Consider the following 180,722-nt stretch of genomic DNA (forward strand, 5'->3'; position numbering starts at 1 on the left):
CATTGGGGCGAGCATCGGAATGGCGCAGGGCGGCCTCGGCGGCTAAAGAACCCTGACGTCCGCAAGCTCGAAGCCCTGCCCCGCCCGCCCCCAAGATCCTGGCCGCGCCTTACTCGGACTCGCCCAGATAGGCCGCACGCACTTTAGGATCGTGCAGCATGTCGCCAGCGGGACCGGACAGGATGATCTCGCCCGATTCCATCACGTAGCCGCGATGGCTGTTTTCCAACGCCAGGCGCGCGTTCTGCTCGATCAGCAGGATGGTCACGCCTTCGCTGGCAATGGTGCGCACCACCTCGAAGACCTTCTCCACCATCAGCGGCGCCAGACCCATAGAGGGCTCGTCCAGCAACAGCAGCTTGGGGCGCGCGATCATCGCGCGACCCATCGCCACCATCTGCTGCTCGCCGCCCGACAGCGTGCCGGCCGCCTGCTTGCGACGCTCGGCCAGGCGCGGGAACAACGTGAAGACGCGGTCGGTGTCCTGGCGGATCTGGGCCGCGTCGCGACGGATGTAGGCCCCCATCGCCAGGTTTTCCTCGATGGTGAGCTGACCGAAGATGCCACGCCCTTCCGGCACCATGACCAGGCCGCAGCGCACCAGCTCATGCGACTTCTGGCCGCCGACGGACTGGCCGCCGTAGACCACTTCACCGCCCGCCAGCGGCACCAGCCCGCAGATGGCGCGCAGCGTGGTGCTCTTGCCGGCGCCATTGGCGCCGATCAGGCAGACCAGCTCGCCCTGGTCCACGCGCAGGTCGATGCCGCGCACCGCGCGGATGCCACCATAAGAGACCTGCAGGCCCCGCAATTCCAGTAGGGGTTGGGATGCTGCTGCCGTCATGCCGGGCGCTCCTGATGAATCTGCGGATCCTGCGCGGCGCCTGCGCCCAGATACGCTTCGATGACCTTGGGATCGCGCTGTACCTGGGCAGGTTTGCCCATGGCCAGCACCTTGCCGTATTCAAGCACCAGCACGCGGTCGCACAGGCCCATGACGAGCTTCATGTCGTGCTCGATCAGCAGCACGGTGATGCCGTCGGCGCGGATCTTCTCGACCAGCTTGCGCAGCACCACGGTTTCCGATGCGTTCATGCCGGCCGCCGGCTCGTCCAGCGCCAGCAGCTTGGGATCGGTGGCCAGGGCCCGCGCGATCTCCAGGCGCCGCTGGTCGCCGTAGGGCAGCGAACGCGCCACGTCGTTGGCGCGATGGCCGATGCCCACGTAGTCCAGCAGTTCCTGCGCCCGCGCTTCGGTGGCGGCCTCTTCGGCCCGCGTGCCGCGGGTACGCAGCACCGCGCCCAGCACGCCGGACTTGGTGCGCATGTGGCGGCCGATCATCACGTTCTCGATGGCGCTCAGGTTGGCGAACAGGCGGATGTTCTGGAAGGTGCGCGCCAGGCCCGCGTAGGCGACTTCATGCGGCTTCTTGCCGGACATGGACTCGCCATTGAAGGTGCAGCTGCCCTCTTCCGGGATGTACAGGCCGGTGAGCACGTTGAACAGCGTGGTCTTGCCCGCGCCGTTCGGGCCGATCAGGCCGTAGATCTCGCCCTGCTCGATGTCGAAGCTGACGTCCGACAGCGCCTGCAGGCCGCCGAAGCGTTTGCCCAGTCCCTGGGCTTGCAGCAGTTTGCTCATGCCGCGCCTCCCTGGGTCTTGGTTGCGAGTTCACGCTTGCGCACCGCCGACGGCCACAGGCCAGCCGGACGGAACAGCATCACGCAGACCATGGCCAGACCGAACAGCAGCATGCGTATGCCCTCGGGGTCCAGCACCACGGCGCCGAACAGCATGTGCTGCACAGGTTCGACCACCGCGCGCAGGAACTCGGGCAACGCGGCCAGGATCAACGCGCCCAGGATCACGCCCGGAATGTGGCCCATGCCGCCCAGCACCACCATGCACAGGATGGAGATGGATTCCATCAGCGAGAAGCTCTCGGGGCTGACGAAGCCCTGCATCGAGGCGAACAAGGCGCCCGCCACGCCGCCGAAGGACGCGCCCATGGCGAACGCCAGCAGCTTGATGTTGCGGGTGTTGATGCCCATGGCCTTGGCCGCGATCTCGTCTTCGCGGATCGCTTCCCAGGCGCGGCCGATGCGCGAATTCTGCAGGCGCACGCAGACCACCACGATGATCAGCGTCACCGCGAGCAGCAGGTAGTAGTACTTCTCCGGTCCCGTCACGCGCAGGCCTAGCAGGCTTTCCGTGCGGCCGAAGGCAAACTCGCCCACCTTGAAGGTGTCGATGCGGTTGATGCCCTGCGGTCCGTTGGTGATGTTGACCGGCGCGTTCAGGTTGTTCAGGAAGATGCGGATGATCTCGCCGAAGCCCAGTGTCACGATGGCCAGATAGTCCCCTCGAAGCTTGAGCGTGGGTGCACCCAGCAGCACGCCGAACAGGCAGGCCACCGCCAGCGCGATCGGCAGGATCGCCCAGAACGGCAGGTGCAGGCCGAAATGCGGCGAGGCCAGCAGCGCCCAGGTGTAGGCGCCCACCGCATAGAACGCGATGTAGCCCAAGTCCAGCAGACCAGCAAAGCCCACCACGATGTTCAGGCCCAGCGACAGCATCACGTACAGCAGGGCGAAATTCAGGATGCGCACCCAGCTCTGCCCGGCCATGCCGATCACGAAGGGCAGCACCGCCAGCACCACGCCGATCAGCGCGATGCCGATCAGGTTGCGGGTCGAAAACCCGCTGCTTTTCAAGGTTGCGTTCATGCCCGGTCTCCCACGCGTTCGCCCAGCAGGCCGGACGGACGGAAGATCAGCACCAGCACCAGCACGAAGAAGGCGAACACGTCCTGGTAGTGGCTGCCGAGGAAGCCGCCGGTCAGGTCGCCGATGTAGCCGGCGCCCAGGGATTCGATGATGCCCAACAACAGGCCGCCCGCCATGGCGCCGACCAGGTTGCCGATGCCGCCCAGCACCGCGGCCGTGAAGGCCTTCAGGCCCAGCATGAAGCCCATGGTGTATTGCGACACGCCGTAATAGGTGGCGACCATCATGCCGGCCACGGCGGCCAGCGCCGAGCCGATCAGGAACGCCGCCGAAATGACCGTGTTGATGTTCACGCCCATCAGCCCGGCCACTTCGCGGTTCTGCGCGGTGGCGCGCATCGCCGTGCCCAGGCGGGTCTTGTGCACCACGGCCAGCAGCCCGCCCATGATCAGCGCGGCGATCACCACGATGGCGATCTGCAGCGAGCTGATGCGCGCGCCCGCGATCTCGAACACCTGCGGCGACAGCACCTGCGGGAAGTTCAGGTAATTGCGGCCCCAGCCCATCATCGCCACGTTCTGCAGGATGATGGACACGCCGATGGCGGTGATCAGGGCAGCCAGGCGCGGCGCGCGGCGCAGCGGCCGGTAGGCCACGCGCTCGGCGGTCCAGCCCACGGCCATGCACAGCGGCACGGACACCAGCAGGCCGACGCCCAGCACCACGAAGGCGGACGTGGAAGGATCGCCGCCCACCAGCGAGATGGCGATGGTGGTCGCCGCCATCGCGCCTATCATGACGACGTCGCCATGGGCGAAGTTGATCAGCCCGATGATGCCGTACACCATGGTGTAGCCCAGGGCGACCAGGGCGTACACGCTGCCTAGCGTGACGCCGTTAATCAGTTGTTGAATGAAGATATCCATAGGGGCCGCTGAATAAGCCTGGAAAAATCGCGCGGATCTTGCGGTGACGGCCCTCGGGCCTGCCACGGCGCCGCGCGTGGCGCGCGCCTGACGGCGCGCACGCTGCAATACGGGCGGGACGCGGCGCGCAGCCGCCTTCCCGCCCCGGTCCAGCCGCCTTAGTTGGCCTGGCTGACCATCGTTTCAACCATCTCCCACTTGCCGTTCTTGACTTCGTAGATGGTGACCGAGATTTCCTTCAGGTCGCCCTTGGCGTCGTAGGAAATGTGCTCGCTGGTGGCGCCCTTGCGGTTCAGCTTGGCCAGGGCCGGCAGGTACTTCTCGGGCTTGGCCGAGCCGGCCTGCTCGATGGCGGCGATCATGTTCCAGGCGCCGTCATAGGCGTAGGGCGCGTACACGCCGGGGGCCTTCTTGAAGCGGGCCTGGTAGCGCTGCTCGAAGTCCTTGCCCGCGGCCATCTTGTCCAGCGGCACGCCGGCCAGCGAGGCATAGGTGCCGTCGGCGGCGTCGCCGGCCAGCTTGATGAAGGTGTCGCTGCGGGTCATTTCGCCCGAAACCAGCGGCGCCTTCAGGCCCAGGGTGGCCAGCTGGCGCTTCATGGGACCGGATTGCGCGTCCAGGCCGCCGTAGAAGATGGCGTCGGGCGCCGCACCCTTGATGTTGGTCAGGATGGCGGTGAAGTCGTTGGCCTTGTCGGTGGTGTACTCGCGGCGCACGACCTGGCCGCCGGCGGCCTTGACCGCCTTCTCGACCTCGTCGGCCAGGCCCTGGCCGTAGGCGGTGCGGTCGTCGATGATGGCGACCTTCTTGGCCTTCAGGCTTTCCACCATGAACTTGCCGACCGCGGCGCCCTGCTGGGTGTCGCTGGTCATCATGCGGAAGGTGGTTTCGTAGCCTTGCTTGGTGTATTCCGGCGAGGTCGCCATGGCGATCTGGGGCAGACCGGCTTCATGGTAGACACGCGAGGCGGGAATGGTCGTGCCCGAGTTGAAGTGGCCCAGGATGCCGACCACGTCCTGGTCGACCAGCTGCTGCGCAACCTGCACGCCCACGCGCGGATCGGCCTGGTCATCGCGCGACACCAGCACGAACTTGGCGGTTTCGCCGTCGACCTTGATGCCCTTCTTGTTGGCTTCTTCCAGGGCCAGGTTCAGGCCGTTCTGCATGTCCTCGCCATAGTGCGATTGCGGACCGGTGAGCGGTGCGGCAAAACCGAACTTGACGTCGGCTGCCTGCGCGGAGGCGGCCATGCCGGCGGCGGCGATGCTGGCGGCGAGAAGCTTCAAAGTGGTGCGGAACTTCATGGGTATCCTCCGAATGTCGGACTTAAGACCTTGTTATACCTGAGCTTTTAACCAGGCTTTTGGTTTTTCACTACTAGCAAGTCCGATATGGCGGAAGCTTGCGCGTGCATGTTCTGCAAAATCCGGAAGCCGGGTTGCGACTTCCTGAGTTGAGGTGCGACCGGATTTTCGTTCCAGTACAACCCCGACCGATATTGGAGATAACCCTTGGATACCCAAGGGTTGTCCTACATCCGACTCAACCTATGGTCATGAGGCTGGCGTTGCCGCCCGCCGCCGCCGTGTTGACGCTGACGGAGCGTTCCGCCAGCAGGCGCTCCGGCACGTAGCCGGCGCCCGCCGCGATCGCGTCGGATGTCAGGCCATGGACCGACAGGATGGCGCCCGGACGCTGCGCGATGCGCTGGTTCAGCGCCTGCAGCGCGTCGCCATCGCCCTCGAACAGCACGGCCTGATAATCCGCCTGGTCGACCTCGTCGTCGGCCAGGATGCCCGCCTGCTCCCGCTGGCCGGCATCCAGCGAGGCCAGCAGCGCCTGTGCCGCGGGCGTGTCCGCGAACCAGGCATGGTTGCCCGTCAGCCTGGCGACGGACCACTGCGCCCGCGCCCCGGCCTCGGTGGCGGCCACGCAGTACACCGCGCCGCGCGGCTCGACCACATAGGTGTTGGTCTCGCCGGTCGGTCCCGGCAGCGCAATGCGCTGCGGCAGCGCCGCCGCCGCGTCCAGCGCCGGCGGCAGGCCCGCCGGCCGCGTGCCCAGCAGGCGGTACATATAGAGCGGGCCGCCAGCCTTGGGGCCGGTGCCGGACAAGCCTTCGCCGCCGAAAGGCTGCACGCCCACCACCGCGCCCACGATATTGCGGTTGACGTAGACGTTGCCCGCATGGACCTGGCCGGTCACGTGCGCGATGGTTTCGTCGATGCGGGTATGCACGCCGAAGGTCAGGCCGTAGCCGGTGCCGTTGATGGCGTCCAGCAAGGCGTCGAGCTCGTCGCGCTGGTAGCGCACCACGTGCAGCACGGGCCCGAACACTTCGCGCGTCAGCTCGCTGACGTGGTCGATTTCGATGATGGTCGGCGGCACGAAGGTGCCATGGCGGCATTCGCCGTTGAGTTCGACCTGGTCCACGCGATGGCCCGCGGTGCGCATCGTTTCGATGTGCCGCTGGATGCCGTTGCGCGCTTCCGTGTCGATCACGGGGCCCACGTCCACCGCCAGGCGGTCGGGGTTGCCCACGCTCAGTTCGCGCATGGCGCCGCGCAGCATGGTCAGCACGTGGTCGGCATTGTCTTCCTGCACGCACAGCACGCGCAGCGCCGAACAGCGCTGGCCCGCCGAATCGAAGGCAGAGGTCAGCACGTCAAACACGACCTGCTCGGACAGGGCCGAGGAATCCACCACCATGGCGTTCTGGCCGCCCGTCTCGGCGATCAGCGGAATGGTGTGGCCGGCGTCGTCCAGGCGGTCGGCCAGCGTGCGCGCGATGATGCGCGCCACGTCGGTCGAACCGGTGAACATCACGCCGCGCACGCCGGGGCTGGCGACCAGCTGCGCGCCCACGGTTTCGCCGCGGCCCGGCAGCAACTGCACGGCGCCGGCCGGCACGCCGGCCGCGCGCAGGATGGCCACGGCTTGCGCGGCGATCAGCGGCGTCTGTTCGGCGGGCTTGGCCACCACCGTATTGCCGGCGGCCAGCGCGGCCGCGACCTGGCCGGTGAAGATGGCCAGCGGGAAGTTCCAGGGGCTGATGCACAGCACCGTGCCCAGCGGGCGGTGCGTGTCGTTGCTGAATTCGGTTTCGGCCTGGTCCGCGTAATAGCGCAGGAAGTCCACGGCCTCGCGCACCTCGGCGATGGCGTTGGGCAGCGACTTGCCGGCTTCGCGCACGATCAGGCCCAGCAGGGTCTGCATCTGCTCTTCCAGCAGTTGCGCGGCGCGGCGCAGGCACTGGGCGCGTTCGGCCACCGGGGTGGATTGCCAGATCGGAGCCGCGTTGGCGGCGGCGCGCAGCGCGGCCTCGGCCTCGTCTTCCTGCGCTTCGACCACGTGGCCCACGACATCGCGCAGATTGGCGGGGTTGCGGACTTCCATGGCGCGCGAGGCATCCCAGACGCCGTCGCCCTCGCCCAGCATGGGGCCGGCCCGCCACGGCATGGCAGCGCTGGCCAGCAGGGCCGCGGACAGCGAACCCAGGCGATGCTCGTTGCTCAGGTCCAGGCCGGCCGAGTTGGCGCGGGCGCCCTCCCGCGGATCGCCATAGAGCTCGCGCGGCAGCGGAATCTTCTCGTGCGGCGCGCCCAGCGGGACGATGCGCGCGGCGGCGTCCACCGGATCGGCCACCAGTTGCTCGACCGGAATGCTGTCGTCGCCGATAAGGTTCACGAACGAGGTGTTGGCGCCGTTTTCCAGCAGGCGGCGCACCAGGTAGGCCAGCAGCGTTTCATGCGTGCCGACCGGCGCGTAGATGCGGCACGGACGGTTCAGCTTGCCCTGCGACAACGCGCCCACGACCTCGTCATACAACGGTTCGCCCATGCCGTGCAGGCACTGGAATTCGTACTGGCCCGGGTAATAGTTCTGGCCCGCCAACTGGTAGATCGCGGACAGGGTGTAGGCATTGTGCGTGGCGAACTGCGGGAACACGGCTTCCGGCGCGCCCAGCAGCTTGCGGGCGCAGGCCAGATAGGCCACGTCCGTGTAGACCTTGCGGGTATAGACCGGATAGCCTTCCAGGCCGTCGACCTGGGCGCGCTTGATCTCGCTATCCCAGTACGCGCCCTTGACCAGGCGCACCATCACGCGATGGCGGCTGCGGCGGGCCAGGTCGATCACGTAGTCGATCACGAAGGGAGCCCGCTTCTGGTAAGCCTGGATGACGAAGCCGATGCCGTTCCAGCCGTCCAGCTCGGGCTCGAAACAAAGCGCTTCCAGCAGGTCCAGCGAGATTTCCAGGCGATCGGCTTCCTCGGCGTCGATGTTCAGGCCGATGTCGTAGCTGCGCGCCAGCACGGTCAGCGCCTTCACGCGCGGCAGCAGCTCGGCCATGACGCGTTCGCGCTGGGCGCGCGAATAACGCGGATGCAACGCCGACAGCTTGATCGAGATGCCCGGGCCTTCATAGATGCCCCGGCCGGCCGCGGCCTTGCCGATGGCGTGGATGGCCTGCTCGTACGAGGCGTAATAGCGGTCGGCGTCCTCGGCCGTGGTCGCGGCCTCGCCCAGCATGTCGTACGAATAGCGAAAGCCACGGGCCTCCATCTTGCGGTTGTTGGCCAGGGCTTCGGAAATGGTCTGGCCCGACACGAACTGTTCGCCCATCATGCGCATGGCCATGTTCACGCCCTTGCGCACCAAGGGTTCACCACCCTTGCCGATCAAGCGGGTCAGCGCCTTGGACAGCGACTGCTCGCTGCTCACGGCCACCAGCTTGCCGGTGATCATCAGCCCCCAGGTAGCGGCGTTGACGAACAGGGATTGCGAGCCGCCCATGTGCGACTTCCAGTCGCCGCGGGCCACCTTGTCGCGGATCAGCGCGTCGCGCGTGGCGCGGTCCGGGATACGCAGCAGCGCTTCGGCCAGGCACATCAGCGCCACGCCTTCCTGGCTGGACAGCGAGAATTCCTGGATCAGCCCTTCCACCCCGCCGCCGCTGCGCTTGCCGCGCAGCTTCCTGACCAGGTCGGCGGCCATGGCGTGGATCTTTTCCAGATTGGGCATGCGGGCCTGGCCCAGCAGCAGCGGCACGCACTCGGGCTCGGGGCGCCGGTAGGCGGCGGTAATGGCCGCGCGCAGCACCGACTGTGGCTGCACGTCCTGGCCGAACTCGTAGAACGGCGGCGTGGGCGCCGAATGGCCCTCGCCCGCCTCGTCCTCGCCGCCCGCGTCCATGCCCAGGTGCGACATCTCGGCGGGCAGATGGCCGCGCTCGATCTTGTCCAGGTAGGAAAGAATCGCCTGCTTGTGCAGCCAATGCGGCGTGCAGTTGAGCTTTTGCGCGGCGGCCTTCAGCCGGTCGCGGAGCGCGTCGTCGACTTTAACGCCTAGGGTCGTGCTGGCCATAAGAGATTGCTTCCTGTCGCATGGCAAAGGTAATACCAGGTCCGGACGGGACCCAGCATGGGTAGGACCGTATGCTAGACAGGTTGCAACTTTGTTTGCACTATGGTTAACCCTAGGTTAACCATTTGAGATCAGGCGAGATTTTGGACCAGGGCGATCAGTCCTTGAGCGCCGCGCAGCCCAACATCTGGACCGAGGCCGATCCGGCCGGAGACTGCCCCCGGATGGCCGAGGCCATGGCGCCGGCCAAGCTGACCACGGCGCGCTGCTGCGCGGCGATCATGGCAGGCACGCCCTCTTCCGTCACCGGTTCCGTCACCACGCTGCGGCACAGCAGCCCGGAACCCTTCATATTGACCGGCCGCACGCGCCAGGTCGCATCCAGCTGGGCCATGCGGCCCGGCTCCAGCTCGAAACGCTGCACGTCGGTCTGCACGCGCCAGACCGCGGCGCCGGGTCCCGGCTTGACCAACTGCACGTCCAACGCGCCCAGCTCGCGCTTCAGTGCGTCCGACAGCGCGCCACGCAGCTCGTCGCCCAGCGGCGAACTCCAGCGCTCGGAATACAGCGCGGACAAGCTGCCCTCGCCAGTGCGCACCATCAGCTGGGGCTGATCCGCCTGCGTCGAAATATTGACCGGTTGCACCTCGATCAGGAAGCTGGCCGGCGCCACCGCGCCGCCCGGAGCCTGGGCTGCCGGCGCCTGCAACGTGTGATAGTGCACGGGCGAGGACGCGCCGCAGCCGACCAGCGCGGCCGACAATGCCAGCAAGGACAGGACCGGGCGCAAGCGTGGCGCAAGCCGCCCCGCGGATCGCGGCGGCTCGGAACTCGGGTTCGCCTGGCGGGCGCGGAGGGATGGGCGTCTATTCATGGGTTCAGTTCCTGACAGGACCGGCGCCGGGGATCGGGTCTGGGCCGCGGCCGCGCAACAAGGCCTCGGGATTGGCTTGCAGGAAATCGGCCAGGGCGCGCAGCGAACGAGCCGCGCGGCTCAGCTCCTGCATCGCCTTCTCCGTGTTGACCGGCAAGGAAGCATCGGATGCCAGCAGCGCGTTGACCTGCGCCATGGACTCCTTGGCCTGCTTGAGCATGTTCTGCGCTTCGGGCGCGACCTGCTTGTCCAGGCGGTTCATCAGCTTGGAGGTGCTGGCCAACGTGGTGCGCAGGTCCTCGCCGATCTTGTCGAACGGGATCTTTTCGATCTTGGCGACGATGTTGCTGATCTGCTGCTGCAGCTGGTCCAGGTTGCCGGGCACCGTCGGGATCATGGCCGGATCCGAGGGCTTGAATTCAACCGGCTTGGCGTTCGGGAAGTCGTCCAGCGCCACGTACAGCTGGCCCGTCAGCAGGTTGGCGGTGCGCAACTGCGCGCGCAGGCCGTGCTTGATCATCCCGCCCAGCAGGCGGTTGCCGGCAATGTCGCCGTCCTTGGTGGCGCGATCGCGTACTTCGTCGAACACGCGGCCCAGACGTTCCGGATACAGGGTGGCATCCACCAGCGAATAGAAGCGCTTGGCGATCGGATCGAAGTCCATGTTGATCTGGGTGACGTTGCCCAGCGTGATGCCGCTGAAGTCGATCGGCGCGCCCACGGTCAGGCCGCGGATCGATTGGTCAAAGCGCATGCGGATCGGGAAGGCCTCGCCGTCCGGATTGGCCTTGGCGGCCGCCTCGGTCGCGTAAAGGTCGAACTGGGCGTCGGCCTGCGCCTGCTTGCCTGCTTCGCGCGCGCTGATGACAGACTCGAAGGCCACGCCGCCCACGGCCATCGACACCAGCGATTGCGTGCGCACCTTGAGTCCGTCCGCGTTGACGCTGAAGTCGACCCCGCTGGCGTTCCAGAAACGCGTGCCCTGGGTCACGAACTTGTCGTTGGGCGCGTCCACGAACACCTCGACGTTCACGGCCTTGCCGGTTTCATCCAACGCGTAGCCGATCACGCGGCCCACGTTGATGCGGCGGAAGTACACGGGCGAACCGATATCCAGGGAACCCAGGTCGGACGCCTTGAGCTTGAAGCGCTTGCCGGCGCGGTCATGCGTGACCGCGGGCGGCACTTCCAGGCCTTCGAAATGCAGTTTGGTGGCCTTCTTGGAATTGTCCTTGCCTTCGGCCGCGTCCACGCCGATATAGGCGCCGGACAGCAGCGTGCCCAGGCCGGACACGCCGCTCACGTCCAGGCGCGGGCGCACCACCCAGAAGTTCGTGCCTTCGCGCGCCAGATCGGAGACGTCCTTGGACAGCTCGGCCTGCACCACCACCTTGGTACGGTCTTCGTTGAAGCCGATGGACTTCACGGTACCGATATTGACGTCCTTGTAGCGCAGCTGGGTCTTGCCGACTTCCAAGCCTTCGGCGGTGTTGAATGAAATGGAGATGTCGGGACCGGCCTGCATCCAGGTCCGCACGACCAGCGACAGGCCCATCAGGGCCGCCACGATGGGCACCAGCCAGATCCATGAAATCCGGCTCTTCTTCTTGCGCGAGATCGCGGGTGAGGCGAACTTCTCTTCACCGGACCCGGGTGCTTGCTCGGACATCTACTCTTCCTTGTTCGTGGACCGAAACCGCGACGCTTCCTAGCCCATTTCCTTACCGGCAACAGGCGCCGGCTGGCGCCCGCCCTCCACCGGTGGCGATTCTATTTCACTTTGCCCTTCAAGGTCCCAGCTGCGGCGCAGGTCAAAACTCATGGCCGACAGCATGGTCAGGATCACGGTCAGCCCGAACGCCGCCGCGCCCGCACCTGCGCTGATCTCCATCAAGCCCTGGAAATCCGCCAGCGCCGCCAGCAATATAACGACAAAAACGTCCAGCATCGACCATTGGCCGATGAACTCGACCATTTGATACAGGCGCGTGCGCGGACGCAAGTTGGTGGTGCTGCGCCATTGCTCCGTCAAGAGCAGCAGCATGAGCGCCAGCAGCTTGGTCAGCGGCACCGCCACGCTGGCGATGAAGACGATCAGCGCAATATCCCAGGAGCCCATTTCCCAGAGCTCGACCACGCCGCCCAGGATGGTATGGGCGCTGTCGCCCAGCACGGACCTGACCTGCATCACCGGCAGCGCGTTGGCCGGAATGTAGAACACCACCGCCGCCAGCAGCAGCGCCCAGGTGCGCGCCAGATGGTCGGGCTTGCGGTAGTGCACCACGGCGTCGCAACGCACACAGTGGTGTTCTTCTTCCGGGTCGGCCGCGCGCGGCAGCGCCTGTACCTGGCCGCAAACATGGCATCCAGTCAGCACCGTGTCCGGCGTGGCCTGGGGCACATGCACCGGCACCACGCCCACGCTCTCGGCATAACGCCACAGTACATGCGGCGACAATCGTCCCAGCATGGTCAGCAGGATGGTCAGGATGCCGAACGCGCCCAACCCGATGCCGGGAGCCACGGCGGCCATGCCTGCCAGCTTCACCACCGCCACCAGCACGCCCAGGAGGAACACCGGAATCATGCACCAGGGCCGCAGTATGCCCAACAGGCGCATCGCGGTGCGAAAGCCCCAAGGCTCGCGGCCGCGCGACAGCGGCCCCAACACCCACAACAGCACGGATAGCTGCAGCACCGGCAGCGCGAAGCCCGCCATCCCCGTCATGATGGCGACAGCCCAGTGGTCCTGGCGCCAGGTAATGGCAATGGCGTCCAGCAGGGACGCCTGCTGCGTCATGCCCTGCACGGCCATCGAAGCCACGGGATAGGCGTTGGCCACCCCGAACACGATAAGGGCGGAAATGGCGAGCGCCAGCCAATTGGACAAAGTAAGCCCGCTGTAGCGCCACAAGGTGGCACCGCAGCGGGCGCAATTGGCGGTCTCTCCAGGTTCAAGCTGATGCCGGCGATAGATGCTCGCGCAGTGTTCGCACTCGATCAGCGGCTGGCGGTCCGCGGTCATTGAGAGCCTTAATCGACCAGTTCGACTTCCTGTTTGTCAGGTGCGTCCGACGAGGGCGGCTTGCCGTTCTCGTCGAAGTCCAGCTTGACCTTGCCCTCCTCGTCGAGGTCCACGGTCACGGTGCCGCCGTCGACCAGCTTGCCGAACAGCAGCTCATCGGCCAGCGCGCGCCGGATCGTGTCCTGGATGAGGCGCTGCATGGGGCGTGCGCCCATGAGCGGATCGAACCCTTCCTTGGCGAGATGCTCGCGCAGACCCGTGGTGAAGATGGCTTCCACGCGACGCTCGTGCAGTTGGTCTTCCAGCTGCATGAGGAACTTGTCCACCACGCGCAGGATGATTTCGCGGTCCAGCGGCGCGAACGGGATGATCGCGTCCAGGCGGTTGCGGAATTCGGGCGTGAACATGCGGCGGATTTCCGCCATTTCGTCGCCCACCACGCGCGAATTCGCAAAGCCGATGGACGGACGGTTCAAGGTTTCGGCGCCCGCGTTGGTCGTCATGATAAGGATGACGTTGCGGAAGTCCGCCTTGCGGCCGTTGTTGTCGGTCAGCGTGCCGTGGTCCATGACCTGCAGCAGGATGTTGAACACATCCGGGTGCGCCTTTTCGATTTCATCGAGCAGCAGCACGCAGTGCGGCTGCTTGGTGATGGCCTCGGTCAGCAGGCCGCCCTGATCGAAACCGACGTAGCCCGGAGGCGCGCCGATCAGGCGCGACACGGCGTGCCGCTCCATGTATTCGGACATGTCGAAACGCAGCAACTCCACGCCCAGCGTGAAAGCCAGTTGGCGGGCGACCTCGGTCTTGCCCACGCCGGTGGGGCCGGAGAACAGGAAGGCACCGATCGGCTTTTCCGGCTTGCCCAGGCCCGAGCGCGCCATCTTGATGGCGGCGGACAGGGCTTCGATGGCGTTATCCTGGCCGAAGACCACGGTCTTCAGGTCGCGGTCCAGCGTCGCGAGCTTGCTGCGGTCGTCGTTGGAGACGGACTGCGGCGGGATGCGCGCGATCTTGGACACGATGTTCTCGATGTCCACCTTGCCGATCACCTTCTTCTGGCGCGAACGCGGCAGCAGGCGCTGCGCGGCGCCGGCCTCGTCGATCACGTCGATGGCCTTGTCCGGCAGATGGCGGTCATTGATGAAGCGCGCCGACAGTTCAGCCGCGGCCGACAGGGCGGCGGACGAGTAGCGCACGCTGTGGTGCTCTTCGAAGCGGCTCTTCAGGCCGCGCAGGATCTGCACGGTCTGTTCGACGCTGGGTTCGGGCACGTCGATCTTCTGGAAGCGGCGCGACAGCGCGTGGTCTTTTTCAAAGACGCCGCGGTATTCGGTGTAGGTGGTCGCGCCGATGCACTTGAGCTGCCCGGAAGACAAGGCCGGCTTCAAGAGGTTGGACGCGTCCAGCGTGCCGCCCGAGGCCGAACCGGCGCCGATCAGCGTATGGATTTCGTCGATGAACAGGATGGCGTCGGGATTGCCGCGGATCTGCTTGAGCACGCCCTTCAGGCGCTGTTCGAAATCGCCGCGGTACTTGGTGCCCGCCAGCAACGCGCCCATGTCCAGCGAAAAAACCTGGGCGGCCTGCAGGATTTCAGGCACTTCGCCGCGCGTGATGCGCCAGGCCAGGCCTTCGGCGATCGCGGTCTTGCCCACGCCGGCCTCGCCAACCAGCAGCGGATTGTTCTTGCGGCGGCGGCACAGCACCTGGATCACGCGTTCGACTTCGTGTTCGCGCCCGATGAGGGGATCGATGCGGCCCGCCAGCGCGGCGGCGTTCAGGTCGGTGGCGTACTGGTCCAGCGGCGACTGACGCGATTCGCCCTGTTCTTCACCATTGGTCTGCTGCTCTTTCTGCACGGCGGCGGACTCCACCTGGGGCTGTTTGGTAATGCCATGCGACAGAAAATTGACGACGTCCAGCCGCGTGACGCCCTGCTGTTGCAGGTAATACACGGCGTGCGAATCCTTTTCGCCAAAAATGGCCACGAGCACGTTGGCGCCGGTGACCGGCTTCTTGCCGGTGCCGCCCGCGGATACATGCATGATGGCGCGCTGGATCACGCGCTGGAAACCCAGCGTCGGCTGCGTGTCGACCTCGGCGCCGCTCGGGATCACCGGGGTGTTCTCCGAAACGAACTGGCGCAGGTTGCGGCGCAAGTCGTCCAGGTTGGCGGCGCAGGCGCGCAGCACTTCAACGGCCGAAGCGTTGTCGAGCAACGCCAGCAGCAGATGCTCGACGGTAATAAATTCATGCCGGGCCGAACGGGCCTCGACGAAAGCCATATGCAGGCTGACTTCAAGCTCTTGAGAAATCACGCTTCCTCCGTAACGCATCGAAGCGGGCAAATACACGATTCATATTCTATGCCGATCATGGCGTAACGCCAGAGATTTCAAAAACCACTCTGTCGTGGCGGCCTTGCGCATCCATGACGGTAAGCGTATACCGGCCGTCCATGGCCAGCACTAATTTAAACGGATGACCCGACGCGCCATGGCCAACCACGCGCCCGTCCAGCATCCACCATACTTCGCCTTCTGTTCCCTGCACATCCACATCCAGCGCCACTTCGCGCCCGCCCGGCACGGGCCGCAGCACCGAGCCGCTGGCCACGCCGCCCAGACGCAAGGGTCCGAGCGAGGCGTCGGCGTAGCCGGCAAAAGACGGCGGCGCCGTTTCATTCAACACCCAGGCCGCGCGCTGCTCCGGACATACGCCGGACGGCACGCTGCCGAGCTTGTAACCCAGGGGCCAGCATGTCACCGCGGCCTGCACCGTTTCGGGCCTGACGCGGACCTGCTGGGCGCCTTCGGGCAAAGCCGCCACGATATCCTGCAGCAGCGGCGCCGCCACGTTGGCCCCGAAAAATCCCGGGTTGGGCGTGCCGTCCGGACGGCCGACCCAGACGCCCATCGTCCACCTGTCGGTCACTCCGACGGCCCATGCATCCCGGAATCCGAAACTTGTCCCGGTTTTCCAGGCCAGTTGCCGCGCCGGACTGCCCGACTGATAGAACGGCCGGTCAGGATGGCCGCCGCTCTCCAGGATGTCACGGACGATCCAGGCCGCCCCAGGGCTCATCATACGGGACTCGACCCGCGCCTGCTCTGGCCGCAGCCGAGGCCGCCCGGAGACGCCGCCGCGGGCCAAGGCCCGGTAAGCGCCCACCAGTTCTTCCAATGTGGTGCCGCCCCCGCCCAAAATCAAGCTCAAATTCGGTTCCGCGCCCGCGGGCAATCGTAACCGCACTCCGCCGGCCAGCATGACCGAGGCGAAACTGCTGGGCCCCACGCGGTCCAGCAGGTCCACGGCCGGCACATTGAGCGAACGCTGTAGCGCCTGCGCCACGCTGATTGGGCCGGCGAATGCGGCCTGGAAATTGCCCGGCGCGTAGCCGCCGAACGACATCGGCGCGTCGATCAGCAGGCTTTCGGAATGGATCAGGCCCTCGTCGAGCGCCTGCGCATACAGAAAGGGCTTGAGGGTGGAGCCCGGCGAACGCACGCCGCGCACCATGTCCACGTGGGCGGCCCGGCTTTCGTCGGAGAAATCGGCGGAGCCGGCATAGGCCTTGACCTCCAGCGTATCGTTGTCCATCACCAACACGGCCATCGACACCTTGGGCGGCAGGCCGTCCACCCGGTCCTGCAACATGCGCTCCACCGCGGCCTGCATGTCCGCGTCCAGGGTGGACGTGACCACGGCGGGCCGCTCGCCAGGGCGCCGGCCGGCCGCGCGCTGGCTGCCCGCTTCCTGCAGCAGCCGCTGCGCGGCCAGGGGCGCCAGCCAGCGCGCCCGCAACGGCGGCGCGACCACGTTCTCGATCTTGGCGTCGGCCACTTCGGCCGGAGTCCAGCGGCCCAGTTCGACCATGCGGTCCAGCACCTTGTCGCGGGCGGCCTGCGCGGCCTCGGGATGGCGGTCCGGCCGCAGGCGCGACGGCGCTTGCGGCAAGGCGGTCAGCATCGCCGCCTCGGCCGGGCTCAGGTCGCGCGCCGGCTTGCCCAGCCACAGGCGCGAGCCCATTTCCACGCCTTCCACGATGCCGCCCATGGGCGCGTGGGTCAGGTACAGCGACAGGATCTCGTCCTTGCTGTAGTGCATTTCCAGCTGGATGGCGCGCCAGGCCTGCCGCAGCTTCGCCGACATCGAGCGTGAAGGCTTGCCGGCCAGCGCTGGATCTATCAGCCGCGCGACCTGCATGGTCAGCGTGGAGCCGCCCGACACGATGCGGCGGTTGGTGGCCCACTGCCAGCCGGCGCGCGCCATCGCCACGGGGTTGACGCCGGGATGCCAGTAGAACCAGCGATCCTCGTAGGTCAGCAGCGTTTCCAGATAGCGCTCGGACACCTGTTCGGGCTTGACCGGATAGCGCCAGATGCCGTCGCGGCTGGGATAGTTGCGCAGCGGCGTGCCGTCGGCGGCCACGACGACGGCGGCGCCGCCCGAATCCACGGGCGGCAAGGGATAGAGGCGGTCCAGCGCGAATAACGACGCGGCCAGCGCAAACAACGCGCTGGCCGCGAGGATTCCGCGCCGCCGCCAGCGGCGGGCGCGCGAGGCGCCCGCCACGGGGGTGGCGGCGGGGGTCAAGGACGCTTGGCGCCGCGGTCGCGGATCTCTACCGTGCTCCATTGCTCGCCTACGCCCCGGATTTCAGGCCGGTACATGTCTTCGGCCACCGTCGACGGCACCGCGTAGCGGCCCGGCGTCACGACGCGCACCAGATAGAACACGTCCACCTTGCCGCGTCCCAGCGACACCGCAGCCACATAGCGGTCGTCGCGGAACTCGCGGTGCTTGATGTTGGGATCGGACATGGCTTCGGCCACGCGGCGTCCGCCGATCGTCCATTCCTGCATCTCGGGGCTTTGCGACAGGTTCAGGTTTTCGACTTCAAAACCCGCCGGCACGCGGTCCACCAGCAAGCCATCCGGAATGTTCTGGTTGGCGCTGGCCTGCACCCACACCACCAGCATGTCGCCGGTCTGCAGGCTGCCGCCATCCCACGGACGGCCGTCAGGACGGTACCAGCCGCGCTTGAGCTGGATGACGTCGCTGCGCGGCGCGGGCACGGTGGTCGGGCTGCCCTGGATGTCGTATTCAACGAACAGGGACTGATTGCCGGTGTTCACCAGCTGCGCGCCGGCCAGATCGGCCGCCGACAGCGACACGGTCTGGTCGCTGGTGCCGCCGGCCAGCGCCTTGGTGGACCCGTTGACGGTCAGCGTGGCGGACCAGGGCGTGGCCTTGTCGCCGCCCAGGGCGCGGGCGGCCAGCAACAGCGACATCTGCTCCTGCGTCGACAGGTACGAGCGGTTGCCCAGGCGGCTGGCCAGCTGCGTCAGCAGATTGTCCATGCGCTCGTGGCGCAGCTCGTACTTGTCGGCGATCGCGAAGGCCAGCGCGTAGTCGCGCACGCCGCTGCCGTAGTCGCCCAGCCATTCGTCGTAATAGCTGGAATTGCGGCGGGTGTTGATGCCGTACTCGCGCGCCACGGCCTGCTCGAGCGCGCTCTTCATGCGCCCTTCGTCGCCCATGAGCTTGAACGCGGCCGCCAGCTGGATCAGCGGCAGCGGCGAGCGGGCACGCTCCTGGTAGTTGTCGTACAGCTGGCGCACCGTGGACAGCGGCGCCTTCTTGTCGCGGGCCAGCGCCAATGCGGCAGTGGCCAGGCCAGCGAAGCGGCGGTGGTCCTCGCGCAGGATGCTGAGGTCGCCGGAATCGTAGCGTCCGGATTCGACACTGCGCTTCAGGTTGGGCGACCAGATGCCGAACGCGCCGGAACTCTGCTGCACCTGCTCCAGCAGCCACTGGCGCGAACGGTCCAGCGATGCCTCGGGCACTTCGAAACCGTTGTCGCGGGCGTCCTGCATGAAGCCGACGGCATAGGCCGTCAGCCATACGTCGCGCGAGGACGAGCTGCTCCACAGGTTGTACGAACCGACGGCGTTGCGCATGCCCGCCAGGCGGCCGATCGCGCCGGCCACCTTGGCGTCGCGCTCCGCCTTGCTGCGCGGCTTGAGGCCGAACTGCTTGGCCGCGGCCTCATCCAGCATGACCCACGGCAGCGTCGCGCTGATGGTCTGCTCGGTGCAGCCGTAGGGATAGTTGAGCAGCCCTTCGACCAGGCGGTTGACGTTGATCGGCGGACGGTTCGAGACCGTCATGCTGACCGTGGTCGAGTCCGGGTAATAGGAAGCCACCCACGACGCCTGCGGCGCATTGGATTCGCCCGGGTTCAGGCGCATGCGGCGCACCTGGCGCTCGGCCGCGTAGGCCGGTTGCACCTGCAGCACGGATTCGCGCACGATGTGCACGGGCTTGCCGCCGCCCTGCCCGTCGACGGTCAGGCGCATCAGGCCCAGGCCGTAGGAACCGGTAGTAGTGGCGGTGAAGCGCAGCGTGGTGCGCTGCTTGTCCTTCAAGGTCACGGTCTTGACGCCGTCGACGATGGCCAGCGGGTCCAGCGCTTCCAGCTTGACCGTCACCTTTTGCTCGGCGCCGCTCAGGTTGGTCACGTCCAGCGCAATCGCGGCCTGGTCGCCCGGGGTGATGAAGCGCGGCGTATTCAGCTCGGCGACGATGGGCGCGGCCACCACCATTTCGGTGTCGGTGCTGCCATAGTTGTCGGGCGTGAAGGCCACGGCCATCAGGCGCAGCGTGCCATTGAAATCGGGCAGGTCCAGCGGGATGTCCGCCTCGCCCTGCTCGTTTAGCGTCACCGGACCAGAGAACAGGTCCACCAGCTTGACCTTCTTGGGCAGGCTCTTGCTGTCGCCGCGCATGGCGGCGTCGCCGCCCCACTTCAGCTTGCCCTTGGTGCCGTCCATCTTCTCGATCAGCTTGCCGTACATGTCCAGCAATTCGGGCGCGTAGCGGTGCTTGCCGAAGAAGTAGTCCAGCGGATCGGGCGTCTTGTACTGGTTGATGTTGAGGATGCCCACGTCCACCGCCGACAGCGTCACGGTGGCCTGCTTGCCCAGGGCCCCGTCGACCTTGACGCGCACGGTGGCCTTGGTCTCGGGCACCGCCTTGGGCGGCGCCGTCAGCTTCACGTCCAGCTTGCGGTCGGCGCTGGCGATCGGCAGGAAGGTCAGACCCAGCGCGCGCGCCGGGGTCACGCGGTCGCCCTCGCTGCCGGGACGGAACACGGCGGCGGCGATATACAAGTCGTGGCGCTTCCAGGTCTTGTCGACCGGAATCTCGACCTGCGTGCCGGTCGCTTTCACGGCCACCCAGGTGGACCACAGCATGCGGTCGCCTTCGACGGTGATGAGCGCCTGGCCGTCATGCGGCGGCGTCAGGGTCAGCTTGACGGTGTCGCCGGGCTTGGCCGGCACGCCTTCGAGCTTCATCTGCACGCGGTCGGGACGATTGCCCATGGAGTCGGCGTCCTGCGCGTTCCAGCCCGCGTAGAAGCGGTAGCGCAGGGTCTGGCCGGTTTCGGGATCGGCGATTTCCAGGCGGTAGCGGCCCCACTTCACAGGCACGGTCAGCTGGGCGCGGTCGTTCAGCGCGATCTCGCGCGAATCCAGCAATTCCTCGGTTTCGGTGTAGCCGCTGTTCCAGCCGCGCTGGTCGTCGAAACGCCAGTAGTACTGGCGGTCTTCGCGGTACAGGCGCATCTGCGCCTGCGCCAGCGGCGCGATCTTGCCCTGCGCGTCCACGCGCAGCACTTCAAAACCGGCCGGCGCGCCTTCGCGGGCCACGTCGCCGTCGAACTGCGGACGCACGGCGATCAGGCGGTCGGCGGGCCAGACGCTGCGCTCGATCGAGCGCACCACCGGACGGCCGCCGGATTCAAGCAGGCTGGCCGACACCCGCACCTTCATCGGCGAACGCGTGCCGCCCGTGCGCGGATCGACCTCGAGCTGGCCGTGGCCCTTGTCGTCCAGGGCCGTTTCGGGCAGCTCCTCGAAATGGCGGCGGGTATCGTCGGCCACGTCGCCGAAGATGAAGCCGGGCCATTGCTGGGGCAGCGCAAAACGGTCGCGCTTGACCTGGAAGCTGGACAGCAGGCGGTTGCCGGCGGCGGGCGCGCCGTAGAGATAGTCGCCCTGCACATCCACGGTCAGCGTTTCTTCCGGCGACAGCACCTCTTGATCGGAGGTCAGCGACATCTTCATGCGTTCGGGCAGGAATTCCTCGACCTGGAACTTCCAGGACGCGTCCGGCGCGCGCGACGCGGGGTCGACGCGCAATTCCAGCAGCCAGGTGCCGGTCTGCGCGTCCAGCGGCAGATCGATGCTGCGCTCGATATAGCCGGGCAAATCCTTCTTGGGCTGCCACAGGGTGCTCAGCACGGTGCGGCCGTCGGGACGCTTGATGGTGGCGGTCAGGGGCGACGGCGACAGCATGCGGCCGTCCAGGTCGCGCGGCAGGACCGACACGTTGAAGGTTTCGCCGGGACGGTACAGATTGCGGCCGGCATAGACGAACAGGTTGTTGGGGCGCGAAACGTGGCCGCCGATGTCGAATTCGGACAGGTCCAGGGCGGGTTCGCCCAGGGCCAGCACGGTCATTTCCTTGTCGCGCGAGGCGCGGATGACGCGCGCATTGGCGAAGCTGCCATCAAAGCGAACATGGCCCTGTCCGTCCGCGGCGGCCTTGGCCAGCGACTTGCCGGCGCCGTCCACCAGTTCGAACACGGCGCCCGAGATGGCGGTGCCGCTCTTCAGGGACACGGAATAGGCCTCGATGCGGTCGCTGTAGCGGCGCGCGTGCAGGCCGATGTCGCTGACGTAGAAATACGTCACCTGGTATTCGTAACGGAAACGGCCGGGCTGGCTCATCACCGCGATGTAGATGCCGGGCTCCTGCAGTTCCTTGACGCCTTCGACCGGCAGGAACGTGACATGGCGGCGGTTGGGCTTGTCGTCGGTGACGAAGCGGCCTTGATAGACGCTGGTCGTCAGCGAGTTCAGGCGGTCCAGGTCCCAGTTGCTGACCGAGCCCTTCAGGCTGCGGTTGTCGGAATAGCGCCAGTTGTCTTCTTCGTCGCCGCTGTCTTCCTCTTCGCCCGAGCCGGCGCTGCGGCCGATGCCCAGCACGCTGTCGAACAGTTCAGGCACGCGCTCCGGCGATACGCGCAGGAACTGCACGTCCACTTCGGGCACGTTCACCGTGGCCACGGGCAGGCCGCCATTCTGGCCGGCCGGCAACACCACGCCGCGGCTGGCGAAATAGAACGACGGCGGCATGGCCTGCGTGTTCACCTCGCAATTCGACGCTTCCGCCAGCTTGACGCCGGCGCCCGAGCCGGGCAGACCGGCGCGCACCGAGATCGCGTAGGAACGCTGCGGTTGGACGTAGGGGAAATAGACCATGCGGGGGTTGTCGCCCACCACCCAGTTGCCCTTCAGGATCTTGCCCTTCGGCGCCGAGTCGCCCGGCCGTACCGAGGCGGGCTGGTCACCGTTGGTGGCGGCCGATTCGCTGTCCTTGTCGGCAGCCGAACCCGTGTCCGTCACCTGCAGATAGCTGTCCAGGTCGGCCTTGGCGTCCACCGGTTGCGTGAAAGTCACAGCCAGGGCCAGCGTGTCGTTATATTGGCGCGGTTGGCAGGAAAGCGCGGCAAACGGATCGGCCGCACCGACCACCGCGCTGGCGGGCAACGCCGGCTTGGCATCGCCGCCTCCCGCCGCGGCCGCGGGCTGCGACACGACGGCTGGCGCCGGCGTGGCGGACTGCCGCTCCTTGCCCATCCACCAGCCCACGCCGATGGCGCCGGCCAATACCACGACCCCGGCTGTCGCCAGCCAGGCCTTGCTGATCTTTCCACTCACGGCAAATCTCCCGCTCACTCAAATTCAGACGTACTGCTCCTTTGCGGCGGAGCTGCCGACCTGATCATTCCGCGCGCTTCTCGGGTACGCGGATACTGCTTGTCAAAATAACCGGACAACACAACGCCGCCATGACAGGCGGCGCATTGATTCTGAGGTTCAGACGGGTTCCATCACGCATTGCAGGGGGTGCTGGCGCGCCCGCGCGTACTGGGCCACTTGCGCAATACGCGTGGCGGCGAGGTCCCGGGGATAAACCCCGCATACACCACGTCCTTCGTGATGCACCTGCAACATGATCCGCGTGGCCTCTTCGTGATTCTTATTGAAGAACTTCTGCAGCACTTTCACGACGAACTCCATCGGGGTGTAGTCGTCGTTCAGCAGCAGGACCTGGTACATCGGAGGCGGCGCGGCGCGCGCCGGAGCCTTCTCGACGGCCAAATCATGCTGGGTATCCAAGGTAGAACTCATAGGGCCGCTATTCTATTTAAACGGGGGACGGCTAGCGTGTAACTTACGGAAAATTACACGTAGAAATGCGTAGTTTCCATACTTGACGCCGCAAAGAAAAGCGGCGCATTATCCACGCATTCTGGGGTTTTCAACGCATCGAAAATCTGCCAGGAAGCCGGAGGGGGGACAGGGGTCTAGGCCGCGATGCCCTTCGTCAACATACGATTCAATGAGGCAGTCCGCATGTCTGATACGACCGCAACCGCCGTCCAAGGGGACAATCCCAAATCGACGGGCACCGTCAAATGGTTCAACGATGCAAAGGGGTTCGGCTTCATTACGCCCGACGACGGCGGTGAAGATCTGTTCGCCCATTTTTCGTCCATCCAGATGAATGGTTTTAAAACCCTGAAGGAAGGCCAGAAAGTGGCCTTCGAGATTATTCAGGGGCCCAAAGGCAAGCAGGCGCTTAATATCACGGCTGCCTGAGTTACCCTTTAAAGCGCAACGGTAAGGTTGCGCCATTATTCAGGCGGGGCTTTCGAGCCCCGCCTTGTTATTTTTCATTCATTACGCCAGGCCATGCCCAAGAACGCCGTTTTAATTCCTGTCAGCCTCACGTTGTTCAAGACAGCGTTCTTCAGAAACCTCCTGCCGAAAACCCTGGCCGCCATCGCGATGGCCCTGCCCGCGGCGGCCGGCGCGCAGCAGACCGGCCCGCAAGCCCCTCTGCCCACCACCCAGCTCTCGGCCGGCATCCATATTATCCGCGCAGAAGTCGCGAACACGGAAGCGACCCGCCGCGACGGCCTGATGTTCCGCAAGGAGCTGCCCGGCAACGACGGCATGCTGTTCGTCTTCGAACAACCCGACGTGCAGTGCTTCTGGATGCGCAACACCCTGCTGCCGCTCTCGATTGCCTTTATCGCCGACGATGGCACGATCGTCAACATCGAGGACATGGCGCCACAGACCGAAGACCCGCACTGCGCCAAGAAGCCGGTGCGGTATGCGCTGGAAATGGCCCAAGGCTGGTTCGATCAGCATGGCATCAAGGCCGGCAAGAAACTGGACGGCCTGCCCTGAGGCGAGCCCGTCGGCAGACATGAAAAGGGAGCCCTGGAGGCTCCCTTTTCGTTCCAGCGCGCTGCGAGCCGCAGCGCGCCAGGCGATCACACGCGTTCGATGATCAGGGCGATGCCCTGGCCCACGCCGATGCACATGGTGCACAGCGCGTAGCGGCCGCCGGTGCGGTGCAGCTGGTTGATCGCGGTGGTGGCCAGGCGCGCGCCGCTGGCGCCCAGCGGGTGGCCCAGGGCGATCGCGCCGCCGTTGGGGTTCACGCGCGGGTCGTTGTCGGCGATGCCCAGTTGGCGCAGCACGGCCAGGCCCTGGGCGGCAAACGCCTCGTTCAGTTCGATCACGTCCATCTGCGCAAGCGTAAGGCCGGTCTGGGCCAGCACCTTCAGCGTGGCGGGCGCCGGGCCGATGCCCATGATGCGCGGCGCGACGCCGGCCGTGGCCATGCCGACCACGCGGGCGCGCGGGGTCAGGCCATGGCGGGCGGCGGCCTTTTCGTCGGCCAGCAGCAGCGCGGCGGCGCCGTCGTTGACGCCCGAGGCGTTGCCGGCGGTGACGGTGCCGCCTTCGCGGACCACGCCCTTCAGTTTGGCCAGCGATTCCAGCGTGGTTTCACGCGGGTGTTCGTCCTTGCTGACGACGATGGCATCGCCCTTCTTCTGGGCGATCGACACCGGCACGATCTCGGCGTCGAAGAAGCCTTCCTTCTGTGCGCGGGCGGTCTTCTGCTGGCTGGCCAGCGCGAACAGGTCCTGGTCTGCGCGGCTGATCTTGAAATCGTCGGCGACGTTCTCGGCCGTTTCGGGCATCGAGTCCACGCCGTATTGCGCCTTCATCAGCTTGTTGATGAAGCGCCAGCCGATGGTGGTGTCGTAAATCGCGGCGCTGCGCGAGAACGCGCTGTCGGCTTTGCCCATGACGAAAGGCGCGCGGCTCATGCTTTCCACGCCGCCGGCCAGCATCAGGCCGGCTTCGCCGGCGCGGATGGCGCGGGCGGCGCCGCCGATGGCGTCCAGGCCCGAACCGCACAGGCGGTTGACGGTGGCGCCGGGCACTTCGATCGGCAGGCCGGCCAGCAGCGTGGCCATGCGGGCCACGTTGCGGTTGTCTTCACCCGCCTGGTTGGCGCAGCCCATGATGGCGTCGTCCAGTTCTTCCCAGCGCACGCCGGGATTGCGCGCCACCAGCGCCTTGATGGCTACGGCGGCGAGATCATCGGGGCGCACGGAAGCCAGCGCGCCGCCGTAGCGGCCGAAGGGGGTGCGGATCGCATCACAAATGAAAGCATGCACGGTCATGGGAAGCTCGAAGTAAGTGAGAAAAAATCCGGATCGGAGGGATCTTAACGCAGCGCTTTCGCGCCAAGTTGGTGCGCCCGCAGGATGTCCGCTGCACGGACAGTGTCCAATGGCTGTTCACCCCGACGGTGCGCGCCGCGCGCACCATGGCAACGCGCGAATCGGGGCTGCCGACTCAGGCCGCGGGCGGCCTGGCGGCGCGCCCGGCGTCGACGATGGCCTGCCTGCGGAAGCGCCCCGCGGCCAGGTGATAGAACGGTTGCGGGCAGAACTGGCGCGACACGCCCGAGGCCAGCAGGGACCCGACCAGCAGCCAGAACAACATGGGCTGGCTGCCCGTCATTTCCATCACCACCACGCTGGCGGTCAGCGGCGCCTGGGTCGCGGCGGCCAGGAAGGCGGCCATCGAAATCAGCACCAGCACGCGGTGGTCCACGCCCTCTCCCGCCAGTTGCCAGATATGGTGGCCGATGCCCGCGCCCGTGGTCAGGGCCGGCGTGAAGATGCCGCCCGGTATGCCCGCCCAATACGAAGCGACGGTCGCGGCCAGCTTGGCCAGGCCGAAGCTGGCGGGCGCCGTGTCCTTGCCCGACAGCAGGTCGGCGGCCACGCCATAGCCCGTGCCGTAGACGCTGCCGGCCGTGGCCAGCCCGATCAGCGCCAGGACCAGGCCCATGATGAAGGCCGTCCAGATCGGATGCGCGCGGATCCAGGCGCGCCAGGAGAGTGGCGCGCTGCCGGCCGCCCCCTTGCCGAGCAGCCGGGCGAATATGCCGCCCAATGCACCATTGAGGGCCGCGCAGATGGCCACCCACATCACCATGCCATGCGCCAGCGGCGCGCCGCCGAACACGCCGAAATAGGGGTTGTTGCCGACCACGGCCACGACCAGAAAGCCCGAGGCCAGCACGCCGATCAGCACCAGCCGCTGCCAGCGCAGCACGGTGCCGCGTCCGAGTTCCTCGATGGCGAAGATGACGCCGGCCAGCGGCGCGTTGAAGGCGGCGGCCAGGCCGCCCGCGGCCCCGGCGGCGATCAGTTCATTGGCATGGAAGCCGCGCAACTGCACGCCGCGCCGCTTCCAGAAGTCGCCCCAGGCCAGCATCAGCGCGGCGCCCACCTGGACCGACGGCCCTTCGCGGCCGATCGACGCGCCGGCCAGCATGCCGAAAAACGCGAGCGGAATCTTCCAGAGGGTTTGCCCCAGCGCCACCAGGCTGTTCTGGCTGGCGCCCGGCGGCAGCGACAAGGCGCCGATGACCTGGGGAATGCCGCTGCCCGACGCGTTGGGTGCGAAGCGCAAGGTCAGCCAGCGCAAGGCCGCCAGGCTCAGCGGCAGGACCAGCAGCGCCAGCCAGCCGTTGTAGGCCACCCACTCGCGGTTCCATTCCAACGCCTTGTCGGCCAGATAGGCAAAGCCCAGCGACATCAGCGCCACCAGGCCGGCGCCCCCCAGCAGCAGCCCCATCTGAACGCTCTTGCGCGACAGGCGGTTGATCTGGCGCACCTTGCGATGCGCCCATCGGCGCGGGCCGGCCAGCAGCCGGCGTAGGGGGTCGGGCAGGTTCATGGGCACAAGCCGGCTCGGTTGGAGGTGGCTAACCTTACCACTCCCACCTGACCGGCAGCCCACAACGCAGGATCAGAACGTCGACCAGTCGTCGTCCGAAGCCTGCGCCAGCGCGGGACGCGCTGCGGGCACGGCCGGCTGCTTGCGCGACGCCACGGGCACGGCCTGCACCAGGCGGACCTGGGCTTCGCGGGCCGATCCGCCGCCCGCTTCCACCTTGAAGCGGCGCACTTCCTGGGCCAGGCGGGTGGCCTGTTCCTGCATGCTGGCGGCGGCAGCGGCCGCCTCCTCCACCAATGCCGCGTTCTGCTGGGTCACGGTGTCCATCTGCGCCACGGCCTGGTTGACCTGGCCGATGCCGGCGGACTGCTCTTCCGATGCGCTGGCGATTTCGCGCACCAGGGTGGCGACCTGGCGCACGCTATCCACCACTTCACGCATGGTGCGGCCGGCCTCGTCGACCTGGCGCGTGCCGCCCTCGACGCGCGTGACCGACTCGTCGATCAGGGCCTTGATCTCCTTGGCCGCCACCGCCGAGCGCTGCGCCAGCGTGCGCACCTCGCCCGCCACCACGGCGAAGCCGCGGCCCTGCTCGCCCGCGCGCGCCGCTTCCACGGCGGCGTTGAGCGCCAGGATGTTGGTCTGGAAGGCGATGCCGTCGATCACGCCCGTGATGTCGGCGATGCGGCGCGAGCTGTCGGAAATCGCGCTCATGGTCTGGACCACGCCCTCCACCACCTCGCCGCCGCGCACCGCCACGGTGGAAGCCTGGTTGACCAGGCGGTCCGCTTCGCTGGCGTTGTTGGCGTTCTGCTGCACGGTGCTGGTCAGCTGCTCCATCGACGCCGCGGTTTCCTCCAGCGACGAGGCCTGTTCCTCGGTACGCTGCGACAGGTCGGCGTTGCCCTGCGCGATCTGCGAGGACGCCGAGGCGATGCTTTCGCAGCCGTCGCGCACGTCCTTGACGATGCGCGCCAGGCTTTCATTCATGGTCTTGAGCGCGCCCATCAGGTCGCCGGTTTCGTCACGCGTGGCGACCTGGATGTCGGTCGTCAGATCGCCGGCCGCAACCTGGCGCGCGGCCGTCACGGCCTGTTCCAGCGGGCGCACGATGCCGCGCGTCACCAGCCAGCCCAGCAACATGCCGACCGCGACGCCGATCACAGCCAGGACGATCATGACGGCGCGCAACGTTTCATACAGGTCCGTGCCCGCCTGCACGCTTTGCGCCGCGACGTTTTCCTTGGCCTTCGCCAAGGTCGTCATCAGGTCATCCAGCTTCTGCGACGAGGCGATCACGCGCGCCTCGATCTCGGCCACTTGCGGATCGGCCTGGGTCAGCGGCCGGGCCTGCGCGGCGGCAAAGAAAGCGGCGGATTCGCGCTTCCAGACCTGCTCGGTCTCGGTGAACTGCGCCAGCAGGCGCTTGCCCTCTTCCGAATAGAAATTGGCGGCAGCCTTTTCGCGCAGGGCGTCCATAGCGGCCACGGCGTCGTCGAACTGCTTGCGCAGCGCCTGGCGCTCCTTGTCGGTGGACGCGGCCAGGTAGCCGCTGCGGGCGCGGCCCGCATAGATCAGATTGATATTGGCTTCCTTGATGTCCGAGATGCCGCGCAGCTCGGTGTCGTAAAGCCGGTCGTTCATTTCATTGATGCGCGCCAGGCCCCAAACCCCGAAGCCCCCGATCGCACCGCCTATCACTGCCACCAGCAGAAACGCGCCCGACAGGCGCGCGCCAATGCGCAAACCCGAAAATAACCGCAACATGCTTCCCTTCCCTGTAGTTACCACGGTTTATGGCGGGCATGCCGCGGCCGTGGACCCCGTGGTTCAGTCGTCGACCGGGGCCAACGATAGTGGCTCGCAAACCTAGGGATAACCCGGAAGAAAAGCCGGTTTCTTCTTCATTTCCCCGCAATGAATTCGACAATCGACAGGGATTTCACAGGCTGAATTTTTGCTGAACAAAAAGAAAACCCCAGGCTTGCGCGAGGGGTTTGCCAGCGGGGCCGCGGCGCGATGCCGCGGCGGGCCAGACTTTGCCGGTCAGGCGAAGTTCTTGGCCGCGAATTCCCAGTTCGCCAGCGCCCAGAAATTTTCCAGGTACTTGGGACGGGCATTGCGGTAGTCGATGTAGTAGGCGTGTTCCCACACATCACAGGTGAGCAGCGCCTTGTCGGCCGTGGTCAGCGGGGTGGCGGCATTGCTGGTGTTGACGATGTCGACCGAGCCGTCGGCCTTCTTGACCAGCCAGGTCCAGCCCGAACCGAAGTTGCCGGCGGCCGACTTGTTGAAGGCTTCCTTGAAGGCGTCAAAGCTGCCCCACTTGGCGTTGATGGCGTCAGCCAGCTTGCCGGTGGGAGCGCCGCCAGCCTTGGGAGCCAGGCTGTTCCAGTAGAAGGTGTGGTTCCAGACCTGGGCGGCGTTGTTGAAAATGCCACCCGAGGACTTCTTCACGATGTCTTCCAGCGACAGCGTTTCGAATTCCGTGCCCGGGATCAGGTTGTTCAGGTTCGTGACGTAGGTCTGGTGATGCTTGCCGTAGTGGAACTCCAGAGTTTCCTTGGAGATGTGCGGAGCCAGCGCGTCCAGTTCGTAAGGCAGGGGGGGAAGAGTATGTGCCATGTGAGGTTCCTTCTGTTGAGTGCACGATCAAGCCGGTCAATTGTATCGGCAACTACTGAGGATACCGCGTTAACCCCGCGCCCGCGCGGGGTTAAGGGACGCATCTGCTTATGACTGGAAGCATGTGCACATGCGGCGCGCGCAGGGGCTCTTGAGCGCCGCGCAATCGCGCAGGCCGGCGCTCAGGACGCTTCGCGCGTATCGCGGCTGCGCGTGACCGCGACTTCGGCGCCGCCTTGCGCGAAACTCAGGTCCAGCGCTTGCCCCGCCGCCAGCGCGGCCCCGTCCCGCACGATGCGGCCCTGGTCATCGCGCGCGATGGCGTAGCCGCGCGCCAGCGTGTTGCCCGGGTCCAGCGCGCGCAGTTGCGCCGTGGCGGACGCCAGCCGGTTGCGCCGCTGCACCAGCAGCCGCGCGTGCGCCTGGCCCAGTTGCCGCGCGGCGCCCGCCAGGCGGTCGGCGGCACGGCCGGTATCGGGCACGCGATGCGCCAGGCGCTGCGTCAGCAGGTTGACGCGCGCGGCGCGGCGCTCCTGGGGGCCGGACCAGGCGGTCGCCAGACGGAAGCGCAGGCTGTTCAGGCGCTCGCGCTGATGTTCCAGGCGCTGGGCCGGGGACACCAATTGCGCCGCAGCGCGGTCCAGCCGCTGCGCGGCGCGCTCCAGCCGGCGCTGCTGGCCGCGTGTCATCGCCTGCGCCGCCTGCATGACCCGGCCGAGCAATTCGGAACGCGGCACGCAGGCCAGCTCGGCGGCGGCGGTCGGCGTCGGCGCGCGCACGTCGGCCACGAAATCGACGATGGTGAAATCCGTTTCGTGCCCCACCCCGCTGATGACCGGAATGGCGCTGCCCGCGACCTCGCGGGCCAGCGCCTCGTCGTTGAAGCTCCAGAGATCCTCGATGCTGCCGCCGCCACGCACCAGCAGCAGCGTGTCGACTTCGGCGCGCTGGTTGGCCATGCGCACCTGGGCCGCCAGCCGCCCTGCGGCATCCGCCCCCTGGACCGGCGCCGGATAGATGATCACGGGCACCTGGGGCGCGCGGCGCGCCAGCGCCGACAGCACGTCCCGCAGCGCCGCGGCATGCAGGGACGTAATCACGCCGACGGCCCGCGGCAGGCGCACGGGTTCGCGCTTGACGGACGGATCGAACAGGCCTTCGGCAGCCAGCTGCTCCTTCAGGCGCAAGAACGCCTCGTACAGATTGCCTAGTCCGGCCCGCCGCATGGCGTCAGCCTGCAGCTGATAGTCGCCGCGCGGCTCATACAGGGACACGCGGGCCCGGATTTCGACCTGATCGCCGGCGCGCGGGGTAAAGCCCACCGCGCTGGCGCGGCTTCTGAACATGACGGCGCGCACGGAGGCCCGGCTGTCCTTGAGCGTGAAGTACCAATGCCCGGAAGCCGCCGCCGTGAAGTTGGAAATCTCTCCGCGCACCCACAGCGCCGGGATGCTGCGCTCCAACAACTGCCCCACGGCTTGATTCAGCTGGGCAACCGTCAGGATATCCCGCGCAAATACGTTGTTTGTGACTGTAGATTCAATTGTCATGGGGCTTTCCGATGCGTACCTGTCCACAGGAGCCGCGTAGCGGGCCGCAATCATACCGCGTCCCAGCAAATTTCCCCCAACCGGCCCGAAAGCCAGCAAATTCGAATTAACTTATTGATTTTTATGTGATTTTAGGAAAAACGAAGCTGCTCTCAATTGAAGCAAACAAGTGCAAGCCCTGTGCCCACAAGCCTTCCCGGGAAGTTTTGCACAGAATTATCCACAAGATCTGTGGATAGATTGGGGGTCGTACCGACTTGCCACGCCCCTGCCGCACCGTTACAGTTTCGGCTTGATCAGATACCGGCTCGCGCCGTCTTGCGCGCCGGTTCCCCCCGGGAGTTGAACGCTTTGCTTTCCATACTGCGCGAGGCCGGCTGGCCGATCTGGCCCCTGCTGGCGACATCCGTCCTGGGCTTGGCGCTGATCTTCGAGCGCTTCCTCTCGCTGCGCCGCGGGCTGGTCATGCCGCGCGGCCTGAGCGACCAAGTGGCTGAAATGCTGCGCAACCGCCAGGACACGCCCGAATCCATCAACCGTCTCGAACGGAATTCGCCGCTGGGCCGGATCCTGGCCGAAGTGATGCGTCACCGCCACCTGCCGCGCGAGGAACTGCGCAACGTGGTCGAGGACGCCGGCCGCGCCGTGGCCCATGACCTCAGCCGCTACATTTCCGCCATCGGCACCATCGCCGTGGTCGCGCCCCTGATGGGCCTGTTCGGCACCGTGATCGGCATGATCGAGATCTTCGGCTCCTACACCCCCGGCGGCGGCGATCCCGCGCAACTGGCGCGCGGCATCTCGATGGCGCTGTACAACACCGGCTTCGGCATCCTCATCGCGATTCCCGCCATGATCGCGCACCGTTATCTGCGCGGCCGCGTCGACGGCTACCTCAGCGCCATGGAACAAACCGCGGCGCGCCTGGTCCGCGCCGTCTCCCCCGGCTCCGCCATGCGCGAGGGCCGTTCATGAATTTCCGCGGCCCCCGCGGCGACCGCGATGAGCTGGATATCAACCTGATTCCGCTCATCGACGTGCTGCTGGTCATCCTGATCTTCCTGGCGGCAACCACATCCTTCGCGCGCTTCACCCAGCTGAAGGTGACGCTGCCCCAGGCCTCGATGGAACAGGACACGCCTCCGGCGCTGGAAGTCGCCATCAGCCAGGATGGGCGCTATGCGCTCAACGGCACGCTCATCGACGTCTCCACGCCGCCGGAAATCGCCGACGCCCTGCGCCAGGCGGCGGCCGGCAAGACCGAACCGCTGGTCGTCATCAACGCCGACGCCCAGGCCACCCACCAGTCCGTGATCAACGTCATGGAAGCCGCCCGCCTGGCTGGCATCGGCCGCGTCAACTTCGCCGCGCAGACCACCCGGTGAGCGCCAAACGTGCCTCGACGCTGCTGGCGCGCCAATGGCAGCGCGGCGGCTGGCTCTCCAATCTGCTGCTGCCCCTGTCCCGGCTGACCGCCTGGGAGGTGGCGCGCAAGCGCCAGCGCTATCTGGACGGCACGCGCCGTTCCTACCGCGCCCCCGTTCCCGTCGTGGTGATCGGCAACATCTATGTCGGCGGCACGGGCAAGACCCCCATGGTCATCGCCACCGTTGAAGCGTTGCGGTCTCGCGGCTATACCCCGGGCGTCGTCAGCCGCGGCTACGGCGTCAAGGTCGGCCCGCACGCCCGCGTCGGGCTGGGCCAACTCGAAGCCGCCCGCTTCGGAGACGAACCCGCCCTGATCGCCCGCGCCACGGGCGCCCCGGTCGCCGTGCACCCGAAGCGCGCCCTGGCCGCCCAGGCCCTGCTGCAGGCCCACCCCAAGGTGGACGTGATCGTCTCGGACGACGGCCTGCAGCATCTGGCGCTGGCGCGCGACGTCGAAATCGTGGTGCAGGACGAGCGCGGCGTGGGCAATGGCCGCCTGCTGCCCGCCGGCCCCTTGCGCGAACCGGCCGAACGGCTGCGGGAGGTCGACGTGGTGGTGACGAACATCGGCACGCCCGACGGCCAGCCGCCACCCGCCAGCGCCGGCCAGCGGCCGCGCCAGGTCCGCATGTGGCTGGAACCGGGCGACACGCGCCAGGTCTCGGGCCGCGGCACGCGCCCCCTGGCGGACTTCGCCGGCCAGCCGCGCATCGCGGCGGCCGCCGGCATCGGCAATCCGGAGCGCTTCTTCACCACCTTGCGCAGCGCCGGCATCCAGCTGGAAACCGCGCTCGCCCTGCCCGATCATCACGACTACGCCGAATCGCCCTTCCAGGCGCTCACGGCCGAGGCCATCCTGGTCACGTCCAAGGACGCGATCAAATGCGCCGCCCTGAACGATGCGCGCCTGTGGGAAGTGCCCGTGCGCGCGGGCTTTTCCGACCCGCAGCTGTTCGACTGGCTGGCACAGGCGCTGCGCCAGCCGGCCCGGCCCTAGCAAACCGTCCGCCTGGCGGCGCCGCGCGGCCCGGCCCCAGGCAAACTGCTTTAGAATTCCGGTCATGGAATCCCGCCTACTCGACATCCTCGTCTGCCCGCTGTGCAAGGGCCGCCTCGAACACGACCGGCAGCAAGCCGAACTGGTCTGCCGCGCCGACCGCCTGGCCTTCCCCGTGCGCGACGGCATCCCCGTCATGCTGGAATCGGAAGCCCGCGCGCTGGACGACGCCCCCGCCACGCACTGAAAGCGCCGCGCATGAGCTTCATCGCCCTGATCCCGGCGCGCACCGCCTCGACCCGGTTGCCCGACAAGCCGCTGGCCGACATCGCCGGCAAGCCCATGGTCGTGCGTACCGCCGAGCGCGCGGCGCTGTCCGGCGCCTCGCGCGTCTACGTGGCCACCGACGACCTCCGCGTCCAGCAGGCGGCGCAGGCGCACGGGCTGCAGGCGCTGATGACCCGCGCCGACCACCCGACCGGCACCGACCGCCTGGCCGAAGCCGTGGAACAGCTGGGCCTGCCCGACGACGCCATCGTGGTCAACGTACAGGGCGACGAGCCGCTGATCGAACCCGAACTCATCGACGCGGTCGCGGCCAAGCTGCAGGCCAGCCCCGAGGCCGACATCGCCACCTGCGCCTGCCCCCTGGCCAACGCGGAGGCGCTGTTCAACCCCAACGTGGTGAAGCTGGTCTGCGCCGCGAACGATCGCGCCCTGTATTTCTCGCGCGCCCCGATCCCCTGGGCGCGCGACGCGCTGGCCTCGGGCGAGCGCGTGCTGGCCGACGGCCTGCCCGCCTGGCACCACATCGGCCTGTATGCGTACCGGGTGTCGTTCCTGCGCCGCTATCCGACCCTGCCGCAAGGCGCGCTGGAGCGCTTCGAATCGCTGGAACAGCTGCGGGCCATGGAACACGGCCACGTCATCGTCGTCCATCGGGCGTCCCACCCTCCTGCCGCGGGCGTAGATACCCCGGCGGACCTGGAGCGCGTCCGACTGGTCTACAGCAAGCAGATATAAGGGTTATTTCCTATGGCGCGGCTCCGCATCGGCTGCTGCATTGCGGCATAATTCCCCGGATCACAAAAAATACACCCCTTCAGGAGCACTCATGCGTCTCATCTTGCTCGGACCTCCCGGCGCCGGCAAAGGCACCCAGGCCGCGTTTCTCACCCAACACTTCGGCATTCCCCAGATCTCCACCGGCGACATGCTGCGCGCCGCGGTCAAAGCGGGCACGCCGTTGGGCATCGAAGCCAAGAAGGTCATGGATGCCGGCGGCCTGGTTTCCGACGAGATCATCATCGGCCTGGTGCAGGACCGCCTGAAGCAGTCCGACTGCGCCAACGGCTACCTGTTCGACGGCTTCCCCCGCACCATCCCGCAGGCCGACGCGCTCAAGAGCGCCGGCGTCAAGCTGGACTACGTGGTGGAAATCGAAGTCCCCGAGGAAGACATCATCGAACGCATGAGCGGACGCCGCGTGCACCAGCCCAGCGGCCGCAGCTACCACGTGCGCTTCAACCCGCCCAAGGTCGAAGGCCGTGACGACGTCACCGGCGAAGAACTGATCCAGCGCGACGACGACCGCGAGGACACCGTGCGCAACCGCCTGTCCGTGTACCGCGAACAGACCCGCCCCCTGGTCGACTACTACTCGTCCTGGGCCCAGCAGAATCCCGCCGACGCGCCTAAGTACCGCAAGATCTCCGGCGTCGGCGCGGTCGAGGAAATCAAGGCGCGCCTGTTCGCAGCCGTCCAAGGCTGATCGGCGCCTCGATGGCTCACAGGCCTTCGGCGCTGGCACCGGAACGCATCGCGTCCGGCCGGCCCCGAAGGCCTAGTCATATCCGGCGCCTGCCGCGCCGCTTTCATCCCTAGAACTCACTGGTGGTAGACACATGGAAATCGCGAACAAGGTATTCATCGTCACGGGCGGCGCGTCCGGACTGGGCGCCGGCACGGTGCGCATGCTGGTCGAAAACGGCGCCAAGGTCGTCATCGCCGACGTGCAGGACGAGCCGGGCTCGGCCCTGGCCAAGGAACTGGGCCAGCGCTACGTCCACTGCGACGTGACCCAGGAAGCCGACGGCAAGAACGCCGTGGCCGCCGCGCTCGAGCTGGGCACGCTCTTTGGCCTGGTGAACTGCGCCGGCGTCGCGCCCGCCGCCAAGATCGTGGGCAAGAACGGCGCGCATCCGCTGGAACTGTTCCAGAAGGTCGTGTCGATCAACCTGATCGGCAGCTTCAACATGATGCGCCTGGCCGCCGAAGCCATGAGCGCCAACGCGCCCGAGCCCACCGGCGAACGCGGCGTGATGATCAACACCGCCTCCGTCGCGGCCTTCGACGGCCAGATCGGCCAGGCCGCCTACGCCGCCTCCAAGGCCGGCGTGGCCGGCATGACCCTGCCCATCGCGCGCGACCTGTCCAAGACCGGCATCCGCTGCATGACCATCGCCCCCGGCATCTTCGGCACGCCCATGATCTTCGGCATGCCGCAGGAAGTGCAGGACTCGCTGGCCGCCAGCATTCCCTTCCCCGCCCGCCTGGGCCGCCCGGAAGACTACGCCAAGCTGGTCCACAGCATCATCACCAACGACATGCTGAACGGCGAAACCATCCGCCTGGACGGCGCCATCCGCATGCCGCCGAAGTGATGTAGTACAAAGACAGGCCCACCAGGTGGGCCTGTTTTCATTGGGCGTCTCGCGCTTGCGCGCAGCCTCGCCGGGCCGGACCGGCCCGTTTTTTTTCAGTAGTCCTATCCATGAGCCTGTTTCGTTCGGCGGCCACGGTCAGCAGCTTCACCCTGCTGTCCCGCATTTCCGGCCTGATCCGCGACATCCTGGTGGCCCGCGCTTTCGGCGCCGGCCCCATCACCGACGCCTTCTGGGTCGCTTTCCGCATTCCCAACCTGCTGCGCCGCCTGTTCGCCGAAGGCGCTTTCGCCCAGGCCTTCGTGCCCATCCTGGGCGCAGCCCGCAACAACCGCTCCGAAGCCGAAGTCCGCACCTTGCTGGACCGCGTGGCCCTGCTGCTGACGGCGGCGCTGATGCTGATCACGCTCATCGGCATCGTCGCCGCGCCCTGGGTGGTATCGGCCATGGCCAGCGGCCTGCGCGGCGCGGCCCGCGACACCGAATTCGGCGCCGCGGTCTGGATGACGCGGGTGATGTTCCCCTACATCTTCTGCATGTCGCTGATCGCCTTCGCCTCGGGCGTGCTCAATACCTGGCGCCGCTTCGCCGTGCCAGCCTTCACGCCGGTGCTGCTCAACCTGGCCATGATCGCCGCCTGCATCTGGCTCGCGCCGCGCATGGACGTACCGGTCTACGCGCTGGCCATCGGCGTCATGATCGGCGGCCTGGCGCAACTGGCCGTGCAATGGATCGCCCTGGCCCGGCTCGGCTTGACCCCGCGCTTTACGCTGCGGTTCCGCGAAGCCTGGAGCGACCCCACGGTGCAGCGCATCCTCAAGCAGATGGCGCCCGCCACCCTGGGCGTCTCGGTCGCGCAGATCTCGCTGTTGATCAACACCAATATCGCCACCTGGCTGACGCCGGGCAGCGTCACCTGGCTGTCCTTCGCCGACCGCCTGATGGAATTCCCCACGGCGCTGCTGGGCGTGGCGCTGGGCACGGTGCTGCTGCCCAGCCTGTCCGCGGCCCATGCCCGCGACGACCACGGCGGTTACAGCGGACTGCTGGACTGGGGCCTGCGCCTGGTGCTGCTGCTGGGCCTGCCGGCAGCGGTGGGCATGGCGCTGCTGTCCGATGGCCTGGTCGCCACCCTGTTCCACTACGGCGCCTTCGCCGCCCAGGACGTGAGCCAGACCCGCCTGGCGGTCATTTCCTATTCCGCCGGGCTGATCGGGCTGTTGGCGGTGAAGATCCTGGCGCCCGGCTTCTACGCCAAGCAGGACATCCGCACGCCGGTGAAGATCGCCATCGGCGTCCTCATCCTGACGCAGCTGATGAACCTGGTGCTGGTGCCGTTGATGGCCCATGCCGGGCTGGCCCTGGCCATCGGCCTGGGCGCCTGCCTGAACGCATTGGCGCTGCTGATCGGGCTGCGCCGCCGCGGCGTCTACCAGCCCGGCCCCGGCTGGGCCGCGTTCGCGCTGCGCCTCTTGCCCGCCCTGGCGGCGCTGGCGGCCTTGCTCTGGTATGCGGACGGGCGCATCGACTGGATCGCCCTGCAGGCCCATTCCTGGCAGCGGGTGGCCTGGCTGGCCGGCGTGCTGGCAGCCAGCGGCGCGGTCTACTTCGGAATGTTGTTACTGTTTGGCTTCCGTCCTAGGGACTTCGGCCGACGTCCGGCGCGTTAAGTTCGGACAATCTGTCTATATACACCCCGAAAGCCGGTCTAGTGCCGGCTTTTTTGCATTAGATTCGTCAAGAATTGACAATCAGCCGGTAATCTTTGGTAAAAAACCTTTATTATTTACAAATTGCCATCGAAAGGATCCCCCTTGAAGCACTGCGGGGACATGAAGTGAAGTACGCCCAAGGACAACCCATGGCGGACCAGGTAATCAATTGGCTGCTGTTATTGCGTTCCGGCAAGGCGACCGCACAGGACTACAACAATTTCCTGGCGTGGCGCGCTGCCGACCCAGCCCATGAAAACGCCTGGCAACAGCTGACCGGATCGCTCGAAGGATCGACCTTCGGCCGGCTTGGCGACGCCTACCCCGTTGGCTACGCCACGGCCAGCCAGCCCGTTCCGCCCCTCGCCGCCCCTCCCGGGCCCGCCATCACGCCGCCGCGCCGCCGCTTTCTGACCGGCGCGCTGGCGCTCGCCGGTACCGGCGCCTGCGCGGCTTACGTGGGCAATGCCTTCTACCCCCTGGGCAACGTCGCGGCCGATGCCGCCACGGCCACCGGCGAACGCCGCCGCTACGTGCTATCCGACGGCAGCCAGCTGCTGCTGGACGCCCGCAGCCGCGTCAACCTGGATTTCACCCCCGCCTACCGCCAGGTCCGCCTGCTGGATGGCGCCGTGACGGTGTCGGTAGCCCCCGACGCGCGCCGCCCCTTCCTGGTCCAGACGGCCGAAGGCACGGTCCGCGCCCTGGGCACCCGCTACATGGTGCGCCAGCAAGCCCAGCGCACGCTGGTGGTGGTGCATGAACACGAGGTCGAGGTCGAGACCATGTCCGGCGCCCACGGCACCGTCCGTGCCGGTACCGGCGCCCGGTTCGATGCCGCCCGCATGGACACCCCGCGCGCCGAGCTCATGGCCGAGGCCGCCTGGGAAGCCGGCTGGGTCGAAGCCCGCGGCCGCCCACTGGCCGAAGTGATCGCCGCCCTGCGCCCCTACCGCAGCGGCACGCTGCGCGTGTCCATGGCCGCCGGCGGCCTGCCGGTATCCGGCCATTTCCCGCTGGACGACACCGACGCCGCGCTCGATACGCTGCGCGACATGATGCCCATCCACGTCCGCCGCTTCACGCCCTGGTTTGTCTCGATCAACGTCGCCACCTGACAACGCCGGTGTGCGCGCCGTGCCGCCAGAGGGGCTTCTCGTTGTATACTAAGCACGGTGTTTTTATCCAGTAGGCGCCACGGGTCTTCCTCAAGACTGTGCATGAGGACCATCCGCAAGGGCTCCCCAGCCCAGGGAATTCTTCCCGCAGCGCCCCCCGCCCGGTTGACGGGCGCTCCATCGGTTGATCAGACATTAAAAGCTTGCATTCCCGTAGGGACTTGCTACAATGTTCGACTTTGCCGAATTCAACTTATATAGCAACATGGCCAATACCGCCCAAGCCCGCAAGCGCGCTCGCCAATCCGTTGAGCGCAACAAGCACAATTCCAGCCTGCGCTCGATGCTGCGCACCGCCATCAAGCGCGTTCGCCAATCCATCGCCGCTGGCGACAAGGCTGCGGCTGGCGAAGTGTTCCAGAAGGCCTCCAGCGTGATCGATCGCGTGGCCGACAAGAACATCATCCACAAGAACAAGGCCGCTCGCCACAAGAGCCGCCTGGCTGCCGCCATCAAGGCGCTGGCCTAAGCCATTCTGCCGCCCTGTTCTCAGGGCGTCACGAATACGGCAAATGAAAAAGGATGCCCCTGGGCATCCTTTTTTGCGTTCCTGGCCGCCGCAGCGGCCTTTGCCCGACGCGCGCCATCCCGCCCAGCCGAGGCCCGAGCACGGCTTTCGCTCGACCCAGCTACAGCTGCGCAGCGATCCGTTCGGCGAAGAAGTCGATGAACACGCGGACCCTGGCGATTTCCGCCGACCTGGGCGGCCATAGCAGCGATACGCTGCCGCGGTTTTCCGTGTAGTCCTCGAGCACTGGCTGCAACCGCCCTGCCGCCACATCCTCCTTTACCAGGTAGCTGGGCGCCTGCACGATCCCCAATCCGCTGATCGCGGCGGAAGCCAGGGCTTCGCCATCGTTCAAGACGCCGGAAGGCTTGGGCAGCTTGCCCGGCTGCACGCCCTTGAAGGCCCAGGTTTCCGGCCGTCCCGTGGTCGGAAAGCGATAGTGGATACAGTGATGATCACTGAGGTCCGCCGGGGTCCGAGGAATGCCGTGGCGCGCCAGGTAGGCAGGCGAGGCGCAAGTCGTGAACGAGTGCGGGCCGATGCTGCGGGCCTGCAACCCGGAATCCTCCAGTTCGCCCAGGCGCAGCACGACGTCGTATCCGTCCTCGATCACGTCGACGATCAGGTCGTCGAGATTGATGTCGACCACGACCTCGGGAAAGCGCGAATGGAAGTCGCTGAGCGCCGGCAACACGATCCTGCGCCCCATCACCGTGGGGACGCTGATCTTGAGGCGGCCGCGAGGCGTGTTCTGGAGCAGCTGCAATTCGCGTTCCGCCTCCTGGAGATCCTTCAGGATCTTGCTGACATAACGGTACAAGACCTCGCCCTCGCCGGTCGGGCCCAGCGAACGGGTGCTGCGATGCAGCAGCCGCACGCCCAATTTCAGCTCCAGCCTTTCGACCGCCTTGCCCGCCGCCGAAGCAGACAGGCCCAGCTTGCGCCCGGCCGCGGCAAAACTGCCGGATTCGACGGTGGCCGCGAAGGCCACCATCGCACTGAACGATTCGATCGAGAAGGTTCCGGACATATGCTCGCGAGTCTAGAGACCGCCGCCCGTCTTCTGTTGGCGGCAGTACCGATGAATGATGCACCCCAGTGGGTGATTTGCTGACCGGCCGCGACAGCCTGAATCCGATCAGTGTCCGATGCGATTGGACCTCCCATCCTGACACAAGCTCGAAATTTTCAGCCGGGAACGCTATGAATACAGGACTGCGCCACCCCAAGGGGTCGGAAAATTCAGAATTTGAGAACGCCGCCTTCGACATCATCGTGGCGGGAGGCGGTTCCGCGGGCGCCGTGCTGGCCAGCCGCCTGAGCGAAGACGCGGGCCGCCGCGTGCTGCTGGTCGAGGCCGGCCCAGCCTATCCGCCGCACGCCTATCCGGACGCCGTCCGCGCCCAGCACATCATCGGCGGCGACGCCAGGCACGACTGGGGATACGCCTCCCTGCCGGGCTGGAGCGGAAAATCCTTCCCCGTCCCGCGCGGCAAGGTGCTGGGCGGTTCCTCGGCCGTGAATGCCGGCGTCTGGATGCGGGCGCCCGCCGCCGACTTCGAACGCTGGACCCAGGCCGGCCTGCCGCATTGGTCCATCGTCGACGTGCTGCCATTCTTCCGCGGCAGCGAATGGACCGCCTCGGGCGCGGACCAATGCCATGGCCGAGCAGGCCCCGAGCCCGTGCACCAGTTGCAGGACGACGAGATTTCCGACATGCAGCGCGCCTTCCTGGTGTCGGCCCAGATGGCGGGCCATCCCAGGGTGCAGGACTTCAACGGCGACTCCCCATTCGGCGTCGGCCCCTACCCCATGAACAACCGCATGGGCCAGCGGCTGAACACAGGCATGACCTATCTTTCAGACGCCGTAAGGGCCCGCCCCAACCTGACGATCCTCAGCGAAACGCTGGCGGACCGCGTCGAGATCAAGGACGGCCGGGCGCAAGCCCTGATCCTGGCCGACGGCCAGCGGATCGCCGCTGGCGAGATCGTGCTGTCGGCCGGCGCCTACGGGTCGGCGGCCATCCTGCTGCGCTCGGGCATCGGTCCCGCCGCCGACCTCCAGGCGCTGGGCATTCCGGTTGCGGCCGATCTACCGGTCGGGCGGCGCCTGCAGGAACACCCCTTCTACTTCACGATCTGGGCAGCCCACCCCGAACGCCTGGGGCTACCCATTCCGCCAGTCGGCGCGATTCTTTGGACGCAGTCGTCCAAAGCCGGCCCCGGCGACGGCGATCTGCACGTCAGCGCCGTGCACTACGGCGACCCCGCCGACTCGCCCACGGGCGCGATCTTCATGCTGGCCCTGGCGCTGACCCGACCCAGCTCCATCGGCACGCTCAAGCTGCGGGACCGTGATCCGCGTACCGCTCCGCTCATCGACCTCAACATCCTGGGGACGGCGCGCGACCGGGAGCTGATGGTCGAGGGCATCCAATTGATCCGCCGGATCGCGAGCCAGGGCCCGCTATCCGAAATCATCGCGCAGGAACTCGTGCCCGGCCCGGCCGCCGCGGACGCCACGGCGCTGGAAGCGGCGCTGCCCAAAGCGCTAGACATCTATCATCACCCCGCTTCGACCGCGCCCATGGGCGGCGATAGGGACCCCGACGCCGTGACGGACTACCAGGGGCGCGTGCGCGGCATCGCCGCGCTGCGGGTCGCGGACGCATCCAGCTTCCCGGATGTCCCCTCGGTCGCCACCAACCCCACGGTGGTCATGCTGGCCGAGCGCGTCAGCCACTGGATCAGGACCACGGAGGCCAAACCGTGAACACCGCCGCGAACAACACCAGGCCGCGCAAGGCATACAACTGGATCGGCGGCGTCCAGCGCTCCGAAGGCCCCATGAGCGAGTCCATCGATCCCGCCACCTACAACGTCATCGGCCACTATCCCGACAACGGCCTGCTGGCCGCCAGATCCGCCGTCGCCGCCGCTGCGCAAGCTTTCCATGCGACTCCCTGGGCACACGACCACGAGCTGCGCGCCCGCGTGCTGGAGCAGCTTGCGCAGGCCTTCGAACGCAACCGCGACCGGCTGCTGGACATCCTCTCGCTCGAAAACGGCAAGATCAAGAGCGAAGCCGGCTTCGAACTCGACATGATTCCAGGCAAGCTGCGCTACGCGGCCGCCGCCGCCCTGCTGGATAGCGGCCGGGCGCTCACGCCCAGGCCCGGCAGCGTCTCCATGGTCCTACGCAAACCCATGGGCGTGGCGGCCGTGATCGCGCCCTGGAATTCTCCGGCCGTGCTGACGATACGGTCGCTGGCGCCGGCCCTGGCAGCGGGCTGCACCGCCGTCGTCAAGCTGCCGGGCCAGGTGGCGCAGACCGCCAGCTTCATGGCCGAAATCATGGCCGAAGCGCAGGATCTCCCGGATGGCGTCATCAACCTGTTCTTCGAAAGCGGGTCCGACGGCTCCGCTTATCTCGTGGACTCGCCCGAGGTCCCTGTCGTCAGCTTTACCGGATCCACCCGCACGGGTCGCGCGATTGGCAGCGCCGGCGCCAAGCGCCTGAAACGCTTCGGCATGGAACTGGGCGGCAAGACGCCGATGATCCTCTTCGACGACGCGGACGTGGAGGCCGCGCTACCGGTACTGGAGAAAGCGCTCACGGTGTTCAGCGGGCAGTTCTGCATGACCGGATCCCGAGTGCTGGCGCACAACGGCATCTACGCGGCGGTCCGCGAAGGACTCGCCAGCCGGCTGCGCAGGGTCAAGGTCGGCCCGGCAGCAGATCCGGACAGCGACATGGGGCCCTTGATCGACCGCGCCAACGTCGAACGCGTGGACCAGGCCGTCGATGCGGCGATCGCCGCCGGCGCCGGCGTCGTCGAGCGCGGCGGCCCGATAAACACTGGCCCCCTGGCCCGCGGCGCCTTCTATCGCCCCACGCTGCTGGAAGTTTCCGACAACCGTTTGGCCATCGTGCAGCAAGAGACCTTCGGCCCGGTGCTGACGATCCAGCGCTTCAATGACGAGGCCGAGGCGGTCCGGCTGGCCAACGACAACGAATATGGTCTTGCCGCCAGCGTCTGGACCCGCGATGTGGACCGGGCGCTGCGGGTCGCGCAAGCGATCGACGCCGGCTCGGTCTGGATCAACGACTGGGCCAAGGTCTATGACGGCACCGAGGAAGGCGGCTTCAAGCAGTCCGGACTCGGACGCCTGAACGGCCTCGCCGCACTGGAGGACTTCATCGAATACAAGCACATCGCGCTCAAGCCTGGCCTCGGGTAGCGCCGACGAGCCAGAACATCCATTAGAAAAAAGGAGACTTCCATGCCGGATTCCATCGCCGCAAAGCTGATCGACGCGCTCCATGCGGGCGCGGATGTCCCGCCAGGCTGCCGCGTCAACCACGCGCGCGGACTACTTGTGGAAGGCAGGCTCCTCGGCGTGCCCCAGGCAGCGCAATTTTGCGCTTCGTCCATGTTCAACGACGCGGAGCAGCCGCTCCTCGCCCGATTCTCAGACTCCGGCCCCGACCCGCGGATTCGCCAGGACAGTCCGCAAGCCGAACCGCGCGGCCTGGCCGTGCGCATCGGACAGGATTCCCAGTTGGTGCTCGTCGGCCACTCGATCGACGGTTTCCCCGCGCAAGACCCGCAGACGTTTCTTGCCTTCATACAGGCCTTGAACGCGCAGCGCACGGCCCCCGAAGCGCTGCAAGCCCACCTGGCGGCCAATGCGTCGGCGCAACGCTTCGGCCAACTGCAACAAGACACCCTGCCCACGGGCTACGCCTCGCGCAGCTATCACATGCTTCATTCCTACCGCCTGACTGCCGCGGATGGCCGGACGCGAACCGGCAGGCTGACGATCCGGGGCAGGAACGCCGACGGTGCGCACAAGGCCCTGACCGGTCGGAACTGTATGGACGAGGCCTTGCGCCACGCCATGGCGGCGGGCCCGGTGGCGCTGGAACTGGCGTTCACTCCGGCGCCGGAACAAGGCGCGACGGACGACCCGTCCACGGCCTGGACCGGACACGGTGGCTCGATGCTCCTGGGATACCTGATGCTGGAACGCATTGCGCCAGATCAGGACGCGCAACGCGCCCTGGTGTTCGACCCTTCCATCCTGCCTGCCGGCATCGAGTTCGCGGGCGACCCGCTACTGAAGGCGCGCTTGCGCGCCTACCGGCTGGCGGCCGAGCGGCGACTGCGCGGCATTTCCTGATCCAGGCCCGATGCCAGGCGGCTCCGGGCTGCCTCCGCCGCCTCGCGCAATGACGCCATCAACCCGTCCACCAGCGGATTGCCCGGCCGATGCTCGGGAAACACCACGCTGACCCGAAACGGAAACGAGCGCGCCAAGGGACGGATATGCAGCCCCCGGCCGACAAAATCCAGCGCCGTCAGCGGATTCACGATGGCCAGGCCCAGGCCCTGGCGCACGAAGGTGCACACCGACACGGCGGTCGTCGTCTCGACGATGGACCGCCGCAGCACCCCGGCTTCGGCGAAGGCTTCGTCGATCTGGATGCGATAGGGATCGCTGGAAGACAGGCTGACGAACGCATGCCCCTCGAAATCCGCCAGTTCCATGCGCCGTTTGCCCAAGAGCGCGTGGCCATCGGGCAGCACGCATACCTCGTCCACCTGCAGCAGCAGCTCCACGCGCGTGCCGGCCGGCGCCGCGTCGTGTTCGGTCAGGCCCAGGTCGTAGCGCTGGGCGCTCAGCCATTCCTCCAGGAAGGGGGACTCCTGCGTTTCCACCGCCAGGCTCACGCCGGGATGGCGCTCATGGAAGCGCCGGAACGCGTCCGGCAGGATGGAATGGGAAAAGACCGGCAAGGCAATCACCGACAGCTGCCCGCCCTTGTAGGCCCGCAGGCGCGCGGCGGCCGAGGCCACCCGCTCCAGGCCGGCATAGGACTGGCGGACCTCGTCGAACAGCGCCAGGCCCGGCATGGTGGGCCGCAGCCGCCCCGCCACCCGGTCGAACAGCGTGAAGCCTATGCCCTGCTCCATGCGCGCCAGCTCGCGGCTGACAGTCGGCTGGGACGAGCCCAGCAGCTCGGCCGCCTTGGTCACGCTGCCGGCGATCATGACGGCGCGGAAGACTTCGATCTGGCGGTGTGTCAGCATGGCCTGACCCATATCAGGAATGAATCGATAAAGGAAATATAAGCATTTTACTGGATGACCGAAGCCGGGCATCATGCCGCCTTGTTTTCACTTCCATCCACAAGGTTTCGCCCGCCATGGCCTTCGATCCGCGCCAACTCACCCAACTCGCCGCCGAACACGGCACGCCGCTCTGGGTGTACGACGCCGCCGTCATCCGTGAACGCATCGCGCAACTGCGCCGCTTCGACACCATCCGCTATGCGCAGAAGGCCTGCTCCAACCTGCACATCCTGCGCCTGATGCGCGCCGAGGGCGCCGTGGTGGATGCGGTCTCGCTGGGCGAGATCGAACGCAGCCTGGCCGCCGGCTTCCAGCCCCAGGGCGAACCGGAAGGCATCGTCTTCACCGCGGACCTGATCGACCACGCCACGCTGGCCGCCGTGCTCAAGCACGGCATCACGGTCAACGCGGGCTCGCTGGACATGCTGGCGCGCGTCGGCCAGGCCTCGCCCGGCCATCGCGTCTGGCTGCGCATCAACCCGGGCTTCGGCCACGGCCATAGCAACAAGACCAATACCGGCGGCCCGCAGAGCAAGCACGGCATCTGGATCGGCGACGTGGCGGCAGCCATGGCCATCGTGCGCCGCCACGGCCTGAAACTGGTCGGAATCCACATGCATATCGGCTCGGGCGTGGACTACGCCCACCTGTCCAGCGTGTGCGACGCCATGGTCGACGTGGTGGCCTCGCTGGACCACGACATCGAAGCCATTTCCGCGGGCGGCGGCCTGTCCATTCCCTACCGCGAAGGCGACGCCCGCATCGACTGCGACCACTACTTCGAACAATGGGACGCGGCGCGCCGGCGCATCGCCGAGCGCCTGGGCCACGAGATCCGCCTGGAAATCGAACCGGGCCGCTTCCTGGTCGCCGAGGCCGGCGCGCTGGTGTCTGAAGTGCATGCCATCAACCGCCGCCCGGAACGCGACTTCGCGCTGGTCGACGCCGGTTTCAACGACCTGATGCGTCCGGCCATGTACGGCAGCTACCACCAGATCTCGGTGCACGCGCCCGACGGCAGCCGGCCGCAAGGCACGGCCGAAACGCGCATTGCCGTGGCCGGCCCGCTGTGCGAATCGGGCGACGTGTTCACCCAGGATGCCGGCGGCGTCGTGTCGGACCAGTTGCTGCCGCAGCCGCGCATCGGCGATTTCCTGGTATTCCACGACGCGGGCGCCTATGGCTCGTCGATGTCCTCGAACTACAACAGCCGCCCGCTGGCGCCGGAAGTGCTGCTGGACCAGGGCAAGGCCCGCCTGATCCGCCGCCGCCAGACGGTCAGCGAGCTGCTGGCGCTGGAAGACGCCTGAGCATCATCAGGTCGGAAACGCCTCGCGCAAGGCAAAGGTCGCCTGCTTGAACACGCCCAGGTCGGTGCCCACCGCCACGAAGTGCATGCCCATGTCCAGATAGCGCCGCGCGTCCGCATGCACGGGCGCCAGGATGCCCACGGCCTTGCCCTGGGCCGACACCCGCTGGTACAGGTGGCGGATGGCCTCCTGGACTTCGGGATGGCCCGGGTTGCCGATATGGCCCAGCGCCGCGGCCAGGTCGGACGGCCCGATGAACACGCCGTCCACCCCTTCCACGGAGGCGATCTCGTCCACCGCGTCTATGCCGGGGCGGCTTTCTATCTGCAGCAGCACGCAGATGTTGTCGTTGATGGTGTGCAGGTAGTCCGGCACCGTGCCGTAGCGGTTGCTGCGCTGCGCGCCCGCCACGCCGCGCATGCCTTGCGGCGGATACCGCGTGGCGGCCACGGCCCGGCGCGCGTCCTCTTCGGATTCGATGAACGGAATCAGCAGGTTGTAGAAGCCGATATCCAGCAGCCGCTTGATCTCCACCGGATCATTCCACGACGGCCGGCCCACGGCGGCGCTGGCGCTGCCCTGCAGGGCCTGCAGCTGCTGCAGGAACATCGGCACCTCGTTGGGCGAGTGCTCGCCGTCCAGCAGCAGCCAGTCGAAATTGGCCAGCCCCACGAGCTCGGCCGTGATGTGGCTGGACATGCACATCCAGAATCCGATGAGCCGTTCGCGTGCCAGGATGCGTTGCCGGAAACGGTTGGGTAGGGGTGAGTTCATTGCCGTCTTCACTTCATAGAGAAAAATCATGTTCGGCCGGGCCTCAGGCCCGGCCCTGCATTCAATCCATCTTCGCGCCCGAAGCCTTGGCCGCCTTGCCCCACTTCGCGATCTCGTTATCCACGAACGCCGAGAACGACTTCGGGTCGTCCGCCACCACCACGAAACCCACGCTCTCCAGCTTCTGCCGGATCTCGGGCGAGGATAGCGCCTTCACCGTCGCCTGGTTCAGGCGCTGGATCACGGCGGGCGGCGTCTTGGCCGGCGCCGACAGGCCAAACCAGGACTCGGCCGAAAAACCCGGATAGCCTGATTCCGCCACCGTCGGCGTATCGGGATAGGCGGGATTGCGCTTGGCGCTGGCCACGGCCAAGGCGCGCAGCTTGCCCGAAGTGACCTGCGGCAGCAGCGTGTCTTGGTTCAGGAACATCACCTGCACGCGGCCCCCGATCATGTCGGTGATGGCGGCCGCGCCGCCCTTGTAGGGCACGTGCACCAGGTCGATCTTGGCGTCCTGCTCCAGCATTTCCATGGCCAGGTGGCCGGAGGAACCGCTGCCCGAACTCGCGTGCGTGTACTTGCCCGGGTTCTCGCGCACCAGCTTGATGAAGTCCGCGAAGGTCTTGCCCGGGAAATCGTTGTTGGCCACCAGCACATTGGGACCGGTCGCCAGCAACGACACATGCGCGAAGTCGCTGTTGCGGTACGGCATGTTCTGGTAGACCGCGTAGCTGATGGCGTTGGAGCCCACGCCCGACAGCAGCAGCGTGTAGCCGTCAGGCTCGGCCTTGGCCACCATGTCCGAGCCGATATTGCCGTTGGCCCCGCCCTTGTTCTCGACCACCACGGTCTGGCCCAGCTCCTTGGACAGCTCTGCCGCCAGCAGGCGGCCCACCGAGTCGGTGCTGCCGCCGGCCGGAAACGGCACGACCAGCTTGATCTGCTTGGCGGGCCAGGCCGCGCCCTGCGCCATCAGCGCGCCTGGCAGGATGGCCAGCGTCCCCGCGGCCGCCAGGACGGCCAGGCGTGCGCGCGCCGCCGGTTTTTTCTGTTGCATGGTTGTCTCCTCCGTGGGTTTTTTAGTATGTGCGCCCGGTGCCCGGGTCAGTGGATTTCAGGCTCGCCCGCGGCCGGAGCGCGCGTTTCGGTCTGAAGAAAATCGAAATCGCAGCCCGTGTCGGCCTGGCCGATGTGCTTGAGGTACAGCACGCCGTAGCCGCGCTCGAAACGCGGCGGCGGCGCCTGCCAGGCGGCGCGGCGCGCGGCCAGCTCTTCGTCGGACACCAGCAGTTCCAGGCGCCGCGCCGGCACATCCAGCGTGATGCGATCGCCGTCCCGCACCAGCGCCAGCGGGCCGCCCACATAGGCCTCGGGCGCCACGTGCAGCACACAGGCGCCATAGCTGGTGCCGCTCATGCGCGCATCCGAAATCCGCACCATGTCGCGCACGCCCTGCTTCAGGAGCTTCTGCGGAATCGGCAGCTGGCCCCATTCCGGCATGCCGGGCGCGCCCTGCGGCCCCGCGTTCTGCAACACGATGACGCTGTCGGCATCCACGTCCAGGTCGGGATCGTCGATGCGCGCGGCCATGTCGTTGTAGTCCTTGAAGACCACCGCGCGGCCCGTGTGCACCTGCAACTGCGCCTCCATCGCGGGCGGCTTGATCACCGCGCCGTCGGGCGCCAGGTTGCCGCGCAGCACCGCCAGCCCGTCGCGCTCGATCAGCGCCTGCGCGCGCGGCCGGATCACGTCTTCATTGAAGATGCGCGCCCCGGCGATGTTCTCGCCCAGCGTGCGGCCGTCCACCGTGCGCTGCGTCGTATCCAGCAGCTCGCCCAGCTGCACCAGCATGGCGCGCAGGCCGCCGGCGTAATAGAAGTCTTCCATCAGGTACTTGCCGGCCGGCCGCAGATTGGCCAGCACCGGCGTGGTGCGCGCCAGATGGTCGAAGCGGTCCAGGTCCAGGCCGAAGCCGCTGCGCCGCGCCATGGCGATCAGGTGCACCACCGAATTGGTCGAACCGGACAGCGCCAGCACCGTGCGCACGGCGTTGTCGAAGGACGCGGCGGTCAGCAGGTCCGACGGCTTCAGGTCTTCCCACACCATTTCCACGATGCGCTTGCCGGTCAGGCTGGCCATCTGCGCGTGGCGCGAATCCGGCGCGGGGATCGACGAAGCGCCCGACAGGCACAGGCCCAGCGCCTCGACCGCGCCCGTCATGGTGGACGCGGTGCCCATGGTCATGCAGTGGCCGGGCGAGCGGGCGATGCCGTCCTCCACGCCCTGCCAGTCTTCCTCGGTGATGTTGCCGGCGCGCAGCTCGGCCCAGTACTTCCAGGTGTCCGAGCCCGAGCCCAGCGTGTTGCCGTTCCAGTTGCCGCGCAGCATGGGGCCGGCCGGCATGAAGATGGTGGGCAGGTCCATCGACACCGCGCCCATCAGCAGCGCCGGCGTGGTCTTGTCGCAGCCGCCCATCAGCACACAGCCGTCCGCGGGGTAGGAGCGCAGCAGCTCTTCGGTCTCCATCGCCAGCAGGTTGCGATAGAGCATGGTGGTGGGTTTCTGGAAGGGTTCGGACAGGCTCATGGCGGGCATTTCCACCGGGAAGCCGCCTGCCTGCCAGATGCCGCGCTTGACCTCTTCCACGCGCTGCTTGAAGTGGCTGTGGCAGGGGTTGATGTCGCTCCAGGTGTTGATGATGGCGATGACCGGCTTGCCGGCGTAGTCCGAGCGGTGATAGCCCATCTGCGCGGTGCGCGAACGGTGGCCGAACGAGCGCAGGTCGCGCACGCCGTACCAGCGGTGGCTGCGCAGTTCCTCGGGTTTCTTGCGCTTGGTTGAATCGCTCATGTCTCTGTTCCTGTGCTCTTGGGCAAGGGTCTATAGGGAAAACGGAATCACGCCGGGTCCAGCAGATAGGGCGTGCCGGCGCGCTCGCAGATCGCGCGCAGGCGTTCGGCCAGCGCGGCGGATATGGGGATGCCCTCGCGCAGCCGGCGCGCGCGCTCGGCGGCTTCGGGTTCGCCCGCCACCAGCACCGGTTCGTCCGGGTTGGCGGGCGGCGTGTCGTGCATGGCGTCGATCATGTCATCCATGTCGGACTCGAACGAGCCCGCCGCGCGGAAGGCGTCAGGGTTCAAGGCCAGGAAGAAATGGCCGACGTCGTCGGGTTCGCCCGGGCGGCGGGTCGGCGCGCGGCGCGCGGCGAAGGCGCTGCCGCTGAGCGTGCCGCCCAGGATCTGCGCCATCATCGCCAGGCCATAGCCCTTGTGGCTGCTCATGGCGGCGGTGCCGCCCAAGGGCGTCAGGCCGCCCTCCGGATGCTTGAAGATGAATTGCATGGCGGCAGCCGCATCGGTGACCGCGCCGCCCTGCCCGTCCACGGCCCAGCCCGGCGGCAGCGGCTGGTCCAGGAAGTCGTAGACCTTGACCTTGTTGGCCGCGACGGTGGTGGTCGCCATGTCCAGCACAAAGGGCTCGTTATAGGCGGCCGGCGCGCCGAAGGCGATGGGGTTGGTGCCCAGCATGGGCATGGCGCCGCGCGTGGGCACCATGATGACGCCGTTGGCGCTGCTGGTCACCAGCCCGACCACGCCGCGCTCGACCGCGATGCGCGCATAGACGCCGGCCGCGCCGAAGTGATGCGAGTTGCAGACCGACACGGCGCCCACGCCATGCTCCAAAGCCTTGTCCACCGCCAGGTTCATGGCCTGCGCCGCCACCGGATAGCCCAGGCCACCCATGCCGTCGATCAACGCGCTGGCGCCGCCGTCGCGCAGGACCCGCGGCCTGGCGTCCAGCCGCAGCGTGCCGGCGCGCAGCTTGTCCTCGTAGGCCGGCAGCATGGAAATGCCGTGCGAATCGACGCCCAACAGGTCGGTGCGCGCCATCAGCCCGGCCGTGACGTGCGCCAGGTCCTGCGCCATGCCCCAGGCCATCAGCACCTGCAGGATCTGCTCGCGGACCTGCTCCACCGGCGCTTGCACCGCGATATTCCCTTGCACTCTGGTCTCCTGTGGTTTTGGTTTGATCGCGGCGGGCAGACGGAAGGGATCAATCGCGCTCGCGATCCACCAGCCGGTGACGGGCCTGGCCCAGATGGAACTGCATGGCGACGCGGGCGCGCTCGCTGTCCTGTTCGCGGATGGCGTCGAGGATCGCGGCGTGCTCGTCGACCACGCGCTGCGCGCGCTGGCGCGAGCCGGTGCGGGTCAGGTTCAAGGTCAGCCGCATGAAGCCGCTGATGGATTCGTGGATGCTTTCCAGCACGCCCAGATAGAAGTCGTTGCCGCTGGCTTCGGCGATGCTGGCATGGAAGGCCAGGTCGGCCTCGGCCGACACCTGGCCGCGCGCCAGGCTGTCGGCGAAGGCCGCATGCGCATCGGCGATCTTCCTGAGCTGCTCATCGGTGCGGCGCAGCGCCGCCAGGCGCGCGGCGTCACCCTCCAGCGCCACCCGGACCTCCTGGGCCCGCAGATAGGCGCTGACGTTCTGCACATCGTTGAAGGTCTTCAGGCGCGGCGCGGGCGCATGGCTGACGAAGGTACCCAGCCCCTGGTGCGCGGTGATCAGGCCGTCGGCGCGCAGGCGCAGCAGCGCTTCGCGCACCACCGGACGCGACACGCCGAAGCGTTCGGAGATCTCGTTCTCGGAAGGCAGCTTGTCGCCCACGTTCAGCCCGCCGGAGACGATCTGCTCGAAGATCTGGCCGTACAGCTGATCCGCCAGCCGCACCCGGTGCCCGCGTTCGAGCACCAGCGCGCCCGCGGCATCGTGTTCGGCGGCCGCCTGCGGCGCAGGCGCGGGTGTTGCTTTGGGTCGGGCCACGAAACCTCCTCGATGCTATGGCGCAGTCCGCGACGGCGGGACAGCGCTCATCGTACCGTCAATGCGCGGCGCCAGCGCGCTCACGCGACGGCGGCCTCCCGATCCCAGGCCGCCAGGGCGCGCGCCACCGGCGCCACGCGCTCGCGCTCGGCGACGGAGATGCCGGTCAGCAGGGGCAGCATCGGCCCCATGTCCGCCACGCCCGACAGCGTCACCGCATCGTGCAGCACGCGGATGGGGCTGATGCTGTCGCGGCAGTCTTCCAGGCCCAGGTAGTGCTGGCGCACGGCCTCGGCTTCGTCATGGCGGCCGTCGCGCAGCAAATGCAACAGGCGCATCGAGCCTCGCGGCGCCACGCAGACCGAGCCGGAAGTAAAGCTCTTCAGGCCAAAATCGCGGTAGTGCACGATGGCCGGACGCTCGCCGATGCCGCTGACGATCCAGCGCGGATCCACCGCCCGCAGCAGCGACGACAGGTAGGCGTCCTGCGACGGATCGTCGCGCACGACGGCGTACTTGAACGCCACGATGCGGCCCTCTTCGATCAGGCGCGCGGCGCTTTCCGGCGCCAGGTAGCCGGAGGACTTGATGTAGATCACCGCGGGCTTGCCCAGCGCGTCCGTGAAGCGGCGCACGCCCTCGGCCAGGCCCGCGTCCGTGTAGGGAAAGGACATGGGCAGCAGCATGGCCGTGGGAAACGCGCGCGTACGCAGGATCGCCGCCTGGTCCATCATCTTGCCGTAGTCGGGCCCCACCGAAGGCAGGATCCAGGTGTCCGCGCCCGCCAGGCCGGCCAGCATGTCGACGATGCGGGCGTATTCGCCCACGCCCACGTTGTAGAAGTTGGCGTTGCCGCCATACATCACGTTGCGCACGCCGCCCGCTTCCAGATGGCCGAGCAGGGCCTTGTTGGCCGCCTCGTTCAGGGAAAGATCGTCGTGGCGCGCCAGCGGCGGCACCGCGATGACCGAACGCTGCAAGTCCTGCGCGGTGACCGGGGAGGTTTTCATGGGCGGGGCTCCTGGCTGATCCAGCTATCGGGTGGGTAAGTTCGAAAAAGTATACTTGGTTGACAACCTCAAGCTCAATACCTATATTTGTTTTACAAGTAGTCAGGCAGCAAAACGCAGGGCGCCGCGGGGCGCCATGCGGCTTCAAAGCCTCGGGCCATGCCAGGGGCGGAATACCCCCAGAAACGATGCGCGGCCACGCGCACACCGAGGAGACGAATTCCATGCATGCAGCCCCTGCGCGAGGCCGGTCCGCCCTGGCCGTCCTTTGCAGCGCCGCCCTGGCGGCGGCGGCCTTCCTGTCGCCGGCCGCGCCGGCGCTGGCCGACTACCCCGAGCGCGACGTCAAGATCATCGTGCCCTTCCCGGCCGGCGGCACCACCGACATCGCGGCCCGCATCGTCGCCGCCGAACTCGGCAAGACCTGGAACAAGGCCGTGGTGGTGGACAACAAGGCGGGCGCCGGCGGCAACGTCGGCACGGCCGAAGCCGCCCGGGCCGCGCCGGACGGCTACACGCTGCTGATGGGCACGGTCAGCACGCATGCGATCAACCAGTCCGTCTACGCCAAGCTGCCCTACGACCCGGTCAAGGACTTCGTGCCGGTGACGCTGGTGATTCCCGTGCCCAACATCCTGGAGCTCAACCCCGCCTTTGCCGACAAGCACGGCATCCGCACGGTGGCCGACCTGATCAAGTACCTGAAGGCCAATCCGGGCAGCGTCAACATGGCATCCACCGGCAACGGCACTTCCACGCATCTGTCGGGCGAGCTGTTCCAGAACATGACGGGCACGCGCATGACCCACGTGCCCTACAAGGGCAGCAGCCCCGCGCTGACCGACGTGATGGCCGGTTCCGCCGACCTGATCTTCGACAATCTGCCGTCCTCCATGGGATTCCTCAAGAGCGGCAAGTTGCGCCCGCTGGCCGTCACCAGCGCCCAGCGCTCGCCCGCCCTGCCCGACGTGCCCACCATGGCCGAGGCCGGCGTGCAGGGCTATGACGCGTCCAGCTGGTTCGGCCTGCTGGCGCCCGCCGGCACGCCGCAGGCGGTGGTCGACAAGATCCAGCGCGACGTGGCCGCCGCCCTCAAGCTGGAGTCCGTGCGCGCCCAGCTGCAGGCGCAGGGCGCCACGCCGTCCGGCAACACGCCGGCCCAGTTCAAACAGTTCATGGCGCAGGAATCCGCCAAATGGGCGGAGGTCGTGAAGAAATCCGGCGCCAAGGTCGACTGACCCCAAGCCGATCCGGGCCCGTCCGCAACGCGTGGGCGGCGGGCTCTCCATCAGCACGCGAACCAGGAGACACCATGAACAAACTGATGAGCGCCGCGGCCGTCGCAGCCGCCGTCGCCGCAGGCGCCGTGCTGCCCGGGATGCCCGCGGCGCAGGCTGCCGGCTATCCCGACAAACCCGTGACGATGATCGTGCCCTTCGTGCCGGGCGGCTCCTCCGACATCACCGCGCGCTCGGTTACGCCGGGGCTGACGAAAATCCTGGGGCAGACCTTCGTGGTCGAGAACAAGCCGGGCGCCAACAGCGCCATCGGCGCGCAGGCGCTGGCCCGCTCCACGCCCGACGGCTACACCATGATGGTCGGCTCCATCGGCACCTTCGCCATCAACGAGGCGCTGTACAAGAACCTGTCGTACAACCCCAGCAAGGACTTCGAGTACCTGACGCAGGCCGTGCGCAATCCCAACGTGCTGGTGGCCGCGCCCGCGTTTCCGGCCAGCACCGTCGCCGAACTGATCGAGTATGCGAAGAAGAATCCGGGCAAGGTGTCCTATGCCTCGTCGGGCACGGGCTCGTCGGACCACCTGTCCGCCGTGCTGTTCCGCCAGCGCACCCAGAGCACGGGCGTGGACGTGCCCTACCGCGGCGGCGGCGCGGCCATCGCCGACCTGATCGGCGGGCAGGTCAACGTGTCGTTCCAGAACCTGGGCGCGGTCCAGACCCACATCAAGGCCGGCAAGCTCAAGGCGCTGGCCATCACCGGCGACGCCCGCGCCGCCGACCTGCCGGACGTGCCCACGCTGGCCGAAGCCGGCATCAAGGACATGGTGGTGTACTCCTGGCAAGGCTTTGCCGTGCCCAAGGGCACGCCCGCGCCCATCGTCCAGCAACTGTCCAAGGCCTTGCAGACCGCGCTGCGCGATCCCCAGACCGAGAAGACCCTGCAGGGCCTGGGATTCGAGGTAGTCGCCAACACGCCGCAGCAGTTCACGGCGTTCCAACAGGCCGAGGTCAAGCGCTGGAAGGACGTCATCCAGAAAGCCAACATCCAGCTCGAGTAAGGCCGGGATCAGGACGCGGGATGCCCCTGGCGGGCATCCTGTCAGCCTGGATCAAGGCCGGATCAAGTAGCATCAACGTTTTGCCACCCACCTGTACGACAACATGACCACCAAGCATCGCATCATCCAGGTCGGCTCGCTGGCCGGTTCCCCCTACGCCAACAAGACGCTCGCGGACCGCTACGACGTCGTCGAACTATGGAAGTACCCGGACCGCAAGGCGGCGCTGGCCGAGCACGGCAAGGGCGTCACCGCCGTCGTCACGTCCGCGACTTACGGCGCCAACGCCGAACTCATCAACGCCCTGCCCGACCTCAAGGCCATCTGCAGCTGGGGCGTGGGCTACGAGACCATCGACGTCCAGGCCGCCAAGCAGCGCGGCGTGCAGGTCAGCAATACGCCTGACGTGCTGACCGATTGCGTCGCCGACCTCGCGTGGGGCCTCCTGATCGCCGGCGCGCGCCACATGGGCCAGGGAGAACGCTTCGTGCGCGCGGGCCAGTGGGGCCAGGTGCATGGCGGCATCCCGCTGGGCCAGCGCGTCAGCGGCAAGAAGCTCGGCATCGTCGGCCTGGGCCGCATCGGCGAGGCCATCGCCCGCCGCGGCATGGGTTTCGACATGGACGTGCGCTACCACAACCGCCGCAAGCGCGATGACGTGGAATACGGCTACGAGGCCTCGCTCACCGACCTGGCCAAGTGGGCCGACTTCCTCATCGTGGCCACCGTCGGCGGCGCCAGCACGCGCCATCTGGTCAACCGCGACGTGCTGGAAGCGCTCGGCCCCACGGGCATCATCGTCAACATCGCGCGCGGCCCCGTCATCGACGAGACCGCGCTGGTCGCCGCGCTGGAAGCCGGCAAGCTGGGCTGCGCCGCGCTCGACGTGTTCGAGCACGAGCCCAAGGTGCCCGAGGCGCTGCTCAAGACCGACCGCGCCGTGCTGCTGCCGCACATCGGCAGCGCCACGCTGGAAACGCGCGTCGCCATGGAGAACCTGATGCTGGAAAACCTGCAGGCGTTCTTCGAAACCGGCCGCGTGATCACGCCGGCGGAATAAGGCCGCCCTGCGCCGCGGCCGCAGCCGCGGCGCGCCAAAGAAAAAGCCTCTCGGCGCCCATACCGAGAGGCTTTCGACTTTCCGGCCCCCGCGGGAATCGGAAGTCGTTTGCGCAAAGGAACTACCAGGCCATAAGGCCCTCAGTGCTTACTTCGCCGGTGCCGCTGCGCCGGAATGATCCGTCTTCGCGGCCCCGCCCGATTTGGCAGCCGCCGGCTTGGCGGAGGTCTTGTCGGACTTGTGATGCTTGTGCTGCGCCTGGGTCTTGGATTCCCCCGCCTTGGACGTGGCGTCGGCGCCCGCCGCAAACGCCGAAGGCGCGGCGGCAAGACCGAGGCACAGGGCCGAGGTGGAGAGGAACGCAGCAATACGGGAGTGAGTCGTCATTTCATGAACTCCTGAATGTGAAAGGCCCGCAGGCCTTTCCGACACGGGGCGGCAACATCGCCTCTAGGGCCTGTACAGCGCCCTAACCCGTTCCCGTTTGAACCCGGCCCGCGCAGAAGGTTCAGCGCGGAACCAGAAAATTGCGGTCGCTAACGCTTCGAAATATGGCGCGGACGGTTCAGCTCTCGAACGCCAGCAGCGCCACCGTGGCGAACAGCATCAGCGCGAAGCAGGCTCTCAGCTTGCGTTCAGGCAGGCGGTACGCCAGCTTCACGCCCACCGGCACGAACAGCAGGCTGCCTATCGCCAGCGGCGCGCCGACCAGCCAATCCGCCTGTCCCGCCCAGGAGTAGGTGATCAACGCGATGAAAGAGCCCGGAATCACCATGCTCAGCGCCAGCGCTTGCGCCGTGGTCTGCGGCAGCCTGAACACGGAGGTGATGATGGGCACGGCCAGCACCGCGCCGCCCACGCCGAAGAAACCGCCCAGCGTGCCGCACAGGATGCCCAGCACGCTGGCCCGGCGCGGCGTGAAGACCGGGGCATCGCCCTTGGCCGCCGGCTTGCGCGCGGCGGCGGGACGCGAGGCGCGCCAGGTCTGCCACACATAGAACAGCGCAATGAAGAACAGGAACACGGCGAAGCTGCGGCGCAGGACGCCGGAGTCTATGCCCAGCGCCAGCTGCGCGCCGACCCAGGTGAACACCACGGCGCCGGCGGCGCCCGCCAGCGCCACGCGCTTGTCGATGCGGGTCTGCTGGTTGTACTTGCGCACCGCCATCATGATGGTGGGCAGCACCATGATGAGCGCCGTGCCCTGCGCCAGCTGCTGCGACATGCCCATCAACAGCACCAGCGCGGGAATCGCGATCAGGCCGCCTCCGATGCCCAGCACGCCGCCCATGAAACCGATCAGGCCGCCCGCGGCCAGGCACGCGGCGATAACTAACAGACTCACTTCTTGCTCCAGCAGGCCCGTCCTGTGGCAGGCCGGGCAATCAGAATACGGATATGAAACCGCCGCAGGCCCCGGCCTCAGCGCAACTTGTCCAGCGCGGCGTCCAGCCGGTCCACCGCCCAGATCTCCAGCCCTTCGATGGGCTGGCGCGGCGCGTTGGCCTTGGGGATCAGCGCAATCGAAAAGCCCAGCTTGGCTGCTTCGCGCAGGCGTTCCTGTCCGCGCGGCGCGGGCCGGATCTCGCCCGCCAGGCCGACCTCGCCGAAAGCGATCAGGCCGCGCGGCAGCGGCTTGTCGCGCAGCGAGGACATGATGGCCAGCAGCACCGGCAGGTCGGCCGCGGGTTCGGTGATGCGCACGCCGCCCACCGCGTTGACGAACACGTCCTGGTCGAAGGTGGACACGCCGGCGTGCCGGTGCAGCACGGCCAGCAGCATCGCCAGGCGGTTGCCCTCCAGGCCCACCGTCAGCCGGCGCGGGTTGGGCGCGTGCGAACTATCCACCAGCGCCTGGATCTCCACCAGCAGCGGACGCGTGCCCTCCTGCGTGGCCATCACGCAGGACCCGGCGACCTGCTGTTCGTGCTGCGACAGGAACAGCGCGGACGGATTGGCCACGCCGCGCAGCCCGCGGTCCGTCATGGCGAAGACGCCCAGCTCGTTGACCGCGCCGAAGCGGTTCTTGAAGGCCCGCACCAGGCGGAACGAAGAATGCGTGTCGCCCTCGAAATACAGCACCGTGTCCACGATGTGCTCCAGCACCCGCGGCCCAGCCAGCGCGCCGTCCTTGGTGACGTGGCCGATCATGACGATGGCGATGCCCGTCTGCTTGGCCAGGCGCGTGAGCTGCGCCGCGCATTCGCGCACTTGCGAGACCGAACCCGGCGCGGCGCTCAGCTCGCCGCTGTACAAGGTCTGGATCGAGTCGATCACGGCGACGGTGGGCTTCTGCTCCGACACCGCCGCCTGGATCGACTCCAGCCGGATCTCGGCCAACAGGTTGACGTTGCCCGTCTGCAAGCCCAGGCGGCGCGCGCGCAGGGCCACCTGCTCGGCGGATTCCTCGCCCGTGACGTACAGCACGTTGGTGACTTCGGACAGCGAGGCCAGCGCTTGCAGCAGCAAGGTGGACTTGCCGATGCCCGGGTCGCCGCCGATCAGCACCACGGCGCCGGCCACCAGGCCGCCGCCCAGCACGCGGTCGAACTCTTCCAGCCCGGTAGGCTGGCGCGGCGTTTCACGGGCTTCGATTTCAGACAGGCTGCGCACCGGGCTGGCGGCCGCCAGCGGCGCATAGCGGTGAGAGGCGGCGGCCGGCGCCGACGACTCCACGGTTTCTTCCAGCGTGTTCCAGGCGTTGCAATGCGGGCATTTGCCCTGCCACTTCGGGGTGGTGCCGCCGCAATCGGCGCACACGTATACGGTTCGGGATTTGGCCATGCGCGAAAGTGTACCGGCAAGCCAGGGCGACGGCGCGCGCCAGGCGGGCGCGAACGCGCGCTTTCATCCCCGTGCGCCCCACGATGGTGCAGCTATCTGTCATTCTGCTTTCAAAAACAGGGACGAGCTGAAGTTACATGATGCAAACTCAAGAAATTCTCTGGCGGATTTCTCCAAATCGCGCATAATCATCAAGTGCAGCGCATTGACGAACCGCCCGGCCCAAGGCGGCATACCTGCAGCGACACGCCCTCGGGCGCGGCTGCGGGAATCGCGGCGCAATCACCCGCGGCTTTCCAGGAAGCCGCCTAAACCGGAACAGGACCCGAGCCACGACGAGACCGCCGGACCACCGGCGCGGCGTGCGCAAAGGCCAGACGCGGATGCGCCTTGCCACCAGGCGCATGCGCGAGGAGTACGCGCATGAGCATTACCTACCGCCCCCCTTTCGACGAAGACGATGAACGGGATCTGCGCGCCTTGTATCGCCGGCACGGATCCGGCACCAGTCCCGAATTGGACGCGGCGGTGCGCAGACGTTGGCATCCCGGCCATAGCTGGCACCCCGCCTGGGGCGCTGCCGCTTGCGCGGCCATGGTTTTCGGCCTGTTCGCCTGGACCGAGATGCGCGAAGCCCAGGACTTTGCCGAGCAGAACACGCCTGTCATCACCCCCCACGAAATAGGGACAAGCTCGGAACGCGCGCCCGCGCTGCTGTCCACGCCTGCGCAAGCGCCGGCCGAACAGGTCGCGCCCGTCACCGAACGCGTGACCGCGCCGCCCCAGGAAGAGGTGCCGCAAGCCGCTCCTGCCCAGGAAGCCGCCCCCGCCGCTCAGGAAGCCGCGCCCGCTGAACAGCCGGCCGCCGAACCCGCCGCGCCCGAAACGCCCACCCTCAGCGACCAGGACATCGAAGCCCGCGTGACGCACATCCGGGCGCTGGTGCGCGAGGAACAACAGGAAGAGGCCGTGCAGGCGCTGCGCGAATTGCAGCAAGCCGCGCCCGACCTGACCCTGCCCGACGACCTGCAGGAACTGGCTCAACAGATCCCCTCCTGAACGCCGCCTGCGCATCGGACCCGCGCCCCGCGCGGACCAATGCGCGGGCGTGTCCGATTTCGCTGCGGCGCGGCCCGGCTTCTTGCTAACATAGCCGCCATGAGTCCGAGCTTCCACCACCGCAATCTTCCCCATCTGCTGCTCTACGCGCGCGAAACGCTGATGGCGCACTTCCGCCCCATCCTGCATGCCGCGGGCGTCACCGAACAACAATGGCGGGTGCTGCGCACGCTGAGCGAGGTGGGCTCCATGGAACCCAACCAGATCGCCCGCACCTGCCAGATTCTCAGCCCCAGCCTCACCCGCATGCTGGCGGGCATGCAGGAACAGGGCCTGATCAAGCGCACACGCTCCAGCGCCGATCAGCGGCGCCAGGAAATTTCGCTGACACCCAAGAGCAACAAGCTGATCGACCGCATGCGTCCGCAAGTGGACGCGAAGTACCAGGAAATCGAAGCCCGTATCGGCAAGGAATTGCTGGACCGCCTGTACCGCGACGTCGACACCATGGTCGAACTGATCAAGCGCGAGCCCGCCGACCCGCGCGCCTCCGAAGACGAATGATCAGGCCGGCACCGGGAAGATCGCGTTGATCTGTCCCGTGCCGGAACTGGCGAAGTAGTCGGTCACGATCTCCACCGGCTGGTCGTAGCCGTCCCAGCCCAAGAGGCCCAGCAGCATCGCGGTGTCGTGCATGCCGCCTTCGCCCACGCACAGGTCGGCGTATTCGGGCAGCATGGCGCAGAAGGTCTTCCAGTCGCCCTGGCGCCACAACTCCACCACGCGCAAGTCCACCTGCCGGAAGAATTCGCGGCTGATCTGGTGCATGGCGGCCTCGGGGCTGCCGTTGTCGTTGAAGCGGTGCGACAGCGAACCGCTGGCCAGCACCGCCACGCGGCCGTCGCTGGCCTCGATGGCCTGGCGCAGCGCCGCCCCGAAGCGGCGGCTTTCGTCCAGCGAATGCCAGGCGCACCAGGCGGCTACCGACACCACGTTGAAGCGCCCGTCGCCATTCATGTAGCGCATCGGCACCAAGGTGCCGTACTCCAGCTCCAGGCTGTCGATCTCGTGCGAGCGCGTACCCACGCCCGCCGCGTTGGCGCATTCGGCGATGCGGCGTCCCAGCTGCGGATTGCCGCGATAGGCGTAGTCCATGTCCTTGATGAAATGCGGCAGCTCGTTGCTGGTGTAGCGGCCCTTGAAGCCGCTGTTGCAGTTCACGTGATAGCCGCCGTTGACCAGCCAGTGCACGTCCAGCACCACGATGCTGTCCACGTCCAGGTCGCGGCAACGCTGGCCAATGACGCGGTGCCCCTGGATCGCGGCCTCCCTGCAGCCCTGGTGCTTGCCAGGCAGTTCCGAAAGATACATGGACGGCACATGCGTTACCTTGGCCGCCAGCGCGAGCTTGCCCATGATGCTAGTCTCCTCGTTTTTGTGGATCCGGGCCGGATTCAGACGCCCCACCGGGGGATGTGGTGGCTGCCCATGGACACGCACACGTTCTTGATCTCGGCAAAGACTTCGTAACTGTATTCGCCGCCTTCGCGTCCCGTGCCCGATTCCTTGGTGCCGCCGAAGGGCTGGCGCAGGTCGCGCACGTTCTGGCTATTGATGAACACCATGCCGGCTTCGATGCCGCGGGCCAGGCGGTGCGCCCGGCCGATGTCGCGGGTCCAGATGTAGGAGGCCAGGCCATACTTCACGTCGTTGGCCAGCGCCAGGCCTTCGGCCTCGTCCTTGAACGGCAGCAGGCAGGCGACCGGTCCGAAGATTTCTTCCTGCGCGCAGCGCATGCGGTTGTCGACGTCGGCCAGCACCGTGGGGCTGACGAAATTGCCGCCCGCCAGATGGGCCGGCAAGCCGGCGGGCCGGTCCGCGCCGCCCGCGAGTAGGCGCGCGCCTTCCTGCTCGGCCAGGCGGATGTAGCCCGTGACCTTTTCCCAGTGCTGGCGCGTGATCATCGCGCCCACATGGGTATTGTCATCGGTGGGGTCGCCCACGGCCAGGCGCTGCGCACGCTCGGCAAACCTGCGCACGAAATCGTCATAGATGGATTGCTGGATGAAGATGCGCGAACCCGCGGTGCAGCGCTCGCCGTTGAGCGAAAAGATGGTGAAGAGCGCCGCGTCCAGCGCCCGCTCCACATCCGCGTCGTCGAAGATCAGCACGGGCGATTTGCCGCCCAGTTCCATCGAATATTTCTTGACGCCGCCGGCGCTGGCCAGAATCTTCTTGCCCGTCACGGTGCCGCCCGTGAAGGAAATCGCGCGCACGCCAGGGTGGCGCACCAGCGCATCGCCAGCGGTGGCGCCGTAGCCCTGCACCACGTTCAGCACACCGGCCGGAATGCCGGCCTCCAGCGCCAGCATGCCCAACTGGTCCGCCGTCAGCGGCGAAAGCTCGGACATCTTCAGCACCGCGGTGTTGCCCAGCGCCAGGCACGGCGCGGTCTTCCAGGTGGCGGTCATGAACGGCACGTTCCAGGGCGACACCAGCGCGCACACGCCCACCGGCTGGTACAGCGTGTAGTTCAGCATCTGGTCGTCCACCGGATAGGTGTGGCCGTTCATGCGCGTGCAGACCTCGGCGAAGAAGTTGAAATTCTCCGATGCGCGCGGGATCAGCTGCTTGCGGGTCTGCGAGATCGGCAGCCCGGTGTCGCGGGTTTCCAGTTCGGCCAGCTGCGGCACGTTCTGGTCTATGAGTTCGCCCAGCCGGCGCATCAAACGGGCGCGTTCCTTGGCGGGCGTGTTGGCCCACTTGGGAAAGGCCGCGGCCGCGGCCGCCACGGCGGCGTCGACCTCGGCCTGGCCGCCTGCGGCGACCTCGGCGATGGCCTCGCCCGTGGCCGGGTTGCTGGTGATGAAGCGGTCGCTGCTGTCGACCTGCTTGCCGTTGATCCAGTGCTTGATGCTCACGCGAGGCTCCTCGTCCGGTCCGCGCCGGATGCTGCGGCGCAAATATAATTAACAGGTTAACGTTATGCTTGCCCGACCGGACTGTCAACGTCGGGAAACCCCCAGGCCTGGGCAAGCCTCATGGCCTGCTGGCGGATTGTCGCAATCCCGGATTTTCATTAATATAGTTAACATGATAATTACATTCGGTGGAGCAAGGCCATGCCCCATATCTGGATCGAATACTCGGGCAATCTGGCCCTGGATACGCAGGCCCTGATGCGGACCGTGCAGGACGCCGCCGTGGGCGACGGCAGCCTGTTCCCGCTGGCCGGCGCGCGCACCCGCGCGCTGCGGGTGGACGACTGCCTGATCGTCGACGGCCATCCCGACAACGCCTTCGTCCATGTGGTGCTGCGCATCGGCCACGGCCGCAACGCCGAACAGAAGGCCGCGCTCGGTGAACGGGTGTTCCAGGCGCTGAGCGCCGCGCTGGCGCCGCAGATGGCGGCGCGCCCGCTGGGCATCTCGATGCAGATCGAGGAAGCCGACCCGGTGCTGAACTACAAGCTCAACAACTACCGCGAACACCTAGCCGCGCGCGCAGCCGCCGCGGCCGCGCCGTGGCCGCGGACCGTGGTGGGCGCGGCGCTCAACACGCGCCAGGCGTTGGCCGCGCTGGGCGAGGCCGTGGACGCCCCTCCATACAAGGCCGCCCCCAAGGCGCCCGTGCTCTACATCAAGCCGGCCAACACCTATGCGCGCCATGGCGACGTGATCACCCTGCCCGCCGACGTGGACGAGGTCGAAGTGGGCGCCTGCCTGGGCGTGGTGTTCGCCCGCCGCGCCACCCGCGTGAGCGAAGCCGAGGCGCTCAACTACGTAGCGGGCTACCGCGTGGTGGCCGACCTGTCCGTGCCGCATGCCAGTTACTTCCGCCCCGCGCTCAAGCAGAAATGCCGCGACGGTTTCTGCCCCATCGGCCTGGATCTCGCCCCCGCGGCCGCGGTCGGCGACCCAGACGCGCTGGACATCGAAGTGCGCATCGACGGCCAGGTGGCGCAGCGCGCCAGCACCGCCGACCTGATCCGCCCCGTGGCGCGGCTGATCGCCGACGTCACCCAGTTCATGACGCTGGAAGCGGGCGACATCCTGCTGGTCGGCGCCCCCCACGGCGCGCCGCAAGCCCGTGCCGGACAGCGCTTCGACATCAGCATTTCCCGCGTCGGCACGCTGGGCAATGCGCTGGCCGCCGCCCGCTAAGCACAGGAACCCGCCATGAAACATGCCCGCATCTCCCTGGACGGCGTCATCCATGCCGCCACCAAAGCCGGTCCCGGCCAGGTCCGCCTGGCCGACGGACGCGTGTACGCCGAAGACGCGGTGCAATGGCTGCCGCCGTTCGAGCCGCGCACCACTTTCACGCTGGCCATCAACTATGCCGACCACGCCAAGGAACTGGCGTTCAAGGCGCCCGACGAACCGCTGGGTTTCCTCAAGGCCGCCAACACCTTTGTCGGCCACCGCGCCCGGACCTTGCGCCCCGCCGACGTCGCCTTCATGCACTACGAATGCGAACTGGCGGTGGTGATAGGCAAGACCGCCCGCAAGGTCAGCCGCGCCCAGGCCTATGACTGCGTGGCCGGCTACACCGTGGCCAACGACTACGCGCTGCGCGACTACCTGGAAAACTGGTACCGCCCCAACCTGCGCGTCAAAAGCCGCGACACCTGCACGCCGCTCGGCCCCTGGCTGGTGGACCGCGACGACGTGCCGGACCCCATGAACCTGAACCTGCGCACCACCGTCAACGGCGTGGAGACGCAGCGCGGCAATACCCGCGACATGGTGTTCGACGTGCCCGCGCTGATCGAGTACTTCAGCAGCTTCATGACGCTCTCGCCCGGCGACCTGATCCTGACGGGCACGCCCGACGGCATCGTCAACGTGCAGCCCGGCGACGAAGTCGTGACCGAAATCGAAGGCGTGGGGCGGCTGGTCAACACGCTGGTCCCCTGCCCCGACTGACTCCACTTCAACTCCATCACACCTGGAACCCCGATGCTAGACAACGACACCGTGCGCGCCATCGCCGCGCGCCTGCATGAAGCCGAACGCACCCGCCAGCAGATCCGCCAGATTTCGCTCGAGTATCCCGACATCACGATCGCCGACGCCTACGCCATCCAGCGCGCCTGGATGGACATCAAGCTGGCCGAGGGCCGGGTCAAGCGCGGACACAAGATCGGCCTGACCTCGCGTGCCATGCAGCAGGCCTCGCAGATCGACGAGCCCGACTTCGGCATGCTGCTGGACGATATGTTCTTCAACGACGGCGCGGACATACCCGCGGGCCGCTTCATCCTGCCGCGGCTGGAAGTCGAACTGGCCTTCGTGCTGGGCAAGCGCCTGCAAGGCCCCAACGTCACGCTGTTCCAGGTCTATGACGCGGTCGACTACGTGATCCCGGCGCTGGAAATCATCGACGCGCGCTCGCACAGCATCGACCCCGACAGCAAGCGCCCGCGCAAGGTCTTCGACACCATCGCCGACAATGCCGCCAACGCCGGCGTGGTGATGGGCGGACGGCCGGTGAAGATCGGCGAGCTGGACCTGCGCTGGATCGGCGCCATCCTGTCGCGCAACGCCGTCATCGAGGAAACCGGCGTGGCCGCCGGCGTCTTGAACCATCCCGCCAATGGCGTAGTATGGCTGGCGAACAAGCTGGCCGCCCACGACGTGGCGCTGGAGGCGGGAGAGATCATCCTGTCGGGTTCCTTCACCCGGCCGGTGCTGGCCCGCCCTGGCGATACCTTCAACGTCGATTACGGCGTGCTGGGTTCCGTCAACTGCCACTTCATCTGACCGCGCCACCATCCATGGACATACTGACCAATACCTTCAAGCAGGCCTTGCGCAGCGGCAAGCCCCAGATCGGCCTGTGGGCGGGCCTGGCCAGCGCCTACTCGACCGAGATCATCGCCGGCGCCGGTTTCGACTGGTTGCTGATCGACGGCGAACACGCCCCCAACACCTTGCAGACCACGCTGCAGCAGCTGCAATCCATGGCCGCCTATCCGGTCGCGCCGGTGGTGCGGCCGGCCTGGAACGACGCGGTGCAAATCAAGCAGATCCTGGACACGGGCGCGCAGACGCTGCTGGTGCCCATGGTCCAGTCCGCGGAAGAAGCCGCGGCCGCCGTGGCCGCGGTGCGCTATCCGCCGCAAGGCGTGCGCGGCGTGGGCAGCGCGCTGGCCCGCTCATCGCGCTGGAACCGCATCCCCGACTACCTGCGCCGCGCCAACGACGAGATGTGCGTGCTGGTGCAGATCGAAACGCCGCGCGGCGTGGACGCGCTGGAAGAGATCCTGGCGGTGGACGGCGTCGACGGCGCCTTCATCGGCCCGGCCGACCTGTCGGCCAGCATGGGCTACCTGGGCCAGCCCGAGCATCCGGACGTGGTCAAGGCGATCGACGACGCCATCCTGCGCATCGTGCGCAGCGGCAAGGCCGCCGGCATCCTGCACAGCGGCGTGGACCGCGCCAAGCACTATCTGTCGCTGGGCGCCACCTTCGTGGCCGTGGGCGTGGATGCCACGCTGCTGGCGCGCGCGGCCGAGCAGTTGGCCGGCCAGTTCAAGAACGCTGCCGCGCCCGCGGCGGCCAAGGGTCCGTACTGACCCCGGCGCCGGGGCTCCCCGCCCCGGCCCGATTCAACCCCTTGCCAGGAACTCGCGCACGGCGGTGTTGAACAATAGCGGGCGCTCCAGATGCGCGGCATGCCCGCAGTCCGGCAGCACGCACAGGCTGCCATGGGTCAGCGTCGCGCGCAGGGCCAGCGCCGAAGCCAGCGGATGGCTGCGTTCATGTTCGCCCGATATGACCAGCACCGGCGCGCGTACCGCCGCCAGCGTCCGCGTGTAGTCCACGCCTTCGACTGCCGCGATCATCGAGGCCGCGCCGGCGGCGCTCATGGACATGCCGTCTTCCAGGCAGGCCGCGTAGGCCGGCGCCTGCTCCCCATCCTGGAACCAGGCGCCCAGCACGCGCCTTGCGGTGGCCCGCGGACCCTCCGAGCGCAGGCGCGCCAAGGTCTGGTCCATGGGTTCGAAGCGCGCGGCGGCATCGACCCTCAAGCCCGCGCCATACAGCACGGCCCGGCCCACGCGCCGCGGAGCCGCGCACAGCAACTGCTGCGCAACGAAACCGCTGAACGAATGCCCCAAGACGTCGAAGCTGCCTAAGCCCAGTTCGTCCGCCAGCGCGACGAGCGCGTCCGCGTAGGCCGGCAATCCCTGCAAGGGAGCCGCTTGCGCGCCGCGTCCGAAGCCGGGCCAATCCACGGCGATCACGTCATGCTCATCGGCCAGCACGTCCGCCAGGCCGTTCCAGATCGCGGACGATGAACAAAAGCCATGCAACAGGAACAGCGGACGGCCTGAGCCGCGGCGCGTGTACTCCATGTCCAGCTCCTCAGTTGTCCAGCACCACGCCGGATTCGCGCACCACCTCCTGCCATCGCGGCGCTTCGCTGCGCCACGCGGAGGCGAACGACGCCGGCGTGTCCTGCCCGGGCACGAAGCCGCCGGCCAGGAACGCCTGGCGCACCTCGGGCAAGGCCAGTACCTCATGCAGGACCTCGGCAAAGCGCGCCACGCGTTCGGGCGGCGTGCCCTTGGGCGCGGCGAAGCCCCACCAATTGCCCTGCACCACGTCCGGCATGCCGGCCTCGCCGGCGGTAGGCACGTCGGGCAGGCCGGCGAAGCGCTCGGGCGCCGCCACCGCCAGGGCCCGCACCTTGCCCTGCGGCATGTAGGCCGCAGCGATGCTGTAGCCGCCGATATACATCTGGATCTCGTTGGCCAGCAAGGCCTGCACGCCCGGCGAGGACCCTCGGTAGGCGATGTGCGTCATGCCCGCGCCCATGGCGTGCGACAAGCGGTAGCCGGAAAGATGCGGCGTGGTGCCCATGCCCGGCGAACCATAGTTCAGCTTGCCGGCCTGCGCGCGCGCATACTGCGCGAACTGCGCGTAGTCCTGCGCCGGCACCTGCGCGCTGACGTAGACGAAGGCCGGCACGTCCGCCAGCTTGCCCACCGGCTCCAGGTCGGCCAGTGGGTCGAAGCCCAGCTTGCGGTACAGGAACTGGTTGATGACGAAATTGTTGGTCGCGCCCAGCACCAGCGTGTAGCCGTCGGGCTTGGCGCGCGCCACTTCCAGCGCGCCGATATTGCCGCCGGCGCCGGTCTTGTAATCGACGATCAGAGGCTGGCCCAGGCGCTTTTCCAGCAAGGGCTGGATCTGGCGCATGGCGACATCGCCCGCCGCGCCCGGCGCGTACGGCAGGACGATGCGGATGGGGTGATCGGGATACTGCGCCCGGGCGGCCAGCGGCGATGCCGCCACGCCCAAGGCTAGCAAAACGGATACGGCGCAAGTCCGGTACGTCATGGTGTTCTCCCTGGCCGGCGGGCGTCGCCCGCGCACGCGCCGGCCCGGCGGCCGGCAGTTTTCCTCGCGGATGCTACAGGTCGATGCGCATCAGGTCGTGCGCCAGCCGCAGCGGGCCCGAGTAGTTCTTGCGGATGTCGGCCACGATCTCGTCCATCAGGTGCGGCCCCATCAGTTCCACCGGCAGATGCTTGGCCGCGGCGCGCTTGATCACCGGGCTGGACGAATCGAAGTGGCCGAAGTGCGTCGCCACCAGGCTCTTGACGCCGGCGCGGCTGGCGATGATGCCCAGGTCCGTGGGACTGGTATGCGCATAGGTGCCCACGCCGGTCTTGGCGCGGTGCGCAATGAACGATTCGGGGAAGGTGCATTCATGGATCAGCAGGTCGGCGTCCTGCGCCAGCCGCACCATGGCTTCACAGGGCGCGGTGTCGCCGCTGAACGCGATGACCTTGCCTTCGGCCTCCACCCGCACGCCGAAGCATTCGCACACGTCGCGCGGAATGTGCTCCACCCAGTCGACCGAAATGCGCACGCGGCCATCGTCGAACACCGGCCCGGGACTGACTTCGCGCACTTCCGGACGCATGGCTTCCAGGTTGGCCTGGCGCACGGGATAGGCGCTGCGCGCCTGGTAGTCGGTATGGTAGGCGCCGTTCTCGAACAGGTGGTCGACGAAATGGCGCGTGCCCTTGGGCCCCAGCACCAGCGGCGCGCCGGTCTTGTTCAGCATCCAGCTGGAGATGACGAAGTAGGGATAGTCGCAGATATGGTCGTGGTGCAGGTGCGTCAGGAACACGAAACCCACCTTGGCGGGATCGACATTGGCGCGCACCATCTGGCGCGTGGCGCCCTCGCCGCAGTCGAACAGGTAGTGGGTATCGTCATCCAGGGTCAGCAGGATGGCGGACTGGCCCCGGTCGGGATCGGGCAGCGCGGCTCCGGTTCCCAGCATCGTGATCTTCATGGTTTCCCCTTTTGCACAGGTCGTTGAACTGCAATCCAGTATAGGTATGGGGTGCATACAATCTAATCAATTATTAGAATGCTGTGATAACCAAGAGGAATTGCAAAAAATGCCTGCCACGCCCCGGATTCCAGAGCTGCACCACATCGGCGGACGCCTGCGCATGCGCCACCTGGACCTGCTGCGCGCCCTCTATGCGCTGGGCAGCGTGCACAAGGCCGCGGCCGAGCTCGGCATGACGCAGCCCGCCGCCAGCAAGCAGCTGCTGGAACTGGAGGACATGTTCGGCGTGCCGCTGTTCCAGCGCACGCGCCGCGGCATCGTGCCCACGGGCTTTGGCCATGCGCTGGCGCGCAAGGCCGACGTGCTCTGGTCCGACCTGTCCGGCGCCCGCAACGAGATCGCCGCGCTGGCCGCGGGCGCCAGCGGCAGGATCCGCGTCGGCGTGCAGCAGGTGGCCCTGCCCGTGCTGGTGCCGCGCGCCCTGCAGCGCCTGCGCGCCGACCATGCCGGCGTCACCGTCATGCTGCAGGAAGGCGCGCACGACGCGCTGCTGGCCGGCCTGGCGCGCGGTGAACTCGATTGCGTGCTGGGACGCCTGATGCTGGACGCCACGCAGCCCGTGTTCCGTACCGAGGTCCTGTACGAAGAGCCCATCTGCGTGGTGGCGCGCGTCGGCCATCCGCTGGCCAAGTCCACCCGCATTACCGCCGCCGCGCTGGCGCGGCAGGACTGGATCCTGCCGCCGCCGCAGGCGCCGCTGCGCCAGCGAATCGATTCCTACTTCGCCGAACAGGGACTGACGCTGCGCGCGCCCATGGCCGAATCGGTATCATTGCTGGCCAACGAGGTGCTATTGCGCAGCAGCGACGTGCTCTCGGCCATGCCGCGCGCCGTGGCGCAGCACTACGCCGCGCTGGGCGTGCTTGCAATCCTGAGATTCCGGCCCGACTGGAACCTGCCGCCGGTGGGCGTGGTGCAGCGGGCGCAGGTGGAAGCGGCGCCGGCGCTGCAGCGCTTTCTGGATGCGCTGCGGGTGGAGGCCGGGGCGCTGGGCGCGTAGCGCCGCAACCGCCCCGCCGGTGTCAGGCGTACTGCGCGAGACCGTAGCCGAAAGACCAGTTTTCTTTTGCCACTTCCACCAGGTTCACGAACACGTCCTCGGGCCGCAGGCCGGGATCATCGCCCAGGCGCTGCGCGATCCGCTGGAACAGCGCCTTCTTCTGTTCCAGGCTGCGCGTGTTGTTCGCCGTGATCTGGATGTACACAAGGTCGTCGCTGCGCGCCACATCCATGTAGGTCGGGCTGTAGCGGAAGTTCGGCGCCTCATGCTCGGTCATGGTCATGAACTGGTCGTCTTCGGGCACATTGAACGTTTCTCGCATGGCCAGGTAGATATTGTCGAAGATGGCCTGGCGATAGGCTTGCGGCTTTCCCGCGCGCAATGAGACATGGACTAGCGGCATGGTGGGTTCTCCCTGTTGAGCTGCCTCATGTTATCCATTCTGATAAGCTATGGCTCTACATTTCAATAATAAGTATCTGAAATGATTGAGCGCTCGTTGGACGTCGCTGCCGTCAGGGCCTTTGTCCGCATTGCCGAGCTGGGCAGTTTCACGCGCGCCGCCGAAGTCCTGCAGACGACACAGGCGGCCATCAGCCTGAAACTCAAGCGGCTCGAGGACCGGCTGGGCTTTCGCCTGATCGAACGCACGCCGCGGTACGTGGAGCTTTCGGCGCGGGGGGCCGCCTTTCTTGGACAGGCGCGCGAACTCCTGGCGGCGCACGACCGCGCGTTGTCCGTGGCGGCCGAGGGCAGGCAACGCCTTGCCATCGGCATCAGCGAACATGTGGCGGGCCCCGAACTGCCGGCGCTGATCGCACGCATGAACGCGGCGGATCCTCAGTTGCTGATCGAAATCCGGATTGCCTCGTCCGGCGACCTGCTCCAAAGCTACGACCGGCGCGAACTCGATACGGTGATCGTGCGCCTGCATGCGGGACGCAACGACGGCCAGGTTCTGACCAAGGAGAAATTCGGCTGGTTCGCGGCGCCCGGCTGGCAGCATCGGGCAGGCGAACCGCTGCCCCTGGCCACCATGGCGCAACCTTGCGGCGTGCGCGCCATCGCCGAACAATTGCTCGATGAATCGGGCGTACCCTGGACGGAGGTCTTTGTGGGCGGCGGCGTGATGGCGGTCGCGGCCGCCGTGATGGCGGGACTCGGCGTTGCGGCGCTGTCTCCGCGCATGCTGCCCTTCGGCGCGGTCGACGCGGGCCCGAGGCTGGGGCTGCCTGCCCTGCCGCAATTGCCCGTCATATTGCACACGCGGGTCAGGGATGGCCGCAAGCGGGATGCGCTAACGGCCCTGGGCGCTGCGTTCCGCAGCGCGGTGAAGGGCTGAAACCAAGGCTGAAAGCCTCAGGAACGACCGCCCAGGCTGCCGCCGCCGTCCACGCCCAGCACCTGGCCGGTGATGAAACCCGCGTCGTCCGACAACAGGAAGGCGATCGCGGCCGCGACTTCGGCGGGCGTGCCCAGGCGCTTCATGGGCACCGAGGCCAGCGCGCGCTTTTCCGCGTCGCTGCCGGCCGGCCGCGTGGCGCGGAACATCTCGGTTTCGATCGGGCCAGGAGCCACCGCGTTGGCGGTGACGCCGTACTCGGCCAGCTCCAGCGCCCAGGTGCGCGTGCAGCCCACCAGCGCGCTCTTGGCGGCCGAATAGGCGGTGCGCTCCAGGCCGCCGTGGATGGCGCGGCTGACCACGTTGACGATGCGCCCGGCGCGGCGCACCTTCATGGACTCGATGAACGCCTGGGTGACCTGCACCGCCACGCGCACGTTCAGGTCGAGCACGTTGTACAGCGTGGCAAGATCGATCTCGCCCAGCGGCTGGGGCGAGACGATGCCCACGTTGTTGACCACGGCGTCGACCGGGAATTTCTCGCGGATCTCGCGCAGCACTTCCTCGGTGCGGCCGGCATCGGCCAGGTCACAGGCGTAGAGATAGCCCGGAAAGTCCACGTCGGTGGTGTTGCGCGCGATGCCCACCACATGACAGCCCATGTCGGACAGCCGCTGAGTAAGCGCCCAGCCTATGCCTTTGGTGGCGCCCGTGACGAGCACGCATTTGTCCTTCATGGGTTGAAACCTCGCTTCTGTTTTCTTGGTAAAAACGGGCGCTTGAGCGCCCGGTCTTCCAAGTAGACACCATCCGGCGCTGCCTGTCTTGTAAATTGCGTAGCAATTATTGCCAGCCGGACGATCCGCCAGACGGCGCGGAACCGGCCCGCTTCAGACGTCCCGGGTGACCGGAACGCGCGGCGCCAGGGCGCACAGCAGCTCGTAGCCGATGGTGCCGGCGGCCTGGGCCACCTCGTCCACGGAGGGGCCTTCCTCGCCCCAGAGCGACACGGGCGAGCCGACGCCGGCGGCGGGGACGGGCCCCAGATCGACGATCAGCATGTCCATGGAAACCCGGCCCACCAATTGGGTGCGGATGCCGGCCACCACCACCGGCGTGCCGGTGGTGGCGTGGCGCGGATAGCCGTCGGCGTAACCGCAGGCGACGATGCCGATGCGCATGGAACGGTCGGCGCGGAAGATGGCGCCGTAGCCGACCGAATCGCCCGCCTTCAGGTCCTGCACGGCAATGATTTCCGAGCGCAGCGACATGGCCGGTTTCAAACCAAAGGAAGCGGCTTCGGCGTCCGCGAACGGCGAGGCGCCGTACAGGCAGATGCCCGGACGCACCCAGTGCGCCTGGTTTTCCGAGGCGACCGCGATCTCGGCAAAGCGCAGCGTGGCGGCGGAATTGCAGACGCTGATGGCGCCCGGCATCTTATGCGTCACCGAATTGAACACCGCCAGTTGCTCGTTTACGCCCTGGGGACCGTCGGCGCAGGCGAAGTGCGTCATCTTGCCCACCGAGCCCAGCACGCCCTGCTGTTGCAGCAGCATGGCGCGCTCATGCGCGGCGGCATAGGCCGCGGGGCTGAAGCCCAGGCGGTTCATGCCGCTGTTCAACTTGAGCATGATGTCGACGCGGCGCGAGAAGCGCGCACGGGCCAGCATGTCCAGCTGCTCCCGGTTGTGCACGGTGGTGCTCAGATGGTAGCGGTCGACGATGTCCAGGTCGGAGGGTTCGAAAAAGCCTTCCAGCAGCAGGATGGGGCCGCCCCAGCCCGCTTCGCGGCAGCGCACGGCTTCGTCCAGGTCCAGCATGGCCAGGCCTTGCGCCTTGGAGAAGCCGGCAACCGCCTGCTCGATGCCGTGCCCATAGGCATTGGCCTTGATCACCGCCCAGATCGAGGGCGGCAGACCGGACGCGACCTCCGCGGTCTGATCCAGGTGGCGGCGCACGGCCGCAAGGTTGTGCGCAAGCGCGGAAACGGAGACGGTGGCTGAGATTGGGCGCGGCATGGTGTGGGATCCTGTGGCGCTTAAGTCTAACTGATCCTCGCCCTGCGCGGCGCTGCGCCGTGTCACGGAAATGCGACTACTCTAAAATGGACAGGTCCTGGCTCCAAGGCCAGATCCGCAAGTCCACATATGCCCATCGATCACTACGAGAATTTTCCCGTCGCCTCGCTGCTGCTGCCGCGCAGGCTGCGTGGCGCCGTGACCGATATCTACCGGTTCGCCCGCGCGGCGGACGATATCGCCGACGAAGGCAGCGCCACCGACGCGGAACGGCTGAACCAGCTGGCCGCGTTCCGGGCCGAGCTGCACCGCATCGGCGCCGAACCGGGCGCCAAGCCCGAACCCGGCTCGCCCGAGCTGGCCGGCATCTTCGTGCCGCTCGCGGCCACCATCGCGCGCCACCAGTTGCCCATCACGCCGTTCTACGACTTGCTGTCCGCCTTCGAGCAGGACATCAGCGTCAAGCGCTACGAAGACTACGCCACGCTGGCGGACTACTGCACCCGCTCCGCCAATCCGGTGGGCCGGCTGATGCTGCACCTGTTCGAGGCCACCAATCCGCAAAATGTCAGCGAGGCCGACGCGATCTGCACCGGCTTGCAACTGGTGAACTTCTGGCAGGACGTGCGGGTGGACTGGCACAAGCAGCGCGTCTACCTGCCGCAGGAAGACCTGCGCCGCCACGGCGTGACGGACGAGGACCTGGCGGCCTGCCGCCTGACGCCCGCCTGGCGCGACCTGATGGCCTTCGAAGTCGAACGCGCCCGCGCACTGCTACACTTCGGCGCTCCGCTGGCGCGCCGCCTGCCGGGCCGCATGGGCCTGGAGCTGCGCCTGGTGGTGCAAGGCGGGCTGCGCGTGCTGGAGCGTATCGAGGCGGGCGGCTACGACGTATTCATGAATCGCCCCGAATTGGGCGCCAAAGATTGGGCCATCATGTTGTGGCGCGCAATTACCTGATATGACCCCTGACGAATACTGCCAGGAGAAAGCCGCCAAGAGCGGTTCCAGCTTCTACTACTCGTTCCTGTTCCTGCCGCCCGAGCGGCGGCGCGCCATCACGGCCCTGTACGCGTTCTGCCGCGAAGTGGACGACGTGGTGGACGAATGCACCGACCCGTCGCTGGCCCGCGTCAAGCTGGCCTGGTGGCGCACGCAGGTCGACCAGATGTACAACGGCAATCCGGACCACCCGGTGACGCGCGCCCTGCAGCCGCACCTGCAAAGCTGTTCGATCACGCGCGAGCGCCTGCTGGCCGTGATCGACGGCATGGAAATGGACCTGGACCAGACCCGCTACCTGGACTGGCCGGGCCTGCGCAAGTATTGCTGGCATGCCGCGGGCGTGGTGGGCGAACTGTCCGCCGGCGTCTTCGGCTATTCCGACCCCAAGACCCTGGTCTATGCGGAAAAGCTGGGCCTGGCGTTCCAGATGACCAACATCATCCGCGACGTGGGCGACGACGCCCGCCGCGGCCGCATCTACCTGCCCGTCAACGACATGCAGCAGTTCGAGGTCAAGGCCTCGGACATCCTGAACGGCGAATACTCCGACCGCTTCAGCGCGCTGATGAAGTTCCAGGCCGAACGCGCCCGCGAGCTGTACCGCGAGGCCATGAGCAACCTGCCCGAGGCCGACCGCCGCGCGCAGCGCCCGGGCCTGATGATGGCGGCCATCTATCACGCGCTGCTCGACGAGATCGAACGCGACAACTGGCAGGTGCTGCACCAGCGCATCTCGCTCACCCCCTTGCGCAAGCTGTGGCTCGCCTGGAAGACCTGGGTGGGCGGCGGACGCGGACTGGTCCGCCGGTTGGCACGGTGAAGGCGGCGGTCATCGGCGCCGGCTGGGCCGGCCTGGCCGCCAGCGTCGCCCTGCGCGAAGCCGGCGCCAAGGTCACCGTCTTTGAAGCCGGCCATACGCCGGGCGGCCGCGCCCGGCGCGTATTCCACACCGATTTCGACGCGCCGCTGGACAACGGCCAGCACCTGCTGTCGGGCGCCTACAAGCACACGCTGGCGCTGATGCGCCGCGTGGGCCGCAACCCGGATGCCTTGCTCATGCGCCGGCCCTTGCAGCTGGCCAGCCTGGACGGCCGCTTCCGCCTGGCCGCGCCGCGGCTGCCGGCGCCGCTGCACATGGCGGCGGCGATCCTGCGCGCGCGCGGCCTGTCCTGGAAGGACCGCCTCGCGACCCTGCGCCTGATGCGCGGCCTGAAGGCCATGTCGTGGACGCCGCCGCGCGAATGGACCGTGCTGCACCTGCTGCACTACCACGCGCAATCGGACACGCTGATCCGCCAGATCTGGGAGCCCCTGTGCCTGGCCGCGCTGAACACGCCCGCCGCCACGGCCAGCGCCGCGCTGTTTGCGCGCGTGCTGCGCGACAGCCTGACCGGCAGCCGCGAAAACAGCGACATGCTGCTGCCCTGCACCGACCTGTCCGCGCTCTGGCCCGACGCCGCGGCGCGCCAGGTGACCATGCGCTACGGCAGCACCGTGCGCCAGGTCCGCCCGTCGGCCGAGGGCATCGACATCAACCAGGAACGGTTCGACGCGGCCGTGCTGGCGGTGCCGCCCTCCTTTGCCGCGCGGCTGCTCGACGCCCCGCTGCGGGAAGCTGGCGCCACCGGACTGCTGGATGCGCTCAAGGCATTCGAGTACATGCCCATCGCCACGCTGAACCTGCGGCTGCAGGACCCCTGGCGCCTGCCCGAACCGATGATGATGCTGCGCGAGGAATCCGCCCGCGACCACTACGGCCAATGGCTGTTCGACCGTGCGCAGTTGGCCGGCGACACCAAGGCCGGCGAACTGGCCGTGGTGACCAGCGCGGCCACCGGCATCGCGGAACGCAATCGCCGGCAGGTCATCGAAGCGCTGATCGACCAGGTGGCCGAACAGGCGGCGCGCCATCCCGCGCGCCTGCCGGCCATGCCGGACGTGACGGCCGCGGAACTGTTCATCGAAAAGCGCGCCACCTTCGCGGCGGTGCCGGGCCTGACCCGTCCGCTGAACTCCACGCCCTGGCCCACGTTGGCGCTGGCCGGCGACTGGACCGACACGGGCTATCCAGGCGTGCTCGAAGGCGCGGTGCGCAGCGGCCTGCAGGCCGCCCGCGTGTTGAATCCGGCAGCGGCCTGAACGCCGCGGCCGGCCTTAGCGCAGCAGATTGGCGGTGGCCAGGCCGGCCACCGTCAGCAAGAGCGATCCGACCAGGCTGAAACTCGCATAGCCCAATGCGCTGGCGTAGGCGCCGCGCTCCAGCATCGCCACGGTCTCGGCCGAAAAGGTCGAGAACGTGGTCAAGCCCCCCATGAAGCCCGTGATCGCGCCCAGCCGCACCCAGGCCGGCCATTCGGGATGCCCGGCCACCAGTGCCAGCACCAATCCGACCAGATAGCCGCCGGCCAGGTTCACCGCGAAGGTTCCCCAAGGCCAGGACTCCACGTTCAACCACAGGCTGACCAGCCAGCGGACCCAGGCGCCGAACATGGCGCCCACGCCCACGGCCAGGAAATTCAGGGGAATCAGGGTTTGGTATGCGGACATCGGACGTCAGGACGCCTTGTGCTGTTTGAGCCGGAAGGAAAAGACCAGCAGCAGTATGCCGAAAAACACGGCGTAGGCGCCGATGACCCAGACCAGCGCCAGCGCGCCCGCGCCGGGCTGCATGATCAGCATGCCGCCGAACAGGATGGACACCAGGCCCGACAGGCCCAACAGCCATTCGTTGCGGATGTCCTTGCGGAAACGGATCGCGGCCACGACCTGGAACACGCCGGACACCAGCGCCCAGATCGCAATGATGTAGAGCAGGACCAGCGCGGTCAGGCCGGGATAGAGAAAGGTGACGATGCCGGCCGCGATGCCCAGCAAGCCCACGATGATGAGCGCCCACAAGGGCTTGCCCTGATCGCGGATGCGCACGCCGGCAACCAGGGCCAGCACGCCGTCCACCAGGGCGAACGCGCCCCACACCAGCACCAGGGCGGACAAGGTGATGGCGGGCATGAGCAAGGCCATGAGTCCGAACAGGATGGCCACGACGCCGCGCAAGGCCACCCAACCCCAATGACGACCGATCTGATCCACGACTTGCTGTTCAAGCATGACGACCTCCGGTGTTTGTAACGGGTGGCCTATCTTATCGCCGCTGGCCGGCAGGCGCCACGGCGCGCCCCATTCTGCCGCCGCATGCCGCCCGAAACAGATTGAAATTTCCTTGGGCGGACCACCGAGGCATTTATAAGAGTCATTCTCATTAAATGTTAGAATCCGCGGGCTTTCACCCTATACCCCATGGACAGTCAACCCACTCCCCGCCGCCGGGCCTATTGGCTCAAGACGCTGCACCAATGGCATTGGATCAGCTCGGCGCTGTGCCTGCTGGGCATGCTGTTGTTCGCGGTGACGGGCCTGACCCTGAACAATGCCTCGCACATCGAGGCCCGGGCGGTCGTGACCAGCCGCGAGGTCCGCATGCCGGACGCCGTGCTGCAGCAACTGTCCCCCCCGCCCGCGCAGAAAAAAGCGCCGCTGCCCGCGCCCGTGGCGCAATGGCTGGACCAGACGCTGGACGCCGCAGCCGCCGGCAAGCCGGCCGAGTGGTCGGCCGACGAGGTCTATCTGTCGCTGCCGCGCGCCGGCGGCGACGCCTGGCTGTCCATCGACCTGGCCAGCGGCGACGTGGAGTACGAACGCACCGACCGCGGCTGGATCTCGTACCTGAACGACCTGCACAAGGGCCGCAACACCGGCCTGGCCTGGAGCTGGTTCCTGGACATCTTCGCCGTCGCCTGTCTGGTCTTTTCGCTGACCGGACTGGTGCTGCTCAAGATGCACGCCGGCAACCGCAGCGCCACCTGGCCCATGGTCGGCCTGGGCGTGGTGATCCCGGTGGTGCTGGCCCTGCTTTTCATACATTGATTCCAACGATCCGCCCCTGGAGATTTCCATGCGCAAGCTGTTGCTGTCGGCCCTGCTGGCCGGCCTGATCGCCCGAACGGCCCAAGCGGCCGACATCGGCCTGTCCATCGAGATCCCGCGCCTGGACGTGGCGGAATACCACCGCCCCTACGTGGCGATCTGGATCGAGAACCCGGACCAGAGCGTGGCGGCCGACCTGGCCGTCTGGTATGACGTGGCCAAGAAGAACAACGAAGGCACGGAATGGCTCAAGGACATGCGCCAGTGGTGGCGCCGCAGCGGCCGCAACCAGCAATTCCCGGTGGATGGCGTCAGCGGCGCCACCAAGCCCGTGGGCAAGCACGCGCTGAGCTTTGACGCGGCCAGCAAACCCCTGTCGGGCCTCAAGCCCGGCCAGTACGCCGTGGTGGTCGAAGCCGCGCGCGAAGTCGGCGGCCGCGAGCTGCTGCGCATTCCCTTCCAATGGCCGCCGCAAAAGGCCGAGCAGTTGACGGCGCGCGGCGAACACGAACTGGGCGCCATCGCCCTCGACCTGAAACCCTGAGATCCTTCCTAGGAGCGCAACGATGAAATCCGCCGCCAAACTGGCCGCCGCCCTGGCGCTGTGCCTGCCCTTCGCCTCCCAGGCGCATGACGTCTGGATGGTGCCGTCCTCGACGGTGCTGTCGGGCACCGACAGCTGGGTCACCGTCGACGCCGCCGTCGGCAACGACAAGTTCTATTTCAACCACGCCCCGCTGCGCCTGGACGGCCTGGCCGTGACCGCGCCGGACGGCAGCGCCGCCGAAGCCGAAAACGTCAATAAGGGCAAGCTGCGCAGCACCTTCGACCTGCAACTGAAGCAGGCCGGCACCTACCGCGTGGCCGTGGTCAACGACGGCGTGTTCGCGCGCTGGAAGGAAGACGGCAAGAACAAGCGCTACTTCGGCAAGCCCGAAGGCCTGGCGCAGGCCGTGCCGGCCAAGGCCGACGAGCTGGAAGTCTCGCAAAGCCTGGGCCGCGTCGAAACCTTCGTGACCGCGGGCAAGCCTTCGGCCGTCAAGCCGGTCGGTCGCGGCCTGGAACTGGCGCCCGTGACCCACCCGAACGACCTGTTCACGGACGAGCCCGCCACCTTCCAGATGCTGCTGGACGGCAAGCCCGCCGCCGACCTGGAAGTCAACGTGGTGCCCGGCGGCAGCCGCTATCGCGACAAGGTCGGCGAAATCCAGCTGAAAACGGACAAGGACGGCAAGTTCTCCGTGAAATGGCCGCAGCCCGGCCTGTACTGGATCGAAGCCGGCATGGAAGACGCCAAGGTCAGCGTGCCGCAGGCCAAGAAACGCCGCCTGTCCTACGCCGGCACGGTCGAAGTGCTGCAGCCCTAAACCGTCGCGGGCGCATGGCCAGCTCTCCTTCCTACTCCCAGCGCGGCGCGCCCGCCGCGGCCGTGCGCGTCGCCTATGGCGCCATGCCGGCAATGCCGGCGGCGCCCGCGGCGCTGGCCGGCGCCACCATGGGCACCACCTGGTCGGCGCGCATGGCGCTGCCGGCCGGGCGCACGGAAGCCGCGGCGCGCCATGCCATCCAGGCCGCGCTGGACGAGGTGGTCGCGCAGATGAGCACTTGGGAGGCGGATTCCGACATCACGCGCTACAACCAGGCCGCGGCCGGCTGGCAGGAATTGCCAGCGGGGTTCTTCCATGTGCTGAGCCACGCGCTGGCGCTGGCCGAGGACTGCGGCGGCGCTTACGATCCCACGGTCGGGCCGCTGGTGAATGCATGGGGGTTCGGGCCGCATCAGCGCGCGTTTGAACCGCCCTCTCCCGCCGCCGTCGCGGCCGCGCGCGCCCGCTGCGGTTGGCGCCGCGTGCAGCTCGATGCCGGACGCCGCGCCGCGCTGCAGCCGGGCGGCGCCTATCTGGATCTTTCCTCCATCGCCAAGGGTTACGGCGTGGACCGCGCCGCGATGGCGCTCGATGCCCTGGGCATCAACCAATACCTGGTCGAAGTGGGCGGCGAATTGCGCGCGCGCGGCAAACGGCCCGACGGCCAGCCCTGGCGCGTCGCGATCGAAGTGCCGGACGCCAGCGACGACCATGCGCTGGCCCTGCCGCTATCCGACCGCAGCATCGCCACCTCGGGCGATTACCGCCGCCACGCGGGCAGCGGCGACGAGCGCTACGCCCACACCATCGATCCGCGCACTGGTCTGCCGGTGCGCAACAATCTGGCCTCGGTCACCGTGCTGCATCCCGGATGCATGCAGGCCGACGCGCTCGCCACCGCCCTGACCGTGCTGGGCGAAGACGAGGGCCTGGCCTATGCGCGCCGCCACGATCTGGCGGCCTTGTTCATCCTGCGCGAGCGCGACGCCTGGCGCGTCGTCGCCACGCCCGAATTCCAGGCGCTGGCCGCCATCGCCTGACGATATGCCAGCAACCCGGTTGATCGCGGCGGCATGCGTGGTGGGAGCCTGGCTGCTTCTGTGCGTCTGGGCCCGGCGCCGCGCCAAGCGCCATGAAGCGCAACAGGCGCTGGCTCTGCAAGCCCTGCAGGCGCCCGTCCCCGAAGACACCTTGCTGGTCGCCTACGCCACGCAGACCGGCTATGCCGAATCGCTGGCGGCGCAGACCGCCGAATCCCTGCGCGCGGGCGGCCTCGCCGTGCGCGTGGCGGCGCTGGAACAGCTGGACGCCAAGCGTCTGGCAGCGTATCGCCGCATGCTGTTCGTGGTCAGCACCTATGGCGAAGGCGATCCGCCCGACGCCGCCGCGGCCTTCGCCGAACAGATGCAGCAGGCGGTCCCGGCGCTGGCCGGCGCGCACTACGCGGTGCTGGCGCTGGGCGACAGCGAGTACGCCCAGTTCTGCGGCTTCGGCCATCGCCTGGACGCCTGGCTGCACGCGCAGGGCGCGACGCCGCTGTTCGACCTGGTGGAGGTCGACAACGGCGACCCCGCCGCCCTGCGGCATTGGCAGCACCACCTGGGCCTGTTGGCCGGACGCAGCGACCTGCCCGACTGGCAGGCGCCGGTGTACGAATCCTGGCGCCTGGCCGCGCGCGAGCACCTCAATCCGCATAGCCAGGGCGGCCCCTGCTACCTGCTGACGTTGACGCCGCCCGCCGATGGCGAGCGCGGCTGGCAGGCGGGCGACATCGCCGAGATCGGCCCGCGGCGCGAAGCCGGCGGCCCCTTGCTCGCGCATCGCGAGTACTCGATTGCCTCGCTGCCCGAAGATGGTTCGATTCAACTGCTGGTGCGCCAAATGCGCGGCGCCGACGGCGCGCTGGGCCTGGGCAGCGGCTGGCTGACCCATATCGCCCAACCGGGCGACACCATAGACCTGCGCGTGCGCGTGAACCGAAACTTCCACGCGCCGGCCGACGGCCGCCCGCTGCTGCTGGTGGGCAACGGCACCGGCCTGGCTGGCCTGCGCGCGCTGATCAAGGCGCGCCGCGCCGCAGGCCAGCGGCGCAACTGGCTGGTCTTCGGCGAACGCAACGCCGCGCACGACTGGTTCTGCCGGGAAGAGATCGACGCCTGGCGCAATGACGGCACGCTGGAACGCGTGGATGCGGTGTTTTCGCGCGACCAGGCCGAGCGCCGCTACGTGCAGCACCATCTGCGCGATGAGGCCCAGGCCCTGCGCGCCTGGGCCGATGCGGGCGCCGCGATCTACGTCTGCGGCAGCCTGCAAGGCATGGCCGGCGGCGTGGACGCCGCGCTGCAGGACATCCTGGGCGCCGCGCGCCTGCAGGCCATGCAGCGCGACGGCCGCTACCGCCGCGACGTGTACTGAGCTGTGTTTACTGCAGCTTGATGTCGGCCTTGTCGATCACGGTCTTCCAGCGGTCGCGCTCGGCGCGGATCTGCTGGCCGAACTCGGCCGGGGTATTGCCCAACGGGAACGCGCCCGTCTCTTCCATCTTGGCCGCGGTCGCCGGATCGCGCACGGCGCGGGCGAAGGCATCGGCCAGCTTGTCACGCACGTCGTCAGGCATGCCGGCAGGTCCCACCACGCCGTACCAGGCCGTCACGTCGTAGTCCTTGTAGCCCTGCTCGGCGAACGTCGGCACGTCAGGCAGGCGCGGGTTGCGCTGGGCGCCGGTGATGGCCAGGGCGCGCAGGTGATTGCTCTTCAGGTAGGGCAGCGACGACGGGAAATTGTCGAAGATCACCGGCACCACGCCGCCCACCGTGTCGGTCAGCGCGGGCGCCGAACCGCGATAGGAAATGCTGTTCATCTTGCCGCCGATGATCTGCAGGAACCAGATCATGCCCAGGTCGTTCACGCCGCCCGCGCCGGCATTGGCATAGCCGTCCTTGTTGGGATTGGCGCGCACGTGCTCGACGAACTCGGCCAGCGTCTTGGCCGGAAACTGCGGATTCACGCTGAGGATGTTGGGGCTGGTGACCAGGTTGCTGACGGGCGTGAAATCCTTGACCGGATCGTAGGTCAGCTTGGGGAACAGGTGCGGCGCGGTGCCGTGCGTGCTGACGGTGGCCAAGCCCACGGTGTAGCCGTCCGGCTTGGCGCGCGCGGTGGCGGTCATGCCTATGGTGCCGGACGCGCCCGTGCGGTTTTCCACGACGATCTGCTGGCCCAGGATCTCGCCCGCCTTGGCGGCCGCCAGCCGGCCCACGATATCGGTCGGGCCGCCCGCCGGGAACGGCACGATCAGCGTGATGGGATGGTCGGGAAAGGCCGCGTGGGCGGCGGGCAGCATGACGGCCAGCGCCAGGGCTACGCAAGTCTTGCGCATCATGGGTATGTCTCCTCTACGGATGGTTGGAATTCTTATGCGGCGGCGCCGGCGGCGGCCTGCGCCATGGCCTCGCGGCGCAGGATCTTGCCAGGCCGCGCCATCCCGGCTGCGGCCGGGTAGACCTGCTGGCCGTTGACCAGCACGTGCTCCACGCCCGCGGAGGCCAGCGTCGGCGCTTCCCAGGTGGCGCGGTCCTCGACCGTGTCGGCGTCGAATATGACGATGTCGGCCCAGGCGCCCTCGCTCAACTGGCCGCGCCCGGCCAGGCCGAACACGCGGGCTGGCAGGGAGGTCATTTTGGCGACGGCGGTCTCCAGCGTCATCAGCTCGGCCTCGCGCACGTAGCGGCCCAGCACGCGCGTGAAGCTGCCCCACAGCCGCGGATGCGGATGCGCATCGTTGGGCAGGCCGTCCGAGCCCACCATGCAGCATTCGTGCTGGAAGATGCGCTGCACTTCGGCCTCGTCCATGGCGAAGTAGATGGCGCCCGCCGGGCACAGGCGCCGCGCCGCGGTGGTCTTGTCGCAGCCCCAGCGCGCCGCGATGTCGCTGAGGAACTGGCCGCCGCATTCGGGATGCGGCGTGGACCAGGTGATGCGTATGTCTTCGATGGTTTCGGCGCGCTCCGGAATCAGGATGGTGGAGCTGCCGGGGTACGGGTAGATGTCCAGCGCCACCTCGACGCCCTCGCCGCGTGCGCGGTCGATGTTCGCCAGCGTGGCGCGGCTCTTGCCCCAGTTCTGCGGCATCATGCATTTGTGGTGCGACAGCACAGTGGCGCAACCCGTGTTGCGGCCCACCGAGAGCACCTCGTCGACGGCCGCCTCGACCTCGTCGCCCTCGTTGCGGATATGGCTGGTGTGCATGGCGCCGCGCGCCGCGGCCACCCGCGCCAGGCCTTCCAGTTCAGCGGGGCGGGCCGCGCCGCCGGGCTGGTAGGCCAGGCCGGTGCTGAAGCCCACCGCGCCTGCCGCCAGGGCCGCGTCCAGCATGCGCTGCATGTTTTCCTGTTCTTCGGCCGTGGGCTGCGCCGCGGGGTCGCGCATGGCGGCCAGGCGCAGGTTGGCGTGCCCCACCAGCGCCGCCACGTTGATCATGGGTTGCTGCGCGCGCAGCTCGCCGAAGTAGGCCTGCATGTCGGCGAACAGGGGCGTCTCCCCCAGCAGCGCCAGCGCCGCGGCGGTGTTGCCCGGCAATGGCGCCGGCGCGCCGCTGACGCCGCAATTGCCCACCACCACCGAGGTGATGCCTTGAGTGGTCTTCCATTCCAGGCCCGGCCGCTCCACGAACATCAGGTCGTCGTGGCCGTGCACGTCGATGAAGCCGGGGGCCACGATCTTGCCGCGCGCGTCCACCCGGCGCGTGGCAGCCCTGCCCGACAGGTCGCCGATGGCGGCGATGCGCTCGCCCGCCACGCCCACGTCGGCGCGCCGCCGGGGGCCGCCCAGGCCGTCGATGACCCAGCCGCCTTCGATGATCAGATCCAGAGGTTCCTGCCGCATGGTGCTCCCGCCTTGGTGGCTTTATCGGCGGATGCGCTGGGCCAGCGGACGCCGAAAGGGTCTAGTATCGTCCGCGCGATCAATCTGGGAAAATTGTTTTTATTGATCCATCCATCATCATTTGAAATGAATCGTCTGCCCAAGCACGTCACCTTGAAGCACCTGACCGCCTTTGTCGCGGTGGCCCAGGAATCCAGCTTCACGCACGCGGCCAAGCGCCTGTTCCAGACGCAGTCGTCGGTGACCAGCCTGGTGCGGCAGCTGGAGGACGCGCTCGCCACGCAGCTGTTCGCGCGCACCAGCCGGCGCGTCCTGCTGACCGCGGCGGGCGAGGAATTCCTGCCGCGCGTGATGCGGCTGCTGGCGGATTTCGATGGCGTGATAGACGACGTGCAGCGCTACGGCGCGCTGGAGCGCAGGCGAGTCGGGGTGGCGGCGGCGCCATCGGCCATCACGCAGATCATCGCGCCCGCCGCCGCAGCCTTTTCCGCGCGCTACCCGGCCGTGCGCCTGTATCTCAGCGACGACAACTCCGGCCGCATCCAGCGCAAGGTCGCCGCGCGCGAAGTGGACTTCGGCCTGACCAGCCGCTGGGCCGACGCGCCCGGCCTGCAGTTCGACGCCCTGCTGGAAGACCGTTTCGGCGTGCTGTACCGGGAGGACGACGCCGGCCTGCGCCCCGCGCGCGACGGAACGATGCGCTGGTCGGACCTGGCCGGCCGCAAGCTGGTGGGGGTGGTGGACGAAACCGGCATCATGGCGCTCTTGCGCGCCCGCGCCGACTTGCCGATAGAAGCCGGCGCACCGTTCTACGAAGCGTCCAGCACCACCTCGCAAGCGGCGCTGGTCAAGGCCGGCCTGGGCGTGGCGCTATTGCCGGCGCTGGCCGCGCAGCGGGTAATGGAGCCGGGACTGGCCTACGCACTGCTGGCGCGGCCCACGGTCGTGCGCACGGTCTGCATCATCCGGCACAAGGAATACCCCTTGAGTCCCGCTGCGCAGGCGCTGATCCGCGCCATCCACGACTACTTGCGCAGCGCGCCCCTGCCGGCCGGCTGCAAGCGCATGCCGGCCAAAAGCTTGAAAGCCTGAAAGACAAGCTCGGCGCGATCAAGCTCCGCGCAGCTTCTCGTCCAGCGCCGCCAGCCCCGCCGCGAACACGTTGCGGCCCACGGCGTCGGCCACGTCGCTCAACTCCGCGCCCTCGACGCGGAAATCCGCCCACCATTCGACCAGCGTCTGGCCGCCTTCGGTGACGGCATGCAGCGATACGCCGGCGACGTAATCGCGCATGGGCAGGCTGGTCTCGATGATGGAATAGCGCAGCGCCGTGCCCGGGTCGTCCAGCATCAGCAACTGCTCGCGGACGAAACCGGAAGGCTTGAGCGACAGGTGCCGCACGCTGCCCACGGCGTCATGGCGGCCGCCCTCTTCCAGGCGGCTTTCGGCGATGCCGGGATGCCAGGCGGCCAGGCCGTTGAAATCGCGGAAACTGGCCCAGACCTGCTGAAGCGGCGCGTGGATGATGGCGCTGACGTGTACGGTATGCGGCATGCGGACTCCTGCGGGCGCGCGGCCCAGGGATAGTGGAAACTGCGGAAACGACAGTATCAGAACGTCAGGCTCTTGAATTCGCGCGTTGCCGCGGTCAGCGCCTGTTCGGTGGGCAACCGCTCCATGGAGCTGGCGCCGTAGAAGCCATGGCAATGCTTGCACGCGCGCAGCACGTGGGCCGCGTCCTCGGGCGTGGCGATGGGGCCGCCATGGCACAGCACGATGATATCCGGCCGCACTGCCATCGCGGCCGCGGCGATGCGGTCGATGGCCGCCACGCAGCCGTCCAGCGTCTGCGCGGTTTCGGCGCCGATCGAGCCGCCGGTCGTCAGGCCCATGTGGGCCACGATGATGTCGGCGCCGGCCTTCGTCATGGCCACCGCGTCGTCCTCGTTGAACACGTAGGGCGTGGTCAGCATGCCCTTCTTGTGCGCCAGGCGGATCATGTCCACTTCCAGCGCGTAGCCCATGCCGGTCTCTTCCAGGTTGGCGCGGAAGGTGCCGTCGATCAGGCCCACGGTGGGGAAGTTCTGCACGCCGGCAAAGCCCTGGCGCTTGAGGTCGTCCAGGAACACGTCGAAGTCGCAGAACGGGTCGGTGCCGTTGACGCCGGCCAGCACGGGAGTCTTCTTCACCACCGGCAGGACTTCGCGCCCCATGTCCACCACGATCTCGTTGGCGTTGCCATAGGCCAGCAGGCCGGCCAGCGAGCCACGGCCCGCCATGCGGTAGCGGCCCGAGTTGTAGATCACGATCAGGTCGATGCCGCCCGCTTCCTCGCACTTGGCCGACAGGCCGGTGCCCGCGCCGCCTCCGACGATGGGCGTGCGCGCGCGCACCATGGCGCGATACTTGTCCAGGAGTTCGTTGCGGTCAAAGCGCGGCATGGCGGCGGTCCTCAGTGTGTGGCGATTTCAAGAAATTGGTCGACCGCGGTCTGGGCGAACAGCGGGTCATTGATGTGGCAAGGCACGCGCACCAGGCGGCGGTCGGCCGTCTGTACGAGGTTCTTCTCCAGCGCGGCGAACAGGGCCGCGTCGGCCTCCGGATCCCAGAACGCCTGGCCCGGCGCGTCCAGCGCGGACACGCCGCCTTCCGGGACCAGGAAGCGCACCGGCCCCTGGCATAGATTCAGCCTGGCGGCGATCCACTCGCCCTGGCGGGCGTTTTCTTCCACGGTGGTGCGCATCAGCGTCACCTGCGGATTGTGCGGATAGAACTTGCGGCCGCGGTAGCGTTCCGGAACGGTGTCCATGGCGCCGAAGTTCACCATGTCCAGCGCGCCGCAGGAACCCACGTAAGGCAGGCCGGTGCGGGCCACGGCGCCGAAGCGGTCCTCGGTGCAGGCCAGCACGCCGCCGAACAGGAAGTCGCAGACTTCGGTGGTGGTCAGGTCCAGCACGCCGCCCAGCAGATGGCTGTCGAGCAGCTTTTCCATCGATTGCCCGCCAGTGCCCGTGGCATGGAATACCAGGCAGTCGTAGCGCGACTCCAGCAACGGCGTCACCTGCTGCACGCAGGCGGTGGTGACGCCGAACATGGTGATGCCCACGGCGGGCCGGCCGTCGTCGGCGGCCGCGCTGGCGGCCTGCTTGAAGGCGCCCCCGATCGCGCCGGCGGCGTTGGCCAGCACCCGGCGCGAAATGCGGTTCAGGCCCGCCACGTCGGTCACGGAATACATCATGGCGATGTCCGAGGGCCCGACATAGGGTGCGACATTGCCCGAGGCCATGGTCGACACCATCAGCTTGGGCGTGCCGATGGGCAGCGCGCGCATGGCGGGCGTGATCAGGGCGGTGCCGCCCGAGCCGCCCAGGCCCAGCAGCGCGCCGATCCTGGCGTTGCCGGCCGCATAGCGTTCGAACGCCAGCGCCATGGCCGCGATGGCCGTGCCCCGGTCGCCGGTGAAAACGGCGCCAGCGCCCTCCGGATGGCTGGCGGCCACTTCACTGGCCTGTACCTGTGCCGCGCTGGCGGCGCCGGAGGTGGACACGTCCACCGAGACCGGATCCAGTCCGTCCCGGCGCAGCAGGTCCATCACGTATTCGGCTTCCTGGCCCTTGGTGTCGTAGGTGGCGGCCACGTAGACCCGCCGGTTCGCATGCGTCATGACTCCTCCGCGGGCGGCTACACTCGGTGCGCGCCTCGATATGTGAGGCCGCGAGGCCTGTAGAATCTAGAAATGAGACGAAAGAATCATACTGAGACACCTGTCTCACGTCAAACTCCCGCCCCCTCCTCGGCCGGCACGGCGCGGCTGATCGCGCCCGCCAGTCCGCAAGCCGCCGCCAGCGGCGAACCCCCGCACGGGCCGCGCGCGCGCATGCGCAAGATCCTGCTGGACGCGGCGCAGCGGCTGATGGCACAGGGCATCACGCCGTCGGTGGCCGAGCTGGCCGAACACGCGCAGGTCTCGCGCGCCACCGCCTACCGCTACTTTCCCAGCCAGAGCGCGCTGATCGCCGCCGTGGTGGACGAAAGCCTCGGGCCCATCCTGGCCTGGGACTCGGCCGCGCCCGACGCCGCCGACCGCGTCGACCAACTGCTGCGCTTCGCCTACCCCCGGTTGGCAGAGCACGAAGCGCCGTTGCGCGCCGCCATCATGGTGTCGCTGCAGCAGCACGCCGAGGCCAGCGCCGGCCGCGCCGGCGCGGAGCCCCGGCTGGTGCGCGGCCATCGCGTCGATATCCTCAGGCGCGCCATCGCGCCGCTGGCGCCCGAGCTGACGCCGGCGCAGCAGGACCGCGTGGCCCAGGCCCTGTCGCTGGTCTATGGCACCGAGGTGTTCCTGGTGTTGAAGGACATCTGGAAGCTGGACCTGCCCGAACTCACCGACGTGGCGCGCTGGACCGCCCAGGCCATCATCGCGCAGGCGCGGGCCGAGGCCGCAGCCGGAAAGAAGCCGCCAGGAAAGCGCGCCCGGGAATAGCCGCGCCGGTTATTGGCCCGACTTGCGGTGGCTGCGGAACAGCAGATGCGTGGCGGCTAGGTGGAAGCGCATGGCGATCTGGGCGCATTCCGCGTCGCGCGCGCGCAGCGCCGCGATGATCTGGCGATGATGCTCCACGCTGCGCAGCATGTCGTCCTTGGTGTAGAAGTAGAACGAGCCGATGATGATGGGCATGTCCAGCAGGCTTTCCACCATGGACCGCACCCGGGCGGATTGCGCCGCGTCGAGCAGCGCGTGGTGGAACTGGTTGTTGAAGTGCTGCACCTGCGCGACGCTGTCGGGCGCATCGGCGTTGATGGCATCGAGCATGCACTGATTGATGCGCTCGAGTTCCTGTATCTGCTCCGGGCTGGCCCGTTCGGCGGCAGCCTTGGCGGAGTACGGCTCCAGCAGCATGCGCAGTTCGAACGCTTCGTCGATGTCGCGGTCCTGCCAGCCCAGCACCACGGCTCCACGCCGGCCTTCGTGCTTGACCAGGCCGTCCGTCACCAGGCGTTCGATCGCGCTGCGCACCGGCGTGCGGCTGACGGAGAGTTCGGCCGCGATGTGTTCTTCGCGCAGCCGTTCGCCGGGCATGAAAGAGCCTGCCATCAGGCGGCGGCGCAACTCTGCATAAACGTAATCGCGGGCGCTCGACATAGTGGCGCATGACTCCAGTTCCGGGTTCCCGAACTATACCGGAAGCCTATCCCGGCAATCGCGCCTGGCCGCGTCAGCGCTGGCGTTGCGCGAGCCGCTCCAGGAACCTGGGCCAGACCTCCGGATTCAGCAGCCGGGACGGACGGCGTCCGGCCAGCATTTCGATGATCTGGCGGGCGGATCCGTCCGCAACCTTGCGCCGGCCTTCGTGCGTGACGCCTCCAGTGTGATAGGTCGCCACCACATCTGAACGCAGCAGCAGGCCATGTCCGGGCAAGGGAGGCTCCTGGCTCCAGACATCCAGCCCCGCTCCCGCCAACCGCCCGTCCTGCAAGGCGGCAAGCAGCGCCTGCTCGTCATGGATGCCGCCGCGCGCAGTCGAAATGAACAGCGCGCCGGGACGCATCCTGGCGTACGCCTCGATCCCGATCATGCCCCGCGTGTCGTCATTCAGTGGACAGTGCAGGCTCACCACGTCGGCCTGCTCGAACAGCTGCGCGAGGCTCACGGGCTCGGCGCCGCGCGCCCGGATTTCGTCGGAAGGCAGCAGCGGGTCGCAGGCCACGACCCGCATGCCGAAGCCAGCGGCAATGCGCGCCACCCGGCGGCCGATTTCACCGATGCCCACGATGCCCAACGCGCGCCCTTCGATCTCGCGCCCCATCAGGGCCTCGCGCGAGGCGGCGGACCCCGCCTGCAGCGCGGCCTGGGATTCACGCAGGCGCTTGACCAGCGACAGCAGCAAGGCGAACGTCATTTCCGCCACTGACGCGGCATTGGCGCCGGCCTGGTTCACCACCGCCACGCCGGCCCGCGTGCAGGCCGCCACATCGACGGTGTCGTAGCCCGCGCCGCCCGAGGAAACGCAAAGCAACTCCGGGCACCGCGCCAGCAGGCTTTCCGTAACCTGCCAGCGCGCGGGGACTTCGTCCTTGGCCGCGCTGACATGATAGGCATGCGCGCAGGCCAACCCCGCCGCCGTGACCGCATCGCCGTGCGCGGGCAGCGCTTCGAGGCTCAGGGCCGCCTCGCGTCCGATGCCCGCGTCGAACGCAGGGTCGATCCAGAGATCCAGCCGGACGACGCGCATCCTGTCCGGCAGCCGATGCGCCAGGCTCACGGCCGCGCCTCCGCGCAACCCAGCTGCTTGAGCCGGGCATCGACCCAGGACGTATCCAGCGAACCCGCCGCGATGTCCGCCAGCATCTTCGTTTCCAGTTCGTGCTTGGACTGGGCAGCCAGGTAGACCGCTTCCGTCTGCTCGAACGGAATCGACAGCAGGCCGTCCTCGTCGCCCAGGATCAGATCGCCCGGCGCAATCGTCATGCCGTTCAAGGCGATGACGCAGTTGATCTCGCCAGGCCCGTCCTTGTAGGGCCCCCGGTGGGTCACGCCAGCCGCATAGACGGGAAACGCGCCGCGGCGGATCGTGCCGCTATCGCGGATCGCGCCGTTGATCACGATGCCTGCGATGCCGCGCTTCTGCGCATAGCTGGTCATGATTTCGCCGATGATGGCGTTGGTCAGGTCGCCGCCCGCATCCACCACGATCACGTCGCCGGGCTGCGCCAGGTCAAGCGCCTTGTGCACCAGCAAATTGTCGCCGGGACGGGTGCGCACGGTCAGGGCCGGACCCGCAAGCGGGCTGCCGTCATGCATGGGCTGCAAGGGCGCGCCGCCGGCCGTCATCCGCGACATGCAGTCGCTGATGTTGGCGACCGGCACGCCTTTGAACTGGTCCACGGTTTGCGGGCTCACCGCGCGCTTGCGGGCATGGATCTCAAAGCCGATCATTTTTGCTCCTGTCGGGAATTGCAATGCGTTGCCATTACTGCTTGGGAATGCCGGCGTCCTGCACGACCTTGCCGAAAATCTCGTGGTCCGCCCGGTGCTGGCGCGCCAGATCCTCGGGCGTGCCCTTGAGCACGCTATAGCCGGCGTCTTCCAGCTTTTTCACCAGTTCGGGCTGGGACTGGACCTGCTGCAAGGCCTTGTTCAACGCGGCAACCACGTCGTCCGGCGTCTTGGCGGGAGCCATCAGGCCCCACCAGATCGATTGGTCTATCGTCTTGAATCCGCTTTCCGCGAACGTGGGCACGTCGGGCAAGGCCGGCGCGCGTTCCTTGGCAACCACGGCCAGCGCGCGGACCTTGCCGCCTCTGATCTGCGGCAGCAGCGAAGCCACCGAGCCCACATACATGTCGATGCGGCCGCTGGCCAGGTCCGGGAACGCCTGGCCCCAACCACGGTACGGCACGTGCATCAACTCGATGTTCGCCGCCTTGCGCCAGAGATAGCCGGTCAGGTCGCCGGTGCCGCCGATGCCGGGAATGCCCAGCGAAACCACGCCGGGGCGGGCCTGTGCCGCCTTGACCACGTCGCCGACCGTCTTGAAAGGGGATTCGGGCAGCACCACGAACACGCTCGGCGAGGTCGCCACGGGGCCCACAGGCTTGAAATCCTTGAACGTGTCGTAGCTGAGCTTGTTGTAGAGCCAGGGATTCAGCACGATGTTGTCGGTCTGGGCCATCACCAGCGTATGGCCGTCCGGACGCGCGCGGGCGGTGGCGTCCAGCGCCAGGTTGCCGCCGGCGCCCGGCTTGTTCTCCACCACCATGTTCCAACCCTGGTCCTGGCCGATCGCGCTGCCGATCATGCGGGTCAGCGTATCGGTGCCGCCTCCGGGCGGGAACGGGGAAATGAGCGTGATGGGCGCCGTGCCCATATCCGCCGCGTTCGCGGCGGCGCAGCCCAGCACGAGCGTGGCCGCCAGGAGTTTCTTCAGGACCTTCATTGTCTTCCTCACACAGTGGGTTCTTGTTGAATATGTCGCCGCGTTGCCGCGCGGCGCTCAGCGCTCGCGCGCCAGAGCCGTCAGCCAGGCCAGGCGCGCCTCGACCGAATCCGGCAGATTGAAATCACCACTCGCCCGCGCATCCTGGATGCCTCGGCTGGTGCGGCTGAAAAGCCGCTCGACACCGTCCAGAACCAGGGGCTCCAGTCCCGCCTCGATCAGTTGCTCGCGAGCCTCGCGGACTTCCGCCTGCCGGCGCTGCGCATGCAGCACGTGGGACCGGACGAACGAATCCATGAAGGCTGTAAGCGGCGTCTGGTCGATGTCCGCCAGCACCTCGTAAAGCGAGGTTCTCAATCCCATGGACTCGGCCGCCACCAGGCATTCCACGGCCAGGCTTTCCATGCCCTTGGTCATGATGCTGCGCAGCAGCTTCAGGCGCACGGCATCGCCCGCCGCGCCTTGTATGGCGCGCGCCGGCGCCCCGCCGCTCTCTGCCAGCCGCAGCACCGCCTCCGTGCCGGTCCCGGCGCAGAGCAAGGGCGTGCGTTCCGCCAGCAGGGCAATGGCGCCCATGATCGCGACGTCGGTGAAGTCGATGTTCCGTTCCGCTGCGGCCGCCGAGGCGGCCTGCATATCGGGCGCGCTGGCTGTCGTGAAGTCGGCATAGACGGCGTCCGGGCGCATGTGCGGGAAGCTCTGCCGCGCCATCTCCAGCGCCGCATGGCCATACACCGCCGACACGACGATGTCCGCCTCGCCCAGCCATGCCCCGGGCTCGGCGTGCAAGCCGGCGCCATGACGCCGGGCGCGTCCCGCCATTTCTTCGTCCTGCCGCAACTCGCAGATCCCGACCAGCGCATGCCCGGCGTCGCGCCATGCCTGCGCATAGCAGGAACCGACCTCGCCGCAGCCCATCAAAGCAATTTTCATTTCTATAAATACAATAAAAAAACAATGATGCTTTATAGAATGAAAATTCTGGCGATTTTATTCGTATAAACCCTAGGTTTTTTCTATTTTTAGTACATTAAAAAAACATCTCTTGATCCAGACGGCGTCACCAGAAGCCTGGGAACCGGACGCGCGCAGGCGCCGCGACTTGCGGCACGTACGCCGGCTTGGCGCAGGTGGCCGCAATGGTCCGCAGTCGTTCAGAGTTGGGGGATGGCGCGATGCGCGCGACTGCGCCGCAGGCAGCCACGGCTGTGCGTTGCTGGACGCCTCAGGCGCGCGGAACCATGCCGGCGGAGATGGCCCGCGCGGTGCGGCACAGCGGCTCCAGGCACTGCTCCACCATCTGCTCGGTCGAGCGCACGCCCTGGATCCACACGATGTTGACGCAGCCGTAGAGCCGCCCCGGCGCGGCCATGATAGGCAGGGCGATGGCCTCCAGCCTGTCGTTCTGGTCCTTGCGGGTCTTGTCGTAGTCGCCGCCGAAACGCTGCTCGCGCAGGCCATAGCCCTGGCGGCGGGTCTGCTCCAGCATTTTTTCCACGGCGGCGCAATCGTGCGCCAGCGCGTCGCCCTCGCGGCGGCTGCGGCGCAGCGCGGCCAGGATCGAATCGCGCTCGTGGTCGGCGCAGAACGCCAGATAGGCGCGCCCCACCGCGGAGCGCAGCATGTTGATCTGGAAGCCGATGTTGTCGCGGCGGATAGTGAAGTACGACTGGCTGCGGTTGGTTTCACGCACGATCATGGCGTTGCCGCGGCGCACCGTCAGGTCCGACGGCCATAGCACCTCCGCCTGCAGGCGGTCCAGTTCGGGCGCCGCGCACTGGCCCAGCAAATCCAGCACGCGCGCGCGCCGGCTGGGCTCGTTGAGCGAGCTGGCCGGACAGAAATAGTCGTCGGCGATCCGCCGCCAGATCAGCCCGCGCAATTGCAGCGTCGCCAGGATGCGCAGCAGCGTGGCCTTGGCATAGCCGGTGCGCGCGTGCAGCTCATGCAGGCTCGCGCCCTGCGTGGCGCGCACCTCGTCCAGCACGATCAGGCCGCGCTCCAGCGCGTCTATCGTCTTCACCTTCGGCGTCCAACGGCTCATTGCGCCCCCTATTTCCGCGTGCCTGGAAATTTCACTCAGTGAAACTCTAGCAAAACCTGCTTGAGCCGCCCAGCCCCTGCGAAATATCGTGGCGTCTAACGCAAGCCGTGGTGGCTGGCGGAACGGGAAGAGAGGCGGGAATGAGCGGACAGGCTGTACGCAATGTGCTCTGGATCATGTGCGACCAACTACGCTGGGACTACCTGTCCTGCTATGGACACCCGCGCCTGCACACCCCCAATATCGACCGCCTGGCCGCCGAAGGCGTGCGCTTCGACAACGCTTTCGTGCAGGGCCCGGTCTGCGGGCCGTCGCGCATGTCCTATTACACCGGCCGCTATGTCACCAGCCACGGCGCGGTGTGGAACTTCGTGCCCATGCCCGTCAGCGAAATGACGCTGGGCGACTACCTGCGTCCCCTGGGCGTGCGCGTCGCGGTAGCGGGCAAGACGCATGTGGAGGCCGACAAGGCCGGCATGCGGCGCCTGGGCGTGGACCCCGCGAGCGCCTGCGGCCTGCTCGCGGCGCAAGGCGGATTCGAGCCCTACGACCGCGACGACGGCATCTGGCCGCCAGGCTTCAGCGACGAGTCGCACCGCTACACGCAATACCTGCGCCAGCAAGGCTACGACGGCGCCAATCCCTGGCACGACCATGCCAACTCGGCGCTGGGCGCCAACGGCGAGATCCTGTCCGGCTGGAACATGCGCCATGCCGGCCTGCCGGCGCGCGTCGCGGAAACGGACTCCGAAACGCCCTACATGACGCGGCGCGCAATCGACTTCATGGAGCAAAGCGGCGAGCGGCCCTGGGTGCTGCACCTGTCCTACATCAAGCCGCACTGGCCCTACGTCGCGCCCGCGCCCTACCACGCCATGTACTCGCCCGACGACATGCAGCCCGCCAAGCGCGCGGCGCGCGAACTCGAAAATGCGCACCCCGTGCTGCAAGGCTTTCGGCAGGCGGAGGTCAGCAGGAATTTCTCCTGCGACCAGGTGCGCGAAACCGTGATTCCCACCTACATGGGCCTGATCAAGCAGGTGGATGACCAGTTGGGCGTGCTGTTCGACTATCTGCGGCGCAGCGGCCGCGACCAGGACACCATGGTCATCTTCTGCAGCGACCATGGCGACTACCTGGGCGATCACTACCTGGGCGAAAAGGAGCTGTTCCACGACTGCGTGGCCAAGGTGCCGCTGATCGTGCGCCTGCCCGGCGCCGGCGCGCGCCGCGGCTCGGTGGAATCACGGCTGGTGGAAGCCATAGACCTGGTGCCCACCATCCTGGACGCCATGGGCGCGGAGATTCCCGACCATATCCTCGAAGGCTGTTCCCTGCTGCCGCTGCTGCGCGGCGAACAGCCCGCCGGCTGGCGCCGCGCCGTGTTCTCGGAAAACAACTACGCGTTCCGCGACTTCGTGCGCGAACCGCTGGGCCGTCCCGCCGACGGCTGCCACACCATCATGGTGCGCGACCACGAATGGAAGTACGTCCATTTCGAAGGCCTGCGCCCGCAGCTGTTCGACTTGCGCGCCGACCCCGACGAGTACGACGACCTGGGCGCGGACCCTGCGCACGCGCCGGTCCGGGAACGCTACCAGGCCATGCTGTTCGACTGGCTGCGCAACCGCAAGATCCATCCCACCGTCAGCCACGCCGCCATGACGGGATGGACACGCAAGGAGGATTCCGCCGGCATCCATATCGGCAGGTGGTAGCGCAGCGCGCCCAGACCCGCGCGCCTGAAAAATAAACGTCAGGAGACAGCATGAAACCGCAAGTACTTGCGCTGGCAGCCTGTATCGCCGCCAGCACGGCGTCGCACGCCCAGCCAAAAGACGAATGGCCCACGCGCGCCATCCGCATCGTGGTCGCCTTTCCCGCCGGATCACCCGGCGACACGGCGGCGCGCATCGTGGCCGACGCAGTGGGACAGTCGCTCAAGCAACCGGTCATCATCGAGAACCGGCCCGGCGCGGGCGGCAACATCGGCGCCGAAGCGGTGGTCCGTTCGCCGGCCGACGGCTACACCTTTCTCGAAGCGCCCGACACCGTCGTCACCATCAATCCCGCCATCTACCGCAAGCTGAATTTCAAGGCCGAGGACCTGACGCCCGTGGTCGCGCTGGCGAATTTCAACCAGATGCTGGTGTGCTCGGCCGCTTCGGGCCTGCAAACGCTGGCGCAGCTGGACGCGCGGGCCAGGAAGACGCCCGGCGCCCTCAGCTATGCCTCCGGCGGCCAGGGCGTGCCCGGCCACCTGGCGATGGAGCTTTATCTGTCCGACGCCGGCCTGGACATCCTGCACGTTCCCTACAAGGGGCCCTCGCCCGCCACGCAGGACGTGCTGGCCGGGCAGGTGCCCTGCGGCTATCTGGCCTCTCCGGTGGTCGCGCCCTACGTCGCGGCCGGCAAGCTCCACGGCTTGGCGGTGTCGGGCAGCGCGCGCTCGGTCCAGGCGCCGGACGTGCCGACCATGCAGCAGGCGGGCGTGGCCGGCTACGACGCCACCTTCCGCGAAATGCTGTTCGCGCCCAAGGGCACGCCGGCCGGCATCGTGCAACGCATGAATGAGGAAGTGGCGCGCGCCCTGGCGCTGCCGGAGGTGAAGCGGAAGCTGCAAGGCAATGACCTGGATCCGCAGCCCGAATCGCCCGATGCCACCGCGCTGCGCTTGCGCGAGGACGCCGCCAAATGGACCGCCGTCATCCTCAAGATCAATCTCAAGGTGGACTGACACGCCCGCCCCCCCATCGTCCGCGCCACTTCGCCGCGCGGGCGGTTCCATCTGACACAGGAGGCTCCATGAACACCGCAACACCGACCACCGTCTTCGGCTCGCTGACGGATTACCGCAAGGGCTCGATCGAGATCACGCAAGGCTCGCCGCGCCACTACGTCTTTTCCAACATCTTCGAGGTAGCCGCGAACTCGGCGCCCTACGAAAAGGTGGTCGTCGGCAAGAACCTGGAATACGTCATCGAAACCCTGCGCGCCGAAGGCGTGTCGCCCTGGTACGCCTGCAGCCACGACGAGTTCGCCATCCTGATGGACGGCCAGGCCCAGGTCGAGTTCCTGGCGCTGGCCCAGCCTCCCGCAGCCGCGGACGGCACGGTGCTGGCGGGCGCCGCCCCCGCCGGCAAGCCCATGGGCCGCGTGCTGCTCGGCCGCGGGCACCAATGCCTGCTACCCGCCGGCTGCGCCTACCGCTTTACGGCGCCGTATCCGGGCGTGCTGCTGGTCCAGACCCGCGCCGGCGAATTGTCCGTCGAGAAGTGGGCGGACATCTGCCTGCAGTAAGCCGCTACCCCCATTTCCCTTTCAGGAGTACCGATATGGCCATGCTGGACACCCCCGCTCCCGCCCCTTCCTTCGCCGCCGGCAAAGTCGCGGCTGGCGCCGCCGACGCCGCCACCGGCTACAAGCGCTTCGACCTCGGCGCGTTCACCTTCACCCGCGACGAGTACTTCGTCAAGGTGCACTGGCCTTCCAAGGGCCAGACGCGCACCCACGCCATCGCGGCCGACGCCTTCCTGCGGGCCTTGATGCGCGACGTGGCCTGGGGCTTCTTCTATGGCTGGGTCAACTTCGACCACGTGTTCGGCACCCGCAACCACTACGGCAAGGTCGACGTCTACGCCGGCTCGTTCAACGGCGTGATGAAGGCCGCGGGCGTGGACTACACGGAGACTTTCGACACGCCGCTCATCATGGCCACCTTCAAGGCCATGCTGCACGACTGGACCAACGAAGGCTTCGATCCGTTCGCCGCGCCCGAGGAAACCGGCTCCGCCTTTGGCCGCAAGCATGGCGACAACATCGCCGCCATCGAGCGCTCGCGCATCGCCACGCGGCGCATGCCGGGCCTGCCGGAAGACTCGCCGCTGCGCGACGACCTGCCGGTCAACCGGGCCTTCGCCGACGTGACCCAGGATGAGCCGCAGATCCAGGCCGAACCGGGCTACGAAGGCGCGCTGCACGCGTTCAGCCTGTTCAAGTACCTGTCGCGCTCGGACGTGACCTGGAACCCCTCGGTCACTTCCGTCTGCGGCGCCAGCCTGTTCTGCCCCACCACCGAGGAATTCATCCTGCCGGTGTTCCACGGCAACGACCGCGTCGAATGGTTCCTGCAGCTGTCCGACGAGATCGTCTGGGACATCGGCGACAAGGACACCGGCGCGCCGCGCGCCCGCGTCACCATGCGCGCCGGCGACATCTGCGCCATGCCCGCCGACATCCGCCACCAGGGCTATTCGACCAAGCGTTCGATGCTGCTGGTCTGGGAGAACGCCACCCCCGACCTGCCTCAGCGGTATGAAAGCGGCGAACTCGCGCCCTACCCGGTCGAGTTCTGAATCCGCCCCCCTTCCACTCATCACGTATCCAGAGCCATGCAGAACAAACTCTTTATCGACGGCCGCTTCGTGGACGCCGCCGCCGGCGGCACGATAGACGTGCTCAATCCGCACGACGCAACCCTCATCACCGCCATCGCCGCCGCCGAAGCCGAAGACGTGGACCGCGCCGTAGCCGCCGCGCAGCGCGCCTTTCCCGCCTGGTCGCGCATGGCGGCGGCCGAACGCGGACGCCTGCTGCTCAAGCTGGCCGACCTGATCGAAGCCAACGCGGAAGAACTGGCGCAGCTGGAAACGCTGGACACCGGCCATCCGATACGCGACACGCGCGGCCTGGACGTGCCGCGCACCGCGGGCTGCTTCCGCTACTTCGGCGGCATGGCCGACAAGCTGCAGGGCAGCGTCATCCCGGTGGAAGCGGGCTTCCTCAACTACGTGCAGCGCGCGCCCATCGGCGTGGTCGGCCAGATCGTGCCATGGAATTTCCCGCTGATGTTCACCAGCTGGAAGCTGGGCCCGGCGCTGGCCGCTGGCAACACGGTGGTGCTCAAACCCTCTGAACTGACGCCGCTGTCGACCCTGCGCATCGCCGAGCTGATGGCCCAGGCGGGCTTCCCGGAAGGCGTGGTGAACATGGTCCCCGGCTACGGCCACACCGCGGGCCAACGGCTGGCGGAACATCCCGACGTGGGCAAGATCGCCTTTACGGGATCCACCGCCACCGGCCGCCGCATCGTGCAAGCGTCCCAGGGCAATCTCAAGCGCGTGCAGCTGGAACTGGGCGGCAAGGGCGCCAACATCGTGTTCGACGACGCCAACCTCGACGCCGCCATCAACGGCGCGGCCTGGGCCATCTTCCACAACCAGGGCCAGGCCTGCATCGCGGGCTCGCGGCTGATGCTGCATGAAAAAATCGCCGACGCGTTCCTCGATCGCTTCACGGCGCTGGCGAACTCCATCCGCCTGGGCGACCCGCGCTCGCCCGACACCGAAATGGGTCCGCTGACCTCGGCCCAGCACCGCGACAAGGTCCTGTCCTACACGGGTATCGCCGCCGAACAGGGCGCGCGCCTGCTGGCCGGCGGCAAGGCGCCCGGCGGCGAACTGGCCCGCGGCTACTACGTCGCGCCCACCATCGTCGAAGCCCGGCCCCAGGACCGCGTCGCGCAGGAAGAAGTCTTCGGCCCCTTCGTCACGGTGCTGCGCTTTGGCAGCGACGAGGAAGCGCTCGCCATCGCCAACGCCACCGACTACGGCCTGGGCAGCGGCCTGTGGACGCGCGACCTGGCGCGCGCCCACAAGATGGCCGGCGCCATCCACGCCGGCATGTGCTGGATCAACTGCTACAAGCGCGTCAATCCCGGCAGTCCGTTCGGCGGCGTGGGCCAGTCGGGCTACGGACGCGAGATGGGCTTCGAAGCCATGCATGACTACACTGAGGCCAGGTCCGTGTGGGTCAATGTGGACGCCGCCGTGCCGCCGCATTTCAAGCGCTGAGGAGCCGCCATGAACCCTGCCATGCCGAACGCCGAAACCGCCCTGACCGACACGGTCGCCGCCGCCTTCGCCCAGACGCCGGATCCCAGGCTGCGCCAGCTGATGCAGTCCCTGGTGCGGCATCTGCACGCCTTCGTTGCCGACGTCGAGCCCACCGAGGCCGAATGGATGGCCGCGATCCGGTTCCTGACCGAGACCGGCCAGATCTGTGACGGCGCGGTGCGGCAGGAGTTCATCCTGCTGTCCGACACGCTGGGCGTGTCCATGCTGGTGGACGCCATCAACCACCGCAAGCCGGGCCAGGCCACCGAGAGCACGGTGTTCGGCCCGTTCTACATCGCCGGCATGCCCGACCGCGCGCCGGGCGAGGACATGGCGCAAACGCCGGGCGAGCCCGCGCTGGTGCACGGGACCGTGCGCGACACCGAAGGCCGGCCGTTGGCCGGCGCGGTGCTCGACGTGTGGCAGACGGCCGCCAATGGCATGTACTCGGGCCAGGATCGGGACCAGCCGCAAGGCAATCTGCGCGGCCGCTACCGCAGCGGCGAGGACGGCAGTTTCGCCATCCGCACCATCCTGCCCGTGTCCTATCCGATCCCGGGCGACGGTCCCGTCGGCCGCATGATGGCGGCGACCGGCCGGCACATCTTCCGGCCCGCGCACCTGCATTTCATGATCGACGCGCCGGGACACCAGCGGCTCGTCACCCATCTGTTCAATGCCGGCGATCCGTATCTCGCGTCGGACGCGGTGTTCGGCGTGAAGCCATCGCTGGTGCTGCAATACGGCCGGCAGGGCGCGGACTCGCCGCTGGGCCGGCGCTACGGATTCGAGTCGGACTTCCTCGAGGGGCGCTATGACTTCGTGCTGCCCCGCGCTTGAACACGCGGCCGGGGCGGCGTTGTGCCGGGTCGAGGACATTCCGGATGGCGGCTCCCTGACGGTGCGGATCGACGCGCGGCCGGTGATCCTGCTGCGGCGGGGCGCAACGGTCTGGGGTTACCAAAACCGTTGCCCGCACTTCTCCGTCACGCTGGACGCGGCCCACGGCGCCGTCCTCACCTATGAGGCCCAGGTGCTGATGTGCGCGCATCATTCGGCCCTGTTCCGCTTCGAGGACGGGCTCTGCATCGAAGGCCCCTGCCAGGGCGCGGCGTTGGATCCGCAACCGCTGCGCGTGGCCGCCGGCCAGGTCTACGCGGCGGACTCGAAGCCGCCCAGCGCGCTGGCCAGGTTGGGCCCCAGGTCGTCCGACAGGTAGCCGCCTTCCTGCACCAGCACCGTGGGCAGGCCCAGCGCGGCCACCTGGGCCAGGATGGCCGCAAAGCCGCCGGTGGTCACGGCCAGCCCCTTGTAGGGATCCTTCTCGTGCGCGTCCAGCCCCAGCGCGACCACCAGCGCGCCCGGCGCAAAGGCCTGGATTTCCAGGCAGACCCGCCGCAACGCGGCCAGATAGCCTGCGTCGCCGGTGCCGACGGGCAAGGGGCGGTTGATGTTGTAGCCCAGCCCGTCGCCCGCGCCGGTCTCGTGCGCATGGCCCACGAAGAACGGCGTGGTGTTGTAGGCGTCCGCGTGCAGCGACACCGTCAGCACGTCCGGGCGGCGGTAGAAGATGCCCTGGGTGCCGTTGCCGTGGTGCACGTCCAGGTCCAGGATCGCGACGCGCTGATGCGCGCCCCGCAGGTACTGCGCGGCGATGGCCGTGTTGTTCAGGTAGCAGAAACCGTTGGCGCGTTCGGTATAGGCGTGGTGGCCGGGCGGGCGGCACAAGGCGTAGGCCGCGCGCTCGCCGTCCAGCACCAGCCGGGCGGCATGGGTGGCGCAATGCGCGGACCAGACCGCCGCTTCCCAGGTGCCGGCGCCTATCGGACACGCGGTATCGCCCATGTGATACCCCGCCAGGCCCACGATGTGTTCGGGATAGGCGCAGGGCTCGCCCGGAAAGGGATGCACATTCGCGATCACTTCGTCCGAAGCATCGGGCAGCTCGCGCCAGCGGGCGTGGGCCGTTTCCAGGAAGCGCAGATACTGCGGCGTGTGCACGGCGGCGCGCGGACCGGCGCCGTAATCGTCCGGCGCGATGATCTCGTGCCCGGCGTTGCGCGCCGCGGCCAGCAGGCGGGCGCCGCGTTCGGGCTGCTCGTTGCTGCGCTTGACCTTGCCGCGCGCGATGAAGAACTGGGGATCGTGGAGCTGATGCTTATCGCTGTGGACGACCTTCATGGTTTTGCCGTGCCCCTGGGCTTGTCGCCCGCCCCGCCATGCTGCGAGACGAACAGGTTGCGGACGTGCTGCCAGGCATCGTCCAGATGGACTTTCATGCAGGCCTGGGCGGCCTGTGCATCGCGCCGCGCCAAGGCGTCCAGGATGGGCTGGTGCGTGGCCGCCACCATCTCCGGATCCTGGTAGACGTTGTCGATCAGCGAAATGATCATGCGCATCTCGGTCTGGGTGCTGGAGAACAGACGCAGCAGATAGGCGTTGCCCGAGAGTTCGCAGATCAGGGTGTGAAAGCTCAGGTCCAGCTCGATGCGGCGGTGCTGTGGCGCGTCCGCGGCTTCGGCCATCATCAGCGCCAGCAGGTCCTTCAGGCGCGCCAGGCCGGCGGCGTCGGCATGCTGGCAGGCCGCTGCCACGGCGGTCAGTTCCAGGCTCAGGCGGACCTGGAACAGGTCGTCGACCTCGCGCACCGACATATCCCGCACGAAGAAGCCGCGGCGCGGCTTGGACACCAGGATGCCCTGGCGCTCCAGGCGGCGCGAGGCCTCGCGCACCGGCGCGCGGCTGATCGCCATCTGCCGCGCGATCTCGGCTTCCACCACGCGGCTGCCGGGCGGCAGGCGGCCCTGCACGATGGCCTGGGTGAGCCGGTCCTCGACCACGCCGACCAGGTCGGGAACATTGACGGATTCGAAGGGGCTGGCGGCGTCCGGAGTTGCGGGCATGGCGGGTTCTGTCTCGGTCTGGGGTAGGGAAATGCGGTAAGGCGTCAGCTATATAGCACCCCATTTTCGCTCAGCATATCAGTGTTACTGCTAACTGTCGACAGTTGACGATCGACGCATAATCCTTCGCATCCGGCCCGCCACCGCGGCCGAACTCACCAAGGACGCATGTATGGTCACTTCCCTCGACACCGCGCCGCAGTCCATGAGTGCGGCGGAGTGGCAGACCCGCCAGGATCTCGCCGCGTGCTATCGCCTGACGGCCCACTTCGGCATGGACGACAGCATCTACACCCATATCTCGGCGCGCGTGCCGGGCGAGGAAGGCGCGTTTCTGATCAACCCCTACGGCCACCTGTTCCGCGACATCAGCGCGGATTCGCTGGTCAAGGTCGGCATGGACGGCACCGCCGTCGCGCCCACCCCCTACGATGTGAACCCGGCCGGCTTCACCATCCACAGCGCCGTGCACATGGGACGCGCCGACGCGGGCTGCGTGCTGCACACCCACACCGTCGCGGGCGTGGCCGTGTCTTCGCTCGCCTGCGGCCTGCAGCCGGTGAACCAATGGGCGCTGCAGTTCTACAACCGGGTCGCCTACCACGAGTACGAGGGCATCGCCCTGGACCTGGAGGAGCGCGAGCGCCTGGTCGCCGACCTGGGCCAGCACAAGGCCATGATCCTGCGCAACCACGGCCTGCTCACGATCGGCGCCACGGTCGCCGAGGCCTTCATCCTCATGCTCAACCTGGACCGCGCCTGCCGCGTCCAGCTGGCGATCCAGGCCACCGGCCAGGCGACCTACCCGGTCAGTCCGCAGGTCAGCGAGAAGACCGCGCGGCAATACGCCAGCGGCGACACCAACCGCCTGCCCGGCGCCACCGATCCCAGCGAACGCGAATGGCGCGCGCTGCTCAAGCTGGTGACTCCCCCGTCCAGCGCTCCCGCCGCGCCGCGCGCCTGAACCGCGCGCGCCGCTCCATCTGCCGCTTCGCCCCACGACTCCAGGAGAACCTCATGAACCGTCGCGACTTTCTGATCGCCAGCGCCGCCACCGCTGGCTGGTGGAGCGGCAGCGCCGCCCTGCCCGCGTGGTCAGCCGCCGCCCGCAACGGCGTGCTGAACATCGCCGTGCAGCCGGAACCGTCCGGCCTCATGCTGGGCATCATCCAGAACGGCCCCACCCAGATGATCGGCGGCAATATCTACGAGGGCCTGCTGCGCTACGACGAAAAGCTGGAGCCCATGCCCGGCCTGGCGGCCTCCTGGACCGTGAACGACACGGCCACCGTGTACACCTTCAAGCTCAAGCAAGGCGTGCTGTGGCACGACGGCAAGCCCTTCAACGCGCACGACGTGGTGTTCAGCGTCGACCAGTTCCTGCGCAAGACCCATGCGCGCCTGCGCGCCGGCCTGGCTTTCGTGGACAGCATCAAGGCGTTGGACGAGCACACGGTGGAATTCCGCCTGCCGCGCCCTTTCGCCCCCTTCCTCGGGCTGTTCGAGGTCGGCACCATGCCCATGGTGCCGCGCCACATCTACGAAGGCACGGACTTCCAGGCCAACCCGGCCAACAACACGCCCATCGGCACCGGCCCCTACAAGTTCAAGGAATGGCGCCGCGGCTCGTACATCCAGCTGGTGCGCAACGAGCAATACCACGAGCCGGCCGTGCCCAACGTGGACACGCTGTACTTCCACGTGATTCCCGACGCGGCCTCGCGCTCGGCGGCATTCGAATCCGGCAAGCTGGACGTGCTGCCCGGCGGCACCGTCGAGTACTTCGACATCGCGCGCCTGAAGGGCCTGCCCAATGTGGAGATCACCACCAAGGGCTGGGAGTTCTTCGGCCCCCATTCCTTCATGTGGCTGAACAACCGCAACCCGGTGCTGGCCGACGTGCGGGTGCGCCGCGCCATCATGTACGCGCTGGACCGCGAGGCCATGCGCAACGTGGCCTGGTACGGCTTCGGCAAGGTGGCCACCGGCCCGTTCAACAGCACCGTGCGCTACCACACCGACCAGGTGACCAAGTATCCGCGCGACCTGGCCCGTGCCAGGCAACTGCTCAAGGAAGCCGGCTACAAGGGCCAGACCCTGCGCCTGCTGCCGCTGCCCTATGGCGAGACCTGGCAGCGCTTTGCCGAGATCGCGCGGCAGAACCTGGCCGAGGCTGGCATCAAACTGGAAATGACCGCCACCGACGTGGCCGGCTGGAGCGAAAAGACCGCCAACTGGGACTACGACATCGCCTTCTGCTACCTCTACCAGTACGGCGACGCCGCGCTGGGCGTGGCCCGCAACTACCTCACGTCGACCATCGCCAAGGGCTCGCCCTGGAACAACGTCGAGGGCTACAGCAATCCCAAGGTCGACGACTTGTTCGAACGCGGCTCGCGCGAAGCCGACCCCGAGGCGCGCCGCCGCCTGTACGAGGAAGTGCAGCGCGTGCTGGTGGACGAGGTGCCGGTGGCCTGGCTGCTCGAGCTGCAGTTCCCCACCCTGTACCGCAACAACATCAAGAACCTGATCAATTCAGGCATAGGCTTGAACGACAGCCTGGCGCGCGCCAAGCTGGCCTGAACGCGGCCGCAAGCACAGGGGGAACGCCATGAAGAAACTCGCCTACCTGATGCGCCGCGTGGTCCAGGGCCTGCTGGTGCTGGCCCTGATCGCGGTCATCAATTTCCTGCTCATCCGCGCCGCGCCCGGCGACCCCGCCACCGTCATGGCGGGCGAAGCCGGCGCGGCCGACGAGGTCTTCATGGCGCAGCTGCGCGAACGCTTCGGGCTCGACCAGCCGCTGCCGCAGCAGTTGGCGAATTACCTGGGCCACGCCGCGCGGCTGGACCTGGGCGATTCCTACCGGCAGCAGCGGCCGGTGATGAGCCTGATCGCCGAACGCCTGCCGGCCACGCTGCTGCTGACCATGACGGCCTTCGTCGTCTCCCTGACCGCGGGGGTGGCGCTGGGCGCCTGGACCAGCGCGCGCGCCGGGACCTGGCTGGACAGCCTGGTCAGCACGCTGTCCATGCTGTTCTACGCCACGCCGCTGTTCTGGCTGGCGTTGATGGCGGTGCTGCTGTTTTCCGTGAAGCTGGAATGGCTGCCGGGCTTCGGCTTCGAGACCGTGGGCGCGGGCTATTCGGGCCTGGCGCGGGCGGCGGACATCGCGCGCCACCTGGCGCTGCCCGCGGCCACGCTGGCGCTCTTCTACATGGCGGTCTATGCGCGCATGACACGCACGTCCATGCTGGAAGTGGCGCAGATGGACTTCATCAAGACCGCGCGCGCCAAGGGCCTGTCGCCGCGCCGCATCCAGCGCCACCACATCCTGCGCAACGCGCTGCTGCCCGTCATCACCCTGGCCGGCATCCAGGCGGGTTCCATGGTGGGCGGCACCGTGCTGATCGAAACCGTGTTCGCCTGGCCCGGCATCGGCCGCCTGATGTTCGATGCGCTGGTGCAGCGCGACTACAACCTGCTGCTGGGCACCTTCCTGATCACTGCCGCACTCGCCGTGGCGTTCAACATCGTCACCGACCTGCTCTACACGTTGGCCGACCCGAGGATAGAACTGCAATGAACAACGGATTCTGGCGGCGCTTTCGCCGCAACAAGGGCGCCCTGGCCGGACTGGCCGTGATGGCCGCGGTGCTGCTGCTGGCGCTGGCCGCGCCGCTGATCGCGGCGCACGATCCCTGGGCCATGGTGCAGCGCCCGTTCCTGCCGCCGCTGGACATGGCCAGCCTGCCCTTCGGCACCGACACCATGGGCCGCGACATAGGCTCCGGCCTGGCCTACGGCGCGCGCGTGTCGCTGCTGATCGGCCTGGTCTCCACGCTGGCCGGCCTGTTGATCGGCGTATCGGTGGGCGCCCTGGCCGGCTACTACGGCGGCTGGATCGACAGCGGCCTGATGCGCTTTACCGAACTGTTCCAGGCCATCCCCAGCTTTGCCCTGGCCATCGTGCTGGTGGCGATCTTCCAACCTTCGGTGGGTTCCATCGTCACCGCCATCGCGCTGGTCTCGTGGCCGCCGGTGGCGCGCCTGGTGCGCGGCGAATTCCTGACGCTGCGCCACCGCGACTTCGTGCATGCGGCGCACCTGGCGGGCGAATCCAATCTGCGCATCATCGTCACCCAGATCCTGCCCAACGCCGCCGCGCCCATCGTGGTCATGGGCTCGCTCATGGTGGCCACCGCCATCCTGCTGGAATCCAGCCTGAGCTTCATGGGCCTGGGCGACCCCAACGTCATGAGCTGGGGCTACATGATAGGCGCGGCCCGCACCGCCTTGCGCCAAGCCTGGTGGATCAGCCTGTTCCCGGGCGTGGCCATTCTGCTGACCGTGCTGGCGCTGAACCTGGTGGGCGAAGGCCTGAGCGACGGCCTGAACACCCGCCTGGACGCAAGGAGCCGCGCATGACGCCCACGCCCCCATTGCTGGACATTCGCGGGCTGAGCATCCGGCTGCCCGCCGGCGCCGACCGCGCCCTGGCCGTCCGAGAAGCTTGCCTGTCCGTCGCGGCCGGCGAAACGCTGTGCATCGTGGGCGAGAGCGGCTCCGGCAAATCCATGATCGCCAATGCGGTCATGGGCTTGCTGCCGCAGCCGCTGGTGGCGCCCGTGGCCGGCAGCATCGCCTTCCAGGGCCAGGACCTGCTGGCCCTGCAGGAGCCGCAATGGCGCACGCTGCGCGGCAACCGCATCGGCATGATCTTCCAGGACCCGATGTCGGCGCTCAATCCGGTCATGCGCATCGGCGAGCAGCTCGAAGAGGCGCTGGACGCGCACCTGACGCTCGCGCCCGCCGAGAAGCGCGCCCGCATCCTCGCGGCGCTGCGCGACGTGCGTCTGCCCGATCCCGAAGGCATCGCCGCCAGCTACCCCGGCCGGCTGTCGGGCGGACAACGCCAGCGCGTCATGATCGCCTGCGCGCTGATGCTGGAGCCCGCCCTGCTGATCGCCGACGAGCCCACCACCGCGCTGGACGTCACTACCCAGGCGCAGATCCTGGAACTGATCCGCGACCTGCAGGCCAGGCAAGGCACGGCGGTGCTGTTCATCACCCATGACTTCGGCGTCGTATCGCAGATCGCGGACCGGGTTGCCGTCATGCGGACGGGCGAGATCGTCGAGGCCGGCGACGCCGCCGGCGTCCTGGGCAACCCGCAACACGACTACACCCGCAAGCTGATCGCCGCCATCCCGCACGGCGTGCCGGCGACCGGCAGCGCCGCGCAACCGCAACCGGTGCTGCTGGACGTGCGCGACTTGCGCAAGACCTATGTATCCGGCGGCGGGCTGTTGCGGCGCGGCCGCGAAACCGCCGCCATGCGCGGCATCAGCTTCACCCTGCAGCGCGGCGAGGTGCTGGGCCTGGTGGGCGAATCCGGCTCCGGCAAGTCCACCCTGGGCCGCTGCATCGCCGGCCTGCTGGCGCAGGATGGCGGGGAAATCCTCTTCAACGGCCAGACGCGCGGCGCGCGGCCAGCGCCGGGCCGCGTGCAGATGGTGTTCCAGGACCCGCAGGCCTCGCTCAATCCGCGCCACACGGTGGGCCGCTCGATCATGGCCGGGCCGCTGGCGCAAGGCATGGCATTGCCGCGCGCCCGCGAGCGCGCGGCCGAACTGCTGCAGCTGGTCGGCCTGAGTCCGGATGCCGCCCAGCGCTATCCGCATGAATTCTCCGGCGGCCAGCGCCAGCGCATCGGCATCGCGCGCGCGCTGGCTTCGGAACCCGAACTGATCGTGGCGGACGAACCCGTCTCCGCGCTGGACGTGTCGGTGCAGGCCCAGGTGCTGGAGCTGTTCGCCAGCGTGCGCCGGCAGTTCCAGCTGAGCATGCTGTTCGTGACCCACGACCTGCGCGTGGCGGCGCAGATGTGCGACCGCATCGCCGTCATGCAGCAAGGCCGCATCATCGAATGCGGCCCCGCAGCCGAGGTCATCCGCAGCCCCGGCCAGGCCTACACGCGTGAACTGGTGCAGGCGGTGCCGGACTTCGCCAGCATCGTATCCGGACGGGCGCGGCTGACCGGCATCACACAATTGGAGGCCGCGGCATGAGCGCGCCATTCTCCCCCGCCATGGCCGCCGACCGGCCGCCCCGCATCGCGCTGCTGAGCCGGGTGCTGGACATGCGCTACCTGGCGCCCGCGTTCCAGGCCCTGCGGCCCGACATCGAATGGCGCACGGCGGACGACCTGGGCGACCCGGCCCGGATCGACGCGGCCGTCTGCTGGCTGCCCCCCGCCGGACTGCTGGGCACGCTCCCCAACCTGCGCCTGATCCAGTCAATAGGCGCAGGCGTCGACCACATCTACGCCGATCCCGCCGTGCCACGCCAGGTGCCGGTATGCCGCGTGTCCGAGGCCGGCATGACCGCGGGCATGAGCAGCTATGTCGCCTGGGCCGTGATCAACCACCACCGGCACTTTCCCGACTACGTGCGCAATTGCGCCGCAGGCATCTGGCGCGAAAGCCCCATCGTGCCGCCGTCGGAGCACCGCGTCGCCATCGCGGGACTGGGCCGGCTGGGCCTGGCCGCGGCCAGCGCGCTCTCGGCCCTGGGCTACCGCGTATCGGGCTGGAGCCGCACGCCCAAGCCCGAGCTGCCCGCCGGCATCACCGGCCATCACGGCGCGCACGGCCTGCCGGCGCTGCTGGCGGAGGCCGACACGCTGGTCTGCCTGCTGCCCCTGACGGACGAGACCCGCGGCTTCCTGGGCGCGGCCACTTTCGCGCAATTGCCGCGCGGCGCCCACGTCGTCAACGCGGGCCGCGGCGAACATCTGGATCCGGACGCGCTGCTGGCGGCGCTGGACAGCGGCCAGCTTGCCTACGCCACGCTGGACGCCACGCCGCAGGAACCCTTGCCGGCCGAACACGCGCTATGGCGCCATGGCAAGGTACTCGTCACGCCGCACATCGCCACCCGCACGCCGGCCGCGGCCATCGCCCGCCAGACCCTTGAGAATCTGAAGACGGTGCTGGAGGGCCGGCGGCCCGATACCTGCGCCGACGCAGCCTTGGGCTATTGACGGAAAGGTTGACGCCGCCCGCGACAGTTGTTACACCCACAGACGCACTGCACTGCACTTGCCCTCAGAATCTCTCCATAAGAGGTGGTTTATGAACAAGCGTATTGTTGTCGTAGGCGGCGGCGTAGGCGGCACCATGCTCGCCAATCAGCTCGCCGGAAAGCTGTACCCCGAAATCAGCCGCGGTGAAGTCTCCATCACGCTGCTCTCGGACACGCCGGATCACTACTACAAACCGGCGTTCATGTACGTGGCCTTCAACCTCTTCTTCCAAGAGGAACTGAAACGGCCGGAACGTTCCCTGCTGCGCCCCGAGATCGAATTCCGCGTCGACAAGGTCACGCGGTTCCACTTCGACCGCCAGGAAGTCGCCACGCAGAGCGGCAAGCGCTACGGCTATGACTACCTGGTCATCGCCACCGGCTGCGTGCCGTCGCCCGAACGCATCGAAGGCCTGAAGGAAGCGGGAGACCATTTCTACCAATATGCGCCCGCCAGGCAGTTGGCGGACCGCCTGTCGCGCATCGAGCGCGGACGCGTCTTCATCAGCGTCACCTTCCCCAAGACGCCCAACGTCCCGCACCAGTGCGGCATCGCGCCGATCGAAACCACGCTGATGCTGGATGACTACCTGCGGCGGCGAGGCGTGCGCGACAAGGTGGAGATCATCTACACCTACCCGACCACCTCGCAGCTGCTGCGCAACTGCCTGTTCCTGCAACGGCCGACCTGCGAAGTGCTGCCCGCGGTCTTCGAGCAGAAAGGCATACAGTTCCAGCGCGGCTTCACCTTGTCGCGGGTCGATCCGGACCGGCGCATCGCGTACTCGGAGGAAGGCGGCGAACAGCCCTTCGACATCCTCATGGCCACGCCGCCGATACGCGCCGTGGACGTGGTGCTGGAGTCGGGCGTGTCGCAGGCCGAGAACGACGAAGGCTGGCTGCCGACCGACCACGAGACGCTGCAGGTCTACGGGCTGCAGAACGTCTATGTCATCGGCGACACCGTCGACCTGCCGGTCAGCAAGGCGGGCGGCTCCTGCCACAACCAGGCGCCGGTCATCGCCAACAACATCGCCGGCGAAATCCGCCTGGGCCACCCTTGCAGCGCCTATGACGGCCGCGTGCAGGCGGTGGCCCAGATGGGGCTGAACGCCGGCATGCCGCTCTGGTACGACTACACCCACGACGTGTTGCCCACGCCGCCCACCAAACTCGGCGGCCTGCTGCGCCACGGCTTCAACCGCGGCCTGTACTGGGCCGTCGCAAGGGGAATGCTATGAACGCGCCGCATGAAGCAAGCGCCACGCAGGCCGCCGACGCGGCCGCTCCGTTCCTGGGCGGCGGACCGGGCGCGCGCGCCCTGGCCGACAGGCTGGGCCTGCTGGCCGAAGCGGGACGGCTGGACAACATCGCCGACCTGCTGTCGCTGGCCTCCGATCTGGTGGACCTGCTGGACCAGTCCATGGTGGAAAAGCTGGCGCTGATGTCGGAGCAGGCCAGCAGCGCCGCCTGGATGACCGCCAACACCTTGCGCGACGCGCATACGCGCACGCTGCAGGAAGCCCGCCCTCCCAGCCTGGCGGGACTGATCGGCCTGCTGCGCGATGAGGATACGCGCCGCGGCATGGCCGTGGTGCTGCGGGCGCTGCAAACGCTGGGCCGGCAGATGGCGGCCCAGCGCAAGGACTACGCCGACGCAACCTGAGAGCGCATGTAAAAACCCCCGGCAGCTGGATTTCAGTCCAGCTGCCGGGGGTTGTTTTCATGCCTGGCGCGGCGCTCGCCACGCCGGACCCGTTTACTGCAGCGTGCGGGTAAAGACGAACTGTCCGTCCTGCCAATCCACCGGCACCACGTCGCGCGGACCGAATCGGCCTTCCAGGATCAGCCGGGCCACCGGGTTCTCGATCTGCTGCTGGATCGCGCGCTTCAAGGGGCGCGCGCCGAACACCGGATCGAAGCCGGAGCGGGCCAGTTCCGCCAGCGCGGGTTCGCTCACCTCGAGGCGCATCTCCTGCTTCTCCAGGCGCTCGCCCAGGCGGCGCAGCTGGATGCGGGCGATGGACTCGATGTGCTGCGCTTCCAGGCCATGGAACACGACGACTTCGTCGATGCGGTTCAGGAACTCGGGGCGCAGGGTCTGCTTGAGCTCGTCCCACACTACTTCCTTGACCACTTCGTACGGCTTGCCGGCCAGGCTCTGGATATGGTGCGAGCCCAGGTTGGACGTCATCACGATCACCGTGTTGCGGAAGTCCACCGTGCGGCCCTGGCCGTCGGTCAGGCGGCCGTCGTCCAGCACCTGCAGCAGCACGTTGAAGACGTCCGGATGCGCCTTTTCGACTTCATCCAGCAGCACCACGCTGTACGGCTTGCGGCGCACGGCCTCGGTCAGGTAGCCGCCTTCTTCGTAGCCGACGTATCCCGGCGGCGCGCCGATCAGGCGGGCCACCGAATGCTTCTCCATGAATTCGCTCATGTCGATGCGGATCATGTGCTCTTCGGAGTCGAACAGGAACTCGGCCAGCGCGCGCGTCAGCTCGGTCTTGCCCACGCCGGTGGGGCCCAGGAACAGGAACGAGCCGTAGGGGCGCGACGGATCCGCCAGGCCAGCGCGCGAACGCCGAATGGCGTCGGACACCAGGCGCACGGCCTCGTCCTGGCCCACCACGCGCTTGTGCAGGTATTCCTCCATGTGCAGCAGCTTCTCGCGTTCGCCCTGCATCATCTTGGACACCGGAATGCCGGTGGCGCGCGACACGACCTCGGCGATTTCCTCGGCGCCGACGCGGGTGCGCAACAGGCGCGGACGCCCTTCGCCGCCCTCGGCTTCCTCGGCCGCTTCCGCGGCGCCCACTTCGGCCGCCTTCAGGCGCGCTTCCAGGTCAGGCAGCTTGCCGTACTGCAGCTCGGCCAGCTTGTCGAACTGGCCCTTGCGCTGCAGTTCCGCCATTTCGGCGCGCACGCTGTCGATTTCTTCCTTGATGGCCTGCGTGCCTTGCACGGCGGCCTTCTCGGCCTTCCAGATTTCTTCGTAGTCGTTGTACTCGCGTTGCAGCTTTTCGAGCTCGTCCTCGATCACGCCCAGGCGGCGCTTGGAAGCGTCGTCGGTTTCCTTCTTGACGGCCTCGCGCTCGATCTTGAGCTGGATGATGCGGCGGTCGAGCTTGTCCATCACTTCCGGCTTGGAATCGATTTCCATGCGGATGCGCGCGCCGGCCTCGTCGATCAGGTCGATGGCCTTGTCGGGCAGGAAGCGGTCGGTGATGTAGCGGTGCGACAGTTCGGCCGCGGCCACGATGGCCGGGTCGGTGATCTCGACGCCGTGGTGGATTTCATAGCGCTCCTGCAAGCCGCGCAGGATGGCGATGGTGGATTCCACGTCGGGTTCATCGACCAGCACCTTCTGGAAGCGCCGCTCCAGCGCCGCGTCCTTCTCGATGTACTTGCGGTATTCGTCCAGCGTGGTCGCGCCGATGCAGTGCAGCTCGCCGCGCGCCAGCGCGGGCTTGAGCATGTTGCCGGCGTCCATCGCGCCTTCGGCCTTGCCCGCGCCCACCATGGTGTGGAGCTCGTCGATGAAGACGATGTTGCTGCCGTCGTCCAACGACAGTTCCTTCAGCACGGCCTTCAGGCGCTCTTCGAATTCGCCGCGGAACTTGGCGCCGGCCAGCAGCGCGGCCAGGTCCAGCGACAGCACGCGCTTGCCGCGCAGGGTTTCGGGCACTTCGTCGTTGACGATGCGCTGGGCCAGGCCTTCGACGATGGCGGTCTTGCCCACGCCGGGTTCGCCGATCAGCACGGGATTGTTCTTGGTGCGGCGCTGCAGGATCTGGATGGTGCGGCGGATTTCATCGTCGCGGCCGATCACCGGGTCGAGCTTGCCCTGGCGGGCGCGCTCGGTCAGGTCCATGGTGTACTTGGACAGGGCTTCGCGGTTGGACTCGCCTTCCGCGCCGGAGACGTTCTCGCCGCCGCGCACGGCGTCGATCGCGGCCTCCAGGGCCTTTTTCTGCAGGCCCGCGTCGCGCAGGATGCGGCCGGCCTCGCCCTTGTCGTCGGCCAGCGCCAGGAGGAACAGCTCGCTGGCGATGTAGGTGTCGCCGCGGCGCGCGGCTTCCTTGTCGGTGCGCGTCAGCACCGCCTGCAGGTCGCGGCCGACCTGGACGTTGTCGTCGCCCTGCACCTGCGGCAGGGACTTCAGGGCGCTGTCGATGGCCGATTGCACCCGGTTGACGGCCACGCCGGCGCGCGCCAGCAGGCTGCCCGCGCCGCTCTCGGAATCCGACAGCAAGGCGGAGAGCACGTGGATGGGCTCGATGTAGGGGTGATCGTTGCGGGCGGCCAGACTTTGAGCGTCGGCCAGGGCTTGCTGGAACTTGGTGGTCAGTTTGTCGAATCGCATAATGGTCGTTTGGCTTGTTGGGGAGCCTGACCGATACGTGCCGGCTGGCTCGATATCCTGAATATGCGGCCAGATGCGAGAATTTCAACACCTTGCCCGCGCCATGGTTTTTCGACGTGCAGCAACAATCTGACTTATGAGCATATACGTTTTTGTCTACGGCACGCTACGCGCGGGCGAAATCAATGATCTGGCTCAAGCCGCCGCCCGGCGCGGACTGCCGGCGGCCCGCTACGTCGGTCCGGCCAGCGTGCCGGGCCGGCTGGTGGACTTCGGCGACTGGCCCGGCCTGATCCCGGTGGACGACGGCCGGCGCGTGCGGGGCGACGTTTTCCAGGTGCAACCGGCCCTGGTGGCGCTGATGGACGAGATCGAGGAATACGAGCCCGGCAAGCCCTGCTGCTTCGTGCGGCGCGGGGTCATGGCGCGCCTGGAACCGCCCGCGGCGGCCGCGGAGCTGCCCTGCCAGTACTACCCGATAGACCCGGCCCTACGCGGCGCGGCAGCCGATATCGGCGCCGACGACTGGGTCGCGTACCGCCTTGCCCGCCCCCTGCCGGACGGCCCGTAAGACGCCCGTAGTAACAACGGACTACAATACAGCTTGTCTTAAGCTTTATACCCATTCCGGCATGCGTCCGCGCAATGGGCACTATAGAGGTCATCGTATGCAAAAACGGGTCCCCGTTGCCCCTGATGCCGCCCATTGCTCCACATGCATGCTGGGTCATGTGTGCGTGCCCGTGGGCATGGCAGCCGCGGAAGTGGAAAAGCTGGACGAACTGGTCAGGGAACGCGTGCGCCTTGAAAAAGGCAAGCCGCTCTATTCGCTGAACCACCCGCTCGACGCCGTCTACAGCGTGCGCTTCGGCAGCCTCAAGACGCAGCTGGAAGACGCGACCGGCCAGATCCAGGTCACCGGCTTTCATCTGCCCGGCGAAATCGTCGGCATGGACGGCATGCTGGACGGCAAGCACGTCTCGACCGCCGTGGCGCTGGAAGATTCCGAGGTCTGTGTCATCCGCCTGGCCGACATCGACCGGGTCGCGGCCCACCTGCCCTCGCTGCAGCAGCAGTTCCGCCGCCTGATGAGCCGCGAGATCAACCGCTCGCACCAGATGCTGGCCTCGCTGGGCTCCATGCGCTCCGAGCAGCGCCTGGCCGCGTTCCTGCTGAACCTGTCGCAGCGCTACGCGTCGCTGGGCTATTCCTCCACCGAATTCGTGCTGCGCATGAGCCGCGAGGAAATCGGCAACTATCTCGGCCTGACCTTGGAAACGGTCAGCCGGCTGTTCTCGCGCTTCGCGCGCGACGGCCTCATCAAGATCAACCAGCGCGAGGTCCGCATCCTGGACCTGCCCGCGCTCAAGCAGCTGCTGGGCCAAGAGAGCTGCTGAACGCCCGCCGCGCCATGCGCCGCGCGCTCATCCTTCCCTTGCTTCAGGCGCGGCCGGACCGCAGGCGCGGCCTGGCCGCGCTGTTCGCCCTGGCGGCGCTCGCGCCGCTGGCCGCGCGCGCCCAGACGCCCCTACCCGACCCTTACGACTACAGCGAAACCGCGCCCGCGCCCAAGCGCGCGGCGCCCTTGCGCTGGCAGTCCGTGGAACTGGGCAAGCCCGGCCACCGCTACAAGATGCCGGTCTACGCCAATCGCGACCTGGCCAAGGACGACCTGCGCAACATCAAGCAGGTCGTGGTCGTGATCCACGGCGTCAAGCGCGACGCCGACCGCTATTACGAATCCGTCGCCGCGCTGCTGGCGCACAACCCCGAGCGTGCGCGCGACACGCTGATCCTGGCGCCGCGCTTCTCGGGTTCGATCGATTCGGGCTTCGGCGGCATGGCGGCCTGGCGCAAGGCCAGCTGGGAAGACGGCGAAGACAGCGTGCAGGCCGCCGGACGCCCCGCGCCGGTGAGCTCGTTCCAGGTGCTCGACGACCTGCTGCGCAGCCTGGACGACCGCAAGCGCCTGGCTGCGCTGGCCGGCATCGTGCTGGCCGGCCATTCGGCCGGCGGACAACTGGTGCAGCGCTACGCCGTGCTGAACAACGTCGACGGCCCGCTGCGGCGCGACGGGCTGGCGCTGCGCTACGTCATCGCCAATCCCTCGTCCTACCTGTACCTGAGCAACGAGCGTCCGCGCCCCGACGGCAAGGGCTATGCGCCCTACGAGCGCGGCATCTGCCCCACCTACAACCAGTACAAGTACGGCCCGGACAAGCTGCCCGCCTACTCGCGCGAGACCGACGAGTCCAAGCTCTTCGTGCGCTACGCGGCGCGCGACGTCACCTATCTGCTGGGCGGCGCCGACAACAATCCCGAAGACCGGCTGCTGGACAAGACCTGCGGCGCGGAGGCCCAGGGCGCCACCCGGCTGGCCCGCGGCACGGGCTACGCGCAATACGAACACGTGCTGGCCGCCCGCGGCGCCCGGCCCGTGGCGCTGCACCGGCGCGCCTTCGAAGTGGCCGGCATCGGCCACAACAGCAAGGGCATGTTCGGCTCGGTCTGCGGCGCGCAGGCGCTGCTGGGCGACGAGGCCCAGGCGGCCGACGGCGCCGCGCCCTGCGAAGCCATCAAGCCGCGCGGGAAGTAAGCCGGCGCGGCCGGACCTGACAAAAAACTGAACAAGAAGCAGTATTGATACGCGTGCATTTCCGCGCGCGCAGGCGCAACATAACGCAATGCATGTTCCATGCGCGGCCCGTCCGCGATCGCGTGCCCTGCGTCCCCCGACAAACGCACCCGAAGGATGGATATGACACAAGCGTATCTCGACATCCCCGACGCGAAGCGCCGCATCAAGGCGATCTTCGTCGGCTCCATGGGCAACCTGGTGGAGTGGTATGACTTCTATGCCTATACCGCTTTCGCGCTGTACTTCGCCCCCGCCTTCTTTCCCTCGCACGACCCCGTCGTCCAGCAATTGAACGCGGCCACGCTGTTCGCGGCCGGCTTCATCGTGCGCCCGCTGGGCGGCTGGCTGTTCGGCCACCTTGCGGACCGCCATGGGCGGCGCCTGTCGCTGATGGTGTCGGTGGGGATGATGTGCGTGGGCTCGCTGATCATTGCGGTCACGCCCACCTACGCCACCATCGGCCTGGCCGCGCCGGCCCTGCTGGCGCTGGCGCGCGTGATCGAAGGCCTGAGCCTGGGCGGCGAGTACGGCGCCAGCGCCACCTACCTGACCGAAATCGCGGACCCCGAGCATCGCGGCTTCTATTCCAGCTTCCAGTACGTGACCCTGATCGGCGGCCAGCTTTGCGCCATCCTGGTGCTGCTGCTGTTGCAGAACGTATTCCTGACCCACGAACAGCTGGTGGAATGGGGCTGGCGCATCCCCTTCGTGATCGGCGCCATGCTTGCCATCGTCACCGCGCTGATGCGGCGCGACATGCCCGAGACGGACTCCTACAAGGAAGCCCAGAAGGCGCCCAAGCCGCAGACCAGTTCGCTGCGCGGCCTGCTGAAGTATCCGCGCGAAGTCGCGATCGTGGTGGGCCTGACCGCGGGCGGCACCGCGGCGTTCTATACCTTCACCACCTACATGCAGACCTTCGTGCGCCAGACCTCGGGCTTCTCCGACATCGTCACGACCTACATCATCGCGGGCTCGCTGATCTTCGCGCTAATCCTGCAGCCGGTCTATGGCGCGCTGTCCGACAAGATCGGGCGCAAGCCGCTGCTGGTGTTCTTCGGCGTGGCGGGCGCGGCGCTCACGGTGCCCATCCTGATGACGCTGTCGCACACGCGCTCGCCCTTCATGGCCTTTCTGCTGATCTGCGGCGCCTGGGTGTTCACGGCCGGCTACACCTCGATCAACGCGGTGGTGAAGGCGGAACTCTTCCCGACCAACATCCGCGCCACCGGCGTGGCCGTGCCCTACGCCGTGACGGTGTCGATCTTCGGTGGCACGGCACCGGCCATCGCCCTGTTCTTCAAACAGCAGGGGCATGAGGAGTGGTTCTACTACTACCTCGCGAGCATCATCTTCCTGTCGCTGCTGGTGTACGCCACCATGCGCGATACCAAGCACCAGTCGGCCATGCACCAGCACGCCTGATTCCTGATCGCGCCAACTTTGTTGCTTGACAGTCCCGCGGCTTCGGCTTAATACTTAACCCTATGGTTAAGTTTAAAGACGACACGCTGGACAGCATCTTTTCGGCCCTGGCCGACGGCACGCGGCGCCGGGTGCTGGCCGACCTGGAGCAAGGCGCGGCCTCGGTCAGCGAGCTGGCCCGGCCGCATGCCATGTCCCTGCCTGCTTTCATGAAGCATCTGCGCGTGCTGGAAGACGCCGGCCTGATCGCCCGCGCCAAGGACGGCCGGGTCGTGAACTGCACGCTATCGCCCGAACCCATGCGGGCGGCATCCGACTGGCTGGCCCGCTACGAGAAGTTCTGGAACGGGCAGCTGGATTCGCTGGCGCGGTACCTGTACCACGAGGAAGAGGTCCACCCATGGAAAAACGAAGCACCCGACACGAAACAGCCCCCATCGAACTCCGGCTCAAGCGGCGCTTCGACGCCCCCGTCGAACGCGTCTGGCGCGCCTGGACGGACCCGCAAGCGCTGATGCGCTGGTTCGGTCCCGCCGAAACCCGCAAGGTGCTGCGGGCGGAAACCGACGTGCGCGTGGGCGGCGCCTACCAGGTGGGATTCGCCACCGAGGACGGGCTGGAGCATCATGCCAGCGGCCACTACCGCGAAGTCGAGCCGCAGCGTCGGCTGGTCTTCACCTGGGCCTGGCGCGACACGCCCGCGGAAGTTTCGCTGATCACGCTGGAATTCACCCCTGCCGGCGGCGGCACCGAGCTCGCCTTCCTGCAGACCCCGTTCGTCGACCAGGCCACCCGCGACAGCCACCAGCATGGCTGGCTGGGCGCGCTGGAGCGGCTGGCGGCCCATCTGGCGAATCCGGCCTGAAGGCCCGCCGCTCGCCCTACCCGGGCCCACGGGCCCGTTCCAAGGAGACACACGATGCAGACCGATCACCCCGTCGTATCCCGAGCCCAATGGGACATCGCGCGCGAGGCGCTGCTGCGCCGCGAAAAAGAACTGACCCGAGCCCAGGACGCCCTGGCCCGCGAGCGCATGGCCCTGCCCTGGGTCAAAGTGGACAAGCCCTACCGCTTCCAGGGCGCGGCCGGACCCGTGGACCTGGCTGGACTGTTCCAGGGCAGGAGCCAGCTCATCGTCTACCACTTCATGTTCGGCCCGGACTGGGAGGAAGGTTGCGTGGGCTGCTCGTTCCTGGCCGACCACATGGACAGCGCGATCATGCACCTGCGCCAGCATGACGTAGCGGTGGTCGCCGTGTCGCGAGCCCCCTACGCCAAGCTGGAGGCCTTCAAGCGGCGCATGGGCTGGCAGTTCCCCTGGTACTCGTCCGAAGGCGGCGACTTCAATTTCGACCTGCTGGCCTCCGTGCCCAAGGCCGACGGCAGCATGGAGGAAAACTCCGGCGCCAGCGCCTTCTTCCGCGATCCGGACGGCGAAATCTTCCACACCTATTCAAGCTTCTCGCGCGGCGTGGAAAGGCTGGCCGGCGCCTACAACTATCTGGAGCTAGCGCCCCTGGGCCGCAACGAAAACGGCCCGCACTTCAACCTGGGCGACTGGGTACGCCACCATGACCGCTACGACGACGCCCGGGCGCACGCCTGCCACGCCTGCGGCTAGGCGCAAGCCCGGCCACGCCGTCCGCATGGCCTCCGACGCGGCCATCCTGTGGCTGGCCTGCACGGCGGCCATGGCCGCGGGGTTGTGGGCGGACACGCTGCGCACGCCGGCTGCGCTGCTGGCCAGCCTGTGCGCAGCGTCCGGCGGGCTGCTGGAACAAGCTTGGCGCCATGCGGCCCTGATGCCCGCCAGCAGCGCAGCCATGCTGATTGCCGCGCTATTGCCGCTGCCGGGCGCGCCACGCATGGCCGCGCGGCTGGCCTGCGCGCTGGTGATGGGGCTGGGCATGCTGGCGGGGGCTCAATGGGGCATGGCGGCGGCGCTGGCCGCGAGCGCCGCGCCATTCGGCGGAATGGCGGCCGGCATGGCGCTGGGAATGGGCGCCGCCATGGCCGCCGCGGCGCTGATCGCAGGCGCTAGCGCCGCGCCCCGGTAAGCGGGCGCGGCGGCGCAACGGGCGCGGCCTCGATCGGCGCGGCCAACGGCGCCTGGATTTCCAGGGCGGACTCGGCCTGCGCCACGCAGGGCAGGATCCAGCCTTCTTCCTTCTCGTCGCGCGACAGTCCCGGCCATTCGATGCGGTACGAGATCTCACCCTCCAGCAGCAGGCACATGCAGGCGCGGCAGGTGCCGTTGCGGCACGAACTGGGCAGCTTGATGCCGGCCGCCTGCGCCGCCAGCAGCACGGAGGTATCGCCCGGCGCGTCGAAGCGCAGGCCGGCGGGTTGCACCAGAACGGGAAATACGGACATGGCGCTGGCGGGCCTCAGCCCGCGTTGTCCTGCCAGTCCAGCTGCCAGGCGCCCGACAGCACGTTCTGCATCCACAGCACGCAGGTCAGCGTCTTGGCATCGGTGACTTCGCCCTTGGCGCAGGCCGCGATCAGCTCGGCGGGATCCGCGCTGATCACGTCCAGGAATTCGTCCTGGTCCAACTGGCGCGGCCCGGCGCGCAGGCCGCGGGCGAAAAAGATGTGGATGATCTCGGTGGAATAGGCGATGGCCAGGTGCAGGGCCCCCGCGTGCGCCCACTGATCGGCGGTGTAGCCGGTTTCCTCCAGCAGCTCGCGCTTGCCGCAGGCCAGCGGATCCTCGCCCGGATCCAGCTTGCCTGCGGGAAACTCGGTCATCACGCGTCCGATGGGATAGCGGAACTGGCGTTCCAGCAAGACCCGGCCATCGTCCAGCAAGGGGATCACCACCACCGCGCCCGGATGCACCACGTACTCGCGCGTGGCCGTGTTGCCGTTGGGCAGGCTGACCGTGTCGCGGCGGATCTTCAGGAAGGCGCCGTTGTATGGCGCCTCGCTGGCGACGAGCTTTTCTTCAAGGTGGGAATCGGGCTTGCGGGTCATGGCGGGTCGGATATCTCAAGGGGCGCGCGGATGACGGCCAGTCCGCGCGGGCAGCACGAGCTTACCATCGCCTCCCGCCTTCCCCGATGACGCCTACTCCGCGACGCGGATGACGAGCTTGCCGAAGTGCCGGCCCGACGCCAGGTGCTCGAACGCCGCGCGCGCTTCGGCAAATGAGTAGACGCGGTCGATGACCGGCGCGATGCGCGCCACGTCGACGAAGCGCGCCACGTCCTCGAGCATCTTGCGGCTGCCGACGAAGATGCCTTCCAGCCGCTTGACGCCCGCGATCAGGGCCAGGGGCGCGACCGGCACGGCCGCGAAACCGCTGACGCCGCCAATGACCGCAATGGTGCCTCCCATGCGCGCGGCCGCCACGGAACGCTCCAGCGTGCCTTCGCCGCCGACTTCCACCACCACGTGGGCGCCCTCGCCGCCGGTCAGGCGCAGCACTTCGTCCTGCCACTGCGGCGTTTCGCGGTAGTTGATCGTCAGGTCCGCGCCCAGTTCCCGCGCGCGAGCCAACTTGTCGGCGCTGGACGAGGTGATGATGGTACGCATGCCGGCTGCCTTGGCCAGTTGCAGGCCCCAGATGGAAACCCCGCCCGTGCCCAGGAACAAGGCCGTCTGGCCTGCCTTGGCGCGTCCGGCGACGAACAGCGCGTTCCATGCGGTGACAGCCGCGCAAGGCAGGGTCGCGGCCTGCTCGTCGCTCAGGGAAGCCGGGGTGGCGACCAGGGCATGCTCGGCAAAGATGCTTTCGGTTGACAGCAGGCCGTCGGTGGCGGCGCCCGGCGCCAGCGCCACCGTGGCGGGCGTGGGCTCGCCATCGATCCAGTCCGGCATGAAGGCGCCCATGACGCGGTCGCCGATCTTGAAGCGGGTCACATCCGAACCCACCTCGATCACCTCGCCCGCGGCGTCGGAGGCGGGTATGACCGGATCGCCCGAACCCTTCAGATATTCGCCGCGCGCCACCATCAGGTCGCGATAGTTCAGCGACACGGCCTTGATGCGCACGCGCAGCTCCAAGGGACCCAGGCTGCGCGGCTGACGCGTGACGCGTTCCAGTGAAGCGATGTCCCGGCCGCTGGTGACGGTGTATGCCTGCATGTTGTTTCTCCTGTATCGATTCAAGAAAGACCGCTACCCGTGGCGGCCAACTACCGATAAGATATATGGGAACCAATTTCCCTAGTGGCGAATATTTTTCATTTCATTGAATCCCACCAGGAATCAATAAACGCAGGGAGTCCATGATGGCTACGGCGATCACCTATGACCGGCTGAGCGGCATCGAAGTCTTTGTGCAGGCCGTGGAGGCCGGCAGCTTCGCGCTGGCCGCGGAACGCCTGAACCTCACGCGCTCGGCGGTGGGCAAGTCCATCGCGCGGCTGGAGGCGCGGCTGGGCGCCAGGCTGTTCCATCGCACCACCCGCCAGCAAAGCCTGACCGACGATGGCCAGGCCTACTACGACCGCTGCGTGCGTGCGCTGGCCGAACTGCAGACCGCCGAGGCCGAACTCGACAGCGGCCGCCGCGAGCCCCAGGGACGCTTGCGGGTCAGCGCGCCGCTGGTGTTCGGCCGCCATTGCGTCGCGCCCGTGCTGCGCGAACTGGCACAGCAGCATCCGCAGCTGCAAGTCGAGATTTCATTCAACGACCGGGTGGTCGATCTGATCGAGGAAGGCTACGACCTGGGCATCCGCGTGGGCGAGCTGCCCGACAGCGCCAGCCTGGCCGCCCGCCGGCTGGGCATGCAGACCATGGGCATCGGGGCCTCCCCGGCGTACATCCAGTCGCATGGCCGCCCAGTCACCGTGGATGAATTGCAGCGGCATGCCGCCATCGTCTACACGCGCAACGGCGTGGACAAGGCCTGGGCGCTGCACGGGCCGGACGGCCAGGTGCTGCAGCTGCGTCCGCGCGCGAGCCTGCGCGTGGACGATCTGCAAGCCATCGCGGATGCCGCCATCGCCGGCGCGGGACTCGCCTGGCTGCCCTGCTGGATGCTGACGCACTATGTGCGCACCGGCGAGCTGGACGTGCTGATGCACGGCGACCGCCTGGCCGCGCAAGAAGTGCACGCGGTCTGGCCGCAGGCGCGCTACCTGCCGTCCAAGACGCGCGCCGCCATCGACGCGCTGGCGGCGCGGGTGCCGGCGATGCTGGCCGCCTGAACGGCTCAGCCGAACTTGCGGTGGGCGTCCAACGCCAGGCCGGCGCCGATGCTGCCGAACAGGTCGCCTTCGACGCTGCGCGCGTCCGGCACCAAGGCCGACACCGATTCGCGCAGGCGCGGCACGCGGCTGGAACCTCCGGTGAAGAACACCGTGTCCACGTCCGCGGTCGACACGCCGGCATCGCGCAGCAACGCGCCTACCGTGCTTTCGACTTTTTCGATCAGGCGTCCCACGCAGGCGTCGAACGAGGGCCGCGTCACGTCCACGCCCAGTTCCGGCGCGATGCGCGACAGGTCGATGCGCGCGGCGGGCGTCTCCGACAACGCGATCTTGGCCTCTTCGACCTGCACCGCCACCCAGTGGCCGGCGCGCTGCTTGACCAGGTTCAACAGCAGGTCGATCTTCTCGCGGTCGCCGGCTTCGGCGCGGATGTAGGCGAAGTGCTCGGCGGCCTTGCGGGTATAGGCCTGGTTGATGGTGTGCCAGCACGCCAGGTTGCCGTATTGCGTGGACGGCACGTCCTTGCCGCTGCGCAGCTGGCTGCCCAGCCCCAGCATGGGCATCACGTGCGCCAGGCTGAGCTGCTTGTCGAAGTCCACCCCGCCGATGTGCACGCCGCCATAGGCCAGGATGTCCTCGCGGCGGTCGGCCTTGCCCGCGCGGCCGGGGCCCAGGCGGATCAATGAAAAGTCGGAGGTACCGCCGCCGATGTCGATGACCAGCACCAGCTCTTCGCGGTCGATCTGCGATTCGTAGTCGAATGCGGCGGCCAGCGGCTCGTACTGGAACTCGATATCGGTGAAGCCGACGCTGCGCGCGATCTCGCCCAGCGTGTCCTGGGCGGTCTGGTCGGCGGCCGGATTGTCGTCCACGAAGAACACCGGCCGGCCCAGCACGGCGCGCGTGAAGCCGCGCCCCGCCGCGGTTTCGGCGCGGCGCTTGAGTTCGGCGATGAAGCGCGTGAGCAGGACGCGGAACGGAATCGAACGGCCTTGCACTTCCGTCGAGCCATCGATCAGCGAACTGCCCAGCAGGCTCTTCATCGAGCGCATCAGGCGTCCGTCGTAGCCTGCCAGATAGTCGGAGATGGCGGCGCGGCCATAGCTGACCTCGGCGTCTTCGTCATGGAAGAAAATGGCCGAGGGCAAGGTGGTCTTGCCGTCTTCCAGGGCGAGAAGCGCGCGCTGATCGGGGCGGCTCCAGCCCACGGTGGAATTGGATGTGCCGAAGTCGACGCCGCATGCGGTGGAGATCATGGGGAATTCTGGTGCTGAAAGCAAAACGGCGCACAAGTGTAGCCGCAACCGCCAGAATCGCCATATCAGCCCGTGCGCGCCAGCGCCCTGGCCGTGAACGCCAGCGTCGCGGCCGCCACCAGCAAGCCGCTGGCGAAGCCTCCCGCGTAGCCGACCTGGGCCGCCAGCCCGGTCATGAGGGACGAGGTCAGGATCTCGCCCAGGTCGCGCGCGCTCTGCACCGCGGTCATGTCGGTGCCGGCCTGCTCGCCGCGGCTGGCAAAGCGCATGGCCAGCGTCATCAGGGCCACGGACGCGGCGCCCGCGCCGAACGCCCCCAGCGCCTGCGCGCCCAGGGCCGTGCCCGCCTGCGGCGGCATCCAGCCCTGGGCCTGCGCCATCCAGGCCAGCGCGGCCGCGCCCGAGGCGGCCAGGCCCAGTGCCAGCACCGCCCGCGCGCCAAGCCGGCCGATCAGCCAGGCGCCGCCGCCGCAGCCCAGCAGCACCGTCACCACGCCTCCTGCCATGCCGACGCGCCCCACGGCCTCGACCGCCCAGCCCGCATCCACCAGGAACAGCTTGGACAGGCCATAGCCCGCCACCGCCGTCATGGCCGACAGGAAGGCGGCCGCGGCCAGCGCCCAGGCGCCGGGGCGGCGCACGAAAGCGCCCAGCGTGGCGCGCCGCCTAGCCGCAGGCATGGCCAGCTCGGTTTCACGCCAGGCGGCCGCCAGCAACAGGCTGAACGCCACCACGGCCGCCAGCGTCAGCAGCGCGCCCGTCTGGCCGACGTAGCCGGCCAGCATCAGGCAACCCGGCCCGCCGAAGAAGAAGCCCACCATCGTGCCGCCCACCTGCACGGCATTGGCGCGCGCCAGATCCTGCCCCTGGAAGCGCTCCGCCGTCAGGCCGTCGGTGGCGATGTCCTGCGTGGCGCTGGCCAATGACGCCAGCGCCATCAGGGCGACCACCCAGGGCGCCGCCTCGGCGTCTATGCCCACCAAAGACAGCGCCAGCAGGCAGGCCAGCACCACGGCCTGCATCGGCAGGATCCAGCTGCGCCGCCGGCCCATGGCGCGGGTCCAGCGGTTGTCGACCACGGGCGCCCACAGGAACTTCAGCACCCACGGCAGGCCGACCAGCGGCAGCCAGGCCAGCGCGTGCAGGTCCGCGCCGTCGCGGCGCAGCAGCGTGGGCAAGGCCTCCATGGCCACGCCCAACGGTATGCCTTGGGAAAAATACAAGGCGCCTATCATCACGAACATGCGTGCGTCTGCAATACGGTTCACTTCAGATTTCCTTCAACGAGGGGCTGCGGGATGGCGGCGCATCCGCGCGGCGGTGTTCGCTGCCCTGCCCCGGCGTCACGAACAGGATCTTGCCGGGACAGGCGACGTGCAGCCGGTGCCACACGCCGCGCGGCACGATGGCGCTGCGCCGGGTATCCAGCAGCATGTCGGTCTGGGCGCCGTCCTCCGCCAGCAGCGTGACCACCACGCGCCCTTCCAGCACGCAGAGCATTTCATCGCCGGCCGGGTGGCGCTCCCACACATCGCCATGCACGTCGGCATCGCTGGCCACGGCCTTGATGCCGACCAGCCATTCGTCCTGCGGCGCGAGGCGGCGCAGACGGCCCACGTCGCGCATGGCGCCGTCGCGCCCCAGCGCCACGAAGTGGTCCAGCCAGTCGAACACCGGTCCGGTCTCGGGTGCACTCATCGATCTCTCCTTCTGGTTGCCGGCGGACGCGCGCGGTGGGCGTCCGCCGTGGGTCATCAGTATTCGGCGCGCAAAGTCAGCATGACGTTGCGGGGCTCGCCGTAGCGGTTGTTCCAGGCCGTGCCCGACAGGCTCTGGTAATAGCCGCGGTCGAACAGGTTGTTGACGTTGAGCGCCGCGGTCACGTGCTTGTCCACGCGATAGGCCATGCGCAGGTCCACCAGCGCATAGCCGCCCTGGCGCAGCGTGACGGGACCGGACACCGTGGAGTAGCCCGACTGCACCTGCAGCCCGCCGCCCACGCTCAGCCGCCGCTCCAGGCCGGGCAAGGCATAGTTGGTCCACAGGCGGAAGATGTGCTTGGGCGTGAAGCGCGCGAACGGCTGTCCGCCGGACTCCGAATCCGTCAGGTACTTGCTGGTGTTGAAGGTGTAGCCCGCGGCCACTGTCCAATAGGGCGTGATGCTGCCGGAGGCTTCGGCCTCGATGCCGCGGCTGCGCACCTCCCCGCCCGAGATGTAGTAGCAGTTGCGGCCCACGCATGGCCAGGCGGGGTCCTCCTGCGCGCGGTTCTTCTGCTGGATCTGGAACACGGCCAGCGATACGTTCAAGGCGCCGTCCGCCAGTTCGCCCTTGACACCGGCCTCGTAGTTGGTGCCGGTAATGGGATCCAGCGGCTTGCCGTCGCGCGTCAGTTCGCCCTGCGGCTGGAACACCTGCGCATAGCTGCCATACAGCGACCACTGGCGGTCGAGGTCCACGATCAGCCCGCCATAGGGCGTGAACTCCGGGTCGATGCGCTGACGCGCGCGGGGCGCGCTCTGGTTCCACCAGCTCATGCGTCCGCCCAGCACCAGCGTCACCGGATCGGCCAGCGAAAAGCGGCCCATGCCATAGACGCCCTGCTGCTTGAGCCGGGTTTCGCCGGGCGAGGTGTACGGCCCCACGCCAGGCTCGGGCACGCTGTGCGGATCCCAGTCGAAGACGTTGACCGGCACGTTCGGATAGGGCGTCAGGTCCGCGCTGTATTGCTCGGACGTGGTGCGCTGGGCATTGCCGCCCAGCAGCAGTTCATGGCGCCGGCCGAACAGTTGCACCGGGCCGCCGACATAGGCGTCCACGCTGGCCTGGCTGTTGTCGAACTTGTAGGCCGCGCCCATCAAGGAGGAACCCAGCCCGGTCTGGCGGTCTATCGCGCCATAGGCGCCGGCGTACTTCAGGTTGCTGTCCGCGGTCAGGTAGTTGGCGCTGATCTTGGCGCTCCAGCCTTGGCCGAAACGATGCTCCAGGTCCGCGAACACGCGCGTCGTATCCCAGTTGAACCGGTCCCAGGCCGCGTCCAGGTAGGTCGAGCGCTTCAGGCCGATATCGCCGCCGTCCTTGTAGCGCGGCACGCCGGCCATGTTGGTGGTGGAACGGATGCGCTGGGTTTGCAGGCCGGCGGACAGCACCGTGTCCGGCCCCAGGTCCACTTCGCCTATGGCGTAGAACAGCGCCGACTGCTGGTCCGCGACGTCATAGAAATAGCCGCGGTCTTCTACTGCGCCGACGATGCGGCCGCGCACGCTGCCGCTGTCGTTCAACGGACCGCCCAGGTCGGCCTCCGCACGGTAGCGGTCCCAGCTTCCGGCGCTGACGGAGCCGTTGAACGAGAACTCGCGTTGCGGCCGCTTGCGCACCAGGTTCACCGTGGCGGCGGGATTGCCCGCCCCATGCATCAGGCCGTTGGCGCCGCGCAGGATCTCCACGCGTTCGTACACCGCCATGTCCTGCGGCGATGCCGCCATGTTGCCCATCAGCACGGGCACGCCGTCCTGCTCGAACGAATCCACCTTGAAGCCGCGCGCGTAGTACGCGGTGGTCAGCAGCTGATAGGGCTGCACCGTGATGCCGGTGGCGTGTTGCATCACCTCGTCCAGGCTTTGCAGGTTCTGCTCACGCATCCGCTCCTGCCCGATCACCGTCACCGACTGCGGAATCTCGCGCAGCGTCAGCGGCAGTTTGCCGAGGGTCGCCGTGTCCTGCGCCACGCCCTCGCCGCTGACCGTCACCGCCGGCAGCGACGCGGCCTCCTGCGCCAACGCCGGCCCCGCAGCCACCGCCAGCCACAGCGGCCAATGCCGCGCACGCGCCGCGTTCCTGCGCGGCACCCCCGTTTTCACCTGTTTTCGCACTGCCTGTCCTCTTAGAATTTTATTGAGAATAATTCTCAAGTAATTCTAGGAACGACAGCGGCCGCGCGTTGGCGATTGCGGAAGTCTTGCTGGCGATTGCGGAAGTTTCGGCGCCTCAGCGGCCCGGCGCGACGCTACTGGGCAGCACGCCGTAGCGGCGCAGGAACGCCTTGGTGAAGTGCGAATCGGTATAGCCGCAGGCGTAGGCCGCCTCGGATACGGTGTAAGCGCCTTCGGCCAGCAGCACCTGGGCCTGCTCCATGCGCCGTTCACGCACGTAGGCGTAGACGCTCTGGCCGAACAGCTTGCGAAAGCCGGTGGTGAGCTTGTTGACGTTCACGCCCGCGCGCCGCGCCAGTTCGGGCAGCGACGGCGGGTCCTGCAGGTTCGCCGCAACCAGGTCGCGCGCGTGATGCAGGCGCTCCACGTCGGCGCGCGTCAGGCCGCGCACGGGCGCGCCCTGCTCCGCCGGCTGCAACGCGCCCAGGGCCAGCGCGGCCAGTTCCAGCGCCTTGGCCGAGAGGTACATGCGCTTGAGCGCGCCTTGCACCGGGCAGGCCAGCATCTGGTGGCCCAGGGCCTCCAGCTTGCGGTCCGCCCGCATATTGGCCTCGGCGTAGGCGCCGGCGGCCCGCGGCGCGCGCAGCAGGCCCGCCAATTGGGCCGGGTCCATAGCAAAGGCCTCGCGCAGATGGTCCAGGCCCGTGCGCAAGGACACGAAGCGCAAGGACTGATGGGCGCCAAACTCATGCTCCATGCCCATGGCATCCTGGCACACGCTCAGGTGCAGCGCGGGCCCGCTCACGCGGGTGGGCGCCGCGCCGCGCACGCTGTAGCGCAGGTCCCCGTCCAACACGAGCACCAGCTTCAGGCCCGGCTCCAGGCGCTCCTGCACGCGTTCGTCGCGGCCAAAGCGCAACGTGCCGCCCGCCAGCGACATGGCGGGCGTGGCGGCCGATACGGTCCAATCAGGTTCGGGATGGGCGGCGGTCAAGATGGCGGCTCCGTCGCGGCGGACAGCGCTGTTGATGAGATTGAATATTATTACCGTTTGACCAGAACGGAAAGCCGCCCATTGGGCGGCGACGCGCGCCTTATTGCTGGCGGCGCTGCTCCAGTTCCTTCAGGCACTGCGCCACGCCGGCCTGCATCTGCGCGTTCGACACGGCGGCGCGGTCCGACACTTCGCGGCAGCGCACGTACTGGGCCTGGCTTTCCGGCGTGTCGCGGATGACCGCTGGCGCCGAGCCGGATTCGGGCGTGACCGTCATGCGCAGCGTGGAAGGCGGCGACAGGCTGCCGTCCTTGGAGCGCACGCTGGGGTACTGGTATTCCTGCGTGACGGGCGCCGCATTCTGCGCCTGCGCGGCGCCGGCCGCGCACAGGGCGGCAAGCAGGAAGGCGGAAATGTGGAGTTTCTTCATGACGACCTCTCTTCAATGAACTGACATCCAGGGCGCGGACCCGCGGTCCTGGACACGCCGCCCTATCGTATCGCCGGCCGCCCGCGCGCGGCGTGCCAAGACGCTACACAATCCGCCACAGTTGTTTCCCGCGGTTTCTCCGCCCGGCCGCCCTGCGCGGGCCGCCCTACGCGGGCCGCCCTACGCGGGCCGCCCTACTTCTTCGGCGCGGACTGGCGCAGCGGCGCCAGCAAGGAAGACAAGCCGTTGTGGTCCAGCTCGTGCATCAGAGCCAGCAGGCGTCCCAATTCACCCGGCGGAAAGCCCTTGCGCGCGAACCAGGCCAGGTAGGGTCCAGGCAGGTCCGCGATGAGACGCCCCTGGTACTTGCCGAAGGGCATGGTGCGCGTGACCAGCAAGGATAGCAGTTCAGGATCCATGGCGGTCACCGGGCTGCCGCGTCGGGGAAGACGATGTCCGCCGCAGGCACGGCGGCGATCTTCACGCCAAAGCTGGAGATGGACGACAAGGTCGCGTTGTGATGCGCGCGGATCTGCGCGCCCGGCGCATGCGGCTTGTCCTGGGTGGTGTGGGCGTCGGCGGCCAGCGTGACGGGATAGCCCAGCGCGGCCGCGCGGCGCACGGTCGTGTCCACGCAGAACTCGCTGGCATAACCGCACACCACCAGTTGCGTGGCGCCGGCTCGCGCCAGCGCATCGGCCAGATCGGTGCGCAAAAAGGAATCGGGCGTGGTCTTGCGCACGCGGACGTCGCCATCCGCCGGCTGCAGCCGCGAGTCCAGCTGCCAGCCCGGCAGGCCGTGATCCATGGCGCTGCCGGGGCTCTCGTGCTGCACGTAGATGACCGGCGCGCCGGCCTCGCGGGCGCGCACGGCCAGCGCATTGATGCGGGCCAGCACGGCCTCGGCATCGGCCGGCGCGGGCGTCGTCTCGAACAGCGCGCGCTGCACGTCTATCACGATCAAAGCGAACGTCATGGTTTCCTCAAAAGGTTGGGCGTCAGTCCGGCGCGGCATTGACGCGCGCGTACATCCAGAAATCGCGGGATACGCCGCGCACCAACCGGTAGCGGCGCAACAGCCCTTCGCGCTGAAAACCGCATGCTTCCAGCACGCCGGCCGACGCCACGTTGGTGTCCAGCACGGTGGCCTGGATGCGCGCAAAGCCCAGCTCGCGCAAGGCCCATGCGGTCACGGACGCGCAGGCGCGCGTGGCGATGCCGCGCCGCCAGTACGGCGGCGCGACGTCGTAGGCGATCTCCGCGCGCCGCGCGGATACGGAAATCTCGTTCAAGCCTATGGTGCCCGCCAGGGCGCCGTCCAGCGTGACGATGGCCAGGCGCAGGCTGTGCGATGCCGATGGCTGGCCATAACCGCCGATCAGGCGCACCAGCGTATCCGGTCCGTCCAACTGCCAGCTGGTATGGCGCGTGACCGCCTCGTCACGCAGATATTCGTGCCAATCGGCGGCGTCCGCTTCCCGCAATGGGCGCAGCAGCAAGCCTTCCAGCCCCAGTTCGGGCAGGTCCTGCGGATAGTCAGTGAGGTGCGGCATCATCCTGGGGCGCGGTCGGCTGCGGCGGCAGCGCCGCGACATGGCGCAGCTTATCAGGGTTGCGCACGATGTAGATGGCGCTGATCCTGCCGTCGCGCACCTCCAGCGTGGTGGACCGGGGCAAACCGTCCAGTTCGGTCGCCAGCACGCCCGGCATGCCGTTCAATTGCGTCACCACGGCGTCCAGGAACTGGCCGCTGGGCTTCTTCGCCAGGCCTGCAAAAAAACGCGCGATCTTGTCGCTGCCCAGGATGGGCCTGAACACGGCCAGCTTCTTGCCGCCGCCATCCGCATGCAGCACGGCGTCCTGCGCCAGCAGGCTGCGCAGGGCGTCCACGTCGCCCGCGCGCGACGCCTGCCAGAAGGCATCGGCGATGCGCGCCCCTTCCTGTTCGGTCACCGCGAACCGCGGACGCGATTCGCGCACCCGGCTGCGCGCCCGCGCGGCCAACTGGCGGCAGGCGGCCTCGTTGCGGCCCAGCGTCGCCGCGATCTCCGCGAACGGCAGGTCGAACACGTCGTGCAGCAGGAAAGCGGCCCGTTCGAGCGCCGACAGGCGCTCCAAAGCCAGCATCAGCGCCACCGACAGATCGTGCGCGATCTCCCCCGCCCCCGCCGCTTCGTAGCTGCCGGCATCGGGCAGGGGCTCCGGCAACCACGGGCCCACGTATTCCTCGCGCCGCGCGCGCGCCGACTTCAGCTGGTCCAGGCACAAGCGCGTGACCGTGCGCGACAGGAAGGCGCGCGGCGTCTCGACCTGGCCGCGATCCGCATCGCGCCAGCGCAGCCAGGCATCCTGCACGATGTCCTCGGCCTCAGCCCAGGAACCCAGCATGCGGTAGGCCAGGCCCTGCAGATGCCTGCGATGCGGTTCGAAGTCGGCAACGGCATCGGGAATGGCGGACGCGCTCATAAAGCCAGGGCCTCAGTGCTTGGGATGCTGCGAGCGGAAGCCGACGGCGATGCGGTTCCAGCTGTTGATCATGTTGATGGCAACCGTCAGGTTAACCTGCTCTTCCTCGCTGAAATGCCTGGCCATTTCGGCATAGTCGGCGTCCGGTGCGCGGGTGTCGGCAAGCCTGGTCAGCGCCTCCGTCCACGCCAGCGCGGCGCGCTCGCGTTCGCTGTACAGCGACGATTCGCGCCAGGCGTCCAGCAGGTACAGGCGCATTTCCGTTTCGCCCTGCTTGCGGGCATCGGTGGAATGCATGTGCAGGCAGTAGGCGCAGCCATTGATCTGCGAAGCGCGCATCTTCACCAGTTCAAGCAGGCTGTGCTCCAGGCCGCAGCCCTCGACGAAGTCATTCAAGGCGATCATGGCCTTCATGGCCTTGGGCGAGGCGGTGTAGGCATTCAGGCGGGCGGTACTCATGGCGTGTCTCCGGCAAGGTAGGCATGCGCCGCAGGATGCGGCGCCATTACCCGTAGGACGAGACAGCCTGCCACGATGTGACATCGGCCGCCGGAAAATTTGTAAATCCAGCCTAGAAATCCAGCCGCCCGCGCAGCTCCCCGAACGGCACCATCACGTGCTCGCGATAGGCCGCGCGGGCCTGCAGGCGCTCGTACCAGGCTTGCACATGCACCATGGGCGGATGCGGGATATCCAGTTCGAAGTAGCGGTAGAGCGTGGTGCCGGCCGGAATGTCGGCCAGCCCCAGGGACTCGCCGCCTAGGTACGGGCGGTCCGCCAGCGCGAGGTCCAACTGCCGCAGGCAGGCATGCGTGGCCGCGATGGCGCGCTCGATGGCGGCCGCATCGCGTTGCGCCTCCGGCGTGCGGTAGAAGCCCCAGAACACGCCTGTCAAAAAGGCGGGCTGCAAGGCGGTCTGGGCCCAGTCCATCCAGCCATCGGCGCCAGCCCGCTGCGCGGGGTCGTCCGCCCAGAACCGGCCGGCGCCGTCGCGTGCAGCCAGATAGCGCAGGATGGCGTGGGACTCCCACACGACGGTGGCGCCGTCGCGCAGCAGCGGCACCTTGCCGTGCGGATTCATGGCGCGGAACTCGGCCGTGTCCAGCAGCCCGTGCTGGCCGCCGGCCAGCACATGTTCGTATTCCAGGCCCAGCTCTCCCGCCAGCCACAATACCTTCTGCACATTGAACGAACTGCGCCGTCCCCAGATGGTCAGCATGACGATAGTCCTCAGGCAGCGTGCACGATGCGCGGCTCGCAACGCACCGGGAAGTTGACCGAATTAGCGATGAAACAGAAATGATGCGCGCGCTCGTGCAGCTCGGCCGCCAGCGCCGCGTCGTCGCCGGCGCGGATGGTCACTTCGGGGCGCAAGGTGACGGCGCTGAAAGCGCCGCCGCGCTCGCGGTCCTCGACCATGACGCCTTCGGCCTCGTCGCGGTAGGCTTCCACCGTCACCCCTTCGACCGCGCAGAAGTGCAGGTACCAGAGCTTGTGGCAGGCGGACAGCGACGCCACCAGCATGTCCTCGGGATTCCAGCGCGCCGGATCGCCGCGGAAGGCCGGATCGGACGAGCCCGGCACGTCGGGCTTGCCCGCCGCGCGGATCAGGTGGTCGCGGGAGTAGGCAGCGTAGCTGGACGTGCCCGAGCCGGTGTTGCCGGTCCAGTCCACGGTGACGTTGTAACGGTGTTCGCCTTGCATCGGATTCGTCCTGTTCAACGGGAAAGGCCCAGGTGGGCGCGTCTGGAAAACAGCTTAGCGTAGCGCATGCGCGACTGCGCCAGCCCCGCGCGCTTTACATCCCGTTTCAGCACCGCCCCGTTACTATCCGTATCGTGACCGGTTTGCCAAACAGGAGCTCGCCATGATGAAAACCACCCTGACCTGCGCCCTGACGCTAGCCCTGCTCGCCGGCTGCGCGCCCTCCCGGCCCGGCGCCGGCGGTTCCGCGCCCGTCGACAGCCACACCTCGCGCGATTCCCTGGACTGGGCCGGCAGCTACGAAGGCACCCTGCCTTGCGCCGACTGCCCCGGCATCCGCACCCGCCTGACGCTGGAACAGGACGGCCGCTACGAACGACAGACCCAGTACCTGGACCGCCAGCCGCAGCCCGAGGTCGTCACGGGTTCGTTCAGCTGGGAGTCCGACGGCAGCACCATCCGCCTCGACGCGTCCGGCGACAGCCAGCGCTACTTCGTCGGCGAAAACCAGGTGACCATGCTGTACCGCGACGGCACCCGCCCCACCGGCCCGCTGGCCCCGCACTACGTCCTGCGCCGCGCGCAATAAGGCATCGCGCAACGCGCGCGCTTGCGGCTATGCTTGTGCCGCAACGTGCGCGCCGGCGCGCGGCCCCTACGCCCAAGGTAACCATGAAGACCGATCACGAGCTGCTTTCCGCCTTCGCCCCCACCGGCACGCTGCGCGCGTCCATCAACCTGGGCAACCCCATCCTGGCCCATGCCGACCCCGTCACCGGCCAGGCCGGCGGCGTATCGGTCGACCTGGCCACGGAACTGGCGCGACGCCTGGACGTCCAGCTGGAACTGGTGGTGTTCAAGTCGGCCGGCGAATCCGTCAATGCCGTGGCGGCCGAAGAGGCCGACGTGGGCTTCTTCGCCATCGATCCGTTGCGCGGCGCGCAGATCGCCTTCACCGCGCCCTACGTGGTCATCGAAGGCGCGTACCTGGTGCGCCAGGACTCGCCCATCGCCAGCATGGACGAAGTGGACCGCAAGGGCCTGCGCGTGGTGGTCGGCAAGGGCAGCGCCTACGACCTGTACCTGACGCGCGAACTGAAGCAGGCAGAGATCTTCCGCGCGCCGACCTCGCCCGCCGTGGTCGACACCTTCATGCGGGAAAACATGGAAGTCGCCGCGGGCGTGAAGCAGCAGCTTGAAGCCGACGCGCAGCGTCTGGGCGGCCTGCGCCTGCTGGACGGCCATTTCATGCTGATCCGCCAGGCCATGGGCGTGCCCAAGAGCCGCGGCGACAAGGCCAGCGCCTACCTGGCCGCCTTCGTCGAAGCCATGAAGAAATCGGGCTTCGTCGCCGAAGCGCTGGCCCGCCACAAGATCCAGGGCGCCGCGGTGGCGCCGCTGGAGCCCTGAGCCCGCTGCTCTCGCCCCGCAAGAACAAGGCCCCGCTCGAGCGGGGCCTTGTTTTATGCGCCGGCGGCGTATTCTCAGTGGCTGATCATCCAGGGCCTTGCGCCCGCGAACGATTTCGCCCCATCCGGCGTGGTGCGCGTCTTGCCGGCCGCCTTGCCGCCGGAACAGCATCCGCAGTTCATGCCATGGCCGGAGCGCGAACTGCGCGGCTCGTGCGCGCTGCGCTCATTGGCCGCGCGCGCCCGGTTCACCGCGGACGACAGCGCCGAGATCGCCGGCGCGCCGCCCACGATGCGGCCGCACATCGCGCCGCATTGCGGGCAGGCCGCCGGGTCGCGCCACTGGGCCAGGGGCACCAGCGCCGCGAACTCGCCGCAATCGCCGCAAGCATAGTCATACATGGGCATGGAATGGCTCCTAGCGGTCGCGCGACAGCGGCATGTCCACGCCGCCCTGGATGTGCTTGACGGGTCCGGACGCCGACGGCTGGATGTCGAAGTCGAAGATCTCCGTCGGCAGCCACAGCGTGGCGCAGGAGTTGGGAATGTCGACCACCCCGCTGATATGCCCCTGCACCGGCGCGCAGCCCAGCAACGAATACGCCTGGGCGCCCGAGTAGCCGAACTTCTTCAGGTATTCGATGGCGTTCAGGCAGGCTTGCCGGTACGCGACGTTCACGTCCAGGTAGTGCTGCTTGCCGGACTCATCCACCGAAATCCCTTCGAAGATCAGGAAGTCCTTGTAGGCCGGCGCGATCGGGCTGGGCTTGAAGATCGGGTTCTTGATCGCGTACTTCTCCATGCCGCCCTTGATCAGCGACACGCGCATGTGCACCCAGCCCGCCATCTCGATGGCGCCGCAGAACGTGATTTCGCCGTCGCCCTGCGAAAAATGCAGGTCGCCCACCGACAGGCCGCCGCCCTTCACGTAGATCGGGAAGAACACCCGCGCGCCGCGCGACAGGTCCTTGATGTCGCAGTTGCCGCCGTGTTCGCGCGGCGGCACCGTGCGCGCGCCCTCGCCCGCCGCCTTGTCGCGCGCCGCGCCCTGCATGGCGCCCATGTGCGCCGTCTTCGGCGCGGGCGGATTGGCCAGCGGCGGCACGCGGTTGGGATTGGTGTCGATCAGCGCCTGCTCGCGCCGGTTCCAGGTGTCCAGCAGCTTCTTGTCGGGCAGGCAGCCGATCAGCCCGGGATGGATCAGCCCGGCGAAGTTCACGCCCGGAATATGGCGCGACGAGGTGAACATGCCATGGAAATCCCAGATGGATTTCTGCGCATGCGGAAAATGCTCGGTCAGGAAGCCGCCGCCGTTATTGCGGCTGAAGAAGCCGTTGAACCCCCACAGGCTGTCCGGCTTGGCGCCGATGTCCAGCAGGTCCACCACCAGCAAGTCGCCGGGCTCGGCGCCTTCCACGCCCACCGGTCCCGAAAGAAAGTGCACCGTGGACAGGTCCACGTCGCGGACGTCGTCGGCGCTGTCATCGTTCTTGATCGCGCCGCCGGTCCAGTCATAGGTTTCCAGCACGAAGTCATCCCCCGGCTTGACCCACACGGCCATCGGGATATCCGGATGCCAGCGGTTGTGGATCTGCGCGTTCTCGTAGGGGGATTGGGCCAGGTCGACCTTGATGAGGGTGTCAGTCATTCTCTTTCATCTCCAACGTAACTTGTTGATAAAACAGAAATTTCTATCTCCGACTGTCTAACATGAATGCGCCAGGCGGCGCTCATGAGTCGTTGATATGTAAAGCACAGTAGGCGAGTTTGGGACCGGCGTAAACTGGGTTTCCGACCAGTAACCATGCGATAACGATTGGAGACGGGCCGGTGCCATGGAACGCTTCACGCGCCCAATGCAACCCTGGTACCACCACCTCATCCAGGAGCTATCGCGTACAACGCTTTTCAAACATTCAACACCAAACGCTACACAAGCAAGAAACATAACTCCGCCACACTAGTCGATTCGAAATCAGTGAGCGTATCTTGTTGGATGCCATGCCTACCGCCCCCTCCCTCAAACGTAGTACAGCGCAAAACTGTGCGATCTATCTGTCCGGCGGCATCGGCGACGGTGTGCTCGGCATGGTTTTTGCCCAAGCGCTGGCCGAACAAACCGGCGGCACTGTTTCATTGCTGATGACTCAAAGCGAGTCTTCGCAGGAGCTGTTTCGTGCCCAGCCCTATGTGGCGGAAGTCATCTCTCTGCGATCAGAGCACCGGTTGCGCGGTTGGGAACGAATCACACAGGTAAAACAGGTATTGACGGACGGGGGCTACGACAGTCTTTTCTTGTTTACCTTCCGCCCTCATATCGCCTTGGCGGCCAGCTTGGCGGGGATCCCGCAGCGCGCCGGCTTCTTGCGTATGCATCAACCGCATCTCGCGGCGCTGCTCACGCATCGCATATGGGTGCGCCGCAAGGGAACCCCGCACCCTGACATCTATACATGGCTGCCCTTGCTATACGCCAAGGCTGGATATCAGTATGAGCCACGCTATCCCTCGTTGTTCTGCAAGGACTCGGCGCACGGCAAGGCCATCCAGTTTTGCCAGGCGCAATCGCGGACGATCGGCTTCGGATTGAATGGTTCGATACCCTGCAAACGTTATAGCGGCAGGGCCTTTGCGGAGGTGGCGCGCATTTTGCATGCGCGGGATAGCGGGCTGCGCTTTGTGTTGGTGGGCGGCAGCGATGTCCAGGACATCGCAGAAGAGATTCGCGCCCTGCTACCCGAGTCCATTGCCTTGCTGGACGCGACGCGACAGGCCACGGACATATGCGATAGCCAGGCGCTAATCGCGTGCTGTTCGGTATTTGTTTCCAACGACAGCATGGGTATGCACATTGCAGCTGCCCATGGAATACCGACGATTGGATTGTTCGGAGCCACTCCTGCGTTGCGGTATGTGCCCTGGTTGCATGCACTTGAGGCCGCTGTCAAAGGCGACATGGCCACCATAACGCCGCAGACCGTGGCCGAGGCGGCCTGGAATCATTTGGAGGCAGCGGGTTCGCCTGGATCCACCGTTGCGGCGAGCTGATACTCCCGGCAGTTATGATGCTGCCCATTCAGCCGCATCACCAAGGTATCCCCGCATGGCCGCTTTTGACCGCCGTACTCTCGCCATCCTGCTCCTCTGCGCTGCCAGCGCCAGCGCGCCCGCCGCAGCGGACGATTGCGTTGCGCAGATCCAGGCCGAGCAGGCGCGCATCGACCGCGCGCAGGACGTGCAGCGCACGCGCGAGGCGTCCAACGACCTGCAATTGAATCGCGAACTGTGCCAGGGCCGCCTGGACCTGCTGGATGCCCGCTACGCCCTGGTCGACGACTTCGAGGCCTGCCGCCGCAAAGGCGTGGAGTTTCCGGCCAGGATGGCGCGCGGGCTGAGCGACGCGTCCGAGGAACTGGCCGACAAAAAGGCCGCATGGATCAGAACCTGCGGCCTGCACATGAAGGATTGAGCGGCCCGCCTGACAGCGGGCACGCGGCTCAGGCGGCCTGCTTCTCGGCGCTGTGCGGAAAGAAGATGGCCCGGCTCGGATCGAAGCCGTAGCGGTGCTCGAACTCAGTCGCGTCCGCGGCCAGCGCCAGCACCGAATCCAGGATGAAATCGGCCTTTTCGTCAGGCAGCAGCACGCTGAAGTTCAGGCGGATGAAACCCGGCTTTTCCATCTCGCGGCCATCCAGGATGGCCTGGCGCATCTGCTGCGACTCATCCGCGCCGATATCCAGCAGGCGATGCACATAGGGCCCTGCGCAAGCGCAGCCGCCGCGCGCCTGGATGCCGAAGCGGTCGCTCAGCATGCGCGTCACCAGTTGCTGGTGCACGAAACCGCCGCGGCCGTTGCGCACCCGGAACGAAAAGATCGGCAGGCGTGCCGCCGTCAGCGAACCCAGCAGCTCCAACTGCTCGGCGCCCTGCCATCTGGCCAGCGCGCGCTCCACGAAGTGTTGATTGCGCTGGCGCATGAACTCGGCGCCCAGGGCTTCCTTCACCAGCAGCACCAGCGCGGCGCGGATATCGCCCACCACATTGGGCGTGCCCGCTTCCTCGCGCGCTTCCAGGCTGCCGCTGTAGTCGTGGCCCGCGGGCGAAACAAAGCGCACCGTGCCGCCGCCGGGCCAGGTGGGCTTGGTGTCCAGCACCGCGTCGCGGCGCACGATCAGCACGCCAGACGCGCCCGGGCCGCCGATGAACTTGTGCGGCGAAAAAACAATCGCGTCGATCGCCGCATCGGCGGCGGGCGTCATCCGGATCGGCAGATAGGGCGCGCCGCCGGCATAGTCCCACAGCATCTTGGCGCCCGCGGCCTTGACGCGCCGGGTCACCGTCGCCACGTCCGCCACGATGCCCGTCACGTTCGAAGCCGCCGACAGCGCGCAGACGACCAGCGCGCCCTCCCCGGCTTGCAGCGCCGCGTCCAGCTGCGCCAGGTCGGGGCCGCCTTCCGGGCTTTCCGCCAGCTCGACGATTTCGGCGCCGCATTCGCGCCAAGGCAGGATGTTGGAATGGTGTTCGTAGGGGCCGATGATGACGCGCACCTTGCGGCCCGCGGCGATGGCCTCGCGCACGCCGAACAGATGCACCAGCCGGTTGATCCCCGCCGTCGCGCCCGACCCCGCAAAAATCACGGCGTGTTCGTCGCCCGCGCCGCAGCACCGCGCAATCGCCGCGCGCGCCTCGCGGCGCAGGCGGGTAATGAAGCCGCCGCAGTACGACGCCTCGGTATGCGAGTTGGCGTAATACGGCAGCACCTGCTCAAGAATGAAACGCTCGACCTGCATCAGCGCCCGGCCGGACGCCACGTAATCGGCGTACACCAGCGGCTTGACGCCGTAGGGACCTTCGACCTCCGCATCCTTGCCGATCAGCCCGTCAGCCAGCGCCGCGGCGACGTCTTCCGTCTTCAGGCTTTCTTGAAATTGCTGCAACGGCGTGATCTTGGCGGGAGTCGTTTGGGTAGGCGTATTCATGTCGGGGATGTTCCTGGGCACACCGAAATATCATACGATGGAAAGAAATTTGAAACCTCACCTAAATTTTGCCTAAAACCACATAAATTGGGTCATTTGATCTTTCAAATGGAAAAAATAGACAAATTTGATCTGAATATCATCTCCTGCCTGCAAAAGGACGGCGCGCTGTCGCAGCGCGAGCTGGCCGATCGCGTCGGCCTGTCGCAAAACGCCTGCTGGCGCCGGCTGCAGCGCCTGAATGCCTGCGGCATCATTCGCGGCACCCGGGCCGAGGTCAATCTGGTCGAACTGGGGCTGGACCTGACGGTATTCGTGATGATCCGCACCAGCCATCACGCCAAGGCCTGGGCCGACGGCTTTCGCCAGCACGTGGGACGCCTGCCCGAAGTGACCGAGTTCTACCGCATCGGCGGGGACTGGGACTACCTCATCAAGGTGGTCTGCCGCGGCATGGCCGGGTACGACCGCTTCTATCAGAAGCTGATCACGGATTTCGAGCTGTCGACGGTGACAGGGTTCTTCAGCATGGAGGCCATCATCGAGAACCGGCCGCCGGATCTAGGGGGATTGGAGGGGTAATGCCTGCGGGCATGGCGCATGGCGCATGATCCATGCCGACATGACAAACCCGTGACGCCAGGACGATCGGATTTGTAATTCCAATGACCGCGGATTGTCGGGCGGCGGCCTGCACACTGGCCCTGCCTATCCGCCAGAAGACATGGTTTCCGTGGCTTCCGGTCGATATGACGCATATCGATCTTCCCTGCTCACGGAGTCCCCCATGAAAAAGCTATACGCCGCGGCGGCCGCCACGGCACTGTCCGGCGCCGCCTATGCGCAGTCCTCTTCCGTCACGCTCTATGGCTTGATCGACACCGGCATTGGTTACGCCAACGTCGACGGCGCCTACACCGATCCCGCCACCGGCAGCCGCACCCGCGTCGACAGCAGCCGCATCGGATCCACCACCGGCACCACCGCGGGTTCGCGCTGGGGCCTGCGCGGCAAGGAAGACCTGGGCGACGGCCTGTATGCGCTCTTCCAGCTGGAGTCCGGCTACGACAGCCGCAACGGCAACTCGCTGCAAAGCGGCCGCCTGTTCGGCCGCGAAGCCACCGTGGGCCTGGGCAGCGCCGACTGGGGCGAAGTCCGCCTGGGCCGGCAATACAACGTCGCCGCGCGTTACTTCACCGGCATGTTCGGCTCGTCGTTCGGCGGCGGCTTCAATCAATTGAACACCGGCGCGGGCCTGGGCTTCAGCTCGGCCTACTTCGTGCGCTACGACAACCTGGTCGTCTATGAAACCCCGTCGATGGGCGGCTTCAAGGGCGCCGTCGGCTACGCCTTCAACGCCGACGACCGCCGCCTGGCCCAGACCGGTTTCGCCACCGCCGACAACACCCGCGCCATCACGGCCGGCCTGCGCTACGACAACGGTCCCGTCATGGGCTTTGCCACCTACGACCAGCTCAATGCCTCGAACAAGCTGAGCCCAAGCCAGACCGACGCCACGCCGCGCTCCTACATCGTCGGCGGCTCCTACGACTTCGAGGTCGTCAAGCTGGCCCTGGCCTACAACCGCACGACCGATGGCTGGTTCGCCGGCAAAGGCTTCCCCAATGGCGGCAGCATCGGCGGCTTCACCGGCACGCCGTCCTACGCCTTCGTCAAGGGCTTCCGCTCCAACGCCTACATGCTGGCGCTGGCCGCGCCGGTCGGCAAATCCGGCGGCGCGTTCGCATCGTGGCAGCGCGCCGATGCCAACAACAAGCTGCTCACGGGCGGCGATGCCACCAGCAACACCTACAGCCTGGGCTACAACTACAACCTGTCCAAGCGAACCGACCTGTATGCAGTGGCGTCCTACACCACCAACTGGGCGTTCCTGGACAACGTCAAGGCGACCGAAGTGAACATGGGCATCCGCCACCGGTTCTAGCGCACGCTTTCACAAGACGCTGCATGCAGGGAGTCCCTTGATCGCGCCCTCCTCCGCGAAGGGAAGGCCAGATGATCGCCGCGCGCCTTTCCGGCGCGCGCTTTTTTTGACGCCGCGCGGCTGCCGGCCGCGCATGAAGGCTTGTGCCGATCACAAAGGACCCGCCGCCAGCATATAGCTGCCGCCTCGTATTGTATGCAGCAGCTTGGGCCCCGGGCCTGCGTCCACTTTCTTGCGCAGCCTGCGCATCGCGACCGCAACCGCATGCGACTTGAAATTGCGCTTGTCGTGGATATGCAGCTTCATTTTCCAGACCTGCTCGGCCAGCTCCCATCCCACGCACACGACCCCGGGCCGCTGCATCAGAAAGGCCAGCAAACCGAATTCCTTGGGCGTGAGCGGCAGGAACTGCCGGTCGCGGTAGGCGCGGCAACGCAACAAGTCCAGCTCCAGATCGGCAAGCTGCAACCTGGGACTGGACTCGGGGGGATTGATCACGGAGGATTCAGCCACGCCGGGCGCTCCTGCCCCGCGGGCGGCTATCGCCGCGACGCGTTCTGGCGTTGCACTTCAGCCTGGTACTCCGGCCCCGAACGCAGGCGGAAGTACTCCGTAAATGCCGCCCTGTACTCCGGACTGTAGATGTCCGGCGTCTCTTCGCCACGCCAGAACCGGTCCACGCCCGCGCGCTTCCATAGCGCCAAATCGGCCAGCACTTCGGCGCGCGTCAACGACGGACCATAGGGGTTGGCCAAACCAGCGGGCGGCGGCGCGGACTGCGCCAGCGCCGTGCCGGTGGCGGCGGCCGACAGCGCCAGGATCAATGCGGCTTTGCGGATCATCTGCATGCTTGTTTCCTATGTATCGTGGAGGGGACTGCACGATCAAATTCTAGGAAGGCGATGCAGACAGAAAGCGGATAGCGGGATTACGTTTTTGAAATGGCGGACCGCGGACGCGTGGCCCGCGATGCCGCTACCAAGCCAGGCCCTGCTCAGCGAATCCCAGGCGCCGCGGCCTCAAGAACACATAGCAATGCTGGAATCCATCCGCCACGACGTGGCGCGCGCCCGTCGTCCCCGCGATACCGGGCTCGAATGTCTTGAAAACCTGAAACCCCTTGGCCTGCTCGACCACGAAACTCAGGCGCTCCGGTTTGTCGTTGTAGCCAAGCACCAGCATCCCATCGTCGGCCAGAACACGATGGCATTCAAACATCAGCTGATTGAATGCTTCTTCCGTATCCAGGCCGAAGCCGATCAGCCCATTGGCGAACACCACGTCAAAGCTATGGGGCGGATAGTAGGCAGACAGCTCAGTCGCGGAACCCACCACGTGCCTGTTGGGCTGACCGTACACGGCGTTGCGCGGATTCAGGTCTATCGAATAGAAATCCAGATCCAGCAGCCGGTCGTAGTGCCAGTTGTGCTTATCCAGCCCGATGAAAAGACATCTGGCCGCTGGAGCCGCGATGCCGCGCCGGAAATGCTCATTGACGTAGTCGAAGACCTCTTGCTCCATGAACATCCTGCTGGGCACGCGCAGCCGGAAATCGGCGCCCAACATTCTCAAAAGGCCCGGAGAAACCCGGAAAACAGCGCGCTTCAGCGCGTAAGTTATTTTTTTAATGAACCTCATGATCCCCAAGATCTCAAAAACCCGAAAAACGCCAGGCCTGCTACCGGCATTCCCGCCGGCCAGCCGTCGCGCTTTCAAATTTTATTTTTGGGAAAGATTCTTTATCCGGAGTTTTTCTGAATTGGTAATTACTTTTTCTTGTGACGCGGCCACAGAAAGACATAGCGATGCTGGAATCCAGCTCGCCATGGCGCGTGAGTTTCCAAAAAAAGTGTCCGACTACATTTTCAGCTGAAGAAAATTTCGTCGGACACTTTTTAGGCAGGCGATGCAGACAGAAAGCCAATAGCGGGATTACGTTTTCGAAATAGCGGGCGGCTCTGAGCGGCCGTCCCCAGCTATGCCGCCGCCAGGTCCATGCCCAGTTCACCCAGCCCCAGGCGCCGAGGCCGCAAGAACACATAGCGATGCTTGAACCCATCCGCTACGACGTGGCTCGCGCCCGTCATTCCCGCTATGCCGGGCTCAAACATCTTGAAGACTTGAAAACCCGCGGCCTGCTCAACCTTGAAACCCAGGCGGTCAGGCTTGTCGTTATAGCCCAGCACCAGCATCCCATCGCTGGTGAGGACACGATGGCATTCAAACATCAACTGATTGAATGCTTCCTCCGTATTGACGTGCCCCGGGCTAGCTCAGTCTGACACCTTATTTTTATTAATGTAGTCTGAGCTAGCCCGGGTTTTCCGGACACCCGAAGAAGTAGACAATACTTGAAGGAGGTGTCCCATGGATAAATCCAAACCCGAAGGCAAGCCGCTTGAAGCCAAACGCCAGTATCACAGTCGAGAGTTCAAGATCGAGGCGGTGAGACAACTGGAGGAAGGCAAGGTCAGCGGCACGCAACTATCGCTGATGCTGGGCGTGAAGCGGTCGATTATTTACCGATGGAAGAAAGAGCTGGCGACACACGGCCCAGACGTCTCATTTCCCGGTAAAGGCAAGGCTCGCACCGACGAGCAGACCGAGATTCAGCGCCTCAAGCGTCAGTTGGCCGAGGTCACCGAAGAGCGCGATATCTTAAAAAAAGCGGCAGCGTACTTTGCGCGGGAACTGCCGTGAGGTACGCCTTTGTGCAGGCTCATCAGCAGCAGTTCCGGGTCGCTCGGTTATGCCGGGCCTTGCACGTCAGCCGCAGCGGATATTACGACTGGCAACGTCGTGAACCCTCGGCAAGGCAGCAGGAGGACGTCAAGCTGCTCGCGGCCATCGAGCGGACCCATCAGACTTGCCGCCAAGCGTATGGCGCGGAGAAGACCTGGCGGGCGCTTAACGCCAGCGGCGTGGCGTGCGGCAAGCATCGCGTCGCAAGGCTGCGACGCCAAGCAGGCATCGAGGCGCTGCGCAAGCAGCGGTTCCGTCGGCTGGAGAAGCATTCGCTGCTGGGGCCAGCCCCGAACCATCTGCAACGTCAGTTCACCGTGCAATGCCCCAATAAAGTCTGGGTGGGCGACATCACGGTTATACCAACGCGGACTAGCTGGCTATATCTGGCCGTACTGCTGGATCTCTACTCGCGGTCGGTGATCGGCTGGAGCATGGCCGAGAAGGCTGATCGCAGGTTGTTGATCCATGCACTTCAAATGGCCCTAGCCCGGCGCCGTCCCGATCCCGGACTAATGCACCACAGCGATCGCGGTGCGCAGTACAGTTCGGCAGAGTACCGGGGCATGCTTAAGGACCACGGCATCATCATCAGCATGAGCGCCAAGGGGGATCCCTACGATAATGCCGTGGCAGAGAGCTTCTTCAGCAACTTAAAAAACGAATTAACGCATCACAAGATCTTCCACAGCAGGGAGCATGCGCGGCTGGCGATCTTTAACTACATTGAGGTCTTCTATAACCGCCAGCGAATCCACCAGGGGCTAGGTTATCGAACCCCTGCCCAGGTCGAGGCCTCCGTGCCTTAACCAAAATGTCCGAGAAATCCGGGTCAGCTCAGTCTGACACCTTATTTTCTTAAGGCAATCACCGTAGATAACGGAACGGAATTCACGTCTCGGGCGTTGGACGACTGGGCATACCGACGCGGCATCAAGCTCGATTACACGCGCCCAGGAAAGCCGACGGATAATGGGCTGATCGAATCGTTCAACGGTCGACTGCGTGATGAATTCCTTAACCTGCATGAATTCATCACGCTGCACGACCTGCAGCAAAAACTTCGGGCTTGGCAGGACGACTACAACCATCACCGTCCCCACGGCTCACTCGGTCATCTGACCCCGCGTGAGTACGTTCAAAAGTGGTCAGTGCAACCAAAAGAGGCAGCCATTCTCCAGTTTTGAACTGTCCAATTTGCGGGGGAAGGTCACTTTGTGAACGAACTCTACATCGATTTCGTACTAACCAGGGGGAGCAGGTCAACCAAATTTTCAATTGCTGAAAATGTAGTCTGACACCTTATTTCCCATATCATTAAATGAGAAAAAAACCATCCGGAAACAATCTTTTAAGCTCAATACGCCGCCGGGCGAACAACTCAAAATCTGCAGCAACGTCCTGGATATTCTCCGTAACTCTAACCAAATAACCATCACCCATCCTTTCAATAGGGAAGCCCCAATGAAGTATTCTCTCCATATCAACCTTCTCGGCAAATTCATTTCCATAAAACATGGCCCAACCGACGTTGGGCACGTCGGGTTTCAGAGCCGCATTGAACGAACCTATCTGAAAGCTCTCATTTACCTCATGCGGACCGAGTTCAGGCTCCGTGAAGTAGTGGAGCATACCAAGTTGAGGAGGAAAGATCTCACACCACACTTTGAATAACCGAAACCAATTAATCTTGTCACTGAATTTGGAATTTAGATGAACTCCACCAGGAACTATTTGATTTCGAAGATTTCTCATGGCGTGGGATATTGATCCGGTGCTTTTAAGGGACTTTCGTCTTTTCCAAGCAAAATTATCGAAAAGCTCGGATAGACTGCCATTAGCGCGAATGCATATTTTCTCTGCCCACATTTTTTCAGCGTGCGAATCGCCTTCAAACAACTCTGTCACCTTGTCAGCATTGTGTGAGACATATTCAGGAGCCAATAAATTCGAGTCAAAACTTAGAGATTCGAGCAGCTTTTTTCCAACATCCCACCCAGCAGTTTCAATTTTGGTTCTCAGCGAAATCTGGATATATGGCTTCATAGCGTCAGTATTTTGTCAATTCACTACTAGTGGGATTGTACCGGTAGATACCACCACCAGTTCCCGCGATGTCTTGCTGAAGGTTTTTCACAATAAAGGTGTCAGACTACATTTTCAGGTGCGAAAAATGTAGTCTGACACCTTATTTTTAAGATATCACGCTCTTCAATGACCTCGGCCAACTGACGCTTGAGGCGCTGAATCTCGCTCTGCTCGTCGGTGCGCGCCTTGCCTTTACCGGGAAATGAGGCGTCTGGGCCGTGCGTCGCCAGCTCCTTCTTCCACCGGTAGATAATCGAGCGCTTCAAGCCCAACATCAGCGATAGTTGCGTGCCGCTGACCTTGCCTTCCTCCAGTTGCCTCACCGCCTCGATCTTGAACTCTCGGATGTGACGCTGACGTTTGGCTTCGAGCGGCTTGTCTTCGGGTTTGGATTTATCCATGGGACACCTCCTTGAAAAAAGGTGTCAGACTACATTTTCAGGTTTGAAAAACGTAGTCTGACACCCTATTTTGAATCCGCCCTACCGCGCCAGTCGCTTTTTGACCTAATCAGCAGCTTTAAAAAAATGCTTATCTAGATCAGCAGAAGGGAATTGACCAGGTAGAACTTTTGACGAAATGTCCCTACCAAGAAGCCTTAAAAGAAACTCAACACAGCCACAATTGTAGATCTCTTCTTCCCCTTGGTCGGAGCTATGAATAGCAACTTTCCATGAATCTGGCTCTCCATCAACCAACCAAACAAAAGTTTCTCCATTATCTGTCACTGCCCAAGGAAGAAAAGAACCTTCCGCGGGATAGTCTGGCCTTGGATAGTCCGATAAAAACTCCTGCCGCATTACAGCGTACGCGCCTACAAAGCATTTACTTTTCTCATAATTCAAATTTGAATTTTCTGAAAAAGGATCTAGCACCCACACAAAATCGTCTATCGCCCCGCATCCATAAATTGAAATAAATTCTTTAAAATCATTGGGCAGTCGCAGGTTCTCCTCAGTTTCAAGATTCGCCCAAGCGGCCTTGTCAAAGGCTCGCGGAGAGGGTGGCGGGAGAAGGCTAATCAGCTTATTTATCATTCCTACTTCACCCCACTTAGGAAACCTCAGTGTCGGACTACAATTTTCGCTGGCCGCCCGCGCCGTCGGGTAACCACCTGCCGATGCAGGCCATGCTCCAAACCCGCACAATACTCTTCCGACCCAAGCGGGTTTCCTGACTGGGTCGACTGTCGAATGCGCTCAATTTCTTCAGTGGGCATCGCTGATTCCACGTAGCTGCGATAAACAGCTCGGCGCTCATCCTCCGAACACCCAAGCGCCAGATACAAGGGATGCAGTTCCAGCACTCCACCTTCGGCCATCCCCATACGACCTCTATAGCTCGACCATGGATAGTCTGCTGCGTGTGCTGCCATGTGCGCTCGCACCGGGTTAAGTTCGATATACCTGCAACATGCTAGCAAGTCAGAAAAAAGGTGTCAGACTTCATTTTCAGGTGTGAAAAATGTAGTCTGACACCTTATTTTAAGGCCCAGTTTCCCGGCAAGAGCCGGAGACGCGCGGAATATTGAAAATGTAGTCTGACACCTTTTTTCCATTCAGGTGTGAAAAATGTAGTCTGACACCTTTTTTCCAATCGTGGAATCCACTACTAGAATTGGATCCTCATATTTCTCCAGATTCTGGTCAACCCATGATTCGCCATCACGTAACAAATGGAATTTTACAATTGCACCGAATTCATCACTGGAGACTATAGCTTGAAGAACTCCTTCCTTGCGTTCCCGCCATTTCTTGAAAAGGTCATCCAAAAATATTATCGAATTAAGAACATAGGCTGAAGTGCAATAATCATCAATATGAATAGAATTGACAAAACACTCCCAACCAGTTTTATCTGGGAAGTTATCTCCACTCACATTTCTACGTTTAGTCGCTAGAGAGGCAAGAAATACACATTCATTTTCTATTGAAAATCCTGAACGAAGCATATCAAACAATTTCTCCGGGGTTTTCCCACCCTTCCAAACGGCACTCGCCAGCGTCTCTTTCATCTTGGCATTCATTGCGATCAAAACTATTCTCCCAGATACTTTTTCAAACCTTTTTCAACCGCCTGCATGAACTTCTTATCCAATAATAGTTTATTAACAGATTTCGGCGCACTGGGAAATGAATTTGTGGAGAAATCGTAAAGATACTTATTTCCCTCATTATCCTGATAATGGATCTGCCCAGGACGTTGACCTGGATTGGGATTCTCAACGTCCAAACGTTCCTTACCTGCCCCCTTCCATATGGTCTTACTAGCCGTTTGAACGCCCCCCGCGCCCAACATGCCTTTCGGGTTATCTCCCGAACCAGAGGCACTATTCCCAGCCTTGGGCCTCCCTCCCACTCCTCCATCGCTATCAAGTGGTGACAATCCTTTCACCGCCGCGAAAACTACAGGCGATGCCATCATTGTCTCAACCACAAAACGGTCCACTCCGTTTGCGTAGTCGGGCGAACCGATCTGGAAGCGCACCAGCGCATCCTTCAACTCCAACCGATCATAGGTATTGTTGCGATTGGCCGTGTCCAGCAAGTCCATCCCAGCGATCAGCGGATCACTCAATCGGCTGGTGGCAGTGGCAAGCCCCGCAACATATGCCTCCCTCTCAAGCAGCTTGTCCTGAACGCACCGGCCATTGCTCCCGCAAGCAGGTAGATCTTGCTCGTCAATAGCTTTGATCCACCCCTCGAAATGGCCCGCGGCGGTCTGACATCCCCGATCGCCCACACATTCCGCCAACTCCTTTACCTTGGATTTGAACTTGGCGGTGTGGACGTTTGAATGGTCCTTCAGCGTGTTGTTCTCGACTTCAATACGAGCTGCCGCCGCAATTGCCGACATCTGTTCTGGAGAGAGCCCACTGGAGATCGCAGCTACGATGGAAACTAGTAAATTTGAACGCTGTTCCTTTTCTTCTGCCCCGAGCCCAGCAGCACTAGCTCCAAATGCCTTCTCCAGAAGGTTGTTTAGAACAACGCTCGCAGACGCTCCAACAGCCCCAGCACCACAGTTTGCCCCCTGTGCCACAGCTCCCCCGCAGGCCAGCACTGCATGAAGCGCGACATGCCCTGGCGATCCCTCTCCACCGAGGGAAGTGGCAAGAACCTTGATTTGAGCTGCGCCCAGGCTTTGCAGATAGTTCACTGCCGCTGATTGAGCGAACTGACCCGCCCCTCCAGTAACGTTACCGCCTGCTGCTGCACTCACAGCGGTGATGAGCAAGCGATATTCGCCGTTGGGGCCCCACTTAGCCGCTTCCGCATATTGAGCGGCAAGTTGCTCCTTGCGGTACCCCTCAGGCTCAGCATCCATCGCTTTTTTCAACGCATCCGCTTCCTTCGCCCGATTCGTCAAAAACTGCCCCATCTGCTGCTGGGCTTCCGACGCAATCTCAAACCCCGCCTCGATCTTCTCCTTATCAAATATCGGCTTCAGCGCATTCAACGTATCCGAGGTATCCCGGTTCAACGCCGCGATCGTCTCCGCCGCCGTCATCCCGCTCAGATCCTGCTGCGCAGCCTCATCGCGGATCACGACCGTGCCGCCGCTGATGGCGCTTTGCGTGGTCGAGTTGCCGCTGCCCTTGGCGGCCACGACGATGGGCGTGCCCATGCCGAAGCCGTTGCTGCCGGTGGCGATGGACGTGGCATGGTCCTTGCTGGCGCCGCCTGCCACCTGGCCGTCCTTGGTTGTCCCCAATCCGGAATCCGCCCCCTTGGACGCGCCGAAGCCGAAGCCCCCGCCTATCGAGACTTGGCCGCCGCTGTACTTGGCACTGTTCTTGATGCTCTCCGTGATCAGCGTGCCGGTGTCGAGCTTGTTCAGCCCCTCCGCCACGGCCTGGTCGCTGCTGGCGATGACGCTGCCGATCAATGTGGTGTTGTTCTTGACATCGATCTGGAAGCCGCCGTCGCCTGCCCGCAAGCCCGTCTGCTCCATGACGGACTTGAAGTCGCTGTTCATCTTGCCGGTGCTGGCGTTGGCCCAGGCGTTGCTGGCTCCGGCGCAGAACGGCGGGATGCACAAGCTCAGCCCAAAGCCGGCGCTCTTGTTCTTGGAGTCGTACTTGCTGCTGTCCTGCAGGCTCTCCAGCAGCAGGTTGCCGCCCACGGACGCGATGATGCGATCAGCCTCCCCCGTCGCGCCCTTGAGCGTGGTGTCCCCGCCCGACTGAATCGCCAGCACGTTGCCTGCCGTGACGTGACTGTTGGTCCAGCTTTCGTCCTTGCCGTTGGCCGAACCCCGGCCAACCGAGGCGCCCAGCTCCAGCGTGAAGCCGTTGCGCTCGCCGCCGGTCGAGAAGCCGATGCCGATGCTGCCGCTGCTGCTCTTGCTGTCGGTCTTCTGTTCGAAGGCGTTGCGCGCGGCCTGCAGCACGACGTCGCCTTCGGCCTTGAGCACCACGTTATTGCCCGCCGACACGTTCGAGCCCGTGACGGTAATGTCGGAGTCTTTACCAGCGCCTTGCGCAACGATGGTCAGGTCCTTGCCCGCGGTGACGGTCGAGCCGTAGGCGCTCGACGAGCTGCGATCGGTGGTGCTGGTGCTCTTGCTCGTGCCCAGGCTGAGCTTGATGCTGATACCGCCCACTTGGTCGATCTTGTTGCTTGAACCGGGCTCGGCCAGCTCCGCCGCTTGGGCGGCCAGGGCGGACTTGCGGACGGCGTCGTAGGCATTGACGCCCGCGACGCCGGTGGTTACGCCTGCCAGGCCCTTCATGACAGTGTTGTCCGTCTTGCCCGCCGCGTCGGCCATACGGACGCCGGTCTGCACGGCGCTGACCAAGGGGTTGCTGGCAGTGAGCGTCAGCCCGGTCTGCTTGATCTCATGGAACTCCTTCTCGCGCGTGGTATCGAGCGCCGCGGCGATGTTCACCTCCTTGCCGATCAGCGTCATGTCGCCCTGGCGCGCCAGGAGGTTGCTGCCCGTGATGTTCAGCGCCTCACCGGCCTTGATCAGGACGTCGCCTTCAACGCTGCCCACCGTGCTGGCGGTGTTGAAGATCTTCTTGCCGTCGATCCAGTCGGTCTGCTTGCTGCTGCCGTAGCTGATGCCGCCCATCGCACCGAAGCCGGACTTCTTGACCATCTTGTAGTTGTAGCTGTCCTCGGCGTTCTGGCCGGGCAGGATGTTCACGTCGCGCTCGGCGGACATGACCAGGTCCTTCTGCGCGGCGACGTTCGACCCCACCACGTTCAGGTCCCGCCCCGCCATCAACACCGCCGTGTCGCCGGTAAAGGTCGAACCCTTGGCCTGCTCCCAATCGTTGGAGGTAATGGTGTGCGTGGTCTTGGACGACAGGAAACTCTTGGTCTTGTAGCGGACCTCGTCATAAGCCGAACCGGTTTCCACGCCGGCGACCAGATTTATGTCGCGTCCCGCGCCCACGGCGAGTTGCTTGCCGGCGGTGACTTCCGCCGCTCGCGCATTGACGTCCTGGCCCGCGACCAGCGTAAGGTTTCCGCCCGCGGCGAGGGTCGAGCCGACTTCCGAGCTGGTGCTCAGGTCGTGGCGGTTGTTCTTGTTCAGGACCAGCGTTTCGCCATGGCTTTCGGTCAGCGTTTCCAACGCGATGTCGCGCCCGGCCTGCAGCCGCGCGTCGTCCTTGACCGAGACTTGCGCCGCGGTCAGCGTGATGTCGCGGCCGGCCTGCATATTGAGGTTGCCGGCGTCGACGCGGGCCACGCCACTGACGTGCGTGCCCCAGGTGCTGCCGAAGTTCTCGGAGGCCGAGGTGGACGTCAGGGCGATGTCTCGTCCCGCCTTCAGGGCAACGTTGTCGCCTTTGATCAGCGATACCAGGTTGGTCAGGTCCTCGCGCGCGGCGAGGTCGACGGTGGAGCCCTGGATCAGGCCGCCGCCCTGGTTGACGATGTTGCCGGCGGTCATGACGGTGGCTTCGCGCGCGCCGATGGTGCCGCTGTTGACGATGTCGCCTTCGGCCTCCAGCTTGACGTCGCGGCCGGCCATGAGGGTGCCGTCGCCCTTCAGGTCGCCTTCGCGCACCAGCAGGTAGACCTGCGGGACCAGCACGGTCTCGGTGGTGCCGTCGGGCAGCGTGACGGTCTGTTCGACCAACCAGACCAGGTCGGTGGTCAGCTGGCGCTGCTGCGCCTCGGTCAGCGCGACGCCGAGCTGGACGCCGCTGTCGCGGGCGAATTGCGCGCCAGCGGCAAGCAGGGCCTTGTATTGGCTGTCGTTGTCGCTGTACTTGTCGAGGAAGCGCTGGCCGGTGGTGGCCAGGATCTGGTCGGACACGAGCTTCTGTTCATAGAAACCGTCGCCCAGGCGCTTGGGCTGGCCCGAGGGCGTCAGGAACTTGGCGCCCGCGGGCACCAGGGAATCCCAGTTGCCCAGACGCGCGCCTGACAGGTTCTGGCCGTCGGCCGCGGCGGTGGCGCCGCTGGCGGACAGAGAGCCGCCCGTGCCGAGCGTGGCGCCGGCGGGTCCGGATGCGCCTTGCGCGTCCAGGCGCTGGCCGTCCAGGCCGCCGCTGGCGCCGACCGTGGCGCCCGCCTGGCCGGCATTCGAGACCGAACCCGAACCGACGCCGGCATTGACGGGGCCGGAGCCGCCTTGGCCGTCCATACGCTGGCCTTCAAGGCCGCTGCTGGCGCCAACGGTGGCGCCGGCCTGCCCCGGGGTCGAGACCGAGCCTGCGCCCACGCCGGCATTGACCGCGCCGGCCGTGCCGGGCTGGTCGTTGCGTTGGCCTGCCAGGCCGCCGCCCGAGCCGGCGCCGTTGCCGATAGTGGTGCCGGGCAGCGCGCCCGGCTGGCTCAGCAGGTCCAGCAGGTAATCGCTGGAGACGGTCGGACGCTGGCCGACGAAGCGCGGATCGGTCGCGACGACGTAGGGCGCATCCGGCCTGCCGTTGACGGTGTAGAGTTGGCTGTCCGGAATACCGGCAGGATTGGAGACGCTGCGCACCACCGTGCCGCCGGGCAGGCCGACGCTGGCGACCAGCACCGGTCCGGGCGCGACGCCGCCATTGCTGGCGCCGGGCTTGGAGCCGTTGAGCTGGACGGCGACGTTGCCGCCAGACGTGCCGACTGGCAATTCGATGGGCTGGCCGGCCAGGGTGGCGTTGTACGCGCTGGAAAACTCCTTGCGGTCGCGCGAACGCGCCTGGGTTTCCGTCATGGTCCCGGTCCGCGTGATGGTGCGCACGCCGCCCGCGCCAATGTTATTGATGGCAGGACCCGCCACCGTGAGCGCGCCGCCCGCGGCGATCTGGCTCTTGTCGTTGGTGACGGCGCCGGTGAGCGTCATGGACCCGCCCGACAGGATCTTGCCGGGATCGGAGGACAGGGTACGGGTCTCGGTGACGGTCTCCTGCACCCGGTAGTACACGAACGTGCCGACCAGGCGATTATTGAAGTCGGCGTTGAACTCGCGGATGCGCGCATCCAGCACCATGTGCGGCGCCTTGTACGCAGCGTAGGCTTCTTCGTAGGCCTGGCGACGCGCTTTCTCGGCGTCGCAGGTGGGGCGGGTGTAGCAGGCCTGCTCGGGCTCCGTCCAGACTGGCATGGGGCCGGACGGCGGCGTCACGCCGAAGACGGACCAGATGCGCTCCTGGGCGCCGTACCGGAATTTTTCCGGCACGTCCGAGCAAGTCGCGCCGGCATCGCCGCCGGTACCGTCACACACCATGGTGACCGGCGTATAGGTAGGCGTGATGGGCGAAGTCGTGCCGCCCTTGCCCTTCAGGCTGGGCGCGTAATCAAACGGCGGCCCATAACGCGACGCCGGATACTTGGTGGACGGCAGCAGGAACATGCGTTCCGGATCGTCGTCCAGCCAGGCCGGATCCTTGCTGCACATCGGCGTCACTTCGTCGCACAGCCAATTGGTTTCGGCGTCGTACATGTCGGTGGTGCCGGCCGGGGTGAAATACACCTTGGACGTGCTGGACACCTGCACCGTTTCGCTGGTGTAGCGGTCGTTCTGGTTGCGGATGGACGCGGCCGAGATGTTGGCATTGCCAGCCGCTTCAATGGTCGCAGAGGCGTTCAGCAACGAACCCGCCTGGCCGATGGCTTTGCCCGCAGCATCCAGCGCGCCGCCGATGCGCAGGTCGCCGCCGGCATAGACCAGCGCATGGTCGCGGTTGACGAGCGATCCCACGCCCAGGTCCATGCTGGCGCGCGACGCGATGACGGCTCCGCCGCCCGCGCCCGCGCCGTTGACCAGCGTGCCAGCCTGGATCGACACGGCATCGCCGTAGATGCGGCCGGTGTTGTCGACGCGGCCCGCGGTGATGCGAGTCGAACCGCCGTCGATGAGGCCGGCGTTGGTCAGGCCCTGCGTCACCGTGATGCGGTTCTGGCCGGCGGCCAGCAATTGGCCGGAGGCCTGGTTGTTCAGCGAATCCGCCGTGATGCTCAGGTCGCGGCCGGCGCTGATCTTGGCGCGGTTGTCCATCGCGCCGCCGACCGACAGATTGAGATCGCGGCCGCTGGAGATGTCGCCCTCCTGGTTCAGCGGGCCGGCATAGGCGAACGACAGGTCGCCCGCGGATTGCAGCACGCCCAGCCCTTGCAGCGCCTGCGCGATGACGGTCAGGCTCTTGCCCGCCTGCAGCGTGCCTTGGGTGTTCTTGAGCATGTCCGCGACGATGCGCGCGTTGCCTTGGGAAGCGACGGCGCCGCCCGTGTTGTCCAGTTCCTTGGTGGTGAGGCCCAGGTCCTCGATCGCCTCGATGGAGCCTCCCTGGTTGTTGACGCGGTCGGCCACGATGGAGACGACCTTGCCCAGAACGCCCTTGGGCGGCGTGCCGGCCGCGGTCAGCGTGCCGCTGTTGTCCAGGCTGGCGGCCTTCAAGGTCAGCACGTTGTCGGCCTGGATCAGGCCGCCGCGGTTGTCCACCGCGCCCGTGGCGGTGACGGTCAGGTCGCGAGCTGCCAGCGTGCCGTCGCGGTTGACGATGCTTGCGGCTTCGATGCGCGCATCGCCTGCGGCGGCGATCACCCCGCCGGTGTTGTTCAAGGCGCCGCCCAGTTTGATCGCGGCATCGCCCGTGGACGTCAGTTTGCCGCCCTGGTTGTAGAGGTTGGCGGCGGCGATATCCAGAGCGCCGCCCTGCACGACCGCGTTGCGGCTGTCGACATCGCCCGGCGTGGCCAGCGTGACCTTGCCGATGGCGGACAGCTTGCCGCCCGCCAGGTTCAAGCTGTCCGCTGACAGGCTCAGATCGCGGCCCGCGAGGCTGGTGCCGCCATGAACGATGGAACCCCCGGTCAATCTGATGCTGCCCGGCAGGCTGAGCGAGCCGTCGGCACCCACGCCGGCCACGAAGCGGCCGGCGTTGGAAAGCTGGCCCAAGGCGGTGGCGATGAGATCGCCGCCGGCCAGCACCGAACCGGTGTTGTCCAACGTGGATCCCGCCCACAGCTTGGCATTCGTGCCCGCGGACGCGACGCCCGCATTGAGCAGCGCGCCGCCCGCGCTCAGGTCCAGCGCCGCGCCGGACTGCAAGCGGCCGTCCGCGGTGATGGTGAGTTTGCCACCGGCGCTGGCGACCAGGTCGCCCGCCTGCGTGGCGGCGATGCCGCTCAGCGTCGCGTCCGTGCCGGCGCGCAAGGTCATGCCTTGTTCCGCGGCGGCCGAGCCGAACGCGGTAAGCGCGCCGCCCGCCTGCGCGGTCAGCACGCCCCCTGCCTGCAGGCGCGACGCCGCGCCCAGCGCGATGTCGCCGCGCTGGGCGGTTAGCGACAAGTTGCCTTGCAAGGCGGCCACCGTGCCATCGACCGAGATCTTGTCGCCGGCTGTCAAGGCCTGCGAGCCGCCTGCCAGCATGCGCCCGGCCGCCTGCAACGCGCCTTGCGCGGTGGCGGTCAACGTGCGGCCGGCCTGCGCCAGTCCGGCCGTGCCGACGGTCACGTCGCGGCCCGTCAGCGTCAGGTTGGCATCGGCGGCGGCAGTGCCGTCCACTCGCGCGTCGCGCGCGGCAGCCAGCAGCATGTCGCCCACGGAACTCAGGGCGCCCGTTGCGTACAGGTCGCGATCCGCGCGGGCAGTCAGCGTGCCCGCGGCTTGCAGTTGGCCGTTCTGCTTGACGATGAGATCGCGTCCCGCCGTGATCGAGGCGTTGCCCGCCGCGCGTTCGCCCAGGGCGGCAGCAAGGCCGCCCAAGAGGACGTCTCCAGTTGCGGCGAGCGTCAGGCCGCCGCCCGAGGCAATGACGCCGTCTGACACCAGGTTGCCGCCTGCGCGCGCGCTCAGCCCGTCGGATGCTTGCATCCTGCCGCCAGCGCCGACCAGCAGGTTCGCGCCTGCGTCGGCCGTCAGGCCACCTTCCAGCGCGGTGGCGATGCCGTCGATGCGGATGTCGCGCTGCGCGCCCAGGACGATGGGGGAACCGGCCGTCACCGTGCCCGTGATGAACAGGTCGCGGCCCGCCTGCGCCTGCAAGCTGCCGCCGGCGGCGCCGGCGCCCGTGGCGGTGCCCGCCGTGCCTGCGATGCGCAAGTCTTGGCCCGCGCCCAGCAGCAGTTTGCTGCTGCCCTGGGCCAGGCCGGCCTGGCCGATGCTCAGGTTCCCAGCAGCGTCCGCGCGCAGCGTGCCGTTGGCGACGGTCTTGCCGTTCAGCTCGGCGTCCGTGCCGGCCTTCAGCGTGATGTCCTGCTCGCCCGAGATCGTGCCGTTGGCCAGCAGCTTGCCGCCGGCCTGCGCTTGCAGCAGTCCGCCTGCTTGCAACGCGCTTGCGCCGCCCAGCGTCATGGCGCCGCCGCTCTCCACCTTGAGCGCACCCGCATCGGCCAGGACCGTGCCGTCCACCGCCAGATTCTTGTCGATACGCAGCGTCGCCGCTTGCCCGGCCACCAGCGTGCCCGCCAAGGCGGCGCTGTCGGCCTGCACATCGACCGAGCCATCGGCCTGCAGGCGCGCGTTCGCGCCGGTGGCCAGCGCGCCGCCGGCCTGTAGCGCCAGGTTGCCGGCCGCCAGGTTCTGGCCGTCGAGGCTGATGTTGCCGACCGACTCCAGAATCAGATCGGCCAGCGAGGAAATCGTGCCTGCCGCCGTCAGCGAACCGCCCGCGCGGACCTGCAACGCGCCGCCGGACAGCGCCCGGCTACCTGCGGACAAGACCAAGTCTTCACCCGCTTTCAGATTCAGAGCGCCGTTGGCGGATGCCGCCGTGCCGGACATATCCAGACGGCCCCCGGCGTCCAGGCTCGCGCCCTGGTCGCCGCGCACGACGCCGGCCATCTCCAGATTGCCCGCAGCCGCAATGCGCGCCTGCTGCGAGGCGTCCAGCTGCGCCGCCGCGCCGATGCGCAGATTGCCGCCGGCGCCGAGATCCAGCGCACCGTCGGCGCCCAGCTTGCCGTCCACGCGCGCATCGCGCACCGCCTGCAGTTCCGCGCCCGCGGTGGACACCAGAACGCCGCCCAGCGCCAGATCGCGCCCGGCATCGGCCTGCACGCCCTTGCCTTGCAATTGGCTGCCCGCGCCCAGCAGCAGGTCGTTGCCGCTCTTGAGCTGCAGCGCCCCGCCATAGGCAAGCGCATTGCCGTCCACGCGCAGGTCGTGTGACGCGTCCAGCGACATGCCGCCTTCGGCCAGCGCCGTGCCGGCAAGCGTCAGATCCTGTCCGGCCGCAAGCGTCATCGATGTGTCGGATTGCAGGTGCGAACCGCCTGCCGCCGTCAACGTCTGGCCCGCCTTCAAGTCCAGGCCGCGTGCCGCGTACACCTGTCCCGCCACGGCCGCGTTACGCGCGGCCTGTAGCGTCAAGGCGTCCAACGAGCTGAGCGCGCCCGCCACGCGGAGATCGCCTAGCGTCGTGACGTTGACCGCGCCCTTGGCCGCGACCCGCGCCAGCTCGCCCATCGACAGGTCGCCGCCGGCGTTCAAACTCAGGCCGCCGGCGCTGGCGGCAAGCGTGCCATCCACGGACAGCTTGCCCGCGGCATCGATGCTCATGTCGCCGTTGCCGCGCCAGGCGCCGGCCAGCTTCATGTCCTGGCCGGCCTGGGCGCGCGACGCGCCTTCGGCGTCCCATTGCGCCGTCTTGCCCATGGCAAGGTCACGCGCGGCAATCAGCGATGTGTTGCCGGTGGCAGCGGCATTGCTGTCGATGCGCGCATCGCGTCCAGCGCTCAACGCGATATCGCCGCGCGCCGCCATGGCGCCGCCCGCCAGCAGATCGCCCACGGCGCGCGCCTCCACGCCCACGCCCTGCGTGCGGCTGGCGTCGCCCAAGCGCAGGTCCTTGCCCGCATTCATGGCCAGTTGGCCGCCGTAGGCCAGCGCCGCGCCGTCCACTTGCACGTCCCGCCCGGCATTCAGCGTCAGGCCCTTGTTGGTTTCCGCCTCTCCGGCCAGGACCAGATCCTGGCCGACGCGCAAGGTCATGGCGCCTTCAGATTGCAGGCGCGCATCCGCGCCGGCCTGCAACTGTCCTATCGCCTCCAGCAGCAGCGGGCCGCCGGCCAGCAGCTTGCCCGTTACCGTGGCATCGGTTCCGGCTTGCGCCGTCAACCCGGCCAGCGAGGACACCGTGCCCGCCACGTTCAGCGCGCCCTTCGCGACCATGGACAAGGGGCCGCCGGATTGGGCGCTGCCGCCCACCGTCATGTCGCCGTCCGAGGCCAGGGTCAATGCGCCCGAGGCCGCGCCGGCCGTTCCGCTGAGGTCCAGCGCGCCTCCCGCCCGCAGTTCCGTGCCCTGGTTGCTGAGCAGGCTGCCCGACAGCGCCACGTCGCCGCCAGCTTGCAGGCTTGCAGCGCCCGTCGTTTGCAGTTCGCCCGTGACCTGCGCCGACTCCAGCGCGCGCAGCGTCAGGTCGCCGTCGGCGCCGAGCTTGGCGCCGAACACCGCATCGCGGCCCGCCGTGAGGGCGGCCGATCCCGCCGCCACCATTTCGCCAGCCGTGGCGAGGTCGCGCGCCGCCTGGGCCGTGACGCCCTTGCCCTGCGTCTTGCTGGCTGCGCCCAGCAGCAGATCGCTGCCGGCGTCCATGGACAAGCCGCCGCCGTAGGCCAGCGCGCTGCCGTCCACGCGCAACTCGCGTGTTGCGCTGATCGCGATGCCACCATCGCTCAGGGCAGCGCCCGCAAGGCTAGCTTCCTGGCCCGCGCTCAGCGTCATGTTCTTGGACGATTGCAGCTGCGCCGTCTGTCCCGTGCGCAGGTCCTTGCCCGCGCGCAACGACAAGGCGTCGCCGGACAGCAGCTTGCCGTCCACCGTTGCGCCGCCCACCGATACGAAAGTCAGCGCGCCCTGGCCCGCCAGTTCGCCAGCGACCGACAACGCGCCGCCGCTCTCGCCGCGCAGCGCGCCGCCTGCCAGCGCCTTGCCGCTGCTGCCCACCGTCAGGTCCCCGCCGGCGAGCAGCTCGATTGCGCCCGATGCCGCGGAAGTCGTACCGTCCAGGCGCAGCGCACCGGCTGCCTCGATGCGGTTGCCCTGGTTGCTGCGCAATGCGCCCGCCAGCGTCGCATCCTGCCCCGCCTTGAGTTGCGCCTTGCCTTCCGCGTCCAGTTGCGCCGCTTGGGCGATGGCCAGATTGCGCCCGCCATCGAGCTTCAGGTCGCCTGCGGCCACGGTCTTGCCGCCGAGGCTGGCATCGCGGCCTGCGATCAATGCAACGTCGCCGCGCGCAGCCATGGCTCCGTCTGCCAGCAGATCGCCGCCGGCGCGCGCGGCTACGCCCTCGCCCTGCGTGCGGCTGGCGTTGCCCAAGCGCAGATCGTTGCCCGCGCCCATCGACAGTTGGCCGCCGTAGGCCAATGCCGCGCCGTCCACGCGCAGATCGCGCGCGGCGTCCAACGCCAAGCTCTTGTTGGCTTCCGCCTCGCCCGCCAGGACCAGATCCTGGCCCGCGCGCAACCGCATGGCGTCTTCCGATTGCAGGCGTGCGTCCGCGCCCGCGGCCAACCGGCCCAGCGTTTCCACCAGCAGCGGGCCGCCGGCCAGCAGCTTGCCATTGACCGTCGCATCGCCCGCGGCCTGGGCCGTCAACGCGGCCAGCGAGGATACCGTGCCCGCCACGTTCAGCGCGCCCTTGGCGGCCATGGACAAGGGACCGCCGGATTGGGCGCTGCCGCTGATGGCCAGGTCGCCATCGGCGGCCAGGGTCAATGCGCCCTGCGCCGCGCCGGCCGTGCCGCTGACGTCCAGCGCGCCCCCAGCCCGCAGTTCCGTGCCCTGGTTGCTGAGCAGGCTGCCCGACAGCGCCATGTCGCCGCCGGTTTGCAGGCTGGCCGCGCCGGTCGCCTCCAGCTGGCCCGTGACTTGCGCCGCGCCTTGCGCGCGCAACGTTATGCCGCCGTCGGCGCCAAGCCTGGAACCGATGGCCGCGTCGCGGCCCGCGATGAGCGTTGCGGAGCCCAGCGCCACCATCTCGCCGCCAGCGTCCAAGTTGCGCCCTGCCAGGGCGGTGATGCCTTTGCCCTGGGTCTTGCTGATATCGCCCAGCCACAGATCACGACCGGCGCTCATCGACAGGCCGCCGCCGTAGGCCAGCGCGCTGCCGTCCACGCGCAGCTCGCGTTTTGCGTCGATCGCGATGCCGCCATCGCTCAAGGCAACGCCCGCAAGACTGGCGTCCTGGCCCGCGCTCAGCGTCATGCCCTTGGACGATTGCAGTTGCGCCGCCTGGCCCGTGCGCAGGTCCGCACCCGCCTGCAGCGACAAGGCATCGCCGGACAGCAACCGGCCATCGGCCATCGCGCTACCCGCCGATGCCAGGCTCAGGCCGCCTTGGCCGGCCAGTTCGCCATCCACGCGCAACGCGCCGCCGCTTGCGCCGCTGAGCGCGCCACCCGCATATGCCTTGCCCTGCGCGCCCACGGACAGATCGCCGCCCGCGAGCAAATCGATGGCGCCAGCGACCGAGGACGCTTCTCCGTCCAGCCGCAACTTGCCGGCGGCGTCGATGCGTATGCCCTGATTGGTGCGCACAGCGCCAGCCAGCGCGGCATCCTGCCCCGCCTGGATCTGCGCCGAGCGTTCCGCCTCCAGCTGCGCGCCCTGCGCAATGGCCAGGTTGCGTCCGCCCGCCAGCGTCACGTCGTTGGTGGCGACCGTCTTGCCGCCGAGCTGCGCATCACGCCCCGCAGTCAACGCGATGTCACCGCGCGCGGCCATCGCGCCGTCCGCCTGCAGGCCACCGCCCGCGCGCGCCGACACGCCCTCACCCTGGGTTCTGCTGGCGTTGGCCAAGCGCAGATTGTTGCCAGCGTTCATCGACAGCTGGCCGCCATAGGCCAAAGCCGCGCCGTCCACGCGCAGGTCACGGCCCGCGCCCAGCGTCAGGCCGGCATTGGTTTCCGCCACGCCAGCCAGAAGCATGTTCTGGCCTGCGCGCAGTTGCATGGCGCCGTCCGCCTGCAGACGCGAGTCCGCGCCCGCCGCCACCTGCCCTATCGCTTCAAGCAGCAGCGGACCGCCGGCCAGCAGCTTGCCGTCAACCGCGGCATCGCGCGCGGCCTGAGCCGTCAAGCCGGCCAGCGAGGACACCGTGCCCGCCACGTTCAGCGCGCCCTGCGTGTCCAACCTGGCCGGGCCGCCTGCCTGCGCGCTGCCGCTGACCGACAGGTCGCCATCGGAAACCAGCGTCAGTTCACCCGCTGCCGCGCCCACCGCGCCACTGATGGCGAGCGGGCCCGCCGCGCGCATATCCACGCCCTGATTGCCGCTCAGGCTGCCCGCAAGCGCAATGCCTGCTCCGGACCGCAGCCGCGCGCGGCCCAGCGCTTCCACCTGTCCGGTGACAGCCGTGGCGCCTTGCGCGCTCAGGTCCAGGTCGCCGCGCGCCAGCACCCGGGCGTCCACCGCAGCCTCGCGTCCGGCCTTCAGTGCGGCCGCGTTCTCCGACACCAGTTCGCCATCGGCCCGCAGATCGCGCGCCGCATCGATTCCAACACGCCTGCCCTGCGCCTTGCTGGCCGCGCCCATGCGCAGATCGCCGCCGCTCTTCAGGTCCAGCGCTCCGCCATACGCCAGTGCGCTGCCGTCCAGGCGCAGGTCGCGCGTGGATTCGACGAGCATCGCGCCATCGGTGAGGGCCGCGCCGGCCAGCGTGACGCCCGAGCCCGCGCGTATCGTCATGCCGCCTGCGGACTGCAGCTGTGCGCCGGCCTCCGACACCGCGTCCGCGCCTGCCTGCACCTGCAACACGCCGGACGCATACACCTGGCGCGACAGCAGCATGTCGCGTCCCGCCTGCAGCGTGACGCCTTCCTTCGCGGAGACCACGCCGACCGTCGTGGCGACGCCACCGCTCTGGTCACCCGGCACCGCCGGTTCGGGAGTCTTGCCGGGTTCGGCGCCGGCGCCAGATCCAGACCCAGTTCCCGTTCCAGAGCCAGAGCCCGTGCCCGAACCATTGCCGGTTCCCGCACCGGCGCCGGTCCCGCCACCCGTGTTCCCGCCTTGCCCGGGCTGCGGCGCAACCGCCTTGCCCGCCATCTTCAGATTGCGTCCGGCTTGCGCACGCACGTCCTGGTCCGAAGTCAGCAAGTCTCCCGACAGGGAGATATCCTTGCCCGCCGCCACGCGCAAGGCGCCTTGCGTGCGCAGGCTGCCCTGCGCGCCGACAGCCGCATCGCCACCAGCATCGAGCGTCAAGGCGCCACCGGCGCCGACCGCGCCCTGCACGGAAACGTCGCGCGCAGCCACAAGCGCGGCACTGCCGCCAGCCTGTGCCGCGCCTTGCACGGCCATATCGCGGCCGCTGTCCACGCGCAGATTGCCGGCCGCCTGCGCGGTGCCGCGCGGCGCAATGCGGACGTCGCCCGCGGCGGTGACCTGCAGGTCGCCGGTCAGCGCCACCAGGTTGCCGCCGATGTTCACGCCCACGCCGGCCTCGGTGCCGATCAGGCGCACGCTGTTGGCATACATGCCGCCCAGCGCCGCGGTATCCAGCGCCACTTCGGGCGCCGCGCCTTCACCCGCCTGGGCGGAAACGGCACCCGTGGCGTAGTCGACGCGCGCCGCGCCCGCCGTCACGTTGAGCTTGTCGGCCCACACGTCCGCGTTGATCTCCAGGGTGCGCGCCAGCAGGTCCACCTGGCTGAGATTGGCGCCGTTCAGGCCGGCGCCTTCGACGCGGATCTTGCCCGAAGCGATATCGAAGCCGATGCTGCCGTCCGGTCCGACTTGGGGCTTGCCCGTGGTCAGGGTGGCGCGGTCCGCGTTCAGAAAGCCGCAGCCGTTGCAGGTGATGCCCGCGGGGTTGGCGACGATCACATTGGCGCGGTTGCCGGCCACTTCCAAAGTGCCCAGCAGTTGCGACGGGTTGGGCGCGGTGACCTGGTTGAGAATGGTGCTGGCGCGCTGATTGCCCAGCATGGGATTGCCGCCGACCTGTCCCGCCAGTTGGGTCTGGCTGGCGCCGCCGCTGTTATTGAGCACCGCGCCGGAAGGACCGACGTTGAACTGCGTGTAGCGGTTGTTGGACACGCCGCCGGCCGAAGGCGGCGCGATGTTGATGACGGGTACGCCGTTGCTGACGCCGACGGAGGGCTTCGCTCCCGCCACGCTCTTGTCCACCGAAATCGGCAAGGTCTGCGCCAGCACTGGCGACCAGACCTGGGTGAAGACGACGGACCAGACTATCAGGGAGCGAAGCTTGGACATCATGCGTATCCGGTTGGACTAAGAATGGACAACGGCTTGGCGGCGCGCAGCCGCCGGGTCAGAACTCGAACATCAGCACCGCCGCGAACAGGGTCGAGGCGGTTTTCAGGGACTCGGGTTTTTTCAGCGGCCAGCCGGCAGACAGGTCATAGCTGGCATTGACATAGGGCATGGCGAGCCGTCCGCGCAGCCCGGCCACGGCGCCGACCAGCGTGCGGCCGGACAGCGATGCCGCCGACGGGCCGCCCACCCGGCCCACGTCCAGACCCGTGTACAACTGGTGGCCAGGCACCCGCAGCAGCTTGTCCAGACCCAGCGACAAGTCGTTGCGCAAGGTCCAGCCATCCTCGGCGGCCAGCGTCATCTGGCCGTCGAAACCCCGCACCGCATAGCGGTTGCCGATGGTGAAGTAGTCGGACGGCACGATGGGCGTCCTGGCATGCTGGATCTGCCAGTTCAGCTGATAGGCCCAGGGCTGCTCCGCCAATTCGAACGGCAGATATAGGCCTGCATTGGCCGACACTATGGTGCTGCGCCCGTTCCAGTCCGGATCGCCATAGACGTATCCGGGCCGGTCGGACAGCCCGGTCAGCGTGCCGCGCACGCCCCCGCCGACGTCCAGCGCTGCGCGGCCCAAATAGTGGCGATGCCCCACGTTGAACTCGTAGCCGGTGACGTCGCGCCGCTGCACCTCAATATCCACGTCGTTGAGCGTGCTGGTGGTGCGCTTGCGCAACAGGGTCAGCGATGCCGTGCCCTTGTAGGTGGCGCCGCGATACGGGACCACGGAAACGCCTGCCTGCACCTGCTTGGTGGTGCCGCCGTAGATGATGGGCTCATCGAAGCCGGCCACGGTTTGCCGGTAGGTGGATTTGCTGGCGCCGGCGAAGAAGGTCCAGTAGCCAAACGGAATGCTGTAGTTCAGGGAAGCCGCGCGCGTGTTCGATTCCGCATCGCGCCAGCGCGCATTGCTGTTCCACGACACCGACAACTGGTCGTACAGGAACAGGGGCGAGTCCAGGGTCAGGCCGGCGTTGACCTGGTACTTGCCGATGGCGTCCATGCCGGCGTTGTCGCCGCCGATGTACCCATGCCAGCGCTTGCCGGTGCCGGGACGGATGAGGATGTCGGAATCGCCCAGTTCCGGTCCGGGCGCGACGTCGATGGCCGCATCGGCCTGGCTGCCCAGCCTGCGGATGTTCTCAAGCGCCTGGTCCAGATCGCGCTGGTTCACTTCGCCGCCCGGTCCCGTGGGCAAGGCCGTGCGCCACCAGCCGATGGCGTCCTCGCCCTTGACGGCGGAGATGCGGCCCGGCAGATAGCGCAGCGTCAGCGTGCCCGAGGCCAGGGATTGTTCCGGCACGACTACCCGCGCCGTGACGAGTCCACGGTCGATCAGCAGGCCGATCAGATGTTCCTGCAAGGCCCGCAACCCCAGCCCGCCCACGCAATGGCCGATGACCGCATCGGCCGCGCGCGCCAGCGCTTCGGCAGGCTGCGCCCCGTCCCAGACGACTTGCTTGAGGGCGAAGCAAGGCGTTTCAACCGGCAGCACCAGGCCGCCGGCCGCCGGCGCGGCGGGCGATAGTACGTCCGGCCGCTCGGCCGCGCGGGCGCGCTGCGCCCCCAGTTCCTGCTCTTGGCGGCGTTCGATCTCGGTGGCGCGCAAGGCTGCCTCGGGCAGCGGCTGAGCGCCGGATCCGGCCGGAAAAAAGCCAGCCGCCAACATGCCTGCGGCCATGCGCAGGCGCCAGTAGTGATTCATGCCGGTATGGCGCCTGCGGACGTGCGCGGCGCTCCTTGTTATCGCTGTATGAAACTAAATGTTTTTCGAGTTTGCCTTAAAACACAATTAATGACAATAAATATCTGAATGTATAAATTCAGAAATGGGTGTACTTAGTCGAAATTAGTCGACAAAGAAGAGGCAATTGACGCACGAATGCCATAGTTCCGCACCCCGGAACTATCACGTTTGTAGCAGGAATGATTTGATTTGAAACAAACCGCAAGCGACGCGAAGCCAGCGAGCCGACGGTATTTTTTTACGCGGACGCGCGTCGTTGGTGAATAGGAGAAGTCCGAAATCTGGCGGCAAAGCCTAGGACCAGCCGGTTGCACACGGGTTATCCCCGATACGGCCATATCAACAAATCGTCAATAATTCGCCAACGTTTTATCGCCGATCCGTCCCCTTCCCCCCGTTGCCCATGCCTGTATCCGTCCGGGACGCCATCGTTTCCTCGTCCCACCTGGCCTCTTCAGCCCCCGAGCTTTCCGAAGTCGAATTCGGCCTGATCATCGCCTCGCACGCGTTCAACCGCTGGATGGTGCGCTGCATGGCCTGTGCGGGACTGCCCGAGCTGACCTCGCTGGACATCCTGGTGCTGAACCACGTGTTCCACCGCGGCCGCGGCAAGAAACTGGCGGACATCTGCTTCACGCTCAATGTCGAAGACACCCATCTGGTGAACTACTCGCTGAAGAAGCTGGAGCGCCTGGGCGTGGTGCAAAGCGCCAAGACCGGCAAGGAAGTGATCTACACGGCCACCGACGCCGGCGCGGCGGCGATCCAACGCTACGCCGAAGTGCGCGAGCAGTGCCTCGTCAAACCCTTCATCGACTCCCCCGCCGCGGACGACGCCAGCCATCAGCTGGCCAACACCCTGCGCGCCCTTTCGGGCCTGTACGACCAGGCTGCCCGCGCCGCCACCTCCCTGTGAGAATCCACGTTGTCTAGCATCACCGCATCTTCTTCCGCTCCGCTGCTGTCCGTGCGCGGCGTGTCGGTCGACTTCAATACCGAAAACGGCGTGTTCCGCGCCGTCGACAACCTGGATTTCGAGGTGCGTCCCGGCAGGACTCTGGCCATCGTGGGCGAGTCGGGCTCGGGCAAGTCGGTCACATCCATGGCCATCATGCGCCTGACGGACTACACCAGCGGCCGCATCGCCACGGGGCAGATCCTGTTCCGCGACGGCGCCGACCGCGAGGTCGACCTGACCGCGGCCTCCGATGAAGACATGCGCGCCATCCGCGGCAACGACATCGCGATGATCTTCCAGGAGCCGATGACCTCGCTGAATCCGGTCTTCACCGTCGGCGACCAGATCGTCGAGGCCATCATGCTGCACCAGCAGCTGTCGCGCTCGGCCGCCCGCCAGGCGGCCCGCAAGCTGCTGGAAAAAGTGCGCCTGCCCGATGCCGAGCAGATGCTGGACCGCTATCCGCACCAGCTGTCGGGCGGCATGCGCCAGCGCGTGATGATCGCGATGGCGCTGTCCTGCCAGCCGCGGCTGCTGATCGCCGACGAGCCGACCACGGCGCTGGACGTCACCATCCAGGCGCAGATCCTGAACACCATCCGCGAACTGCAGCGCGACCTGGGCACGGCCGTGATCTTCATCACGCACGACATGGGCGTGGTCGCGGAAATGGCCGACGACGTGGTGGTGATGCTGCGCGGCAAGAAGGTCGAGCAAGGCACGGTGGATGAAATTTTCAACGCGCCCAAGCACCCCTACACCCGCGCGCTGCTGGCGGCAGTGCCGCGCCTGGGCAGCCTGACGGGCCGCGACCTGCCGCTGCGCACGCCGCAGACCGTGCTGGAAGGCGACACGCTGCGCGAAGTCGGCGAAACCCGCGAGCAGGATACGGCGCGCTACGACGAGCCCGTGCTGCGCGTGGAAAAGCTGACCACCCGCTTCGACGTCGGCCACAATTTCTTCGGCCGCGTCACGCACCGCGTGCACGCCGTGGAAGAAGTGAGCTTCGATGTCTACCCTGGCGAAACGCTGGCGCTGGTAGGCGAATCCGGCAGCGGCAAGTCCACCATCGGCAAGACCTTGCAGCAGCTGGTGGCGCCGACCTCGGGCGCCGTGCGCTACAACGGCGAGGACATCTTCTCGATGGACAGCGCTGGCCGCCAGCGCCTGCGCCAGGAAATCCAGTACATCTTCCAGGATCCCTACGCCTCGCTGGATCCGCGCAAGACGGTGGCCTTCAGCATCGCCGAGCCCATCCGCACGCACGGCCTTTTGACCAGCGAAGACGCCATCGCCCGCCGCATCGGCGAACTGCTGGAGCAGGTCGGCCTGAAGCCCGAACACGCCAAGCGCTATCCGCATGAATTCTCGGGCGGCCAACGCCAGCGCGTCTGCATCGCGCGCGCGCTGGCCAGCAATCCCAAACTGATCATCGCGGACGAATCGGTGTCGGCGCTGGACGTATCGATCCAGGCGCAGATCCTGAACCTGCTGATGGACCTGCAGAAGGACCGCGGCCTGTCCTATCTGTTCATCACGCACGACATGGCGGTGGTGGAGAAAGTCAGCCACCGCGTCGCGGTGCTGTACCTGGGCCAGATCGTCGAACTCGGCACCCGCCGCCAGATTTTCGAATCGCCGCAGCACGCTTACACGAAGAAGCTGCTGGCCGCCGTGCCCGTGGCCGAGCCCGGCCGTCACATCGACACCTCGCTGATCGAAGGCGAGATCCCCAGCCCGGTGCGGCGCGTCGGCGACGAGCCCGCCATCATTCCCCTGGTTGAGTTCGCGCCCGGCCACCAGGTGGCCCGCGCGGCTTGAGCCGCCACCCCTTTTCCACGTCGGCCCGTCCGGCTTCCCGTTCCTGGAGTTGAACATGCTCTCCCTACGTAAAACCTACACCGCCGCCGCCCTGGCCCTGGCGCTGGGCGGCGCGCTGCCCGCAGTCTTCGCGACCGCCCACGCCGCCGGCACGCTCAATGTCGCCATCAACCAGGATCCGGGCAGCTGGGACCCGATCGACACCTTCGTGACCTTCTGGGGTTCGGTGGGCAGCAACCTGTATGACGGCCTGACCATGCGCGGCGCCGACCTGAAGCTGCAGCCGGGCCTGGCCACCAGCTGGGAATACCTGGACGACAACAAGCGCCTGCGCTTCAAGCTGCGCGAAGGCGTCAAGTTCCACAATGGCGAGCCCTTCAACGCCGAAGCCGTGAAGTTCACCTTCGAGCGCCTGTTGGGCGCGGAAGGCGCCAAGGGTCCGCAAAAGGCCAACTACGACTCGATCGGCGAGATCAAGGTGGTGGACGAGTACACCGTGGACTTCATCCTGAAGCAGCCCGACCCGGTCCTGCTGACCAAGCTGGCCGGCTACGGCGCCATGATCGTGCCGCCCAAGTACATCAAGGAAAAGGGCGAGGACAACTTCAACATCAACCCGGTCGGCACCGGCCCGTTCAAATTTGAAAGCTACCAGCCCAAGGTCAACGTGACGCTGGCGCGCAACGACGACTACTGGGGCGGCAAGCCCAAGCTGGACAAGGTGGTCTACCGCTTCATCGGCGAACCCGGCACCCAGGTGGCCGAGCTGCAGGCCGGCCGCATCGACATCGCCACGCTGATCCCGCTGGGCCTGATCGACACCGTGAAGAAGTCCGGCAACGCCGACGTCATCTCCACCGGCGGCCCGGTGGCCTATGCGCTGCGCTACAACACCAAGAACGGCATCACGCAGAACCGCGACGTGCGCCGCGCGCTGATCATGGCCGTGGACCGCGACGCCATCGTCAAGCAACTGTTGCTGGGCCAGGCCAAGACCATCGCCAGCTTCCAGGGTCCGCAGTCCTTCGGCTACAACCCCGAGCAGAAGCCCCTGCCCTTCAACCCCGCCGAAGCCAAGAAGCTGCTGGCCGCGGCCGGCGTGAAGCCGGGCGCCACCGTGCAGATCGACGTGCGCGGCAGCGATTCGAACTTCCGCGAAGTGGCCCAGGCCGTGTCGGGCTACCTGCAAGGCGTGGGCGTGCGTGCCACGATCAAGCCGTATGAAACCGGCGTGCTGCTCAACGACATCATCCCCGGCGGCAAGACCGGCGAAATGTGGCAGAACCAGTGGGGCGGCTGGACCTACGACTACGACAACACGGCCTACCTGATGTACCACACGGGCCAGAAGTGGAATCCGTACGACAACGACGCCAAGCTCAACGGCATGCTGGAAGCGCAGCGCACGGTCTACGACGTGAAGAAGCGCGAAGCCATGCTGCAGGAGATCGCCGGCTACGTCGCCGACCAGGCGCTGGAACTGCCGCTGTACAGCCTGAACACGATTGTCGGGGTGAACAAGCGCGTGAAGGACCTGGAAGTGCCGGGCGACATCCGCTTCCGCTTCCTGAACGCATCTGTAGAGTAGGCCCCCCGAAGCGCTGCGCGCTTCCCCCCAGGGGGCATGCCTGCGGACCGGCAAAGCCCGGATCCGCAAGGTGGGCTCCCCCCGAAGCGCTACGCGCTTCCCCCCAGGGGGCATGCCTGCGGACCGGCAAAGCCGGCTCCGCGGCATCCCGCTAGATTGATATACGTTGAAGCGTCGGCGATGTCCGTTGCCGCGTTAACCCCACCGACCCGTCCCGGCGCAAGCCGGGGCGGCGATTTATGACCGGATTTCTCATCAAACGCGTGTTGCAGGCCGTCTTCGTGATCGTGGCCGTGACGCTGCTCGTCTCCTATGCCGTGCGCCTGACCGGCGACCCCGCGCTGATGCTCAGCCAGGGTTCGGGCAGCGTCACCGAACAGGACCTGGCCAATATCCGCCAGGCTCTGGGCCTGAACCGGCCGTTCCACGAGCAATACCTGTCCTATATGCAAGGGCTGCTGCACGGCGATTTCGGCCGCAGCTTCATGGGCGGCACCTCGGTCGCCAAGCTGATCGGCGACGCCCTGCCCGCCACGCTGATGCTGGCGTTCACCTCGCTGCTCGCATCCATCCTGATCTCGCTGCCGCTGGGCATCCAGGCGGCGATCAAGCGCGGCAAGGCCACCGACCAGGCGATCCGCATCCTGTCGCTGGTGGGGCTGTCCTTCCCCAACTTCTGGCTGGCGCTGATGCTGGTGCTGCTGCTGTCGATCACCTTCCCGCTGTTGCCGCCGTCCGGCTGGAGCGGGCCGGCCAGCCTGGTGCTGCCGTCGCTGACGATGGCCATCATCCTCAGCGCCACCAACATCCGCCTGGTGCGCACCACCATGCTGGAAACGCTGTCTGCGCAATACATCATGGTGGCGCGCAGCAAGGGCCTGAAGGAACGCGTGGTGCTGTACAAGCACGCGCTGCGCAATTGCGCGATTCCGCTCATCACCTACCTGGGCCTGCAATTCGGCGGCCTGATCGGCGGCATCGTCGTCATCGAAATGGTCTTCAACTGGCCCGGCCTGGGCACGCTGGCGTTCGACGCCATCTCCGGCCGCGACTACCCGGTGCTGCAGGGCACGGTCACCGTGCTGGCCTCCGTCATCGTCCTGGTCAATCTGATCGTCGACATCGCCTACGGCATCGTCGACCCCCGCATCCGCACGCGCTGAGCCTTATGCAGACTACTACCCCCACCGCCGCCGCCCCCAAGGCGGCCAAGCCCCGCAGCCGCTACCGCTCGCTGGAATTCGTGCTGGGCGCGCTGCTGACCGGCACCATGATCGTGCTGGTGCTGACCTCCAGCTGGCTGTTTCCCGACGGCGGCGAGGCCATGGACCTGGCCGCCCGCCTGACCGCGCCGTTCGCCAGCGCCGCCCATCCCTTCGGCACCGACCCGCTGGGCCGCGACGTGCTGGCTCGGGTCATCGTCGGCGGCAAGATCTCGCTCACAGTAGGCTTCGTCTCGGTCATCGGCGGCGCGCTGCTGGGCATCGTCATGGGCCTGATCGCCGGCTACTACCGCGGCTTCTGGGACATGATCGTCATGCGCTTCGCCGACGTGCAGCTGGCGCTGCCGTTCATCCTGGTCGCCATCACCTTCATCGCGATCCTGGGAGGCGGGCTGTTCAACGTCATTTTCTTCATGATCGTGTCGCAATGGGTGCAGTACGCGCGCCTGGTGCGCGCCCAGGTCCTGGCGCTGCGCGAGCGCGAATTCGTGCTGGCCGCGCGCGCCTTCGGCGTGCGCGACCTGGCCATGATCCGCCACCACATCGTGCCCAATCTGCTGGGCCCGCTGGTCATCCTGATGACCCTGAACGTCGCCAACAACATCCTGCTGGAAAGCAGCCTGACCTTCCTGGGCCTGGGCGTGGATCCCATGATCCCGAGCTGGGGCGGTATGCTTGCCGACGGCCGCACCTACATGCAGACGGCCTGGTGGGTCAGCGTCTTCCCGGGCCTGGCCATCATGCTGACGGTGCTGGGCCTGAACCTGCTGGGCGACTGGCTGCGCGACCGCCTGGACCCGACCGGCAAGGTCTGAAGCCGCCCGGTCCGCCTGAAAGGAATATCGAGTATGTCATTGCTGGAAAAAACATTCGACCGCACGCTGGACGCGTGGACCCACGCCTACATGGCGCCGGCCTGGCGCGGCGCGGTGGTCGAAGGCTGGCTGTTCGAAGGCCAGGAGGCGCGCCGCGCGGCGCAGGAACGCCTGGCGCAGGCCGGCGTCACCGCGCGCTTTCGCAGCGCCTACAAGCCGCTGCTGCACTATTTCCTGGAAGAGGTCGAACGCGAGGGTCTGGCGTCCGTCATGGTGCGCTATCCGCTGCACGAGCACGCCCAGGCCAAGCGCTTCACGCTGGAAGCCTATCCGCTGATCGCGCTGCTGCAAGGCGTGGACGTCAGCATGCAGCCCGGCGCCCGCGACCTGCACTACGACGTCAGCCTGCGCTACGCGGACGGCCGCCAGATCGATACCCGGGTCCATGCGCCCAACCAGATCGGCTACGCGCAGGACGGCACGCCCGAACTGTCGCCCACCGGCTGGCTGCGCGTGCGCGACGCCGAGGGCGCGCTGCAGACCGATGCCGCCCAGGCCACCGAATACCAGCAGGCCTTCCGCGCCATCGTGGACACGGTGCGCAACCATGCCTGGGGCGCGCACGAACCCTACTTCGAGCGCCTGGAAATCCGCGTGGACCTGCCGGGCATGGATTTCGCCCTGCCGGTGGACGAGGAAATCGTCAGCACCTTCGAGGCGCTGCACGAAGACATCTATTTCTCGCTGCTGGAGCACTTCCAGAAGCACTCGGGCCGCCCATCGGGCGACCGCGGCCTGCAACCCGGCCAGATCATTCCCGACATCCGCCGCCATGACGGCGCGGCGCGCGTGCAAATCTCGCTCGAGCACTTCGAAGCCTTGGCGCCCGTCGCTCCGGTGGCGCTCGGCGCGCCGCTGGCCCAGGTCCGCGAGCCGCTGTCGGCCGGCCAGATCGCCGGCTGCATGGCGGCGTTCGGCGGCGACACCTTCCAGGCCGTATCGCGCCAGGGCCGTCCGGTGCTCGGCACCTACCTGCGCGGCCCCGGCCCGGCCGTCTTCATCTCGGGCGCGCAGCACGCCAACGAAACCTCCGGCGTGGTCGGCGCCCTGCGCGCGGCGCAGGCGCTGGCCGCGCGCGGCGACGCCCATTTCGCCCTGATCGCCGCAGAAAATCCGGACGGCTACGCGCTGTTCAACGGCCTGCGCGAACACCATCCGCGCCACATGCTGCACGCCTCGCGCTACAGCGCGCTGGGCGACGACATCGCCTACCGCGAACGCGCCCCGTTCTTCGAGCGCGAAGGCCGCCACCAGGCGCACGCCATCAGCGGCGCGCAGCTGCACATCAACCTGCACGGCTATCCCGCCCACGAATGGACCCGGCCGCTGTCCGGCTACCTGCCGCGCCACTTCGAACTTTGGACCATCCCCAAGGGCTTCTTCCTGGTGCTGCGCCATCACCCGGGCTGGGGCGATCGCGCCCGCCGCCTGATCGAAGGCGTGACCGCCAGGCTGGCCCGCAACGTTCCCGGCCTGGTCGAGTTCAATGCCCGGCAGCTTGAACTATTCCAGGCGCACGCGCTCGAAACCGGATTCGACGTGCTGAACGGCATCCCGGTGCAGATCAGCGAAAGCGACCGCGAAGACTTGCCGATGGCGTTGATTTCCGAGTTTCCGGATGAAACCGTCTACGGCGAGCGCTTCGTTTTCGCGCATACTGTGCAGATGGAAACCGTCCTGGCGGCGACCGAGCTCTACCGCGCAGGGCTCTAGCGGCAAAAAAGCCCGGCGCAACCAAGGACCGCGCCGGCACCCGACCTGTAGAACCATTAGAAAAATGAATATCCGAGAACGCAACCACGGCGATGACCTGGCCCTGGTGGACATCTGGCTCCGTTCCGTACGCGCCACCCACACGTTCCTGACGGAAAAGGAAATCCAGGCGATGTACCCGCAGGTGCTCAACACCTACCTGCCTTCGGTACGGGTCTGGGTCTGTGAGGACGATGCCGGCGAAGTCGCCGGCTTCATGGGCCTGAACGGCAACAAGGTCCAGATGCTGTTCGTGGACGCCAACAAGCGCGGCAAGGGAGCGGGCCGGCGCCTGCTGAACTTCGCGCGTTCGCTGCACGGCACCCTGCTGGTGGACGTGAACGAGCAGAACCCCCAGGCCCACGGCTTCTACAAGCACTACGGCTTCGAGGACGTGGGCCGCTCGGAACAGGACGACGCGGGCCGCCCTCGTCCCATTATCCACATGAAGCTGGCGGGCTGACGCCCTGCCGGCGCCCGTCCATCGTGGCGGGCGCCTAGCCCTTGGACTGCTCCGGATGCCTGGCCCGCCAGGCTTTCAGCGCCGCGCGGTAGTCATCCATGGCTTCGTTATAGGTGTCATAGACACAGGGTATGCAGCCGCTGTTGCAGCACTCTTCGGGCTCGGGCGCGACGGGCGGAACGGGCTGCGGGTCGTCTTCGGGAATCTGCTTGGTGCTCATACCCGAATCTTAGCGCCTGTGCCCGCCGCCAGCCGCGGCGTCCGCCTGCGGCAGCGGCCAGTCGGCGCGGCGGATTTCATAGCGGCGCTTGCCGGAACCGCCTGCGTCCGCGCCGCCGACCTGGCGCATGCCGCACTTCTCCAGCACCCGGCAGGACGCGGCATTCTCTTCCAGCGCCACGGCGGCCAGCGCGTCCACGGACAGCCGGCCGAATCCCAGCGCCAGCAGCGCCTGCGCGATCTCGGTGGCATAGCCCTTGCCCCAGCTCGGGGGCAGGAAGGCATAGGCCACCTCGACCTCGTCGTGGCCCCGCGACTGGGTGCGCTTCAAGCCCGCCCGGCCCGCCAGCTCGCCGCTGGCGCGGTCGGCCAGCACATACATGCCGTAGCCCTGCTCGGCCCAGTGTTCGACGTTCTGCAGCAGATAGCGGCGGCTGGCCGAGTCCGTCCGGATGCCGCCCATGGTGGCCATGAGGCGCTCGTCCGCATGCATGGCGGCGATGAAGGAAAAATGGGTTTCGTCCATGCGCCGGGCGTGCAGCCGGGCGGTCTGGAACGTGTCGGGGAGCAGTGCGGCGGACATGGCGGGCGGAACGAATGGAGTGGCCGACATGATACCGGCGGACGGCCTGCCGGCCCATCGTCCAACGGACGAATCCCCCAGGCCGAGTCTGGCCCGAGGGCATGGCTTTCAGTCGCGGCGCAGGCCCAGGAAGCTCCAGCGCACATCGGCGCGATCCAGCATGTCTTCGCGCTCGCTGAGATGATGCGAGGACAGGCCGTGGCCGGCCGCCAGCGCTATCGTTTCCTGCGCCGACACATCGAACATGCGGCGTCCTGGCGGCACCGGCCCGTGCCGCAGCGACATCAGGATCTGGCCTTGCGGCGCCAGGAGCGCGGCCAGCGCCTGCATGCTCAGGCGGCGCTCATCGGCGTCCAGGTGCATCCATACCGCCGTTAGCATGATCACGTCGAACAGACGGCCTTGCCCGCGCAGCACGGCCAGGTCCGGCAAGGCGTCGTCGACCCACTCCAGGTTGGGCAGCGCGTGGCGGCGCTGGCCCTCCTGGCGCAGCTCGGGCGTGGGTTCGGCCGCCACCACGGCATGGCCCATGCGCGCCAGCGCGGCGGCGTCGCGCCCCGAACCCGCGCCTATGTCGGCGATGCGAGACGGCGCCGCCGGGATCAAGTGCGCCACGTCGCGGTGCACGTCCTCGAACGCGATGCTCTCGTACTGGTCCGCCAGGGCCGCGGCGTTTTCGCCATAGCCCTGCGTGCCGGAAGCCCCCGTCATTGCTGGGCTGCCGGTCGGGCCTGGATCGCCGCGGGCGGCCAGGTGGCCTTGATCGCGTCGTAGATGCGCTTGCCCACGCGGCCGTCCTCCGGCAGCTTGCGCTTGACCTGCTCTTCGCGCACGGCGTCGCGGGTCTTGCTGCCCGGGATGCCGTCGGCCACGCCTACGTCATGGCCCAGGCCGTAAAGCATTTCCTGCAGCTCCTTGATCTGCGCGCGCGACAGGCCGGGGTCGTCCGTGGGCCAGGCCGCGACGAGGTCCGGGCCGCCCTGCAGGCGGTTGAGCAGCATCGACACCGCCAGGCCGTAGCGGCGCGACTGGTTGTAATGCAGGATGGCGTCGAAATTCACCGTCGCCAGGAACACCGGCCCGGCGGAGCCGGTGGGCGCGAACAGATAGGCCTGCTCCTCGTTGCCCGACGCCAGCTTCAGCGCCGAACCGTTGCCCTGCTTCACGCCGGCCTGGGCCCACTGGGCGATCGTGCGGCGGTCCTGCGAGCCCACGAATTCGGCGTCGGGCGAGGCCGGAATGGCGGCGGCCAGCTCGGCCGGCACGCGCACTTCGATCACGGCAGGCAGGCTGTGCGTCCACTTGGCGCGGCGCTTGCGCAAGTGGTTGGCGGTGGAGGCCAACGCGTCGGGCAGCGAGTTGTAGAGATCGATCTTGCCGTTGCCGTCGCCATCGGCGGCCAGCTCATAAAACGAGGTCGGGATGAACTGCGTCATGCCGAAGGCGCCGCTCCAGGAGCCGACGAAATTGTCCGCCGGCACCATGCCGTCACGCAGCAGGCGCACCGAGGCGTAGGCATTCTTTTCCCACAGCGGCTTGTTCTCGGTGCAGGCGCGCGTCAGCCAGGCATCCAGCACATTGGTCTTGCCGACCTGGCGGCCGTAGTTGGTCTCGATGCCGAAGATGGCGACCAGCGTGGCCGGGTCGACCTGGTACTGCTGGCTGATGGCCGACAGCTGCGGACCGTACTTGGCGAGCACGCCGAGGCCGTCGCGCACGCGCTCCTCGTCCACGGTCTTGGCGATGTAGTCCCACCAGGCTTCGCGCCCCTCCGGCTGGCCCTTGGCGGAAGCGACCGTGGTGGGCAGCAGCTTGGCGTTGGCGGTGTACTTGTCCCAGTCGGCCACGGTCAGGCCGTTGGCCGTGGCGCCCTTGCGCAGTTTGGCGATGCAGGCCTTGGTGTCGAGTTCGGTCGGGATGATGACCGTGGGCGCGGGGGTGGCGGTGGCGGCGGGCGCCGCGGTGGCAGCCGGCGCAGCCGTTGCGGCAGGCGCAGCGGTCGCCGCCGGGGCGGCAGCGGCCGGAGCCGCCGCGGGCGCAGGCAAGGTCGCGGGCGCCGGCAAGCTTGCCGGCGCGGGCGCAGCCGACCTGGGAGGCAACACCTGGCCGGCCCGGTCATCGGCCGGAGCCGCCGGCGCGGTGGCGGCTGGCGCGGGAGCGTCGTCGAAGCTGCGTTTGGGCGTCAGGGCCGGCAGGGTCTGCACCGGCACCGACGGCTGGGCGCGCGATCCAGTGGCTGAAGCAGGTCCCTGCGCCTGAGCGGCGCCGGCTGCGGCGGCGGCAAAAGCCGCGGCCAGCAGCACGCGGGAGAAGGTGTCGATTCGAAGGCGTACGGAACGCTGACGCATGGCAATCCTGAAAAATCGAAGTCAGCCGGGATCGTACCGCGACCGGCCGTCAAAATCGAACGGCCTCCTGGGCAGGCCCGCCCGCATTGCCGCCCAAACGCCTTGCAGGCTGGAAGCGACTTCGCAGCGCCCTAGGCGACTCTCAGCCGAGGCTGCCCGGAGCCATCCGAAGCGCAGCCCCA

At 67.2% G+C, this 180,722-nt stretch carries 162 protein-coding genes and 2 pseudogenes; 79 read left to right on the plus strand and 85 right to left on the minus strand.

Features of this window, described 5'->3' with window-relative positions; genetic code table 11:
- Positions 1-109: 109 nt before the first annotated feature.
- The 13 genes from BRO63_RS19280 to clpS all read right to left on the minus strand — a co-directional run bounded on the left by BRO63_RS19280 (position 110) and on the right by clpS (position 23,183).
- Positions 110-844 (minus strand): ABC transporter ATP-binding protein, encoded by a 735-nt coding sequence (locus tag BRO63_RS19280; RefSeq protein ID WP_088141348.1) that lies wholly within the window; start codon positions 842-844, stop codon positions 110-112.
- Positions 841-1,641, minus strand: coding sequence for an ABC transporter ATP-binding protein (locus tag BRO63_RS19285; RefSeq protein ID WP_054452353.1), 801 nt, complete (start codon positions 1,639-1,641; stop codon positions 841-843). Before BRO63_RS19285 ends, BRO63_RS19280 begins: the two co-directional genes overlap by 4 nt.
- Positions 1,638-2,726 (minus strand): ABC transporter permease subunit, encoded by a 1,089-nt coding sequence (locus BRO63_RS19290; protein ID WP_088141349.1) that lies wholly within the window; start codon positions 2,724-2,726, stop codon positions 1,638-1,640. The genes BRO63_RS19285 and BRO63_RS19290 overlap by 4 nt, the downstream gene beginning before the upstream one ends.
- On the minus strand, positions 2,723-3,652 hold the full coding sequence (locus BRO63_RS19295) for a branched-chain amino acid ABC transporter permease (RefSeq protein ID WP_059379870.1): 930 nt from the start codon (positions 3,650-3,652) through the stop codon (positions 2,723-2,725). The genes BRO63_RS19290 and BRO63_RS19295 overlap by 4 nt, the downstream gene beginning before the upstream one ends.
- Positions 3,653-3,810: 158 nt before the next feature.
- The gene (locus BRO63_RS19300) at positions 3,811-4,956 is read right to left on the minus strand and encodes a branched-chain amino acid ABC transporter substrate-binding protein (protein WP_088141350.1); all 1,146 of its coding nucleotides are present in this window, start codon (positions 4,954-4,956) and stop codon (positions 3,811-3,813) included.
- A 238-nt stretch (positions 4,957-5,194) separates the two neighbouring features.
- Positions 5,195-9,016: a trifunctional transcriptional regulator/proline dehydrogenase/L-glutamate gamma-semialdehyde dehydrogenase gene (gene putA / locus BRO63_RS19305; protein WP_088141351.1), complete on the minus strand. Its 3,822-nt coding sequence runs from the start codon at positions 9,014-9,016 to the stop codon at positions 5,195-5,197.
- A gap of 157 nt (positions 9,017-9,173) precedes the next feature.
- Positions 9,174-9,806 (minus strand): PqiC family protein, encoded by a 633-nt coding sequence (locus BRO63_RS19310; protein WP_088141352.1) that lies wholly within the window; start codon positions 9,804-9,806, stop codon positions 9,174-9,176.
- Positions 9,807-9,894: 88 nt separating this feature from the next.
- Positions 9,895-11,559, minus strand: a complete 1,665-nt coding sequence (locus BRO63_RS19315; protein WP_088141353.1) for a PqiB family protein — start codon at positions 11,557-11,559, stop codon at positions 9,895-9,897.
- A gap of 39 nt (positions 11,560-11,598) precedes the next feature.
- Positions 11,599-12,915, minus strand: coding sequence for a paraquat-inducible protein A (locus BRO63_RS19320; protein WP_088141354.1), 1,317 nt, complete (start codon positions 12,913-12,915; stop codon positions 11,599-11,601).
- Between the two features lie 8 nt (positions 12,916-12,923).
- Positions 12,924-15,236: an ATP-dependent Clp protease ATP-binding subunit ClpA gene (gene clpA, locus BRO63_RS19325; protein ID WP_179215154.1), complete on the minus strand. Its 2,313-nt coding sequence runs from the start codon at positions 15,234-15,236 to the stop codon at positions 12,924-12,926.
- 55 nt (positions 15,237-15,291) lie between these two features.
- The gene (gene pbpC, locus BRO63_RS19330; RefSeq protein WP_088141356.1) at positions 15,292-17,514 is read right to left on the minus strand and encodes a penicillin-binding protein 1C; all 2,223 of its coding nucleotides are present in this window, start codon (positions 17,512-17,514) and stop codon (positions 15,292-15,294) included.
- On the minus strand, positions 17,511-22,709 hold the full coding sequence (locus BRO63_RS19335; RefSeq protein WP_373557785.1) for an alpha-2-macroglobulin family protein: 5,199 nt from the start codon (positions 22,707-22,709) through the stop codon (positions 17,511-17,513). The genes pbpC and BRO63_RS19335 overlap by 4 nt, the downstream gene beginning before the upstream one ends.
- A gap of 159 nt (positions 22,710-22,868) precedes the next feature.
- The gene (gene clpS, locus BRO63_RS19340) at positions 22,869-23,183 is read right to left on the minus strand and encodes an ATP-dependent Clp protease adapter ClpS (RefSeq protein ID WP_006383989.1); all 315 of its coding nucleotides are present in this window, start codon (positions 23,181-23,183) and stop codon (positions 22,869-22,871) included.
- A gap of 225 nt (positions 23,184-23,408) precedes the next feature.
- Here clpS and BRO63_RS19345 point away from each other — a divergent pair, with 225 nt between their 5' ends.
- The gene (locus BRO63_RS19345) at positions 23,409-23,654 is read left to right on the plus strand and encodes a cold-shock protein (protein WP_006220277.1); all 246 of its coding nucleotides are present in this window, start codon (positions 23,409-23,411) and stop codon (positions 23,652-23,654) included.
- 189 nt (positions 23,655-23,843) lie between these two features.
- Positions 23,844-24,251 carry a DUF192 domain-containing protein gene (locus BRO63_RS19350; protein ID WP_256943066.1) on the plus strand — a complete coding sequence of 136 codons (408 nt, stop codon included), beginning with the start codon at positions 23,844-23,846 and terminating at the stop codon, positions 24,249-24,251.
- A gap of 86 nt (positions 24,252-24,337) precedes the next feature.
- Here BRO63_RS19350 and pcaF read toward each other — a convergent pair whose 3' ends face one another.
- The 5 genes from pcaF to xseA form a co-directional block, all read right to left on the minus strand.
- Entirely contained in the window at positions 24,338-25,543 is a 1,206-nt protein-coding gene (gene pcaF, locus BRO63_RS19355; RefSeq protein WP_088141359.1) for a 3-oxoadipyl-CoA thiolase, read from the minus strand.
- A 175-nt stretch (positions 25,544-25,718) separates the two neighbouring features.
- Complete coding sequence (locus BRO63_RS19360) at positions 25,719-27,113, minus strand: chloride channel protein (RefSeq protein ID WP_088141360.1); 1,395 nt, start codon at positions 27,111-27,113, stop codon at positions 25,719-25,721.
- A 72-nt stretch (positions 27,114-27,185) separates the two neighbouring features.
- Complete coding sequence (locus BRO63_RS19365; protein WP_088141361.1) at positions 27,186-28,880, minus strand: methyl-accepting chemotaxis protein; 1,695 nt, start codon at positions 28,878-28,880, stop codon at positions 27,186-27,188.
- 279 nt (positions 28,881-29,159) lie between these two features.
- On the minus strand, positions 29,160-29,738 hold the full coding sequence (gene sodB / locus BRO63_RS19370) for a superoxide dismutase [Fe] (RefSeq protein WP_088141362.1): 579 nt from the start codon (positions 29,736-29,738) through the stop codon (positions 29,160-29,162).
- 182 nt (positions 29,739-29,920) lie between these two features.
- The gene (xseA, locus tag BRO63_RS19375; RefSeq protein WP_088141363.1) at positions 29,921-31,288 is read right to left on the minus strand and encodes an exodeoxyribonuclease VII large subunit; all 1,368 of its coding nucleotides are present in this window, start codon (positions 31,286-31,288) and stop codon (positions 29,921-29,923) included.
- A gap of 351 nt (positions 31,289-31,639) precedes the next feature.
- Between xseA and BRO63_RS19380 the strand changes: the two genes are divergently transcribed.
- The 10 genes from BRO63_RS19380 (at position 31,640) to rpsT (ending at position 39,735) form a co-directional block, all read left to right on the plus strand.
- Entirely contained in the window at positions 31,640-32,263 is a 624-nt protein-coding gene (locus tag BRO63_RS19380) for a MotA/TolQ/ExbB proton channel family protein (protein ID WP_088141364.1), read from the plus strand.
- On the plus strand, positions 32,260-32,673 hold the full coding sequence (locus tag BRO63_RS19385; RefSeq protein WP_088141365.1) for an ExbD/TolR family protein: 414 nt from the start codon (positions 32,260-32,262) through the stop codon (positions 32,671-32,673). Before BRO63_RS19380 ends, BRO63_RS19385 begins: the two co-directional genes overlap by 4 nt.
- Positions 32,670-33,713 carry a tetraacyldisaccharide 4'-kinase gene (gene lpxK, locus BRO63_RS19390; protein WP_088141366.1) on the plus strand — a complete coding sequence of 348 codons (1,044 nt, stop codon included), beginning with the start codon at positions 32,670-32,672 and terminating at the stop codon, positions 33,711-33,713. Before BRO63_RS19385 ends, lpxK begins: the two co-directional genes overlap by 4 nt.
- Before the next feature lie 64 nt (positions 33,714-33,777).
- Positions 33,778-33,960, plus strand: coding sequence for a Trm112 family protein (locus tag BRO63_RS19395; RefSeq protein ID WP_088141367.1), 183 nt, complete (start codon positions 33,778-33,780; stop codon positions 33,958-33,960).
- A gap of 11 nt (positions 33,961-33,971) precedes the next feature.
- Positions 33,972-34,736, plus strand: coding sequence for a 3-deoxy-manno-octulosonate cytidylyltransferase (gene kdsB, locus BRO63_RS19400; protein WP_088141368.1), 765 nt, complete (start codon positions 33,972-33,974; stop codon positions 34,734-34,736).
- 91 nt (positions 34,737-34,827) lie between these two features.
- A complete protein-coding gene (adk, locus tag BRO63_RS19405; RefSeq protein WP_088141369.1) occupies positions 34,828-35,484 on the plus strand; it encodes an adenylate kinase in 657 nt (218 codons plus the stop codon).
- Between the two features lie 133 nt (positions 35,485-35,617).
- Positions 35,618-36,376, plus strand: coding sequence for a 3-hydroxyacyl-CoA dehydrogenase (locus BRO63_RS19410; RefSeq protein WP_088141370.1), 759 nt, complete (start codon positions 35,618-35,620; stop codon positions 36,374-36,376).
- Between the two features lie 110 nt (positions 36,377-36,486).
- Entirely contained in the window at positions 36,487-38,046 is a 1,560-nt protein-coding gene (murJ, locus tag BRO63_RS19415) for a murein biosynthesis integral membrane protein MurJ (RefSeq protein ID WP_088141371.1), read from the plus strand.
- Between the two features lie 191 nt (positions 38,047-38,237).
- The gene (locus BRO63_RS19420) at positions 38,238-39,206 is read left to right on the plus strand and encodes a FecR domain-containing protein (protein WP_088141372.1); all 969 of its coding nucleotides are present in this window, start codon (positions 38,238-38,240) and stop codon (positions 39,204-39,206) included.
- Positions 39,207-39,471: 265 nt separating this feature from the next.
- Positions 39,472-39,735, plus strand: coding sequence for a 30S ribosomal protein S20 (rpsT, locus tag BRO63_RS19425; RefSeq protein WP_006396042.1), 264 nt, complete (start codon positions 39,472-39,474; stop codon positions 39,733-39,735).
- Between the two features lie 160 nt (positions 39,736-39,895).
- On the opposite strand, the gene BRO63_RS19430 is transcribed toward rpsT, so the two are convergent.
- Positions 39,896-40,804, minus strand: coding sequence for a LysR family transcriptional regulator (locus BRO63_RS19430; protein WP_088141373.1), 909 nt, complete (start codon positions 40,802-40,804; stop codon positions 39,896-39,898).
- A 173-nt stretch (positions 40,805-40,977) separates the two neighbouring features.
- Here BRO63_RS19430 and BRO63_RS19435 point away from each other — a divergent pair, with 173 nt between their 5' ends.
- From BRO63_RS19435 to BRO63_RS19445, 3 genes are all read left to right on the plus strand, one after another.
- A complete protein-coding gene (locus tag BRO63_RS19435; protein ID WP_088141374.1) occupies positions 40,978-42,549 on the plus strand; it encodes a GMC family oxidoreductase in 1,572 nt (523 codons plus the stop codon).
- A 74-nt stretch (positions 42,550-42,623) separates the two neighbouring features.
- Positions 42,624-44,018 carry an aldehyde dehydrogenase family protein gene (locus BRO63_RS19440; RefSeq protein WP_088141485.1) on the plus strand — a complete coding sequence of 465 codons (1,395 nt, stop codon included), beginning with the start codon at positions 42,624-42,626 and terminating at the stop codon, positions 44,016-44,018.
- 42 nt (positions 44,019-44,060) lie between these two features.
- A complete protein-coding gene (locus BRO63_RS19445; RefSeq protein ID WP_088141375.1) occupies positions 44,061-44,960 on the plus strand; it encodes a catalase in 900 nt (299 codons plus the stop codon).
- On the opposite strand, the gene BRO63_RS19450 is transcribed toward BRO63_RS19445, so the two are convergent.
- The gene (locus BRO63_RS19450; RefSeq protein WP_088141486.1) at positions 44,918-45,871 is read right to left on the minus strand and encodes a LysR family transcriptional regulator; all 954 of its coding nucleotides are present in this window, start codon (positions 45,869-45,871) and stop codon (positions 44,918-44,920) included. The two genes, BRO63_RS19445 and BRO63_RS19450, sit on opposite strands and share 43 nt — an antisense overlap.
- Positions 45,872-45,987: 116 nt before the next feature.
- Here BRO63_RS19450 and lysA point away from each other — a divergent pair, with 116 nt between their 5' ends.
- Positions 45,988-47,223: a diaminopimelate decarboxylase gene (gene lysA, locus BRO63_RS19455; RefSeq protein WP_088141376.1), complete on the plus strand. Its 1,236-nt coding sequence runs from the start codon at positions 45,988-45,990 to the stop codon at positions 47,221-47,223.
- 6 nt (positions 47,224-47,229) lie between these two features.
- Here lysA and garL read toward each other — a convergent pair whose 3' ends face one another.
- From garL to BRO63_RS19485, 6 genes are all read right to left on the minus strand, one after another.
- The gene (garL, locus tag BRO63_RS19460; protein WP_041655817.1) at positions 47,230-47,997 is read right to left on the minus strand and encodes a 2-dehydro-3-deoxyglucarate aldolase; all 768 of its coding nucleotides are present in this window, start codon (positions 47,995-47,997) and stop codon (positions 47,230-47,232) included.
- A 61-nt stretch (positions 47,998-48,058) separates the two neighbouring features.
- Positions 48,059-49,054, minus strand: a complete 996-nt coding sequence (locus BRO63_RS19465) for a Bug family tripartite tricarboxylate transporter substrate binding protein (protein ID WP_088141377.1) — start codon at positions 49,052-49,054, stop codon at positions 48,059-48,061.
- 47 nt (positions 49,055-49,101) lie between these two features.
- Positions 49,102-50,847 (minus strand): L-arabinonate dehydratase, encoded by a 1,746-nt coding sequence (gene araD / locus BRO63_RS19470; RefSeq protein ID WP_088141378.1) that lies wholly within the window; start codon positions 50,845-50,847, stop codon positions 49,102-49,104.
- A gap of 47 nt (positions 50,848-50,894) precedes the next feature.
- Positions 50,895-52,001 (minus strand): Ldh family oxidoreductase, encoded by a 1,107-nt coding sequence (locus tag BRO63_RS19475; protein ID WP_088141379.1) that lies wholly within the window; start codon positions 51,999-52,001, stop codon positions 50,895-50,897.
- Between the two features lie 49 nt (positions 52,002-52,050).
- Entirely contained in the window at positions 52,051-52,824 is a 774-nt protein-coding gene (locus BRO63_RS19480) for a FadR/GntR family transcriptional regulator (protein WP_088141380.1), read from the minus strand.
- A gap of 80 nt (positions 52,825-52,904) precedes the next feature.
- Complete coding sequence (locus BRO63_RS19485; protein ID WP_088141381.1) at positions 52,905-53,834, minus strand: dihydrodipicolinate synthase family protein; 930 nt, start codon at positions 53,832-53,834, stop codon at positions 52,905-52,907.
- A 224-nt stretch (positions 53,835-54,058) separates the two neighbouring features.
- Here BRO63_RS19485 and BRO63_RS19490 point away from each other — a divergent pair, with 224 nt between their 5' ends.
- From BRO63_RS19490 to BRO63_RS19500, 3 genes are all read left to right on the plus strand, one after another.
- On the plus strand, positions 54,059-55,072 hold the full coding sequence (locus tag BRO63_RS19490; protein ID WP_088141487.1) for a Bug family tripartite tricarboxylate transporter substrate binding protein: 1,014 nt from the start codon (positions 54,059-54,061) through the stop codon (positions 55,070-55,072).
- Between the two features lie 74 nt (positions 55,073-55,146).
- Positions 55,147-56,133, plus strand: coding sequence for a Bug family tripartite tricarboxylate transporter substrate binding protein (locus BRO63_RS19495; protein ID WP_088141382.1), 987 nt, complete (start codon positions 55,147-55,149; stop codon positions 56,131-56,133).
- Positions 56,134-56,236: 103 nt separating this feature from the next.
- A complete protein-coding gene (locus BRO63_RS19500) occupies positions 56,237-57,193 on the plus strand; it encodes a 2-hydroxyacid dehydrogenase (RefSeq protein WP_088141383.1) in 957 nt (318 codons plus the stop codon).
- 147 nt (positions 57,194-57,340) lie between these two features.
- On the opposite strand, the gene BRO63_RS19505 is transcribed toward BRO63_RS19500, so the two are convergent.
- From BRO63_RS19505 to radA, 3 genes are all read right to left on the minus strand, one after another.
- Complete coding sequence (locus BRO63_RS19505) at positions 57,341-57,580, minus strand: hypothetical protein (RefSeq protein ID WP_088141384.1); 240 nt, start codon at positions 57,578-57,580, stop codon at positions 57,341-57,343.
- Between the two features lie 178 nt (positions 57,581-57,758).
- A complete protein-coding gene (locus BRO63_RS19510; protein ID WP_088141385.1) occupies positions 57,759-58,538 on the minus strand; it encodes a sulfite exporter TauE/SafE family protein in 780 nt (259 codons plus the stop codon).
- A gap of 77 nt (positions 58,539-58,615) precedes the next feature.
- The gene (radA, locus tag BRO63_RS19515; RefSeq protein ID WP_088141386.1) at positions 58,616-59,977 is read right to left on the minus strand and encodes a DNA repair protein RadA; all 1,362 of its coding nucleotides are present in this window, start codon (positions 59,975-59,977) and stop codon (positions 58,616-58,618) included.
- 423 nt (positions 59,978-60,400) lie between these two features.
- On the opposite strand from radA, the gene BRO63_RS19520 reads away from it, so the two are divergent.
- Together BRO63_RS19520 and hpaR are read left to right on the plus strand one after the other, a co-directional pair.
- The gene (locus tag BRO63_RS19520) at positions 60,401-61,036 is read left to right on the plus strand and encodes a hypothetical protein (RefSeq protein WP_088141387.1); all 636 of its coding nucleotides are present in this window, start codon (positions 60,401-60,403) and stop codon (positions 61,034-61,036) included.
- 99 nt (positions 61,037-61,135) lie between these two features.
- Positions 61,136-61,600, plus strand: a complete 465-nt coding sequence (hpaR, locus tag BRO63_RS19525) for a homoprotocatechuate degradation operon regulator HpaR (protein ID WP_088141388.1) — start codon at positions 61,136-61,138, stop codon at positions 61,598-61,600.
- On the opposite strand, the gene hpaD is transcribed toward hpaR, so the two are convergent.
- On the minus strand, positions 61,601-62,452 hold the full coding sequence (gene hpaD / locus BRO63_RS19530; protein ID WP_088141389.1) for a 3,4-dihydroxyphenylacetate 2,3-dioxygenase: 852 nt from the start codon (positions 62,450-62,452) through the stop codon (positions 61,601-61,603).
- Between the two features lie 38 nt (positions 62,453-62,490).
- Positions 62,491-63,957, minus strand: coding sequence for a 5-carboxymethyl-2-hydroxymuconate semialdehyde dehydrogenase (gene hpaE, locus BRO63_RS19535; RefSeq protein ID WP_088141390.1), 1,467 nt, complete (start codon positions 63,955-63,957; stop codon positions 62,491-62,493).
- Positions 63,958-64,158: 201 nt separating this feature from the next.
- Here hpaE and BRO63_RS19540 point away from each other — a divergent pair, with 201 nt between their 5' ends.
- From BRO63_RS19540 to hpaI, 4 genes are read left to right on the plus strand one after another with little or no spacing between them, the layout of a single operon-like run.
- Positions 64,159-65,199, plus strand: a complete 1,041-nt coding sequence (locus BRO63_RS19540; RefSeq protein WP_088141391.1) for a fumarylacetoacetate hydrolase family protein — start codon at positions 64,159-64,161, stop codon at positions 65,197-65,199.
- Between the two features lie 15 nt (positions 65,200-65,214).
- Positions 65,215-65,964 (plus strand): fumarylacetoacetate hydrolase family protein, encoded by a 750-nt coding sequence (locus BRO63_RS19545; protein WP_088141392.1) that lies wholly within the window; start codon positions 65,215-65,217, stop codon positions 65,962-65,964.
- A gap of 33 nt (positions 65,965-65,997) precedes the next feature.
- On the plus strand, positions 65,998-66,801 hold the full coding sequence (gene hpaH / locus BRO63_RS19550; RefSeq protein ID WP_088141393.1) for a 2-oxo-hept-4-ene-1,7-dioate hydratase: 804 nt from the start codon (positions 65,998-66,000) through the stop codon (positions 66,799-66,801).
- A gap of 14 nt (positions 66,802-66,815) precedes the next feature.
- The gene (gene hpaI / locus BRO63_RS19555; protein ID WP_088141394.1) at positions 66,816-67,616 is read left to right on the plus strand and encodes a 4-hydroxy-2-oxoheptanedioate aldolase; all 801 of its coding nucleotides are present in this window, start codon (positions 66,816-66,818) and stop codon (positions 67,614-67,616) included.
- Positions 67,617-67,649: 33 nt separating this feature from the next.
- On the opposite strand, the gene BRO63_RS19560 is transcribed toward hpaI, so the two are convergent.
- The 3 genes from BRO63_RS19560 to BRO63_RS19570 all read right to left on the minus strand — a co-directional run bounded on the left by BRO63_RS19560 (position 67,650) and on the right by BRO63_RS19570 (position 70,354).
- Complete coding sequence (locus BRO63_RS19560) at positions 67,650-68,399, minus strand: alpha/beta fold hydrolase (RefSeq protein ID WP_088141395.1); 750 nt, start codon at positions 68,397-68,399, stop codon at positions 67,650-67,652.
- A gap of 10 nt (positions 68,400-68,409) precedes the next feature.
- Positions 68,410-69,387, minus strand: coding sequence for a Bug family tripartite tricarboxylate transporter substrate binding protein (locus BRO63_RS19565; protein ID WP_088141396.1), 978 nt, complete (start codon positions 69,385-69,387; stop codon positions 68,410-68,412).
- 73 nt (positions 69,388-69,460) lie between these two features.
- Entirely contained in the window at positions 69,461-70,354 is an 894-nt protein-coding gene (locus BRO63_RS19570) for an MBL fold metallo-hydrolase (RefSeq protein ID WP_088141397.1), read from the minus strand.
- Positions 70,355-70,463: 109 nt separating this feature from the next.
- Here BRO63_RS19570 and BRO63_RS19575 point away from each other — a divergent pair, with 109 nt between their 5' ends.
- Positions 70,464-71,417: a LysR substrate-binding domain-containing protein gene (locus BRO63_RS19575; protein ID WP_088141398.1), complete on the plus strand. Its 954-nt coding sequence runs from the start codon at positions 70,464-70,466 to the stop codon at positions 71,415-71,417.
- 22 nt (positions 71,418-71,439) lie between these two features.
- On the opposite strand, the gene BRO63_RS19580 is transcribed toward BRO63_RS19575, so the two are convergent.
- A complete protein-coding gene (locus BRO63_RS19580) occupies positions 71,440-71,820 on the minus strand; it encodes a tautomerase family protein (protein WP_088141399.1) in 381 nt (126 codons plus the stop codon).
- An 81-nt stretch (positions 71,821-71,901) separates the two neighbouring features.
- Between BRO63_RS19580 and BRO63_RS19585 the strand changes: the two genes are divergently transcribed.
- Entirely contained in the window at positions 71,902-72,759 is an 858-nt protein-coding gene (locus tag BRO63_RS19585; RefSeq protein WP_088141400.1) for a LysR family transcriptional regulator, read from the plus strand.
- Between the two features lie 17 nt (positions 72,760-72,776).
- Here the strand turns inward: BRO63_RS19585 and BRO63_RS19590 are convergent, their stop codons facing one another.
- Both BRO63_RS19590 and alr read right to left on the minus strand, forming a co-directional pair.
- A complete protein-coding gene (locus BRO63_RS19590) occupies positions 72,777-73,496 on the minus strand; it encodes an SDR family oxidoreductase (RefSeq protein WP_042794220.1) in 720 nt (239 codons plus the stop codon).
- Between the two features lie 153 nt (positions 73,497-73,649).
- The gene (alr, locus tag BRO63_RS19595; RefSeq protein WP_088141401.1) at positions 73,650-74,777 is read right to left on the minus strand and encodes an alanine racemase; all 1,128 of its coding nucleotides are present in this window, start codon (positions 74,775-74,777) and stop codon (positions 73,650-73,652) included.
- Positions 74,778-74,906: 129 nt separating this feature from the next.
- On the opposite strand from alr, the gene hpnC reads away from it, so the two are divergent.
- The 3 genes from hpnC to hpnE are packed head-to-tail and all read left to right on the plus strand — an operon-like array spanning position 74,907 to position 77,921.
- Positions 74,907-75,737, plus strand: a complete 831-nt coding sequence (gene hpnC / locus BRO63_RS19600; RefSeq protein ID WP_088141402.1) for a squalene synthase HpnC — start codon at positions 74,907-74,909, stop codon at positions 75,735-75,737.
- Position 75,738: 1 nt separating this feature from the next.
- Positions 75,739-76,602, plus strand: a complete 864-nt coding sequence (gene hpnD / locus BRO63_RS19605) for a presqualene diphosphate synthase HpnD (protein WP_088141403.1) — start codon at positions 75,739-75,741, stop codon at positions 76,600-76,602.
- Positions 76,599-77,921, plus strand: coding sequence for a hydroxysqualene dehydroxylase HpnE (gene hpnE, locus BRO63_RS19610; protein ID WP_088141404.1), 1,323 nt, complete (start codon positions 76,599-76,601; stop codon positions 77,919-77,921). The genes hpnD and hpnE overlap by 4 nt, the downstream gene beginning before the upstream one ends.
- Positions 77,922-77,936: 15 nt before the next feature.
- Here hpnE and crcB read toward each other — a convergent pair whose 3' ends face one another.
- Both crcB and BRO63_RS19620 read right to left on the minus strand, forming a co-directional pair.
- On the minus strand, positions 77,937-78,329 hold the full coding sequence (gene crcB / locus BRO63_RS19615; protein ID WP_088141405.1) for a fluoride efflux transporter CrcB: 393 nt from the start codon (positions 78,327-78,329) through the stop codon (positions 77,937-77,939).
- A gap of 6 nt (positions 78,330-78,335) precedes the next feature.
- Complete coding sequence (locus BRO63_RS19620) at positions 78,336-78,890, minus strand: HdeD family acid-resistance protein (protein ID WP_088141406.1); 555 nt, start codon at positions 78,888-78,890, stop codon at positions 78,336-78,338.
- 189 nt (positions 78,891-79,079) lie between these two features.
- Here BRO63_RS19620 and BRO63_RS19625 point away from each other — a divergent pair, with 189 nt between their 5' ends.
- Genes BRO63_RS19625 through BRO63_RS19645 form a run of 5 tightly spaced genes read left to right on the plus strand, consistent with a single transcriptional unit; the run spans position 79,080 to position 83,488 of the window.
- Positions 79,080-79,706 carry a PepSY-associated TM helix domain-containing protein gene (locus BRO63_RS19625; protein ID WP_088141407.1) on the plus strand — a complete coding sequence of 209 codons (627 nt, stop codon included), beginning with the start codon at positions 79,080-79,082 and terminating at the stop codon, positions 79,704-79,706.
- Positions 79,707-79,734: 28 nt separating this feature from the next.
- Positions 79,735-80,250 carry a DUF2271 domain-containing protein gene (locus BRO63_RS19630; RefSeq protein WP_088141408.1) on the plus strand — a complete coding sequence of 172 codons (516 nt, stop codon included), beginning with the start codon at positions 79,735-79,737 and terminating at the stop codon, positions 80,248-80,250.
- Positions 80,251-80,272: 22 nt separating this feature from the next.
- On the plus strand, positions 80,273-81,073 hold the full coding sequence (locus BRO63_RS19635; RefSeq protein WP_088141409.1) for a DUF4198 domain-containing protein: 801 nt from the start codon (positions 80,273-80,275) through the stop codon (positions 81,071-81,073).
- A gap of 14 nt (positions 81,074-81,087) precedes the next feature.
- A complete protein-coding gene (locus BRO63_RS19640; protein WP_088141410.1) occupies positions 81,088-82,113 on the plus strand; it encodes an FAD:protein FMN transferase in 1,026 nt (341 codons plus the stop codon).
- A 4-nt stretch (positions 82,114-82,117) separates the two neighbouring features.
- Positions 82,118-83,488 carry a sulfite reductase subunit alpha gene (locus tag BRO63_RS19645; protein ID WP_088141411.1) on the plus strand — a complete coding sequence of 457 codons (1,371 nt, stop codon included), beginning with the start codon at positions 82,118-82,120 and terminating at the stop codon, positions 83,486-83,488.
- Between the two features lie 7 nt (positions 83,489-83,495).
- On the opposite strand, the gene BRO63_RS19650 is transcribed toward BRO63_RS19645, so the two are convergent.
- Together BRO63_RS19650 and BRO63_RS19655 are read right to left on the minus strand one after the other, a co-directional pair.
- Entirely contained in the window at positions 83,496-84,455 is a 960-nt protein-coding gene (locus BRO63_RS19650; protein ID WP_179215155.1) for a tripartite tricarboxylate transporter substrate binding protein BugE, read from the minus strand.
- A gap of 32 nt (positions 84,456-84,487) precedes the next feature.
- Positions 84,488-85,957 carry an N-acyl-D-amino-acid deacylase family protein gene (locus tag BRO63_RS19655; RefSeq protein WP_088141412.1) on the minus strand — a complete coding sequence of 490 codons (1,470 nt, stop codon included), beginning with the start codon at positions 85,955-85,957 and terminating at the stop codon, positions 84,488-84,490.
- Positions 85,958-86,083: 126 nt separating this feature from the next.
- On the opposite strand from BRO63_RS19655, the gene BRO63_RS19660 reads away from it, so the two are divergent.
- On the plus strand, positions 86,084-87,049 hold the full coding sequence (locus BRO63_RS19660; RefSeq protein ID WP_088141413.1) for a LysR family transcriptional regulator: 966 nt from the start codon (positions 86,084-86,086) through the stop codon (positions 87,047-87,049).
- Between the two features lie 18 nt (positions 87,050-87,067).
- Here the strand turns inward: BRO63_RS19660 and BRO63_RS19665 are convergent, their stop codons facing one another.
- From BRO63_RS19665 to BRO63_RS19675, 3 genes are read right to left on the minus strand one after another with little or no spacing between them, the layout of a single operon-like run.
- Positions 87,068-87,511, minus strand: coding sequence for an SRPBCC family protein (locus BRO63_RS19665; RefSeq protein ID WP_088141414.1), 444 nt, complete (start codon positions 87,509-87,511; stop codon positions 87,068-87,070).
- Between the two features lie 56 nt (positions 87,512-87,567).
- Positions 87,568-88,398 (minus strand): phosphoenolpyruvate hydrolase family protein, encoded by an 831-nt coding sequence (locus BRO63_RS19670; RefSeq protein ID WP_088141415.1) that lies wholly within the window; start codon positions 88,396-88,398, stop codon positions 87,568-87,570.
- 11 nt (positions 88,399-88,409) lie between these two features.
- Positions 88,410-89,621 (minus strand): Tm-1-like ATP-binding domain-containing protein, encoded by a 1,212-nt coding sequence (locus tag BRO63_RS19675; RefSeq protein ID WP_088141416.1) that lies wholly within the window; start codon positions 89,619-89,621, stop codon positions 88,410-88,412.
- 147 nt (positions 89,622-89,768) lie between these two features.
- On the opposite strand from BRO63_RS19675, the gene BRO63_RS19680 reads away from it, so the two are divergent.
- Entirely contained in the window at positions 89,769-90,440 is a 672-nt protein-coding gene (locus BRO63_RS19680) for a TetR/AcrR family transcriptional regulator (RefSeq protein WP_088141489.1), read from the plus strand.
- Positions 90,441-90,449: 9 nt separating this feature from the next.
- Here BRO63_RS19680 and BRO63_RS19685 read toward each other — a convergent pair whose 3' ends face one another.
- The 6 genes from BRO63_RS19685 to BRO63_RS19710 form a co-directional block, all read right to left on the minus strand.
- Entirely contained in the window at positions 90,450-91,100 is a 651-nt protein-coding gene (locus tag BRO63_RS19685; RefSeq protein WP_088141417.1) for a GntR family transcriptional regulator, read from the minus strand.
- Positions 91,101-91,173: 73 nt separating this feature from the next.
- Positions 91,174-92,220, minus strand: coding sequence for a hydroxyacid dehydrogenase (locus BRO63_RS19690; RefSeq protein WP_256943358.1), 1,047 nt, complete (start codon positions 92,218-92,220; stop codon positions 91,174-91,176).
- Complete coding sequence (locus tag BRO63_RS19695; RefSeq protein ID WP_088141418.1) at positions 92,217-92,894, minus strand: RraA family protein; 678 nt, start codon at positions 92,892-92,894, stop codon at positions 92,217-92,219. Before BRO63_RS19695 ends, BRO63_RS19690 begins: the two co-directional genes overlap by 4 nt.
- Before the next feature lie 34 nt (positions 92,895-92,928).
- Positions 92,929-93,894 (minus strand): Bug family tripartite tricarboxylate transporter substrate binding protein, encoded by a 966-nt coding sequence (locus BRO63_RS19700; protein WP_059379934.1) that lies wholly within the window; start codon positions 93,892-93,894, stop codon positions 92,929-92,931.
- A 57-nt stretch (positions 93,895-93,951) separates the two neighbouring features.
- On the minus strand, positions 93,952-94,827 hold the full coding sequence (locus BRO63_RS19705; protein WP_088141419.1) for an NAD(P)-dependent oxidoreductase: 876 nt from the start codon (positions 94,825-94,827) through the stop codon (positions 93,952-93,954).
- Between the two features lie 292 nt (positions 94,828-95,119).
- A complete protein-coding gene (locus tag BRO63_RS19710; RefSeq protein ID WP_088141420.1) occupies positions 95,120-95,938 on the minus strand; it encodes an IclR family transcriptional regulator domain-containing protein in 819 nt (272 codons plus the stop codon).
- A gap of 140 nt (positions 95,939-96,078) precedes the next feature.
- On the opposite strand from BRO63_RS19710, the gene BRO63_RS19715 reads away from it, so the two are divergent.
- The 7 genes from BRO63_RS19715 to BRO63_RS19745 all read left to right on the plus strand — a co-directional run bounded on the left by BRO63_RS19715 (position 96,079) and on the right by BRO63_RS19745 (position 103,051).
- Positions 96,079-97,656, plus strand: coding sequence for an alkaline phosphatase family protein (locus BRO63_RS19715; RefSeq protein WP_088141421.1), 1,578 nt, complete (start codon positions 96,079-96,081; stop codon positions 97,654-97,656).
- Between the two features lie 50 nt (positions 97,657-97,706).
- A complete protein-coding gene (locus tag BRO63_RS19720; protein WP_088141422.1) occupies positions 97,707-98,675 on the plus strand; it encodes a Bug family tripartite tricarboxylate transporter substrate binding protein in 969 nt (322 codons plus the stop codon).
- A 68-nt stretch (positions 98,676-98,743) separates the two neighbouring features.
- On the plus strand, positions 98,744-99,238 hold the full coding sequence (locus BRO63_RS19725) for a hydroxyquinol 1,2-dioxygenase (RefSeq protein WP_088141423.1): 495 nt from the start codon (positions 98,744-98,746) through the stop codon (positions 99,236-99,238).
- A gap of 35 nt (positions 99,239-99,273) precedes the next feature.
- Entirely contained in the window at positions 99,274-100,293 is a 1,020-nt protein-coding gene (locus tag BRO63_RS19730) for a hydroxyquinol 1,2-dioxygenase (RefSeq protein ID WP_088141424.1), read from the plus strand.
- 36 nt (positions 100,294-100,329) lie between these two features.
- Positions 100,330-101,790: an aldehyde dehydrogenase family protein gene (locus BRO63_RS19735; RefSeq protein WP_088141425.1), complete on the plus strand. Its 1,461-nt coding sequence runs from the start codon at positions 100,330-100,332 to the stop codon at positions 101,788-101,790.
- 9 nt (positions 101,791-101,799) lie between these two features.
- Positions 101,800-102,672: an intradiol ring-cleavage dioxygenase gene (locus BRO63_RS19740; RefSeq protein ID WP_088141426.1), complete on the plus strand. Its 873-nt coding sequence runs from the start codon at positions 101,800-101,802 to the stop codon at positions 102,670-102,672.
- Entirely contained in the window at positions 102,647-103,051 is a 405-nt protein-coding gene (locus tag BRO63_RS19745; RefSeq protein ID WP_088141427.1) for a Rieske (2Fe-2S) protein, read from the plus strand. Before BRO63_RS19740 ends, BRO63_RS19745 begins: the two co-directional genes overlap by 26 nt.
- Here the strand turns inward: BRO63_RS19745 and BRO63_RS19750 are convergent.
- Both BRO63_RS19750 and BRO63_RS19755 read right to left on the minus strand, forming a co-directional pair.
- Complete coding sequence (locus tag BRO63_RS19750) at positions 102,985-104,013, minus strand: histone deacetylase family protein (RefSeq protein WP_088141428.1); 1,029 nt, start codon at positions 104,011-104,013, stop codon at positions 102,985-102,987. The genes BRO63_RS19745 and BRO63_RS19750 overlap by 67 nt on opposite strands.
- A complete protein-coding gene (locus BRO63_RS19755; RefSeq protein ID WP_088141429.1) occupies positions 104,010-104,735 on the minus strand; it encodes a GntR family transcriptional regulator in 726 nt (241 codons plus the stop codon). Before BRO63_RS19755 ends, BRO63_RS19750 begins: the two co-directional genes overlap by 4 nt.
- 172 nt (positions 104,736-104,907) lie before the next feature.
- On the opposite strand from BRO63_RS19755, the gene BRO63_RS19760 reads away from it, so the two are divergent.
- The 8 genes from BRO63_RS19760 to BRO63_RS19795 all read left to right on the plus strand — a co-directional run bounded on the left by BRO63_RS19760 (position 104,908) and on the right by BRO63_RS19795 (position 113,487).
- Positions 104,908-105,699, plus strand: coding sequence for a class II aldolase/adducin family protein (locus BRO63_RS19760; protein ID WP_256943359.1), 792 nt, complete (start codon positions 104,908-104,910; stop codon positions 105,697-105,699).
- Positions 105,700-105,752: 53 nt separating this feature from the next.
- The gene (locus tag BRO63_RS19765; protein WP_088141430.1) at positions 105,753-107,318 is read left to right on the plus strand and encodes an ABC transporter substrate-binding protein; all 1,566 of its coding nucleotides are present in this window, start codon (positions 105,753-105,755) and stop codon (positions 107,316-107,318) included.
- Positions 107,319-107,346: 28 nt separating this feature from the next.
- Entirely contained in the window at positions 107,347-108,321 is a 975-nt protein-coding gene (locus BRO63_RS19770) for an ABC transporter permease (protein WP_088141431.1), read from the plus strand.
- Positions 108,318-109,163, plus strand: coding sequence for an ABC transporter permease (locus tag BRO63_RS19775; RefSeq protein ID WP_088141432.1), 846 nt, complete (start codon positions 108,318-108,320; stop codon positions 109,161-109,163). Before BRO63_RS19770 ends, BRO63_RS19775 begins: the two co-directional genes overlap by 4 nt.
- On the plus strand, positions 109,160-110,806 hold the full coding sequence (locus BRO63_RS19780) for an ABC transporter ATP-binding protein (protein ID WP_088141433.1): 1,647 nt from the start codon (positions 109,160-109,162) through the stop codon (positions 110,804-110,806). Before BRO63_RS19775 ends, BRO63_RS19780 begins: the two co-directional genes overlap by 4 nt.
- On the plus strand, positions 110,803-111,780 hold the full coding sequence (locus BRO63_RS19785) for a 2-hydroxyacid dehydrogenase (RefSeq protein ID WP_256943360.1): 978 nt from the start codon (positions 110,803-110,805) through the stop codon (positions 111,778-111,780). Before BRO63_RS19780 ends, BRO63_RS19785 begins: the two co-directional genes overlap by 4 nt.
- 91 nt (positions 111,781-111,871) lie before the next feature.
- Complete coding sequence (locus BRO63_RS19790; RefSeq protein WP_088141435.1) at positions 111,872-113,062, plus strand: NAD(P)/FAD-dependent oxidoreductase; 1,191 nt, start codon at positions 111,872-111,874, stop codon at positions 113,060-113,062.
- Positions 113,059-113,487 (plus strand): DUF1641 domain-containing protein, encoded by a 429-nt coding sequence (locus BRO63_RS19795; RefSeq protein WP_088141436.1) that lies wholly within the window; start codon positions 113,059-113,061, stop codon positions 113,485-113,487. Before BRO63_RS19790 ends, BRO63_RS19795 begins: the two co-directional genes overlap by 4 nt.
- Positions 113,488-113,580: 93 nt before the next feature.
- Here the strand turns inward: BRO63_RS19795 and clpB are convergent, their stop codons facing one another.
- Complete coding sequence (clpB, locus tag BRO63_RS19800) at positions 113,581-116,187, minus strand: ATP-dependent chaperone ClpB (RefSeq protein WP_088141437.1); 2,607 nt, start codon at positions 116,185-116,187, stop codon at positions 113,581-113,583.
- Positions 116,188-116,323: 136 nt separating this feature from the next.
- Between clpB and BRO63_RS19805 the strand changes: the two genes are divergently transcribed.
- From BRO63_RS19805 to BRO63_RS19840, 8 genes are all read left to right on the plus strand, one after another.
- The gene (locus BRO63_RS19805; RefSeq protein ID WP_088141438.1) at positions 116,324-116,758 is read left to right on the plus strand and encodes a gamma-glutamylcyclotransferase family protein; all 435 of its coding nucleotides are present in this window, start codon (positions 116,324-116,326) and stop codon (positions 116,756-116,758) included.
- 97 nt (positions 116,759-116,855) lie between these two features.
- On the plus strand, positions 116,856-117,584 hold the full coding sequence (locus BRO63_RS19810; RefSeq protein WP_013394848.1) for a helix-turn-helix domain-containing protein: 729 nt from the start codon (positions 116,856-116,858) through the stop codon (positions 117,582-117,584).
- 14 nt (positions 117,585-117,598) lie between these two features.
- Entirely contained in the window at positions 117,599-118,783 is a 1,185-nt protein-coding gene (locus tag BRO63_RS19815; protein WP_088141439.1) for a hypothetical protein, read from the plus strand.
- Between the two features lie 162 nt (positions 118,784-118,945).
- Positions 118,946-120,250, plus strand: coding sequence for an MFS transporter (locus BRO63_RS19820; RefSeq protein ID WP_088141440.1), 1,305 nt, complete (start codon positions 118,946-118,948; stop codon positions 120,248-120,250).
- 62 nt (positions 120,251-120,312) lie between these two features.
- Positions 120,313-120,765, plus strand: a complete 453-nt coding sequence (locus tag BRO63_RS19825; RefSeq protein WP_088141441.1) for an ArsR/SmtB family transcription factor — start codon at positions 120,313-120,315, stop codon at positions 120,763-120,765.
- A complete protein-coding gene (locus tag BRO63_RS19830) occupies positions 120,651-121,115 on the plus strand; it encodes an SRPBCC family protein (RefSeq protein WP_143219489.1) in 465 nt (154 codons plus the stop codon). The genes BRO63_RS19825 and BRO63_RS19830 overlap by 115 nt, the downstream gene beginning before the upstream one ends.
- Positions 121,116-121,169: 54 nt before the next feature.
- Complete coding sequence (locus BRO63_RS19835; protein ID WP_088141442.1) at positions 121,170-121,871, plus strand: DUF899 domain-containing protein; 702 nt, start codon at positions 121,170-121,172, stop codon at positions 121,869-121,871.
- A complete protein-coding gene (locus tag BRO63_RS19840) occupies positions 121,822-122,307 on the plus strand; it encodes a hypothetical protein (RefSeq protein WP_256943022.1) in 486 nt (161 codons plus the stop codon). Before BRO63_RS19835 ends, BRO63_RS19840 begins: the two co-directional genes overlap by 50 nt.
- Here BRO63_RS19840 and BRO63_RS19845 read toward each other — a convergent pair.
- The 3 genes from BRO63_RS19845 to BRO63_RS19855 form a co-directional block, all read right to left on the minus strand.
- Positions 122,288-122,623 carry a 2Fe-2S iron-sulfur cluster-binding protein gene (locus BRO63_RS19845; protein WP_088141443.1) on the minus strand — a complete coding sequence of 112 codons (336 nt, stop codon included), beginning with the start codon at positions 122,621-122,623 and terminating at the stop codon, positions 122,288-122,290. The two genes, BRO63_RS19840 and BRO63_RS19845, sit on opposite strands and share 20 nt — an antisense overlap.
- Positions 122,624-122,637: 14 nt before the next feature.
- Positions 122,638-123,225 carry an NUDIX domain-containing protein gene (locus BRO63_RS19850; protein WP_088141444.1) on the minus strand — a complete coding sequence of 196 codons (588 nt, stop codon included), beginning with the start codon at positions 123,223-123,225 and terminating at the stop codon, positions 122,638-122,640.
- 93 nt (positions 123,226-123,318) lie between these two features.
- Positions 123,319-124,338, minus strand: a complete 1,020-nt coding sequence (locus BRO63_RS19855; protein WP_088141445.1) for a zinc-dependent alcohol dehydrogenase family protein — start codon at positions 124,336-124,338, stop codon at positions 123,319-123,321.
- 146 nt (positions 124,339-124,484) lie between these two features.
- Between BRO63_RS19855 and BRO63_RS19860 the strand changes: the two genes are divergently transcribed.
- Complete coding sequence (locus tag BRO63_RS19860; RefSeq protein WP_088141494.1) at positions 124,485-125,405, plus strand: LysR family transcriptional regulator; 921 nt, start codon at positions 124,485-124,487, stop codon at positions 125,403-125,405.
- Between the two features lie 5 nt (positions 125,406-125,410).
- Here the strand turns inward: BRO63_RS19860 and BRO63_RS19865 are convergent, their stop codons facing one another.
- The 13 genes from BRO63_RS19865 to BRO63_RS19925 form a co-directional block, all read right to left on the minus strand.
- On the minus strand, positions 125,411-126,664 hold the full coding sequence (locus BRO63_RS19865; protein WP_088141446.1) for an Hsp70 family protein: 1,254 nt from the start codon (positions 126,662-126,664) through the stop codon (positions 125,411-125,413).
- Between the two features lie 65 nt (positions 126,665-126,729).
- The gene (locus tag BRO63_RS19870) at positions 126,730-127,908 is read right to left on the minus strand and encodes a RhtX/FptX family siderophore transporter (protein ID WP_373557786.1); all 1,179 of its coding nucleotides are present in this window, start codon (positions 127,906-127,908) and stop codon (positions 126,730-126,732) included.
- 25 nt (positions 127,909-127,933) lie between these two features.
- On the minus strand, positions 127,934-128,362 hold the full coding sequence (locus tag BRO63_RS19875) for a cupin domain-containing protein (RefSeq protein WP_088141448.1): 429 nt from the start codon (positions 128,360-128,362) through the stop codon (positions 127,934-127,936).
- Between the two features lie 56 nt (positions 128,363-128,418).
- On the minus strand, positions 128,419-130,512 hold the full coding sequence (locus BRO63_RS19880) for a TonB-dependent siderophore receptor (RefSeq protein WP_088141449.1): 2,094 nt from the start codon (positions 130,510-130,512) through the stop codon (positions 128,419-128,421).
- 139 nt (positions 130,513-130,651) lie between these two features.
- Positions 130,652-131,530: a helix-turn-helix transcriptional regulator gene (locus tag BRO63_RS19885; protein ID WP_256943361.1), complete on the minus strand. Its 879-nt coding sequence runs from the start codon at positions 131,528-131,530 to the stop codon at positions 130,652-130,654.
- Positions 131,531-131,630: 100 nt separating this feature from the next.
- The gene (locus BRO63_RS19890; protein WP_088141450.1) at positions 131,631-131,960 is read right to left on the minus strand and encodes a hypothetical protein; all 330 of its coding nucleotides are present in this window, start codon (positions 131,958-131,960) and stop codon (positions 131,631-131,633) included.
- 194 nt (positions 131,961-132,154) lie between these two features.
- Complete coding sequence (locus tag BRO63_RS19895; protein WP_041655832.1) at positions 132,155-132,379, minus strand: DUF3820 family protein; 225 nt, start codon at positions 132,377-132,379, stop codon at positions 132,155-132,157.
- 5 nt (positions 132,380-132,384) lie between these two features.
- A complete protein-coding gene (locus BRO63_RS19900; protein WP_088141451.1) occupies positions 132,385-132,936 on the minus strand; it encodes a cysteine hydrolase family protein in 552 nt (183 codons plus the stop codon).
- A 22-nt stretch (positions 132,937-132,958) separates the two neighbouring features.
- Positions 132,959-133,516, minus strand: coding sequence for a GNAT family N-acetyltransferase (locus BRO63_RS19905; protein WP_088141452.1), 558 nt, complete (start codon positions 133,514-133,516; stop codon positions 132,959-132,961).
- Entirely contained in the window at positions 133,497-134,426 is a 930-nt protein-coding gene (locus BRO63_RS19910; RefSeq protein WP_088141453.1) for a sigma-70 family RNA polymerase sigma factor, read from the minus strand. The genes BRO63_RS19905 and BRO63_RS19910 overlap by 20 nt, the downstream gene beginning before the upstream one ends.
- Positions 134,427-134,438: 12 nt before the next feature.
- Positions 134,439-134,885: a carboxymuconolactone decarboxylase family protein gene (locus BRO63_RS19915; protein WP_088141454.1), complete on the minus strand. Its 447-nt coding sequence runs from the start codon at positions 134,883-134,885 to the stop codon at positions 134,439-134,441.
- Between the two features lie 112 nt (positions 134,886-134,997).
- Positions 134,998-135,645, minus strand: coding sequence for a glutathione S-transferase family protein (locus BRO63_RS19920; protein ID WP_088141455.1), 648 nt, complete (start codon positions 135,643-135,645; stop codon positions 134,998-135,000).
- A gap of 11 nt (positions 135,646-135,656) precedes the next feature.
- Positions 135,657-136,130: an OsmC family protein gene (locus BRO63_RS19925; protein ID WP_088141456.1), complete on the minus strand. Its 474-nt coding sequence runs from the start codon at positions 136,128-136,130 to the stop codon at positions 135,657-135,659.
- Positions 136,131-136,293: 163 nt separating this feature from the next.
- Here BRO63_RS19925 and BRO63_RS19930 point away from each other — a divergent pair, with 163 nt between their 5' ends.
- Together BRO63_RS19930 and BRO63_RS19935 are read left to right on the plus strand one after the other, a co-directional pair.
- Positions 136,294-136,719, plus strand: coding sequence for a copper resistance protein NlpE (locus BRO63_RS19930; RefSeq protein WP_088141457.1), 426 nt, complete (start codon positions 136,294-136,296; stop codon positions 136,717-136,719).
- Positions 136,720-136,802: 83 nt separating this feature from the next.
- Positions 136,803-137,540 (plus strand): ABC transporter substrate-binding protein, encoded by a 738-nt coding sequence (locus BRO63_RS19935; RefSeq protein ID WP_088141458.1) that lies wholly within the window; start codon positions 136,803-136,805, stop codon positions 137,538-137,540.
- A 74-nt stretch (positions 137,541-137,614) separates the two neighbouring features.
- Here BRO63_RS19935 and BRO63_RS19940 read toward each other — a convergent pair whose 3' ends face one another.
- Positions 137,615-137,947 carry an FmdB family zinc ribbon protein gene (locus BRO63_RS19940; protein ID WP_088141459.1) on the minus strand — a complete coding sequence of 111 codons (333 nt, stop codon included), beginning with the start codon at positions 137,945-137,947 and terminating at the stop codon, positions 137,615-137,617.
- A gap of 10 nt (positions 137,948-137,957) precedes the next feature.
- Positions 137,958-139,187: a formamidase gene (gene fmdA / locus BRO63_RS19945; protein ID WP_088141460.1), complete on the minus strand. Its 1,230-nt coding sequence runs from the start codon at positions 139,185-139,187 to the stop codon at positions 137,958-137,960.
- A gap of 353 nt (positions 139,188-139,540) precedes the next feature.
- Between fmdA and BRO63_RS19950 the strand changes: the two genes are divergently transcribed.
- Positions 139,541-140,587: a glycosyltransferase family 9 protein gene (locus tag BRO63_RS19950; protein WP_088141461.1), complete on the plus strand. Its 1,047-nt coding sequence runs from the start codon at positions 139,541-139,543 to the stop codon at positions 140,585-140,587.
- A 55-nt stretch (positions 140,588-140,642) separates the two neighbouring features.
- Complete coding sequence (locus BRO63_RS19955) at positions 140,643-141,008, plus strand: hypothetical protein (RefSeq protein ID WP_088141462.1); 366 nt, start codon at positions 140,643-140,645, stop codon at positions 141,006-141,008.
- A 28-nt stretch (positions 141,009-141,036) separates the two neighbouring features.
- Here the strand turns inward: BRO63_RS19955 and BRO63_RS19960 are convergent, their stop codons facing one another.
- Positions 141,037-142,521, minus strand: coding sequence for an aminotransferase class V-fold PLP-dependent enzyme (locus BRO63_RS19960; protein WP_088141463.1), 1,485 nt, complete (start codon positions 142,519-142,521; stop codon positions 141,037-141,039).
- Between the two features lie 108 nt (positions 142,522-142,629).
- Between BRO63_RS19960 and BRO63_RS19965 the strand changes: the two genes are divergently transcribed.
- A complete protein-coding gene (locus tag BRO63_RS19965; protein WP_013394879.1) occupies positions 142,630-143,103 on the plus strand; it encodes an Lrp/AsnC family transcriptional regulator in 474 nt (157 codons plus the stop codon).
- A gap of 205 nt (positions 143,104-143,308) precedes the next feature.
- Positions 143,309-144,466 carry a porin gene (locus BRO63_RS19970; RefSeq protein ID WP_088141464.1) on the plus strand — a complete coding sequence of 386 codons (1,158 nt, stop codon included), beginning with the start codon at positions 143,309-143,311 and terminating at the stop codon, positions 144,464-144,466.
- A 150-nt stretch (positions 144,467-144,616) separates the two neighbouring features.
- On the opposite strand, the gene BRO63_RS19975 is transcribed toward BRO63_RS19970, so the two are convergent.
- From BRO63_RS19975 to BRO63_RS19985, 3 genes are all read right to left on the minus strand, one after another.
- On the minus strand, positions 144,617-144,979 hold the full coding sequence (locus tag BRO63_RS19975; protein WP_088141465.1) for a winged helix-turn-helix domain-containing protein: 363 nt from the start codon (positions 144,977-144,979) through the stop codon (positions 144,617-144,619).
- A gap of 26 nt (positions 144,980-145,005) precedes the next feature.
- A complete protein-coding gene (locus BRO63_RS19980) occupies positions 145,006-145,314 on the minus strand; it encodes a DUF4148 domain-containing protein (RefSeq protein WP_088141466.1) in 309 nt (102 codons plus the stop codon).
- Between the two features lie 127 nt (positions 145,315-145,441).
- Positions 145,442-146,104 carry a methyltransferase domain-containing protein gene (locus BRO63_RS19985; RefSeq protein ID WP_088141467.1) on the minus strand — a complete coding sequence of 221 codons (663 nt, stop codon included), beginning with the start codon at positions 146,102-146,104 and terminating at the stop codon, positions 145,442-145,444.
- Between BRO63_RS19985 and BRO63_RS34000 the strand changes: the two genes are divergently transcribed.
- The 5 genes and pseudogenes from BRO63_RS34000 to BRO63_RS20005 form a co-directional block, all read left to right on the plus strand.
- Entirely contained in the window at positions 146,103-146,339 is a 237-nt protein-coding gene (locus BRO63_RS34000) for a hypothetical protein (protein ID WP_143219490.1), read from the plus strand. The two genes, BRO63_RS19985 and BRO63_RS34000, sit on opposite strands and share 2 nt — an antisense overlap.
- Before the next feature lie 172 nt (positions 146,340-146,511).
- Positions 146,512-146,748, plus strand: a complete 237-nt coding sequence (locus tag BRO63_RS34230; RefSeq protein WP_179215156.1) for a hypothetical protein — start codon at positions 146,512-146,514, stop codon at positions 146,746-146,748.
- A gap of 85 nt (positions 146,749-146,833) precedes the next feature.
- A complete protein-coding gene (locus BRO63_RS19995) occupies positions 146,834-147,166 on the plus strand; it encodes a transposase (protein ID WP_013394409.1) in 333 nt (110 codons plus the stop codon).
- Positions 147,157-148,017, plus strand: a pseudogene (locus tag BRO63_RS20000) (IS3 family transposase); the annotation flags it as partial. The gene BRO63_RS19995 and the pseudogene BRO63_RS20000, both read left to right, overlap by 10 nt.
- A gap of 51 nt (positions 148,018-148,068) precedes the next feature.
- A pseudogene (locus BRO63_RS20005) lies at positions 148,069-148,395 on the plus strand (integrase core domain-containing protein); the annotation flags it as partial.
- Between the two features lie 130 nt (positions 148,396-148,525).
- Here BRO63_RS20005 and BRO63_RS20010 read toward each other — a convergent pair.
- From BRO63_RS20010 to BRO63_RS20030, 6 genes are all read right to left on the minus strand, one after another.
- Positions 148,526-149,254 (minus strand): hypothetical protein, encoded by a 729-nt coding sequence (locus tag BRO63_RS20010; RefSeq protein ID WP_088141470.1) that lies wholly within the window; start codon positions 149,252-149,254, stop codon positions 148,526-148,528.
- A 101-nt stretch (positions 149,255-149,355) separates the two neighbouring features.
- On the minus strand, positions 149,356-149,697 hold the full coding sequence (locus tag BRO63_RS20015; protein ID WP_088141471.1) for a transposase: 342 nt from the start codon (positions 149,695-149,697) through the stop codon (positions 149,356-149,358).
- A 105-nt stretch (positions 149,698-149,802) separates the two neighbouring features.
- Positions 149,803-150,333, minus strand: coding sequence for an SMI1/KNR4 family protein (locus tag BRO63_RS20020; protein WP_088141472.1), 531 nt, complete (start codon positions 150,331-150,333; stop codon positions 149,803-149,805).
- Between the two features lie 521 nt (positions 150,334-150,854).
- Complete coding sequence (locus BRO63_RS34005) at positions 150,855-151,310, minus strand: hypothetical protein (RefSeq protein WP_143219491.1); 456 nt, start codon at positions 151,308-151,310, stop codon at positions 150,855-150,857.
- Between the two features lie 23 nt (positions 151,311-151,333).
- Entirely contained in the window at positions 151,334-166,906 is a 15,573-nt protein-coding gene (locus BRO63_RS20025) for a hemagglutinin repeat-containing protein (RefSeq protein ID WP_088141473.1), read from the minus strand.
- 55 nt (positions 166,907-166,961) lie between these two features.
- Complete coding sequence (locus tag BRO63_RS20030; RefSeq protein ID WP_088141474.1) at positions 166,962-168,668, minus strand: ShlB/FhaC/HecB family hemolysin secretion/activation protein; 1,707 nt, start codon at positions 168,666-168,668, stop codon at positions 166,962-166,964.
- Positions 168,669-169,113: 445 nt separating this feature from the next.
- Between BRO63_RS20030 and BRO63_RS20035 the strand changes: the two genes are divergently transcribed.
- The 7 genes from BRO63_RS20035 (at position 169,114) to BRO63_RS20065 (ending at position 177,390) form a co-directional block, all read left to right on the plus strand.
- Positions 169,114-169,626 (plus strand): winged helix DNA-binding protein, encoded by a 513-nt coding sequence (locus BRO63_RS20035; RefSeq protein ID WP_035360603.1) that lies wholly within the window; start codon positions 169,114-169,116, stop codon positions 169,624-169,626.
- Positions 169,627-169,635: 9 nt separating this feature from the next.
- On the plus strand, positions 169,636-171,489 hold the full coding sequence (locus BRO63_RS20040; RefSeq protein WP_088141475.1) for an ABC transporter ATP-binding protein: 1,854 nt from the start codon (positions 169,636-169,638) through the stop codon (positions 171,487-171,489).
- A 55-nt stretch (positions 171,490-171,544) separates the two neighbouring features.
- Positions 171,545-173,077 (plus strand): ABC transporter substrate-binding protein, encoded by a 1,533-nt coding sequence (locus BRO63_RS20045; RefSeq protein ID WP_088141476.1) that lies wholly within the window; start codon positions 171,545-171,547, stop codon positions 173,075-173,077.
- Between the two features lie 239 nt (positions 173,078-173,316).
- A complete protein-coding gene (locus BRO63_RS20050) occupies positions 173,317-174,240 on the plus strand; it encodes an ABC transporter permease (RefSeq protein ID WP_088141477.1) in 924 nt (307 codons plus the stop codon).
- A gap of 5 nt (positions 174,241-174,245) precedes the next feature.
- Positions 174,246-175,115, plus strand: a complete 870-nt coding sequence (locus BRO63_RS20055; RefSeq protein ID WP_088141478.1) for an ABC transporter permease — start codon at positions 174,246-174,248, stop codon at positions 175,113-175,115.
- A gap of 33 nt (positions 175,116-175,148) precedes the next feature.
- Complete coding sequence (locus tag BRO63_RS20060) at positions 175,149-176,888, plus strand: peptidase M14 (RefSeq protein WP_088141479.1); 1,740 nt, start codon at positions 175,149-175,151, stop codon at positions 176,886-176,888.
- Positions 176,889-176,952: 64 nt separating this feature from the next.
- A complete protein-coding gene (locus tag BRO63_RS20065; protein ID WP_088141480.1) occupies positions 176,953-177,390 on the plus strand; it encodes an acetyltransferase in 438 nt (145 codons plus the stop codon).
- 34 nt (positions 177,391-177,424) lie between these two features.
- Here BRO63_RS20065 and BRO63_RS20070 read toward each other — a convergent pair whose 3' ends face one another.
- The 4 genes from BRO63_RS20070 to BRO63_RS20085 all read right to left on the minus strand — a co-directional run bounded on the left by BRO63_RS20070 (position 177,425) and on the right by BRO63_RS20085 (position 180,540).
- Positions 177,425-177,610 (minus strand): oxidoreductase-like domain-containing protein, encoded by a 186-nt coding sequence (locus BRO63_RS20070; protein WP_088141481.1) that lies wholly within the window; start codon positions 177,608-177,610, stop codon positions 177,425-177,427.
- A gap of 9 nt (positions 177,611-177,619) precedes the next feature.
- Complete coding sequence (locus BRO63_RS20075; RefSeq protein ID WP_088141482.1) at positions 177,620-178,192, minus strand: GNAT family N-acetyltransferase; 573 nt, start codon at positions 178,190-178,192, stop codon at positions 177,620-177,622.
- A 108-nt stretch (positions 178,193-178,300) separates the two neighbouring features.
- On the minus strand, positions 178,301-178,903 hold the full coding sequence (locus BRO63_RS20080; RefSeq protein ID WP_088141483.1) for a class I SAM-dependent methyltransferase: 603 nt from the start codon (positions 178,901-178,903) through the stop codon (positions 178,301-178,303).
- The gene (locus tag BRO63_RS20085; RefSeq protein WP_088141484.1) at positions 178,900-180,540 is read right to left on the minus strand and encodes a lytic murein transglycosylase; all 1,641 of its coding nucleotides are present in this window, start codon (positions 180,538-180,540) and stop codon (positions 178,900-178,902) included. The genes BRO63_RS20080 and BRO63_RS20085 overlap by 4 nt, the downstream gene beginning before the upstream one ends.
- Positions 180,541-180,722 lie beyond the last annotated feature (182 nt).

The sequence above is a fragment of the Achromobacter xylosoxidans genome, from assembly GCF_002192695.1.
GTDB lineage: Bacteria > Pseudomonadota > Gammaproteobacteria > Burkholderiales > Burkholderiaceae_B > Achromobacter > Achromobacter xylosoxidans_C.

What these genes read in the sequence shown, in the direction of transcription:
- rpsT (WP_006396042.1), top strand. Translation starts at nt 39,472, where the DNA reads ATGGCCAATACCGCCCAAGCCCGCAAGCGCGCTCGCCAATCCGTTGAG.
- BRO63_RS19365 (WP_088141361.1), bottom strand. Translation starts at nt 28,880, where the DNA reads ATGTTGCGGTTATTTTCGGGTTTGCGCATTGGCGCGCGCCTGTCGGGC.
- BRO63_RS19620 (WP_088141406.1), bottom strand. Translation starts at nt 78,890, where the DNA reads ATGCTTGAACAGCAAGTCGTGGATCAGATCGGTCGTCATTGGGGTTGG.
- clpS (WP_006383989.1), bottom strand. Translation starts at nt 23,183, where the DNA reads ATGAGTTCTACCTTGGATACCCAGCATGATTTGGCCGTCGAGAAGGCT.
- BRO63_RS19285 (WP_054452353.1), bottom strand. Translation starts at nt 1,641, where the DNA reads ATGAGCAAACTGCTGCAAGCCCAGGGACTGGGCAAACGCTTCGGCGGC.
- BRO63_RS20045 (WP_088141476.1), top strand. Translation starts at nt 171,545, where the DNA reads ATGCTCTCCCTACGTAAAACCTACACCGCCGCCGCCCTGGCCCTGGCG.
- BRO63_RS19750 (WP_088141428.1), bottom strand. Translation starts at nt 104,013, where the DNA reads ATGAAGGTCGTCCACAGCGATAAGCATCAGCTCCACGATCCCCAGTTC.
- xseA (WP_088141363.1), bottom strand. Translation starts at nt 31,288, where the DNA reads ATGACAATTGAATCTACAGTCACAAACAACGTATTTGCGCGGGATATC.
- BRO63_RS19735 (WP_088141425.1), top strand. Translation starts at nt 100,330, where the DNA reads ATGCAGAACAAACTCTTTATCGACGGCCGCTTCGTGGACGCCGCCGCC.
- BRO63_RS19660 (WP_088141413.1), top strand. Translation starts at nt 86,084, where the DNA reads ATGAATCGTCTGCCCAAGCACGTCACCTTGAAGCACCTGACCGCCTTT.
- BRO63_RS19715 (WP_088141421.1), top strand. Translation starts at nt 96,079, where the DNA reads ATGAGCGGACAGGCTGTACGCAATGTGCTCTGGATCATGTGCGACCAA.
- radA (WP_088141386.1), bottom strand. Translation starts at nt 59,977, where the DNA reads ATGGCCAAATCCCGAACCGTATACGTGTGCGCCGATTGCGGCGGCACC.
- hpaD (WP_088141389.1), bottom strand. Translation starts at nt 62,452, where the DNA reads ATGGGCAAGCTCGCGCTGGCGGCCAAGGTAACGCATGTGCCGTCCATG.
- BRO63_RS19350 (WP_256943066.1), top strand. Translation starts at nt 23,844, where the DNA reads ATGGCCCTGCCCGCGGCGGCCGGCGCGCAGCAGACCGGCCCGCAAGCC.
- BRO63_RS19505 (WP_088141384.1), bottom strand. Translation starts at nt 57,580, where the DNA reads ATGACGACTCACTCCCGTATTGCTGCGTTCCTCTCCACCTCGGCCCTG.
- BRO63_RS19360 (WP_088141360.1), bottom strand. Translation starts at nt 27,113, where the DNA reads ATGAACCTGCCCGACCCCCTACGCCGGCTGCTGGCCGGCCCGCGCCGA.
- BRO63_RS19725 (WP_088141423.1), top strand. Translation starts at nt 98,744, where the DNA reads ATGAACACCGCAACACCGACCACCGTCTTCGGCTCGCTGACGGATTAC.
- BRO63_RS19730 (WP_088141424.1), top strand. Translation starts at nt 99,274, where the DNA reads ATGGCCATGCTGGACACCCCCGCTCCCGCCCCTTCCTTCGCCGCCGGC.
- BRO63_RS19890 (WP_088141450.1), bottom strand. Translation starts at nt 131,960, where the DNA reads ATGAAGAAACTCCACATTTCCGCCTTCCTGCTTGCCGCCCTGTGCGCG.
- BRO63_RS19295 (WP_059379870.1), bottom strand. Translation starts at nt 3,652, where the DNA reads ATGGATATCTTCATTCAACAACTGATTAACGGCGTCACGCTAGGCAGC.
- BRO63_RS20015 (WP_088141471.1), bottom strand. Translation starts at nt 149,697, where the DNA reads ATGGATAAATCCAAACCCGAAGACAAGCCGCTCGAAGCCAAACGTCAG.
- BRO63_RS19710 (WP_088141420.1), bottom strand. Translation starts at nt 95,938, where the DNA reads ATGAGCCGTTGGACGCCGAAGGTGAAGACGATAGACGCGCTGGAGCGC.
- BRO63_RS19935 (WP_088141458.1), top strand. Translation starts at nt 136,803, where the DNA reads ATGAAGACCGATCACGAGCTGCTTTCCGCCTTCGCCCCCACCGGCACG.
- BRO63_RS19810 (WP_013394848.1), top strand. Translation starts at nt 116,856, where the DNA reads ATGCAAAAACGGGTCCCCGTTGCCCCTGATGCCGCCCATTGCTCCACA.
- BRO63_RS19835 (WP_088141442.1), top strand. Translation starts at nt 121,170, where the DNA reads ATGCAGACCGATCACCCCGTCGTATCCCGAGCCCAATGGGACATCGCG.
- BRO63_RS19590 (WP_042794220.1), bottom strand. Translation starts at nt 73,496, where the DNA reads ATGAAGGACAAATGCGTGCTCGTCACGGGCGCCACCAAAGGCATAGGC.
- BRO63_RS20070 (WP_088141481.1), bottom strand. Translation starts at nt 177,610, where the DNA reads ATGAGCACCAAGCAGATTCCCGAAGACGACCCGCAGCCCGTTCCGCCC.
- BRO63_RS19970 (WP_088141464.1), top strand. Translation starts at nt 143,309, where the DNA reads ATGAAAAAGCTATACGCCGCGGCGGCCGCCACGGCACTGTCCGGCGCC.
- BRO63_RS19965 (WP_013394879.1), top strand. Translation starts at nt 142,630, where the DNA reads ATGGAAAAAATAGACAAATTTGATCTGAATATCATCTCCTGCCTGCAA.
- BRO63_RS19805 (WP_088141438.1), top strand. Translation starts at nt 116,324, where the DNA reads ATGAGCATATACGTTTTTGTCTACGGCACGCTACGCGCGGGCGAAATC.
- BRO63_RS19585 (WP_088141400.1), top strand. Translation starts at nt 71,902, where the DNA reads ATGATTGAGCGCTCGTTGGACGTCGCTGCCGTCAGGGCCTTTGTCCGC.
- BRO63_RS19410 (WP_088141370.1), top strand. Translation starts at nt 35,618, where the DNA reads ATGGAAATCGCGAACAAGGTATTCATCGTCACGGGCGGCGCGTCCGGA.
- BRO63_RS19670 (WP_088141415.1), bottom strand. Translation starts at nt 88,398, where the DNA reads ATGCCGCGCTTTGACCGCAACGAACTCCTGGACAAGTATCGCGCCATG.
- BRO63_RS19320 (WP_088141354.1), bottom strand. Translation starts at nt 12,915, where the DNA reads ATGACCGCGGACCGCCAGCCGCTGATCGAGTGCGAACACTGCGCGAGC.
- BRO63_RS19280 (WP_088141348.1), bottom strand. Translation starts at nt 844, where the DNA reads ATGACGGCAGCAGCATCCCAACCCCTACTGGAATTGCGGGGCCTGCAG.
- BRO63_RS34230 (WP_179215156.1), top strand. Translation starts at nt 146,512, where the DNA reads ATGCTTGAACCCATCCGCTACGACGTGGCTCGCGCCCGTCATTCCCGC.
- BRO63_RS19755 (WP_088141429.1), bottom strand. Translation starts at nt 104,735, where the DNA reads ATGCCCGCAACTCCGGACGCCGCCAGCCCCTTCGAATCCGTCAATGTT.
- BRO63_RS19485 (WP_088141381.1), bottom strand. Translation starts at nt 53,834, where the DNA reads ATGAAAACCTCCCCGGTCACCGCGCAGGACTTGCAGCGTTCGGTCATC.
- BRO63_RS19385 (WP_088141365.1), top strand. Translation starts at nt 32,260, where the DNA reads ATGAATTTCCGCGGCCCCCGCGGCGACCGCGATGAGCTGGATATCAAC.
- BRO63_RS19905 (WP_088141452.1), bottom strand. Translation starts at nt 133,516, where the DNA reads ATGATGCCGCACCTCACTGACTATCCGCAGGACCTGCCCGAACTGGGG.
- lysA (WP_088141376.1), top strand. Translation starts at nt 45,988, where the DNA reads ATGGCCTTCGATCCGCGCCAACTCACCCAACTCGCCGCCGAACACGGC.
- pcaF (WP_088141359.1), bottom strand. Translation starts at nt 25,543, where the DNA reads ATGACCGTGCATGCTTTCATTTGTGATGCGATCCGCACCCCCTTCGGC.
- BRO63_RS20020 (WP_088141472.1), bottom strand. Translation starts at nt 150,333, where the DNA reads ATGATAAATAAGCTGATTAGCCTTCTCCCGCCACCCTCTCCGCGAGCC.
- BRO63_RS19645 (WP_088141411.1), top strand. Translation starts at nt 82,118, where the DNA reads ATGCCAGCAACCCGGTTGATCGCGGCGGCATGCGTGGTGGGAGCCTGG.
- BRO63_RS19865 (WP_088141446.1), bottom strand. Translation starts at nt 126,664, where the DNA reads ATGATCTCCACCGCATGCGGCGTCGACTTCGGCACATCCAATTCCACC.
- BRO63_RS19855 (WP_088141445.1), bottom strand. Translation starts at nt 124,338, where the DNA reads ATGCAGGCATACACCGTCACCAGCGGCCGGGACATCGCTTCACTGGAA.
- BRO63_RS19875 (WP_088141448.1), bottom strand. Translation starts at nt 128,362, where the DNA reads ATGAGTGCACCCGAGACCGGACCGGTGTTCGACTGGCTGGACCACTTC.
- BRO63_RS19520 (WP_088141387.1), top strand. Translation starts at nt 60,401, where the DNA reads ATGAGCATTACCTACCGCCCCCCTTTCGACGAAGACGATGAACGGGAT.
- hpnC (WP_088141402.1), top strand. Translation starts at nt 74,907, where the DNA reads ATGCCCATCGATCACTACGAGAATTTTCCCGTCGCCTCGCTGCTGCTG.
- BRO63_RS19300 (WP_088141350.1), bottom strand. Translation starts at nt 4,956, where the DNA reads ATGAAGTTCCGCACCACTTTGAAGCTTCTCGCCGCCAGCATCGCCGCC.
- fmdA (WP_088141460.1), bottom strand. Translation starts at nt 139,187, where the DNA reads ATGACTGACACCCTCATCAAGGTCGACCTGGCCCAATCCCCCTACGAG.
- BRO63_RS19915 (WP_088141454.1), bottom strand. Translation starts at nt 134,885, where the DNA reads ATGAGTACCGCCCGCCTGAATGCCTACACCGCCTCGCCCAAGGCCATG.
- BRO63_RS20055 (WP_088141478.1), top strand. Translation starts at nt 174,246, where the DNA reads ATGCAGACTACTACCCCCACCGCCGCCGCCCCCAAGGCGGCCAAGCCC.
- BRO63_RS20075 (WP_088141482.1), bottom strand. Translation starts at nt 178,192, where the DNA reads ATGTCCGCCGCACTGCTCCCCGACACGTTCCAGACCGCCCGGCTGCAC.
- hpnD (WP_088141403.1), top strand. Translation starts at nt 75,739, where the DNA reads ATGACCCCTGACGAATACTGCCAGGAGAAAGCCGCCAAGAGCGGTTCC.
- BRO63_RS19500 (WP_088141383.1), top strand. Translation starts at nt 56,237, where the DNA reads ATGACCACCAAGCATCGCATCATCCAGGTCGGCTCGCTGGCCGGTTCC.
- BRO63_RS19700 (WP_059379934.1), bottom strand. Translation starts at nt 93,894, where the DNA reads ATGAAGGTCCTGAAGAAACTCCTGGCGGCCACGCTCGTGCTGGGCTGC.
- alr (WP_088141401.1), bottom strand. Translation starts at nt 74,777, where the DNA reads ATGCCGCGCCCAATCTCAGCCACCGTCTCCGTTTCCGCGCTTGCGCAC.
- BRO63_RS19820 (WP_088141440.1), top strand. Translation starts at nt 118,946, where the DNA reads ATGACACAAGCGTATCTCGACATCCCCGACGCGAAGCGCCGCATCAAG.
- BRO63_RS19780 (WP_088141433.1), top strand. Translation starts at nt 109,160, where the DNA reads ATGACGCCCACGCCCCCATTGCTGGACATTCGCGGGCTGAGCATCCGG.
- BRO63_RS20080 (WP_088141483.1), bottom strand. Translation starts at nt 178,903, where the DNA reads ATGACGGGGGCTTCCGGCACGCAGGGCTATGGCGAAAACGCCGCGGCC.
- BRO63_RS19630 (WP_088141408.1), top strand. Translation starts at nt 79,735, where the DNA reads ATGCGCAAGCTGTTGCTGTCGGCCCTGCTGGCCGGCCTGATCGCCCGA.
- BRO63_RS19845 (WP_088141443.1), bottom strand. Translation starts at nt 122,623, where the DNA reads ATGTCCGTATTTCCCGTTCTGGTGCAACCCGCCGGCCTGCGCTTCGAC.
- BRO63_RS19540 (WP_088141391.1), top strand. Translation starts at nt 64,159, where the DNA reads ATGCCCCATATCTGGATCGAATACTCGGGCAATCTGGCCCTGGATACG.
- BRO63_RS19570 (WP_088141397.1), bottom strand. Translation starts at nt 70,354, where the DNA reads ATGAAGATCACGATGCTGGGAACCGGAGCCGCGCTGCCCGATCCCGAC.
- araD (WP_088141378.1), bottom strand. Translation starts at nt 50,847, where the DNA reads ATGAGCGATTCAACCAAGCGCAAGAAACCCGAGGAACTGCGCAGCCAC.
- BRO63_RS34005 (WP_143219491.1), bottom strand. Translation starts at nt 151,310, where the DNA reads ATGAAAGAGACGCTGGCGAGTGCCGTTTGGAAGGGTGGGAAAACCCCG.
- BRO63_RS19900 (WP_088141451.1), bottom strand. Translation starts at nt 132,936, where the DNA reads ATGACGTTCGCTTTGATCGTGATAGACGTGCAGCGCGCGCTGTTCGAG.
- BRO63_RS19795 (WP_088141436.1), top strand. Translation starts at nt 113,059, where the DNA reads ATGAACGCGCCGCATGAAGCAAGCGCCACGCAGGCCGCCGACGCGGCC.
- garL (WP_041655817.1), bottom strand. Translation starts at nt 47,997, where the DNA reads ATGAACTCACCCCTACCCAACCGTTTCCGGCAACGCATCCTGGCACGC.
- BRO63_RS19640 (WP_088141410.1), top strand. Translation starts at nt 81,088, where the DNA reads ATGGCCAGCTCTCCTTCCTACTCCCAGCGCGGCGCGCCCGCCGCGGCC.
- BRO63_RS19910 (WP_088141453.1), bottom strand. Translation starts at nt 134,426, where the DNA reads ATGAGCGCGTCCGCCATTCCCGATGCCGTTGCCGACTTCGAACCGCAT.
- BRO63_RS19925 (WP_088141456.1), bottom strand. Translation starts at nt 136,130, where the DNA reads ATGCAAGGCGAACACCGTTACAACGTCACCGTGGACTGGACCGGCAAC.
- clpB (WP_088141437.1), bottom strand. Translation starts at nt 116,187, where the DNA reads ATGCGATTCGACAAACTGACCACCAAGTTCCAGCAAGCCCTGGCCGAC.
- BRO63_RS19775 (WP_088141432.1), top strand. Translation starts at nt 108,318, where the DNA reads ATGAACAACGGATTCTGGCGGCGCTTTCGCCGCAACAAGGGCGCCCTG.
- BRO63_RS19440 (WP_088141485.1), top strand. Translation starts at nt 42,624, where the DNA reads ATGAGCGAGTCCATCGATCCCGCCACCTACAACGTCATCGGCCACTAT.
- BRO63_RS20010 (WP_088141470.1), bottom strand. Translation starts at nt 149,254, where the DNA reads ATGAAGCCATATATCCAGATTTCGCTGAGAACCAAAATTGAAACTGCT.
- BRO63_RS19435 (WP_088141374.1), top strand. Translation starts at nt 40,978, where the DNA reads ATGAATACAGGACTGCGCCACCCCAAGGGGTCGGAAAATTCAGAATTT.
- BRO63_RS19720 (WP_088141422.1), top strand. Translation starts at nt 97,707, where the DNA reads ATGAAACCGCAAGTACTTGCGCTGGCAGCCTGTATCGCCGCCAGCACG.
- hpaR (WP_088141388.1), top strand. Translation starts at nt 61,136, where the DNA reads ATGAGTCCGAGCTTCCACCACCGCAATCTTCCCCATCTGCTGCTCTAC.
- BRO63_RS19430 (WP_088141373.1), bottom strand. Translation starts at nt 40,804, where the DNA reads ATGTCCGGAACCTTCTCGATCGAATCGTTCAGTGCGATGGTGGCCTTC.
- BRO63_RS19760 (WP_256943359.1), top strand. Translation starts at nt 104,908, where the DNA reads ATGGTCACTTCCCTCGACACCGCGCCGCAGTCCATGAGTGCGGCGGAG.
- BRO63_RS19980 (WP_088141466.1), bottom strand. Translation starts at nt 145,314, where the DNA reads ATGCAGATGATCCGCAAAGCCGCATTGATCCTGGCGCTGTCGGCCGCC.
- BRO63_RS20025 (WP_088141473.1), bottom strand. Translation starts at nt 166,906, where the DNA reads ATGATGTCCAAGCTTCGCTCCCTGATAGTCTGGTCCGTCGTCTTCACC.
- hpaH (WP_088141393.1), top strand. Translation starts at nt 65,998, where the DNA reads ATGCTAGACAACGACACCGTGCGCGCCATCGCCGCGCGCCTGCATGAA.
- BRO63_RS19495 (WP_088141382.1), top strand. Translation starts at nt 55,147, where the DNA reads ATGAACAAACTGATGAGCGCCGCGGCCGTCGCAGCCGCCGTCGCCGCA.
- BRO63_RS19745 (WP_088141427.1), top strand. Translation starts at nt 102,647, where the DNA reads ATGACTTCGTGCTGCCCCGCGCTTGAACACGCGGCCGGGGCGGCGTTG.
- BRO63_RS20085 (WP_088141484.1), bottom strand. Translation starts at nt 180,540, where the DNA reads ATGCGTCAGCGTTCCGTACGCCTTCGAATCGACACCTTCTCCCGCGTG.
- BRO63_RS34000 (WP_143219490.1), top strand. Translation starts at nt 146,103, where the DNA reads ATGATCCCCAAGATCTCAAAAACCCGAAAAACGCCAGGCCTGCTACCG.
- BRO63_RS19695 (WP_088141418.1), bottom strand. Translation starts at nt 92,894, where the DNA reads ATGATCGGCTTTGAGATCCATGCCCGCAAGCGCGCGGTGAGCCCGCAA.
- BRO63_RS19825 (WP_088141441.1), top strand. Translation starts at nt 120,313, where the DNA reads ATGGTTAAGTTTAAAGACGACACGCTGGACAGCATCTTTTCGGCCCTG.
- BRO63_RS19445 (WP_088141375.1), top strand. Translation starts at nt 44,061, where the DNA reads ATGCCGGATTCCATCGCCGCAAAGCTGATCGACGCGCTCCATGCGGGC.
- BRO63_RS19465 (WP_088141377.1), bottom strand. Translation starts at nt 49,054, where the DNA reads ATGCAACAGAAAAAACCGGCGGCGCGCGCACGCCTGGCCGTCCTGGCG.
- BRO63_RS19955 (WP_088141462.1), top strand. Translation starts at nt 140,643, where the DNA reads ATGGCCGCTTTTGACCGCCGTACTCTCGCCATCCTGCTCCTCTGCGCT.
- BRO63_RS19290 (WP_088141349.1), bottom strand. Translation starts at nt 2,726, where the DNA reads ATGAACGCAACCTTGAAAAGCAGCGGGTTTTCGACCCGCAACCTGATC.
- BRO63_RS19870 (WP_373557786.1), bottom strand. Translation starts at nt 127,908, where the DNA reads ATGTTCGTGATGATAGGCGCCTTGTATTTTTCCCAAGGCATACCGTTG.
- BRO63_RS20035 (WP_035360603.1), top strand. Translation starts at nt 169,114, where the DNA reads ATGCCTGTATCCGTCCGGGACGCCATCGTTTCCTCGTCCCACCTGGCC.
- BRO63_RS19950 (WP_088141461.1), top strand. Translation starts at nt 139,541, where the DNA reads ATGCCTACCGCCCCCTCCCTCAAACGTAGTACAGCGCAAAACTGTGCG.
- BRO63_RS19545 (WP_088141392.1), top strand. Translation starts at nt 65,215, where the DNA reads ATGAAACATGCCCGCATCTCCCTGGACGGCGTCATCCATGCCGCCACC.
- hpaI (WP_088141394.1), top strand. Translation starts at nt 66,816, where the DNA reads ATGGACATACTGACCAATACCTTCAAGCAGGCCTTGCGCAGCGGCAAG.
- BRO63_RS19665 (WP_088141414.1), bottom strand. Translation starts at nt 87,511, where the DNA reads ATGCCGCATACCGTACACGTCAGCGCCATCATCCACGCGCCGCTTCAG.
- BRO63_RS19635 (WP_088141409.1), top strand. Translation starts at nt 80,273, where the DNA reads ATGAAATCCGCCGCCAAACTGGCCGCCGCCCTGGCGCTGTGCCTGCCC.
- BRO63_RS20065 (WP_088141480.1), top strand. Translation starts at nt 176,953, where the DNA reads ATGAATATCCGAGAACGCAACCACGGCGATGACCTGGCCCTGGTGGAC.
- BRO63_RS19765 (WP_088141430.1), top strand. Translation starts at nt 105,753, where the DNA reads ATGAACCGTCGCGACTTTCTGATCGCCAGCGCCGCCACCGCTGGCTGG.
- BRO63_RS19790 (WP_088141435.1), top strand. Translation starts at nt 111,872, where the DNA reads ATGAACAAGCGTATTGTTGTCGTAGGCGGCGGCGTAGGCGGCACCATG.
- BRO63_RS19705 (WP_088141419.1), bottom strand. Translation starts at nt 94,827, where the DNA reads ATGAAAATTGCTTTGATGGGCTGCGGCGAGGTCGGTTCCTGCTATGCG.
- BRO63_RS19850 (WP_088141444.1), bottom strand. Translation starts at nt 123,225, where the DNA reads ATGACCCGCAAGCCCGATTCCCACCTTGAAGAAAAGCTCGTCGCCAGC.
- BRO63_RS19675 (WP_088141416.1), bottom strand. Translation starts at nt 89,621, where the DNA reads ATGACGCATGCGAACCGGCGGGTCTACGTGGCCGCCACCTACGACACC.
- BRO63_RS20030 (WP_088141474.1), bottom strand. Translation starts at nt 168,668, where the DNA reads ATGAATCACTACTGGCGCCTGCGCATGGCCGCAGGCATGTTGGCGGCT.
- BRO63_RS19960 (WP_088141463.1), bottom strand. Translation starts at nt 142,521, where the DNA reads ATGAATACGCCTACCCAAACGACTCCCGCCAAGATCACGCCGTTGCAG.
- BRO63_RS19740 (WP_088141426.1), top strand. Translation starts at nt 101,800, where the DNA reads ATGAACCCTGCCATGCCGAACGCCGAAACCGCCCTGACCGACACGGTC.
- BRO63_RS20050 (WP_088141477.1), top strand. Translation starts at nt 173,317, where the DNA reads ATGACCGGATTTCTCATCAAACGCGTGTTGCAGGCCGTCTTCGTGATC.
- sodB (WP_088141362.1), bottom strand. Translation starts at nt 29,738, where the DNA reads ATGGCACATACTCTTCCCCCCCTGCCTTACGAACTGGACGCGCTGGCT.
- murJ (WP_088141371.1), top strand. Translation starts at nt 36,487, where the DNA reads ATGAGCCTGTTTCGTTCGGCGGCCACGGTCAGCAGCTTCACCCTGCTG.
- BRO63_RS19650 (WP_179215155.1), bottom strand. Translation starts at nt 84,455, where the DNA reads ATGATGCGCAAGACTTGCGTAGCCCTGGCGCTGGCCGTCATGCTGCCC.
- BRO63_RS19920 (WP_088141455.1), bottom strand. Translation starts at nt 135,645, where the DNA reads ATGCTGACCATCTGGGGACGGCGCAGTTCGTTCAATGTGCAGAAGGTA.
- BRO63_RS19580 (WP_088141399.1), bottom strand. Translation starts at nt 71,820, where the DNA reads ATGCCGCTAGTCCATGTCTCATTGCGCGCGGGAAAGCCGCAAGCCTAT.
- BRO63_RS19395 (WP_088141367.1), top strand. Translation starts at nt 33,778, where the DNA reads ATGGAATCCCGCCTACTCGACATCCTCGTCTGCCCGCTGTGCAAGGGC.
- adk (WP_088141369.1), top strand. Translation starts at nt 34,828, where the DNA reads ATGCGTCTCATCTTGCTCGGACCTCCCGGCGCCGGCAAAGGCACCCAG.
- putA (WP_088141351.1), bottom strand. Translation starts at nt 9,016, where the DNA reads ATGGCCAGCACGACCCTAGGCGTTAAAGTCGACGACGCGCTCCGCGAC.
- BRO63_RS19770 (WP_088141431.1), top strand. Translation starts at nt 107,347, where the DNA reads ATGAAGAAACTCGCCTACCTGATGCGCCGCGTGGTCCAGGGCCTGCTG.
- BRO63_RS19985 (WP_088141467.1), bottom strand. Translation starts at nt 146,104, where the DNA reads ATGAGGTTCATTAAAAAAATAACTTACGCGCTGAAGCGCGCTGTTTTC.
- BRO63_RS19995 (WP_013394409.1), top strand. Translation starts at nt 146,834, where the DNA reads ATGGATAAATCCAAACCCGAAGGCAAGCCGCTTGAAGCCAAACGCCAG.
- BRO63_RS19315 (WP_088141353.1), bottom strand. Translation starts at nt 11,559, where the DNA reads ATGTCCGAGCAAGCACCCGGGTCCGGTGAAGAGAAGTTCGCCTCACCC.
- BRO63_RS19575 (WP_088141398.1), top strand. Translation starts at nt 70,464, where the DNA reads ATGCCTGCCACGCCCCGGATTCCAGAGCTGCACCACATCGGCGGACGC.
- BRO63_RS19940 (WP_088141459.1), bottom strand. Translation starts at nt 137,947, where the DNA reads ATGCCCATGTATGACTATGCTTGCGGCGATTGCGGCGAGTTCGCGGCG.
- BRO63_RS19840 (WP_256943022.1), top strand. Translation starts at nt 121,822, where the DNA reads ATGACCGCTACGACGACGCCCGGGCGCACGCCTGCCACGCCTGCGGCT.
- BRO63_RS19815 (WP_088141439.1), top strand. Translation starts at nt 117,599, where the DNA reads ATGCGCCGCGCGCTCATCCTTCCCTTGCTTCAGGCGCGGCCGGACCGC.
- BRO63_RS19655 (WP_088141412.1), bottom strand. Translation starts at nt 85,957, where the DNA reads ATGCGGCAGGAACCTCTGGATCTGATCATCGAAGGCGGCTGGGTCATC.
- kdsB (WP_088141368.1), top strand. Translation starts at nt 33,972, where the DNA reads ATGAGCTTCATCGCCCTGATCCCGGCGCGCACCGCCTCGACCCGGTTG.
- BRO63_RS19860 (WP_088141494.1), top strand. Translation starts at nt 124,485, where the DNA reads ATGGCTACGGCGATCACCTATGACCGGCTGAGCGGCATCGAAGTCTTT.
- BRO63_RS19830 (WP_143219489.1), top strand. Translation starts at nt 120,651, where the DNA reads ATGGAAAAACGAAGCACCCGACACGAAACAGCCCCCATCGAACTCCGG.
- BRO63_RS20060 (WP_088141479.1), top strand. Translation starts at nt 175,149, where the DNA reads ATGTCATTGCTGGAAAAAACATTCGACCGCACGCTGGACGCGTGGACC.
- BRO63_RS19345 (WP_006220277.1), top strand. Translation starts at nt 23,409, where the DNA reads ATGTCTGATACGACCGCAACCGCCGTCCAAGGGGACAATCCCAAATCG.
- BRO63_RS19785 (WP_256943360.1), top strand. Translation starts at nt 110,803, where the DNA reads ATGAGCGCGCCATTCTCCCCCGCCATGGCCGCCGACCGGCCGCCCCGC.
- BRO63_RS19685 (WP_088141417.1), bottom strand. Translation starts at nt 91,100, where the DNA reads ATGTCGAGCGCCCGCGATTACGTTTATGCAGAGTTGCGCCGCCGCCTG.
- BRO63_RS19565 (WP_088141396.1), bottom strand. Translation starts at nt 69,387, where the DNA reads ATGACGTACCGGACTTGCGCCGTATCCGTTTTGCTAGCCTTGGGCGTG.
- crcB (WP_088141405.1), bottom strand. Translation starts at nt 78,329, where the DNA reads ATGTCCGCATACCAAACCCTGATTCCCCTGAATTTCCTGGCCGTGGGC.
- BRO63_RS19895 (WP_041655832.1), bottom strand. Translation starts at nt 132,379, where the DNA reads ATGGATCCTGAACTGCTATCCTTGCTGGTCACGCGCACCATGCCCTTC.
- BRO63_RS19560 (WP_088141395.1), bottom strand. Translation starts at nt 68,399, where the DNA reads ATGGAGTACACGCGCCGCGGCTCAGGCCGTCCGCTGTTCCTGTTGCAT.
- BRO63_RS19420 (WP_088141372.1), top strand. Translation starts at nt 38,238, where the DNA reads ATGGCGGACCAGGTAATCAATTGGCTGCTGTTATTGCGTTCCGGCAAG.
- BRO63_RS19490 (WP_088141487.1), top strand. Translation starts at nt 54,059, where the DNA reads ATGCATGCAGCCCCTGCGCGAGGCCGGTCCGCCCTGGCCGTCCTTTGC.
- BRO63_RS19625 (WP_088141407.1), top strand. Translation starts at nt 79,080, where the DNA reads ATGGACAGTCAACCCACTCCCCGCCGCCGGGCCTATTGGCTCAAGACG.
- BRO63_RS19930 (WP_088141457.1), top strand. Translation starts at nt 136,294, where the DNA reads ATGATGAAAACCACCCTGACCTGCGCCCTGACGCTAGCCCTGCTCGCC.
- BRO63_RS19450 (WP_088141486.1), bottom strand. Translation starts at nt 45,871, where the DNA reads ATGCTGACACACCGCCAGATCGAAGTCTTCCGCGCCGTCATGATCGCC.